General features: G+C 65.7%; 145 protein-coding genes, 7 tRNA genes and 3 pseudogenes (1 of these 155 only partly in view). 65 read left to right on the top strand and 90 right to left on the bottom strand.

The genetic code is table 11. The features are described 5' to 3' along the window. Together PNO31109_RS12495 and PNO31109_RS12490 are read right to left on the bottom strand one after the other, a co-directional pair. A partial coding sequence (locus PNO31109_RS12495) for a biotin/lipoyl-containing protein (RefSeq protein ID WP_306440559.1) occupies window positions 1-311 on the bottom strand: 311 nt, incomplete at its 3' end. Window positions 312-401: 90 nt separating this feature from the next. Beyond that, window positions 402-3263 carry a 2-oxoglutarate dehydrogenase E1 component gene (locus PNO31109_RS12490; protein WP_150555825.1) on the bottom strand — a complete coding sequence of 954 codons (2862 nt, stop codon included), beginning with the start codon at window positions 3261-3263 and terminating at the stop codon, window positions 402-404. 518 nt (window positions 3264-3781) lie between these two features. Here PNO31109_RS12490 and PNO31109_RS12485 point away from each other — a divergent pair. Beyond that, window positions 3782-5611, top strand: coding sequence for an assimilatory sulfite reductase (NADPH) flavoprotein subunit (locus PNO31109_RS12485; protein WP_150555824.1), 1830 nt, complete (start codon window positions 3782-3784; stop codon window positions 5609-5611). Window positions 5612-5750: 139 nt separating this feature from the next. Continuing rightward, a complete protein-coding gene (locus PNO31109_RS12480; RefSeq protein ID WP_150555823.1) occupies window positions 5751-7472 on the top strand; it encodes an NADPH-dependent assimilatory sulfite reductase hemoprotein subunit in 1722 nt (573 codons plus the stop codon). 118 nt (window positions 7473-7590) lie between these two features. Here PNO31109_RS12480 and PNO31109_RS12475 read toward each other — a convergent pair whose 3' ends face one another. Together PNO31109_RS12475 and PNO31109_RS22310 are read right to left on the bottom strand one after the other, a co-directional pair. Further along, window positions 7591-7986, bottom strand: coding sequence for a hypothetical protein (locus tag PNO31109_RS12475; RefSeq protein WP_150555822.1), 396 nt, complete (start codon window positions 7984-7986; stop codon window positions 7591-7593). A 74-nt stretch (window positions 7987-8060) separates the two neighbouring features. Continuing rightward, entirely contained in the window at window positions 8061-9683 is a 1623-nt protein-coding gene (locus tag PNO31109_RS22310; protein ID WP_150555821.1) for a methyl-accepting chemotaxis protein, read from the bottom strand. Between the two features lie 302 nt (window positions 9684-9985). Here PNO31109_RS22310 and PNO31109_RS12465 point away from each other — a divergent pair, with 302 nt between their 5' ends. From PNO31109_RS12465 to PNO31109_RS12445, 5 genes are all read left to right on the top strand, one after another. Further along, window positions 9986-10288, top strand: a complete 303-nt coding sequence (locus PNO31109_RS12465) for a tetratricopeptide repeat protein (protein WP_150555820.1) — start codon at window positions 9986-9988, stop codon at window positions 10286-10288. 181 nt (window positions 10289-10469) lie between these two features. Further along, a complete protein-coding gene (locus PNO31109_RS12460) occupies window positions 10470-11102 on the top strand; it encodes a LysE family translocator (protein ID WP_150555819.1) in 633 nt (210 codons plus the stop codon). 134 nt (window positions 11103-11236) lie between these two features. Beyond that, a complete protein-coding gene (locus tag PNO31109_RS12455) occupies window positions 11237-13777 on the top strand; it encodes a penicillin-binding protein 1A (RefSeq protein ID WP_370750184.1) in 2541 nt (846 codons plus the stop codon). A 172-nt stretch (window positions 13778-13949) separates the two neighbouring features. Then, on the top strand, window positions 13950-14780 hold the full coding sequence (locus tag PNO31109_RS12450) for an AzlC family ABC transporter permease (RefSeq protein ID WP_150555818.1): 831 nt from the start codon (window positions 13950-13952) through the stop codon (window positions 14778-14780). Next, window positions 14777-15100, top strand: a complete 324-nt coding sequence (locus tag PNO31109_RS12445) for an AzlD domain-containing protein (protein WP_150555817.1) — start codon at window positions 14777-14779, stop codon at window positions 15098-15100. The genes PNO31109_RS12450 and PNO31109_RS12445 overlap by 4 nt, the downstream gene beginning before the upstream one ends. A gap of 189 nt (window positions 15101-15289) precedes the next feature. Here PNO31109_RS12445 and gshA read toward each other — a convergent pair whose 3' ends face one another. Then, complete coding sequence (gene gshA, locus PNO31109_RS12440; RefSeq protein WP_150555816.1) at window positions 15290-16942, bottom strand: glutamate--cysteine ligase; 1653 nt, start codon at window positions 16940-16942, stop codon at window positions 15290-15292. A 455-nt stretch (window positions 16943-17397) separates the two neighbouring features. Between gshA and PNO31109_RS12430 the strand changes: the two genes are divergently transcribed. Next, window positions 17398-18171, top strand: a complete 774-nt coding sequence (locus PNO31109_RS12430; RefSeq protein ID WP_150555814.1) for a sulfite exporter TauE/SafE family protein — start codon at window positions 17398-17400, stop codon at window positions 18169-18171. Between the two features lie 75 nt (window positions 18172-18246). On the opposite strand, the gene PNO31109_RS12425 is transcribed toward PNO31109_RS12430, so the two are convergent. Beyond that, window positions 18247-19935 carry an AMP-binding protein gene (locus tag PNO31109_RS12425; protein ID WP_150555813.1) on the bottom strand — a complete coding sequence of 563 codons (1689 nt, stop codon included), beginning with the start codon at window positions 19933-19935 and terminating at the stop codon, window positions 18247-18249. A 279-nt stretch (window positions 19936-20214) separates the two neighbouring features. Between PNO31109_RS12425 and PNO31109_RS12420 the strand changes: the two genes are divergently transcribed. Further along, window positions 20215-20291, top strand: a tRNA-Pro gene (locus PNO31109_RS12420). 1119 nt (window positions 20292-21410) lie between these two features. Here PNO31109_RS12420 and PNO31109_RS21935 read toward each other — a convergent pair. Continuing rightward, a complete protein-coding gene (locus PNO31109_RS21935) occupies window positions 21411-21560 on the bottom strand; it encodes a hypothetical protein (RefSeq protein ID WP_174966369.1) in 150 nt (49 codons plus the stop codon). Between the two features lie 286 nt (window positions 21561-21846). Between PNO31109_RS21935 and PNO31109_RS12415 the strand changes: the two genes are divergently transcribed. After that, window positions 21847-22092, top strand: a complete 246-nt coding sequence (locus PNO31109_RS12415; RefSeq protein ID WP_150555812.1) for a hypothetical protein — start codon at window positions 21847-21849, stop codon at window positions 22090-22092. Window positions 22093-22224: 132 nt separating this feature from the next. Here the strand turns inward: PNO31109_RS12415 and PNO31109_RS12410 are convergent, their stop codons facing one another. The 10 genes from PNO31109_RS12410 to PNO31109_RS12365 form a co-directional block, all read right to left on the bottom strand. After that, window positions 22225-22596: a hypothetical protein gene (locus PNO31109_RS12410; protein WP_150555811.1), complete on the bottom strand. Its 372-nt coding sequence runs from the start codon at window positions 22594-22596 to the stop codon at window positions 22225-22227. Window positions 22597-22772: 176 nt separating this feature from the next. Then, window positions 22773-24335, bottom strand: a complete 1563-nt coding sequence (locus tag PNO31109_RS12405) for a GGDEF domain-containing protein (RefSeq protein ID WP_150555810.1) — start codon at window positions 24333-24335, stop codon at window positions 22773-22775. Between the two features lie 70 nt (window positions 24336-24405). Next, the gene (locus PNO31109_RS12400) at window positions 24406-25155 is read right to left on the bottom strand and encodes a YoaK family protein (RefSeq protein ID WP_150555809.1); all 750 of its coding nucleotides are present in this window, start codon (window positions 25153-25155) and stop codon (window positions 24406-24408) included. 195 nt (window positions 25156-25350) lie between these two features. Next, entirely contained in the window at window positions 25351-26397 is a 1047-nt protein-coding gene (locus tag PNO31109_RS12395) for an ABC transporter substrate-binding protein (RefSeq protein ID WP_150555808.1), read from the bottom strand. Window positions 26398-26476: 79 nt separating this feature from the next. Next, window positions 26477-27613, bottom strand: coding sequence for an NAD(P)/FAD-dependent oxidoreductase (locus PNO31109_RS12390; RefSeq protein ID WP_150555807.1), 1137 nt, complete (start codon window positions 27611-27613; stop codon window positions 26477-26479). Next, window positions 27606-29111 carry an NAD(P)/FAD-dependent oxidoreductase gene (locus PNO31109_RS12385; RefSeq protein ID WP_150555806.1) on the bottom strand — a complete coding sequence of 502 codons (1506 nt, stop codon included), beginning with the start codon at window positions 29109-29111 and terminating at the stop codon, window positions 27606-27608. The genes PNO31109_RS12390 and PNO31109_RS12385 overlap by 8 nt, the downstream gene beginning before the upstream one ends. Further along, entirely contained in the window at window positions 29104-29565 is a 462-nt protein-coding gene (locus PNO31109_RS12380; RefSeq protein WP_150555805.1) for a (2Fe-2S)-binding protein, read from the bottom strand. The genes PNO31109_RS12385 and PNO31109_RS12380 overlap by 8 nt, the downstream gene beginning before the upstream one ends. Window positions 29566-29589: 24 nt before the next feature. After that, entirely contained in the window at window positions 29590-30384 is a 795-nt protein-coding gene (locus PNO31109_RS12375) for an ABC transporter permease (RefSeq protein ID WP_150555804.1), read from the bottom strand. 48 nt (window positions 30385-30432) lie between these two features. Continuing rightward, on the bottom strand, window positions 30433-31347 hold the full coding sequence (locus PNO31109_RS12370) for an ABC transporter permease (RefSeq protein ID WP_150555803.1): 915 nt from the start codon (window positions 31345-31347) through the stop codon (window positions 30433-30435). Beyond that, entirely contained in the window at window positions 31340-32449 is a 1110-nt protein-coding gene (locus tag PNO31109_RS12365; RefSeq protein ID WP_150555802.1) for an ABC transporter ATP-binding protein, read from the bottom strand. The genes PNO31109_RS12370 and PNO31109_RS12365 overlap by 8 nt, the downstream gene beginning before the upstream one ends. A gap of 295 nt (window positions 32450-32744) precedes the next feature. On the opposite strand from PNO31109_RS12365, the gene PNO31109_RS12360 reads away from it, so the two are divergent. Next, window positions 32745-33605, top strand: coding sequence for an IclR family transcriptional regulator (locus tag PNO31109_RS12360; RefSeq protein WP_150555801.1), 861 nt, complete (start codon window positions 32745-32747; stop codon window positions 33603-33605). A 208-nt stretch (window positions 33606-33813) separates the two neighbouring features. After that, entirely contained in the window at window positions 33814-34290 is a 477-nt protein-coding gene (locus PNO31109_RS12355; protein WP_150555800.1) for an OsmC family protein, read from the top strand. A gap of 72 nt (window positions 34291-34362) precedes the next feature. Here the strand turns inward: PNO31109_RS12355 and PNO31109_RS12350 are convergent, their stop codons facing one another. Then, entirely contained in the window at window positions 34363-35001 is a 639-nt protein-coding gene (locus PNO31109_RS12350) for a glutathione S-transferase family protein (protein ID WP_150555799.1), read from the bottom strand. Window positions 35002-35510: 509 nt separating this feature from the next. Between PNO31109_RS12350 and PNO31109_RS12345 the strand changes: the two genes are divergently transcribed. The 5 genes from PNO31109_RS12345 (at window position 35511) to PNO31109_RS12325 (ending at window position 41319) form a co-directional block, all read left to right on the top strand. Further along, on the top strand, window positions 35511-36077 hold the full coding sequence (locus PNO31109_RS12345; RefSeq protein WP_150555798.1) for a flavin reductase family protein: 567 nt from the start codon (window positions 35511-35513) through the stop codon (window positions 36075-36077). A gap of 299 nt (window positions 36078-36376) precedes the next feature. Next, a complete protein-coding gene (locus PNO31109_RS12340) occupies window positions 36377-37420 on the top strand; it encodes a GGDEF domain-containing protein (protein WP_150555797.1) in 1044 nt (347 codons plus the stop codon). Between the two features lie 36 nt (window positions 37421-37456). Next, complete coding sequence (locus tag PNO31109_RS12335; RefSeq protein ID WP_150555796.1) at window positions 37457-38038, top strand: TMEM175 family protein; 582 nt, start codon at window positions 37457-37459, stop codon at window positions 38036-38038. Between the two features lie 106 nt (window positions 38039-38144). Beyond that, window positions 38145-38363, top strand: coding sequence for an RNA-binding S4 domain-containing protein (locus PNO31109_RS12330; RefSeq protein WP_150555795.1), 219 nt, complete (start codon window positions 38145-38147; stop codon window positions 38361-38363). Window positions 38364-38559: 196 nt separating this feature from the next. Next, the gene (locus tag PNO31109_RS12325; RefSeq protein ID WP_150555794.1) at window positions 38560-41319 is read left to right on the top strand and encodes a sensor domain-containing protein; all 2760 of its coding nucleotides are present in this window, start codon (window positions 38560-38562) and stop codon (window positions 41317-41319) included. Window positions 41320-41324: 5 nt separating this feature from the next. Here PNO31109_RS12325 and PNO31109_RS12320 read toward each other — a convergent pair whose 3' ends face one another. Next, window positions 41325-41558: a DUF3717 domain-containing protein gene (locus tag PNO31109_RS12320; protein WP_150555793.1), complete on the bottom strand. Its 234-nt coding sequence runs from the start codon at window positions 41556-41558 to the stop codon at window positions 41325-41327. Between the two features lie 479 nt (window positions 41559-42037). Here PNO31109_RS12320 and PNO31109_RS12315 point away from each other — a divergent pair, with 479 nt between their 5' ends. From PNO31109_RS12315 to PNO31109_RS12305, 3 genes and pseudogenes are all read left to right on the top strand, one after another. Next, on the top strand, window positions 42038-42337 hold the full coding sequence (locus PNO31109_RS12315; protein WP_150555792.1) for a hypothetical protein: 300 nt from the start codon (window positions 42038-42040) through the stop codon (window positions 42335-42337). Between the two features lie 381 nt (window positions 42338-42718). Then, on the top strand, window positions 42719-43030 hold the full coding sequence (locus PNO31109_RS12310) for a hypothetical protein (protein ID WP_150555791.1): 312 nt from the start codon (window positions 42719-42721) through the stop codon (window positions 43028-43030). A 161-nt stretch (window positions 43031-43191) separates the two neighbouring features. Continuing rightward, window positions 43192-43368: pseudogene (locus PNO31109_RS12305) on the top strand (rubredoxin); the annotation flags it as partial. 79 nt (window positions 43369-43447) lie between these two features. On the opposite strand, the gene PNO31109_RS12300 reads toward PNO31109_RS12305, so the two are convergent. The 15 genes from PNO31109_RS12300 to PNO31109_RS12230 form a co-directional block, all read right to left on the bottom strand. Next, window positions 43448-43693 carry a hypothetical protein gene (locus PNO31109_RS12300; RefSeq protein WP_244958166.1) on the bottom strand — a complete coding sequence of 82 codons (246 nt, stop codon included), beginning with the start codon at window positions 43691-43693 and terminating at the stop codon, window positions 43448-43450. A 281-nt stretch (window positions 43694-43974) separates the two neighbouring features. After that, window positions 43975-45555 carry a sensor domain-containing diguanylate cyclase gene (locus PNO31109_RS12295; protein ID WP_150555789.1) on the bottom strand — a complete coding sequence of 527 codons (1581 nt, stop codon included), beginning with the start codon at window positions 45553-45555 and terminating at the stop codon, window positions 43975-43977. A 471-nt stretch (window positions 45556-46026) separates the two neighbouring features. After that, window positions 46027-48297 (bottom strand): putative bifunctional diguanylate cyclase/phosphodiesterase, encoded by a 2271-nt coding sequence (locus tag PNO31109_RS12290; RefSeq protein ID WP_150555788.1) that lies wholly within the window; start codon window positions 48295-48297, stop codon window positions 46027-46029. Window positions 48298-48677: 380 nt separating this feature from the next. Next, window positions 48678-49094 (bottom strand): MerR family transcriptional regulator, encoded by a 417-nt coding sequence (locus PNO31109_RS12285; protein WP_150555787.1) that lies wholly within the window; start codon window positions 49092-49094, stop codon window positions 48678-48680. Between the two features lie 83 nt (window positions 49095-49177). After that, window positions 49178-49570 carry an integration host factor subunit alpha gene (locus PNO31109_RS12280; RefSeq protein ID WP_150555786.1) on the bottom strand — a complete coding sequence of 131 codons (393 nt, stop codon included), beginning with the start codon at window positions 49568-49570 and terminating at the stop codon, window positions 49178-49180. A gap of 62 nt (window positions 49571-49632) precedes the next feature. After that, window positions 49633-52071 carry a phenylalanine--tRNA ligase subunit beta gene (gene pheT / locus PNO31109_RS12275; protein ID WP_150555785.1) on the bottom strand — a complete coding sequence of 813 codons (2439 nt, stop codon included), beginning with the start codon at window positions 52069-52071 and terminating at the stop codon, window positions 49633-49635. A gap of 84 nt (window positions 52072-52155) precedes the next feature. Beyond that, window positions 52156-53169: a phenylalanine--tRNA ligase subunit alpha gene (gene pheS / locus PNO31109_RS12270; RefSeq protein WP_150555784.1), complete on the bottom strand. Its 1014-nt coding sequence runs from the start codon at window positions 53167-53169 to the stop codon at window positions 52156-52158. 152 nt (window positions 53170-53321) lie between these two features. Next, the gene (rplT, locus tag PNO31109_RS12265) at window positions 53322-53681 is read right to left on the bottom strand and encodes a 50S ribosomal protein L20 (protein WP_010806048.1); all 360 of its coding nucleotides are present in this window, start codon (window positions 53679-53681) and stop codon (window positions 53322-53324) included. Between the two features lie 25 nt (window positions 53682-53706). Beyond that, window positions 53707-53904 carry a 50S ribosomal protein L35 gene (rpmI, locus tag PNO31109_RS12260; RefSeq protein WP_010806049.1) on the bottom strand — a complete coding sequence of 66 codons (198 nt, stop codon included), beginning with the start codon at window positions 53902-53904 and terminating at the stop codon, window positions 53707-53709. Between the two features lie 177 nt (window positions 53905-54081). Next, entirely contained in the window at window positions 54082-54600 is a 519-nt protein-coding gene (gene infC, locus PNO31109_RS12255; RefSeq protein WP_174966373.1) for a translation initiation factor IF-3, read from the bottom strand. Window positions 54601-54652: 52 nt separating this feature from the next. Then, a complete protein-coding gene (thrS, locus tag PNO31109_RS12250) occupies window positions 54653-56560 on the bottom strand; it encodes a threonine--tRNA ligase (RefSeq protein ID WP_150555782.1) in 1908 nt (635 codons plus the stop codon). A 237-nt stretch (window positions 56561-56797) separates the two neighbouring features. Then, window positions 56798-56874 (bottom strand) — tRNA-Val (locus PNO31109_RS12245). A gap of 202 nt (window positions 56875-57076) precedes the next feature. Beyond that, on the bottom strand, window positions 57077-59374 hold the full coding sequence (locus PNO31109_RS12240) for a RelA/SpoT family protein (RefSeq protein ID WP_277396694.1): 2298 nt from the start codon (window positions 59372-59374) through the stop codon (window positions 57077-57079). Between the two features lie 47 nt (window positions 59375-59421). Continuing rightward, entirely contained in the window at window positions 59422-59778 is a 357-nt protein-coding gene (locus tag PNO31109_RS12235) for a RidA family protein (RefSeq protein ID WP_150555781.1), read from the bottom strand. Window positions 59779-59841: 63 nt separating this feature from the next. Next, window positions 59842-60720 carry an alpha/beta fold hydrolase gene (locus PNO31109_RS12230; RefSeq protein ID WP_150555780.1) on the bottom strand — a complete coding sequence of 293 codons (879 nt, stop codon included), beginning with the start codon at window positions 60718-60720 and terminating at the stop codon, window positions 59842-59844. A gap of 163 nt (window positions 60721-60883) precedes the next feature. Here PNO31109_RS12230 and PNO31109_RS12225 point away from each other — a divergent pair, with 163 nt between their 5' ends. After that, window positions 60884-61675: a 3-hydroxybutyrate dehydrogenase gene (locus PNO31109_RS12225; protein ID WP_150555779.1), complete on the top strand. Its 792-nt coding sequence runs from the start codon at window positions 60884-60886 to the stop codon at window positions 61673-61675. A 370-nt stretch (window positions 61676-62045) separates the two neighbouring features. Here the strand turns inward: PNO31109_RS12225 and PNO31109_RS12220 are convergent, their stop codons facing one another. Both PNO31109_RS12220 and PNO31109_RS12215 read right to left on the bottom strand, forming a co-directional pair. Further along, window positions 62046-62684 carry a CoA transferase subunit B gene (locus PNO31109_RS12220; protein WP_150555778.1) on the bottom strand — a complete coding sequence of 213 codons (639 nt, stop codon included), beginning with the start codon at window positions 62682-62684 and terminating at the stop codon, window positions 62046-62048. Between the two features lie 24 nt (window positions 62685-62708). Then, window positions 62709-63407: a CoA transferase subunit A gene (locus PNO31109_RS12215; RefSeq protein ID WP_150555777.1), complete on the bottom strand. Its 699-nt coding sequence runs from the start codon at window positions 63405-63407 to the stop codon at window positions 62709-62711. Window positions 63408-63632: 225 nt separating this feature from the next. On the opposite strand from PNO31109_RS12215, the gene PNO31109_RS12210 reads away from it, so the two are divergent. Further along, window positions 63633-64178, top strand: coding sequence for a PAS and helix-turn-helix domain-containing protein (locus tag PNO31109_RS12210; protein WP_150555776.1), 546 nt, complete (start codon window positions 63633-63635; stop codon window positions 64176-64178). Window positions 64179-64196: 18 nt separating this feature from the next. Here PNO31109_RS12210 and PNO31109_RS12205 read toward each other — a convergent pair whose 3' ends face one another. The 3 genes from PNO31109_RS12205 to PNO31109_RS12195 form a co-directional block, all read right to left on the bottom strand. Further along, window positions 64197-64664 (bottom strand): acyl-CoA thioesterase, encoded by a 468-nt coding sequence (locus PNO31109_RS12205; protein ID WP_150555839.1) that lies wholly within the window; start codon window positions 64662-64664, stop codon window positions 64197-64199. A gap of 114 nt (window positions 64665-64778) precedes the next feature. After that, window positions 64779-65840 carry a DctP family TRAP transporter solute-binding subunit gene (locus PNO31109_RS12200; protein WP_150555775.1) on the bottom strand — a complete coding sequence of 354 codons (1062 nt, stop codon included), beginning with the start codon at window positions 65838-65840 and terminating at the stop codon, window positions 64779-64781. Between the two features lie 176 nt (window positions 65841-66016). Further along, window positions 66017-66793 carry an SDR family oxidoreductase gene (locus tag PNO31109_RS12195; RefSeq protein ID WP_150555774.1) on the bottom strand — a complete coding sequence of 259 codons (777 nt, stop codon included), beginning with the start codon at window positions 66791-66793 and terminating at the stop codon, window positions 66017-66019. 176 nt (window positions 66794-66969) lie between these two features. Here PNO31109_RS12195 and PNO31109_RS12190 point away from each other — a divergent pair, with 176 nt between their 5' ends. Together PNO31109_RS12190 and PNO31109_RS12185 are read left to right on the top strand one after the other, a co-directional pair. Then, entirely contained in the window at window positions 66970-68640 is a 1671-nt protein-coding gene (locus PNO31109_RS12190) for an electron transfer flavoprotein-ubiquinone oxidoreductase (RefSeq protein ID WP_150555773.1), read from the top strand. Between the two features lie 118 nt (window positions 68641-68758). Continuing rightward, entirely contained in the window at window positions 68759-69085 is a 327-nt protein-coding gene (locus PNO31109_RS12185) for an MliC family protein (RefSeq protein ID WP_174966368.1), read from the top strand. A 122-nt stretch (window positions 69086-69207) separates the two neighbouring features. On the opposite strand, the gene aroC is transcribed toward PNO31109_RS12185, so the two are convergent. The 3 genes from aroC to PNO31109_RS12170 form a co-directional block, all read right to left on the bottom strand. Further along, a complete protein-coding gene (gene aroC / locus PNO31109_RS12180) occupies window positions 69208-70311 on the bottom strand; it encodes a chorismate synthase (protein ID WP_150555771.1) in 1104 nt (367 codons plus the stop codon). A gap of 118 nt (window positions 70312-70429) precedes the next feature. Then, window positions 70430-72349: an MFS transporter gene (locus PNO31109_RS12175; protein ID WP_150555770.1), complete on the bottom strand. Its 1920-nt coding sequence runs from the start codon at window positions 72347-72349 to the stop codon at window positions 70430-70432. After that, entirely contained in the window at window positions 72346-72801 is a 456-nt protein-coding gene (locus PNO31109_RS12170; RefSeq protein WP_150555769.1) for a CBS domain-containing protein, read from the bottom strand. The genes PNO31109_RS12175 and PNO31109_RS12170 overlap by 4 nt, the downstream gene beginning before the upstream one ends. A 440-nt stretch (window positions 72802-73241) precedes the next feature. On the opposite strand from PNO31109_RS12170, the gene PNO31109_RS12165 reads away from it, so the two are divergent. From PNO31109_RS12165 to PNO31109_RS12155, 3 genes are read left to right on the top strand one after another with little or no spacing between them, the layout of a single operon-like run. Next, complete coding sequence (locus PNO31109_RS12165; RefSeq protein ID WP_150555768.1) at window positions 73242-74549, top strand: O-acetylhomoserine aminocarboxypropyltransferase; 1308 nt, start codon at window positions 73242-73244, stop codon at window positions 74547-74549. After that, entirely contained in the window at window positions 74546-75361 is an 816-nt protein-coding gene (locus PNO31109_RS12160) for an alpha/beta fold hydrolase (protein ID WP_150555767.1), read from the top strand. Before PNO31109_RS12165 ends, PNO31109_RS12160 begins: the two co-directional genes overlap by 4 nt. Window positions 75362-75393: 32 nt before the next feature. Further along, window positions 75394-75717 carry an Mpo1-like protein gene (locus PNO31109_RS12155; RefSeq protein WP_150555766.1) on the top strand — a complete coding sequence of 108 codons (324 nt, stop codon included), beginning with the start codon at window positions 75394-75396 and terminating at the stop codon, window positions 75715-75717. A 131-nt stretch (window positions 75718-75848) separates the two neighbouring features. Here PNO31109_RS12155 and PNO31109_RS12150 read toward each other — a convergent pair whose 3' ends face one another. Then, window positions 75849-77189, bottom strand: coding sequence for a YihY family inner membrane protein (locus PNO31109_RS12150; RefSeq protein ID WP_241013926.1), 1341 nt, complete (start codon window positions 77187-77189; stop codon window positions 75849-75851). Window positions 77190-77391: 202 nt separating this feature from the next. Between PNO31109_RS12150 and wrbA the strand changes: the two genes are divergently transcribed. From wrbA to gudD, 9 genes are all read left to right on the top strand, one after another. Further along, window positions 77392-77979 (top strand): NAD(P)H:quinone oxidoreductase, encoded by a 588-nt coding sequence (wrbA, locus tag PNO31109_RS12145; RefSeq protein WP_150555765.1) that lies wholly within the window; start codon window positions 77392-77394, stop codon window positions 77977-77979. A gap of 77 nt (window positions 77980-78056) precedes the next feature. Continuing rightward, window positions 78057-78536, top strand: coding sequence for a DUF2069 domain-containing protein (locus PNO31109_RS12140; RefSeq protein ID WP_150555764.1), 480 nt, complete (start codon window positions 78057-78059; stop codon window positions 78534-78536). A gap of 132 nt (window positions 78537-78668) precedes the next feature. Next, the gene (locus PNO31109_RS12135) at window positions 78669-80117 is read left to right on the top strand and encodes an FAD-binding oxidoreductase (protein WP_150555763.1); all 1449 of its coding nucleotides are present in this window, start codon (window positions 78669-78671) and stop codon (window positions 80115-80117) included. 819 nt (window positions 80118-80936) lie between these two features. After that, window positions 80937-81317 carry a hypothetical protein gene (locus PNO31109_RS12130; protein WP_150555762.1) on the top strand — a complete coding sequence of 127 codons (381 nt, stop codon included), beginning with the start codon at window positions 80937-80939 and terminating at the stop codon, window positions 81315-81317. A 345-nt stretch (window positions 81318-81662) separates the two neighbouring features. Continuing rightward, window positions 81663-82502 carry a M90 family metallopeptidase gene (locus PNO31109_RS12125; RefSeq protein ID WP_150555761.1) on the top strand — a complete coding sequence of 280 codons (840 nt, stop codon included), beginning with the start codon at window positions 81663-81665 and terminating at the stop codon, window positions 82500-82502. Window positions 82503-82686: 184 nt separating this feature from the next. Next, entirely contained in the window at window positions 82687-82953 is a 267-nt protein-coding gene (locus PNO31109_RS12120) for a type B 50S ribosomal protein L31 (protein WP_150555760.1), read from the top strand. Between the two features lie 270 nt (window positions 82954-83223). Then, complete coding sequence (locus tag PNO31109_RS12115; RefSeq protein ID WP_150555759.1) at window positions 83224-84954, top strand: ArnT family glycosyltransferase; 1731 nt, start codon at window positions 83224-83226, stop codon at window positions 84952-84954. 34 nt (window positions 84955-84988) lie between these two features. After that, complete coding sequence (locus PNO31109_RS12110; protein ID WP_150555758.1) at window positions 84989-86341, top strand: MATE family efflux transporter; 1353 nt, start codon at window positions 84989-84991, stop codon at window positions 86339-86341. Between the two features lie 325 nt (window positions 86342-86666). Continuing rightward, window positions 86667-87995, top strand: a complete 1329-nt coding sequence (gene gudD / locus PNO31109_RS12105) for a glucarate dehydratase (protein ID WP_150555757.1) — start codon at window positions 86667-86669, stop codon at window positions 87993-87995. 254 nt (window positions 87996-88249) lie between these two features. Here gudD and PNO31109_RS12100 read toward each other — a convergent pair. The 7 genes from PNO31109_RS12100 to PNO31109_RS12070 all read right to left on the bottom strand — a co-directional run bounded on the left by PNO31109_RS12100 (window position 88250) and on the right by PNO31109_RS12070 (window position 93579). Beyond that, a tRNA-Asp gene (locus PNO31109_RS12100) sits at window positions 88250-88326 on the bottom strand. A gap of 100 nt (window positions 88327-88426) precedes the next feature. Further along, window positions 88427-88503: transfer RNA gene (locus PNO31109_RS12095), tRNA-Asp, on the bottom strand. 96 nt (window positions 88504-88599) lie between these two features. Continuing rightward, window positions 88600-88675 (bottom strand) — tRNA-Glu (locus tag PNO31109_RS12090). 177 nt (window positions 88676-88852) lie between these two features. Then, window positions 88853-88928: transfer RNA gene (locus PNO31109_RS12085), tRNA-Ala, on the bottom strand. A 201-nt stretch (window positions 88929-89129) separates the two neighbouring features. Further along, entirely contained in the window at window positions 89130-91286 is a 2157-nt protein-coding gene (pnp, locus tag PNO31109_RS12080) for a polyribonucleotide nucleotidyltransferase (RefSeq protein ID WP_150555756.1), read from the bottom strand. A 383-nt stretch (window positions 91287-91669) separates the two neighbouring features. Then, window positions 91670-91939: a 30S ribosomal protein S15 gene (rpsO, locus tag PNO31109_RS12075; protein WP_023595479.1), complete on the bottom strand. Its 270-nt coding sequence runs from the start codon at window positions 91937-91939 to the stop codon at window positions 91670-91672. Window positions 91940-92316: 377 nt separating this feature from the next. Next, window positions 92317-93579: a branched-chain amino acid ABC transporter substrate-binding protein gene (locus PNO31109_RS12070; protein WP_150555755.1), complete on the bottom strand. Its 1263-nt coding sequence runs from the start codon at window positions 93577-93579 to the stop codon at window positions 92317-92319. Between the two features lie 453 nt (window positions 93580-94032). On the opposite strand from PNO31109_RS12070, the gene PNO31109_RS12065 reads away from it, so the two are divergent. Then, window positions 94033-94560 carry a hypothetical protein gene (locus tag PNO31109_RS12065; RefSeq protein ID WP_150555838.1) on the top strand — a complete coding sequence of 176 codons (528 nt, stop codon included), beginning with the start codon at window positions 94033-94035 and terminating at the stop codon, window positions 94558-94560. A gap of 174 nt (window positions 94561-94734) precedes the next feature. On the opposite strand, the gene PNO31109_RS12060 is transcribed toward PNO31109_RS12065, so the two are convergent. From PNO31109_RS12060 to PNO31109_RS12030, 7 genes are all read right to left on the bottom strand, one after another. Beyond that, window positions 94735-96279 (bottom strand): 2-isopropylmalate synthase, encoded by a 1545-nt coding sequence (locus tag PNO31109_RS12060; protein ID WP_150555754.1) that lies wholly within the window; start codon window positions 96277-96279, stop codon window positions 94735-94737. 541 nt (window positions 96280-96820) lie between these two features. Continuing rightward, entirely contained in the window at window positions 96821-97303 is a 483-nt protein-coding gene (gene lysM, locus PNO31109_RS12055; RefSeq protein WP_150555753.1) for a peptidoglycan-binding protein LysM, read from the bottom strand. Between the two features lie 238 nt (window positions 97304-97541). Further along, window positions 97542-98420 carry a CDP-alcohol phosphatidyltransferase family protein gene (locus PNO31109_RS12050; protein WP_150555752.1) on the bottom strand — a complete coding sequence of 293 codons (879 nt, stop codon included), beginning with the start codon at window positions 98418-98420 and terminating at the stop codon, window positions 97542-97544. Window positions 98421-98580: 160 nt separating this feature from the next. After that, complete coding sequence (locus PNO31109_RS12045) at window positions 98581-99216, bottom strand: phosphatidylserine decarboxylase (protein ID WP_150555751.1); 636 nt, start codon at window positions 99214-99216, stop codon at window positions 98581-98583. Window positions 99217-99599: 383 nt separating this feature from the next. Further along, window positions 99600-100616, bottom strand: a complete 1017-nt coding sequence (ilvC, locus tag PNO31109_RS12040) for a ketol-acid reductoisomerase (protein WP_150555750.1) — start codon at window positions 100614-100616, stop codon at window positions 99600-99602. A 79-nt stretch (window positions 100617-100695) separates the two neighbouring features. Next, window positions 100696-101187, bottom strand: a complete 492-nt coding sequence (gene ilvN, locus PNO31109_RS12035; protein ID WP_023595471.1) for an acetolactate synthase small subunit — start codon at window positions 101185-101187, stop codon at window positions 100696-100698. A 79-nt stretch (window positions 101188-101266) separates the two neighbouring features. Then, window positions 101267-103036, bottom strand: coding sequence for an acetolactate synthase 3 catalytic subunit (locus PNO31109_RS12030; protein WP_150555749.1), 1770 nt, complete (start codon window positions 103034-103036; stop codon window positions 101267-101269). 449 nt (window positions 103037-103485) lie between these two features. On the opposite strand from PNO31109_RS12030, the gene PNO31109_RS12025 reads away from it, so the two are divergent. The 11 genes and pseudogenes from PNO31109_RS12025 (at window position 103486) to PNO31109_RS11975 (ending at window position 112442) form a co-directional block, all read left to right on the top strand. After that, window positions 103486-104058 (top strand): RNA polymerase sigma factor, encoded by a 573-nt coding sequence (locus tag PNO31109_RS12025; RefSeq protein WP_150555837.1) that lies wholly within the window; start codon window positions 103486-103488, stop codon window positions 104056-104058. Next, window positions 104055-104483, top strand: a complete 429-nt coding sequence (locus tag PNO31109_RS12020; protein WP_150555748.1) for a DUF3619 family protein — start codon at window positions 104055-104057, stop codon at window positions 104481-104483. The genes PNO31109_RS12025 and PNO31109_RS12020 overlap by 4 nt, the downstream gene beginning before the upstream one ends. Window positions 104484-104505: 22 nt before the next feature. Continuing rightward, on the top strand, window positions 104506-105393 hold the full coding sequence (locus tag PNO31109_RS12015) for a DUF3106 domain-containing protein (protein ID WP_150555747.1): 888 nt from the start codon (window positions 104506-104508) through the stop codon (window positions 105391-105393). A 311-nt stretch (window positions 105394-105704) separates the two neighbouring features. Further along, window positions 105705-106310, top strand: a complete 606-nt coding sequence (locus tag PNO31109_RS12010; RefSeq protein ID WP_150555746.1) for an RDD family protein — start codon at window positions 105705-105707, stop codon at window positions 106308-106310. Continuing rightward, window positions 106307-107263: an alpha/beta hydrolase gene (locus PNO31109_RS12005; protein ID WP_150555745.1), complete on the top strand. Its 957-nt coding sequence runs from the start codon at window positions 106307-106309 to the stop codon at window positions 107261-107263. The genes PNO31109_RS12010 and PNO31109_RS12005 overlap by 4 nt, the downstream gene beginning before the upstream one ends. Window positions 107264-107505: 242 nt before the next feature. Beyond that, window positions 107506-108354, top strand: a pseudogene (locus tag PNO31109_RS12000) (UDP-2,3-diacylglucosamine diphosphatase); the annotation flags it as partial. A 180-nt stretch (window positions 108355-108534) separates the two neighbouring features. Next, on the top strand, window positions 108535-109569 hold the full coding sequence (locus PNO31109_RS11995; RefSeq protein WP_150555743.1) for a glycosyltransferase family 4 protein: 1035 nt from the start codon (window positions 108535-108537) through the stop codon (window positions 109567-109569). A 77-nt stretch (window positions 109570-109646) separates the two neighbouring features. Further along, a pseudogene (locus PNO31109_RS11990) lies at window positions 109647-110042 on the top strand (diacylglycerol kinase); the annotation flags it as partial. A 140-nt stretch (window positions 110043-110182) separates the two neighbouring features. Next, a complete protein-coding gene (locus tag PNO31109_RS11985; protein WP_150555741.1) occupies window positions 110183-110866 on the top strand; it encodes a TetR/AcrR family transcriptional regulator in 684 nt (227 codons plus the stop codon). A 3-nt stretch (window positions 110867-110869) separates the two neighbouring features. Beyond that, on the top strand, window positions 110870-111466 hold the full coding sequence (locus PNO31109_RS11980) for an LOG family protein (RefSeq protein ID WP_150555740.1): 597 nt from the start codon (window positions 110870-110872) through the stop codon (window positions 111464-111466). Between the two features lie 313 nt (window positions 111467-111779). Then, window positions 111780-112442, top strand: a complete 663-nt coding sequence (locus PNO31109_RS11975) for a DUF2062 domain-containing protein (protein ID WP_150555739.1) — start codon at window positions 111780-111782, stop codon at window positions 112440-112442. A 22-nt stretch (window positions 112443-112464) separates the two neighbouring features. On the opposite strand, the gene PNO31109_RS11970 is transcribed toward PNO31109_RS11975, so the two are convergent. Then, window positions 112465-113076: a DUF924 family protein gene (locus PNO31109_RS11970; protein ID WP_150555738.1), complete on the bottom strand. Its 612-nt coding sequence runs from the start codon at window positions 113074-113076 to the stop codon at window positions 112465-112467. Between the two features lie 65 nt (window positions 113077-113141). Then, entirely contained in the window at window positions 113142-113873 is a 732-nt protein-coding gene (locus tag PNO31109_RS11965) for an alanyl-tRNA editing protein (RefSeq protein ID WP_150555737.1), read from the bottom strand. A gap of 329 nt (window positions 113874-114202) precedes the next feature. Between PNO31109_RS11965 and PNO31109_RS11960 the strand changes: the two genes are divergently transcribed. Together PNO31109_RS11960 and PNO31109_RS11955 are read left to right on the top strand one after the other, a co-directional pair. Continuing rightward, on the top strand, window positions 114203-114703 hold the full coding sequence (locus PNO31109_RS11960) for a hypothetical protein (protein ID WP_150555736.1): 501 nt from the start codon (window positions 114203-114205) through the stop codon (window positions 114701-114703). Window positions 114704-114733: 30 nt separating this feature from the next. Then, window positions 114734-115633 (top strand): hypothetical protein, encoded by a 900-nt coding sequence (locus tag PNO31109_RS11955; protein WP_150555735.1) that lies wholly within the window; start codon window positions 114734-114736, stop codon window positions 115631-115633. A gap of 70 nt (window positions 115634-115703) precedes the next feature. Here the strand turns inward: PNO31109_RS11955 and PNO31109_RS11950 are convergent, their stop codons facing one another. The 15 genes from PNO31109_RS11950 to trxA all read right to left on the bottom strand — a co-directional run bounded on the left by PNO31109_RS11950 (window position 115704) and on the right by trxA (window position 133799). Beyond that, window positions 115704-116144 carry a group II truncated hemoglobin gene (locus PNO31109_RS11950; RefSeq protein ID WP_150555734.1) on the bottom strand — a complete coding sequence of 147 codons (441 nt, stop codon included), beginning with the start codon at window positions 116142-116144 and terminating at the stop codon, window positions 115704-115706. Window positions 116145-116213: 69 nt separating this feature from the next. After that, window positions 116214-118775, bottom strand: a complete 2562-nt coding sequence (locus PNO31109_RS11945; RefSeq protein WP_241014182.1) for an ABC transporter permease — start codon at window positions 118773-118775, stop codon at window positions 116214-116216. Next, window positions 118762-119358: a DUF4126 domain-containing protein gene (locus PNO31109_RS11940; RefSeq protein ID WP_150555733.1), complete on the bottom strand. Its 597-nt coding sequence runs from the start codon at window positions 119356-119358 to the stop codon at window positions 118762-118764. Before PNO31109_RS11940 ends, PNO31109_RS11945 begins: the two co-directional genes overlap by 14 nt. Window positions 119359-119587: 229 nt before the next feature. After that, the gene (gene sugE / locus PNO31109_RS11935; protein WP_150555732.1) at window positions 119588-119905 is read right to left on the bottom strand and encodes a quaternary ammonium compound efflux SMR transporter SugE; all 318 of its coding nucleotides are present in this window, start codon (window positions 119903-119905) and stop codon (window positions 119588-119590) included. Window positions 119906-120379: 474 nt separating this feature from the next. Continuing rightward, window positions 120380-121090, bottom strand: coding sequence for a two-component system response regulator KdpE (gene kdpE, locus PNO31109_RS11930; protein ID WP_150555731.1), 711 nt, complete (start codon window positions 121088-121090; stop codon window positions 120380-120382). Further along, window positions 121083-123974, bottom strand: coding sequence for a DUF4118 domain-containing protein (locus PNO31109_RS11925; protein WP_150555835.1), 2892 nt, complete (start codon window positions 123972-123974; stop codon window positions 121083-121085). The genes kdpE and PNO31109_RS11925 overlap by 8 nt, the downstream gene beginning before the upstream one ends. Before the next feature lie 223 nt (window positions 123975-124197). Continuing rightward, entirely contained in the window at window positions 124198-124782 is a 585-nt protein-coding gene (gene kdpC, locus PNO31109_RS11920) for a potassium-transporting ATPase subunit KdpC (RefSeq protein WP_150555730.1), read from the bottom strand. Between the two features lie 138 nt (window positions 124783-124920). Further along, window positions 124921-127047, bottom strand: coding sequence for a potassium-transporting ATPase subunit KdpB (gene kdpB, locus PNO31109_RS11915; protein WP_280525224.1), 2127 nt, complete (start codon window positions 127045-127047; stop codon window positions 124921-124923). Window positions 127048-127075: 28 nt separating this feature from the next. Next, window positions 127076-128881: a potassium-transporting ATPase subunit KdpA gene (kdpA, locus tag PNO31109_RS11910; RefSeq protein ID WP_150555729.1), complete on the bottom strand. Its 1806-nt coding sequence runs from the start codon at window positions 128879-128881 to the stop codon at window positions 127076-127078. Continuing rightward, complete coding sequence (kdpF, locus tag PNO31109_RS11905) at window positions 128878-128970, bottom strand: K(+)-transporting ATPase subunit F (protein ID WP_072637068.1); 93 nt, start codon at window positions 128968-128970, stop codon at window positions 128878-128880. Before kdpF ends, kdpA begins: the two co-directional genes overlap by 4 nt. A 468-nt stretch (window positions 128971-129438) precedes the next feature. Then, on the bottom strand, window positions 129439-130428 hold the full coding sequence (locus tag PNO31109_RS11895; protein ID WP_244958165.1) for an amino acid ABC transporter substrate-binding protein: 990 nt from the start codon (window positions 130426-130428) through the stop codon (window positions 129439-129441). Between the two features lie 142 nt (window positions 130429-130570). After that, on the bottom strand, window positions 130571-131767 hold the full coding sequence (locus PNO31109_RS11890; RefSeq protein WP_150555728.1) for an amino acid ABC transporter substrate-binding protein: 1197 nt from the start codon (window positions 131765-131767) through the stop codon (window positions 130571-130573). Window positions 131768-131955: 188 nt separating this feature from the next. Continuing rightward, a complete protein-coding gene (locus PNO31109_RS11885) occupies window positions 131956-132543 on the bottom strand; it encodes a P-loop nucleotide/nucleoside kinase family protein (RefSeq protein WP_150555727.1) in 588 nt (195 codons plus the stop codon). Beyond that, window positions 132540-132917, bottom strand: a complete 378-nt coding sequence (locus PNO31109_RS11880) for a cupin domain-containing protein (protein ID WP_150555726.1) — start codon at window positions 132915-132917, stop codon at window positions 132540-132542. Before PNO31109_RS11880 ends, PNO31109_RS11885 begins: the two co-directional genes overlap by 4 nt. 30 nt (window positions 132918-132947) lie before the next feature. Further along, window positions 132948-133799, bottom strand: coding sequence for a thioredoxin (gene trxA, locus PNO31109_RS11875; RefSeq protein WP_150555832.1), 852 nt, complete (start codon window positions 133797-133799; stop codon window positions 132948-132950). Window positions 133800-134013: 214 nt separating this feature from the next. Between trxA and PNO31109_RS11870 the strand changes: the two genes are divergently transcribed. After that, entirely contained in the window at window positions 134014-136728 is a 2715-nt protein-coding gene (locus PNO31109_RS11870; RefSeq protein ID WP_150555725.1) for a cation:proton antiporter domain-containing protein, read from the top strand. A gap of 24 nt (window positions 136729-136752) precedes the next feature. Here PNO31109_RS11870 and PNO31109_RS11865 read toward each other — a convergent pair whose 3' ends face one another. After that, window positions 136753-137652, bottom strand: a complete 900-nt coding sequence (locus PNO31109_RS11865; RefSeq protein WP_150555724.1) for a pirin family protein — start codon at window positions 137650-137652, stop codon at window positions 136753-136755. 273 nt (window positions 137653-137925) lie between these two features. Between PNO31109_RS11865 and greB the strand changes: the two genes are divergently transcribed. Beyond that, a complete protein-coding gene (greB, locus tag PNO31109_RS11860) occupies window positions 137926-138486 on the top strand; it encodes a transcription elongation factor GreB (protein WP_150555723.1) in 561 nt (186 codons plus the stop codon). 88 nt (window positions 138487-138574) lie between these two features. Here the strand turns inward: greB and PNO31109_RS11855 are convergent, their stop codons facing one another. From PNO31109_RS11855 to PNO31109_RS11840, 4 genes are all read right to left on the bottom strand, one after another. Further along, window positions 138575-140995, bottom strand: a complete 2421-nt coding sequence (locus PNO31109_RS11855) for a RelA/SpoT family protein (RefSeq protein WP_150555722.1) — start codon at window positions 140993-140995, stop codon at window positions 138575-138577. Between the two features lie 59 nt (window positions 140996-141054). Next, entirely contained in the window at window positions 141055-141261 is a 207-nt protein-coding gene (gene rpoZ / locus PNO31109_RS11850; RefSeq protein WP_039397582.1) for a DNA-directed RNA polymerase subunit omega, read from the bottom strand. 99 nt (window positions 141262-141360) lie between these two features. Further along, window positions 141361-142038 (bottom strand): guanylate kinase, encoded by a 678-nt coding sequence (gmk, locus tag PNO31109_RS11845; RefSeq protein WP_150555721.1) that lies wholly within the window; start codon window positions 142036-142038, stop codon window positions 141361-141363. A 6-nt stretch (window positions 142039-142044) separates the two neighbouring features. Beyond that, window positions 142045-142974, bottom strand: coding sequence for a YicC/YloC family endoribonuclease (locus PNO31109_RS11840; protein WP_174966367.1), 930 nt, complete (start codon window positions 142972-142974; stop codon window positions 142045-142047). A gap of 213 nt (window positions 142975-143187) precedes the next feature. On the opposite strand from PNO31109_RS11840, the gene rph reads away from it, so the two are divergent. The 3 genes from rph to hemW are packed head-to-tail and all read left to right on the top strand — an operon-like array spanning window position 143188 to window position 145771. Next, window positions 143188-143916, top strand: coding sequence for a ribonuclease PH (rph, locus tag PNO31109_RS11835; protein ID WP_150555720.1), 729 nt, complete (start codon window positions 143188-143190; stop codon window positions 143914-143916). A 2-nt stretch (window positions 143917-143918) separates the two neighbouring features. Beyond that, entirely contained in the window at window positions 143919-144536 is a 618-nt protein-coding gene (gene rdgB, locus PNO31109_RS11830) for an RdgB/HAM1 family non-canonical purine NTP pyrophosphatase (protein WP_150555719.1), read from the top strand. Between the two features lie 5 nt (window positions 144537-144541). Next, window positions 144542-145771, top strand: coding sequence for a radical SAM family heme chaperone HemW (gene hemW / locus PNO31109_RS11825; RefSeq protein ID WP_150555718.1), 1230 nt, complete (start codon window positions 144542-144544; stop codon window positions 145769-145771). A gap of 219 nt (window positions 145772-145990) precedes the next feature. Here the strand turns inward: hemW and PNO31109_RS11820 are convergent, their stop codons facing one another. Genes PNO31109_RS11820 through PNO31109_RS11810 form a run of 3 tightly spaced genes read right to left on the bottom strand, consistent with a single transcriptional unit; the run spans window position 145991 to window position 147349 of the window. After that, the gene (locus PNO31109_RS11820; RefSeq protein ID WP_241014188.1) at window positions 145991-146374 is read right to left on the bottom strand and encodes a Mor transcription activator family protein; all 384 of its coding nucleotides are present in this window, start codon (window positions 146372-146374) and stop codon (window positions 145991-145993) included. 2 nt (window positions 146375-146376) lie between these two features. Further along, a complete protein-coding gene (locus PNO31109_RS11815) occupies window positions 146377-146955 on the bottom strand; it encodes a gp16 family protein (protein ID WP_150555717.1) in 579 nt (192 codons plus the stop codon). Then, window positions 146882-147349 carry a DUF3164 family protein gene (locus PNO31109_RS11810; RefSeq protein ID WP_150555716.1) on the bottom strand — a complete coding sequence of 156 codons (468 nt, stop codon included), beginning with the start codon at window positions 147347-147349 and terminating at the stop codon, window positions 146882-146884. Before PNO31109_RS11810 ends, PNO31109_RS11815 begins: the two co-directional genes overlap by 74 nt. Before the next feature lie 51 nt (window positions 147350-147400). Between PNO31109_RS11810 and PNO31109_RS11805 the strand changes: the two genes are divergently transcribed. From PNO31109_RS11805 to PNO31109_RS11780, 6 genes are all read left to right on the top strand, one after another. Then, entirely contained in the window at window positions 147401-147808 is a 408-nt protein-coding gene (locus PNO31109_RS11805; RefSeq protein ID WP_206111346.1) for a hypothetical protein, read from the top strand. An 8-nt stretch (window positions 147809-147816) separates the two neighbouring features. Next, the gene (locus PNO31109_RS11800; RefSeq protein ID WP_150555715.1) at window positions 147817-148161 is read left to right on the top strand and encodes a hypothetical protein; all 345 of its coding nucleotides are present in this window, start codon (window positions 147817-147819) and stop codon (window positions 148159-148161) included. After that, complete coding sequence (locus tag PNO31109_RS11795) at window positions 148158-148490, top strand: capsid cement protein (RefSeq protein ID WP_150555714.1); 333 nt, start codon at window positions 148158-148160, stop codon at window positions 148488-148490. Before PNO31109_RS11800 ends, PNO31109_RS11795 begins: the two co-directional genes overlap by 4 nt. Window positions 148491-148492: 2 nt before the next feature. Then, complete coding sequence (locus tag PNO31109_RS11790) at window positions 148493-148873, top strand: phage tail protein (protein ID WP_150555713.1); 381 nt, start codon at window positions 148493-148495, stop codon at window positions 148871-148873. Then, a complete protein-coding gene (locus tag PNO31109_RS11785) occupies window positions 148870-149547 on the top strand; it encodes a DUF7338 family protein (protein ID WP_150555712.1) in 678 nt (225 codons plus the stop codon). The genes PNO31109_RS11790 and PNO31109_RS11785 overlap by 4 nt, the downstream gene beginning before the upstream one ends. A 149-nt stretch (window positions 149548-149696) precedes the next feature. Beyond that, entirely contained in the window at window positions 149697-150488 is a 792-nt protein-coding gene (locus PNO31109_RS11780) for a DNA adenine methylase (RefSeq protein WP_150555829.1), read from the top strand. A 200-nt stretch (window positions 150489-150688) separates the two neighbouring features. On the opposite strand, the gene PNO31109_RS11775 is transcribed toward PNO31109_RS11780, so the two are convergent. Further along, window positions 150689-152413 carry an acyl-CoA synthetase gene (locus PNO31109_RS11775; protein ID WP_150555711.1) on the bottom strand — a complete coding sequence of 575 codons (1725 nt, stop codon included), beginning with the start codon at window positions 152411-152413 and terminating at the stop codon, window positions 150689-150691. Window positions 152414-152736: 323 nt separating this feature from the next. Between PNO31109_RS11775 and PNO31109_RS11770 the strand changes: the two genes are divergently transcribed. The 3 genes from PNO31109_RS11770 to PNO31109_RS11760 all read left to right on the top strand — a co-directional run bounded on the left by PNO31109_RS11770 (window position 152737) and on the right by PNO31109_RS11760 (window position 154964). Further along, a tRNA-Ser gene (locus tag PNO31109_RS11770) sits at window positions 152737-152826 on the top strand. 190 nt (window positions 152827-153016) lie between these two features. Then, window positions 153017-154186 carry a hypothetical protein gene (locus PNO31109_RS11765; RefSeq protein ID WP_150555710.1) on the top strand — a complete coding sequence of 390 codons (1170 nt, stop codon included), beginning with the start codon at window positions 153017-153019 and terminating at the stop codon, window positions 154184-154186. A gap of 58 nt (window positions 154187-154244) precedes the next feature. Further along, a complete protein-coding gene (locus PNO31109_RS11760) occupies window positions 154245-154964 on the top strand; it encodes a DUF892 family protein (RefSeq protein ID WP_150555709.1) in 720 nt (239 codons plus the stop codon). A 178-nt stretch (window positions 154965-155142) separates the two neighbouring features. Here PNO31109_RS11760 and PNO31109_RS11755 read toward each other — a convergent pair whose 3' ends face one another. Both PNO31109_RS11755 and PNO31109_RS11750 read right to left on the bottom strand, forming a co-directional pair. Continuing rightward, the gene (locus PNO31109_RS11755; RefSeq protein ID WP_150555708.1) at window positions 155143-156051 is read right to left on the bottom strand and encodes a LysR family transcriptional regulator; all 909 of its coding nucleotides are present in this window, start codon (window positions 156049-156051) and stop codon (window positions 155143-155145) included. Between the two features lie 210 nt (window positions 156052-156261). Continuing rightward, the gene (locus tag PNO31109_RS11750; protein WP_150555707.1) at window positions 156262-157035 is read right to left on the bottom strand and encodes an SDR family oxidoreductase; all 774 of its coding nucleotides are present in this window, start codon (window positions 157033-157035) and stop codon (window positions 156262-156264) included. 310 nt (window positions 157036-157345) lie between these two features. Between PNO31109_RS11750 and acnB the strand changes: the two genes are divergently transcribed. Then, window positions 157346-159931: a bifunctional aconitate hydratase 2/2-methylisocitrate dehydratase gene (gene acnB / locus PNO31109_RS11745; protein ID WP_150555706.1), complete on the top strand. Its 2586-nt coding sequence runs from the start codon at window positions 157346-157348 to the stop codon at window positions 159929-159931. 63 nt (window positions 159932-159994) lie between these two features. Here acnB and PNO31109_RS11740 read toward each other — a convergent pair whose 3' ends face one another. The 5 genes from PNO31109_RS11740 to PNO31109_RS11720 form a co-directional block, all read right to left on the bottom strand. Then, window positions 159995-161122 (bottom strand): aminotransferase class V-fold PLP-dependent enzyme, encoded by a 1128-nt coding sequence (locus PNO31109_RS11740; protein WP_150555705.1) that lies wholly within the window; start codon window positions 161120-161122, stop codon window positions 159995-159997. A 166-nt stretch (window positions 161123-161288) separates the two neighbouring features. Further along, window positions 161289-162530, bottom strand: coding sequence for a phenylacetate--CoA ligase family protein (locus PNO31109_RS11735; RefSeq protein WP_150555704.1), 1242 nt, complete (start codon window positions 162528-162530; stop codon window positions 161289-161291). A gap of 49 nt (window positions 162531-162579) precedes the next feature. Then, a complete protein-coding gene (locus PNO31109_RS11730) occupies window positions 162580-163392 on the bottom strand; it encodes an ABC transporter ATP-binding protein (RefSeq protein ID WP_150555703.1) in 813 nt (270 codons plus the stop codon). A 102-nt stretch (window positions 163393-163494) separates the two neighbouring features. Continuing rightward, on the bottom strand, window positions 163495-164769 hold the full coding sequence (locus tag PNO31109_RS11725; RefSeq protein ID WP_241014105.1) for an ABC transporter substrate-binding protein: 1275 nt from the start codon (window positions 164767-164769) through the stop codon (window positions 163495-163497). Between the two features lie 142 nt (window positions 164770-164911). Further along, window positions 164912-165035 carry the 3' portion of a branched-chain amino acid ABC transporter permease gene (locus tag PNO31109_RS11720; protein ID WP_150555701.1) on the bottom strand. It continues 953 nt past the right edge of the window, so 124 of the gene's 1077 nt are visible here — the last part of the coding sequence; its start codon lies beyond the right edge, outside the window — the gene reads right to left on this strand; its stop codon occupies window positions 164912-164914.

The raw sequence follows: 165035 nt of genomic DNA, 5'->3' as shown, positions 1-165035 counted from the left end.
GGCGCGGCGGCGGCCGGCGCAGCGGCTTCGGCCGGCTTGGCGGCGACCGGCGCAGCAGCGCCTGCCTTGGCTTCGGTGTCGATCTTGGCGATGACTTGTTCGGACGTCACGGTGTCGCCGGCCGAGGCGCTCACTTCGACGAGCACGCCGGCGGCGGGCGCCGGTACTTCGAGCACGACCTTGTCGGTCTCGACTTCGATCACGGTTTCGTCCTGGGCAAAGGCTTCACCGACTTTCTTCTTCCAGTCGAGCAGCGTGCCTTCGGAAACCGACTCGGAAAACTGGGGGACTTTGACTTCAACAATGGCCATTTCTGGATCCTGGATTCGATAGACGTTCAATTCGGAAATACGGCAGCGGCCGTCCCTGGGGGGAGGACGACCGCTGTAGGACCTAACCGCTTACTGCACCACGGTCGCGCCCTTGAGGCGACCGAAAGCCGTATCGAGCAACTGCTTGAGTTGTTCGTAGTGCTTGGCGTAGTAGCCCACGGCAGGCGAGGCCGAAGCCGCGCGACCCGCGTAAGCCAGCTTCTGACCGGCGCTCATGCTCTCGATCAGGTGGTGTTCGATGTAGAACCACGGACCCTGGTTTTGCGGCTCGTCCTGGGCCCACACCACTTCGGTGAGGTTTTCGTACTTCTTCAGCTCGCTCTCGAACGCTTTGTGCGGGAACGGGTAGAGCTGTTCCACGCGAATGATCGCGACGTCGTTCGACTTCTCTTCGCGACGACGGGCGACCAGGTCGTAGTACAGGCGGCCCGAGCAGACGATCACGCGCTTGACCTTCTTCGCGTCGATCGAAGCGTCGGTCTCGCCGATGACCGTCAGGAAGCTGCCCTTGGACAGTTCCGTCAGCTCGCTCACGGCTTCCTTGTGGCGCAGCAGCGACTTCGGCGTGAACACGATCAGCGGCTTGCGCAGCTGGCGGATCATCTGACGGCGCAGCAGGTGGAAGATCTGTGCCGGCGTGGTCGGCTGGACCACTTGCATGTTGGTATCGGCGCACAGTTGCAGATAGCGCTCGATACGTGCCGACGAGTGCTCCGGACCCTGGCCTTCGTAGCCGTGCGGCAGCAGCATCGTGAGGCCCGAGACGCGGCCCCACTTCACTTCACCGCTCGAGATGAACTGGTCGATCACGACCTGCGCACCGTTGGCGAAGTCGCCGAATTGCCCTTCCCACAGCACCATCGTGTTCGGCTCGGCGGTCGAGTAACCGTACTCGAAGCCCAGCACGGCTTCTTCCGAGAGCACCGAGTCGATCACCGTGAAGCTCGCCTGACCGTCGGCCACGTGTTGCAGCGGCACGTAGGTGCCGTCGTTCCAGCGCTCGCGGTTCTGGTCGTGCAGCACGGCGTGGCGGTGCGTGAACGTGCCACGGCCCGAGTCCTGACCGGTCAGGCGCACGGCGAAGCCCGACGAGACCAGCGACGCGAACGCCAGGTGCTCGCCCATGCCCCAGTCGAGCGGCTGCTCGCCCTTGCCCATCTTTTCACGGTCCTTGATGACCTTCTCGACGAGCGGGTGAACCTTGAAGTTGGCCGGAATCGTGGTGATACGCTCGGCCAGGCGCTTGAGTTCGTTCAGCGGCACGGCCGTATCGGCGGCGTCCGTCCACTTCTTGTTCAGGAACGGCACCCAGTCGACCGCGTACTTGCTCTTGTAGTTCGAGAGCACCGGGTCGATGGTGTGATGGCCTTCGTCCATGGCCTGGCGATAGGCCTTCACGAAACCGTCGCCCTCTTCGGCCGTGATCACGCCTTGCGTGACCAGCTTCTCGGCGTACAGCGCGCGCGTGCCCGGGTGTTGCGCGATCTTCTTGTACATCAGCGGCTGCGTGACCGCCGGGGTGTCCTGCTCGTTGTGGCCCAGCTTGCGGTAGCAAACGATGTCCACGACGGCGTCCTTCTTGAATTCCTGACGGAAATCCAGGGCCAGCTGCATGGCCAGCACGACCGCTTCCGGATCGTCGCCGTTCACGTGCAGCACCGGCGCTTCGATCATCTTGACCACGTCCGAGCAGTACGTCGTCGAACGGGCGTCGCGCGGGTCCGACGTGGTGAAGCCGATCTGGTTGTTGATGACGATGTGTACCGTGCCGTGCGTGCCGTAACCGCGCGTTTGCGCGAGGTTCAGCGTTTCCATCACGACACCCTGGCCTGCGAAGGCCGCGTCGCCGTGGACTTGCACCGGCAGCACGCTGGCCGCGTCGGCTTCGCCGCGACGGTCCATACGGGCCTTGGCCGAGCCTTCGACCACCGGGTTCACGATTTCGAGGTGCGACGGGTTGAACGCCAACGACAGGTGGACCGGGCCGCCGCTCGTCGAGACGTCGCTCGAGAAGCCCTTGTGGTACTTCACGTCGCCTGCCGGCAGGTCGTCCACGTGCTTGCCTTCAAATTCGGCAAACAGGTCCGATGGCATCTTGCCGAGGGTGTTGACCAGCACGTTCAGACGGCCGCGGTGGGCCATGCCGATCACGATTTCCTGCACGCCCTTCGCACCGGCGTGATGGACGAGCTCGTCCATCGCCACGATGAACGACTCGCCGCCTTCGAGCGAGAAGCGCTTCTGGCCGACGAACTTGGTGTGCAGATAACGCTCGAGGCCTTCGGCGGCCGTCAGGCGTTCGAGGATGTGTTTCTTCTTCTCTGCGCTGAAGTTGGGCGTAGCGCGCACCTTCTCCAGACGCTCCTGCCACCAGCGCTTTTGCACCGGATCGCTGATGTACATGTACTCGGCGCCGATCGAGCCGCAGTACGTGTCGCGCAGCGCCTTGAGCAGATCGCGCAGGCTGGCTTGCTCAAAGCCGAAATACGTGTTCTCTGCCGAGTACACGCTGTCCATGTCGGCTTCGGTCAGGTCGTAGAAAGCGGGTTCCAGCTCGGGGATGGCCGGACGTTCCTGGCGCTTGAGCGGGTCCAGGTTGGCCCAGCGGGCGCCGAGGAAGCGGTAAGCGGCAACGAGCGACTGCACGTGCACCTGCTTGCGGGCCACGGCCAGATCGGAGGCGCCGGCGCGCGACACGAAGGCATTGGCCTTGGCGCGCTGGGCGAACGACTCGACGATCGGGGCGTGAGCCACGTCGTTGGCGTTGGAACCATCAACAGCGGGGACGTTTTGCAGTGCGTCGAAGTACTGACGCCAGTTGTCCGGCACGGACGCCGGATTATCAAGATACGATTCGTACAGTTCTTCGACGTAGGGGGCATTGCCGCCGAAGAGGTACGAGTTCGCTTGGAATTGTTCCATCAAACTCATTTTGCGCTCACCTTTTCTACGAGTGTCTCGAGAAATAGCGGGTTACGAAACCTTCCGCGACACGGCCTGACCGAATAGCGGATTGCGAGAATCAAGTGGTGCTTGGAAGGACCTGATCAATCACGGCGTGGAGCATAGCACGTTTTCCCGAGACCCACCCCATCGGAAAGCCGTCGCGCGGACGCTCGCGGCGTATCCGCCACATGGGTCGCGGGCCGCCCCGCCAGCGCACTCGAACGCCCGTTTGCCGGGACGGCGGCATGCGAGTGTCGGTGGCCTCACTGCCATCTGGCCGCTATCGCGCGCCGCCGCCCGCCGCCTCACGCGTGTGGCTTGGTCGGGCCCGCTTATGCTTATATGGAAATTGGATATATAGGAATTAAATTTTATTATTTTAATTTCTAATCGGTGACCGATATCGTGTCGACTATCCCCTTGCCGGTCCACCCGGGGGTGGCTTGACGGGTCAGACCCGCCCGGGCTTCCGTGCTGGTCCGGCCCCTGGAGCCCACAACGACATGCAAGAGACGACGCCTCTCACCGCCCAGCAAGCCCAGTTGCTCAGCCAGCTGGTCGACGGCCTTTCCACCGAGCAGCTCGCCTGGGTGCGCGGCTTTCTCGCCGGCATCAATCACTCGGTGCGCCATGCCGGCGCGCAGGCGCCCGCGGCCGGCACGGGCAGCGCCGCCGCCCCCCAGCTGACCATTCTGTACGGTTCGCAAACGGGCCATGCGCAGGAAGTGGCCGAGCATGCCAAGGCGCGGGCGGTGGCGGCGGGCTTCAAGGTCGACCTGTTCGCGATGGGCGACTACAAGGCCTCGCGTCTGAAGAACGACAAGTTGCTGCTCGTGGCGGTGTCCACGCAGGGCGAAGGCGAACCGCCCGACGACGCTCGCGACTTCTACGAATTCCTGCACGGCGAGAAGGCCCCGAAGCTCGAGGGCACGCGTTTCGCCGTGCTGGGACTGGGTGACTCCAGCTATGAGAAATTCTGCCAGGCCGGCAAGGACTTCGACGCCCGCCTGGCCGCTCTCGGCGCCGAGCGTCTGGTCGCGCGCGTCGACAGCGACGTCGACTACGACGGCCCGGCCGAGCGCTGGATCGAAGAGACGGTCGAAGCGCTCAAGCGCGTGGCCGCTCCGGCGGCCGCAGGCAAGGCCGGCGCCGCCGACGGCTTCAGCCTCGCCTCGCTGGCCGGCGCCGTGGCCCCCGCCGCTGCTGCGAGCCAATACAGCCGCAAGCACCCGTTCGACGCTACGGTGCTCGAGAACCTCACGCTCTCGGGCCGCGGCTCGTCCAAGGAAGTGCATCACATCGAACTCTCGCTCGAAGGCTCGGGCCTCACCTACGAACCGGGCGATGCGCTCGGCGTGGTCGTGAAGAACGACGAGACGCTCGTCGACGAACTCATCGACACGCTCGCGCTCGACCCGCAAGCCACGACGACCACGCAGGACAGCACGCTTTCGCTGCGCGAGGCGTTCCTGCGCGCCTACGACATCACCACGCTCTCGCGCGCCTTCCTCGAGAAGTACGCCGCACTGGCCGAATCGACCGAGCTCAAGGCATTGCTCGCCGCCGGCAACGAGACGGCGCTGCGCGACTATCTGTACGGCCGCGACGTGCTCGACGTGGTGCGCCAGTTCCCTGTGCGCAAGGTGAAGGCGGCCGAGTTCGTGGGCACGCTGCGCACGCTGCAGCCGCGCCTGTATTCGATTGCCTCGAGCCTCGCGGCAAACCCCGAGGCCGTGCACATCACCGTGGGCGCCGTGCGCTACGACAGCCACGGTCGTGCCCGGCGCGGCGTGGCCTCGACCTATCTTGCCGACGTCGCCCGCGAAGGCGAAACGGTGCCGGTGTACATCGAAGCGAACCGCAACTTCAAGTTGCCCTCGGACAGCAGTGCGCCGGTCATCATGATCGGGCCGGGCACCGGCATCGCACCGTTTCGCGCGTTCGTGGAAGAGCGGCAGGCGCTCGACGCGCCGGGCAGGAACTGGCTGTTCTTTGGCGATCGCAACTTCCGCACCGACTTCCTGTATCAGCGCGAATGGCAGCGTTACGTGAAGGACGGCGCGCTCACGAAGATCGATCTCGCGTTCTCGCGCGACGGCGAAGACAAGGTCTACGTACAGCACCGCATGCGCGAGCAGGGCAAGGAGCTCTACGCCTGGCTGCAGGAAGGCGCCTATCTTTACGTGTGCGGCGACGCCGACCAGATGGCGCGCGACGTGAATACCGCGCTCGTGGACATCGTGGCCGAGCATGGCGGCCTGGCGCAAGACGCCGCCGCCGAGTACGTGAAGACGCTGCAGCGCGAAAAGCGCTACCAGCGCGACGTGTACTGATCGATCGCGGCGCCTGCCCGCGGCGCGATAGTGCGATCCCGGCCGGCGCGCGAACGCGCCCGCCAGGGTCGATGACGGCGCCCCGATGTCCGTACCCCGATAACTGCACCCGACAACTGCACCGACAACAGCAGCCCACATGACGCAATCTACGCAAGCCAACGCCACCTCGGCAGCGCGCTCCGAGGTCGAGAAGATCAAGGACGTCAGCAACTACCTGCGCGGCACGATCGCCGAAGGTCTGGCCGACCCGCTCACCGGTGCGATCTTCGAGAAAGACGCGCAACTGCTCAAGTTCCACGGCTCGTACATGCAGGACGATCGTGATCTGCGCGCCGAGCGTCAGAAGCAGAAACTCGAGCCCGCCTATCAGTTCATGATTCGCCTGCGCATGCCGGGCGGCGTATGCACGCCCGCGCAATGGCTCAAGCTCGACGACCTCGCGCAGAAATACGGCGGCAATACGATTCGCCTGACCACGCGCCAGACCGTGCAGTACCACAACGTGCTCAAGCATCAGCTGCGCCCGCTCATCAAGGGCATCGACGAAGTGGCAATGACCAGCATTGCCGCGTGCGGCGACGTCAACCGCAACACGCTCGTCTCCAACAATCCGCACCTCTCGCCCGCGCACGCCGAAGCCCTCGAGTGGTGCCGCAGGATCGACCAGCACCTGCTGCCCCAGACCACCGCGTATCGCGAGATCTGGCTTGGCGACAAGCGCCTGGGTGCGGGCAAGGAAGACCATGAGCCCATCTACGGCAAGCATTATCTGCCGCGCAAGTTCAAGATCGCCATTGCGATTCCGCCGAACAACGACGTCGACGTCTACGCAAACGATCTGGGCTTCATTGCCATCGTGAACGACGAGGGCAAGCTCGAGGGCTTCAACGTGAGCGTGGGCGGCGGCATGGGCATGACGCACGGCGACGCGGCGACCTACCCGCGCACGGCGACCGTCATCGGTTACACGCCGGCCGAGCGCATCGTGGAAGTGGCAGAGAAGGTGCTGCTCGTGCAGCGTGACTTCGGCGACCGCACGAACCGCAAGCATGCGCGCCTGAAGTACACCATCGACGATCGCGGCGTGGAGTGGTTCAAGGAAGAACTCAATCGCTACCTGGGCTGGAACCTGGCGCCGGTGCGCCCGTTCACGTTCACGACCAACGGCGATGAGTACGGCTGGCTCAAGGGCGCGGACGACCTGTGGCACCTCACGCTCTTCATCCAGAACGGCCGCGTGAAGGACTGGGACGACTACCGCCTGATGACGGGCCTGCGCGAGATCGCCCGGATTCATGATGGCGACATTCGCATTACCGGCAACCAGAACCTGATCATCGGCCGGGTGAGCGAAGCCGCCAGGCCACGCATCGATGCGCTGGTTAAGGAATTCGGCCTGCTCGACGGCAAGCACCAGAGCGCGCTGCGCATCAACTCGATGGCGTGCGTGGGCTTCCCGACCTGCGGCCTGGCGCTCGCGGAAAGCGAACGGGCGCTGCCGGATCTGGTCACGCGTCTGGAAAAGGTGCTCGACGAAGCCGGTCTGGCCGGCGAGCCGATCACGATTCGGACGACGGGCTGCCCGAACGGTTGCGCGCGTCCGTACCTCGCCGAGATCGGCCTGGTCGGCAAGTCGACGGGCAAGTACAACCTGTACCTCGGCGCGGGCTTCCACGGCCAGCGCCTCAACAAGCTGTACAAGGAGTCGGTGAGCGACGACCAGATCGTGGCGGAACTCACGCCGCTGTTCCAGCGCTATGCGAAGGAGCGCGAGGCCGGCGAGAAGTTTGGCGACTTCCTCGTGCGCCAGGGCGTGGTAAAGGAAGTCATCGAGGCCCGCGAGGATTTCCACGGCTGAGCCCCGGTGGGCCGGCAGGGTCGCGAAGCCCCTGCGGCGATCGTCATCAGGAAAAACGCCATGGCAAGCCATGGCGTTTTTTTATTGCGCGACGAACGGACGTCGGTGCCGGAGGGCCTCAGTCGCTACTGCCGGAATACGGCACGATGCAGCGCTTGACAGTGGCCTCGAAATCGCGCGACAGGTTGCTGCCCGGCGTTTCGAAGTACTGGATGCGCGCACCGAAGCCGCCCTGGCTGATGTCGACATACGGGTTGTACGTGGCCTTGCCTTCGGCGTCCGGCCCGCGATAGACACGCACACGGTCCCATCCCTGGCGGGCATACGAGGTCGAGTCCACGTTCGGCGCGAGCTCGCTCCAGCCGTGATAGATGCAGTTGAGCACCATGAAGCGATCGGCCCCGGTGCCCTGGTCGAGCAGTCGTCCCGTTGCCGGGTCGGGCCGGCTCATCTGGTTGATCGGGCCACAGCCGGCCAGAACGGCCACCGCCGCCATCAGCGCCACTCGCTTCATACTTCGACACCCTCAACTGAGCAAAAGATGGGCAATGTTACCCGGTTCGGCGCGCCACCGCCATGAACCCGTCGCTATGCCGCCAGCGACAACGGGGGGCTGCCCACCGCGTGCAGCGCGGCTCGCGCGGCGCCGGCGCCGGCCTGCCGCTCGTCGCCGAGCCGAAAGCGCGCCATCTCCTCGCGCAATGCCGCGGTCTGGTCTTCGAGCGACGCCGCCGCCGCCGCGGCCTGCTCCACGAGCGCCGCGTTCTGCTGCGTGACGGTGTCCATCTGCGTGACGGCCTGATTGACCTGCTCGATTCCCCCGCTCTGCTCGTCGGACGCCGCCGAAATCTCACCCATGATGTCGGTCACGCGCTGCACCGCCTGCAGAATGTCGTCCATCGTGCGCCCCGCTTCGGCCACCAGCGACGAACCGTCGCTCACCTTTTGCGCCGAAGTCTCGATGAGCGCCTTGATCTCGCGCGCGGCCGTGGCGCTGCGCTGCGCGAGCGTGCGCACTTCACCGGCCACCACCGCGAAACCGCGGCCCTGCTCGCCGGCGCGCGCCGCTTCGACGGCCGCGTTCAGCGCAAGGATATTGGTCTGGAACGCAATGCCGTCGATCACGCCGATGATGTCAACGACCTGTGTGGAGCTCGCCGAAATGCCCTGCATCGTCTCGACTACGCGTTCGACCACCTGGGCGCCGCGCGCGGCAATGTCAGAGGCGTTCACGGCGAGCTGACTCGCCTGGCGTGCGTTGTCCGCGTTCTGCTTGACGGTGGCCGTCAACTCTTCCATCGACGACGCCGTTTCCTCGAGCGAGGCGGCCTGCTGTTCCGTGCGTGCCGACAGGTCGGTGTTGCCCGCCGAGATCTCGGCCGTGGCGGTGGCCATCGCGTCGCAACTGCGCCGCACGCCGCGAATGGTGCTCGCCAGGCGCGACTGCATCGTCTCCAGGCCGCGCATGAGCATGGACATTTCGTCCTTGCCCCGCACATGCACCGGATTGTCGAGATGGCCGGCCGCGATCTGCTCGAAGTGGGCCAGCGCCTCGGCCAGCGGACGCATGATCGCGCCTCGCAGCGAGAAATAGCACGCGACGGCGAGCAGCACGCCCACGACCGTGGCGCCGATGCTCACCCAGCGAAATGCCGTGAGCTCCGCCATCGAGGCTTCGTATGTCTCGCGGCCGAGCGTCATCTTGTAGTGCGCGAGCGCGTCGCTTGCCGCCGTGAGCGCGGCGTAGTACTTCGGCAGCGCGTTCATCGTGAGTTCGTCCATGGCCGTGCGATCGCGCGCGTCGATGGCGGCGAGCATCGGCTCCATGCCCTTGTCGAAGAACTCGGTGCGACGTCTGGCGACGTCGTCGGCGAGGCGCTGCTCCTCGGCGCCGCGCGGCAGCGCCAGATAGGCCGTCCAGGCCGCGTTCGCGTCCTTGATCATGTTGCGCGCACGCGCCGCCACCTTGTCCGCGTCGGGCGACTCGGGGTGCAGCACCACACGATCGAGAATGGCGCGCGTGCGCGCCAGCGTTGCATTGTCCTTGCCGAGCGCCACCGTCGCCGCAAGGTGATTGGCATAGGTCTCGCGAAGCGCATCACCGGTGCGGGTCATGCCGGCAACGCCCAGCGCGCCCAGCACAATCAACAATACGGCCAACAGCGCCATCGTCATGCCAAGGCGCGCCTTGATCGAAAAGCTCCGCAACATACTGTCGTCTCCATCTCCGTGTCGGGTTTCTCACCCCCTGCCCGGCCTCTGTCGGACCGGTGCTACTTGTCACATCGGCGCTTCAAACGCCAGACTTGAGCATCCTGCGGGTATACGCGGTCATGCGCCAAGGTGCGGGCGCACATTCGGTTGACGCAAATCAATCCGCGATCCCGCCAGGCGCCGAGCGCCCGGTGTCTTGCGCAGCAAAACCGAAAAACTGGCAAGGTGGGAGTCATGCATCGCACGCCAGGCCATTTTCATACGTAATTTTTATATATCGAACAAATTCATTCATCGCCATGATCGAAGGACTGGAAAGATTGCTGGCTTCCGGCAAGGACAACGCGCTGCTGCGCTTCGGGCTCGGCAAGGCCTATCTGGACGCGCAGAACTTCCCCGTTGCGGCCGAGCACCTCACCCGTTGCGTCGGGTTCGATCCGGCCTACACGGCGGCCTGGAAGCTGCTGGGCAAGGCGCGCCAGGGCGCGGGAGACGTGGACGGCGCGCGCGAGGCGTGGACCCGCGGCATTGCCGCCGCGCAGGCGCACGGCGATCGTCAGGCCGAGAAGGAAATGACCGTCTTCCTCAGGCGGCTGGGCTGACGATGCGCCGCCGGGCATGGGCCGGAGGGGAGCCGGAAGTGGGTCGGAAGCGGGCCGGAAGTGGGCCGGAAGTGGGCCGGACCGGGACCAGAACAAGAACCGGGCAGGCCGTCGGCGCTCGACTGACGTACACGTCAATCGCGTGGTATCGTGCAGCTTCCGTATTCGAGGCGCAACGAACATGCCTGCAACATCGACCTGGCTGGCCTTCGCGCTGGTCGCCATCGGAATGGCGCTCACGCCGGGACCGAACATGATGTATCTGGTCTCGCGCTCGTTGTGTCAGGGGCCGGCTGCGGGCCTCGTTTCGCTGGGCGGCGTCGCGCTCGGTTTCGTCTTCTACATGTTGTGCGCGGCTTTCGGGATTACCGCGCTGCTCTTCGCGGTGCCGTATGCCTACGACGTGCTGCGCTTCGGGGGCGCCGTGTACCTCGCCTGGCTGGCGTGGCAGGCGCTCAGGCCGGGCGGCCGTTCGCCGTTCGAGGTGAGACCGCTCGAGCGCGACAGCAACCGGCGCCTGTTCCTGATGGGACTGTTCACGAGCGTGCTCAATCCGAAGATCGCCATGCTCTACCTGGCCCTGCTGCCGCAGTTCGTGCACCCCGAGCACGGCAGCGTGCTCACGCAGTCGCTGGCACTGGGCGTGACGCAGATCGTCGCCAGCGTGATGGTGAACGCCAGCGTGGCGCTGTCGGCCGGCGCCATCGCCGCGTTCCTCGGCCAGCGGCCGGGCTGGCTGCGCGTCCAGCGCTGGCTCATGGGCGGTGTGCTCGGCGCGCTGGCGCTGCGCATGGCGACCGAGGCGCGCCGCTGAGCGGTGGCCGTGCCTCCCGATTTTTGGAGGGGCTCGCGCCGGGCATGGCATACTGCACCGATTTCGCCGCGCGGCGGGGATCCACGCAGCGCTAGGCCGGCTGGCCTGTTCCCATCCTGCAATTTTCGTTGGGTATGTCCTTGAAGCATTGTTTGCCGCCTCGTGCGCCGTCCCGTGCGGCGCACCGCAATTCCCCCGTCTCCCTCTCCCGGACGCCTTCGAGCCATGATCCGGGCCCCGGCTCCCCGGAAAGTTCCGGTCGCTCTGGTTACTTGGGTCGTGTTGGCGCCCAACGCGGCTTTGGCACGCTCGGCGTCGTCATCGCCTCGCTCGGCGGACTGGCGATCGTCGGTGCGCTGCTCGTGGGCTATGCGCTCATCGTCATGCGGCCGAACCTGCCGCCGCTCGATGTCATCACCGATTACCGGCCGAAGGTGCCGCTGCGCGTGTACACGTCCGATAACGTGCTGATCGGCGAGTTCGGCGAGGAACGCCGCAGCCTCGTGACCATCGACCAGATTCCCGACGTGATGAAGAAGGCCGTGCTCGCGATCGAGGACTACCGCTTCTACGATCACGGCGGCGTGGACTTCATCGGCATTCTGCGTGCCGGCGTGTCGGACGTGCTGCACGGCGGCGCGGCGCAGGGCGCGAGCACGATCACCATGCAGGTCGCGCGCAATTTCTTCCTCTCGCGCGAGAAGACGGCCACGCGCAAGATCTACGAAATGCTGCTGGCGTACAAGATCGAATCCGCGCTGTCGAAGGACAAGATTCTCGAGCTGTACATGAACCAGATCTATCTGGGGCAGCGCGCCTACGGGTTCGCGAGCGCCGCGCGCATCTACTTCGGCAAGGATCTGAAGGACATCACGCTCGGCGAAGCCGCCATGCTCGCCGGCCTGCCCAAGGCGCCGTCCGCCTACAACCCGATCGTCAATCCCAAGCGCGCGAAGATCCGTCAGGAGTACATCCTCAAGCGCATGCTCGATCTGGGCTACATCACGCGCGGTCAATACGAAGACGCCCTGCACGAGCCGATCCGCACGCGCACGTCGGGCAACGAGTACAACGTGCATGCGGAGTACGTGGCCGAAATGGTGCGCCAGGCCGTGTACGACGAGTACAAGGACGACGCCTACACGCGCGGCCTGAGCGTTATCACGACCATCGATTCGAAGAAGCAGCAGGCCGCGTATGAAGCGGTGCGCATGGGCGTGCTCGACTACGAGCGACGTCACAGCTATCGCGGGCCCGAGGGCTTCGTGGAGCTGCCCGCGGCCATGCCCGATCGTCAGCAACTCATCGAAGACACGCTGCTCGAACATCCGGACAACGGCGATCTGATCGCCGCCGTCGTGGTCGCGGCAAGCGCGTCGCAGGTCACGGCGGTGCCGCTCTCGGGCGACGCGGTCGTCGTCTCCGGCGACGGTATCGGCTTCGCGGCCCCGTCGCTCTCGGCCAAGGCGAGCGAGAAGCTGCGCATCCGTCCGGGCTCGATCATTCGCGTGATGAAGGACGCGCGCGGCAAGTGGCGCATCACGCAATTGCCGCAAGTGCAGGGCTCGCTCGTGTCGCTCTCGCCGGACGATGGTGCGATTCGCGCGCTCGTCGGCGGCTTCGACTTCAACCAGAGCAAGTTCAACCGCGCCACGCAGGCGTGGCGTCAGCCCGGCTCGACGTTCAAGCCGGTGGTGTATTCGGCGGCCATCGAGAAAGGCGTGAGCCCCGCGACGATGGTGATGGACGGCCCGCTCAACCTGCCGCCGTCGCAGACCGGCGGCCAGGCCTGGGATCCGCACGACGATGACGCCTTCAGCGGCCCGATGACCGTGCGCGAGGGCTTGCAACGCTCGAAGAACCTCGTCGCCATCCGTCTGCTGCAGTTCGCCGGCACCCAGTACACGCAGGAATACGCCACGCGCTTCGGCTTCGACGCCGACAAGGTGCCGCCGTATCTGCCGATGGCGCTGGGCGCGGGCGCCACCACGCCGCTGCAGCTGGCGGGCGCGTATGCCGTGTTCGCCAACGGCGGCTACCGCGTAGCGCCGTACCTGATCGCCGAGATCCGAGACGCGCGCGGCAATGTCCTCAACAAGGCCACGCCGGTCATTGCCGGCGTGAACGCCGCGCGCGCCATTTCGGCGCCCAACGCCTACATCATGAACAGTCTGCTGCAGACGGTGGCGCAGCGCGGCACCGGCTCGGGCACGAACGTGCTCAGGCGCGGCGATCTGGCCGGCAAGACCGGCACGACCAACGACGCGCTCGACGGCTGGTTCGCCGGCTATCAGCATTCGCTCGTGGCGGTGGCCTGGCTCGGTTTCGACCAGCCGAGGACGCTCGGCAGCCGGGAGTTCGGCGCGCAACTGGCGCTGCCGGTATGGACGAAGTACATGGGCGTGGCGCTCAACGGCGTGCCGCAGCAGCAAATGCCGATGCCGTCGGGCGTGACGGTGATCAACGGCGAGCTCTACGAATCGGACAAGGTCCCGGGCAACGGCTTCGTGGCGAGCATCGGCATCGACGAGAACAGCGGCGGCTTCTCGCTGCCGCTCTTCGGCGGCGGCTCGCCCTCGCCCGCCGCCCCGCCGCCGGCCGCCGGCCAGGCGCCGTCGCCCGGCGTCGATTCGAGCGAAAAGGCGCGCATTCTCGACCTGTTCAAGCATCCCTGAGCACAGCGGATCGCGAACCGGCAGCGCCTGCGGCCGCCTTCGGGCGGCCGTTTTTGTCCGGGCCGGCAACCCGCCGGCGGCCTCGGCGGGCGAATCGCAAGAACGTACAAGCGTGGCCGGCGGCATGCGCGGTATGCTCGCCCCATCGTCTCAACGTTCAGGATCGTTCCTCATGCCGGTTCCTTCACGCGCGGGCAGCTTCCTCGCCGGCGCCCGCGACACCGTGCCGATGATCGTCGGCGCAGCGCCCTTCGGGCTCATTTTCGGCGCGCTCGTCGCCAGTACGCCGCTGGCCCCGTGGCATGGCCAGCTCATGTCGCTCACCGTGTTCGCCGGGTCGAGCCAGTTCATCGCGGCGGGACTCTTCGCCACCGGCGTGGGCTACGCCGTGCTGTGGGCGACCACGTTGATCGTGAATCTGCGCCACATGCTCTACGCGGCCAACCTGCTGCCACACGTGCGCCATCTGAATGCGCGGTGGCGCGTGACGCTGGGCTTGCTGCTCACCGACGAGACGTTCGCCGTCACGAGCAGCTACTTTCACCGGCATCCCGACGATGCGCTCGGTCACTGGTACTTCCTCGGCTCCGGGCTGTCGATGTATCTGAACTGGCAGTTGTGGACACTCGCCGGGCTGCTGTTCGGCGCGGCGTTTCCCCGTCTGCAGACGCTTGGCCTCGACTTCGCGATGGTGGCCACGTTCATCGCCATCATCGTGCCGCAGATGGCGCGCATGCCGTGGGCGGTGGCGACGGTCGTCGCGGGCGCCGCGGCGTACCTTTGCCGGGGACTGCCTTACAAGCTCGGTCTGCTCGCGGCTGTCGCGCTTGGCATTGCCGCCGGGATGGCGGCGTTGCATCGGCAGCGTCGCGATGGCGAGCAGCACCGGGCGACGCAGGACACGTCGCACGAGCGCGCTGCGGGCAACGACGCCGGGCGCGACAACACGCCCGGCGGGACGGCGACCCGCGCCCCTGGCTCGTCGGCCGGAGGTGCACGATGAACTACGTCCTTGCCATTCTCGGCATGGCGGCAGTGACGTTCGCGGTCAAGGCCGGCATCTTCGTGCTCGGCGACCGCGTGCGTTTTCCCGAGTGGCTGCGCGAAGCGCTGTCGTTCGTGCCGGTGACGGTGCTCACGGCGATCATCGTGCCGATGACGCTTGCGCCGCACGGCGAGGGGCTGGAGCTGACGTGGCGCAACGCGCAGTTGGTCGCTGCGCTCGCCGCCATTGCCGTGTGCGCCGCGACGCGTCACCAGTTGCTCACCATCGGCGTCGGCCTTGCCGTTTTCTTCACCTGGCAGTTGGGTGTACTCGGCTGAATGCGGCCGAAGCACCCCAGGTGACCCAGGCGACCTGAGCGACACCCGGGCGACATCCGGGCGACACCCAGGCGACACCCAGGCGAGCAGCGACCCACGCGGCGTGTGCGGCCGGCCCTGCAAAGCAAAAAAGAGCGCCTCGCGAGGCGCTCTTGGCACATCATGCGTGCGAGGGCGCGCGGCGCGCCGTCATACCGTCACGGTGCCGAGCGTGCCGGCGCGATAGGCGGCGACGAAGGCGTCGAAATCACCCACCTGTGTGCGCTCGAGTTCAGCCTGCGCCTCGAGCGACTTGCGCGCGAGCGTCTCGAAGTGTTCGACAACGGCGGCATCGAGCGGCATGTCGCGCAAGGTCTGTGCGTGGCGCTGGCTCTGCGCGAGCGCAAACGCCTGAAAGGCGCCGCCCTTCGTGCCGCGCAGCGGCTCGAGCGCCGCCATCACGCGCGCGGACGGCGTGAGCGAGACGTCCCGCACCTTCGCGCGCTGCAGCGCCATGCTGTGAGCGTAATGCGCGCCGCCGCGCTGCGCGTCGAACGCGGCGGCCGTGCGGTCGATCCGCTCGAGCAACTGCTCGGCCCAGTCGAGCAGCGTGATCGCCTCGCCGCCGCGATGCAGCATCAAGCCGGGCTTGCGCCCTTGCTTGACGACGTGCGCGAAGTTGTCGCGATTCTCCATGTTCTCGGCATTCGAGCACGACGGGCTGTCTTCGAGCGCGCAAAACAGCAAGAAGGCGTCGATGAAGCGCGCCGTGTCGACGTCGATGCCGACGGGCAGGAACGGGTCGATGTCGATGCAGCGCACTTCCACGTACTGCACGCCGCGGCGCGCGAGGGCTTGCACGGGGCGCTCGCCGCTGTACGTCACGCGCTTGGGGCGGATGGTGGCGTAGAACTCGTTCTCGATCTGCAGCAAATTCGTGGAGAGCTGGATCCACTCGCCATTGCGCTTGGTGCCGAGCGCCTCATAGGCGGGATGCGGCTGGCTGACGGCCTGTGTGAGCGCGTCGATGTAGCTCGGCAGGCAGTCGTAGCACGGCGAGACTTCCGACTGTGCGCTGTTCTGGTAGCCCAGGTCGCTCATACGCAAGCTGGTCGCATAGGGCAAGCCGAGCGTGCCTTCGTCGAACGACTCGAGGCCGTGTTGCCGTCCGCGCAGGAACTCGGCATGCAGGACCGGCGACGCGCCGAACAGATACATCAGCAACCAGCTGTAGCGGCGGAAATTGCGAATGAGCGCCACGTAGCGCGCCGACTGGTAGTCGCGTGCGGATTCCTTCGCGCCTTCGCTCTCGCGCAGCAGTTCCCACACCGGCTCGGCCAGCGAGAAGTTGTAGTGGATGCCGGCGATGCATTGCATCGGCTTGCCGTAGCGCAGCGCCAGGCCGCGACGGTAGACGTGCTTGAGCATGCCGATGTGCGACGTGCCGTAGTCCGCGATGGGAATCACGTCTTCCGGCGGCAGCGCGGGCGGCATCGAATCGCTCCACAGCAGTTGCGCGCCGAGCTTGCGGTAGGCGAACTGGTGGATTTCGTGCAGACGCGCGATGACCTGGGCGGCGTCGTGCTGCGGCGGCGTGATGAATTCGAGCAGCGCTTCGGAGTAATCGGTGGTGATTTCGTCGTTAGTCAGTGCGGAGCCGAGCGCACGCGGGTGCGGCGTGAGGGCGAGCGCGCCGTCGCTCTCGACGCGCAGCGTCTCACGCTCGATGCCCGACAAGCCCTCGCCGAGCAGGGTGCGGTGAGTGGGTTGCATGACGAGCGCGAGGCGCCGATCGAGCGTGTCGTGAGCGGCGGCGTATCCGGTTTGCCCGGCGTGTTCGTGTTGACGATTCTGTTTTTCCAACTTCCATCCCTCTGGGCAGGCGCAATGCTTGGCATGGCTGTCGACGCCGGCCCCTGCGGGCATGGCACGAACCATGCAAGCACGGGAGACAGCGGCGTACTGGGGTCTACGGGGTGCCGACGGCGGCGGCACGACCGCCGAAGTGGGACTCCGGTGGACGCGCTCGATGCGCGGCACGGCGCGAATTTGGCCTGAGCATAACTGAAAACGCCAAAGCGCGTCGGGCGCCCCGCCGGTCGCGGCAGGCGAGTCCTGGCGCCGCCCCGGCGCCATCCCCAGCGCCATCCCCGGCGCCATCCCCAGCGCCATCCCCAGCGCCATCCCCAGCGCCATCCCCACTACCAGCTACAGAACCAGCCTTGGCGTCAGCTTGAGTGCCAGCCTCAGCGCCAGCCTGAGTCCCCCTGCGCGAATGCCGCATTGGCGACGCGCGCCCGCGCACCGATACTGCCCGCATGATGAATACTCAGCACTTCAACGATCTCGTCCCCCTGCTCTGGCTGGGCCTCGTCACCTTCGTGCTCGCCGGCTTCGTCAAAGGCGTGATCGGGCTCGGTCTGCCAACGGTGGCCGTCGGCCTGCTGGGCCTGGCCATGCCCACGGCCGAAGCCGCCGCCCTGCTGATCGTGCCGTCGCTCGTCACCAACGTGTGGCAACTGCTGGCGGGCCCGCGCTTCGCCGCCCTGGCAAGACGCCTTTGGCCGATGCTGCTCGGCATCTGCCTCGGCACCTGGGCCGGCGGCGGCTGGCTGGCCAATGGCGGCAACCTGGCGGGGATGGCACTGGGCGTCGCGCTGCTCGCCTACGCCGCGCTGGGCCTGGCGGCGGTGCGCCTGCACGTGCCGAAAAGCTGGCCTGGCGCGCGCGTCGGTGCCGTGGGCGCAGGCATCGGTGTCGTGACCGGGCTGGTGACGGCCGCCACCGGCGTATTCGTGATTCCCGCAGTACCGTTTCTGCAGGCGCTCGATCTCGACAAGGACGATCTCGTGCAGGCGCTGGGCCTGTCGTTTACCGTCTCGACGCTGGCGCTGGCGGCCGGTCTTGCGCGCGACGGCGTCTTTCATGGCCATGCGATCGGCGTCTCATTGCTCGCGCTCGCGCCGGCCCTGGGCGGCATGTTCTTCGGTCAGTGGGTGCGCGCGCGGGTGAGCGCGCCGGTGTTTCGCCGGTGCTTCTTCGTCGGGCTGGCCATGCTGGGCGCCGAACTGGTCGTCCAGCATATGCGCTGAGCAATGCTTGCCAATGCTTGCCAATGCTTGCAATACGCTCGCCTGCGCCCCCTCGGGGCCGATGCGGCGCTACGCTCACTTCAGGTCGGCGAAATCCACATCCCAGAATTCCATCTGGCGGCGGGTGTCGAGGCTGCGGCCTTCTTCCGTGCGGCGCAACTCGACGCGGCGGATCTTCCCCGAGATCGTCTTCGGCAAGTCGCAGAATTCGATGCGCCGGATGCGCTTGTACGGCGCGAGATGATCGCGGCAAAAGCGCAGGATGTCGAGCGCCAGCGTCTCATCGGCGCGAAAGCCGGCACGCAGCGCGATAAACGCTTTGGGCACCGCGAGCCGCACGGGGTCGGGGCTTGGCACAACGCCGGCCTCGGCCACGGCGGGATGCTTGATGAGCTCGCTTTCGAGTTCGAACGGACTGATGCGATAGTCGGACGCCTTGAACACGTCATCCGCACGGCCGACGTAGGTGAAGTAGCCGCGTTCGTCGCGCATCGCGACATCGCCGGTGTGGTAGTAGCCGTCGCGCATTGCGTCGGTGGTCTTCTCGCAGTCGTCCTCATAGCCCTGCATGAGGCCGGTCGGACGCGGCGACAGGACGAGCGCGATCTCGCCCTCGTCGGCCTCGGCGCCGTTGTGATCGAGAAGCACGACGCGATAGCCCGGCATGGGGCGGCCCATCGCGCCCGGCTTCACCGTCTGCCCCGGCGAGTTGCCGATCTGGCAGCATGTTTCCGTCTGACCGTAGCCGTCGCGAATCGTGATGTTCCACGCCCGCCGCACCTGTTCGATGACTTCGGGATTGAGCGGCTCGCCCGCGCCGATCAGTTCGCGAAACTTCACCGCGTGGCGAGTGAGATCTTCCTGAATCATCATGCGCCAGACGGTCGGGGGAGCGCACAGCGTGGTCACGCCGCAGCGTGCTGCCGTCTCCAGGGCCGCGCGCGCGTCGAAACGGGAAAAGTTGTAAATGAAGATGGTCGCGCCCGCGTTCCATGGCGCAAAGAAGCAACTCCAGGCATGCTTCGCCCACCCGGGCGAGCTGATGTTCCAGTGCACGTCGCCGGGCTGCAGGCCGAGCCAGTACATCGTGGCGAGGTGGCCGACCGGGTAGCTCTGGTGCGTATGCAGCACGAGCTTCGGACGCGACGTGGTGCCCGAGGTGAAGTAAAGCAGTAGCGGATCGGTGGCGAGCGTGACGCCGTCCGGCGTGAAGTTGCGCGGCATTTCGTAGGCGGGCGCGAGCGAGGTCCAGCCGTCGGGAGTTGGGTTGCCGACGGCAATGCGGCGATAGTCGCCGGGCAGGTTGGCGAACTTGGCGGCGTCGCGCGAGGTGGTGACGACGTGGCGCACGCGCCCGCGCTCGAGCCGGTCGACGAGGTCTGCGGCGGCGAGCAGCGTCGTGGCGGGGATCATGACGGTGCCGAGCTTCATGCAGGCGAGCATGAGATCCCATAGCTCGACCTGATTGGGCAGCATGAGCAGGACGCGATCGCCGCGCACCACACCTTGTGCCCGTAGAAAATTGGCGACGCGATTGGAGCGTTCCGACATCTCGCGAAACGACAGGCGTGCTTGCCGGCCGTCTTCTTCGACGATCCACAGTGCGGGATTGTCGTTGCCTTGGGCCTGGGGATCGAAGAAGTCCAGCGCCCAGTTGAACTGCGAGAGTACGGGCCAGCGGAAATCACGGTACGCCACGTCGTAGTGGGCGCGCTGCGCGAGCAGCAGGTCGCGCGCGGCCTCGAACCCCTGGATGTGCGACATCGCTTGTCTCCGAGCTTCGATAGGCAGGATTCCATTATCGTGAGGGCCCTTGATTGCGACATCCGGAATAACCATCATCGGCAAACGAGCGGAACGGTGAAGCGCCGGGTGGCGGATGTCGAAGGCGGCTGCGCGATGCGCGGCGCGGGCCGCGTGCGGCGAGATTTCGCGGGGCGCAAAAAAATATGCATCCAACGCGCATGAGCCCTTCCTTTTCCGCGAAAAGCTCTGCTATAATCGCCTGCTTTCGAGCGATGCATCCAAACGATGCGTCTCTCACGGGGCGTAGCGCAGCCTGGTAGCGTACCTGCATGGGGTGCAGGTGGTCGGAGGTTCAAATCCTCTCGCCCCGACCAATTCGGAACCCGCACGGTTTAATGCCGTGCGGGTTTTTTCGTTGGCGCCGGTTTTTTGATAAGTAGAATTGGCGGGATATTCGAAACTGGGAACTTTCTGGTATTTCCGGTAGCGTGTAGGACTACTACGCAGATCTCAGGGCCGACGCCATCGTCGCCGCTGCGGCAACATGAGCAATCTCATGCACGCACCGAAACAGGCACAAAAAATGCCGCTCCGTTGCGAAGCGGCATGAGGCCATTGCGCCAAGGGAGGTAACGCAATGGACCAATGTCGCGCTACCCGGGGAAGGTAGTGAAATTCGCGACGATCCCACTGTACTACGTTTGACGGCATCGCCGCATTTGCGCAATCGCAAAAGAACGATTTATGCAAGTGCGAATGGCGCAGCCTCGGTGACAATACCGGCAAGTGCTGCGCCCCCGAATACCTCAAACCGAGGATACGCCACTCTTGCCCTCCCCAAAAACCAGCAAGATTCGCGCAATTCTCTGCTGTGCAGGTCCTTTGCCTTCGTTGCCCCTGGGCCGAGGATCTCGCCTTGCCGCAGTGTGTGGCGATGCGGCTACCGGCGTAGAAGCGTTTCCAACGGCGTCGGCGTTCCCCCCGAAACGGGCATGGAACAAACCGAATATTGTGGGCGGGAACAGCGATTGTCCCGGCACGCTTCCGTATAAGCCACTCGCTTTGCGGACTTCGGCCCTTCGACGACGAAAAGGCTCTTGTCGGTCCACCGTCCGGAATGCGTAGTGTCGACGCCCCATAGCGTGCAAAGCTCGTCACTACCGACGTCACCGCAAGTCCAGGTTGCCACGATGGCAGTCTGGCCACCGCATATCGCTGTATCGTCGTCAGGCCCGGCCTGAGCCGCCCCGGAAATACACGCAATAGCAAAACAAGTCAATAGCCGGCGCATCGCTGCCACCTCTGAACTTTATTTTTAGCATCCCGATAGGTTTATTATTTGGCTTATTATTTTTTCGTCGACTATACATAACAATGCCAAGCGATCGCAACCTAGCAACATGCCCTATCGGCACGGTCGACTTCCTGGCGGTCCATTTTTCGTTTTAATTGCTTAGTTACGCTAAACGCCATCCCGCCGGCTCGCATCGCGCTCAGCAATTCCCCTTCTTCGCCTGGCCGGGCGGGCAAAAGTCGTTGCCGGGGCCGCCGCGCCCACCGCGATGTCCGTCGTCAGGGACATAGATTGCGCAGCTTGCCAGCAACACCGTCATCGCCAACAACAGCACGGTCAGTGCGCGCATGAGGGACTCCTCGAAGTGTAGGTTTCGTCGCGTCGAATTGGCGCGCCGAAGCAAAAACTGATGCGCGACGCCACGAGCCTCGCTCTGCGCGCACTTTTCCATCGTCCGGTTCCCATGACGTCACCGGCCTGCGGACAATCTTAACAGTCCGCGTTCGCGCGGTGACACCGCACGCTACGCGATGGCGCGGTTTCACCGGAAAGCGACATCTTCAAAAATAACTGTGTTTTTATACAGTATTCGTGCTACATTCCCGACCATCAACCTCAACGGGAGTGACGCCACCATGAGCGACGTAAAATCCATCAAGTTCATCGTCGTGCCCTATCGCAAGAACAAGGACGGCCTTCTGCAACCCGGTGAACTGCGTCAGGCGAGCACCGAGTTCGGCGCAGTGCGCATCGCACAATCAATGGCATCCGGATTCGCCGGCATCGCCGCTTACGAAGTGCTCGTCGACGAAGAGTCGGGAACGATGGACGCACCGCGCGTCCTCTTTCAGGAAGGCGCCATCCCGGCAATGGCCGAGTAGTCTGTTCTGCACGCGACTACGCCGTTCCAGCGCCGCCGGCGGGGTCGCATCGCACACGCCGCAACCCGCCGTCAGGCGGTCGCGGTCATGTCCCGACGCCGTGGCGCCTGCGTGCTCAGGCGACTCAATGCCTCACTCCGGTCGCGACGGCCGCGCAATGCTGTCGAACGACCGAGTCTGGCGCGGATGCTGGAGATTGCGTGTGTCCAGCGCGCGGGCCGTGGCGGACCGCTCCTGCTCGTTCCCGGCGGTCCCGTTCGCGGCGTCCGACGCCGCCCATGCGCTCGCGGCGCGATTGATGCTCGCGCTCGCGCTTTGCGCGTCCGTCACGCTGGGCGCCGCGCCGCCCACCGCCGACGCCATCGGGCTCACCGCCGGCGATTGATTCGTCTGCCGGATGCTGCCCAGGTCTCCCGCGCCCAGGTACGACTGCGCATGGACATGACCGGCCGCCAGGGCCCCGGCAAGACACAGGCAGGCTGCGGCGAATTGTCTGAAGTTCATGGTTACCTCGTGCATATGGAATCGTGCGCCGGACCGTGAGCCCACAGATCCTGTCCGACATGCGGGCATTGTCGCAGCGCGAACGCACATTGTCGCCTGCATAAATCCGAGTTGACGCCCCCCTCCCAAATCGCCGCCATGCTCGCGTCATCATCCGGCCCGCCTTGCGGTGGCGACTACCCCGTCGGCGGCAGCCCTGCGCTGGCCGCCGCGCCCAGCACCGTCGTACTGATCCGGTTGCGACCGCTTTGCTTGGCAATGAAGAGCTGCTCGTCGGCGGCCTTGAGGATCGCCTCGGCGCTGTCGCACTCGCCGGCCGTGCCCGTGGCCGCGCCAACGCTTATCGTCACCGCCCCGGTCGTGCTGCCCACGTGGGCAATATGCAGACGTTCGACGTCGCGACGCACCTGCTCCGCCATGGCTGCAGCGCCCTGCGCGTCCGTGTCGGGCAGCACGACCGCAAATTCCTCGCCGCCGTAGCGTGCCGCCATGTCGGCGTCGCTTCTCGTGTGGGCGCCGATGTTCGTCGCCACCGCGCGCAGCACGTCGTCGCCAACCGAATGACCGTACGTGTCGTTGAAGTGCTTGAAATGATCGATGTCGGCAAACAGGATCGAAAGCGGACGACCGGAGTGCTGTGCACGCCGCCACTCCGCCTTGAGACGGACGTCCAGCGCCCGGCGGTTGCTCAATCCCGTGAGGCCATCGGTGGCCGACAGGTTCGCCAGCCGTGTCGCCGCCTTCACCCGCGTGCGTACCGCGGCGACCAACAGCCAGGATCCCGCCATGAGCGTGGCCGCACAGACTGCCGCAATCAGCAGAAACACGGCCGCATGCCAGCGCCAGCCGCGCATGGCGGTCTCGGTCGACGGTGTCACCACGACGTAGAGCGACGCCCCGGGCACGCGCACCGACCGGTAGTCCGGCGAACGCGCCCCCGCAGGAAACGACAACGCCGCGGCGAGATCGCTCTCGCGCGCCGCGTCTCCCGGCAGCCTGACGAGCGCTCCCGGCCGTGAACCCGAGCAGGGTTCGCAGGCCAGCACAGTCCCCTTGTCTTCGACGATATCGATGGTCTCGAGATCGTCGGACTCGACGTTGGCCACCAACGCCCCCAGATGGTCGAGCCGCAACGCAATGACCGCCACGCCGGCGAATGAATGATCGACCGCCGCGATGCGGCGCGTGAGCGCTACCGACAACATGCCGTCGCGCGTTCGCGACGCATATGGCTGGGAGATGTACAGCCCCAGCGAAGGGCTCGTCTCGTGCGAGCGGAAGTAGTCCCGATCGGCCACGCTCACCGACCTGCCGTGCACCGGATGGAGTGGCGCGGCTATGCGCCCCTCCCTGTCGACGACATAGGCATCGTCGAGAAAATCCTGGCTCAACGCCTGACCGAAACGCACCCGGTCGCGCATGCGTTCGGTGAAGAGCGGCATGCCCGGAACCTCGGCCTCGCGCACCATCTCCTTGAGCAGCGCGTCGTAGACGGCGATGTTGCCACCCAGGCTCGTTGCCACGACCGACGCCACGCTCTCGGCCCGCTCCATCGCATGCACGCGGCGGGCCTGCCGATCCGCGTTCAGCAGCAGGCCCACGCCAATGAGAATGGCCCCGGCAATGATCGTGCCGACGATGCCGATCGCCGCAGGATAGTCGTCGAACTTGTCGAACAGCATTTCCAGCCGGTTCGTGATCCATTTCCGTACTGCGGCAGCACCGGGACGTGAGGACATGGTGAACGCTCCGACCGAAGGACCGAACGACTTGATGAGATGCCCAATGGCGACACCGATTGAGGGGCGCCTAATGACGATGCCGCGCGAAATCGTCGAGCAACGGCACGATGGCAAGCATGATGAGCATGATCGCCAGGGGAATCGTCACGATGAAACCGACATGCTTGAAACCCAGCGCACCGGCCAGCCCGCCCAGAAAGAACATGCCGAGCAACGCGCACAGCAAACGAAGCTTCTGCCGGTCGCCCATCACGGGCGGCACGGGATGAGCCGACCCGGTCCGGTTCCAGTAACCCAGCTTGCCGAGCTCGATGCCGATGTCGGTGACCAGCCCGGTCACATGCGTCGTTCGAATCTCGGCGCGCGAAATCTTGGTGATGATCGCGTTCTGCAGCCCCATCACGTAGCACAGCAGCGCCACGGTCGCGGGCACGTAGAGCCATCGATGCACTTCCAGATTGGCCCCGATCACGCCGAACATCAGCAGCAACAACGCCTCGAGCATCAATGGCACCGCGTACTCGCTGTGCGTGCGGTGGCGGCGCCCCCAATGAATCAGCACGGACGACGTTGCCGCTCCGAGCAGGAACGCCAGCAACGCGCTGACGCCGGCAAGCACCAGCACCAGTTGCCCGAGCGCCAGATTGTCCGAGAGCGACGCCACGATGCCCGACATATGCGACGTGTACTGACCGACAGCCAGAAACCCGCCCGCATTGGCCGCCCCTGCCACGAAGGCCAGCGAGCAGCCCAGACGCCGGTTTGCCGCGTCCGTGCGCGCCGGCTGAGTAAATCCGCGTAGATAGTTGATCGGCATGGCGCCTGCGTCCCCGAGCCTCGCATATGGCGATATTCTAATGCGCGTCGACGCCATGCAATGCCCGGCCCGCCAGGACGCGCCCATGACGCGCGCCACGCCGACGAAAACGCCGGGATTCCCCTGGATGGACCGCCCCCCGACGTGTTCTCGGGCGCCCGGATATCCCGGACGCGCGCGAGCGAAGCGCGACGCTTACTGCTCGATCTGACGGTTCCAGCGCTGATCCCACTGCGCGCGGCGCTGGTTGATGGCGTCCCAATCCACCGTCTTGATGTTCTTGACGAGATCGTCGATCTTGCCCAGCCGCTTTTGCATCGCCGGCGGCACGCTCGCCTGCGTGTTCGTCGGAATATATGCGCCGGCCGCCGCCGCGAGCGACTGCCCCCTGGCCGAGAGCAGATACTGCGCGAGCTTTTGGGCCATCGCGTTGTCCGGGCTGTTCTTCACCACGCACAGGTCGACGAGCAACTGCACCGCGCCTTCCTTCGGGGCGACATAGGCCACCGGAATGCCCTTGTCCTGCAGGTCGCTCACCGCCGTCGGGGTGAGCGGGAAGATGGCCGCCTCGCCGGTCTGGATCATCTCGGAGAGCTTGGCCGAGTTGGGGATGTACTCGACGACGTTCGGCCCGACCGTACTCGCCCACTTCGTGAAGCCCGGCTCCACGTTCGATTCGCTGCCGCCCCAGATGCGGTTCAGCGCGAGAAAGCCGTGCAACCCGAACGTGCTGCTCGACGCGGACTGGAACACGACCTTGCCCTTGAACTTCGGGTCGGCGAAATCGGTCCACGACGTCGGCGCGGCCCAGCCTTTCTCCTTGAAGATCTTCGTGTTGTAGCCAATGCCCGTCATGCCGAGCTGCACGCCGGCGCCCATGTCGTCCTTCACGCGCGCGAACGGATAGAGCTCCTTGAGCACGGGCGAGTCGTCCAGCTTCTGGCACACGCCCATGCTGATCGCGCGGGCCATCACGCCGTCATCGAGAAACACGACATGCATCTGCGGACTGTTGCGGTTGGCGAGCAGCTTGGCCAGCACGTCCGACGACGTGCCCGGCACCACCACGACCTTCACGTTGTTGGCCTTCTCGAACTCGGGGAAGACCTGGCTCGTGTAGGCCTTCTCCATCGGGCCGCCGTTCATGCCGATGTAGAGCGTCTTCGACTGCGACCAGGCCGCGCTGCTCGCGCCCAGTGCCAGCGCCGCAGCGCACATGACGACCTTTCGGGATAGCTTCATCGTGGTTCTCCTTGCGTTTGCAGTGTGTAAGGAATGAGGTGTTGTGACGAACAGGGACCGTGCGGACGGCGTCGGCCAATCAGGCGGGCGCCGCCGCCATGGCAAAACGGTCGATGGCGAACGCGTCGATCGGCGTAGCCGTCTCGCCGTGCGTCACGAGATCGGCGAGCACTTCGCCCACGCCCGGTGCGAGCAGAAAGCCCCCGCCCGAGAAGCCGAACGCATGCACGAGCCGGGGCGTGGTGCGGCTCATGCCGATGACCGGATTGTTGTCGGGCGTCTCGCCCTCCACGCCGCTCCACGTGCGAATGAGCAGCGCATTGCGCAACGCGGGCAACAACGCACATGCCTCTCGCATGACCGCGCGCGTGGTGTCGGCCGAGGGCTGCGCGTATTCGCCGTTGCCCGTGCCACGCCCGCCGCCGATCACGCAGTTGCCGCGCTCGACCTGGCGCGCATACACGCCGCCGCCATACACGCCCAGGTTGTGGCCGATGAACTTCGGCAGCGGCTCGGTCACCCACATGTTCGGATAAATGGCGTGCATCGGCACACGTTCGCCGAAGGCGCCCGCGATATGATTGGCCCACGCGCCGGACGTGTTGAGCAGCCAGTCGGCGCTCACGTGCAGTGCGTCGCCCTGCGCCGGCTGTGCGCTCACCTGGAAGCGCACGCCGTCGTGCGCCACCGCCGTGATCGGCGTGCGTTCGTAGACTTGTGCGCCGAGACCGCGCGCGGCACGCGCGAATGCCGGCGAGACCAGACGCGGGTTGGCATGCCCGTCGCTCATGCACAGCGAACCGCCGACGGCGCCCTCGCCAATCCACGGAAAACGCTGGCGAAACGCCCTGCCGCGCAGGACCGTCGTGACCAGACCGTGCCGGCCGGCCATCTCGGACCAGGCGTCGAGCGGCTCGAGATCGCTCTCGCGGCGCGCAAGGCGCAGGTGTCCCGAGCGCACGAATTCGCCATCGATGCCGATCAGTTCGGGCAGACGGTCCCACAGACGCCGCGCCCGCATCGCGAGCGGCAACTGCTCTTCGGGACGGCCCTGGCAGCGCACGCCGCCGTAATTCACGCCGCTTGCCTGCGCGCCGCAGTAGCGGCGCTCGAACAGCGCCACGCGCAGCCCCCGCTCGGCCAGCGCGCGTGCGGCCGAGGCGCCGACCAGCCCGCCGCCGGCGACGACCACGTCGAAATGCAGCCCATCACTCATCGCGGGCCTCCTCGGGAATGGCCGCAACGTTCTCGTCGAACAGCATCGGGGCAATCGGAATGGGCTTGATCGGGGCTTGCGCACGCAGCCGGCCCACCTGGGCCAGCGTCTGAGCGCTCGCATCGGCAAGCAGATGGCACGCCGCCTCGGCGCACATGCGGCCCTGGCAACGCCCCATGCCGACGCGCGTGAGCGCCTTCAGACGGTTGATTTCGGTCACGCCGTCGAGCCGCACGCATTCGCGCACCGTGCGGGCGTCGATCTCCTCGCAACGGCACACGAGCATGTCGTCGGGCCAGTGTGCGGCCGGCGCTTGCGGCAGCGCGAACGCCTGTTCGATGCCTTCGCGAAAGCGTCGAATGCTCGCCAGCTTCTGCGCGATGCGCGCGGCGTCGGGCTGCCCGGAGAGCGCCGGCGCGGCGATACCCAGGTCTTCGAGCAGCGCGAGGGCGACGCGGCGGCCGGCGAGTTCCGCGGCGTCCGCGCCAGCAATGCCGGCGCCGTCGCCGGCCAGATACACGCCCGGCTGCGAACTGCGCCCTGCCGCATCGCGCTCGGGCAGCCAGCAACGGTTCAGATCGTCGAAAATGAAACGGCAGCCCGCGAGATCGGCCAGTTGCGTCTCGGGACGCAATCCGAAGCCCAGACCGACCGCGCTGCATTCGAGGGTATGTGCGCGGCCGGCGCGCCGCCAGCGGATCGCGCGAACGCCGGCAGTGCCCTCCATGCCGTCGAGCGTCACGCCCTGCTCGATGCGCACGCCATGCGCGCGCAGCCAGCCGACGTAATAGAGGCCCTTGGCAAGCGTGGCTGGCTGGCTGAGCAAGCGCGGCGCGGCTTTCGCCTGGCTCGCGAACGCGCTGGTGTCGAGCACGGCGGCCACCTGCGCGCCGGCCTTCGCATATTGGTAGGCCACCAGATAGAGCAGCGGGCCGGTGCCCGCGAAGACCACGCGCTCGCCGATCGCACAGCCTTGCGCCTTGAGCGCCACCTGCGCACCCCCCAGCGTGTACACGCCCGGCAGCGTCCAGCCCGGCAGCGGCAGCACGCGATCGGTCGCGCCGCTGGCGATGATCAGATGCGTATAGGGCACCGCGATCTCGCGGCCGGCGTGCATCGTGTGAAGGCGCCGTGGCGCGCCGCGCGCCGCGGCCGCGTGAGCCGCGTCCGCATCAGCGGCATGGCTCGCGTGCGCGGCGTCCGGTGTCTGCGGCGCGTCGCACGCCCATACGAGCGTGTCGGGCCGGTAGTCGAGTTTGGGCAGCAACGCCGCCATCGTGGCGTGCAGCGCCTCGGCCTTGCCCGCTTCGAAGCCGTACAGCGTCCGCTTGCTACGTGCGAAGCCGGCGTCGGCCGGGGGCTGGCGATAGATCTGCCCGCCCCAGCGCGCGTTCTCGTCGAGCACGACGGGCCGCAGGCCCGCCGCGACGAGCGTCTGCGCCGCGCGCACGCCGGCCGGTCCCGCCCCCACGATCACGATCTCGTTACGCTCAGGCATGCGGCGCTCCCGGCGTCGGCGTGGCTGGTGTCGAGGCGTCGACGAACGCGTCCGGTCCGGCCGCTGCGGTGGATTCGGCAGGTCCTGCGGATGGGGCCGTCTCGGCAGCTTGCGTCACGATCCGCATGCCGGGTTGCACGAGCGTCGAGCAGGCGCGCAAACGCGCGAGCTGCGCCTGGCCGCCCGGCATCGGCGCAGACTCGCAGCGCACCCAGCAGTCCTGGCATGCGCCGATCAGGCAAAAACCGGCGCGCGGCGCCCCGCTGAACTCGCTCACGCGCACGTGGCGCTGGTGCGTGAGAATGGCCGTGAGCAGCGTGTCGCCCGCGAGCGCCTGCACCGGCACGCCGTCGAGATAAAACGTGAGAGGCGCCCGTGAGGTTTCCGCCAGACGCGCCAGTTGCGGACGCCCCTGCGCGCTCGGATCTTGCGGGGTTCGGGTAAGGCGTGACATGAGTATCTTTCTTTGCGCGCGCGATCAGTGCTGGCCGATGAGAATGCGGTTCAGCCCGTAGACACGGTCGAGCAGCAGCATCGCGCCGAGCGTGATGGCGATGACCAGCGCCGAGACGGACGCCATCATCGGGTCGATCGATTCGGTCGCGTACATGTACATGCGCACGGGCAGCGTGACCGTTTGCGGCGACGTGATGAAGACCGACATCGTGAGTTCGTCGAAGCTGTTGATGAAGGCAAGCAGCCACCCGCCGGTGATGCCCGGCAGGATCATCGGCATGGTCACGCGCCGGAAGGTGGTCCAGGCGCCCGCACCCAGCGAGGCCGCCGCGTGTTCGACGCTGCGATCGAGCCCGCTGATCGACGCGAGCACGAGCCGCATGATGAACGGCGTCACCACGATCATGTGCGCGAAGATCAGCGCACCGAACGAGCCGGTCACGCCCAGCATGGCGAAAAAGCGCAGTAGTGCAATGCCGAGCACCAGCCCGGGAATGACCAGCGGCGAGAGCAGCAAAGCGTTGAGGAAGTCGCGCCCCGGAAAGCGCGCCCGGCCAATGGCGAGCGCCGCGGGCAGCGCGATCGCGAGCGAGAGCGTGGCCGACAGGAACGCGAGCTTCACGCTGGTGAAGAACGAGGCAATGAAATCCGGGAAGTCGAGAATCGCGCGAAACCAGCGCAGCGACAGGCCGCGCGTGGGCAGCGAGAGCGTCTGCTCCGGCGTGAACGCGACCAGCACCACGATGATCATCGGCGCGAGGACGAAGAGAATGACGAGCGAGTGAAACGCGAGCGCCAGAGGACTGTTTTTACGCATGATGGCGATTCGGTGCGGTGCAGTGAGTACGGTGAGCGACGGCCGGCCTTACCCCATGCTGCGCGAATAGCGGCGCTCGAGCAGGCGGTAGTACGTCAGCATCACGATCAGGTTTGCGATGAGCAGCAGCACGGCGATGGTCGCGCCCAGCGGCCAGTTCAGCGAACTTAGGAACTGGTCGTAGACGGCTGTGGCCGCGACCTTCAGACGACGCCCACCGAGCAGGCTCGGAATCGCGAAGGCGCTTGCCGACAGCCCGAACACCATCAGGCTGCCAGACAGAATCCCGGGCACGAGCTGCGGCAACACGATGCGGCGCAGCGTGGTCGCCGGCGAGGCCATGAGCGACAGCGCGGCGTTCTCGGTCTGCGGATCGAGCCGCTGCAGCGTCGTCCACACCGGAATGACCATGAACGGCAGCATCACATGCACGAGCGCCACGACGATGGCGAAGTTCGTGTACTCCATCTTGTACGGCCCCATGCCGGCGAGCGCGAAGGCCTGATTGATCAGGCCGCCCGAGCTCAGCAGCATGCTCCAGCCGAACGCGCGCACGACGATGGACACGAGCAGCGGGGAGAGAATCACCAGCAGGAACAGCGAGCGCCATGGGTCGCCCATGCGCGAGAGGACATAGGCCTCGAACGTTCCCACCACCGCGCACACCGCCGTGACCGTGAGCGAGATGCCGAAAGTGCGTACAAAGATCGTGTGGAAATACGCATCGAACAGCACTTCCCTGTAGTTGCCGAACTGGAAGGCCGCGATCGGGCCGCTCGCAGGATCGAACTGGTAGAACGTGAGCGCGAGCGTCATGAGCAGCGGAATGAGCACCAGCGCCACGAACAGCAGCATGGCCGGCGCGCTCATGAGCCACATCGGGAGATACGCGTGCCACGGGGCGCGGGTGTCCGGGGTGCGGCGCGCGTTGTCGGCGGCGCTCACTGGCAGTGTCTCAGCCATGCGCGCGCTCCCCGGCGTTCGGCCAAATGAAGCGCACGGCTTCGGGCTGCCAGTCGAGGCCGACCGACGCGCCTTCGCTCAGCGGCTCGCCGCCCTCGTTCTGGCAGCACACGAGCACTTCGCCCAGCGCGCTGTCCACGCGGTACAGCCACTGGCTGCCGAGGAAAAAGCGGCTCGTGACGGTGGCCGGCACGCGCCCTGCCGAGGGCTCGCACAGGCGCACCTTCTCCGGACGCAGGCACAGCGTGATGGCATCGCCCACGGCGGCGTTGCGCTCATGCGCCGAAAGATCGGCGAGCCTCGCACGCTGCGTGAGCTGCGCGCGCTGCGAGCCGAATTCGACGTGCAGATGGTCGCCGTCGCGCGCGGCCACACGGCCGGACAGCATATTGGCCTTGCCGATGAACTGCGAGACGAATGCCGTCTCGGGGCGCTCGTAGGCGCGGTACGGCGTATCGACCTGGGTGATGCGCCCGGCCTCCATGACCACGACGCGATCGCTGATCGAGAGCGCTTCGGACTGGTCATGCGTGACCATGATCGTGGTCGTGCCGATCTTGCGCTGGATGGCGCGCAGCTCGAACTGCATGTCCTCGCGCAGCTTCGCGTCGAGGTTGGACATCGGCTCGTCGAGCAGCAGCACGGGCGGCGCGATCACGACCGCGCGCGCGATCGCCACGCGCTGACGCTGGCCGCCAGAGAGCTCGCGCGGAAAGCGATGGCCGAGCTTGTCGAGCCGCACGAGCGCGAGCGCCTCGCGAATGCGATCCTGCCGCTCGGACTTCTGCACGCCGCGCATCTCCAGACCAAAGCCGACGTTATCGGCGACCGTCATGTGCGGGAACAGCGCGTAGCTCTGGAACACGATGCCCAGACCACGCTTGTTGGGCCGCATGTGCGTGATGTCGCGTCCGTCGAGCGTAATGCGGCCCGTGGTGGTCTCGACGAACCCCGCGATCATCTGCAGGGTCGTCGTCTTGCCACAGCCCGACGGGCCGAGCAGCGAGACGAACTCCCCCTTCTCCACCGAAAGATTGACGTTGGAGACGGCGTGCAAGTCGCCGAACGTCTTGGAAACATCCGTCAAAGTCAGAAAAGACATGTCGCTACCTTCGGGCGCCTGCGCACCGCAACCAATGCAATTGCACGAACAGTAGCCAGCCAAATTGCGCGCCGCAAGACAAGGATTCCATGTAACGAGATAAATGTTCCGATTATTTCTTTTGGCGGAACATATCGCGACCGACCCGGTGATTTCATTTCGCGCCACCGTCTCGGGATAATCCCTAACCACTAGCAAATACTGGATGTTTTCCCGCATTGCTCGTCATCACGGCGGTTTTCAAGCATCACCGGCTTACGCTAGTATTTCGTTTGACGGAATATTAGAGACAACAATGAACACCTCCGATTCTTCCCGCGCGGCGACTTCGGACGCCGCAGGGGCGGGCATTCTGCAGCGCACCTTTGCCGTCATCCGGGCGCTGGGCGCCGCCAAACCCGAAGGCGAACGCGTCACGCACATCGCCAAGGCGGTGGGGCTGAGCCAGGCCACGGTACACCGCATCCTCCACGCGCTCATGGCGGAACAGGTCGTGGAGCAGGACGAGACGACGAAACGCTACCGCCTGAGCGTCGAGTTCTTTGCCATGGCCGCGCAGGCCGGCAATCCGAGCGGCATGCGCACGCTGTGCCGCCCCTCCTTGCTGCGCCTGTGCGCGAGCCTGGGCGACACGATTTTCCTGCTGGTGCGCAGCAGCTTCGACGCCGTGTGCCTCGACATGTGCGAAGGCCCCTTCCCGATCCGCTCGTTTACCGGCGACATCGGCGGGCGCGTGGCGCTTGGCGTCGGCCAGGGCAGCCTTGCAATCCTGGCGTTCCTGCCGGAAGCCGAGCGAGAGGAGATCATTCGCTTCAATGTGCCGCGCCTGCGGGGCTACGGCGTGCTCGACGAGGTGTACCTGCGCACGGAGATCGAGCGTGTGCGGCAACTCGGTTATGCAGGCAGCAACAGCGGCGTGCTCGAGGGCATGGCCGGCGTGGCCGTGCCGATTTTCGACCGCACGGGGCATGCGCTCGCCGCCCTGAGCGTAGGCACGCTCGCGGCGCGGCTCACGCCGGACCGGCTGCCGATGGTGGTGGAATTGCTGCGTCGGCAGGCGGAGCTGATCGGGCCGCAGACCAACCCGTTCGACGTTGCCATGCGCCGCCCGATGCATGGCCTCACGCGCGCGCTCACGACCGAACCGCTCGCCTGACGCGATCCGGCGCAATGACGTAATGACAGCCGAAAATGGCGAGCGACCCGCGCGCGGTGCTGCGAGAATACGCGGCGGGCCCAGCGGCGAATGCCCTTCCCGCTTCCCGCTTCAGGCGCTTCAGGCGCTTCAGACACCTCAGGCGCGCGCCTCAATGCACCTCAATGCATCTCAGCGGGCTCGCGCCCCCCCTTTGCGGAGACGATTCATGGCATCAGGCGAACACGAGTACCGGATCGACGTCGAGTGGACCGGCAACGAAGGCAGCGGCACGTCGGGCTACCGCGCATACGGGCGCAATCACGAAATTCGCGCCTGCGGCAAACCGTCCATTCCCGGCTCGGCCGATCCGGCGTTTCGCGGCGACGCGTCGCGCTGGAATCCGGAAGACCTGCTGGTCGCCTCCGCGAGCGCATGCCACAAGCTCTGGTACCTGCATCTATGCTCGGACGCAGGCATCGTCGTGGAACGCTATCGCGACGAGGCCGTCGGCACCATGCTCGACACGGCCGCCGGGGGCCGCTTCACGAAGATCGTCCTGCATCCGCACGTAAGCATTCGCGCAGGCGGCGACGTGGCGCTTGCCGAAGCGCTCCATCACAAGGCACACGAGAAGTGCTACGTTGCGAACTCGGTCAATTTTCCGATCGAGTGCGAGCCGGTCGTCGACACGATCGAGGTGTGAGCCTTCGCCGGCGGCAAGCCGCGAGCGGGTGTGAGGATTCCGGTCGGCGACCACTCGCCGTAGCGCGCTGACTCACGCTGCCAGACGCCTGGCCAGCTCCGCGTCGCGCTGCTGCGCGCGCACGAACGAATCGCGCGCGCGAAAGCGCTCGACGTACCCCTTCACCGCCGGCGTTTCCGGCACGAGTCTGAACTGCGTGAGAAAGTGCATCGCGTTGCCCCACAGGGCGTCGGCCGCGGTAAACGACTCGCCGAGCCACCACGGCCCGGCCTCCTGCGACAGGTGCCGCTCCAGCGTCCACATGACCGAATCGTAATCGCCATACGGTGAACGCGAGCGCTCGGCGCCCTCGCGCCCGAGCGACCTGTCGACCACGGCCGGCTCGACACACGAGCCGTAGTACACCATCCAGCGCAGATACGGCCCGCGCCTGGGATCGCCCGGCGCCGGCGAGAGCCCCTTCTCCGGATACAGCTCGGCCAGATACATGTAGACCGCGGCTTGCTCGGTGATGACGGCGTCGCCGTGACGAATCGCGGGCACCTTGCCCATCGGATTGATCTCGAGATACTCCGAGCCGCGCTGCTCGCCGGTGGCAAAGCGCAGCAGATGCAGATCGTGCTCGGCCTGGAGCTCGTCGAGCAGTACCAATACGCCCGACGAGCGGGTGTTGGGCGCGTGATAGAACGTGATGCGTCGATCGGTCGTCATGAGTTGTCTCCAGTCCCGGGTTGGCGGCGCCTGTGGGGCCCGGCATGCGCTGCCGGATGTGGCGGCCGTCGTGGCTGTCGCATGAGCGCAATGTTACTTCAAGCGAACGGCGAACCGTCTGCCCGGTGCGCGCACATCGCGGCGATGGGGACCGGACTGGGACGAAGCCATGGAATACTTCGCGCACATCTGATCCGGCACGCGCTCCCCGCACCGTGCCGTTTGTACGGCCCGCGGCTCACCCTGCGGGCCGCCTTTTTCGACGCCTCCAGGCACGGGTGATCATGCGGCGTCCTGCACTCGCACATACGAAGGCGCCTCGACGCGCCATGGTCCCCGCCGCGTCCCGCTTGACGGGGCATTACCGGAAATCGGCAGCCATGCGCGAGCGGCGCGACCCTCAAAACGACGCAAGCCGCGCTATGATGAATCGCCCGCCATCGCGCTCGACGCCGAACGGCCGAGCGACGGCATCGCTTCCATCACGCTACGTTCTCCGAGTGCCTGACATGACCGAACGCCTGCCTGTCGAATTGCCCAAAGCCTACCGATTGCTCAACCACGGCCCGACCGTGCTCGTGGGCAGCGCCCACGACGGGCGCCGCAACGTCATGGCCGCCGCCTGGTCGATGCCGCTCGATTTCTCGCCGCCGAAGGTCGCCGTGGTGATCGATCGCAATACGCTCACGCGCGAGCTCGTCGAAGCGTCGGGCGAGTTCTCGCTCAATGTTCCGGCGCGCGCGATTGCGCGCGAGACGCTCGCCGTCGGCTCGGTCTCGGGGCACGACGTGGACAAGTTCGCGCCGGACACCGGCGTGAAGGCGTTCGAAGGCTCGCGCATCGGCGCGCCGCTCATCGAGGGCTGTCTCGCGTGGCTCGAATGCCGTGTGATTCCCGAGCCGCACAACCAGGACCGCTACGATCTGTTCCTCGGCGAAGTCGTGGCAGCATGGGCCGACCCGCGCGCGTTTCGCGACGGGCGCTGGCAATTCGAACCGGGCGTGCCGCGCAGTCTTCACTACATCGCCGGCGGCAACTTCTTCGAGACCGGCGCCGCATTCGAAGTCAGGGCATGAGTCACGGGCCCGGCGCATCCCCGCCATCTCCGGCATCTGCGGCGCGCGTGTTGTGGCGCATGAGCGCCGGCACACCATTGCAATTGCCAAGCGACGGACGGCACGGCAGAATTGACGCCGTTCCCGATCGGGGGCCGGCCAGTGCGTCAACGCCGCCGGCGCCCTCGGCCTTAGCCTCGAAACCGTCCGCGCCAGCCACCCCGTGCGCGTGCGCCGTCCAGCTGCCGGGCGCGCCGTCCGGGTCGCTGTCGGCGGCACTGCCGTCGCCTACCCGCCCGGCCTCGCCCATCCGTCGCGACATGACCGCATCCGCCGCCGCATCTCCGAACGCCGCGCCCGCCGCACACCTCTACGGCGCATCCCCGGACGAAGAGGCGGCCCGCCTCGCCGCGCTGCGCCGCTACGAAATTCTCGACACCGCGCCCGAGCCGGCCTTCGAGCGCATCGTGCGTCTCGCCTCGTATGTGGTCGGCGCGCCCATCTCGCTCATTTCGCTGATCGACGAAACCCGCCAGTGGTTCAAGGCGCGGCAGGGCCTCGACGCTGCGCAGACGCCGCGCTCGATGGCGTTCTGCGCACACGCCATTCTCGGCGACGAGGTGCTCGTGGTGCCCGACGCGCGCGCCGATCGGCGCTTCGCCGACAATCCACTCGTCACCGGCGAGCCCAACATCCGCTTCTACGCCGGCGCGCCGCTGCGCACGCCCGAAGGGCACCGGCTGGGCACGCTGTGCGTGATCGACCGCCGCGCGCGCACGCTCGACGATGAAAAGCGCGCCCTGCTCGCCGATCTGTCGGCGCTCGTGGTGGACGCGCTCGAACTGCGCCGCGCGAACCAAGTGCTCGGCGACATGGCCATGCGCGACGCTCTCACCGGGGTGCTCAATCGCCGTGCGTTTCTCATGCAGGCCGAACAGCGCTTTGCCGCCTCGCGTGCGCCGCGGCAGCGCCTGTCCGTGCTGATGCTCGACATCGATCACTTCAAGACGGTCAACGACACGTGGGGCCATGCCACCGGCGATCGCGTCATCGTGGAACTGACGCTGGTGCTGCGCGCCACGCTGCGCAAGGGCACGACGATCGGTCGCCTGGGCGGCGAGGAATTCGCGGTGCTGCTGCCCGAAGCCGACGCGCCTCGCGCCGTGCAGGCGGCCGAGCGAGTGCTGGCGGCCATCGGAAACGCCAGCGTGCCCGGCTCCCACGGGCCGGTGCGCTTTACCGCGAGCATCGGCGTGGGAAGCCTCGCGCCCGACGACGCCGATTTCGGCAGCGTCCTGCAACGCGCCGACCGCGCGCTGTACGCCGCCAAACAGGCCGGCCGCAATCGCGTTGCGGCGCTGTAACATCGACAACCATCGAGACGCCGACGAATACCGACTATGGGCAAGAACCGACTGGAAGCGTTCAGCGATGGCGTGATTGCCATCATCATCACGATCATGGTGCTGGAAATGAAGGCGCCGCACGGCAGCGATCTGGCCGATCTTCTGCCGGTGGCGCCAACCTTCCTCACGTATATCCTCAGCTACATCTACGTGGGGCTGTACTGGAACAACCATCACCATCTTCTGCATGTGGTGCAACGCGTCTCGGGCGGCGTGCTGTGGGCGAACCTGCATCTGCTGTTCTGGCTCTCGCTCGTGCCGTTCGTCACGCACTGGCTGGGGGAGAATCACTTCACCGCCTGGCCGACGGCGCTCTACGGCGTGGTGCTGTTCATGGCCGCCGTGGCGTACTACATCCTCACGCGCGCGCTGCTCGCCGTGCATGGCGAGAACGCCAACGCGAAGCTCGCCGCCGCGCTCGGGCGCGACATCAAGGGCAAGCTCTCCGTGGTGGTGTATGCGGTGGCGATCGGGCTGGCGTTCGTGGTGCCCGAGATCTCGCTCGCGCTCTACGCGCTTGTCGCCGCCGTCTGGCTGATTCCGGATCGCCGCATCGAGCATGTGCTCGAGCGGTGAGACGGCCGGAAATGCCGGCGGGTCCGTGGGCATACCATGCGCGTCGTGGGGCATCGTGGGGCGGCAGTCGACGGGCATCGGGTTTTTACGTAGTATCCGCACCATCATGCAAAACGTCACTTTCGAACTGAACGGCGAATTCATCGCCCTGAACGACCTGCTCAAGCTCTGCGGGCTCGTGGACTCCGGCGGCGCAGGCAAGGCTCTCGTGGCCAGCGGCGCGGTGAGCGTGGACGGCCGGACCGAGACCCGCAAGACCTGCAAAATCCGCGCAGGCCAGACCGTGGCGGTCGACGACGTGCGCATTCGCGTCAAGGCGGCCTGAGCCGGCGCGGCGGCAGCAGCGCAAATACTCCGTCCGAGGCGCGCCGGACCGGCGCCAAGGCGCTGCGCCACGGCGCCCTCCCGGTTTGCCCCATGTGAGCCCGCCCGCGCGGGCCGCTATACTTGAAAGCGTTTTTGGCGTGCCAGCCCAAGTCACCCCCGACATTGTCCGCAGGTCGTCCGAGGAGGACGTCGCGATGGTCGAACCCGGCTCACCGTCTCCCGCCGGCGCCACACTGCCCCCGGGGCGCGAAGCGCTTCTGGAAGCGCTCGACCGCTCGCTCGGCATGCTCACACTGACGCCGGACGGCATCATCGTCGACGTCAACGACAGGCTGCTCGGCGTCTTCGGCTATCCGCGCGCCGATCTGCTCGGCAAACCGCACGCCATGCTCTGTGCGCCCGGCGATCCCGCCTGCGGCGACGCGCTCGAGCGCGTGATCGCCACCGGCCACTCGCACACCGGCCAGGTGCGCCGGCGCCGCCACGACGGCGCCCCCGTCTGGCTCGAAGCCACCTACAACCCCGTGTTCAACGACAAGGGCGAGCTCGCCTACGTGATCAAGCTCGCCGTCGACGTCACCGCGCGCGTGGAGCGCCAGGCGGCCGACGACGCCCGCCTCCATCTGCTCTCGCTGAGCGTGGACGAAACGGACAACGCGGTGCTTATCACCGACGCCCAGGGCAGCGTGTGCTACGTGAACGCCGGCTTCACGCGCATGCTCGGCTACCGCGCCGACGAAGTGCTGGGCCGCTCGGCGCACGTGCCGTTCGGCGAGATCCGCGCCGAAGAGCTGGCCGAGGGCGCGGCGGCCGTCGACGTCCGGCAGGCGCTCACCGGCTGCCTCGTCTCGGCGCGCGACGGCCGCAGCTGCCATTGCGAGGTGCTCGTGCGCACCGCCCAGCGTCAGCCGCTCTGGGTGTCGATCGTCACCAATCCGATTCTCGACGCCGGCGGCAAGCTCGTGAACGCCGTGGTGCTGTTTACCGACATCACGCAGTCGAAGATTCAGGAAGTACTGCAGCACAAGGCGCTCGCCGCCATGGTGCGCGATGCGCCGCTCGTGGAAGTTCTCACCCTCGTGTGCCGCGAGCTGGAGCAGATCGCCCCCGAGGTCATGGCGTCGGTAGTGCGCGTGGACGCCGAAGGGCGGCTGCGCCCGCAAGCCGGGCCGAGCCTGCCGGCGCAGTACCATCAGACGGTCGACGGCGTGGCGATCGGGCCGAACGTGGGCACGTGCGGTGCGGCGGCGTTCCATGCGCGCCCGGTGATCGTCGCCGACATCGCGAACGACCCGCGCTGGGCCGACTATCGTGAGGTGGCCGCCGGCTTCGGTCTGGCCGCCTCGTGGGCGATGCCGGTCATCGCCAACGACGGCCGCGTGCTTGGCGTGCTGGCGTTCTACTACCGCACGCCGCGCGGGCCGGACGCCCTGCACGAGCGTCTCGTCGACGTATGCGTGCATCTGTGCAAGCTTGCATTCGAGCGCGACGAATCTCGCACGCGCATCCGTCAGCTCGCGTTTTCCGACAGCCTCACCGGGCTGCCCAATCGCAGCATGCTCGGCGTGCTGGCTGCGCAGGCCATTGCCAGTGCGCAGGAACTCGGCACGCGCATGGCCGTCGTCTTCATCGACCTGGACCGCTTCAAGCAGGTAAACGACTCGCTCGGACATCAGGCCGGCGACGTGCTGCTGCGCACGATCGCCCAGCGATTGCGGCGCGCGCTGCGCGGGGCGGACATCGTGGCACGGCTCTCGGGCGACGAGTTCGTGGCCGTGCTCACCGAGTGCGATCCGCAGCGGCTCGACATCGCCATCGAGCGCCTGCGCGGCGCGCTGAGCGCGCCCTGCCAGGTCGACGGCGTGACGCTCGCGCCCTCGGGCAGCTTCGGCATCAGCCTGTACCCGAATCACGGCAAGGACTTCGACCTGCTGCTCCAGCGCGCGGACATGGCAATGTATCAGGCCAAGATGGCCAGCCCGGGCAGCGTGCGCGTCTACCACGAGGACATGAACATCCGCGCGCAGGAGCGGCTCGAGCTGGAGACCGCCCTGCGCGACGCCCTGCGCCGCGGCGCGCTCGAGCTCTTCTACCAGCCGCAGATCAATCTGCTCGACGAATCGGTGTACGGTGTCGAAGCCCTTACGCGCTGGGCGCATCCGCAATACGGCGAAGTGCCGCCCTCGCGCTTCATCGCGCTGGCCGAGGAATGCGGGCTGATCGGAGAACTGGGCAACTGGACGCTGCGCGAGTCGTGTCGTCAATTGGCCGATTGGCGACGGCGCGGCGTGGGCATCGAGAGCGTATCGGTCAATCTTTCGCCGACCAACTTCCACGACCACGATCTGCCGCGCACCATCGCACGAGCGCTCGCCGATCACGATCTGCCTGCCTCGTGCCTGGCCGTCGAGATCACGGAGAGCGTGCTGATGGATCACAACCCGAGCACGCTGCGCATCATCGAAGAAGTCCACGGCATGGGCGTTCGCCTGTCGATGGACGACTTCGGCACGGGCTACTCCAGCCTCGGGTATCTGCGCCGCCTGCCGGTCTCCGAACTGAAGCTCGATCGCAGCTTCGTGCACGACATCGCGCGCGACGAAACGGTGCGCGCGCTGACCAACGCGATCATCAGCATTGGCCGCAACCTGCGTCTCACGGTCGTCGCCGAGGGCGTGGAGACGCAAGCGCAGTGCGATCTGCTCATCGCACAAGGCTATCGCGTGGCACAGGGATATCTGTTTTCGCCCGCGCTGCCGGCCAGCGACTTCGAGCGCTGGCTCGTGCAATGGTCCGCGCGGCGCGCGAGAGCAGGTGGGAACGTTGGCGCGCAAGTGCTGATGGCGTCCGCACGGACGCCCTCAAACACTCCCGCAACGGCGCCCGCGAACACTCGCATCAAGGCACCCGGCTCGACGGACGCTCCCGGCGCGCCGGATTCAAAGGACGCGTAAGGACCTCACGGGGCGAGGCCGAGTTCCATCTGATGCAGGGCCGTCTCGATGGCCTGGCTTTGCTGCTCGTCGAGGGCGTCGGCCGCGATGCTCGTATCGTGCCGGTAGATCATTTCGCCATAGACGTCGGCCAGCACACGCGCGGCCGGGCACAGTGCCCAATGGCTGTCGGCCGCCTGGCGCCGTGTCCAGTAGTTGATCGCCTGCTCGATCTCGGCGATGGAATAGTTGGCTTTCATGAGAGGTTCTGTCTCGCCGTCAATGAAACACTACGCGAAATACTGTGATTATATACAGTATCCAGGGAATCTGGGAATGGGGCCATGCACAGGTCGATTCTCGGACCCATGTTTCGGAACTGCAACACTTGATGTGGCGGGACGGAAACGGCCCCCCCTCTTTTTTTCCCAACGACGAAAATTCCGGCACCGTCTGGTACGCCAACGCGCCGCACCGCGCATGCCGCGCATGCCGCGCATGCCGCGGCCGCCGGGCCGCCCTGCGCGGCCTCGTCTCATGAGCATCGACACGCTGCGTTTGCTATGCTGCGGCTTTCGCGCGCCGCCCGGCGTTGCACACTCCGCTCTTTCCGAAATCATCGATGGCTGCAGATCCCTCTGATACGCGCGATACGTCTGATACACCTGATGCCCCTGATGCATCTGACAAGCCCGATGCGTCGAACACCGCCGCTCGCCGCAATGCCGTCGACGCGCCCATGACGCGCGGTGACCACGACGCCCGGCGCAACGCGCCCTCGCCGCCCGCCGTAACGGCACCGCCGCCCGGCGCATTGCCGCTCGCATGGCTCGGGCTGACCGCCGCTGCCGCGTGGGTGCTCAAAAGCCCGAACCCGACCTGGGGCGTCGGCGTGCTGTGCCTGTGCGCCGGATTGATTTCGTCGTTCGGCGCGCGCCGCCGAGGCCGCGCCCCCTGGCCCGCCTTCTTCACCGGCTTGCTGCCGGTAGGCGTCGCGCTCTTCTTCGCGCTGCTCATGCTGCGCCCGCTGCTGCGCTGACACGTCATCGGGGCGCCACGGCACTGTCACCGGCACGCCAGGCCCTCGCGCTCACGAGTTACCCACAGCTTCTGTGGATAACCCACTGGATAACCCGGCAGCACGCCTTCGAGATGCCCGCCGTTACACGCTGTCAAGAGGATTGCCCGTTTCGGCGTCACGCCTGGGCAAATTTTTTGCGCTTGACGTTTCTCTCCGCATCTGTGCAACGGCGTCATCGCTTTGACACGCGGCCGCCCGCCGGGAAAAAGGGTCGGGGCCGCGGTCGGGGGCCGAGGATCCGGGGCGTCTCCCAGGGTTCGCAGTCTCTCGGAATCGGCCTATGATGGAGACACGCGATACCTCGCGATGCATTTCAGCCATTCCGGGAGAACGTCTCGTATGACTCAATCCGACAAACCGAAGGTTTCCACTGCACCGTCGTCAGCCGACAGCCTTGCGACAGAAGAGGAGCGCGTCCACCTGGACGAGCTGCTCGCGCGCCACTCGGTCACCGAGACCGTGGACCGCGCTTCGGTGATCGATCTGATCAAGGCGCTGCGCTCGCCCGACGTGCAGACGCCGGAAGACCGGCAACGGGTGGTCGAGAAGAGCCGGCTGTGGAAGGAAGTGTCGCACCGCGATACCGCCATGTCACTGCTGAACTCGCTCGCCCAGATGGCGCCCATCCTGCTCAATCAGATTCACTGGTGAGCCCACGAGCGCGCCGGCGTCGTCCGGCGCCGATTGATCTGGATTAAATGCGTCTTTCGAAAGCCGCGCGGCATGCACGATTTCGCCATGCCGGTGCCTTACAATGCGGGTCGCGCAAGTTTTCCCCTGTGACCCACATCATGACCACCACCACGCTGGAAGCCCCTACCGAGTTCAAGAGCTGGATTTGCCTGATCTGCGGCTGGATCTACAACGAAGCCGAAGGCGCGCCGAACGACGGCCTCGCCCCGGGTACGCGCTGGGCCGACGTGCCCGCCGACTGGCGCTGCCCCGAATGCGACGTTTCCAAGGAAGATTTCGCCCTCTCCGAGTTCTGAGCACCTGCGCCGAGACCGGCGCCGGCAACGTTCGGCCAAGGTCATGCGCGGCATGCGCCGCGAGGTGTGAACGCCGGCGTCAATGGCGCCAGCCCCATCCACGTCCGCCGCGCCAGCCGTCGCGGTAGCCGCGGTAATAGCCGCCCGAGACGCCGAAGGTCACCACGGGCGCCGGCGCCACCGCGTAGCCCGGCGCATAGCCGTAGCCGTAATAGTCGTCGTAGCCGTAGGCGCCGTATGCCGGCTGGCCATACGGCACGGCCACGCAGCCCGCCATCAGCATGACAATGGCAGCACCGCCGGTGAGCATGGACAAGCGTTTCACAATGATGTCTCCCGCATGAGTTCTTGACGCCAGGGTCAGCGACGCCGGCCCCGCACGGATCATTAGACATGCAGGTTCCCGTGAAATGCGGCGAAAGTGTCCGCGCTTTGGTTACCAAACGTGACATTGGTAACACCGCCGGCAGGTGAGCGAAGTCGACGTACCGCGCACACCGGGTGCAAACCCGCGGCGAGGGTGAGGGCCGCGTCGGCGGCCGCCGAGCTCAGCACCGGCCGGCGGCGCCGCGGCGCTCGTGCCGCTTGCGGTGCGGCCGGTTCCAGCTAAAACACCCAGCAGCGATCTCGCCCGGCGCGCTTGGCGCGATAGAGGGCCATGTCCGCACGCTCGACCATGTTCATCGGCGAATCCTCGTCCTGCCACTCGGTGATGCCGAAACTTGCCGAGAAGCGCAGCGGCGGCTCGCTGCCTTCGAGCGACTCGCGCTTGCAACGCTCGCGAATCCGGTCGGCGACTCGCAGTGCATCGCGCTCCGTCGCCCCGGGCAGCAGAATCGCAAACTCCTCGCCGCCGATGCGGCCGATGAGGTCGTCGCCGCGCAACGTCGACGAACACACGAGCACGAAGCGGCACAGCACCTGATCGCCGATGGCATGCCCGTAGGTGTCGTTGATCGACTTGAAGTGATCCAGATCGGTCACGATCAGGCTCATCGGCTCGTTTCTGCGCTGAGCGGCCTCGAGCAGCTGATCGAAACGGTGGAAGAAATACCGGCGCGTGAGGCTGCCTGTCAGCTCGTCGTAGCTGGCTTCGAAGGCGAGCTGATTGTTCGCCGCGCGTAGTTCCTCGTTCGACTGACGCGCCTCGCGATGGCGCACACGCTCGCGCCAGTAGCTCCAGCTCAGCAGCGCCACGATGATCACGCCGCCCAGATACAGCAGGAAGCACAGCGCCAGATCCTTCGCGTGCTGACGCGTGAGCGCCTCCCATGCTTCGACGTCTTCGACCGCGTAGACGATGAGGTCGTTGCTCGCACTCGGGCGCGAAGCGATCACGAACGGTTGGGAGAAGTCGCCAAACGCCGACATCCGATCGAGCAATTCCTGCGGCACCCACGCGTTGGCGCGCCCTGGCGAGCGTTTGAACTGCGTGATCGGCATGCGCGCGAAATCGTCATGCTGGTAGAGCGCCATGCGCTCCGGAAAGGGCATCGAGCCGACTTTGCCGTCGAGCATGAAGCGATTCTCGAAGCGCGGGTCGTTGGCCATGATCACCACGCCGTTGCCATCGGTCACGAATGACTCGCCGCTTCCCACCCAATGGCGCAGGCGCGTGAGGCCGATCTTCGTCATGACGACGCCAACGAGTGTGCCGTCGCGGTAGATGGGGGCGCTGAAATAGAGGCCGGGCGCCTGTTGCTCCCAGCCGGCCGCGTAGCTCTCGAAGCGAGCGCCAAGCAGCGCCTGAGTCACGTATGGCATGCCGGCGACCGACTGGCCCAGCGGCGACGGCGTGTCGCGGAAGTTGCTCGCCGCCACGCAGATGCCGCGGGCGTCGATCACCCAGATGCGGTCAACGCCGAAATAGCCCTGCGCGCCATGCAGAAACTCGTTGGCGCGCGTCACGAGCTCCGCGCCCGACGCCCCGCCTGCCGGACGCAGCACGTCGCGCAGCAGGTCCACTTCGGCCAGCGTCGAGGGAATGGCTCGCACCATCGCCAGGTCCGTGTTGATGGCGTGCACCATGCCGTCGGCCACCCGCTCGGCGACGGTCTGCTCCGCATCGACATTCTGTGCAAGCTTGTCGCCGACCAGCGAAGTGGCGGTCCGGTCCGCCGCAATCCAGCAGGCGACCAGCACGCCAACCGAGACGCACGCGGCATAAAGCCAATGCCGTATCCTCATCCGAAAATCAAACGCTCGTTCTAATATTATTCACTTCTTACGTTGGCAAAGGTTTCGCCTCATTCGGGTCGCGTTTCTGTCTTTTCCCCGGACAGATGCTCTGGTCGCGACCGGCATTCTCGATGCCGGCAAATACCTGCCAATTCTGGTTTACGCGTCGAACTCTTTTCCTCGTTCCCGATCCCCGGCTTGTCGCGCCCCGTGCCTTCGGATCCGTGCTGCGCCGTATTGTGCTCTCCCACGATTGCAGGCTGTTGACAGCCCGCCTGCCCCTGATCCCGCCGCCTGGAATCGCCGCGCCGGGCGGCTCGCGACCGTCCGTGCGTGTCGCTCCAGATCGTCGCGAAAACCAGGTGATTCTATAGTACTCCGACGCTGAATCCGTGCGAAAAACCGGCAAAAAATCGATGCATCCGAAATACCTATTTAATCTATTAAATAGAAAATGCACCGCCGTCATTCACCCCGGCTTTACCGGCAAATTCCAAAACGCTCGATTACCGATTCCATCTGCTCCATTTCCACCGGGCGGGAAAACAGATAGCCTTGCGCAAAGAGCGGCACGAAATGACGCAGCCATTCGAGTTGCCGCTCGTTCTCGACACCCTCGACAATCAGATCGATTCCCAGCGAACGCGCAATGTTCACGATGTTCGAGATCATGAGGCACGAACGCGACGAATCCGGAATCGATTCGACGAACGACCGGTCGACTTTCAGCGTGTCGACGGGAAAGCGCGTCAGGTAAGACAGCGACGAGTAGCCGGTGCCGAAGTCATCGAGCGCGATGCGCACGCCCGCACGCTTGAACTGCTGGATCTTCATTTCCACGAGCGCCGGGTTGCGGATCATGACCGACTCGGTGATTTCCAGCTCGAGACGATTCGGCTCGACGCCGTATTCCTTCATGAGTCGCTCGACCAGTTCACTGATGTCGCCGCGCCAGAACTGCACCGACGAGACGTTCACCGCGAGCCGCAGCGAGGCCATCGGCGTGCCGCGCCACGCCGCGAGTTGCCGGCAGGCCTGGGTGAGCGCGAACTCGCCGATCGCGACGATCTGGCCGGTCGTCTCCGCCAACGGGATGAATTCGCCCGCCGCGAGCACGCCGCGCTGCGGATGCCGCCAGCGGATCAGCGCTTCCATGCCGCATATGCAATCGGTCTCCAACGCCACGATGGGCTGATAGGCGAGGAAGAACTCGCCATTGGCGAGCGCCTGCTCCATCTCGCGCTCCCATACCACGAGCTGATGCGCCTGGTAGGTCATCTGTTGCGTATACACGCGCACCACGCTCTTGCCCGCTTCCTTGGCGGCGTAGAGCGCCAGGTCGGCCTTCCTGATGAGGTCCGCCTCGGTCTCTTCCGGCTTCGACCAGAACGTCACGCCGATGCTGGCATGCAACGCGAACGAGGTGCCGCCCGCCACCATCGGCGCCCTGAGCGAGGCGAGCATCGCCTCACCGAGCGGCACGGCCTGCTCCGGCACGCCCTCGCCTTCGAGCAGCACGGTGAACTCGTCGCCCGCGAAGCGCGAGAGCGTCGCCGACGGCGGCATGCACGCCGCGAAGCGTTCAGCCACTTGCCGGATGATCTCGTCGCCCTGCGTGTGGCCGAGCGTATCGTTCACGCTCTTGAAGTTGTCCAGATCCATGTGCAGCAGCGCTACCTTGCCGAGCTGCGCCGGGTCGCTCAACGCGCGGCGAAGCGCCTCCATGAAGGCGTAACGATTGGGGAGTTCGGTGAGCGGGTCGTAGGAGATGAGCCGGGTGAGCTGCTGATCGCGACCGATGAGCCGCTGCATCAGGTAGGCGATGAGCCCGAAAAAGACGACGAGCGCAACCGACACGAAGGTCGCCATCGTCAGATAGACGCGCTCGACATGGCGATACTCGGCGAGCTCCTCGTCCATCGACAGGCCGACCTGTACGGCCAGCGGGTAATCGCGCAAGTGACGATACGCCACGATGCGCTCGACGCCGTCGATCGGGTCGCGCTGCACGCCCGAGCTGCGCTGATCGGCCGAGAACGGCGGCAGCTCGCCGGTGCCGGTGTAGGCAACGCCGGCCCCGGCGCTGCGTGCCAGTAAAGCGCCGTCGTCGGCAATGACGGCGATCTGACCATACTGGCCCAGCACGGCGTTGGTGTAGAAGTCCGTCGTGAAATAGCTCGGCTCGAGCGAGACGACGACCACGCCGCCAAAGCTGCCGTCGAGGTTGTTGAGCCGCCGGGTGAACTGGAGCACCCACTTGCGCGAGACGCGGCCGAAGACCGGGTGGCTGATGAACAGACGGTCACCGGCGTCTTCCACATGCACGCGAAAGTGCTCGCGGTCTGCGATGTTGACGCCGGCCCCGCCGGGCAACGTCGCCGCAATCACGTTGCCGCTCGCGTCCGCCATGCTGACGAGCACCATGAAGCGCTCGGGCACGACGCCCGCGGCCAGCGCCTCCTTCAGATCGAAGTTCCGACGGCCGTGCTCGAACTCGTACTTCACGAAACGGGTGATCTGATCGACTTGCCGGATGGCGCGCAGTGTCTGCTGCTCGAGCGCACTGGCGACCGTCGAGGCCGCTGCGGCCGTGTCGCGCAGCACGGCCTTGTGCTCGATGGACACGCGCCAGAGCACCGCCGTCCATACGAGGACCAGGATCAGGAAACCGAAAATCAGTATGGCAACGATAGAGCGGTAAGACGCGGCCCAACGCCCGCGTCGCGCTCCCGTCGTGCTCGGTTGCGCCATAGGTCGAGATCCTTTCAGCCTTCGCGCCACTGCGCGATAAGGTCGGTATTGGCCCGGTGGTCAGGAGGATCCAGGAGGCGCCACTGCCGGACACCGTTGTTTGCGGCAAGTGTAAGACAATCCCGCCAGCCCCGGAAGTCGTCCGCGCGTCCCCGATCGGCGGGCGCGGCGCGTGTTGCAGGGCCCTCGGGCGCTTCGTCGTATTCGCCCTTCCTTGCTACTGACCTGGCGTCCCGCTCGCCATCTCCATGCGGCAGACGAGCGCCATCCCACCGGATGAGGTGTCATACGTCGGATTACGGAAGTTTCAGGCGCCGCCACATCGGGAGAATCCCGGAGGCGTCTGCGGCGGCCCCGGGAGGGCGTCGGGCAGCGCGCGGTCAGGACTTCAGCAGCTCGATGACGGCCTCGAGACCGCGGCGTAGATCGGCCAGGTCGAACCGAGAGGCCACGTCAGGCGCGGCAGGCGTGTCGGGCGCGTCGGCCCGCGCGCTTGTCACGCCGGCGGCGGCGCCGCTCGCGGTGCGCCCGCCGCGCGGCGCATCGGCTTCGAGCCGGTTACGCGCCCCGTTGATGGTGAAGCCCTGCTCATAGAGCAACTCCCGGATTCGCCGGATCAACAGGACTTCGTGGTGTTGGTAGTACCGCCGGTTGCCGCGCCGCTTGACCGGGCGAAGTTGCGTGAACTCCTGCTCCCAATAGCGCAGTACGTGGGGCTTGACGCCACACAGTTCACTCACCTCACCGATGGTGAAGTAACGCTTGGCGGGAATCGGCGGCAAGGCAACGTGATCCATCGCAGCGCGAGCGGAATGGGATGACGGTTAAATTGCGGACGAAAAAACCGACGGCCGCCACAGAATGCGGCGGCCGTGACGACTTACTTGCTCAGCAAGCCAGATTCGACCATCGACTTGAGCTTCTGGCTGGCGTGGAAAGTGACGACGCGACGTGCGGCAATCGGAATGGCCTCGCCGGTCTTGGGGTTCCGGCCCGGCCGCTGCGGCTTGTCGCGCAACTGGAAGTTGCCGAAGCCGGAGAGCTTGACGCTGTCGCCCGACTCCAGTGCGTCGCGGATCGATTCGAAGAACGCCTCGACCATATCCTTCGCTTCGCGCTTGTTCAGGCCGACGTGCTCGAACAGCAGTTCGGCCAGTTCGGCCTTGGTCAGCGTCGGTGCTTCGGTCGCGACATCGTTGACTTCGCTTCGGCCCAGCGCGATACGTTGCGCCGCGAGCATGGCTTCAAATTCACCAGGATTCATTTCGTTCATACGTCCCACGCGATGGCAATGACAGTGCGATAACTCACTCGCAACCAGACTTCTACTGAGCTTTACGCGCGCAAACGTGCGCCGAACGCTTCCACTCGCTGCACCAGCGCGTTAATGGCGCCCTGGACCGTTTCGTCCTGCAACGTACCCGAGGGGTCTTGCAGAGTAACACGAAACGCCACGCTTTTGTCCTCGGCACCAAGCGAGCCCGACGCGGCGCCGGCCTTCGGTCGGAACTCGTCGAACAGACGCACCGATTGCACCACGCTGCACACCGGGTCGTCGTGGCGCGCGGCCAGCATCGCGTCGAGCAGCCCCTGCACCGGCTGCGCCTGATCGACCACCAGCGCAATGTCGCGCGTGACGGGCGGGAATTTCGAGATTTCCTCGTAGCTCGCCACGTCGCGCACGAACAGTGCCTGCGCTTCGATCTCGAAGAGGACCGGCGCGTGCGGCAGGTCATATTTCTGCTGCCAGCGCGGGTGCAGTTCGCCGATGAAACCGACGCGCTTGCCATCGACCTCGATGGCCGCGCTGCGCCCCGGGTGCAGCGCCGGATGCTCGGCCTTCACGAAGCGGGCCGTGCGCGGGGCCAGCAGCGCCTCGAGGTCACCCTTCACGTCGAAGAAGTCGACCTGACGCGTGGGTGCGCCCCACTGCTCCTCGAGCACCGGGCCGTAGGCGAGCGCCGCCACCGTAACCGGCTGGCGGTAGCCGCCCACGCTCAGCTCGCCCGACGCCACCGTGTTGTCACGGTGATAGGTGCGGCCGATCTCGAACACACGCACGCGCGAGGCCTTGCGGTTCAGGTTGTAGCGCGTTGTGGCGATCAGGCTGCCGATGAGCGTCGAGCGCATTACCGCGAGGTGGCTGGCGATCGGGTTGAGCAGCTTGATCGGGTTGTCGTTGCCGGCGAAATCGGCCTCCCATTCGACGTCGACGAAGCTGAAGCCGACCGTCTCGTGATAGTCGCGTGCGGCAATCGCGTGACGCACGGCGTGCTGCGAGCGACGACCTTCCTGCGTCGGACGCATTTCGCTCGCCGCCACCGGCGGATTGGCCGGAATGCGGTCGAAACCGTAGATGCGCGCGACCTCTTCGATCAGATCCTCTTCGATCTCGATGTCGAAGCGGTACGACGGCGGCGTCACTTCGAATACGCCGTTGTGCAGCGTGAACGGCAGGCCCAGACGCGTGAAAATGGCGCCCATCTCCTGCTCGGTCACCGGCACACCCAAAATCTTGACGGCACGGGCCACGCGCATCTTCACCGGCCGGCGCTCGGGCAGCTTCGCGACGATGTCGTCAAGCGGGCCGGCCTCGCCGCCGCAAATCTCGAGCACCAACTGCGTGGCGCGCTCGAGCGCACGCACGTTGCCGGCGAAATCCACGCCGCGCTCGAAGCGATGCGATGCGTCGCTCGAGAAGTTGTACTTGCGCGCGCGGCCCTGAATGGCTTGCGGGTAGAAGAAGGCGCCTTCGAGGAAGATGTTCCGCGTCTCGAGACCGGCCTTGGTGGAGTCGCCGCCCATGATGCCCGCCAGCCCGATAGGACCGCTCGCGTCGGTGATGGCGAGCACGCTCTCGTCGAGCGTCACGGTCTGCTCGTTGAGCAGCTTGAGCGTTTCGCCGGCGCGGCCGAAACGCACGTCGATCCCGCCCTGCAGGCGGTTCAGATCGTAGACGTGCAGCGGCTGCCCAAGCTCGAGCATCACGTAGTTGGTGATGTCGACGAGCGCCGAGATGCTGCGCTGGCCGGCGCGTTCCAGACGTTCCACCATCCAGCGCGGCGACGGCGCCGCAGCATTGACGTTGCGGATGATACGGCCGCCAAAGCGTCCGCAACCTTCCGGCGAGCTGATGCGCACCGGCAGCTTGTCGGCGATCGTGGCCGGCTGGGCGCCCTGCCCCGGCAAGTCCTTGAGCGGCGCGCCGGTAATGGCTGCGACCTCGCGCGCGACACCCAGCAGCGAGAGGCAGTCGGCCTTGTTCGGCGTGAGCTTGACGACGAACACGGTGTCATCCAGGTCCAGGTACTCGCGGATGTTCATGCCAACCGGTGCGTCTTCCGGCAGGATCAGCAGGCCGGCGTGGTCGTCCGAGAGCTTGAGCTCGCGTGCCGAGCACAGCATGCCGAAGCTCTGCACGCCGCGCAGCTTGCCAACCTTGATCTGGAACGGCGCCCCCCCTGCTTCGGCCGGCGGCAGTGCCGCCCCCACCGTCGCGCATGGCACCTTGATGCCCGGTGCGACGTTCGGCGCGCCGCACACGATGGTGAGCGTCTCGCCGGTGCCGGCATCGACCTGGCAAACGTTCAGACGGTCGGCATCCGGATGACGGGCGACTTCGAGCACCTTCGCCACGACCACACCGGTAAACGGCGGGGCGACCGGATTGGTTTCCTCGACTTCGAGCCCGGACATGGTCAGGGCGTGCGCCAGCGCGTGCGTCGACAAATCCGGGTCGACCAGGGTACGCAGCCACGATTCAGAGAATTGCATGGATCAGTTCGCTCGCAGTTAAGTCTTCACTTCCGAAGCCCGGCGGCAGCGACTTCGCGCGCCAGACGGGGCTCTCGGCATCGATTACATGAATTGGCGCAGGAAGCGCAGGTCGTTCTCGTAGAACAGGCGCAGATCCTGGACGCCGTAGCGCAGCATCGTCAGGCGCTCCAGGCCCGAGCCGAACGCGAAGCCGATGTAGCGCTCGGGGTCGAGCCCCATGTTGCGAACGACGCTCGGATGCACCTGCCCCGAGCCCGAGATTTCGAGCCACTTGCCGGCGTTCTTGCCGGTCTCGAACTGCATGTCGATCTCGGCGGACGGTTCCGTGAACGGGAAGTACGACGGGCGAAAGCGCACCTGAATGTCGTCGCGCTCGAAGAACTTGCGCAGGAAGTCGGTGTACACGCCCTTGAGGTCGGCGAAGCTGATGTCTTCGGCGATCCACAGGCCCTCGACCTGATGGAACATCGGCGAGTGCGTGGCGTCGGAATCCACGCGGTACGTGCGCCCCGGCGCAATCACCTTGATCGGCGGCTTGTTCATGCGCGCGTAGCGCACCTGCATCGGGCTGGTGTGCGTGCGCAACAGCAGCGGCTTGCCGGCGTCGTCATTGCCCTCGACGTAGAACGTGTCCTGCATCGAGCGCGCCGGGTGATTCTCGGGGCTGTTCAGCGCCGTGAAGTTGAACCAGTCGGTTTCGATTTCGGGGCCGTCGGCCACGTCGAATCCGATGGAGCGGAAAATCTGTTCAACGCGCTCCCAGGTGGTGAGCACGGGGTGCAGGCTGCCAGTGCCCAGGCCGCGGCCAGGCAGCGTGACGTCGATGGCCTCGGCGGACAGACGCGCGTCGAGCAGCGCATCGGCCATGGCCTGGCGGCGCGCCTGCAGAGCGCCTTCGATCTGTTGCTTGGCCGCATTGATCCGCGCGCCTTCGCTCTTGCGCGCGTCGGGATCGAGCTTGCCGAGGCCCTTGAGCAACTCGGTCAGTTGGCCGGTCTTGCCGAGAAAGCGCGCTTTCTCGTTTTCCAGCGCGGCGGCGTCGGGAGCGGCGGCGAATGCACGCTGCGCTTCGCTGACGATAAGTTCCAGATCCATATGCTACAGGCTCAAGTTGGGCGGTCCGAACGGCCGCGTGTACAAGCGAAAAAGCTAGCGAAAAGACCAGCGAAAAACAAAAGGGGGCTCCGATGAGAGCCCCCTCCTGGCGAATGGCGCGCGGTAAAACGCGCTATACGCTAATGACAGCTTCAGGCTGCGACGGCGGCTTTCACCTGGGCGACAATCGCGGCAAACGCCGGCTTGTCGTTGATGGCCATGTCGGACAGCACCTTGCGGTCGAGTTCGATCGAGGCCTTCTTCAGACCAGCGATGAACACGCTGTAGGTCATGCCGTGCTGACGCACACCTGCATTGATACGCGCAATCCACAAGGCGCGGAACACGCGCTTCTTGTTGCGGCGATCGCGATAGGCGTATTGCCCGGCGCGCATGACCGCTTGCTTGGCGATGCGGAAGACGTTATTGCGACGGCCGCGGAAACCCTTGGCTGCAGCGATGACTTTCTTATGGCGGGCCCGTGCGGTGACCCCACGTTTGACTCGAGGCATGTTTCTCTCCTATCTAAGTCGGGGTTTAAGCGAAGGGCAGCATTGCACGCACGGAGTTCAGATCAGACTCGTGAACGCCGACGGCACCGCGCAGGTGACGCTTATTCTTGGTGGTCTTCTTCGTCAGAATGTGACGCTTGAAGGCCTGACCACGCTTGACGGTACCGCCAGGACGCACGCGAAAGCGCTTCTTGGCACCGCTCTTGGTTTTCATCTTGGGCATGAAAAACTCCGAGGTTTTTAACATGATCGCAGGTGTGGCGCCAAAATCGCGCCCCTTGCAGGACCTGGGATCACTTATATTCAGGGCCGAACCGCACCCTGTATCGCTGCCGCCCCCTCGCGGGACGCGACGGCAATTCCTTGCTGCCCGGCGGCGTCGTTCGACACCGCCGCGGCATTACTTCTTCTTCGGCGCGATGACCATGATCATCTGGCGGCCTTCCATCTTCGGCATCTGTTCCGGCTGACCGAACTCTTCGAGATCAGTCTTCAGGCGTTCCAGCATTCGGGCGCCGATTTCCTGGTGAGCCATCTCACGGCCGCGGAAACGCAGCGTGATCTTGGTCTTGTCGCCGTCTTCGAGGAACCGCTTCAGATTGCGCAACTTGACGTTGTAGTCGCCGTCGTCGGTGCCAGGCCGGAACTTGACTTCCTTGATCTGAACAACCTTCTGTTTCAGCTTGTTCTCGTGCGCTTTCTTCTGTTCCTGATACTTGAACTTGCCGTAGTCCATCAGGCGGCACACCGGCGGCTGCGCCTGCGGCGCGATTTCCACCAGATCGACGTCAGCTTCTTCGGACAGACGGAAAGCCTCGGCAAGTTTCACGATGCCGAGCTGCTCACCGTCGACCCCGGTTAGACGCACTTCGGGCGCAGTAATTTCGCCGTTGATGCGATGCGACTTATCGGTAGCGATGTTGCTTATCCTCGAAAAAAGTCAAAAATTTAGCCGCGCTGTCCGACAGGCGTTATTGGAACGATGCGCACTCTTGCGCAAGGCGTTCGATGAGCGCGTCAACGGGCATAACGCCCAGATCCACGCCGCCACGGGCACGCACGGCTACCGTATTCGCCTCCTGCTCCTTGTCCCCCACCACAACCAGATAAGGAACTTTCTGCAAGGAGTGCTCGCGTATTTTATAGCTAATTTTCTCGTTGCGCAAATCGCTCCGAGCCCTAAGCCCTTGTTCTTTCAACTTTTTCGTCACTTCCTGGGCGTAATCGGCCGTTTTTTCGGACACATTCATCACGATTACCTGCTCCGGCGCCAGCCAGGCGGGCATTGCACCAGCATGGTGCTCGATCAGAATCCCGATAAACCGCTCCAACGAGCCCAGGATGGCGCGGTGCAGCATGACCGGGCGCTTGCGGCTGTTGTCTTCGGCCACATATTCGGCGTCGAGGCGCTCGGGCATCGAGAAATCGACCTGCATCGTGCCGCACTGCCACTGGCGACCGAGGGCGTCTTTCAGCGTGTACTCGATCTTCGGACCGTAAAACGCCCCGTCGCCTTCGGCGATCTCGAACTCACAGCCCGAACGGCGCAGCGATTCCATCAGCGCAAACTCGGCCTTGTCCCAGTTTTCATCGGAACCGACTCGGTGCTCCGGACGCGTGGCCACCTTGTAGATCATGTCCGTGAAGCCGAAATCCTTGTACACGGCATGCAACAGCGCCGTGTAGTTCACGCACTCCTCGAGAATCTGGTCTTCCGTACAGAAGATGTGGCCATCGTCCTGCGTGAAGCCACGAACGCGCATCAGCCCGTGCAGGCCCCCCGACGGCTCATTGCGGTGGCACTGACCGAATTCGCCGTAGCGCAGCGGCAGGTCGCGGTAGCTGTGAAGCGCCGAATTGAAAATCAGGACGTGGCCGGGACAGTTCATCGGCTTGAGCGCATAGGCGCGGTTTTCCGACTCCGTCGTGAACATGTTGTCCTTGTAGTTCTGCCAATGGCCCGACTTCTCCCACAGCGAGCGATCGAGGATCTGCGGCCCTTTCACTTCCTGGTAGCCGTTGTTGCGGTAGACGCGGCGCATGTACTGCTCGATCTGCTGCCAGAGCGTCCAGCCCTTCGGGTGCCAAAAGATGAGACCCGGCGCCTCTTCCTGCATATGGAACAGGTCGAGTGCGCGGCCGAGCTTGCGGTGATCGCGCTTCTCGGCTTCCTCGAGCATATGCAGATAAGCGTCCTGATCTTCCTTCTTCGTCCAGGCCGTGCCGTAGATGCGCTGGAGCTGTTCGTTCTTCGCGTCGCCGCGCCAGTAGGCGCCGGCCACCTTCATCAGCTTGAAAACCTTGAGCTTGCCCGTCGACGGGACGTGCGGGCCCCGGCAAAGATCGACGAACTTGCCTTCGCGGTACAGGCCAATCTCTTCGTTGGCGGGAATCGACTGGATGATTTCCGCCTTGTACTTCTCGCCCATCGACAGGAACAGGCGCACGGCGTCGTCGCGCGAGAGCACTTCGCGCGTGACCGGCTCATCCTTCTTCGCCAGTTCGTGCATCTTCTTCTCGATGGCTTCGAGGTCTTCCGGCGTGAACGGGCGGTGAAACGAGAAGTCGTAATAGAAACCGTTCTCGATCACAGGGCCGATCGTGACCTGCGCCTCCGGGAACAGCTCCTTGACGGCATAGGCGAGCAAGTGCGCCGTGGAGTGACGAATGATGTCGAGACCGTCGGCGTCCTTGTCCGTGACGATAGCGAGACTCACGTCGCGATCGATCAGATAGGACGTATCGACCAGCTTGCCGTCGACGCGGCCGGCGAGTGCGGCCTTGGCCAACCCCGTGCCGATCGAGCCGGCGACTTGCGCCACCGTGAGCGGGGCTTCGTACTGGCGTTGCGAACCGTCAGGCAAACGTACCGAAATCATGTCGCACTCCCATGCGCTAAAACGTCACGCGCGGCCCACGCCACGCGGCAAACCACGAAAAAAAACGGCCTCGACTGTCGTCGAGGCCGTCTCTTCATTCCTAGCATCCAGACGAAAAACACCCTCGACTTAGCGTCGCACCTTCACCACTGTGAAAGTTCGGGCGGTCTTCAACATGTGTGTTTTTCCAACGCCTGTGTCTGCGGGGTCTCGCGGACTGTAATGCATCAAATTCGTTGGTAGGCTCGATTGGACTCGAACCAACGACCCCCACCATGTCAAGGTGGTGCTCTAACCAGCTGAGCTACGAGCCTACTGCAAGAAAACGAGATTCTAGCAAGATTCCCGCGAATCGCCAAGCGATTATTGTGCCTGCCGACGAAAAACCGCGTCAATCAACGATCTCGGCGCGATGGCGGTGTCAGTCGATGCGCAAACGCCGCACCGACCAACGCCCGCCCGCGTGCGCGCTCGGTGCCGGCGTCCCGTGCCTTCCTGCCGCGGGCGTGCCCCCCCTTACCGCCGACGCGACGAGACCACGCCCGACACCCCGTTGAGCTGAGCCAACGCCCGCTGCAACTGCCCTCCGTCGCGCACTTCGACGGTGAACTGCATGAACGCCTGCTGCCCGCGCGACTGCGTGCTGACGCCCGTCACGTTGAGCTTCTCGCGCGAAAAGACTTCGGAGATGTCGCGCAACAGCCCCTGACGGTCAATCGCCTCGATCTGGATGTCCACCGGATACGCCGCCACGCCACGGCCTTCGAGCACGTCGCCGGACCAGGCCGTCTGAATCACCCGCTCGGGCGCGCGCGCCTTCATCGCCTGAAAGTTGGCGCAGTCCTGGCGGTGAATCGACACCCCCTTGCCCCGCGTGACGAAACCCACGATCGGGTCGGGCGGCGCCGGCCGGCAGCATTTGGCCAACTGGGTGAGCAGCGCCCCAACGCCAACCACCAGCACCCCGCTCTTGGCGCCTTGCGTAACACTGGTATCGAGACTCTTCTTCGCGACGAGCGTGTCCTCATCGCGTGGTTCCGGTCCCGGTAGGCTGCCCGAGAGCGCCTGCTCGACATGCCGCAGACTGAACTCGTCCTTCGCAACGGACGCATAGAGATCGTCCGGCGTGCGAAAACCGAGCCGCGCGGCCAGCTCCTCGAGGTTGACCGACGTCTTGCCCTCGCGCTGCAGCGTCTTGTCGATAAGCGTTCGCCCGTTGGCGATCGTCTCCTCGAGATCGACGGCATTGAACCACTGCCGCACCTTCTGCCGCGCCCGATGACTCTGCAAGTACCCGAGTTGCGCATTGAGCCAGTCACGCGACGGCCCGCCCTGCTTGACCGTGATGATCTCTACCGTCTGCCCGTTCTGCAGCGGCGTATTGAGCGGCACCATGGCGCCGTCCACACGCGCGCCGCGACAGCGGTGCCCCAGCTCGGAGTGCAGGTGGTAGGCAAAATCGACGGGCGTGGCGCCCTGCGGCAGCGCAATGACACGCGCTTGCGGTGTGAGCACGTAGATATGGTCGTCGATGGTCGCACGCTTGAGCTGCTCCCACGGTTCGGCCGTCGCCTCGGTGCCGACCGTGTCGGCCACGTCGTCCTTCCACGCGAGCAACTGGCGCAGCCACGCGATCTTCTCGTCGTATGCCTCGTTGGCGGCAAAGGCGCCGCCATAGCCGCGCTGCCCGGCCTCCTTGTAACGCCAGTGCGCGGCAATGCCGTATTCGGCGAAGTGGTGCATCTCGTGCGTCCGAATCTGCACTTCGAACGCGCGCCCGTCATCGCCGATCACCACCGTATGCAGCGACTTGTAGCCGTTCGGCTTCGGACGCGAGATGTAATCGTCGAACTCCTTCGGAATCGGCTGCCACAAATTGTGTACGATGCCCAGCACCGTATAGCACGCCTTGATGTCGTCGACGATCACACGAAACGCGCGCACGTCGTACAGTTCCGCGAAATCGACAGCCTTGCCGCGCATCTTCTTCCAGATGCTGTAGATGTGCTTCGGCCGCCCGGATACTTCGGCCTTCACGCCCGCACGCGCGAGCTCGTCCTGAAGCCGCTGGATCGCGCTCTCGATGAACGACTGTCGCTCGGCGCGTTTTTCTTCGAGCAGCTTGGCGATCTGCTTGTAGGTCACCGGCTCCAGGAAGCGGAACGCGAGATCCTCGAGCTCCCACTTCAGTTGCCAGATGCCGAGACGGTTGGCAAGCGGCGCATAGATCTCCAGCACCTCGTGCGGCATGTCCTCCGGCGGCGCCTTCTTTTGCGCGGCATACCACCGCAGCGACTGGAGCCGCGAGGCGAGGCGGATCATCACGACCCGGATGTCCTGCGCGAAGGCGAGCAGCATCTTGCGCAGGCCCTCGACCTGCGACTTGCGCTCGGCGAGCGCGTCGCGATCGCGCCCGTCTGACGGCATGGCTTGCGCCGCGCGCGAGCCCGCTCCCGAAAGGCGTTGCAGCTTGCGCACGTCGATCACCAGCGCTGCGACTTCGGCGCCGAACTTCTGCGTCAGCGTCGCCTGCGGATCGGGGAGAAATTCGACGGCGCAGAAGAGCGCGGCAGCCTGATGCGTGGCTTCGTCCACGCGCAGGGTGTCGAGAATCGCGAGCATGCCACGCGCATGCGCCATGATCGGCTCGCCGGACGAAAGCACATGGTCCTCGCACAGCGTCGCGGCGAAGGCGAGCGCGTCGTCGAGCGTGGCCGGCAACGCAGCCTCGGCCACAGCCGGCGCCGGATCCGAGGCACCGGTCGCCGATGTGGCATTCGCGCCAGCGGATGTCGGTGCTTGATGTTGGTTCATGTCGGAACACGGGGCGCCAGGCGCCCCGGATGAAGCGGTCGTCGCGCTCAGCTATCGCGCTGCGCTGCCACGACCACGATTTCAACGAGCATGGCAGGATCGGCAAGCGCCGCCTGCACCGTGGCGCGCGGCGGCGCATTGCCGGCCGGCACCCACTCGTCCCACACCTGATTCATTTCACCGAAGTACTTCATGTCGGAGATGAAGATCTGACACGAGAGAATCAACGACTTGTCGCTGTTCGCTTCGGCGAGCAGGCGGTCGATGTGCGCGAGAACCTGACGCGTCTGTCCGGCCATATCCTGGCTGCGGTCATCAGGCGTCTGCCCGGCCAGATAGACGGTGCCATTGTGCACCGCCATGTCCGACCAGCGCTTTTCGACGTAGAAACGTTGTACTGCCATGATGTAAGACTCCTCGTGTTCTTCGAATTCCGGACCTGCCCTGCGATGCCCCTGGGACGCCCGTCAGTCGGCATATCCGTCAAAAAAACGGCGTGCGATCTCGATCTGATCCGCATGCACGAACGTCGGCGCGTGTCCCACGCCGGGTATTTCCACGGCGCGCGCGTGTTGCGCGTGCGCGAGCATCTGTTGCATCGTGGTGCGCGAGAGCAGGTCCGACTGCTCGCCGCGCACCACGAGCGTGCGTCCGCCAAACGCCGCGAGCGATGCCCAGAGCATCGCCTCGCCGGCCGCCACGGCCTCGGGTGAAATGGCCGTAAACGCCGCGCCGATGGCAGGATCGTAACGCAACACAAATCCGTCGCCATCGGCCTTGACCAACGGCTCGCACAACGCGCGCCACTCCTGTGGCGTATGCGGGCCGAAGGCCGACGAAATCGACCACAGATAATCCGCCGCCTCGTCCATCGACGCAAAGCGCTTTGGCATGCCGACATACTGTCCGATGCGCGCCAGCGCCCCGGCATCGATGTGAGGGCCGACGTCGTTGAGCAGCATGTTGCGGATCGGCGTCTGCGGCAGGCCCGCGAGCCCCATGCCGATCAGCCCGCCCATCGAGGTGCCGAACCAGTCCACCGACGCAACGCCCAGCCGCGCGATCAGCGTCACCATGTCCGCGACGTACTGCGGCACGGCGTAGCCGGCGGGGTTGCGCAACCATTCCGACTGCCCCCGCCCGACCACGTCCGGGCATACAACGCGGTAATCGTTCGCGAACGCCTGCGCGAGCGCGTCGAAGTCGCGGCCGCAACGCGTGAGGCCGTGTACGCACACCAGAACGCGCGGATTGCCGGGATCGCCCCACTCCGCATATGCCATGCGATGCAGCCCCGACGGACTCAGACACTGAACGCTTGACAGACGGGGCACGTGGCTCGGCATGGCGGACTCATCGGATCGGTTTCCAGACCCGAATTCTACCGCGCTTGCCGCAAACCGTAAGCTAGAATGAGGCCACTCACGAGCCGCATCAAACCGCAGTCCGCGGTGCTACTCAGCAATTTCAAACGCTTTTCCCCCACCTCATCCGCACGGAGACGACGCAATGCTGAAAGGAAAAATCGCCCTCGTGACCGGCTCGACCAGCGGCATCGGTCTGGGCATGGCACAGGCGCTGGCGGCCCAGGGCGCCTCGCTCATCACGAACGGTTTCGGCGACGCCGAGGGCGCGCGCAGAGCCATCGCCGACGCGGCGGCGAAAGCGGGTCACACGGGCGTGAGCATCGGCTATCACGGCGCCGACATGAGCCGGGCGAGCGAGATCGAGGCCATGATGCAATATGCCGAATCGGAGTTCGGCGGCGTGGACATTCTCGTGAACAATGCCGGTATTCAGCACGTTGCGCAGATTCAGGATTTTCCGACGGAAAGATGGGACGCGATCATCGCGATCAACCTCACGTCGGCATTCCACACTACGCGCCTCGCGCTGCCGGGCATGCGCATGCGCAACTGGGGACGAATCATCAATATCGCGTCGGCCCACGGGCTCGTGGGCTCTGCGGGCAAGTCGGCGTATGTGGCGGCCAAACATGGCATCGTCGGACTGACCAAAGTGACGGCGCTCGAAAATGCGCAGACCGGTGTGACGGCCAACGCCATTTGCCCGGGCTTCGTGCTCACGCCGCTCGTTCAGAAACAGATCGACGATCGCGCGGCGCGCGAGCACCTCTCCAGCGAGGCGGCCAAGCGCTCGCTGCTCGGCGAGAAGCAGCCATCGGGCGATTTCGTCACACCCCAGCAATTGGGTGCGCTGGCCGTTTTCCTGTGCAGCGAAGCCGCCGACCAGGTGCGCGGCGTCGCTTGGAACATGGACGGCGGCTGGGTGGCGCAATAAGTGCAATAAGTGCAATAAGTGCCGTCAGCGCAATCAACGCAAACAGCACATCAGGCAGCAACAGCCATCCAGGCCCGCCAGGCGTGTCCGCCGGGCGCCACGGGCCTGGTAAGGCAATGACGCGCAATAACACGCAATAACACGCAATAGCGCGCAATATCACACATGACGCGCAGTCGCGCGCGACAATACGCGGCGCCGGAAAAACGAAACGGGCGGGGAAACCCCGCCCGTTTCGACCTCCACACGTCGCCGGGTTCAACGGCCCCGCAACGCTCAGCAAGACACTCGGCCGACCGCCCCCGCGCGTGGAGGTGGCCGACGACGTATTACCAAGGCGCACCGAAGCGCGCCGAAACACACTCCGGCATCAGACAGCGCTCGTGTCGAGCGGCGCCCCGGTCTTCTGCGTAATTTCTTCCTTCGTCACACCCGGCGCCAGTTCGACGACCTTCAGGCCATCCGGCGTCACGTCGATCACACCCAGATCGGTGATGATGCGGTTGACCACGCCAACGCCGGTCAGCGGCAAATCGCAGTTCTTGAGGATCTTGTGCGCATCGCCCTTGGCTACATGCTCCATGAGCACGACCACGCGGCCCACGCCGGCGACGAGATCCATCGCGCCGCCCATGCCCTTGATCATCTTGCCCGGGATCATCCAGTTCGCGAGGTCACCCTTTTCGCTCACCTGCATCGCCCCGAGAATCGCCAGGTTGATGTGGCCGCCGCGAATCATGGCGAACGAGTCGGCCGACGAGAAGATCGACGAACCCGGCAGCGTCGTCACCGTCTGCTTGCCGGCGTTGATCATGTCGGCGTCGACTTCGTCTTCGGTCGGGAACGGGCCGATACCGAGCAGGCCATTCTCCGACTGCAGCCAGACTTCCATGCCTTCGGGCACATGGTTGGCCACGAGCGTGGGCAAACCGATGCCAAGGTTCACGTAAAAGCCGTCTTCGAGCTCGCGCGCCGCGCGCGCGGCCATTTCATCACGATTCCATGCCATGACTATCTCCTTGTTCTCGGCGGCTTACTTGGCACGTACCGTGCGCTGTTCGATGCGTTTTTCCGGATGCGCGTTCACCACGATGCGCTGCACGAAGATACCCGGCAGGTGCACGTCGTCCGGATCGATCGAACCGGTCTCGACCAGTTCTTCCACTTCGGCAATCGTGATCTTGCCGGCCATGGCGGCCACCGGATTGAAGTTGCGGGCGGTGCGGTTGAATACGAGGTTGCCGGCGCGGTCGGCCTTGGCAGCCTTCACCAACGCGACATCGGCGCGCAGCGAGCGTTCCATGACATACGTCTCGCCGTCGAACTCACGCGTTTCCTTGCCTTCGGCCACTACCGTGCCCACGCCTGTCTTCGTGAAGAATGCGGGAATGCCCGCGCCGCCGGCGCGCAGCTTCTCGGCGAGCGTGCCCTGAGGCGTGAATTCGAGCTCGAGCTCGCCGGCCAGATACTGGCGCTCGAACTCCTTGTTCTCGCCGACGTATGACGAAATCATCTTCTTGATCTGGCGCGTCTCGAGCAACAGGCCCAGGCCGAAACCGTCCACGCCGGCGTTGTTGCTGATGCAGGTAAGCCCCTTGACGCCCGAGTCGCGCAGCGCGGCGATCAGGGCCTCCGGAATGCCACACAGGCCGAAGCCGCCGACGGCGAGCGTTTGCCCGTCTGCGACGACGCCGGCGAGCGCCTCCTTGGCGCTGGCGTATACCTTGTTCATCGTTTGTCCCTTTCCCTCGGTTGAGAATTGAAATTATGCCGCGCTCTCACGCGTTGCAAGGCTCGCGCCGAACCGCGAGACGCCGCGGACGCGCGCCCGGTGCAATCGTAGAGCTTACGGTGGCGCCCAAATGGGGCACAATACGTGAAATTACATATCTTCCCGTGCACCGGCCGCGGCACGCGCCGCGCTCGCGCGGGGCCCGACCCGATCCGCCCTGCCCCCATGCCGACGTTCGACTATCAGACAGCTTTTCACATCGCGCCGGTCGGTCTGGTGATCTCGCGCCAGCGCATCATCGAAGATTGCAACCGACAGCTTGGCAAGATCTTCGGCTACGAGCCCGAGGCGCTCATCGGCCAGTCGTTCCAGGTGCTCTACCCGTCGCCCAAGGAATTCGAGCGCATCGGCGAGCGGATCCCGCCGATCATGAGCTCGCAGGGCGTCTATTCCGACGAGCGCATCATGCGCCGCGCCAACGGCGAACTGTTCTGGTGCCACGTCACGGGCCGCTCGCTCGACGTACACGATCCGCACGCGGCAGGCTTGTGGACGTTCGAGGACATCTCGGCCACACGCCGCGTTGCCGTGGCCCTCACCGCCCGCGAGCGGGAGATCGCGGCCCAACTCGTGCAAGGCAAGACCAGCAAGCAGATCGGCAAGATCCTCGACATCAGCCCGCGCACAGTCGACATCTACCGCGCGCGCCTCATGCAGAAATATGGCGCGGGCACGGCCACCGAGCTTGTCCAGCGCCTGCTCGGCAACTGAGACGCGCGGCGCGCCGCTTCACGACATGAGCGCGCGCACGCCGTCGGGCAGCGGCACTGATTTCTCCTCCTTGTAGTTCACCCAAACGATCTTGGCGTTACCCTGCGCAACAAGCACGTCGGGCGTATCGGCCCGGCGCAGCTCGAAGCGCGTGTCGATGCTGCTTCGCCCCGGCTCGCCGACGAACATGCGGCAATCGATATCTCCCGGGTAGCGCAACTGCCGCAGGAACGTCATGCCGGCGTTGATGATGACCGGCCCTTCGCCCGTGGCGCTCTCTTCCGAAGCAATATTGAGCGACTCCAGCCACGAAATACGCACCTGCTCCATGTACCTGAAGTACACGGTGTTGTTGACGTGCCCGAACGCATCCATATCGCCCCAGCGAATCGGCATGCGCATGCGAAAAACTTCCTTGTAGTGTGACGACACTTCGAATCCCCATGTTGAAAACCGACGCCGCGACCTGCACCGGCCGGACGTCATGGGATGAAAGTGTATCGCCTGAACTCGTTCGATGTGCGCCAGCCGGCGCATTTCGGATGTGATGAGCGGGGGGATCGGAAATATCCGAAGACCGATCCGCCCTCGCCGATCGCCTTACCGACCGTTGAGCGCCTGCGGCTTGCCCGTTGCCGACTCGTCCCTCACCGCGGCTTCGGCCTTCTCGACCAGATCGCGGCCGACCAGCGCCTTCCATTTGGTATAGACGGGTCGCGTCGCGTCCACGAAACGTTGGCGCTGCTCCGGCGTGAGCCTCGTCACCTTCACGCCGCGCGCCTCCAGGTCCTCCCACATGCCGCGCCCGCTGCTCAGCAGATCCTCGCGCGCGAGGGTGACTTCGAAGCGAGCCGCCTCCACCGCCGCCTCGCGCACGATGTCGCGATCCTGCGGCGACCAACTGTCCCACACCTGCCGGTTCACGACGAAGACGATGGGGTCGGCAACGTAATCCCACACGGTGATGTAGCGCTGTCCCACCGTATCGAGTCTGACGTTGTTGTAAATCGTGATCGGGTTTTCCTGACCATCGATCTTGCGCGCGCGCAGCGCACGAAACGCCTCGTTCCACGTCATCTGCGCCGGCACGGCACCGAGCGCGGTGAAGATATCGTTGAACAGCAGGGAACCGACGACGCGAAAACGCAGGCCGCGCATGTCCTCGGGCGTGCGAATCGGGCGGCGCGAATTGCTCAGTTGCCGAAAGCCGTTCTCGCCCCATGCAAGCGGCACGACGCCCTGCTCTTCCACGCGACGAAACAATTCGCGTCCGACGTCGCCCTGCGTGAGCGCGTCGAGCGAGCGATAGCCGCGCAGCAGGAACGGCAGCGAAAAGACGTTGAACTCGGGAATGGCCGACGACCAGTTGATCGTCGAGCCGACGGCGATGTCGATCACACCCTGACGCAGTGCGGAGAATTCGCGCGTCTGGTCGCCGCCGACGAGCGCGGCGCCCGGGTGCAGCCGGATATTGATACGACCGCGCGTGCGTTCGCGCACCATCTCGGCCCAGAGCTGCGTGCCCTTGCCCCAGGGGGTGCCGGCGTCCGGCACGATCGACAGCGAGTATTCGGCCTTGTAAGGTTGCGCGGCGACGGGCAGCGCAGTTGCGGCGAGGGCAAGCGCGACTCCGACGAGCCCCCGCCAGCCTAGATTACGCATGGTGTCCTCAAGATGATTCGGGATCCGACGTCAACGCGACGCCCTCACGATCCCGTGAACATCGACAAATTATGCGCTCGTCGTCGCGGCGCTGACTGCCTCGGACAATCCCGGATTGCCGCGCCGCAGCGAGCCTGCGCAACTGCGCAAAGTCCTCGCCAGACGGCGCGGCGCGTTCAGCTCACGGCCAGTCCGTCGTCGATGGTCATGATCGATCCGTTGATGAATCGAGAATCGTCCGAGGCCAGAAGAAGAATCAACCCATCGAGATCACTGGGCTCACCCACCCGCTGACGCGGCAGCATCTGCACGAGCTTGCGCCCGGCCTCCGTCTGCCAGTGCTCGTGATTGATCTCAGTGTCGATATAGCCGGGGCATAGCGCGTTCACGTTGATATTGAAGCGCCCCCACTCCAGCGCCATCGCGCGCGTCATATGAATGACCGCCGCCTTGCTGAGGCAGTACACGCCGAGCATGGAAATCGCGCGTTGCCCGGCCACCGACGCCACGTTGACGATGCGATGCTGCCGCTGCGGGTCGCCTTTCGCGCGCCGGATCATGCGCTTGGCGACTTCCTGCGCCACGAAAAACGCGCCGCGCGTGTTCGTATCGAGCACGTAGTCGTACTCCTGCGGCGTGACGTCGACCAGACGCTGCTGGGTGGACACCCCGGAATTGTTGATGAGGATGTCGATGGCTCCGGCTTCGGTCTCGGCATGTGCCACCCCGGCACGAATGCTGTCGTAGTCGGTCACGTCGATCGGCACCACATGCGCGGCGCCCCCCTGCGCCTCGATCTCCGCGCGCAGTTCCTTGAGCCGCTCCACGCGGCGACTCGCCAGCACCACCTTGGCCCCCGCCTGCGCCAGCACCTTGGCAAACTGCATGCCCAGGCCGCTCGACGCCCCCGTCACCATCGCCACCTTGCCTTCCAGATTCAGCGAACGCCCCATCTCCTCCCCCTCATGCCCGAACGGGCAATGAACGCCGGCGCGACCCGAAGCGTGTCGCTAGAGCTTCCTACCTACCAAACCGAACGATCGTGCTATTAATATGCGGTTGCGAGGTGTTCCCCATTCCCGGAAAATGGCCGCACCCACGAATTCTAACGTTTATAACAGGAGCATCAATGGATCCCAAGCTGCTCGAGCAGTACGGCCCGAGGGAGTCGATGGAGTATGACGTCGTCGTGGTCGGCGGCGGCCCGGCCGGCCTGTCCACGGCTATCCGTTTGAAGCAACGCGCGCAGGAAGCGGGCAAGGAAATTTCCGTGTGTGTGCTGGAAAAAGGCTCGGAAATCGGCGCTCACATCCTGTCCGGCGCGGTCATGGATCCCCGCGCGCTCACCGAACTCATCCCCGACTGGAAGGTACTGGGCGCACCGCTCGACACTCCCGTCGTCGAAGACCGCTTCCTGTTCCTCACCGAGAACGGCGCGACTGCCACGCCCTCGTGGCTGCTGCCGGCCTGCTTCCAGAACCACGGCAACTACGTCATCAGCCTGGGCAACGTGGTGCGCTGGCTCGGCCAGCAAGCCGAAGCGCTCGGCGTTGAAATCTTCCCGGGCTTCGCCGCCGCCGAAGTGCTTTATGACGAGAACGGCGCGGTCATGGGCGTGGCCACGGGCAACATGGGCGTCGGCAAGAACGGCGAGCCGACGGAGAACTTCCAGCTTGGCATGGAGCTGCACGCCAAGTACACGATCTTCTCCGAAGGCGCGCGCGGCAGTCTCGGCCGCCAGTTGATGCGCAAGTTCAATCTCGACGAGGGGCGCGATCCGCAGGCCTACGGTCTTGGCATCAAGGAACTGTGGGAGATCGATCCGGCCAAGCACAAGGAAGGCCTCGTCGTGCATACGGCCGGCTGGCCGCTCAAGGCCGACACCTACGGCGGCTCGTTCCTCTATCACCTGTCGAACAACCAGGTGGCCGTAGGCTTCATCGTCGGCCTGGACTACAGCAACCCGTACCTGTCGCCGTTCGAGGAATTCCAGCGCTACAAGACGCACCCTTCGATTCGTCACTTCCTGGAAGGCGGCAAGCGTATCTCGTATGGCGCGCGCGCCATCACGGCCGGCGGCCTGCTCGCATTGCCGAAACTCGTCTTCAAGGGCGGGGCACTCGTTGGTTGCGAAGCCGGTTTCCTCAACGTGAGCCGCATCAAGGGCAGCCACGCCGCGATCAAAAGCGGCATGCTGGCCGCGGACGCCGCATTCGACGCCCTTGCCGCCGATCGCCAACGTGACGAACTCACGGCGTATCCGGCCGCGTTCGAGCAATCGTGGCTGCACGAAGAGCTGAACAAGTCCCGCAACTTCAAGCAATGGTTCAAGAAGGGATTGACCGTCGCGACGATCATGACGGGCATCGAGCAGAAACTGCTCGGCGGCAAGATGCCGTGGACCATCCACCGCAAGAAGGCGGACTACGAGTGCTTGCTGCCGGCGGCGCAATGCCAGCCGATCGTCTATCCGAAACCGGATGGCAAGCTGACATTCGACCGCCTCTCTTCGGTCTTCATCTCGAACACCAACCACGAGGAGAACCAGCCGGCGCATTTGACGCTCAAGGATCCGAGCGTGCCGGTGGGCATCAATCTGGCCGAGTATGCGGGGCCCGAGCAGCGCTATTGCCCGGCGGGCGTGTACGAGTTCGTGAAGAACGACGACGACTCCGAGCGCCTGCAGATCAACGCGCAGAACTGCGTGCACTGCAAGACGTGTGACATCAAGGACCCGACGCAGAATATCGTGTGGGTTACACCCGAAGGCGGCGGCGGGCCGAATTACCCGAACATGTGATGCAGGAACCGACCGCCGGCCCGTCCGGCGGTTTTCAATGGTGCGCAGCCCATGGCGCCGGCGGCTGGCTCGGTCCGTGTCGATCCGGCGCCGAATTCACGGCTGGACGCAAGGAGGCATGATGCCGAGAACTTCCGTATCTTCCGTATGGCTGCCGGGCGTGGTCCTCGCGGGCGCCCTCTCGCTCGCTTACGGCTGGGCGCAAGCGAAGACTGTGAGTTACCTTTGCGACAACCGGCACGTTGCCGTGGTCGTCTACGACGATCGCGACCTCGGCGGCAACGTGACGTTCTACTGGATGGGCAAACGCGAGATCCTCAAGCCCGCGCGAGCCGCGAGCGGCGAGAAGCACGTGGGGCGCACGCTCGTGTGGTGGAGCAAAGGACCGGAGGGCACGGTCTACACCGCGAAGGACGAGCAACCGATCGCGCAGTGCAAGGAGTAACAAAAAAGCGCCAGACGAGTTGCCTGGCGCATTGGTTCGAGGCGTGCATTCGGGGTGACGCGCTCGCGGTTCAGCGCGTCGATGGGTGTTGGCGCCGCGGGCGCGGCGTCAAACCGCCGCGCTCACTCCGGCGCGCGGGCCGCAATCACCGGCGTGCCGACCCGCACGTCCCCGCACTGCGCACGATGGCGTAACGCGTGATCGATCAGCACGAGCGCCAGCAGTGCTTCGGCAATCGGCGTCGCGCGAATGCCGACACAGGGGTCGTGGCGACCAAACGTCTCGACCGTCGACGCTTGTCCGGTCACATCGATCGAGCGACGCGGCGTGCGAATGCTCGACGTCGGCTTGATCGCGATGGAGACGTCGATGTCCTGCCCCGTCGAAATTCCGCCGAGGATGCCACCGGCGTTGTTGCCGACGAAGCCTTCCGGCGTCAGTTCGTCACCATGCTCGGACCCCTTCTGGGTGACGCATCGGAAACCCGCCCCGATCTCGACGCCCTTGACGGCGTTCAGCCCCATCATCGCGTGCGCGATATCGGCATCAAGCCGGTCGAACAGGGGCTCACCAAGCCCCACCGGCACGCCGGTGGCGACGACGCGCAGGCGCGCCCCCACGGAATCGCCCGCTTTGCGCAGATCGTCCATATACGCTTCGAGCTGCGGAACGACGTCTGCATTCGCGGCGAAGAACGGGTTTTGCGATACCTGTGACCAGTCCGTCTGCGGAATCTCGATGTCACCGAGTTGCGTCATGCAGCCGCGCACCTGTACGCCGAATCGCTGCGCGAGCCACTTCTTGGCCACGGCGCCGGCCGCGACCACCGGCGCCGTCAGCCGCGCCGACGAACGGCCCCCGCCGCGATAGTCCCGCACGCCGTACTTTTGCAGATAGGTGTAGTCGGCATGCCCCGGGCGGAACGTCTGCACGATGTTGCCGTAGTCCTTGCTGCGCTGATCGGTATTGCGGATGAGCAACGCGATGGGTGTGCCCGTCGTCACGCCTTCGAATACGCCCGAGAGAATTTCGACGGCGTCCGGTTCGTTACGCTGCGTCACATGACGCGACGTGCCCGGGCGGCGGCGATCCAGCTCCACCTGAATGTCGGCTTCCGTGAGCGCCATTCCCGGCGGGCAGCCGTCAATGACGCAGCCGATGGCCGGGCCATGCGATTCGCCGAAAGTGGTGACGGTAAACAGGGTTCCAAGCGTATTGCCAGACATACGGGGATCAGGGTCGGTGAGACGGGAAAGCCCTATTATGCCAGCGATCCCGCCCGGTCGCGCCGCCTGGCGCGGCATACCGCGACGTCCGAAGCGTCCCTGAAGCGTCCCTGAAGCATCACACGGGCCACGGTCCGCGCAGCTTGAGCACTTTCTCGCGCAGCGCTTCGGGCGTGGCCTGCGCCGGCGTCACCGGCTCGCCGATGACCAGTTCCAGCCGATTCAGAATGCCGCGCTTGAACGGACGTGTCATCGCGGCGCCCCCATGGCGAGAGAAGAAGCTGCCCCACAGGCCGCGCAGCGCCATCGGAATCACCGGCACCGGCGTGCGCTCCACGATACGCTGAATTCCCTGCCGGAAAAGCTGTACGTCACCCGACGCCGTCAGCTTGCCCTCGGGGAAAATGCAGACGACCTCCCCGGCGTCGAGCGCCCCGGAAATCTGCGCGTAGGCGCGCTCGAGCGTATGCGCGTCCTCGTGCGCCGGCGCAATGGGGATCGCGCGAACCGTGCGAAAGAACCACGAGAGCACCGGCATCCGGAAGATTCGGTGATCCATGACGAAGCGCACCGGACGCCGAATCGAGGCGCCGATCACCACGGCATCCGCGAAGCTCACGTGATTGCACACGAGCACGCACGGCCCCTCGTCCGGAATCCGGTCCGCACCTTCGACCTCGATGCGGTAGACGGTGTGCAGCAGCAACCACATCACGAATCGGATCAGGAATTCTGGCAGGAGCGTGTAGAGATACACCGCGACCAGCGCGTTGAGAATGCCGGTGACCAGATACAGTTGGTCGATGGTGAGGCCCGCGCGCGTGAGCGCCATCGCCATGAGGGCCGAGACGATCATGAACAGCGCATTGAGGATGTTGTTGGCCGCGATGATCCGCGCGCGATGCGATGGCGCGCTGCGGCTCTGGATCAGCGCGTAGAGCGGCACGCTGTAGAAGCCGCCGAACATTGCGAGCAGGAACAGGTCCGCAAGGATTCGCCAATGCTTCGGCACGGCAATGAATTGCGCAACCGTCTGCAACGAAGCGCCACCCGCGCCGCCGCGGCTGGCGAAATAAAGATCGACGGCGAAAACCGTCATGCCGATCGAGCCGAACGGCACCAGCCCGATCTCCACCTTGCCGCCCGACAGCCGCTCGCACAGCAGCGAGCCTGCGCCGATGCCCACGGAGAACATCGCGAGCAGCAATGTGACCACGCCAGGATCGGCGCCCAGCACGTCGCGGGAAAAATTGAAGAACGAGGCGAGGAAGGTCGCCCCCAGAAACCACAACCAGGAAATGCCCAGCAGGCTCTGGAACACGGCACGGTCGCCGCGGGCAATCTTCAGATTTCGCCACGTCTCCGTGATTGGGTTCCAGTTGATGCGCAGATCGGGCTGCGCGGCCGGTGTTTGCGGCACCCAGACGGACGCGAGCCGCCCCAGCGCCGCCAGCGCCAGGCAGACGCCGCCGAGCCATGGCAACGCCGGCGCCCCCGCCGCGGCGATCTCCCCGCCCAGGATGGTGCCGATGAGGATGGCCACGAACGTCCCCATCTCCACCAGGCCGTTGCCTCCCACGAGTTCCCGCGTGGCGAGATGCTGCGGCAGATAGGCATACTTCACCGGCCCGAACAGCGTCGAGTGCAGTCCCATCAGGAACGTACACGCGTAGAGCAGCGACGCGTTCGTCCAAAGGAAACCGAGCGCGCCCACGGCCATGATGACAATCTCGAGCGTCTTGACGAAACGGATCAGCCGCGCCTTGTCCCACTTGTCGGCAATCTGGCCGCTGGTGGCCGAAAACAGTAGAAACGGCGCGATGAAAATGGCCGAAATCAGGAACGCCGCCGTCTTGCCGTCAACGTCCTGAAAAAGCGACGCATGGTAGGTCACAAGCGACGTGAACGCGATCTTGAACACGTTGTCGTTCATCGCGCCCAGGAACTGCGTCCAGAAAAACGGCGCAAAGCGCCGCTGCCTCAGCAACCGTGATTGACGGCCCTCGCCGCGTGCCCCGCGCTGGCTGGGCTCGCTCACTTGGCGTTTTCCGCTTCCTCGGCCGGCCAGTCGCGGATGTAGGCCTTGAGCATCTGGTTCTCGAAGGACTGTTCCTCGACGACCGCGCGCGCCACATCGTAGAAGGAGATCACGCCCATGAGCGTGCGATTGTCCATGACCGGCAGGTAACGGGCGTGGCGCTCGAGCATCATGCGACGCACTTCGTTCACATCCGTCTCGGGCGTGCAGGTGAGCGGATGGTCATCCATGATCTTGCGGATGGTCGAGCCGCCTACGGTCCCGCCGTTCTTGCTGATCGTGTTGATGATCTCGCGGAAGGTGAGCATGCCCACCAGGTCGCCGTATTCCATGACCACGAGCGAGCCGATGTCGTGCTCCGCCATGGTATCGACGGCATCGGCCAGCGACGTCTCCGGGGTCACGGTGAAAAGGGTGTTGCCCTTTACCTTCAGAATGTCAGACACACGCATGGCACACACTCCTCTTTGTGTTGCTCGGGCAAACGCGGCGGAACGCTGCCGCCTGACGTACCGCTGAACGATTGCTTGACCATTGCCGGGCACCGGCTATGAACGGACCACCACCGGCCGCGACGCCGGTGTGTTCGCACTGATTCCTCGACGGAACCTGTTCAAAGGATGCTATCGGAAAGCGCCTGAAAAGGAAAGGCGCACAACGGTCACATCGCCGCGCGACGCGGGTTTTCGGCCGGTTCCGACCCCGTTCTCGGACAACGCGCCAGCTTCGGCATCGGACAACGCCGCAATTTCCCGGATCGGCCGCCCAAGCCCTGTCGGAATGCACGAGTGTGATGCTAGGATTGCCGTACACGTAAAGCGAGCTGCCACCAAGCGGCTACCGAGCCACCGCCGCGCCGCCATCAAACCAACTTCCGAGGGCCCTCACCGACATGTCCGTACCGCACTTCGACACGCTCGCGCTGCACGCCGGCGCGGCCCCCGACCCGGCCACGGGCGCCAGAGCCACGCCGATTTATCAGACCACGTCGTTCGTCTTTCCCGACGCCGATCGGGCCGCCGCCCTGTTCAATATGGAACGCGCCGGCCACGTCTATTCGCGCATCTCCAATCCGACCAACGCCGTCTTCGAAGAGCGCATGGCCGCGCTCGAAAACGGCGTGGGCGCCATCGCCACGGCCAGTGGTCAGGCGGCCCTGCATCTCGCCATTGCCACGCTGATGGGCGCCGGCTCGCACATCGTCGCATCGGGCGCGTTGTACGGCGGCTCGCACAATCTGCTGCACTACACGCTGCGCCGTTTCGGCATCGAGACCACGTTCGTGCGCCCCGGCGATCTCGATGGGTGGCGCGCCGCCATACGGCCCGAGACACGGCTGCTCTTCGGCGAAACGCTGGGCAACCCGGGGCTCGACGTGCTCGACATTCCAGGCGTCGCGCAAATCGCACACGACGCCGGCGTGCCCCTGCTGGTCGACAGCACGTTCACTACGCCGTGGCTCATCCGGCCCTTCGATCATGGCGCGGACCTCGTCTATCATTCGGCCACCAAATTCCTGGGCGGGCATGGCACGACGATCGGCGGCATCCTGGTCGACGGCGGCACGTTCGATTTCGAGGCAAGCGGCAAATTCCCGGAATTGACGGAGCCCTACGACGGCTTTCACGGCATGGTCTTCGCCGAGGAAAATTCCGTCGCACCGTTCCTGCTGCGTGCGCGGCGCGAAGGCTTGCGCGACTTCGGGGCGTGCCTGCATCCTCAGGCGGCATGGCAACTGCTCCAGGGCGTCGAGACGCTGCCGCTGCGCATGGCGCGACATGTCGAAAACGCGCGGCGCGTCGTGGACTTCCTGGCCGGCCACGATACGGTCGACAGTGTCGCCTATCCCGAATTGCCGTCGCACCCGGACCACGCCCTGGCCAAGCGCCTGTTGCCGCGCGGTGCGGGCGCGGTGTTCAGCTTCAACCTGAAGGGCGACCGTGCGGCGGGCCGGCGTTTCATCGAATCGCTGCAACTGTTTTCGCATCTGGCCAACGTGGGCGACGCGCGCTCGCTCGTCATTCATCCGGCGTCGACCACTCACTTCCGCATGGACGCCGCAGCGCTTGCCGCCACCGGCATCGGCGAAGGCACCGTGCGCCTGTCGATCGGCCTCGAAGATCCGGACGATCTCATCCAGGACCTCAAGCGTGGACTGAAGGCCGCCGCCAAGACCTCGTCCAAAGGAAGCGCGTCATGAATTTCGAGATCGAAAGCCACAATGTCTACGCCTATAGCGCCGGCAAGGCGCTCGACCCGGCGCAGCCGACGGTCGTCTTCCTGCATGGCGCGCAGCACGACCACAGCGTTTGGGGCCTGCAAAGCCGGTATCTCGCGCACCACGGCATGAACGTGCTCGCGCTCGACTTGCCCGGGCACCATCGCAGCACCGGTGAGCCACTGAAGACCGTCGGCGAGATGGCCGATCGCGTGGTCGCGGTGCTCGACGCCGCCGGCGTCGCCCGCGCGGCATGGGTGGGTCACAGCATGGGCTCGCTGATCGCGCTGGACGCCGCGGCACGTTACCCCGAGCGCGTGTCGCGCATCGCGCTGGTGGGCACTGCGTATCCGATGAAGGTGTCGGACGTCTTGCTCGAAGCGGCCGCCGAGCGCGAGCCCGAGGCCATCGCACTCGTCAACGCCTGGTCGCACAGCACGCTCGCCGCCAAGCCTTCGGCGCCGGGGCCCGGCTTTTGGACGTGGGGAGGCAACCAGCGGCTGATGGAACGAGTGGCCAGACGCAATCCCGCGAGAGTCTTCCTAACAGACTTCGAGGCCTGCAACGGCTACGACAGCGGATGGGAAGCGGCCGCGCGCGTGAAGTGCCCGGTACTCGCGGTGCTGGGCACACGCGATCAGATGACGCCGCCGCGGGCTGCACAGCCCCTGCTCGACGCCCTGCGGGACGCAGGCGCGCCGGTGACGGTGGAGCGCGTCGATGCGGGCCACGCGATCATGACGGAGCAACCGGATGCGCTGCTCGATGCGCTCGTGAGATTCATGCGACACTGAGTGCGTCGCCTTCGCCAACGAGGAGACCTGCCATGTCCGATTCGCACGATAGCGCGCCGGTGTTTCATCGGTTCGCGGACTTCTATCCGTTTTATCTGGGCGAACATCGCAACGCGATCTGCCGGCGTCTGCACTTCGTCGGCTCGTGGGGCGTGATTGCCTGCGTGCTGGCGTTCGCGATCACCGGCAACGTGTGGTGGCTGCCGGGGGCGGTCGTTTGCGGCTATGCGTTCGCGTGGATCGGCCATTTCTTCTTCGAGAAGAACCGGCCAGCCACGTTTCGCCACCCGATCTACAGCCTGATGGGTGACTGGGTGATGTTCCGCGACATTTGCCTCGGGCGCGTCAAGCTGTAATCGGCGACAGTGCGCGACAGGCGTTGATGCCGGCGCGAGCGTCGCGCTCGCCGATCTCCCCTCCCCGGTGCCCCGGCGCCTTCCCGCATTCCCGGCGCCCTCCAGCATTCCCGGCGCGGGCCGGCATCTCTCTAGCGCTGGTCGGCGTCGGTGCCACCCGCTGCCGTGGCGGGCCGCTCCGAGCCCTCCCGGGCCGCTTTGTCCCGAACATCGCCCTCGCCTTGTTCGTCGTAGGCCGCGACTTCGCGCGGCAGGGCGTCGGCGAGCGGCACGTCCCACTTGCCCTCGCGCAGTATCTCGGCCACGTGCGCGCCGTCGAGAGCGTGACGCTCCATCTGTCGGGCCAATTCGTCCACGTTGAGCGCGAGTTGCGCGACAAGTGGCGCCAGCGTGGTTGCTTTCGGATTGGCGAGGAGCAGCCAGCGCTCGGCAGGCGGCTGCATCGTGAGACGCCCCACCCAGCCCATGCGCTCGAGCCGCATGAGCAAATCGCCCGCATGTTCGAGGCTCGTTCGCATCGTGCGCGCCAGTTCGGCCGTCGTGCGCCCGGCGCCCCCAGCCTCCCGGTCCCGGTTGAGCAGGTGGATGAGCGTCAGTCCGTCGAGCAGATCACTGCCGGGAAAGCTCGGATACTGAAAGTGCCCGAGGCGCAGTGCGGGCAGCACCGACGTGATCGTCGCACCGAGCAACGCCACCAGCCACGACAGATAGATCCACAACAGGAAGATCGGCACCGCCGCGAACGCTCCGTAGACGGCGGTATACGTGGGGAATTGGCGAATGTACAGGCCGAAGCCGCGCTTCGTCAGGTCGAACGCGATCGCCGCCACGATGCCGCCAACGAGCGCGTCGCGCCAATCCACCTTGCAGTTCGGCATGTACAGATACATCAGCATGAACGCCACGCTGGTGAGCGCGAGCGGAATCAGGCTGAGCAGCGACGCGACGGCCGGCGGCAGCGTGCTCACGAGCGACATCGACTGCGTGAAGATGTACGAGCTGATCGAGAGGCTCACGCCGAAGAGCAACGGCCCCAGCGTGAGCAGACTCCAGTAGATGAGCAGTCGCTGGGCGAGCGGGCGCGGACGCGGCACCCGCCAGATCACGTTGAAGGCCGACTCGATCGTCATCAGCGTGAGCACCGACGTGACGAGCAAACCGATCAGGCCAAACGCCGTCAGGCTTTTCGCCTTGGACGCGAACTGGTTCAGGTAATTGAATATCTGCGCGTTCACGCTCTCCGGCATCAGGTGCTCGAGCAGAAAGCTCTGCAGCGCATCGCGAAACGAGTTGAAGATCGGGAACGCCGTGAAGAGCGCAAAGGTGACGGCAAACAGCGGTACGATCGAGAGGATCGAGGTGAACGTGAGGCTGCCCGCCACCTGCGGAATCCGGTCGTCCTGCGCCCGCGCGAGCGCGTACCTCAGCAGTTGGCGAACGTTGTTCCAGTTGATGCGGGACGGTTTGAGCAAATCGGGCTCCAGTCAAAGATCACTCGAGACGGTCGTTGCGACGGGCATCCGATCATCCCGTCACGTCAGTAGGAACGCCCTATAATACCCGCACTTTTTGCTGGCTTTTCATGCAAGACGCGCGCCTTGGGCAGGTTCGCCGCCACTTCCCGCCGCTTCCCGCCACTTCCCGCCACGTCTTCCCGCACTTCGATTCGCACCCATGACCGAAATTCTCGTCCTGTATTACAGCCGCCACGGCACGACCGCCCAACTCGCGCAGTGCATTGCCGCCGGCATCGACAGCGTGCCGGGCGCCCAGGCGCGCGTGCGGACCGTGCCTGCCGTCTCGACGGTGTGCGAGGCCAGCGCCCCCGACATTCCCGACAGCGGCCCGCCTTATGTGGAGTTGCGCGATCTCGAAGAGTGCGCAGGCCTCGCACTCGGCTCGCCCACGCGTTTCGGCAACATGGCCGCCGCCCTCAAGTACTTCCTCGACGGCACCACGCCGCAGTGGCTCTCGGGAGCGCTCTCGGGCAAGCCGGCCTGCGTGTTCACGTCGAGCGCCAGCCTGCACGGCGGTCAGGAAAGCACGTTGCTCTCGATGATGATCCCGCTGCTGCACCACGGCATGCTCGTCATGGGGCTGCCCTACACGGAGCCCGCCCTCTCGAGCACGCGCACGGGCGGCTCGCCCTATGGCGCAACGCACTTCGCCCACGACGGCAACGCCCTGTCGGCAGACGAGCGTCAATTGGCCGCCGCGCTCGGCGCGCGGCTCGCGCGCGCGGCATGCAAGCTGGCAGAATGAGGCTTGGCGCCGTGCCGTCGCACGGCGCCGAGTACGTGACGTCGTCCCCGCAGTTGTCCCGCCTACGAGACTCGCCCATGCCCGCCACACCGCCCGACCCGCACGCCCGCGCCAACCCTGCGCAGTCCGCCCCGGCAGACGAGAGGCGTCAAACGACACCGACGCCGCAGACTCCCGCCGCTGCTGGGGCACTGCGCGGTATCGGCATCGCCAGCCTGCTGGCGTTGACCGCGCTCTCGGTCGCCTGGGAACTGTGGCTCGCGCCGCTGCGCCCCGGCGGATCGTGGCTCGTCCTCAAGGCGCTCCTGCTGCTGTTGCCGCTGCGCGGCGTTCTGCGCGGCAGCCTTTACACGCTGCAGTGGTCGAGCATGTTCATCCTGCTGTTCTTCGCCGAAGGCGTCGTGCGCGGCATGACGGACAGCGGTACATCGGCCGCCCTCGCCTGGATCGAAACCGCGCTGTGCGTCGTGTTCTTCTTCTCCACGATCTTCTATCTGCGCCCCTTCAAGCGCGCGGCAAAAGCGCGCGCCGCGGCGGCCCGACACGGCGCACAATAGAACGCGCGGAACGCCTCGCACAACGTGCGGGAGCAGACGCCCAGGCCCTCACAATGATCCGCATGATCCCGCGCGTTCCTGTTGCCATTGCCGCGATGCCTCTGTCGCGGCCCGATACCCTCGAAGTCCGCCATGAACCGTCCCGCCCCTCGCTCCACCTTTCTCGCGGCCTGTCGTGACCTGCTCGGTCGCGATCACGTGCTGACGGACGACGCCGACACCGGCCCGTATCTCGTCGACCAGCGCAAACGCTATACCGGTCGCACCCTCGCCGTGCTGCGCCCGGCCGACGCGCCGCAGCTCGCCGCGCTCGTGCGCCTGTGCGTGGCGCATCGCGTGCCGATGGTGCCGCAAGGCGGCAATACGGGACTAGCCGGTGGCGCGACCCCCGACGCGAGCGGGCGGCAAGTCGTGATCAGCCTGCGCCGCCTCAACCGCATTCGCGAAGTCGACGCCGCCAACATGACGCTGACGGCCGAAGCCGGCTGCGTACTCGCCGACGTCCAGGCGGCCGCGCAGGCAGCCGACCGCCTGTTCCCGCTGAGCCTCGCCGCAGAGGGCAGTTGCACGATCGGCGGCAACCTCGCCACGAATGCGGGCGGCACGGCAGTGCTTCGCTACGGCAACGCCCGCGAGCTGTGTCTCGGCCTGGAAGTGGTCACGCCGCAAGGCGATTTGTGGAACGGGCTGCGCGGGCTGCGCAAGGACAACACGGGCTACGACCTTCGCGATCTGTTCATCGGCGCGGAAGGCACGCTCGGATTGATCACCGCTGCCACGCTCAAGTTGTTCGCGCCGCCGATGGCTCGCATGACGGCGCTGGCCGCGCTCGACAGTCCCGCGCAAGCCCTGGCGCTGCTCAATCTGGCGCAGCGCATGGCAGGCCCGCTGCTCACGGGCTTCGAGCTGATGTCGGACTTCTGCCTGCGACTGGTCGCACAAGTCTTCCCGCAGCACCGCTACCCCCTTTTCGCGAAGCCATGCGCGCAGCCATACGCGCAGACCGTACTGCTGGAACTCTCGGACAACGAAAGTGAAGCGCACGCGCGTGAATTGCTCGAACGGCTGCTCGCGGCAGGCGTGGAGCAGGGCGTGGTGCGTGATGCCATCGTCGCGAACAGTCTGGCGCAGTCCAACGCGCTGTGGCATCTGCGCGAGAGCATTCCGCTCGCCCAGTCCGCCACGGGCCTGAACATCAAGCACGACATCGCAGTGCCGGTGTCGCAGGTGCCGGCGTTTATCGCCGCGACGGACCCGCTGGTGCAGCAAATCGCCCCCGGCGCGCGCATGGTGACGTTCGGCCATCTCGGCGACGGCAATCTGCACTACAACGTGATGGCGCCCGAAGGCGTCGACCCCGCCCGCTTCCTTGCGCAATACCAGGCGAGCGTCACCGCGGCCGTGCATGACAGCGTCCACGCGCATCGCGGCACGATCAGTGCGGAACACGGCCTCGGACAGTTCAAACGCGACGCGGCGGCGCAGTACAAGTCGCCCGTCGAACTCGCACTCATGCGCGCGCTGAAGGCCGCGTTCGATCCGCTGGGGTTGATGAATCCGGGCAAGGTGCTGCCGGATTGACGGACCATTCCGGGACATGGCCGATCGTCGGTGCGAGCACTTCGGAAACCTCGGAAACTTCAGAAACTTCGGCGAACCGGCGCCAAGGTGGTCGAATGATCGGACGAGAGGCGAATAACGGATCGAATTCGCGACAAAACGCCGCGATACCCTCACATTTCCGACGCTTTCTCGCTTTCCCGGTTTCCCTCATTCCCTCATTCCCTCATTCCTTTACGGACGTCCACCAAGCGGCTACAATGTCGGCTTTCCAATTACGACGGAGTTTTCCGTGGGCAGTTGCTCTAGTAGCACGCAAGCGTCGGCAATGACCGACAAGGCGTTGGCCCGGTAACCCGCAGTCGTCATCATCGACTGCCGCTGCCGGTCCCAATACCGCAGCGGTAGTGCATCGATCGGACCGTAACTCGATGGCGCCATGATCATTGGCGACGATGGAGAGCGATCCCGATCGCGGATCCTCGATCCGGGATTACGCATCCCGAATCCCGAGTTCATTCCCCGCACTTTTTCACCGCATTACAGCACTCCCGGACGCCTGAGCGCGTCCGGTGCGCGGCAAGCTTGTTTGCATCCGGTCGTGTTTTGTCGGTACGTCACACCGATTCGCCGACGATCCCGGCGCCGCTCAAGCCTGCCGACGCTTGCGTCGAATTCGTGTCGCATCGCGCGCCATCCGCGCCATCCATCGCTTGCGTCCATCGCGAGCATGCGCCATTTGCGCTCAGCAAAGCGGCGAGAGGCACCGGCCGCGTTGGGTGCGACACGTCGCCAAGCCCCGGCATCCGCCGTCCCAGGCCCTTGCATCAGGAGGACACCATGACGCTGCAAATGCTTATCCCCACCCTGTTCGGTCGCACCCGCTCCCGGCTGGCGCCCGCCACGGCAGCGCCGCGCGCGGCCAAGGCGCCGGCTGCAGCGCCGGCATCGCCACAATACCGACTGGTGGTGCTCGCCCTCGCCGCGAACGCCGAGGCAATCGACGCGAAGGTGCGCCAGGCGCTGAGCGCGCACGAACTCAGCCCCGAATCGGCAACGCGCATTCGTCGCTCGGGCGGCTATCTGCTCGAACTCGACTACGTCCTGCGCTGCGAACGCAGCCGTCGCGCCGCGCTCGTGCATCTCGTCTCCGCGCTCGGCGACACCGACGGCGTTCATGCCATCCGCTGGGAGACAGCGCCGATCATGCGCACGCGCTGAACCGCCGCCGACAGCGGGTCGCCGCCTCGGCAACCACGGGCCGGGCAAGCGGACAACACGCTGACACGCCCGGCCTGTGCCCGACGTCTCGCCCCGCCCTACCGGCGGGGCTTTTTCATGGCCTCGCGATCGCATCACGGTCACCCCTTACGGCCGCCTTGCGCAACGAGAAGCTCTCACCCGGCCCGGACCGCCTAAATTAGAATCGTGGCATCCGCGGCTCGCGGCGCCTGCCATCGCTGCCGTATCGCTGCCGTATCGGTGCCGTATCGGTGCCGTATCGCTGCCGTATCGGTGCCGTATCGCTGCCGCACTTATCGTCGTCACGTTTGCTGCGCCCCCGTCATGCTCAAGACTCTGCTTGCCCGTTTGCGTCCGTCGCGACAGCGCACCATCATCGAAGAGGCGCTGTGGCGCGAAGTCGTCGGCGCCCTGCCATTTCTCGCCTGCCGTCCGGCCGACGAGCTCGACCGGCTGCGCGCGCTGGCTGCGGACTTCCTCGCGAGCAAACGATTCTCCACCGCGCACGACCTGCAGTTGACCGACGCCATGTGCGTCTCGGTGGCCGCCCAGGCCTGCCTGCCGATCCTCAACCTTCCGCCCGCGCTGTATCGGGGCTGGACCGGCATCGTGCTGTATCCGGGCGAATTCCTGATCCGCAAGACGGTGCAGGACGAGGCCGGCGTGGTGCATGACGTCGCGCAGGAAGCGAGCGGCGAAGCATGGGAAGGCGGCCCGGTGCTGCTGTCGTGGCAGGATGTGCAGACAAGCGACGTGCTCGCGTATAACGTCGTGATTCACGAATTCGTCCACAAGCTCGACATGGAGAATGGCGAAGCCGATGGCGTGCCGCCGATGTTGCGGCGTCTGCATGGGGATCTCACGCCAGAGGCGTGGTGCGAGGTGTTCGACCCCGCCTATGAAGCGTTCTGCCACCACGTAGCGAACGTGTCCGACGCGCAGTGGGACGCGTTTGCCTCGACCTCGCTGCTCGACCCTTACGCGACCGAGCACGAATCGGAATTCTTCGCGGTCTGCGCCGAAGCGTTCTTTGTCGCCCCGGCGGCCTTTCGGGACGAATATCCGGCACTATATGCCCTCTTTTCCCGCTATTTTCTGCAAGATCCCGCCGCCTTCGCGCCGCCGGGCTGCCGAGCGCCGCAGGCTTGCGCCGCAACCCCATGAAAACTTTGCGAAATTCACGGTTTTCATGGCATAATGCGCGTTTTCTCACCCGGAAAGTGGTTGGCGCCTTCCCAGTCGAATGACGGCGGCGGCGTTAGCGGGCTGACGGAGCAGTTTTCCAGGCGATCTTGCTGGACGACGCTCTCCCGCGCAGACTGGCTACCGACTTAACCCAAGGTACATCATGAAACAAGGCATCCACCCGGAATACCGCGAAGTCCTGTTCCGCGACATGACGCCCGGCGTCGACTTCGAATTCATCACCCGCTCGACGATCCAGACCAAGGAAACGGCCGAGAAGGATGGCAAGACCTACCCGCTCGTGAAGATCGAAACGTCGTCGGCTTCGCACAACTTCTACACCGGCGAACAGCGCATCATGGACACGGCCGGTCGCGTGGACAAGTTCCGCCAGAAGTTCGGCAACCGCGCCGGCGGCAAGATCGCCTGAGTTTCACGGGCGACGCGCCGTACAACGCAATGCGGGGCCCGACAGGTTTGACGGGCCAGTGCATCAGGGGCAGCGCCCCGGCGTTGGGAAAGCATTGCAAAGGGGCAGCTCAGGCTGCCCCTTTTTCTTCGTTCTGGTCTGCGCCGCGAGACCGGATACTGTCATACTGTCGGCTTTTCTGGTTTTCCCCAAGCTTGACCCCGAACCGGTTCCGGTTCGTCCCCTGATTTTCCGCGATCCGGCCGCTGCGCCGGTTCTGTCGTCCGGCCTATGAAACGAGTTCGCATTACCGCCTCCGCCACCAGCGCGCTTCCGCGTTCGCTGCTGATCGCCATTTGTGTCATCTATGTGCTGGCGGGGTTGTTCGGTCGCGATCCGTGGAAGAACGAAGACGCCGCCGGCTTCGGCATCATGTGGACGATGGCGCACGGCCAGCTCTCGGACTGGCTGCTGCCGAACATCGCCGGCAAGCCGATCTATGACAACGGCCCGCTCGTCTCCTGGCTCGGTGCGCTCGCCATTCGCACCTTCTCGTGGCTCGACGCGCCCGACGCCGCCCGCATCGTCACCGGCCTGTGCTTCTACATCACGTGCACGTTCATCTGGTACGGCACGTATCTGCTCGGCCGCCGCCCCGAAGTGCAGCCATTCAAGTATGCTTTCGGCGGCGAACCCGAGCCGCGCGACTACGGCCGCACCCTCGCCGACGGTGCCCTGCTGATTCTGCTCGCCTGCTTTGGCCTGGCCGAGCGCGGCCATGAAACGACTTCGGCCGTCGGCCAGCTCACCCTCATCTCCATGGCCATTTACGGCCTCGTGCGCAGCCTCGACAAACCGCGTCAGGGCGCCGTGTGGTTTGGCGTGGCGCTCGGCGGCATGGCGCTCGCGTCGTCGCCGCTGATGACGCTGACCTTGTGGATCGCCGGCATCGGCGTTGCGGCGCTCTGCCGCGCGCTGCCGCTTCGCATGCTGCTGATGGTATCCACGCCCGTGACACTGCTCATCGCCTGCACGTGGCCGCTGGCCGCTCTCGAACTGGCAAGCGGTGCGCGCAGTTGGCTCGGCGAGTGGGCCGACATCGGTTTCGACGCCTTTAGCGGGCCGACGCTCGATTCGCTCAGCTACATTGCCAAGAACCTCGCGCTGTTCGCATGGCCGGCATGGCCACTGGCCGCCTGGTCGCTCTATTCCTGGCGCGGCATGCGGCGCGCCCCGCACATCGCCATCGCGCTCGCGTTCACGCTGGCGATCCTGCTGCTGATCGTGCTGCAGGCACATCAGGGCAATCAACTGTTCATGCTGGCGCTGCCGGCCCTGTCGATCGTCGCCGCCTTCGGTCTGCCCACGCTCAAGCGCGGTACGGTCAACGCCATCGACTGGTTTGCCGTGCTCTCGTTTACCGTGCTCGCCGGCTTCGTGTGGATCGTGTGGCTGGCCGGTATCACCGGCTTTCCCGCGTCGACTGCACGCAACCTGCGGCGACTGGTGCCCGGCTTCAATCCGGAATTCAGCTGGCTCACGCTCATCAGCGCCCTGCTCGTAACCGGCGCCTGGGTGGCGCTCGTGGCGTGGCGCGTCTCGCGCAGCCCGAAGGTGCTGTGGCGCAGCGTCGTGTTGTCCTCGGGCGGCACCACGCTCATGTGGGTGCTGCTCATGACGCTCTGGCTGCCTGTCGTGAACTACGGCAGAACGTATCGCGACGTGGCCGCGCAGATCGCCGCGCACCTGCCGGCCGACTACACCTGCATTCGCACCGCGCGTGTGGGCGACGCGCAGCTCGCCTCGTTCGCCTACTTCGGCAAGATGCGTTTCGGCTCGTCCAACGACGAGTGCGACGTCCTCTTGCGCCAGGACGCGCAGGACTACAGCGAACCGCTCTCGCTCGCGCCCTACGAATGGCGCCAGCTGTGGGAAGGCCGCCGCGCGGCCGACCGCGACGAGCGTTTCCGCCTCTATGTGCTGCAGGAGCGGCCGTGGCGGCGCGCCGCGCGTCCGCGCTGATCCGCTCCGGCGCCTGCCTTCGACCTTCCTCGCCATGTGGCATGACATCAAACGCATCGCCGGGCTCGCCTGGCCGGTCCTGATCGGCCAGTTGGCCGTCATCGCCTTCGGGGTGATGGACACCGCGATGGTCGGCCGCGCGTCGGCCTTCGACCTGGCCTCGCTCGCACTCGGCGGCTCGATCTACATCACGGTGTACGTCGGGCTGATGGGCATTCTCGTCGCGCTCTCGCCAATCGCCGCACAACTGTTCGGCGCAGGCGAACGGCTGGCCATTGGCGAAGAGGTACGGCAGGCGTTCTGGCTCGCACTCTTTCTCGCCGTACCGGGTTTCGTGCTGCTGATGCACCCGGGGCTCATCCTGCAGCTCTCCGAGGCCACACCCGAGCTCGAAGCGCGCGCGAGCGCCTATCTGCAGATCCTCGCATTCGGCCTGCCCGCCGCTCTGCTCTTTCGCGTGTATTCGTCGCTCTCGACGGCCGTCGGGCAGCCGCGCATCGTCATGGCCATTCAAGTGACCGGCCTCGCCCTCAAGGTGCCGCTCAATCTCGCGCTCATCTACGGTGTCGAGCGTCTGGGCATTCCCGCACTCGGCAGCACCGGCTGCGCCATCGCCACGACGTCGATCAACTGGGTGTCGTGCGCGCTCGGACTTGTGCTGATGGCGCGTCACCCCAAGCTGCGCGAGTTCGGCATCTTCGCGCGTTTCTGCTGGCCGCACTGGCAGGCGATTCGGGCACTGCTCAAGCTCGGCGTGCCGATGGGGCTGAGCTACCTGATCGAGGTCACGGCGTTCTCGTTCATGGCGATCTTCATTGCACGCCTGGGCGACGTGACGCTCGCCGGTCACCAGATCGCGGCCAACCTCGGCGCACTGCTCTACATGCTGCCGATGTCCATCGCCATCGCCACGGCCACACTCACCGCACAGGCCATCGGCTCGCGCGACTTTCGCGCGGCGCATCTCGTCGGCCGCCGCGGCGTGGAGTTCGCCGGCACGCTGGGCGTCGTGCTGGCATCCATCGTCTGGTTGTGCCATCCGTGGATCATTACCGCGTACACGTCCGACGCGATGGTCGCCGCCGTGACCACGCCGCTACTCGCCATGGTCGCCGCCTATCACGTCTTCGACGCGCTGCAGGTGAGCGCCGTGTTCGTGCTGCGAGCGTGGAAGGTCGCCGTTGTGCCGACCGTCATCTACGCCGTGTCGCTGTGGGGCGTGGGGCTGGGCGGCGGCTACGTGCTGGGATTCGACGTGAGCGGCATGTCGCCGGCCTCGCTACACGGCGCCGCGGGCTTCTGGTTCGCGAATACCGCCAGCCTGGCGGTCGCTGCCTTCGGTCTGCTGCTGTACCTGCGCTGGGTCGTGCGCGCCAAGACGCAATAAGGGGCGCCGCGACGCACGCCGCCACCGGGTGCCACCGGGGATGCCACGGATGCCACCAGGTGCGATCGCGGGCGGCCACGGGTGGCCGGTTTAGGCCGCAGTCAAAGCAGCCCCGATTTCCTCGAGCAAGTTGTCTGATAACTTGATGTGCGGCCGACTCGCGCCTGCTTCTTCGCTCTCCCGGCAGAACGAGTCATATCGGGCTTCCACCACGAAAACGGGTAAACCCGCAAAGGCATGGCGTCGATCTTTCCTTAGAATGTTGTCTGATGACATACAACATGTAGGTCGCAACCCTCTTCTTTGCTCCGACCCAGCCTTTGCCATGACCCGAACCCCCACCGTCGTCGAACTTCGCGTTATCCCCGTCGCCGGCCGCGACAGCATGCTGTTGAACCTGAGCGGTGCGCATGGGCCGTTCTTCACCCGCAATCTGGTCATTCTCCATGACAGCGCCGGCCACACGGGCGTCGGCGAAGTCCCCGGCGGCGAAGCCATTCGCAAGACGCTCGAGGATGCCCGTCCCTACGTCGTCGGCCAATCGGTCGCCAACATTCACGCCATCCTGGATCAGACGCGTCGCGCGTTCGCCGATCGCGATACCGGCGGACGCGGTCTGCAGACCTTCGATCTGCGCACGACGATCCACGCCGTCACCGCGCTCGAAGCCGCCCTGCTCGACCTCCTGGGACAGCATCTCGAAGTGCCCGTCGCCGCCCTGCTCGGCGAAGGTCAGCAGCGCAGCGAAGTGGCGATGCTCGGCTACCTGTTCTTCATCGGCGACCGGAACGCCACGGACCTCCCCTACGCCGACAACCGCGGCGCGCGCGACGACTGGGAGCGCGTGCGCACCGAGGTGGCCATGACGCCGGACGCCGTGGTGCGCCTGGCCGAAGCCGCACATGCGCGCTACGGCTTCCAGGACTTCAAGCTCAAGGGTGGTGTACTCGATGGAGATGCGGAGATCGAAGCTGTCACGGCACTGGCCAGACGGTTTCCGCAGGCGCGGGTCACGCTCGACCCGAACGGCGCGTGGTCGCTTGCCGAAGCGGTGCGCCTGTGTCGCGACAAGCACGACGTGCTCGCCTATGCCGAGGATCCCTGCGGCGCCGAGAACGGCTACTCGGGACGCGAGGTCATGGCCGAGTTCCGCCGTGCGACCGGGCTGCCGACGGCGACGAACATGATCGCCACGGACTGGCGTCAAATGGGACACGCGATCCAGTTGCAGTCGGTCGACATTCCGCTGGCCGACCCTCACTTCTGGACGATGCAAGGCGCGGTGCGCGTTGCGCAGATGTGTCGCGACTGGGGTCTGACATGGGGCTCACACTCGAACAACCACTTCGACGTGTCGCTCGCGATGTTCACACACGTGGCAGCCGCGGCCCCGGGGCACATCACTGCGATCGATACGCACTGGATCTGGCAGGATGGCCAGCACCTCACACGCAACCCCCTGCGGATCGCGAACGGCAGCGTCAGCGTGCCCACTGCCCCGGGCTTGGGCGTCGCCCTGGACATGGACGCCGTCGAAGCCGCACACGCCCTTTATCTCGAGCACGGACTCGGCGCCCGAGACGACAGTGTCGCCATGCAGTATCTGGTGCCGGACTGGAAGTTCGACCCGAAGCGCCCGTGCCTGGTGCGGTGACCTCGCCGCTTTCGAGACGCTGGTGACATCCGGTGCGCGACGCGGAACCGCAGGGTTACGGTGATGACCGTATCGCAATGCGTGAGAATTGCGGGTTTTTCGGAAATTTCGCGAAAAACCCGCAGAGACCCCGAGGGGGCTCAAGAGCGGGGAGAATGGGTGTCGAAATGCCGCAAACGCCGTGGCGCGAGACGACACATCAAGGCGTCGAGAGAATAAAAAAAGCCCAGGCATCAGCCTGGGCTTTCTTTGTTTGGCGGAGCGGACGGGGCTCGAACCCGCGACCCCCGGCGTGACAGGCCGGTATTCTAACCAACTGAACTACCGCTCCAAACTCGCTGCGGCATCGTGATGTCAATCACGTTGCGTTCCTGCTGTTCGCTCGGCATTGACGCGTTTTTACGCGAAAATCACCGAACATCGTAGGTTTTTGGCGGAGCGGACGGGGCTCGAACCCGCGACCCCCGGCGTGACAGGCCGGTATTCTAACCAACTGAACTACCGCTCCAAAACCGACAAAAAAACCCGCCTGACTTTCAGCGGGCTTTGCGCCACTACTGCTGGCATTTTCAAACTGAGGCCGACTCGCTACCGGCATCAATTCTGGCGTCCCCTAGGGGATTCGAACCCCTGTACTCACCGTGAAAGGGTGATGTCCTAGGCCTCTAGACGAAGGGGACAAAATCGTGACTGCTACAACTTTGTCTGTTTCGCTTACTGCATTTCTTGCATTTCGCGAAGAACGCTATTCTAAACAACATTTCTTCGCTTGTGAAGCTTTATTTTCAAGTTTTTTGCATCGTTTTTGCAAGAATTTTGCTTTATCGACGCACCCGAAAATCGAGCCTCGGAATCCGTGGTGGAGGTAAGCGGGATCGAACCGCTGACCTCTTGCATGCCATGCAAGCGCTCTCCCAGCTGAGCTATACCCCCCGAACAGAGAAGTGAGATTCTAATGACAAACCCAATTCCTGTAAATACCCCGCTCGCATTTTTTCCGCATTATTTTGCCGATCCGTGCGATGGATGAAAAAACGGCGACTCGCGTGAGTCGCCGTTCTCTTTAGGCCGTAGCGTACCGGCATGCCACCCGCCATCCGGCGAAGTGGCACACGGCCACGCCATCCCGGGACCTTACTGGGCTTCGCCTTCGCGCTTGACCAGCACCGGGCCGCCCTGCTTCTCTTCGTCGGTAAGCGCCTTGTGCGACAGGCGCAGACGGCCCTTGTCGTCCTGCTGAATCACCTTCACGCGCACCGACTGACCTTCCTTGAGGTACTCGTTGATGTCCTTGATGCGCTCATTGGCGATCTCGGAGATGTGCAGCAGACCGTCCTTACCCGGCAGCACCGAGACGATCGCGCCGAACTCGAGCAGCTTGAGCACGGTGCCGTCGTAGACCTGACCCACTTCCACTTCGACCGTGATCAGCTCGATGCGGCGCTTCGCTTCGGCGATACCTTCGGCGCTCGGGCTGGCAATCGTGACCACGCCGTCGTCCGAGATGTCGATGCTCGTGCCCGTCTCTTCCGTCAGTGCGCGGATGACCGAGCCGCCCTTGCCGATCACGTCGCGGATCTTTTCCGGATTGATCTTGATGGTGACCATGCGCGGTGCGAACTCCGAGAGCTCCGTGCGCACGCCCGACTGGGCTTCGGTCATCTTGGCGAGGATGTGCAGACGACCTTCCTTGGCCTGTGCGAGCGCCACCTGCATGATTTCCTTGGTGATGCCCTGGATCTTGATGTCCATCTGCAGCGCGGTCACGCCGTTGGCGGTGCCGGCCACCTTGAAGTCCATGTCGCCGAGGTGATCCTCGTCGCCGAGAATGTCGGTCAGCACGGCGAACTTGTTGCCTTCGAGGATCAGGCCCATGGCGATACCTGCGACCGGCGAGGTCAGCGGCACACCGGCGTCCATCATCGCGAGGCTGCCGCCGCACACCGACGCCATCGACGACGAACCGTTCGACTCGGTGATTTCCGAGACCACGCGCACGGTGTAGCCGAAGTCGTCGGCGCTCGGCAGGCACGCGACGAGGGCGCGCTTGGCCAGGCGACCGTGGCCGATTTCGCGACGCTTGGGCGAGCCCACGCGGCCGGTCTCGCCGGTCGAGAACGGCGGGAAGTTGTAGTGCAGCATGAAGCGATCACGGTACTCGCCTTGCAGCGCGTCGATGATCTGCTCGTCGCTCTTCGTGCCGAGCGTGGCAACCACCAGGGCCTGCGTCTCGCCGCGCGTGAACAGCGCCGAGCCATGGGCACGCGGCAGCACGCCGGTGCGAATGGTGATCGGGCGCACGGTGCGCGTGTCGCGGCCGTCGATACGCGGCTCCCCCGCCAGGATCTGGCTGCGCACGATCTTCGATTCGAGGTCGAACAGGATGTTGCCGACCTCGATTTCGTCCGGCGCGGCCTCGCCCCTGGCGCTGGCAGCTTCGGCCAGCTTGGCGATGACCTCGGCGCTCACGGCACGCAGTTGTTGCGTGCGAGCCTGTTTTTCGCGGGTCTGGTAAGCGGCGCGCAGCGGGCCTTCGGCCAGCTCGGTCACCTGGGCGATCAGCGCTTCGTTCTTCGGCGCCGGGGCCCAGTCCCACTCCGGCTTGCCGCCGTCGCGCACCAGGTCGTGAATGGCGTTGATCGCCGTTTGCATTTGCTCGTGGCCAAACACCACGGCGCCCAGCATCACGTCTTCCGGCAGTTCCTGCGCCTCCGATTCCACCATCAGCACGGCCTGTTCCGTACCGGCAACCACGAGGTCCAGCTTCGACTTGGCGATCTGCTCACGCGACGGGTTCAGTACGTACTGGTTGTCGACGTAGGCCACGCGCGCGGCGCCGACCGGGCCGTTGAACGGCAGGCCCGAGATGGCAAGCGCCGCCGAAGCGCCGATGAGGGCCGGGATGTCGGCCGGCACTTCCGGATTGAGCGAGACGACCTGCACCACGACCTGCACTTCGTTGTAGAAGCCTTCCGGGAAGAGCGGACGGATCGGACGATCGATCAGGCGCGAGGTCAGCGTTTCGTTTTCCGACGGACGGCCTTCGCGCTTGAAGAAGCCACCCGGGATCTTGCCGGCGGCGTAAGTCTTTTCGAGGTAATCGACCGTCAGCGGGAAAAAGTCCTGGCCCGGCTTGGCGTTCTTGGCGCCGACGACCGTGGCGAGCACAACGGTGTCATCCATGTCGACGAGCACGGCGCCAGACGCCTGACGGGCGATTTCACCGGTCTCCATGCGAACCGTGTTCTGTCCCCACTGGAAAGACTTCACGACTTTATTGAACATTTGCACTCCTATATCGAATCGCGCGAATGCAGCAGCGGCGCGACATCGCTGCCGGGGTGGTCCCGACGTCTCGCAGGGGGGAGTGTTATGCCATTCCAGCGTTGCTCGGCCGATTGCCGTGCATGTCTGATGCGACCCTGGAATGACACAAGCCCTGCTTGCCGACGAGGCCCCGTGAACCGGAATTATTGCGAAATTCGTTGCGAAATTTGTTGCCAAGCCGTTGCCGGCTCGTCCCGGTCTTGCCGGGGATTTGGGCGAAACCCGGCGCTGCGGCCGGGTCTCGTTCCCGGCTGGCGTCCTCGTCGGATCTCCACCGGGGCAACGCCCAAAAACAAAATGCCTGCATCAGCACGCTGATACAGGCATCTCGTCGTAATCGTAATCGCTTACTTACGCAGGCCCAGCTTCTCGATCAGGGCGCGGTAGCGATCGGCGTCCTTGCCCTTGAGGTAGTCAAGCAGCTTGCGGCGACGGCTCACCATGCGCAGCAGACCGCGGCGGCTGTGGTGATCCTTCATGTGGGCCTTGAAGTGCGGGGTCAATTCGTTGATGCGCGTGGTAAGCAGCGCAACTTGCACTTCGGGCGAGCCGGTGTCATTGGCGGTGCGGGCGAATTGCGCCACGACGTCCGACTTCTTGATATCTGCGTTCGACATTTGCTTTCCTTGGAGACAGGCGGTCACGGAAGAATGGCCGTGCCGTGAACTTACAAAAACATGCGCGGCATCGCCGCACACAAACAAAACTGCAAGTGCGCGATTATACGGGATTCGCCATCGCGACGCCACAATTTTCCGCACTTCGCCCCACAGCGCCGGGCCAGCCGCCCGGTTTTCCGCCGAAAACACGGGTCCGACCCGGGACAATCCGTCAAATTCCGCCCAATTGCCCGGAAAATCCGACCAATCTGCCCCATCCGGCCAATCGCGCCCGATCCGGCTCCCCCGGATTCCCTCCGACTCCTTCAATTGCTGCGCCAAATCTCTGCCCTCTCTGCCGCGCCACCCTATCCCTCCCGCTTAACGCCGGGAGGTCAGCGCTGGCGCGCCATGCGGCAGGTACTCGGCAGCGCCACCTTGTTCGCCGGCAATTCCATGACCGTCCTGAAGCCGTAGCCCGAGCCTTCGTTGTCGAACTTCACGCCCGGCTCGCCGGCGCGGCGCATCACCGAGACGTATAGCGGCTCGATCATCTGATGATCGTTCGCGCGCATCCACGCCTCGGCCGGCGCCTCGCGAACGCGCCGGTTCTCCAGCGCGCGGGCCACCGTGGTCACATCGGTCGTGCCGGCCTGCTCGAGCGCGGCCGCGATCATGTCGATCATCACGCTCATGCGCAGCAGCGGATAATCGTCGCGCGCCTCGGGATAGCGCGCCCGAAACGCCTTGTAGAACGCGTCGGAAGCCTCGCCGCCCACGTTCGGATGCCACTCCGCCACGGCGTAGACGCGCCCCACGCCGGCATCGCCCAACGCCGCCGGCGCGCCCAGCGCGTTGCCATAGAACGTATAAAACTTCAATTCCATGCCCTGCTCGCGCGCGGCCTTCACGAGCAGCGTGAGGTCGTTGCCCCAACTGCCCGTGACCACCGTGTCCGCGCCCGACGCCCGGATGCGAGCGAGATACGGCGTGAAATCCTTCACGCGTCCCACCGGGCTGAACTGCTCGCCCACGATGTGCACGTCCGGACGCTTCGCGCCGATCATCTGACGGGCGAGCCCGGCGACCTGGCGGCCGAAGCTGTAGTCCTGATTGAGCAGGTAGACCTTTTGGATGCTGCCGTCCTCGCGGATGGCTTCGGTGAGCGCCTGCATGCGCATGGCGGCATTGGCGTCGAACGCGAAGTGCCAGAAGCTGCACTGCTCGTTGGTGAGCGCCGTGTCGACGGCCGAGTAATTGAAAAACAGCATGCGCTGGCCCGGCTCGCGGGCGTTGCGCTTGTTGATCGCGTCGATCAGCGCCGACGCCACCGCCGAACTGTTGCCTTGCAGGATGAACGGAATGCCCACGTCGCCTGCCGCCTTGAGCTGGATCAGGCTCTCCTCGACGGCGCCCTTGCTATCGAAGACGGTCAGCTCCAGCGGATGCGCGCCGTCACGCAGCTTCACGCCGCCGCGAGCGTTCACGCGGTCGATCGCGAAGCGCAGATTGCGCTCGACCATGGCGCCGGCATTGCCGAATGGCCCGCTCATGCCCTCGATCAGCGCGAAGCGGATCGGCGGCGCCGCATGCGCCAGACCGGTCGCGGCCAGCAGGCCGGCCGCGCACCAGCGTGCCAGCAAGACTCGAAATTTCATCAGGGCCCCAGTGACTGTCTCGGCGCGCATCATAACGTCCCGCACCCCACGGGGCAAGCCGAGGCGCCCCACGATGAGGCACATGGCGTTATCCTATCGGCATGCCGCCGGACCGCCGTCGACCGAGGACGCCCGCGTACCCGCGCGCCCACGTACTCGCGCCTGTGCCGGGTAGCAGCGTCCGCCCTTGGGTTTCGCTGCGGCCCCGGAGCCACCGGCGCCCGCCCGTGCCGCCCGGCGCCGCGAGCCCCTCGATGCCCTCGATGCCCTCGATGCCCTCGATATCTTGACGTTGCCGATGCCCTTAACGTGCTCAATGTCCTCAATGCCGCCGATACTATTGGCACCCTTCACGCGAGGCCAACCATGACCCATTCGCACCGGACGCGGACCGGCGCCCCCCGCCCTGACGCCAAAGCGCCCCCTCTCGCGCGCGCGTCGACGCACAGCTCGCTGCGCCTGCGGATTTTGCGGCCCGGCGCCGCATTACGCTGGCTTGCCGCAGGCGCTCTGGCGCTGTCGCTCGCCGCCTGCTACACGCCGCCCTGGCAGCAAGTCCCGCCCAACGCGTCGCAGGCCGAGGTGCAGACCCGACTGGGCGCACCGCGCGAGGTCTACCCGCTTGCGCCTGGCGTGACACGCTGGCTCTATCCGACCAAGCCGTTCGGCGAGGAGACCATCGCCGCGGACTTCGACGCGCAGGGCCGCTTGCTGAGCATGGCGCAGGTGCTGTCCATGCCGGAATTCAACAAGGTCGAGATCGACAAATGGACGAAGACCGACGTGCTGCATCACTTCGGCGAGCCGGTCGAAACGTCGTATTTTCCGCTCATGAAGCGCGAAGTTTGGACGTACCGCTTCAAGCAGGATGACGTCTGGTATTCGATGATGAACTTCTATTTCGACCCGCAGGGTATCGTCAAGACCACGCAGATCAGCCCCGATCCGCTGCACGAAAAGCGCGAGAACAATCTGTTCTGACGGCCGGCCCTCGCACCCGCGCCCTTCACGTCCATCGGGGCGATCGGGGCCATATTGGCCATAGGGACCATCCAGTCGGCCACGCTCGCGCTCTGCCGGCGCAATCACAAAACGCCCGCGCGCCGGACATCCGGCGGCGGGCGTTGATCTTTGTCTCGACGTCGACGCCTGCGCTTACGGCGTGAGCTGCGGGTTAAGCTTCTCGGACTTCGAGTACAGCTTGTTGAGCGCCGACAGGTACGCCTTGGCCGATGCGGCCACGATATCCGGATCGGTGCCCACGCCGTTGACGATGCGACCGGCCTTCGACAGCCGCACGGTCACTTCGCCCTGCGACTGCGTGCCGGTCGTGATCGCGTTGACCGAATACAGCAGTTGCTCCGCGCCGCTTTGCACCTGTGATTCGATGGCGTTGAGCACGGCGTCGACCGGGCCGTTGCCTTCCGCCTCGCCGACCAGTTCCTTGCCTTCGGCCGTGAACACGACGCGCGCGCTCGGACGCTCGCCCGTCTCGGAATGCTGCGCCATCGACACCAGATAGAAATGCTCGCCGCCTTCGGCCTGCGCCTCGTTCGAGACGATCGCGAGAATGTCTTCGTCGAAAATCTCGGCCTTTTGATCGGCCAGTTCCTTGAAGCGGGTAAACGCGGCGTTCACGTCCTGCTCCGATTCCATCTCGATGCCCAGCTCCTGCAGACGCTGCTTGAACGCGTTACGCCCCGAGAGCTTGCCGAGCACGATCTTGTTGGCGGTCCAGCCCACGTCCTCCGCACGCATGATCTCGTAGGTGTCGCGCGCCTTGAGCACGCCGTCCTGGTGGATACCCGACGCATGAGCGAACGCATTGGCGCCCACCACGGCCTTGTTCGGCTGGACGTTGAAACCGGTGATCTGCGAGACGAGCTTCGAGGCCGGCACGATCTGGGTCGTGTCGATGCCCAGGTCCAGACCAAAGTAATCCTTGCGGGTCTTGAGCGCCATCACCACTTCTTCGAGCGACGTGTTGCCGGCGCGCTCGCCCAGGCCATTGATCGTGCATTCGATCTGACGCGCGCCGCCCAGCTGCACGCCCGCGAGCGAATTCGCCACGGCCATGCCGAGGTCGTTGTGGCAGTGCACCGACCAGATGGCCTTGTCCGAATTGGGCACGCGCTCGCGCAGCGTGCGCACGAGCTGACCGTAGAGTTCCGGCACGCCGTAGCCGACCGTGTCGGCCACGTTGATGGTCGTCGCGCCTTCGTCGATCACCGCCTCGAGCACGCGGCACAGGAAGTCCAGATCCGAGCGGCTGCCATCTTCGGGCGAAAACTCGATGTTGTCCGTGAACTGGCGCGCATAGCGCACCGCAAGCTTCGCCTGCTCGAACACCTGGTCCGGGCTCATGCGCAGCTTCTTCTCCATATGGAGCGGAGAAGTGGCGATGAACGTATGGATGCGCGAGGAGTTCGCGCCCTTGAGCGCTTCGGCCGCACGCGAGATGTCGCGATCGTTGGCGCGGGCGAGCGAGCAGACCGTGCTGTCCTTCACGATGCCGGCGATGGCCTTGATGGCTTCGAAATCGCCATTGGAGCTGGCAGCGAAGCCGGCCTCGATGACGTCCACGCGCAAGCGCTCCAGTTGACGGGCGATGCGGATCTTCTCCTCGCGCGTCATCGACGCACCCGGCGACTGCTCGCCGTCGCGCAGGGTCGTATCGAAAATGATCAGCTTGTCAGCCATGTCTTTCTCCTGTGGGGATCTCGTAGCGTTCGGATTGTTCTGGATGTCATGGCACGGCGCATTCGCCGTCGGTCGGCCGGAGCCGGCGCGCGAGCGTCGTGCGAGGCGGGCAACTGCCGGAGGGAATCAGCGCGCGACGCGCGCAGGCACGGCCGTCCCGCGAGCGGGGAATTGGCCTGGCGTTGGCGGTGCGAGAGGACGGCCCGAAGCCGGGAGGGTGCCAGAAATCATGAGCGCCAATATAGTCGGAAACCGCTGATTCCGCAACGCGCGCCGCCCCTTGCGAACCTTGTCCCTGCAGGCGTGCAGGCATGTCGGCGGCACCCGGCGCGCACGCAACGGTAAGCGGCGGGTGGCCGCGACAAGTGGCGAGAAACGGCGAGAAACGGCAAGAAATGGGGAGAAACGACGAGAAGTGCCTGGAAGTGCCGAGAAGCCGCAGCGCGAGCAGCGCGGGCAGCGTGGGCAGCGCGGCCGTGAACGAAACAGCCCGGCGCGATGGCCGGGCTGCGCGTCAAGCCAATGGCCAAGCGTGAGGCAATCAGAGTGGCGGGATACGCAGCACCTGGCCCGGGTAGATCCGGTCGGGGCTGGTCAGCATCGGCTTGTTGGCTTCGAAGATGACGTTGTACTTGTTGGCATCGCCGTAGACCGCCTTCGAGATGGCAGAGAGCGTGTCGCCCGATTTGACCGTGTGATACGTGGCCTCGGCCGACGCCGTCGAGACCGACATCTTGTCGTCCACCGCGGCTACGCCCTTCACGTTGCCGCAGCACAGCAGGATCTTTTCCTTGGTCGCCTGATCGGGCGCCACGCCGAAGACCGTGACGGTGCGCGTGGCGCCGTCGAAGGTGACCGTCAGGCCGGTCGCGTCGAGATTCTGCGTCTTGATGTAGTTCTGAATGGCGTCGGCAGCAGCCCGGTTGGCCGCATCGGTATCCGGCCCGGGTGCAGGTGCTTCGGCGGCCTGCGCCTTGCCCAACAACGCTTCGCCGGCTTCTTTCACGAAGTCCAGAATGCCCATGATTTCTCCTTCGTCACGTCGAACAACGGAAACGGCACGGACGGACCGAGCTGCCAAGGCCCGTCCGGCCAACGGGGTGCTGCCAAGCTCGCTGTCGCCAAGACTACCTCAAGATGGCGGGAAGGCGAAATGGTGAAATGACGGGATGGCCAAGCAGCAGGCGGTGGGCGCCAGGCGGTGGGCGGCGGGATGAGGGCGCCCGCGCCCGCGCCCCCGCCCCGCCTGCCCGATGCCTCGCCTATTCGTCGACCTCGCCGAAGATGCGCTGCCGGCGGCCCTTCAGGAAGCGGAACGCCCACAACACATAGCCCGAGATGCTGTACAGGCAGAACATGCCGAAGAGCACCAGCGGCGGGTCCGATGACACCAGAATGAAGCCAACCATGAACAGCAGCACCACGCCGAACGACACGCGCTGGCGAACATCGAGCGCCTTGCCGCTGTAGAACGGCGCGTTCGAGACCATCGACATGCCGGCGTAGATGGTCAGGCCGAACGCCACCCACGGCATCCAGAACACGTTGACGGGCAGCTTGTTGTCGATGGTGATCCACACGAAGCCCGCGATGAGCGCGGCCGCCGCCGGACTCGCAAGGCCCTGGAAGAAGCGCTTGTCGACCACGCCGATGTTCGTGTTGAAGCGCGCGAGGCGCAGCGCCGCGCCGGCCACGTACACGAACGCGGCGAGCCAGCCCCACTTGCCGATCTCGTGGAGGATCCACTCGTACATTACCAGCGCCGGCGCCACACCGAACGAGGTCATGTCCGAGAGCGAATCGTATTGCTCGCCGAAAGCGCTCTGCGTGTTGGTCATGCGCGCCACGCGCCCGTCCATGCCGTCGAGCACCATCGCGAAGAAGATGGCAATGGCGGCCTGCTCGAAGCGATCATTCATGGCCTGCACGATCGCGAAGAAGCCGCAGAAGAGCGCCGCCGTCGTGAAGGCGTTCGGCAACAGATAGATGCCGCGATTGCGCGGACGCACCGGCAGGTCGTCCTCCACACCCGGGTCGTGGTCTTCGTTCATCGATGGCTCTGTGGATGATGGCTTGTGACGGCCGAACGGCGAGAGATGCCTGACGTTGTTGCGCAAGCGGCCGCGATGGTTTTCCGGCATCTGTACCTCCTTGACGATGCTGAGACTACGGGCGAGCCCGCGACGGATCACCGCTATTGGAACGCGAGAAGCGAAAGCAGTTGCAAACCGCGCCCGGGCCGGTGCGCGACGTGACGTCGCACCGCGCGGGGCGCGGCCATCGTTCGATGGTGCGAGCGACTTACAGCTCGGCGAGGATCGTCGAGGTCGCGGACACCTTGTCGCCGATCGCCACGCGCGGGCGCGAGCCGAGCGGCAGGTACACGTCGACGCGCGAGCCGAACCGGATGAAGCCGTAGCGCTGACCGCGCGTGAGGCGGTCGCCCGCCTTCACGTAACACAGAATGCGCCGGGCAATGAGCCCGGCCACCTGCACGCTCGTGACGATCTGGCCGCCCACGTCGATCACCAGCGCATTGCGCTCGTTCTCGAGCGACGCCTTGTCGAGGTCGGCGTTGAAAAAACGTCCCGGGAAATATTCCACCTTGGTCACGGTGCCGTCAACCGGCGCGCGGTTCGAGTGGACGTTGAACACGTTCATGAACACGCTGATCTTGAGCGCCTCGCGACCGGCGTAAGGATCCTGCGTGGTCTCGATCGCGACAATGCGACCGTCGGCCGGCGAGAGCACGGCCCCGGCCTGTTGCGGCACCTGACGCGGCGGGTCGCGGAAAAACTGGAGAACGAACAGGGCGATCACCCAGAACGGCGCGGCCCAAACCACGCCGGCCATGAAATGCACGACGAGCGCGACGGCGACGGCGATGCCCAGGAAGGGCCAGCCCTCGCGGGCAATGATCGGGTGAGGATAATTCATGCGATTGAACTCGCGTCCTTGGTAAAGCGGTTGAGTGAGCGGGTCGGCCTGCGTTGGGCCAAACCGTGGCGTGGCGGCATTGTAGCAATGCGCGCGCCGCGGCGACACTTTTTCCCCATTCGCGACGGGCGCCTCACATTACGCACGCGCGGCGCGCCGCTCTCGATGCATTCGATGCGGTATGCCCGGCATGGGCCGCAAACGAAAAGAGCCGCCCGCCTCGCCGCGGCAAGCGCTGCGGCAAAACGGACGGCCCAGGGCCACGCGGCCACCGGCGAGGCGATCCTATGCCCGGCCGGCGCACCGTCCGCCGCCGGCGCCCGCCGTCCGGCCAGGCGGCTTTCGAACCGCCCCGGACGCGCGCGCCGCGCGGCGCGCCATACTTAGTTCTTCGACTGGTCGACCAGCTTGTTCTTGGCAATCCACGGCATCATCGCGCGCAGCTTGCTGCCCACCTGCTCGATCTGGTGCTCGGCCGTGATACGGCGGCGCGAGATCAGGGTCGGGGCGCCGGCCTTGTTCTCCAGAATGAACGACTTGGCGTACTCGCCCGTCTGGATGTCGGTCAGGCACTGCTTCATCGCCTTCTTCGTCTCTTCGGTCACGACGCGCGGGCCGGTGACGTACTCGCCATACTCGGCGTTGTTCGAGATCGAGTAGTTCATGTTGGCGATGCCGCCTTCGTAAATCAGGTCGACGATCAGCTTGAGCTCGTGCAGGCACTCGAAGTAGGCCATTTCCGGCGCGTAGCCGGCTTCGACCAGCGTTTCGAAACCCGCCTTGATCAGCTCGACGGTGCCGCCGCACAGCACGGCCTGCTCGCCGAACAGGTCGGTTTCGGTCTCTTCGCGGAAGTTCGTTTCGATGATGCCGGCACGGCCACCGCCGTTGGCCGCAGCATACGACAGGGCGATGTCGCGCGCGGCACCCGACTTGTCCTGGGCCACGGCGATCAGGTGCGGCACGCCGCCGCCTTGCGAGTACGTCGAGCGCACGGTATGGCCCGGCGCCTTCGGGGCGATCATGATGACGTCGAGGTCGGCGCGCGGAATCACGCAGCCATAGTGCACGTTGAAGCCGTGCGCGAAGGCAAGGGCGGCGCCTTCCTTGATGTTGGCGTGGACTTCGTTCTTGTACACGTCGGCGATCTGCTCGTCGGGCAGCAGCATCATGACGATGTCGGCCGACTTCACGGCTTCTGCGACTTCCTTGGTGTTCAGGCCGGCGTTGACCGCTTTGTTCCACGAAGCACCGTTCTTGCGCAGACCCACCGTCACGTTCACGCCGCTGTCCTTGAGGTTGAGCGCGTGGGCGTGGCCTTGCGAGCCATAGCCGATGATCGTGACTTGCTTGCCTTTGATGAGGGAGAGGTCGGCGTCTTTGTCGTAGAAAACTTTCATTTGGAATTGTCCCGTAATGCCAAAAAAATAACTGCAATCAGAATGGATCGAAATCCGCTTACCGCGTTGCCGCTGCCGGTCAGACCTTCAGGATGCGCTCACCACGCCCGATTCCCGACCCGCCGGTACGAACGGTTTCGAGAATCGCCGTGCGATCGAGCCCTTCGATGAATGCGTCGAGTTTCGACGAATTGCCGGTGAGTTCGATCGTGTAGGTCTTTTCGGTAACGTCAATGATGCGGCCGCGGAAAATATCCGACATCCGCTTCATCTCTTCGCGCTCCTTGCCCACGGCGCGCACCTTGATGAGCATCAGCTCACGTTCGATGTGCGCCCCCTCGGTCAGATCGACGACCTTCACCACCTCGATGAGCCGGTTCAGGTGCTTGGTGATCTGCTCGATGACGTCGTCGGAGCCCGTCGTGACCACCGTCATGCGCGAGAGCGACCGATCTTCGGTCGGTGCGACGGTGAGGGTCTCGATATTGTAGCCACGCGCCGAGAACAGACCGACCACGCGCGACAGCGCGCCCGGCTCGTTCTCGAGCAAAACAGAAATAATGTGCCTCATGGTGTATCCCGGATTGTCCTGGTGTGGGGACCGCGCAGGCGCTCGCCGGCATTCGCCGCGGCGCTGCGCGCGCCTCGTCTTACAGATCTTCTGAACCGAGCAGCATCTCGCTGATGCCCTTGCCCGCCTGGACCATCGGCCAGACGTTCTCGGTGGGATCCGTTTGGAAATCCATGAATACCGTGCGATCCTTGAGCGCCAGCGCTTCGCGCAGCGCCGGCTCGACGTCCGACGACTTCTCGATGCGCATGCCGACGTGACCATACGCCTCGGCGAGCTTCACGAAGTCGGGCAGCGCGTCCATGTACGAACTGGAATAGCGCTTGCTGTATTCGATCTGCTGCCACTGGCGCACCATGCCCAGATAGCGGTTGTTGAGCGACAGGATCTTGATCGGCGTGCGGTATTGCAGGCACGTCGAGAGTTCCTGGATGCACATCTGGATCGAGCCTTCGCCGGTGATGCAGGCGACTTCGGCGTCCGGATGCGCCATCTTCACGCCCATTGCCGCCGGCAGGCCGAAGCCCATCGTGCCCAGACCGCCGGAATTGATCCAGCGGCGCGGCTTGTTGAAGCGATAGTATTGGGCGGCCCACATCTGGTGCTGACCCACGTCCGAGCACACGAACGCTTCGCCGTCGGTGAGCTTCCAGTACGTCTCGACCACGTGCTGGGGCTTGATGATCTCGCTCTCGCGATCGAACGCGAGGCAATCGCGCGAACGCCATTGCTCGATCTGCTTCCACCAGTCGGCCAGCGCCGCGGTGTCCGGGCCGTGCTCGGCCGTCTGCAGATTCTCGATCATTTCGCGCAGCACTTCCTTCACGTCGCCGACGATCGGGATGTCGACCTTCACGCGCTTCGAAATCGACGAGGGGTCGATGTCGATGTGAATGATCTTGCGGGCGTGCGAGGCGAAGTGCTCGGGGTTGCCGATCACGCGATCGTCGAAGCGCGCGCCGATGGCGATGAGCACGTCGCAGTGCTGCATGGCCATGTTGGCTTCATACGTGCCGTGCATGCCGAGCATGCCGAGGAACTTGGGATCGCTCGCGCGATACCCGCCCAGGCCCATGAGCGTATTGGTCACCGGATAGCCGAGCAGGTCGCAGAACTGGTTCAGTTCTTTCGACGCGTCGGCCAGAATGATGCCACCGCCCGTATAGATATAGGGGCGCTTGGCCGAGAGCAGCAGGCTCATCGCCTTGCGGATCTGGCCGGAGTGGCCCTTCGTGACCGGATTGTACGAGCGCAGCGACACCGACTTCGGATACTCGAAGCGGCAGCGCGCCTTGGAGACGTCCTTCGGAATGTCGACCAGCACCGGGCCCGGACGGCCCGTCTTGGCGATGTAGAAGGCCTTCTTGATGGTGGCGGCGAGCTCGCGCACGTCCTTCACGAGGAAGTTGTGCTTGACGCACGGACGGGTGATACCGACCGTGTCGCACTCCTGGAAGGCGTCCTGGCCAATGGCGGCCGTGGGCACCTGTCCGGTGATGATCACGAGCGGGATCGAATCCATGTACGCCGTGGCAATGCCGGTGACCGCATTGGTCACGCCGGGGCCCGACGTCACGAGGCACACGCCGACCTTGTCGGTGGAACGCGAATAGGCGTCTGCCGCATGCACGGCAGCCTGCTCGTGGCGCACCAGAATGTGCTGGATCTTGTCCTGCTTGTAGAGTTCGTCGTAGATGTAGAGGACCGAACCGCCGGGATAACCCCACAGATGTTCGACCCCTTCTTCCTGAAGCGAGCGCACGAGAATTTCGGCGCCGATCATGTCTTCGGAAGTATTTTGGTGGCGTGAAGCTTCCGCCTCGGAGAATTCCGCGCTTGGCATGTTCATCGTCGACCTTTCAAAGTTTCGGCAAAAATTTTGATCGGGTGCTCTCCCCACGAACTTGTGGTCCGGGCTCAAGCTGCGCGTCTGAATGATGGACACACCGGATAGGCGTGCCGATATTGAGACAATCACAGATATTGCGAACTGGCAACGTTACCGGTTTGCAGCAAAATGGTCAAGCAAGTTTATGCATTTGCAGCATGTTCGCGAAGTCATGCCGCCAATTTCCCACGCCATGCGTCGCGTCGCGCCACGCTGGTGCACAATCCTCACATCATAGGAACGTGAGCGCCCGCCCACCGCCGCCGCGCAACACCGCCGGGCGCAAAAGCGGTTACAGCCGAGCGCGTTTTTGGTAGCATCCGCACCGACTACGCAATCGTTACGTGATTTTTACGCTTACGCGGCATTTCAAAGGGCGCAGCAGGCAAAGGCTGCGTACACCCGACCGGATGGCATCTGACAAGGAACTGGCGGATTTTCTCGCAGGCATCGAACGACGCGCCTTCAAGCAGGCCGTCTACGCCGTGCGCGACGAGGAGGCCGCCCTCGATATCGTTCAGGATGCGATGATCCGCCTGGCCGAGAAGTACGGCGACAAGCCGTCGGCCGACCTGCCGCTGTTGTTCACGCGCATCCTCCAGAACACCATTCACGACTATTTCCGCCGGCAAAAGGTGCGCAACACCTGGGTCACGCTGTTCTCGAACCTGGCCGGCCCGGCAGACGACGAGCGAGACGATTTCGACCCGCTGGAAACCTTGCTGGGCGAAGACGGGTCTGTGCAGACCGAAAGCAGCGAGGACGCCGTTTCGCGTACCGAAATTCTGACCGTCATCGAAACGGAAATACAGAAACTGCCGGCGCGTCAACGAGAAGCCTTCCTCATGCGTTACTGGGAAGACATGGACGTTGCCGAGACCGCCGCCACGATGGGGTGCTCGGAAGGCAGCGTCAAAACGCACTGCTCGCGCGCCACGCACGCGTTGGCACAAGCGTTGAAGGCAAAAGGGATCAGGTTATGAGTCACGATCTGCAAACGAGGGAAATTCGCTTCGCACATCGCGTGCGGCTCGCGTTGGATGAAGCAGCCGACGCGCCGTCGCCGAACATCGCGGCCCGGCTGGCCGCCGCTCGCCGTGAGGCGCTCGCCCGCAAAAAGCCCGAAACGGCCGCCGTCGTGCAGCCGGCGCTGGTGCTCGCGGGTGTGGGCACCATGCAGACGCCGGATCTCGGCGGGCCGCGCCGCGTACTCGACAAGCTCGGCCGCCTCGGACTGCTCTGGCCGCTCGCCGCACTGGTGATCGGGCTGGCCGGCATCGCGTACTGGGAACATCAGCAGCACATTCAGGACCTGGCGGATATCGACGCCGCCGTATTGAGCGACGAACTGCCGTTGTCGGCCTATGCCGATCACGGGTTCAACGCCTATCTGAAGCGTGCCCAGTAGTCCCCCCCTTCCCAACCGCCCAGTGACGCGACGCAACGTACTCTTTCTCGTCGCCGCGCTGATCGTGGCCGGTCTTGCCGGCACGGTAGCGCTGCGCCGCTCCCAGACCGTGGCTCCCGTGTCCGACGCCCCGCCGGCGATCGGTGCCTCGGCGCCCGCTGTCACGTCCGGAGCACCCGGCGCCGCACCGGTCGGCAGCCTGTCGGCCAGCACGTCGCAGGCGGGCGGTGCCGCCGCGTCGCCGGCCTCCCCGACCTCTGCCGCCTCCCCGGCCGCCGCCGCGCTGCCGTCGCCCGGCGGACACTGGGCCAGGCTCTCCCCGGCCCAGCAGGAAGCTCTCGCCCCGCTCGCGCAGGACTGGAACCGCATGGGCGAGCGCCAGCGCGAGAAGTGGATCGAGATCGCCAAGCGTTTTCACACCCTCTCGCCCGAAGGCCGCAAGCGTCTGCATGACCGCATGGCCGACTGGGTGCGCCTCACCCCCGAGCAGCGCAAGCTCGCGCGCGAGAGCTACCAGAACGCCAAGACGCTGCCGCCCGAGCGCAAGGTGCAGGTGTGGCAGCAGTACCAGCAGCTCACCGAGGAACAAAAGAGCCGCCTGGCCGCCGACGACAAGAAACAGGCCAATCGCCCCAACGTAGTCAGTGCCCCGCCCACGGGCCGCACAGGCGTGAAGAACCCATACGCCGCCGTGCACCGCAAGGACGCCGCGGCAGGCAGAAGCGGTGCTGCGCCGGCCGCGGCGCCCGCTTCGGCAGCCTCCGCCCCGGCGGCAGCGCTGCCCGCGCCGGCCTCTGCGGTAGCACCGGTGGCAGCCGGCGCGAGCGCGGCCAGCGCCGCGAACGCAGACAAAGGTGGCGACAGGAACGGCGACGCCGTCTTCAACTCGGATCTGTATCACCACAACTGACACGCCCCCATGGGCGCGGGGCGTCGGCCTCCGGCCCACGCGAGAGCATCACGACGGCCGCCCGCGGGCGGCCGTTCGCATTGTTGGACGGCGCGCGGCCTCCATCGGGCTCCCGCGCTCCCCCCCTCTTCCCTCTTCCCCTCTTCCCTCTTCCCCCTCTCCCCGCCTCACGAGCCGCGCCCGGCCGTCTGGCTGGCTGGCTGGCCCATCGGCCCGTTCTTCCGCATAATGGGCGACGCACAGCCGGCTGGGTACACCTGGCCGCGCCCCGAAAACAGGAACCCAGATCACGCCGCGACGAGCGACTGCCGATGACCGACACTGCGACTCAGACTGCCACGCCGCCGAGCGCCTCGAACACCGAGGGCACCGAGGACACCCGAGACGCCGGGAGCCGCCCGGGCGCCCCGAACGCCGCATCGCCCCTGCGCCACAGCTACGCGGTGCCGACGTTGCGGCGGCGCCTGCTTTCCATGGTCTACGAGTCGCTCCTGCTCTTTGGCGTGCTCTTTCTCGCGGGCTACCTCTTTAGCACCCTCACTCAGCAGCGCAGCGGCCTGATGTATCGCCACGCGATGCAGGCCTGGCTGTTCCTCGTGCTGGGCGCCTACTTCGTGTGGTTCTGGACGCATGGCGGCCAGACGCTCGCGATGAAGACGTGGAAGATTCGCCTCGTCGACGCGCACGGCCAGCCGGTGCGCGCGCCTCGCGCGATCGTGCGCTACGTCCTCGCCTGGCTGTGGGTCCTCCCGGCAATGGCGCTCGACTGGGCCTTCGGGCTGACCGGCTGGGGCAGCGCGTCGCTGCTCGCCGGCTGGATGACCCTCTGGGCGCTCGCCATGCGCGTGGTGCCCGATCACCAGTTCGTGCACGACCGGCTCGCGGGCACGCGGCTCGTGAGCGTGCTCGGCAAATGACCACACCGCCGCCGGCCGCGGCGCGCCGGGCGCGGCCCTCGCGCCCGCATCTCGTCTATGGCGGCGTGCAGGTGGGCCTCTCGCTCGTCGTTGCCGCCGCCACATGGTCCGCCTGGCACAACCCGTGGGCCACCGTTCTGTGGACGATGCTGTGGCTGCCCGTCTCGCACGCCATCGCACTGGCGGCGGGCTTCGTCATGGCCGCGCAGGCCGACCCGACACCGGCCCGGCGCGCACCGGCCGGCGTCGGCATCGCAACCTGGGCCTACGAATGCGCGGCCTCGATCCTGCTGCTCGACCTCTACCAGCCGTGGCGCAGCGCCGCCCCGCTGCCGGCGCCGAGCGGCCCGGCGCGCGCCGTCGCCGTCCTGCTGCTGCACGGCTATGGCTGCAATCGCGCCTTCTGGCTGCGCTTTGCCCGGCATCTGGCCGACGCCGGCTATCAGTGCGACGCCATCAATCTCGGTCCGATCTTCGGCGACATCGACGAATACGCGCCGCAAATTGCGGGCGCTGCCCAAGCGCTGGCCGAGCGCACGCGCCTGCCGGTGGTGATCGTCGGTCACAGCATGGGCGGGCTTGCCGCCCGCGCTTGCCTGAGCCGCCACCCGACGCTGCCCGTCGCGCACACCATCACGCTCGGCTCGCCGCACTTCGGCACGCTGCACGCGCGTCACGGTTTCGGGGTCAACGTCCGGCAGATGGGCATTGGCAGCGAGTGGCTCATCGCGCTCGCCAACCGCGAAACGGACGCCGAGCGCGCGCGCATCACCTCGATCTACACGTATCACGACAACGTGGTGTATCCCACGCGCACCTCGGTGTTGCCCGGCGCGCACAACGTTGCGCTCGATCGGCTGGGGCACGTGTCGCTCGGCACGCATCCGCGCGCCCGCGCGCTCGTGCTCGAAACGCTGGAGCGCGTGGCCCAGGGACTGCGGCGCGGCGCGTGACGCGGCAACCCGCGGCGTGCTGTGGCGTTCGCGCGACGTTGCAAGACAGTTCGGCGACAAGGCGATGACTGTCATCTGCGCTTCACGAAGCCATGGCGCAATGCTCGCATGTTCAACGCGACGTGCGAGCCGCTATGACGACGACACCGACCTTCGACTTTCCGATTCCCACGCCTGCTGCTCGCGCCGGACATTTCGCTGACACCCCGCCGGGCCGCCCCCTCTGCCCACCCGCCAGCCCTCCCGCCACACCGCCCTCCACGATCGACCTGCCGCCGGACACCCCCGACCCGCTCGACCCACCGCCTGAAGGCATCACCCGCTACCGCACTATCTGGCTGTCCGACATCCACCTCGGCACGCAAGGCTGTCAGGCCGAGTACCTGCTCGACTTCCTGCGCCATCACGAATCGGACTATCTGTACCTCGTCGGCGACATCATCGACGGCTGGCATCTTCGCCGCGGCTGGCACTGGCCGCAGACGCACAACGACGTGGTGCAGAAGATGCTGCGCCGCGCACGCAAGGGCACGCAGGTGATCTACGTGCCGGGCAATCACGACGAAGCCGCGCGGCAATTCTGCGGACTCGCGTTCGGCGACATCGCGGTGCGCGACGAGGCGTTTCACACCACGCTCGGCGGCAAGCGGCTGTGGATCACCCACGGCGACCTGTTCGACGGCGTGATCCAGCATGCGAAGTGGCTCGCCTACCTGGGCGACTCGCTCTACACGCTCACGCTGCTGCTCAACCGCTGGTTCAACCGCGTGCGCACCCGCTTCGGCTTCCCGTACTGGTCGCTCTCGCAATACCTGAAGCATCAGGTGAAGAACGCCGTGAACTTCATCTCCGCCTTCGAGCATGTGATGGCCGACGAAGCGCGCCGCCGTGGTTGCGACGGCGTGGTCTGCGGCCACATCCACAAGCCGGAGATCCGCGACATCGACGGCCTGCTCTACTGCAACGACGGCGATTGGGTCGAGAGCCTCTCCGCGCTCGTCGAGACGACCGAAGGCGAGCTGCGCATCGTCTACTGGACGCAAAGGCGCGCCGCCCGCAGCCAAGTGAAGGCCACGCCGGTGAGCGCGTGAACGCCCGGCCGCACCGGCTGTCGGCGGCGAGCTCCTCTCGCGCGCCGTCGGCCCTTTGACGCAGTCGCACCCCCCGCGCGCGCAAGGCATGGGACTGCTGCGCGCGCCCCACCCGGCATCGCCGCGCGAGCTCTCGCACGCGTGCCACCCACCCGCGCCACGTGCGCGAAGGAGCGCCCGATGAAAATCATGATCATCACCGACGCCTGGGATCCGCAGATCAACGGCGTGGTCCGCACGTTGAAGAACACGCGCGCTCAGTTGGAAGCCGCCGGCCACCGCGTCGAGCTGCTGACCCCGCTGGAGTTCCGCACGATACCGTGTCCGACGTACCCGGAGATCCGCCTCGCGTTCTTCGCGGCCGGCCGGGTGGCGCGCCGCATCGAGGAATTCGCCCCGGACGCCCTGCACATCGCCACCGAAGGGCCCCTTGGCATGGCCGCCCGCAAGTGGGCCATCCGCCACGACTTCCCGTTCACCACCGCCTATCACACGCGCTTTCCCGAGTACGTGCAGGCGCGCTTCGGCCTGCCGCTCGCGACTACCTACCGGTTTCTGCGCTGGTTTCACCGGCCGTCGCGCGCGGTGATGGCGCCCACGCCTGTGGTCAAGCGTGATCTCGAGGCGAACGGGTTTGGCAACGTGGTGTTGTGGACGCGCGGCGTGGACCTGGACATCTTCCGTGTGCAGGAAGCACATGTGCTAAATTCGGCGCATCCGATTTTCCTCTACGTGGGACGTGTTGCCGTGGAGAAGAATATCGAGGCCTTCCTGAAGCTGGACCTGCCCGGCTCCAAGTGGGTCGCCGGCGAGGGACCGCAACTGGCCGAACTGCGCTCGCGCTACCCCGACGTGAACTACCTCGGCATGCTCTCGCAGCCCGAGCTCGCGAAGGTGTACGCATCGGCCGACGTCTTCGTCTTCCCGAGCCGCACCGACACGTTCGGCCTCGTGCTGCTCGAAGCCATGGCGTGCGGCCTGCCGGTGGCGGCCTACCCGGTCACCGGCCCGGTCGACGTGCTCGACGGCTGCCCGGAAGGCGAAGGCGGCGCCCTGCGCGAGGATCTTCGCGAAGCCTGCCTCGATGCGCTCAAAGTCTCGCGCGCGAGCGCACGGGCCTGGGCCGAGCGCTTCTCGTGGCAGGCCGCCTCCGAGGAATTCGCCTCGCATCTGCACCCGCGCAAGCCCGAGCCGACGCTCGCGCCCGCGCTCTGATCCATCTCGAAAGCCCGTTGCGGCGAGGAACCTGACGCTTGTTCATCGATCACCCGCCGCCGCGCGACAAACAACCGAATCCTTACAAGGGCAACCGGGGCGTCATGCGTGCATGGCGCGCCCTGAAGTATTCGCTGTCCGGCTTCAAGTTTGCCGTGTTCGAAGAAAGCGCCTTTCGGCAGGAACTGGCGCTCGCCGCGATCCTGCTGCCCGCGGCGGTCTTCCTGCCGGTCACGGCCGTCGAGCGCGTGCTGCTCATCGGCTCCGTGCTGCTCGTGCTCATCATCGAGCTGGTCAATTCGAGCATCGAGGCGGCCATCGACCGCATTTCGCTGGAGCGGCACGAACTGTCCAAGCGCGCCAAGGATTTCGGCAGTGCGGCCGTGCTCGTCGCGCTCGGTCTTTGCCTGCTCACCTGGGCTTCGCTCGCCGGCCCCGTCATCGCCGAACTGATACGTACAGCGCTTTTCTGATATCGGGGTCGCCCCGCCCCGCAGGCTTGGCAGCGTGCGGCTGCCGGGTATAATCGGTCGCCGTATACCTGATACTCATCTACATGAACGCAAGCGGAGAACATCCGTCGCCGAGCTTGCGCCAACCGGGGCCGACAGACATGGAAGGAAAGCCGCCACGCCGAACCCGCGAACGAATTCTTGAGGTGTCGCTACGACTCTTCAACGATCTCGGCGAACCCAACGTCACCACCACCACGATTGCCGAGGAGATGAAAATCAGCCCCGGCAATCTGTACTACCACTTCCGCAACAAAGACGACATCATCAACAGCATCTTCGCCCAGTTCGAGCAGGAAATCGAACGCCGGCTGAAGCTGCCGACGGATCACAAGCCCACGATCGACGAAGTCTGGACGTACCTGCAATACATGTCCGAATTCCTGTGGCGCTATCGTTTCCTGTATCGCGACCTGAACGACCTGCTCGCGCGCAATCGCACGCTCGAGACGCATTTCAAGGAGATCCTCGGCCACAAGAAGCGGTTCGCGAAGCAGATGTGCGAGGTGCTCGTCGCCGATCGGGAAATGGAGGCCACGGACGAGGAAATCGACGTTGCCACGACCAATATGGTCGTGATCTCGACCTACTGGCTGTCGTATCAATTCGTGATGAACCCGCGCAAGTACAACGATCCGGACGAGATCGGCGCGGGACTGCATCGATCGAGCTATCACATCCTCTCGCAGCTCGCACCGTATCTGCGGGGCCGCTCGCTCGAGCTGTACGAGAAGATGGCGCGGGAATCTTCCGCGCACGTACCACCATCCAAGGGAGTCAAGTAAGGCATGTCGTCCGAAGTCAAATCCATCTGCGTCTATTGCGGCGCCGCCGCGGGCGCGCGTCCCGCATACGCCGAAGCCGCGCGCGAACTGGGCCGTCGTATGGCCGAAGCCGGCATCCGTCTCGTCTACGGCGGGGGCAAGGTCGGGCTGATGGGCATCGTCGCCGATGCCGTGCTCGCCCATGGCGGGCAGGCCATCGGCATCATTCCGAAGGCGCTGGTGGACAAGGAAGTCGGTCACACCGGACTCACGGAACTGCACGTCGTCGAGAACATGCACCAGCGCAAGCAGAAGATGGCCGATCTGTCGGACGCCTTCATCGCCATGCCCGGCGGCATCGGCACGTGCGAAGAGCTGTTCGAGGTCTTTACGTGGCTGCAGATCGGCTACCACGCGAAGCCGATCGGCCTGCTCAACGTCGAGCATTACTACGATCCGCTGATGGTGTTCCTGAACGCGATGGTGACGGAGCAGTTCCTCAAGGGCGCGCAACTCGATCAGTTGCAGGTCGCCACATCCCCCGAGGCGCTGCTCGAGACGATTCAGCGCTTCAAGCCGTCGCAGATTGATCGCTGGGCCAAGCAGCGCACCCAGATCTAGGCGCCGGCGGGCCGAAGCTCCCGGCCCCGTGAGCGCATCATGCCGTGCGACGCTGCCGTCGCGCGGCATTGTTTTTTGGGGGGCGGGCCGGCGTCATGGACCCTCCCGCTCATCCCCTCATCCCGCTCATCCCGTCATACCGTTTTCCCGCCCACGCCCTCACGCCCTCACGTCGGGACCACGCCTGCCGCCGCCGCGGCTGCGCATTGAACTCTTGCCGCGACACCTACTCAGACCGTTGTTGCGGACCGACAGGCACTCGCACACGTCTTGCCCGCCCGGGTCCATCCTTCCTTGACGAGCAAACCCGCCCATGATGTTAAAGATGTTTCGCCCGATGCGGCTTCTGCGCTCACGCTGGCTCCGGCCTCACGCCGGGCTGTTGCTGCGCCGCCACTTGTGGCATGCCACGCCCCGCGGCGTCGCGATCGGGCTGGCGTGCGGCGTTTTCTTCGGGATTCTGGTTCCGTTCGGCCAGATTCTGATTGCGGTGCTCGCCGCCGCCCTGCTGCGCGGCAACCTGCTAATCGCAGCCGCGGGCACGCTTGTCACCAACCCGCTCACGGTGCCGTTCGTCTATCTGGGCGCGCACCGCCTGGGCCGCTGGATGTTCGAATGGACGTCGTGGTCGCCCGGTGCCGACATCGAGGCAGGTGTCGCCGCGGCGGCACGCGCGAGCGAGAGCCTCTGGGCGCAGTGGCGGCATTTCGACTTCGGCACGGCCACGCTGCATCTGGCCACCGGGCTTGCGACGTGCGCCGTCGCCGGCGGCATCCTCGCTTATGCGATCGGTTTCTTCGCCATTTGCTGGCATCAACAACGCCGCCGCGCAGGGTCGCCGGCCACTTCGACAGACACTTCGGCGGACACCTCGCAGGCCACTTCGCAGGCCACTTCGGCGGACACCTCGGCCGACGCTTCGTCCGGCGCTTCCTCCACCCCTTCCACCACTGCGCCGACAGCGCCCCGCAGCTGAGCGACGCACGCGCCGGGCGTCGTCAGAACGACGATCCCGGCTCTTTCAGAAACGCCACTTCCTCGGGCGTCGACACCCGTCCCAGCGCTTCGTTGCGATGCGGATAGCGTCCGAATCGCTCGATGATGATCGCGTGCCTGCGCGCGTAGTCCAGGTTGTCGACGAGCCCCGCGTCCCTGGCGAGTTGCTCGTAGAACGCCAAGGAAGCGTGCTGACTCTCGAGCGACTCATCGTGCTCGAACGGCAGATAGACGAACACGCGGTGCTGCGCGCTCGGCAGGCGGCGATCGTCGCCCGCGCCGACGAGACGCCGCGCCACGGCGAGCGCCTTGGCATCCCCCGCGAAGGCTTTCCCCTGCCCGCGATACAGATTGCGCGAGAACTGGTCGAGCACCACGATCAGCGCGCAGGCGCCCAGCGGCGTATCGGCCCAGCCGTCCAGTTCCCCCGCCAGGGCGCGCTCGTGCAGCGCGCCAAAGCGCGCCCGGATTTCCTCGTCGAACACGTCCGACTTGCGAAACCACTCCGGTCTCGCCAGTCCGAAATCCGGCGCGCCGGGCGCGCCGAACCAGAAGTCGAGAACGGCCTGCCAGGGCGCGGCTGCGGGGGACGGTTCGGGTGCGGGAGCTACCATGGAGATGTCGGGTGCGTGAAGGAAGTATCAGGACATATCAGGACGTGACCCGCATGATGCCAGATTCAGGCGAATGCCAATACCACGCGACGCGTGCGCGACGTCTTCTTTTCGATCCTGGCCACCTTCAACGCCCCGATTTCCGACGTATTGGCCACATGCGTGCCGCCGCACGGCTGCAAATCGACACCCTCGATGCGCACCAGACGCACGCGGCCGAGTCCGACCGGCGGCTTCACGCTCATCGTGCGCACCAGTTCGGGCCGGGCAGCCATTTCCTCGTCGCTGATGCTGTCGATAGCCACCGGGCGCGCGGCCGCCACGAGCGCCGCCAGGCCGGCTTCGACCGTTTCGCGCTCGATCGGCTCGTTGGTCACGAAGTCGAGTCGCGCGTACTCGGTGGTGATGCTGCAGCCGTCCACGGGATGCGGCAGCACGGCGCACATCAGGTGCGAGGCCGTGTGAAAGCGCATGTGGCGAAAGCGCCGGTCCCAGTCGATTTCCGCGCGCACGGGCTCGCCCACCGAGAGCTTCGCCAGCACCTCGGCCTGCCCTTCGGCCGGCACGTGAACGGCGTCGTCCGGCGTCGCGCCCTCGCGTTTCGACTTGCGGGTGTCAGCGATGACAAGCCGCGTGCCGTCGGCCAGCACGAAGTGTCCGGTGTCACCCGCCTGCCCGCCGCCGAGCGGATAAAAGACAGTCCGATCGAGCATGATGCCGGTCTCGTCGATATGCGTGATACGCGCCTCGCATTGGCGCAGATAGGCGTCTTGCCGAAACAGCGCTTCGGTACTCATGGTTCCTCCTTTGCGAACGGGACATGTTCGCGCGATTCGCGCGCCGCTGACAAGGGACAATCCCACGCCCGCACGCCGGTACGGTCGGCAAACGACAGCGTTGCCATCGTGCCCATCGGGGTTATCGTGCTGTCCGGGTTCCGTCACGGTGGCCCAAAACGGCATCTTTGCGCCACAAACCCCGTGCGCGCGTGCGCCACGCGCCCAATTTCACCGCAGATTACGGCGCCCCAAGAAGTTTTGGCGCGTCCCGAAAGTCACGGCCCGACGCGCCCCCTAGGCTATTGCCGGTCGGTCATCGTGACCGGCGAATGCCAAGGAGTCCAACCGTGCCCGATCTTCACCCCCGTCCCTCCATGACCGACGCCACCCCTGCCGCCCCTGCCGTCCCTTCCACCCTTGCCAGCCCTGCCGGCCCTGACGCCACACCGCGCGCCGACGCCCCCGAGGCCCTCCCCGGGCTTCCCTCTTTCCCGGCCGAATTCGCGCATGCGCGCGCGTTGCGCGACGCCGGCGACCTCGCGGGTGCGGCCGATGCTTTCGGCCGCCTGTGCCTGCGCTTTCCGCAGCAGGCCGAGACATTCAAGGCACTCGGCTACGTCCTGCATCAAAGCGGTATGCACGACAACGCGCCGGCGCCGCTGCTTTTCGCCTTCCTGCTGGACGTGCATGACCCCACCCCGCTCTACTTCGCGGCGCTCAGCGAACGGCAACGCGGCGAACACGAGATGGCGCGTGAACTGGCGATCGACGCGTTGCAGGTCGCCGAAGCCTCGCATCGCCACGCCCGGGTCGCCGACGCGGCGCGGCAGCTCATTACCTCGCTCTGAGGACTTCCCCCAACTCGATAGGAGCCCCCCATGACGAACGACCTCGGTGTTTTTTCCATTACCACGTGCCAGACGCCCTTCAACGTATCGCCCGGCCAGTCAGGTTCCGGCGCCTCTGCCGCCTTGCTCGATGAGGCGATGCTGGGACTCGCGCCCGCGGGTGGCGCCCACGGCGGATTCAAGATGCGCGCGTCGGACACCGTTTTGCCCATCTTCACGCATGCCCGGCTCACGGCGCTGACCCAGCACTTCATCACGGCCAGTGCGCACACGACGATTTTCGCGCTCGCCCGGGCGAGCGAAGCGCTCGACGCCGGCTCGAACCACAAGACGCTCACGCTCGAACATCGCGCGGCGAGCGTCGGGACCGGCGTGCTGTGCGCGAGCGCGGCACTCGACTTTCTGACGGCAGTCGGCACCTTTCTGAACCGCTCGAAATCGGCGAAGGACATCAAGGATGCGCAGTGGCTCCCGTCGCTCGCCGGGCTGTCGGCCACGTTGCGGCCGTTCACGGATCACTTCAAGACGTTGCAGAACGGCATCAGCAACGTCGCACTTTTCAGCGCGGTGGGCTCGATCGGTGCGCTGTGGGCGACGCGCGAGAGTTTGCGCGAGCCGCCAACGCATCCCTCGCCGGCGCCCGAGCCCACCCCGGCCTCGACGCCGATGCCCGACGTCCCCGCGCCGTCCGCGAGCAATCGGCTCGAGTACGCGCAGTTGGGAGCGGCCATTGCGAGCACGACCTTGCGGGCCGTCATGCCGCCCATCGTATCGACGTGCATCACGCTGGACGAGGCCAAGCGCAAGCGGCACGAATACGAATTGCGGGACGGCCCGAACGGTCTGCATGTGGCGCATGCCGAGGCGCCGGTGACGCTGACGCGGTTCACCAGGGACGATACGCCGCCCATCCTGGGAAACTGGGCGTAATAAGGACCTGGGAGACGCGGAAGACCTGGGAGGCGCGGGAGGCGCGGAATACGCGGAAGACGCGGGAAACTCAGCCCGCGCGGTTGCGCATCCAGTCGGCCGTGCCGTAAAAGGCTTGCATGAGACGCTCCTGCAGCGACTTTTCGACGCCGATGTCCTGCATGGCCCAGGCCATGCACCGCAGCCACTGGTCGCGCTCGCTCGTGGCGATCGGGAACGGCAGGTGGCGCGCCCGCAGCATCGGGTGCCCGAATCGTTCGATGTAGTGATTGGGGCCGCCCAGCCAGCCGCACAGGAACCAGAACAGCTTGTCGCGCGAGCCGCCGAGCGCCTCGGGATGCAGGCTGCGAATGCCTGCAAACTCCGGTTCGAGGTCCATCAGGTCGTAGAAGCGGTCGACGAGTTCGCGCACGCGGTCTTCGCCGCCGAGCAGCATGAACGCGCTCGGCTGCGCGGGCGCATCCTGAGCGTCGTCGTCCTTGGGGGATGAGGAGGTGTTTTCGGTCGTCATGGCCGATATTGTGCCCGACCGCGGGCGTTCGCGCATGGGCGCGCGGCACGACGCCGCGCCCCCCCACCGTCACACGTCGCGCAGCGTGCGCACCGCCGACTGACGCAGCACGGCGCGCAGCCCGCTCCATCCGCCGACCAGCGCGCACAGCACGCCGGCGCCGATACCCAGCACCGGCAGCCATGGATTGAAACGCAGCGCGAACTCGAAGACGTAGCGTGCCAGCACCCAGCCAAGCGCGCCGGCTCCGAGCGCCGCCAACAGGCCGGCGAGCGCCCCGACGGTCACCAGTTCGGCCAGATGCACGTCGCGAAGCTGGCGCGACGATGCGCCCAGTGCGCGCAGAATGCCGCTCTCGCGCATGCGTTCGTCGCGCGTGCCCGCCAGCGCCGCGTACAGCACCAGCACACCTGCCGCAAGCGTGAAGAGAAACAGCGCCTGCACCGCGTCGATCACCTGGGAGAGGATCTGCTGGATCTGTGCGAGCAGCGCGCCCGTGTCGATCACCGTCACGTTCGGAAACTGACGCACCAGCGCATCGGCCACGCCTTGCTGACGCGGCTCGAGATGGAACGACGTGATCCACGTCATCGGAAACTCTCGCAATGCCGCCGGCGGCATCACCACGAAGAAGTTCACTCGCATCGAACCCCAGTCAAGCTTGCGCAGGCTCGTGATGGGAGCGTCGATGCTCTGCCCGGTCACCTCGAAGCGAAGCGTATCGCCGAGCTTCAGGCCCAGCGTCTTCGCAATGCCCTCTTCCATGGACACTTGTGGCGACGTCGCATCGCCATACCACTGCCCGGCCGTGATGCGATTGCCTTCGGGCAGCGCCGACGTGTACGAGAGGTTGAACTCGCGCTCGGCCAGCCGGCGCGCCCGCTCTTCCGTATAGCTCTCGCCGGTCACCGGCTTGCCGTTGATAGCCGTGAGTCGCGCACGGATCATGGGCGAGAGTTGAACGTCGGGCAGACCGCTCGCGCGCAGTTGCGCCAGCACGGGGCTGTCCTGCCCCGGCTGGATATCGATGACGAAGCGGTTCGGCGCGTCCGGCGGACTCGATTGGCGCCACCCCGCGACCAGATCGTTGCGTGTCACCGCGAGCAGCAGCAACGCCATCAGCCCGAGCCCGAGCGCCACGACCTGCAAGGCGCTGCCAAGGCCCCGGCGGCGCAGCCCGGCCAGTGCATAGCGCCAACCCACGCCGCCCATGCCCCCCATGCCGCCTCCGCCTGCGATACCGTGGCGCCGCGCCCATGCGGCAAGCCCGCGGATGGCGAGCCACGCGAGCACACCGAATACCAGCGCGCCGGCGACGAAACCGCCGGCGACCATCGCCCCCAGACGCAGGTCGCGCGCGGCGAACAGCAACAGCGCGGCAAACGCCAGCGCGCTGGCCGCGTAGGCGAGCCAGCCCTGACGACGCGCGCCGCCCGCCAAGTCGCGGCGCAGCACATGGAGCGGCGCGACTTCCGAGAGCGGCAGCAGCGGCGGCAGCGCGAAACCGAGCAGCATCACGAGCGCGCTCGCCAGGCCGAATACGGCCGGCCGCCACGTCGGCGCCGGCAGTCCTGCCGGAATCACATCGCCCAGCCGGGCGAGCAATACCCAATGCGCGACGTAGCCGAGCGCCACGCCCAGCGCGCCGCCGATCAACCCGAGTCCGACGAATTCGATCGTCACCATGCCACGCAGGGCGCGACGCGACACCCCGAGGCAGCGCATGACGGCGCAGGCGTCGAGGTGCCGCTCGCTGTAGCGGCGCGACGCGATGCCGACCGCCACGGCCGCGAGGACCGCGGCGAGCAGCGCCACGAGCGAGAGGAAGCGTCCGGCACGATCGAGCGTCTGACGCACCTGCGGCTGGCCGTCCTCGAGCGATTCGAGATGCACGCCGCGCGCACGCTCGGCGGCCGCACGCGCCCAGTCGGCGAACCTGGCGAGTTGCGCGTCAGGGCCCGCCACCAGCAGGCGATACGTGATACGGCTGCCGAACTGCACGAGGCCGGTGGACGGCAACTCGTCGAAGCGCATCATCACACGCGGCGCGAGCGAGCCGAAGCCGTAGCCGCGGTCCATCTCGCGCGTGATGACGGCGGCGATGCGCAATGTCCGATTGCCCACGCGGATCGCGTCGCCCGGCCTGACGTGCAAGGCGTCGAGCAGCGCGGCATCCACCCACACGGTGCCGGGCTCGGGAATGCCGGCGGCCGGGGCGTCTGGCGTGTCGGGCGCGCCATCGGGCGCGATGCGCACGCGCCCACGCAGCGGATAACCGTCGCTGACGGCCTTGAGCGACGACAGCCGGCTCACGTTGGCCTGGCCATTCGGCCCGATGGCGCTCGCCATGCTCGGGAAATTGGCGACAACGGCCGTGTTCAGCCCCTCGACCCCGGCCTGACGAGCGAATTCCGGGGACAGCGGAGCGTCGCTGCGAACCACGAGATCGGCCGCGAGCATCTGGCGCGCATCGCGCTCGAGCCCGCGCTGCATCCGATCCGAGAGAAAACCCACGCTCGAGAGTGCGCCCACCGCCAGCAACAGCGCCACGAGAAGCAGATGCAACTCGCCTGCGCGCCAGTCGCGCAGGAACATCCGCCATGCCTGGCGGGCAATCTCAGTGAACCCCATCGTTCCTCAATCCTTTGACCCGCGCCAGCAGCGAGCGCCACCCCCGCCAGACCCGCGGCAGCCACCACCACGCCAGCACGACGAACACCAGCAACAACAAGAGAAAGACGACGGGAAGGAAGAACGCAAGCGCCAGTCCACCCACCGTAGAGACATCTTCGCCGGCTGAGGCCGCCACGTTGGAGAAAGGTTCCGGCGACGTATTGATCAGCGCGCGGCTGCCCGCCTTGGCCAGATGCGCCGTGCCCGCGAGCGCGCCGCCGGCCAGACCGGCGAGAACCGTGACGGTCGGGTCCATCTGCCCGAGCGCGGCCGCCCCGAGCACGATCCCGGCCGGAATGCGGATGAACGTATGCACCGCGTCCCAGGCGCTGTCGACGAATGGAATCTTGTCGGCAAAGAACTCGATGGCCGCCAGCACGCCGGCGGTGGCAATGACCCACGTCGATGCCAGCACGGCCAGCGACGGCGGCAGATGCAGCCAGCCCAGACGCGCCGCCATTCCTGCGCAGAACACCGTCAGGTACAACCGCAGGCCACTGCCCCAGGACAGCCCTGCGCCGAGCGCAATCGATTCAAGCATGGTGACCTCGCTGCCGCCGACATGACGGCGTCGCACGATCACGCGTGGCAACGGCCCACGCGGCAACCGTCATCCGCTCGCAATGCGGCGCGCGAGACCGAGCCATCGCGGCTGTCGCGGAGTGACCGTTACCGCGTCATTATGCCGCGCGTTGCGGCAACGCACCACCGGGGACCGTTTTCGCGAGACGCGGGCGTCGGCCGGCGCGCCGCCGGGTGCCGCGGTGTGCTCAGGCGGCCGTGAGCTTGAGGCCGACAAGGCCCGCCAGAATCAGCGCGACGCTCGCAATGCGCGCCGCCGACGCAGATTCACCGAACAGCACGATGCCAAGCACGAAGGCGCCGACTGCGCCGATGCCCGTCCAGATGGCATAGGCCGTGCCAAGCGGCAACGAGCGCACGGCGAGCGCGAGCAGCCAAACGCTGCCGACCATCGATGCGATCGTAAAGACCGACGGCACGATACGAGTGAAGCCCTGCGTGTACTTAAGGCCGACGGCCCACGCCACTTCGAGCAAACCCGCGAATACGAGAAGAATCCAGGCCATGGCTGACTCCGATGAAAAGCCGATCGGGGTCGTCCCCGGAAATGAAATGAGTGCCGCGCGGGTCGTCCCGGATGCGGGTTTCATCGGAGCCCGAATGAAGCGCCGCCGAAAGCGGCAAAGAGAACGGCATTGCAGCGCTGTCACGCCGCGAGCAAAGGCGTCTTCGCGAATGTTCGGCCCTGGACGAAACCCCGCGATTTTAGCAAAGCCGTTGCGCGCCGGCGCGACACCCCACCCTTAGCAGGGGCATTCGTTCGGGGGCCTGCATCGCTTTTGGCACCATGCGCGATCCATGCGCGACGCGGTACTGTCGCACCGCGCTCGTTATAGGGCTCGCTATCGGGCTCGCTATCGGGCTCGTTATCGGGCTCGTTATCGGGCTCGTTATAGGGCTCGTCATAGGGCTCGTCATAGGGCTCGTTATCGGGGGAGCTTGCCGATGTCGCGCGAGTCTCGCGCAGGCGCGTCGTCGCGTCACGCTGGCGCTTCCACTTCCAGTCGGTAGCCCACGCCCGTCTCGGTGAGGATGTGCTGCGGCTGCGCGGGGTCGGCTTCGAGCTTCTGGCGAAGGTGCCCCATGTAGATGCGCAGGTAGTGATTGCTCTCGACGTGCGACGGCCCCCACACCTCCTTGAGCAGTTGCCGATGCGTGAGCACCCGCCCGGCGTGGCGCACCAGCGTGACGAGCAGCCGGTATTCGATCGGCGTGAGGTGCACCGGCTCGCCGGCCCGTGTCACCTTGCGGCGTGCGAGATCGATCTGGATGCCGCCGAACGAGAACGCTTCGTCGAGGGTCTCCGAATTGCCACCGCGATGGTGACGCCGCAACTGCGCGCGGATGCGGGCGAGCAATTCCGACACGCCGAACGGCTTGGTCAGGTAGTCGTCGGCGCCCACGTCGAGCGCGACGACTTTCTCGGCTTCCTCGTTACGCGCCGACAGGACGATGATCGGCATGTCGGTCCAGCCGCGCACTTCGCGGATGACTTCCACGCCATCGATGTCCGGCAGCCCCAGATCGACGATAAGCAGGTCCGGCTTGCGCGTCGCCGCTTCCACCATGCCCTGGCGCCCGGTCTCCGCCTCGTGCACGACCATGCCCTCGGCCTCCAGCGAGGTGCGCAAGAATCGCCGGATCTGGCGCTCGTCTTCAATCACCACGATGGTGAGGGTCGGTTCACTCATGAGTTTGTGTCGTCTTGACGCACGGGGAGCGAGGCGTCGCCTCGCCCTCGCCCCGGCCCCCGTCCACGTTTGCGTTCGCACTGTCGCATGCCGTGCTGCCGCCCGCCCGGCCGGACGCCTCGCCCACCTCGTCCTCGAGCGCCGCCCCTTCCGAGAGACCCGACAGCCCCGGCGGCGTCGGCGGCGTCTCGATCGGCAGCGTGAAGAAGAACCTGGCCCCGTGACCATCGGGCCCATGGGTCGCGTGGATTCTACCGCCGTGCGCCTGCACGATGGCGCGGCAAATCGCCAGCCCCAGTCCGATGCCGGGCTTCGCGGACTCCTTCTCGCCGCGCATGAACTTCTCGAAGATGCGCCCTTCCATGCCCGGCGGCAGCCCCGGCCCGTCGTCGCTCACGCTCACCTCGACTTCGTCGCCGCGCACGCTCGCGGCGATTTCGATGTGCGATCCGGCCGGCGTGTACTTCGCGGCGTTCTCCAGCAGATTGGTGAAAAGCCGCTCGAGCAGCACGGCGTCGAAGCGCAGCAACGGCAGATCGGCCGGCAGCCTCGTGCTCACTTCATGCGCCGCGAGCACCCGGCGGCACGCGCGCAACGACGTGCCCACCACTTCCTCGAGCATCTGCCACTGCCGGTTGAGCTGCACGCCGCCTTCCTGCAACCGGGCCATGTCGAGCAGGTTGGTCACCAGCCCGGTCATGCGCTGCGCCTCCTCGTGAATGGCATCGACGAGTTCGGTGCGCAGCGGCCCCGGTGTCCGGTCGTTGCGGCTGAGCATGCTCGCGAATCCGACGATCGACGTGAGCGGCGTGCGCAGATCGTGTGAGATGGCCGAGAGCAGAGAACTGCGCAGGCGCTCCGACTCCATCGTCACCAGCGCGTCCTGCGCGATTTCCACGTAGTGCACGCGCTCGAGCGCCAAGGCGATTTGCGCGGCGAACGTGTCGAGAAGCCGCTGCTGTTCGGGTGTGCCCATGGCGCCGTCGCCGGTGCGCTCGGGCGCGACCACGAGCACGCCGCGCGTGCGCATCGGTGCGCGAAGCGGCAGATAGTAGGCCTGCGACGCGGGCAGCGTGTCGGTCCCCTCTCCGGCCGCCTGCTGGCGGTCGTAGACCCATTGCGCGACGTCCGTATCGATGTGCTGCGGCATGGTTTGCGGCAGCGCGTTCTCCACGGGCTGACGCACGCTGCCCTGGCTGTCGGGCAGCAGCAACGCCACGCGCGCCTGAAACACCTCGCGCACATGGCGCGCGCCGATCTCCACGATCTGCGGCGTCGTCAGCGCCGCCGCCAGCTCGCGCGCCATCGCGTACACCGCACCGGTGCGGCGCTCGCGCCAGGTGGCAAGTCGCGCCTGGAACCGCAGGCTCGTCGTCAGGTGGCTGATGACGAGCGCGACGGTCAGCATCACCGCGAACGTCAGCAGATACTGCGTATCGGAGACCGACAGCGACATCTTCGGCGGCACGAAGAAGAAGTCGAACGCCACCACCGACAGGAACGACGCCAGCACGCCGGGGCCGCGCCCGAGCCGCATCGCCGCGACGATCACACCGAGCAGATACAACATGGCGATGTTCGCCAGATCGAGAAACCGGGTGAGTTCCGCCGCCGCAAGCGACACCGTCGCGCAGATGCCGACGGCCCACGCGTAGGCGCGCCACGGCCCGCCGACGAGGCCGAGTTCGGGCGCCGTGCCGAACCAGTTGCGCCAGTCGCCGCGCACCACGCGCGTGTGCGCGGCGCGGTCGCCGGCAGACGGGCCGATCAGCACCACGTCCACCCCGCCTGCGTGCCGCACCAGTTGCTCGTGCAGCGGCGTGCTCGCGGTCCACCAGCGGCGCGCACCGCTCGCGCCGATCACCAGCTTGGAGACATTGCGCATCTGCGCGTAGGCGAGCAAGGTGGCGCCGGCTTGCGCACCGTCGAGCGTGAGCGTCTCGGCACCGAGTTCCTGCGCCAGTTTCAGCGCGGCGAAGGTGCTCTCGCGGCGCGCCGCCGATTGTCGCAGCAACGCGGGCGTCTCGACGTGAACGGCCAGCCAGTCGGCGCGCAGGCTCGCGGCAAGCCGGGCCGCCGCGCGCACCAGCGCCACGCCCTCCGGCCCCGGCCCGATGGCGACGAGCAGGCGCTCGCGCGCCTGCCACACCTGACTGATCGACTGGTCCGCGCGGTACTCGCGCATTTGCGCGTCCACGCGGTCGGCCGTGCGACGCAGCGCCAGTTCGCGCAGCGCGATCAGGTTGCCCTTGCGAAAGAAGTTGCGCACGGCGCGCTCGGCCTGTGCAGGCAGATATACCTTGCCTTCACGCATGCGCTCGAGCAGTTCGTCGGGCGGCAGGTCGACCAGCTTCACCTCGTCGGCCAGATCGAAGATGCGATCGGGAATCGTCTCCCACACCCGAATGCCGGTGATCTGACCGACCACGTCGTTGAGCCGCTCCAGGTGCTGGACGTTGAGCGTCGTGAAGACGTCGATGCCGGCGGCGAGCAATTCCTGCACGTCCTGCCAGCGCTTGAGGTGTCGCGCACCCGGCACGTTGGCGTGGGCCAGTTCGTCGACGAGCGCGACAGCCGGCGCGCGGGCGAGCATGCCGTCGAGATCGAACTCGTGCAGCACGCGCGCGCGATACTCGACCGACTTGTGCGGCAGCACTTCGAGACCTTCGAGCAGACGCGCCGTTTCTTCGCGGCCGTGCGTCTCGAGCACGCCGACGACCACGTCGGCGCCCTCCTCGCGCAGCTTGCGCGCGGCTTGCAGCATTGCGAACGTCTTGCCCACGCCGGCGCACGCCCCGAAGAAGATCTTCAGTCGGCCGCGCTGCTCGCGCGCTTCGTCACGTTGCAGCTTGTCGAGCAGTTCGTCGGGATCGGGGCGTTCCATGCCAGCCATCGGATCAGTCCATCCATCAGTACGCACGCGCCACATGGCGCGCGCCTTCCATCGAATCATCGACCGAGTCATCGATCGAACATCGGTCGGCGCATCGATTGCCAACGCAGCAAAACGGCACGCGCCGGGCGTGCCGCCAATCTACTCCAGGCCGCGGGGCAAGGCCAGCGAATGTCGGCAGATTGCCGTTGCACCGCCGCCGCGCGGGCGAATTTCAGACGCCGCCGCGCGCCAGCGCATCCAATGCGAGGTTGAGCTTCAGAACATTCACCCGCGGTTCTCCGAAAATTCCCCACTGCCGGCCCTGTGTGTAGCGCTCGACCAGCCCCCGCACGACGTCGGGCGGCAGCTTGCGCGCCGCGGCAACGCGTGCGACCTGGTACTCGGCCGCGGCCGGGCTGATGTCCGGGTCGAGGCCGCTCGCCGACGCCGTCACGAGATCGGCCGGGACCGGCAGCGTGGCCGTCGGGTCGGCCTCGCGCAGTGCGGCGATGCGCGCCTTGACCGCGTCGGCGAGCGCCGGATTGAGCGGCCCGAGGTTCGAGCCGCCCGACGCGGCGCCGTTCTCAGGCATCGGCGCGGTGGCCGACGGGCGGCCCCAGAAGTACTTCGGCTCGTCGAAGTGCTGGCCGATCAGTGCCGAGCCGACCGCCTTGCCGTCCTTGTAGACGAGGCTGCCGGCCGCCTCACGCGGAAATGCCGCGCGGCCGATGCCGGTCACGACGAGCGGATACACCAGCCCCGTGATGACGCTGAGCGCGACAAAAAGACTCAGCATGGGGCGAACGAGGGTTTTCATGACATCTGTTCCTTGAAAATGCGGGGGTGCGACGTGCCGGGGAAGCATTTCGGCGGCGCACTCATCCAGTCTGGCCAGTTCGGCCGGTCGGCTCGCGCGCGCCGGCCGGGCCGGCCGCCCACGCTTGCCCCGCCCGGCTCACGCCCAGCCCATTGCGGCGATGACCATGTCGATCGCCTTGATACCGACGAACGGCACGAGGATGCCGCCGAGCCCGTAGATCACGAGGTTGCGGCGCAGCAGCGTGGCGGCCCCGAGCGGCCGGTACCTCACGCCCTTGAGCGCGAGCGGGATCAGCACCACGATGATCAGGGCGTTGAAGATCACGGCCGACAGGATGGCCGAGGACGGACTCGCCAGGCGCATCACGTTGAGCGCATCGAGCTGCGGATATGTCGTCGCGAACGCGGCCGGGATGATCGCGAAGTACTTCGCCACGTCGTTCGCAATCGAAAACGTGGTGAGGCTGCCGCGCGTCATGAGCATCTGCTTGCCGATCTCGACGATCTCGATGAGCTTCGTCGGATTCGAGTCGAGATCGACCATGTTGCCGGCTTCCTTGGCGGCTTGCGTACCCGAGTTCATGGCCACGGCCACGTCGGCCTGCGCGAGGGCAGGCGCGTCGTTGGTGCCGTCGCCGGTCATGGCGACGAGCTTGCCCTCGGCCTGATACTTGCGGATCGCCGCGAGCTTGGCTTCGGGCGTGGCTTCGGCGAGGAAGTCGTCCACCCCCGCTTCGGCGGCAATGGCCGCGGCCGTCAGACGGTTGTCGCCCGTGATCATCAGCGTGGTGATGCCCATCTGGCGCAACTCGGCAAAGCGTTCCTTGATGCCGCCCTTGACCACGTCCTTGAGCTCGATCACCCCGAGTGCGCGCGTGCCCTGGGCGTCCTGCTCCGCCACGACCAGCGGCGTGCTGCCGCGGCGCGCGATCTCGTCGACGGCCGTGGCCAGCGCGGCCGGCCACACGCCGCCCGCCGACTCGACATAGTGCCTGAGCGCGTCGGCCGCCCCCTTGCGGACTTGCTTGTCGGCCAGATCCACGCCGCTCATGCGCGTTTGCGCCGAGAACGCAATGAACGACGCGTGCAGGCCGCTCATTTCGCGCTCGCGCAGGTTGAAGCGCTGCTTCGCGAGCACGGCGATGCTGCGCCCTTCCGGCGTTTCGTCGGCGAGCGACGCGAGTTGCGCGGCATCGGCCAACGCGCGCTCGTCGACACCGGGCGCCGGCACGAACCGCGACGCCTGGCGATTGCCCAGCGTGATCGTGCCCGTCTTGTCGAGCAGCAGCACGTCCACGTCGCCGGCCGCTTCCACCGCGCGGCCCGACGTCGCGATCACGTTGGCCTGCATCATCCGGCTCATGCCGGCCACGCCGATGGCCGAGAGCAGCCCACCGATCGTCGTCGGGATTAGGCACACCAGCAGCGCGACGAGCACCGTGATCGTGACCGGGTGACCGGCCTGCGTGACGAATACGCTGTATATCGAGTACGGGAGCAGCGTAGCGGTGGCGAGCAGCAGCACCAGCGTGAGCGCGACGAGCAGGATCGTGAGCGCGATCTCGTTGGGCGTCTTCTGACGCTTCGCGCCTTCGACCATCGCAATCATGCGATCGAGAAACGCTTCGCCCGGGTTGACCGTGACCTTCATGACGATCCAGTCCGAGAGCACTCGCGTGCCGCCGGTCACGGCGCAGAAGTCGCCGCCGGACTCGCGGATCACGGGCGCCGATTCGCCGGTGATGGCCGATTCGTCGACCGACGCCACGCCGTCGACCACTTCGCCGTCGGCCGGAATGACGTCGCCGGCCTCCACGAGCACGAAGTCGCCGCGGCGCAGGCTCGCGCTGTCGATCACCAGACATTCGGCGTCGCGCCGGCCCGCGCGCAATTGCTTTGCCGGCACGTTCTTCTTCGCCTGGCGCAGCGAAGCGGCCTGCGCCTTGCTGCGCCCTTCGGCGAGCGCTTCGGCGAAGTTCGCGAACAGGACCGTGAACCACAGCCACAGCGCGATGGCGAGGATGAACGGCGCGCTCGCCTCGGCGTGGCCGGCAACGGCCATCCCGAAGAGCACCGTGGTGAGCAGGCTGCCCACGTACACCACGAACATCACCGGGTTCTTCGCCTGCGTGAGCGGGTGCAGCTTGCGAAACGAGTCGACGATGGCCGGCCTGACGATGGCGGGGTCGAACATCGACCGGACGGCCGACGCATGCCCGTCGCCCATCGGCCGGGCGGCGGTATTACCTGAGGTTTGATTCATGAGTGCCTCGAATGCCTCATTCCAATGTTCAATGCGCACCGATCATCGCCAGATGTTCGGCGACCGGGCCGAGCGCCAGCGCGGGCACGTAAGTGAGCGCGCCGACGAGCAGCACCGTGCCGAGCAGCAGCACGACGAACAGCGGACCGTGCGTGGGCAGCGTGCCGGGCGTGGCGGCGATGCGCTTCTTGCGAGCGAGCGCGCCTGCGATGGCCAGCACGGGCACGATCACCCAGAAGCGGCCGAACCACATGGCCACGGCAAGCGTGCCGTTGTAGAACGGCGTGTTGGCCGAGAGCCCCGCGAACGCGCTGCCGTTGTTGTTCGCAGCGGAGCTGTAGGCGTAGAGAATTTCCGAGAAGCCGTGGGTGGCCGGGTTCGCCACGCCGGCCTGCCCCGCGGGGGCCAGCACGGCAAGCGCAGTGCCCAGCAGCACGAGCAGCGGCGTCATGAGTACGGCCACGGCGACCATCTTCATCTCGAACGCTTCGATCTTCTTGCCGAGATATTCGGGCGTGCGCCCGATCATCAGACCGGCGACGAAGACCGCCAGCATTGCGAACACCAGCATGCCGTACAAGCCGGAGCCCACCCCGCCGAAAATCACTTCGCCCAGTTGCATGAGCAGCATCGGCACCATCCCGCCAAGCGGCGTGAGCGAGTCGTGCATGGCATTGACGGCGCCGCACGAGGCGGCGGTCGTCACCGTCGCGAAGATGCCCGAGGCCACGATGCCGAAACGCGTTTCCTTGCCTTCCATGTTGCCGCCCGATTGCGCTGCGCTGACCTGCTGATCCACGCCCAGCGAGGCGAGTACCGGATTGCCGGCCTGCTCCGCCGACACGGTGGCCACGCTCGCGATCGAGAATGCGATGGTCATCGCGGCAAGGACCGCCACTCCCTGCCGGCGCTCGCCGACCATGCGCCCGAGCGTGTGGCACAGCGCGGCCGGAATCAGGAAGATCGCCAGGATCTGCAGGAAATTCGACAACGGCGTGGGGTTCTCGTATGGATGCGCGGAATTGGCATTGAAAAAGCCGCCACCGTTCGTGCCAAGCATCTTGATCGCCTCCTGCGAGGCCACCGGGCCCATGGGCAACGTCTGCGTGTGCGTGAGCGCCGGCTGCGTGACGGGTTTGCCGGCCGCGTCGAGCTTCGGTTGGCCGTCCGGGCCGAGCACCGGGTTGTCGTAGTGCGTCGCCTGCAGCGTGCTCACGTCCTCGTAGGCGTCGAAATTCTGGATCACGCCCTGGCTCATGAAGGCGGCGGCAAACAGCACCGCGAGCGGCACCAGCACGTATAGCGTGATGCGCGTCACGTCGACCCAGAAGTTGCCGATCGTCTGCGCCGTATGGCGGGCAAAGCCGCGAACGAGAGCGACCACCACCGCGATGCCGGTCGCCGCCGAGAGGAAGTTCTGCACGGCGAGGCCAAGCATTTGCGTGAGATAGCTCATCGTCGATTCGCCGGCGTAGCCTTGCCAGTTCGTGTTCGCCACGAAGCTCACCGCCGTGTTCATCGACGAATCGGGCGAGACCGCACCAAAGCCCTGCGGGTTGAACGGCAGCCACAGTTGCCAGCGTTGCAGCCCGTACACGGCGAAGGCGCCGACGGCATTGAAGCCGATCAGCGCAATCGCGTAGGTGCGCCAATGCATTTCCTTCCCGGGATCGACGCCGCACAGGCGATAGAGCCCGCGCTCGAGGGGCGCGAACCAGCGGTTCACGCGCGATTCGCCGGCGAGCACGTCGGCCATGAAGCGGCCAAGCGGGCGCGCCAGCACCAGCAGCACGACGAGGAATACGCCGAGCTGAATCCAGGCATTGAGCGTCATGCGAGGTCCTCCGGCTTGAACAGCGCGTAGACGAGATAAGCGAGCAGCGCGAGCGTGAGGGCGCCGCTCAGCCAGTACATGGCTGTCATTGCTGCCCCCCCAACGACGCGCAGAACGCGACAAAACCGACGGTCGCGGCCGTCAACACCGCGATGGCGCCGAGATACAACCAGTCCATGACAACTCCTTATCGTGTGGCGGCCGGCACGCCACGGACGCGATGCGCCCCCGCGTGCGCATGCCGGCCGTGCAGCGAACGATACGCAGCGGCGCGTAAAGACGGGGACAAAAGGCGTCAAGGGGATGTAAACAACGCGTAAACGAGCGAAGGACATGGCCCGCCCCCGCCCGGGGTGGCGGTCCGTGGCGGTCCGTGGCGTGTGCGGGCGGGCGCGGCGGGCGCAGTGGGGACTAAAAGGACAAAGCCCGCCGATATCGCTATCGGCGGGCCTGGGTTCGGGCCTGGGTTCGGGCCTGAGTTCGGGCCTGGGTTGGGGCCCAGGTTCGGCCTTGGGCGTACCGGCCCTGGGCGTTCGGGCACTGTGGCCCGGCAACGGTTATTCCGTCACTTGCGAGCCCTTGTGCCAGACCTCGAGCACTTCCTTGCTCGGCTCGAGGTTCAGGTTGACGTTGCGCGGCGGGATCGGTTGCTGGAACCACTTGCGCTGAATGCGGCGGATCTCGCCCGAGCTGAAGACGTGCGCCAGCGTCGTGTCGACGAACGCCTTGAACTGCGGGTCGTCGCGTCGCAGCATCAGGGCGTTGAACTCCGTTTCCAGCGGCGCGCCGACGATGGCGAAATCGCCGGGCTCGCGAGCGTTGGCGCGCAGGCCGGCGAGGAGTACGTCATCGAGCGCGAACGCCTTCGCGCGACCGGTCTCGAGCGTCATCATCGACTCGCCGTGGTCGCGGGCCGGAATCACGCGGAAGCCGCCCTTGTCAGCCTGAATGCGCGCCAGGCGCTCACCGGTCGAGCCGGCCGAGGCCACGAGATTCTGCCCCTTGAGGTCTTCCAGGCCGCGGATGTTGTCTTTCTTGTTGACCAGCAGACGCACTTCGGAGACGTAGTAGGGGTTGCTGAAGCCCACTTGTTCGGCACGCTCGGGCGTGATCGTGTTGGGCGCGCAGTCCAGATCCACCGTGCCGTTCTTCACGAGCGGAATGCGGTTCTGCGGCGTGACGGACATCTCGCGCACGCGCAGGTTCGGCAGGTTGAGCGCGGTCTTCACGGCGTCGACCACGGCGTAGCACAGGTCCATCGTGTAGCCGACAGGCTTGCCCTTGTCGTTCACATAGGCGAACGGGATGGCCGCCTCGCGGTAACCGAGCGTGATGAGGCCCGTGTCGTGGATTTTCTTGAGCGTGCCGGTCAGCTCGCCGCGAACCACGGGCAGCGGCACGGTCTTCACCGTTCCCACGGCTGCCGCCGTGGCCGCAGGCGCCGCCAGCGCGACCGGCACGCCGGCGTGCGCACAGATCAGGAGCGTGAGCCCCAGTGCGACGCGCTTCGCGCCGGCTTTCCAATTTGCAACGTTCCCACCGTTCACAGCAATTCCTATCGATATAACAGCACGATAGCAATTTACAGATTCACGCCGGGGGAATCAAAGAAACGTTTGTCATTAGCTTATGCGCCCCCCCCCGGCGCGGGCCGGCTGCGCGCACCGCCCTCAGGGGGGATCATGAGGATCATGAGCCGGCGGCGTGCGGCGCACCGGTCGGCAGCGACGCGTCGTGCTCGGCGGCCCCTGGCGTCTCGGCGCCCGAGGCGGCATCGAGGCGTGCGCCGGCCGCCCACAGGGCGACCACTTCCGGCGTGGGCGCGAGCTGGAGGTTGTGCCCGTAAGGCGGCAGCGGCGACTGGAACCACTCGTGCTGGAGCCGCGCCATCTCGCCGCTATCGAAGACGTGTGCGAGCGCGGCATCGACGCGCGCCTTGAACGCTGGGTCGTCCCTGGGCAGCACGAGCGCATACGACTCGGGCTGATCCGACAGCGCCGGCCCGACGACCTCGAAACGCTCAGGCGTCTTGGCGGTCACGCGTTGTCCTTCGAGCAGGACTTCGTCGAGCGCGAACGCCTGCGCGCGATACGCCCGGAGCATGCGAAAAGCGTCGTCGTAGTCGCGCGCCATGAGCAGTTGGAAGCCGACTCGCGCCTGCCGCGCGCGCACGAGTCGTTCCGCCGTGGTCCCCTGCACGACCACGAGCCGCAGGCCCCGCATGTCGTCGAGCGATGCAATGCCGCTGCCACGCCGCACCATCAGACGCACGCTCGACGCGTAGTACGGCAGGCTGAACGCCACCTGCCGGCTACGCGCGGCGGTCACCGTGGACGGTGCGCAGTCGATGTCGATGGCGTCGGCTTTGACGAGCGGCGCGCGCATCTGTTCGATCACGCGCACCGGCGTAATCGTCAGCGACGGCATCGCGAGCTCGCGCCGCAGCGCGGCGGCCACGCGCTGACACAGCGACCACGCGAGACCGATCGGCCGGTCGTGCGTGTCGACATACGAAAACGGTGGGGCGCTTTGCCGATAGCCGAGCACGATGCGTCCGCGTTCGCGAATGCGGGCCATGGTAGGCGGCAGTGCCGCTGTGGCGCCGGAGACCGGGTTTTGCGGCAAGACGATCCCGTCTTGCGGCGGGAGAACGCCGTCAAGCCCCGCTGTCGCGGATATCCCGGGCACCGTGGACTCGCCCGCGCGGGCGCCGGCCGGGAAGACGAAGGTCAACGTGGCCGCCAGCACCGTCAGCGCCGCCACCGCCGCCTGAACGCCAGCGCAACGCTGAAAATTACGCGCCGCGGCGCGGCCCCCATGGCGAGACGGGAACGAGGGCAAGGCAAAGGGCAAGGCAAGGAGGAAGGCAAGGGCGTAGGCAGGCATGAGCGTCGCGGGCAGAGAAAGGAAAGTCTCCCCACCTTAGCAACCGCACCGCGCCCCATTTCCGCGCTACCAAGAGTTTCGGAAAATTCCTATGCCGGCGCAGTTCTCAACGCAATTTGCGTCCATTTTTGCGTCTATTTTTGCGTCTATTTTTGAAGACATCCGAACGCCCCACCAGCCGCTACGTGTCAACGGGTCTGGGCGAGCAGCGCCTGCAACAGCCGCTCGTCGTCCTCCGGCGTGGGCGCCGTGTTGTCGAAACGCACGAAGCCAGGGAAAGCCGACGGCGGCGGCAGGATCCGGCGGACGCGATATTCGTCCCAGTGGGCGAGCTTGTATGCGTCGTTCGGATTGCCGCGGCGCTCGATGCGGGCCTTCGCGTGGGCCTCGTCGAGATCGACCCAGACCACGTGCACGCTCACGTCGTCGTCCACGCCAAGCCAGGCGCGATCGAACAGCAGCCCCTCGCGCAGTTCGCGCGAGAGCGGCCCGACCACGAGCACGTTTACGCCCAGATGCAGGTTCTCGCGCGCCGTCTCCAGCAATCCGGCGTACTCGGGCTCGCGCAGCGTCTGCAGATACAACGGGCTGTCGCGATCGTTCGGATTGCCCGTGAGCGCGCCCATCACCGCCGCGCTGTAACCGCCGTAAAGCGTGTCCTTGTCGAGCAAGCAGAACGCCTCGCCGCTGCGCTCGATGAGCGGACGGATCAGGCGCTTGGCGAGCGTCGTCTTGCCCGCTCCCGAGTGGCCGCAGAAGAAAATCAGTCGTGTCATGACGCCGCCTTGCGCTCGAACATCACGAAGTGCTTGCGCACCGGCTCCACCACTTCGAAGACACCTTCGAAGCCGGCGGGAATCACGCACGCGTCACCCGGGCCGAACTCCGCGGCGTTGCCGGCGAGGTCGCTGATGCGAATGCGCCCTTCGATCACCGAAAAATACTCCTGCCGATGCGGGCCGAACGCAATGCGCCACGCGCCCGGCTCGCAGGCCCATTCGCCACAATCGAACTCGCCGAGGGCGTCCGTATAGAAAGGACGCGTGACGCGCTGCGGGTTGCCGCTCACGCGGCGCGCTTCGGCAGGATGATCGAACACGGGCTCTCCCGCCTGGGCGGGCGCAAACGTAATGAGAGAAGGCGTAGTCATCGGCATGGGTTCGGTGAGGGAGTCGGGGCGTCAGTTCAGTGCGGCGCTGAGCTTGCGGCGCCAGGCGGAGACGGTCGCCGGGTCGGTGCCGGACAGCGCGTCGAAAATCGCCAGCATCGACTTGCGTGCGGCGTCATCAGCAAACGAGCGGTCGCGCTGCACGATCTCGAGGAGCGCCTGCAACGCCGGTTCGTAGGCGCGCTCGGCGAGATAGCGATTGGCGAGGTCGAGGCGCGCCTGCAGGTTGTCGGGCTCGGCCTGCACGCGCCGGAGCAGATCCTGCGCGGGCGGCAGATGGCTCGCCCGCTCGGCGGCTTCGATGCGCGTCGTCAGCGCGGCAATGCGCGCGTCGCCGCTCGCCGCGGTGCGCGGCGAGAGCAATGTCAGCTCCGTGCGCGCAGCCTGCGCGTCGCCCATGCCGAGCAGCACGTCGACCAGATCGAGGCGCACGTCGTCATGCGCGGGATCGAGCGCCAGGGCCGCCTGCAGCGCGTCGCGCGCGGCTTCGGGGCGGCCCTCGGCAAGCGCCTCGCGCGCCACCCGGCGCGCCATCTCCGCCGGATTCGGCACGATGCGCTCGATGAACGCTCGCAGTTGGCCTTCGGGCAAGGCGCCCACGAACTGGTCGACGGGCTCGCCGTCGACGAACGCCACCACCGTGGGCAGACTGCGCACGCCATACTCGGCGCAGAGCTGGGCGTTTTCATCGGCATTGACCTTCACGAGACGAATGCGCCCCTGCGCTTCGGCTTCGAGCTTCTCGAGCAGCGGGCCGAGCACGTTGCACGGGCCGCACCACGGGGCCCAGAAGTCGGCCAGCACCGGCACCTGATGCGAGACGGCCAGCACGTCTGCGTCGAAACTGGCGAGGTTGGTATCGATCATATGACCTATCGAGCGTGGTAAATTGCGTGAACCGCGGTCGGTATTCGTCGCCGGCGCCATTGGCGCGGCCCCGGCGACGTTCCCCCGACACGGCGGCGTATGTTACGCATGGTAATCGCAATCCGGGCAAATCCGGGCAATTCGGTAGGGACGCACTCCGGCGCGCGGGGTTCCCGCGTCGCAGAGCATTCCACGACGGGCGGGGAGGCACATGCACGCAGGACATGGCACGGCGATCTTTTTCACCCAACTGCTCTTGCTGGTACTCGCCGGCCGCCTGCTCGGCGAGGTGATGCAGCGCCTGCGCCAGCCGGCCGTCATGGGACAGTTGCTCGCGGGCGTGCTGCTCGGCCCGTCCATCTTCGGCGCCCTGCTGCCCGCCTGGCAACACGCCGTCTTTCCCGATAACGAAACGCAGAAGAAGATGCTCGACGCCGTGTCCGAGCTCGGCGTGCTGCTGCTCCTGCTCTCGACCGGTCTGGAGACCGACCTCGGTCTCGTGCGGCGCATGAAGCGCATGGCGATCTTCGCGTCCGCGGGCGGCATGATCCTGCCGTTTGTCTGCGGCTTCGCGCTCGGCTGGCACCTGCCCGACGCGCTGCTTCCCCACCCTGAAGCGCGGCTCGTCACCTCGCTCTTTCTCGGCACCGCGCTGTCGATCTCGTCGGTGAAGGTCGTGGCGATGGTCATTCGCGAGGTCGATTACCTGCGCCGCAACATCGGCCAGATCATTCTGGCGGCCGCCATTCTGGACGATACGACCGGGTGGATCATCATCGCCGCCATTGCCGGTCTGGGTGCGAGCGGCTCGATCGACGTGGGCCACCTCTCCTTCAGCCTTGGCGGCACCGTACTCTTCATCGCCCTGTGCTTCACCGTGGGCAAGCGCGCGGTGGCCGTGGCGATCCGCTGGACCAACGACCGCTTCACCATCGAGATGCCGGTGCTCAGCGCGATTCTCGTCATCACGTTCGTGCTCGCGCTCGCCACCGACAAGCTCGGCGTGCACACCGCGCTCGGGGCCTTCATGGCGGGCGTCATGATCGGGCAGTCGCCGATCCTCACCGAGCAGATCGAAGCGCAGTTGCGCGGGCTCATCGTGGCGCTCTTCGCGCCCGTCTTCTTTGGCGTGGCGGGCCTGTCGGTCGACCTCACGATCCTGCTCGACTGGCGCATGCTGGGCCTCGTGGCGGGCCTGATCCTGATCGCGAGTGTCGGCAAGTTCACCGGCTGTTTCGTCGGCGGGCGCCTGGGCGGCATGTCCGGCGCCGAAGCGCTTGCGCTCGCGACCGGCATGAACGCGCGCGGTTCCACGGAAATCATCGTGGCGAGCATCGGGCTCTCGCTCGGCGTGTTGAGCAAGGACCTGTTCACGATGATCGTGATCATGGCGCTCATCACCACGCTCATCATGCCGCCGGTGCTGCGCCGCGCACTGGTGCGCATTCCGCTCTCCGAGCAGGAAAAGGCGCGCCTCGAGAAGGAGGCCGCCGAGGAGCGCGACTTCCTGCCTCACGTGGAACGCATTCTCGCCGCGGTCGACGGCAGCGCCAACGGCCGCTTCGCCGCCTGGATCGCCGGGCTGACGGCCGGCGTGCGCGGCACGCTCACCACCGTGCTCGCCCCCACACCGGCCGAGACCGACGGCGGTAGAACGGCGCGCGAGGTGAGCGAGGCGGTCGACAACGAAACGGCATCGGGGCCACGCAGGCATGGCGGCAGCGGAGAAGCGGCGCGCGAGGAAGGTGAGCACGGCAAGGCCGGGGGGGCTGGCGGGGCCGACGAGGAAGGCGCGGGGCGTGACGCTTACGAGATTGCGCTGGCCGCCGCCCGGCTCGCCCTGCCCCGCGCGCCCGGCACGCCGGGCGTGGAGGAAGACAAGCCCCGCGACGACGCCCGCGAGGCGGCGCGGCTGGTGCTGCGCGAGCGCACCGGCAAGCCGCCGCCGAAGTCGCCCGAATTGCCGCATGGGCCCGTGAAGGAGGTCGAAGACATCGAGGCAAACGCCGAGGGAAAAACCTCGGGCGCATCGAATGGTGCGTCGAAGGGTGCGTCGAATGGCGGGTCGAGGGGCGACGGGAAAGACGCCGGCGAGAAAAGCGACCACGAGAAACACGGCAAGAACCGCAAGGACCGCGGCGAGCGCCGCGACGGTGGCGGCGCAGACCACGCGCCCAGGCTCGAGCCCGTCGGCGAAGCCCATGATGACAAGCGCGTGAGCCAGGCCAGGCACGAAGGTGAATTCGTCATGAGCGATCCGTCCGACGCCGCTCGCGAGCAAAAGGCGTCACAGCCGGAGAACAGCCACGAGGCCACACGCATCTCCGACGAGATTGCCAAAGGCTACGGTTTCGTGATCGCCGGCTTCGATGCGCCGGGCCAGGAATCCGAATCCGACGTCCCGCCCCTGCCGCTACCCACCGGCGTGCTACCGCTCACGAAGGCGTTCGATGGCGCCATCGCCATCGTGCTCGCGCATGGCGAGCACGCCCGTCAGCCGGACGCGCCGCTCGACATCCTTGTCCCGGTCTCCGGCACCGACTATTCGCGCCACGCCGCCGAGCTCGCGATTACGCTGGCGCGCGCGGCCAACGCGCCGGTCACGGCGCTGCACGTGTCGGCGCGCGCCGCCCCCGGCATGCTGCACCGGCGCTGGCGGCCGCGCGCGCTGCGCCCGGACGCCGCGCAAGCGGCCATGCTGGAAAACCTGCACGCGCTGGCCGAGCGCAACGGCGTGTCATTGCGCACGCGCCTGCTCGCCGGCGGCAAGGTGGAAGACGCGGTGCTGCACCAGATCGGCCACGGCAAGCACAATCTGCTCGTGCTCGGCGTGCAGCCCCGCTTTGGCGATCGGCTGAACTTCGGCAGCATCTCGCACCGCCTGCTGGAAGAACGCCGCTGCTCCGTGATCGTATTAAGCGCGTGAGCGGCGCCGGTTCCGCGCCCGCGCCTACCGCGCCGGCGGCTTGCGCTCGGGCAGCGGAATCCATTCGGTCTCGCCGGGCACCTTGCCCATTTCCTGCGCGCTCCACGCGGCTTTCGCCCGCTCGATGCGCTCGCGGCTCGACGAGACGAAATTCCAGAAGATGAAGCGATCGCCGTCGAGCGGCGCGCCGCCGAGCAACATCAGGCGCGCCGGCTTGTCGCCGGCGACGATGCGCACCTGTGCCTCCGGCGCCAGCACGCCCATGCGTTGCTCGGGCAACGTCTCGTCGTTCACCATCACTTCGCCCTGCACGGTGTAGACCGCGCGCTCGGGATACTCGGGCGGCAGCACGAACGCGGCGCACGGCGCCATGTCCACGGCCAGATAGAAGATCGGCGAGAAAACCTTCACCGGCGACGTCTCGCCGAACGCCTTGCCCAGAATCAGTCGCATGTGCACGCCCGGCTCAAAGATGTCCGGCAGCGACGCCGCGTCGTGATGCGCGAACGTGGGCGCGGTCTCTTCGTCCGCCTGCGGCAACGCCACCCAGGTCTGAATGCCATGCACGTCGCCGCCTCGCGCGCGCACGTCGGGCGGCGTGCGCTCCGAGTGAACGATGCCGCGCCCGGCCGTCATCCAGTTCACCGCGCCTGGCGTGATGCGCTGATCGCTGCCGAGGCTGTCTCGATGCCAGATCTCGCCGTCGAACAGATACGTGACGGTGGCCAGCCCGATGTGCGGGTGCGGGCGCACGTCCATACCCTGCCCGGGCGCCAGTGTGGCCGGGCCCATGTGATCGAAGAAGATGAACGGGCCGACCGTCTTGAACGGCAGACTCGGCAGGCTTCGCTGGACGGTGAAGGCCCCGATGTCGCTCAGGTGCGGCTTGAGCACGGCGAGAAAAGGACTGGAGGAACCGGTCATGGCGCATGTCTCCTGCGAAGGTCCGGTGTGGCACAAGGTGTGGCACAAAGTTTGGGACAAGGTGTCGGACGAGGTGTCATACGAGGTGTCATACGAGGTGTCATACGAGGTGTCATACGAGGTGTCAGACACGGGGGATCGTGTCGGACGATTGTAGATGACATTCGGGCCGCCTTCCATGACACCCGAGGACGAGCGAAGCGCGGCGCTTCGCTCCTATAATGCAGGAATACCGAAACGCATACGCGCGCCCGTTGCGGCGCGCATGGACTTATGAACAAGGCTTTCGTCAAAGAAGACAACGGCGACGACGATGACGATCTCGACGCCGGCGCCCCCGAAATTCCCCCGGGCACCAAGAACTACATCACACCGGCGGGCTATCGCCGCCTCAAGGAAGAACTGCTCGATCTCATCGACAATCAGCGCCCCGAAGTGGTGAAGGTCGTGTCGTGGGCGGCGTCCAACGGCGATCGCTCGGAGAACGGCGACTACATCTACGGCAAGCGCCGCCTGCGCGAGATCGATCGGCGCATCCGCTTTCTCACGCGGCGCCTCGACAAGGCCGAAGTCGTCGACACGCGCCGTCAGGAGAACGTCGACCAGGTATTCTTCGGCGCCGAGGTGACCTACGCCGACGGCAAGGGCGACGAGCACACGATCATGATCGTCGGCATCGACGAGGTCGATCTCGAGCGCGGCCACGTCAGCTGGATTTCGCCGATCGCGCGCGCCATCACCAAGTCGAAGGTGGGCGACACCGTGCCGCTGCGCACGCCCGCCGGGCTCGAACAGATCGAGATCCTGGACGTGCGCTATCCGCCGTCGGAATGACGGCGAGTCGTCGGCGCAAGGGAAATCGTCGGGAAAGAGAATCGAAGGATCGCGCGGCCCGCACGCCTGAGGCGTGCGGCATGCCGCGTCAGTAGCTGCCGCGCTCGCGCGTGACGCGCATGGCGTGATTGGCGTGGACTTCTTCCTGATGCCGCTCGCTCGGGCGCTCCCGCGCCACGCGCATCACGTCCGGATTCACGCGAATGCGGCGCATCACGTTGGCCAGATGCACGCGATCGCTCACCTGGATGAGAAAGCGCAAGGTTGCCGATTCGTCCGGCACCACTTCGTCCATGCCGATGTGCACGATGTTCGCGTCCGATGCCGTGATATCGGCCGCCACGCGCGAGAACACGCCCCGGTTGTGACGCACCAGCACCTTGATGCCGACGTCGAACAGACGCCCCGGCTGCGGCGCCCATGCCACGTCGATCCAGCGCGTCGGATCCTTGCGATGGATGCGACGCGCGACCGGGCAGTCCGTCGTGTGGATCGCCATGCCCAGGCCAATGCCGATGTAGCCCATGATCGCGTCGCCGGGAATCGGCCGGCAGCACGCCGAGAACTGCACGGACATGCCCTCGGTGCCGGTAATGAGCACCGGCGGGCCGACATTCTCGTCACCGGTGCGCGGCGAATCCGGATCGTCCGGGCTGTCGGTGTCGTCGCTTTCCTTGCCGGACGTGAGCACTGCCAGACGCTTGGCCATGACCGCCGCCACGCGCCGGCCCAGTCCGATGTCGGCGAAGATGTCCTGCCGATCCTTGTTGCCCGTCCACTGCGCGAGCTTGTCCCACAGCTCCGGCGAGATTTCGCTCATCGTCAGGCCATAGCCCTTGAGCGCCTGCTCCACGAGACGCTCGCCGAGCTGCACCGACTCGGCAAAGCGCATCGTCTTGAGGTAATGACGAATCGCCGAGCGCGCCTTGCCCGTGCGCACGAAGCCGAGCCACACAGGGTTCGGCTTGGAATACGGCGCCGTGATGACTTCCACGATGTCGCCGTTCTTCAACTCGGTGCGCAGCGGCAGCAGTTCGTTGTTGATCTTGACGGCCACGCACTGGTTGCCGAGATCGCTGTGTACGGAATAGGCGAAATCGAGCGCCGTCGCGCCGCGCGGCAGCGCCATGATGCGCGCCTTGGGCGTGAACACGTACACGGCATCCGGGAACAGGTCGATCTTGACGTGTTCGAGGAATTCGGTCGAGTCGCCCGTCTCGCTCTGAATGTCGAGCAGCGACTGCAGCCACTGGTGCGCGTGCTTCTGCACGTCGTTCATGTCGGCGCCGCCGTTCTTGTACAGCCAGTGCGCCGCCACGCCCGCTTCCGCGATCTCGTGCATGCGGCGCGTGCGAATCTGAAACTCGATCGGTGTGCCGAAGGGGCCGACCAGCGTCGTATGCAGCGACTGGTAGCCGTTGACCTTCGGAATCGCGATGTAATCCTTGAACTTGCCCGGCACCGGCTTGTACAGCGCGTGCAGCACGCCGAGCGCGAGATAACACTGCGCGTTGGACTCGACGACGACCCGGAAGCCGTACACGTCGAGCACCTGCGAGAACGACAACTGCTTCTCCTTCATCTTGTTGTAGATGCTGAAGAGCGTCTTCTCGCGGCCGAAGACGTCGGCGCTCACACCGCCGTCCTTGAGCGCCTTTTCGACGGCGTCGAGAATCTTGCCGACCACCTCGCGCCGGTTGCCGCGCGCGGCCTTCACGGCCTTGTCGAGCACGGCGTAGCGACGCGGGTTGTAGTTCGCGAAGCTCAGGTCCTGCAGCTCGCGGTAGGTGTTGTTCAGGCCCAGACGATGCGCGATCGGGGCATAGATGTCGAGCGTTTCGCGCGCCACGCGGCGCTGCTTTTCCGTCGACGTGACGCCGAGGGTGCGCATGTTGTGCAACCGGTCGGCGAGCTTGACGAGGATGACGCGCACGTCGCGCGCCATTGCAAGCAGCATCTTGCGAAAGCTCTCGGCCTGCGCCTCTTCCCGGCTGCGAAACTCCATCTTGTCGAGTTTCGACAGGCCGTCCACCAGTTCCGCGACCTTCGGCCCGAATCGCTCGGCGAGTTCGGCTTTGGTAACGCCCTGGTCTTCCATCACGTCGTGCAAAAGCGCGGCCATGATCGACTGTGCGTCGAGCTTCCACTCGGCACAAATCTCGGCAACCGCAACGGGATGGGTGATGTAGGGCTGTCCGCTCTGGCGGTATTGGCCCAGGTGAGCCTCGTCGCTGAACTGGAAGGCTTCCTTGATCTGCGCGAGATCGCTTTCCTTGAGGTACTCCCCAAGCATGCCCTTCAGGCGGGCGATCGAAACGACCTCGTGCTTGCGCGGCTGCTCGGGCGTGGCGGTCGGACCGAACAGATGCCGGTACGACTGCTCGAGCAGTGCGTCGATGTACTGGCGTGTGGCGCTCTCGCCCTTTTTCTTCTTGCGCTCGGGCTTGGGCTCCCCCGCTTTGGGTTCATCCGCAGCGATGGACGCGGCCGGTGATTTCGCGTGACTCATACGTGTACCTGCGTCGTCGAGCGGCCCGGAACGTCACATCGCATCAGTGCAGTCTCCGATCAGAGCGGCACTTTCTTGAGCATCTCGATGCCAACCTGACCGGCCGCGATTTCGCGCAGCGCGACGACAGTCGGCTTGTCCTTGTTGTTCTCGAGCTTCGGCGTGTGACCTTGCGCCAGCTGACGGGCGCGGTAGGTCGCGGCGAGCGCGAGCTCGAAGCGATTCGGAATTTGTTTCAGGCAGTCTTCAACGGTAATTCGGGCCATAAGGAGGTTCCTTCTCAATGTAAGGCGTATTCTATCGCAGCCGACGCACCCTCGCGCAAAACGCTAACGCCGCACGCGGGCGCATCGTGCAATGATCGGTTACTCGTCTTCCTGGGGCGAATGAATGCCCAGTTCGACGAACAATTGCTCGTGGCGCGCACGCTGCGAAGCGAAGCGCAGACGCGTGGCCGTGACCACCGACTGGAGCTCGGCCAGCGCGCGCTGGAAGTCTTCGTTGATGATGATGAAGTCGGCCTCCGGCGCATGCGCCATCTCGCCGCCGGCGGCGAGCAGGCGTCGCGTGATCACGTTCGGCTCGTCCTGGCCGCGCTTTTTCAGACGCTCCTCGAGCGCGGCGATCGACGGCGGCAGAATGAAGATGCCGACCGCGTTGGTGAAGCGCTTGCGCACCTGTTGCGCGCCTTGCCAGTCGATCTCGAGCAGCACGTCGTGGCCGTCGCGCATCTGCTCTTCGATCCACACGCGCGAGGTGCCGTAGTAATTGCCATGCACTTCGGCGCTCTCGAGAAACTCTCCCTGCTTGCGACGCGCCAGGAAGTCCTCCGTCGTCAGGAAGTGATACTGCACACCGTTGTGCTCGCCGGGGCGAGGCGCGCGCGTGGTGCTCGAAATCGACAGGCGAATTTCGGCGTCCTGCGCGAGCAGCGCGTTCACGAGCGTGGACTTGCCCGCGCCCGAGGGGGCCACCACCATGAACAGGTTGCCGGGATACTCGGCGTGCAGGGCGGTTTGCGGGACTTGCGATTGCGCGGACATGCTGACTTACTCCAGATTTTGCACTTGCTCGCGCATCTGCTCGATGTAGAGCTTGAGCTCCATCGAGGCATCGGCGAGTTCCTTCGAAGCGGCCTTGGAGCCGAGCGTATTCGCTTCGCGATTGAGCTCCTGCATCATGAAGTCCAGCCGTTTGCCGACCAGCCCCCCCTTGTCGAGGATGTGGCGCGTCTCCTTCAGGTGGGCATCGAGCCGCGTGAGTTCTTCGGCCACGTCGATGCGCACGCCGTACATCGTCACTTCCTGACGGATGCGCTCCGCGATCTCTTCCTTGCCCGGCGCCGTGCTGCCTTCCGGCACGACCACGCCCAACGCTTCCTGCAGACGATCGACGATCTTCTGCTGCTGCCGCGCGATCAGATCGGGCACCAGCGGCTGCAGTCCGGCGAGGATCGCTTCCATGCGTTCGATGCGCTCGATGAGGCTTGCCTTGAGCTGCGCGCCTTCGCGCCTGCGCACGTCGACCAGTTCGCCGATGGCGGCGCGGCCCGCGTCGATCACGGCATCGCGCAGCGCGTCGGCGCTCACCGACTCCTCGCCGAGCACGCCGGGCCAGCGCAGGATTTCACCCGTGCGCATGCGCTCCGCGTCCGGAAACAGCTTGAGGACCTGCTGCTCCAGGTCGGCCAGTTGCCTGACCGCGTCGAGATTGAGCGCGCCGCCCGCGCCGTTCTCCGGGCGCTGCACGTTGATACGAATATCGACCTTGCCGCGCGAGAGCTTGCCAGTGAGTGCTTCGCGCAGCACCGGCTCGCACGCACGCGCTTCTTCGGGCATGCGAAATGCCAGGTCGAGAAAGCGCGAGTTGACCGTGCGCAATTCGACCGACACGCTCGCGCCTGCGGCTCCATCGGCATGCGCAATGTCGCGCGTGACGCTGGCGTAGCCGGTCATACTGTAGAGGTTGTTGTCTTTCATCGGGGTGACCGGCACCACCGGCCCGTGACGGTTTGCCAGCGGGACGAAGCAGTAACCGGATTCGCATGCAATGGATGAAACGCGATTATCGCATTTTCCGGCCCGGGCGCGCCGGGAAGCGCCCGCGGCGCCGGGCCATGCCGCCAAGCCGGGCGCATTTAGCGATACCATTCGGGTATTGCCGAATCCATTCCCCTCGCAGGACACTCACTCATGACGCAAATCACCCGCGCGGACGGCCGTGCGCAAGACGCGTTGCGCCCCGTGCGCATCACCCGCAACTACACCCGTTACGCCGAGGGCTCCGTGCTGATCGAATGCGGCGAGACCAAGGTCATCTGCACGGCGAGCGTCGAAGAAAAGGTGCCCAACTTCTTGCGCGACTCGGGCCAGGGCTGGCTTACCGCCGAGTACGGCATGCTGCCGCGGGCCACGCACACGCGCGGCGATCGCGAGGCCGCGCGCGGCAAGCAAAGCGGCCGCACGCAGGAAATTCAACGCCTGATCGGCCGTTCGCTGCGCGCCGTGTTCGACCTGCAGAAGTTCGGCCCGCGCACGATCCAGATCGACTGCGACGTGATCCAGGCGGACGGCGGCACCCGCTGCGCCTCGATCACCGGCGCGTTCGTCGCCGCGCATGACGCCGTCTCGAAGCTGCTCGCCGAAGGCAAGCTCGACGCATCGCCGATCCGCGCGCACGTCGCCGCCGTCTCCGTCGGTCTGTACCAGGGCCAGCCGGTGCTCGATCTGAACTACGCCGAGGACTCGGCGTGCGACACCGACATGAACGTCATCATGACCAGCGAAGGCGGGTTCGTGGAAATTCAGGGCACGGCCGAAGGCGCGCCCTTCACGCGCGCGCAGAGCGACGTGCTGCTCGATCTCGCGCATGCCGGCATCCGTCAACTGATCGACGCGCAAAAACGCGCGCTGGGAGTCTGACGATGGCCCTGCAAAAGATCGTGCTGGCCTCGAACAATCCGGGCAAGCTGCGCGAGTTCGCCTCGCTGTTCGAGCCGCTTGGCATCGAACTGGTCCCGCAGGGCATGCTCGGCGTGTCCGAGGCCGAAGAGCCGCATGTGACCTTCATCGAGAATGCACTCGCGAAGGCGCGCCATGCCGCCGCCGCGACCGGCCTGCCGGCGCTGGCCGACGACTCCGGCCTGTGCGTGCCGGTCCTCGGCGGCGCACCGGGCGTCTATTCCGCACGCTATGCCGCGCGCGCCGGCCGCGAAAAGTCGGACGCCGCCAACAACCGCCATCTGATCGAGCAACTCGCGCCGCATGCCGATACGCCGGGCTATCGCAATGCGTATTACTTCGCGGCGCTCGTACTCGTGCGCCATGCCGACGATCCGCAGCCGATCATTGCCGAAGGACGCTGGGACGGCGAGATCGTCGACACGCCGCGCGGCGCGCACGGCTTCGGCTACGACCCACACTTCCTGATCCGCTCGCTCGACCAGACGGCCGCCGAGCTCGATCCTGCCGTCAAGAACGCGCACAGCCATCGCGCACGCGCATTGCGCGTGCTGCTGGAAAAGCTGGGCCGGGAGGCCTGAGCGAGATGAGCGGTTCGAGCCAGTCCCCGTCGCCCGTACAGAACTTCCTGCGGCCCGGCAAGATCAGTCTGCCGGCGCTGCCGCCGATGTCGCTGTATGTGCACTTCCCGTGGTGCGTGCGCAAGTGTCCGTACTGCGATTTCAATTCGCATGAGTGGCGTGGCGAGGGCGGCGCGCAGGCGTTTCCCGAACAGGCCTATCTCGACGCATTGCGGCAGGATCTCGAGCAGGCGCTGCCGCTGGTGTGGGGCCGCCCCGTGCATACCGTCTTCATCGGTGGCGGCACGCCGAGCCTGCTCTCGGCGGCCGGGCTCGATCGCCTGCTCTCGGACCTGCGCGCCCTGCTCCCGCTCGACGCCGACGCCGAAATCACCATGGAGGCGAACCCCGGCACGTTCGAGGCCGACAAGTTCCGCAGCTTCCGCGCGAGTGGTGTCAATCGACTCTCGATCGGCATCCAGAGCTTCAACAGCGAGCATCTGAAGGCGCTCGGACGCATTCATGATGGCGACGAAGCGCGTCACGCCATCGAGATCGCGCAGGCGAACTTCGACAACTTCAATCTCGACCTGATGTTCGCGCTGCCGAACCAGACGCTGGCGCAGTGTCAGCAGGATGTGGAGACGGCGATCTCGTTCGCGCCGCCGCATCTGTCGCTGTATCACCTCACGCTCGAGCCCAACACGCAGTTCCACAAGTATCCGCCGGCGGTGCCCGACGAGGACGCCGCGGCGGACATGCAGGACTGGATCGCCGAGCGCACCGCGGCGGCAGGCTACGGGCACTACGAGGTGTCCGCATACGCGAAGCCGCATCGACGCGCGAAGCACAACGTGAACTACTGGGAGTTCGGCGACTATCTGGGCATCGGCGCCGGCGCGCACAGCAAGATTTCGTTTCCGCACCGTGTGCTGCGACAGATTCGTCACAAGCATCCGCAACGCTTCATGGAGGCCGCGGCGGCCGGCAATGCGATTCAGGAGACGCGCGAGGTCGATGCACGCGACCTGCCGTTTGAATTCATGCTCAACGCGCTGCGGCTCACCGAGGGCGTGAAAACCGAGCTGTTTGGCGAGCGCACCGGACTGCCGGTCGCGCGCATCGCGAAGGCACTGGACGAGGCCGTCAGGAAGGGGCTGCTCGCGGACGATCCGCAGCGTATCGCCCCGACCGAGCTCGGACAGCGCTTCCTCAACGATCTGCAAGGCATGTTTCTCGATCGCGAGGCCACCTGACGCGGCGGTCATTCGCGCCGCCCGCACCGCCCACCGGCGGCGCCGCAGCCAACGTCCGCCGTGCGAAACAATGCGACGCCTGAGAGACGTTGAGATATTTGACCGGGGGACGAAAGATAAATGGGACTAACCGGGATGATATGGGAAGAACCCGGACGGCCCCACAAAAAATGACTTGCAACGGGTGAAAATACGAACGGGCCGCGATTGGCCCGTTTCTTACTCAGCGAACATGTCTCCTTGGCGCCGGGCCATCTCCTCCTGGCGGACCGTTTTGACGATCTTGTATATCCACTGGAGAGAGACGCCGTACTTGCGGGCCAGCTCACTGTGATTTGCGCCGTTGAAATCGTCGTAAATCTGGCGATCACGCTGTGACAGTTTGTACGATAGCCCCATCGGGAAGTAGATATTCTGCCCGCCCCAATGCGCGGCCATACGGTCCGCAATCTCCCTCCCGACCTGTGTTGCCTTATCGGCATCGAGACCCGCGCTCTCCAGTAGCACGAGAACGCACTGTTCGGCCAGGTCAACCAGTAGCTCCGGCCCCTTGCTCTTGAAATCGCCTTTCAGGCGGCTGTCGTGGAAAGCACCCTCGGCCATGTCTATCTCCCTCGAGTCAAAATGTCGTTCAAACGATCCCATGCGGCATGCATCGGGTCGAATGTGCCCGCCGTGAACGCATGGCTGAGCGCCATATCCAACTGCGCACGCTCCACATCGGTAATTTCGCCAACCAGCGGCACCATGTTCCTTACAGCTTGCGGCAGGAACCGCATCGCCCAGCGTTTCATGGTCTCGATTAAGCGCTCCGCCTGCTCGCCATCGATCCACTGAAGTGCGTCGACGCCTGCGATGCGCTTAACGTAGGCCGCCAAGGCTTCCTCAGACGGATTCTTTACCGCCTGAAGCTCGTGTAGAAACAACCAAAGCGCCCGGATTTTCTTGCTCTGCCGGTCTTGTGCCAACGCACGGGACGGCTTCGCTTTGGAACGCACCTTAAAGCCGCAGCGCTTCATGTGCTCCAACACGCGCTCCAGGTCTGGAACGCTCAACTCCGCGCTGGAACCGCGCTTTCCAATACGTCGCAGGATCCCGCGATAAGTGTCGTCATCCATCGACAGGTCGCGCTTGGCGACGTGAATCAGGCGGATGAGGCGTTGGCGATCGGCAGGTTGGCTCATCGAGCTCACTCCAGGGCCAATGGCTGCCTTCGGTCCAGGTCTGAATGCACTCGTCAATCAACTGCTTTGCCGCCTGCAGGCGTTCGTCGAACACCAAATGCTCCTGGATCTGTCGGACGATCTTGAAACGGCCATCGAACGACAGCAGCGTGACGTTGCCCTTCACACCACCGAGCTTCACGCCGTATTGCTCGCCCGACATCTCGACAAACGCACCGATGTCACCGAAGGCTTTCGCCTTGAAATCGGCCAAGATTGTTGATGCCGACTTGGCGCGCTCAACCAGCTCACGGACCAATGCATCTCTTGCCTTGTCGATCGGCTTGACCATGTTCTCGGGGATCAGCCGTCCTTCCCCGTCACGCCAGTACCCGGCCGGAATCGTTTCGCTCATCTAGTGCTCCTTGCTCTCTGATTGCGTTGAGTTACTGCTGGCCAGACGTTCGTGAAATACGCGATGGGCGCCTCGGTCTACCAGTCGCTGAAGTTCCACGAAAAGCTGCAGGCCGCTCTGGGCAGCAACGAACGCAAGCTCGTCACGCTGGAGCATCTTCGTATGCTCTTCGGCATCAACGACATCTTCATCGGCGAGGCACTCGCCGGCGACGGTGCGACGGGGGACGTGTGGGGCGACAACATGATCCTCGCCTACGTGGCCAAGCCGGGTGCCGATCGATCGGCCGACTACGAAGAGCCGTCCTTCGGCTACACCCTGCGCAAGAAGGGCATGCCTGAGACGGACAAGTACGACGCCGAGGGCGGCAAGGTTCGCTTCGTACGCCACACCGACGTCTACAAGCCCGTGGTGGTCGGCGCTGATGCCGGCTATCTGATCGCAGACACGAACGCATGAGGTCGCCCATGAACACCCGAACCTATCGTGTGCGTGGCATCGATCTGCATCACGACGGCCAACGTGTCCCCGAAGGCGCCGAAGTCGTGCTCGACGATGCGGCAGCAGACAAGCTCCGCCGCTATCTCGAGCCGGTTGCGAGCCAGGGCGATGCAGTAAAGAAAGCTGCGGCAGAAAAGGCCGCCGCTGAGAAGGCCCAGGCTGAAAAGGAGGTGGCCGAGAAGGCTGCAGCAGAGAAAGCCGAGGCCGAGAACGCTGCAGCAAAGAAAGCTGCCGAAGAAAAAGCCGCTGCCGACAAGGCCGCGACCGAGGCGGCCAAGAAGGACAGTTCGTCGACCGGAGGTAAGCAATGAAAACGCAGCAGGTTGTACTGACCACGTCGGTCATCGCCGCGACGGATTTGATCCGTCGCCGTTTCGTCGCCTTCGACGGCACCGTATGCGCGGCTGGAGCCAAAGCACTGGGTGTCGTCGAGGCTGACACCGAAGCTGGCGGCGTGGCGCCCGCCAACATCCTCGGCGCAATCCTCGTTGAGGCGGGCGGCGCGATCGCCGCCGGCGCGGAGGTCGAGTCGGACGCAAGCGGTCGCGCCGTAACGAAGGCCGCCGGTACTTCCAACGGCTACGCCTGGGACAGTGCCGCCGCCGCTGGCGACCTCATTCGAATCGTGCGGAGCATCTGAGCATGGAGAACCAGCACAAGCACATTGCCGGCTATCAGACCGACGAGCATGGGTTCTTTCTGTATCCGGCCATCGCGCACGAGCTGTACCTGTCGCCAGGCGAATTCAACGTGCCCTACGGCGCGGTCGAAGTGCAACCGCCAGCCGTCGAAGGTGGCAAGGTGCAGATGTGGGATGGAGCGGCGTGGTCGGTCGTGGAAGACCATCGCACCAAGAAGCTCTATGTCGCCGAGAGCGGTCGTGAATACCAGCTTGGCACCACAGTGGAAGTTGACGGTGACAGCGTCACCTATTATGGCGGTGGCCCCATTCCTTCTTGGCTGACAGAAACGGCTCCCGAGGTGCACATTGAAGTTGCCGGAACGCTTGAGGAAGGGCAATGATCGCCATCGTCCTTTCCGTTCTATGTGCCGCCATTGTGCTTGCTGCGAAATGCACGATCATTGCCGTTGCGATCTCCTTGCTCGATCGCTGTCTTACGGCCAGCTCGCCGCCCGACTCCATTCCTCGCCGCCTGTTCGTGATCATCGCGGTCATCGGGTATCCCGCCTATGTCGTTGCGACCTGGGCTGTCGTCGTCTTTGCCGTGCTGTGCGTGAACTGGTGGGCAGTGCTGCTCGCCGATGACGACGGCAACCTGCCGAGTTGGCTGCGCTGGTTCCAGACGTTTGACGCATCGATCGATGCGGGGTGGAGGGACGGTTATTTTCCGACCGAGTGGGGAGAGACGCCGCGAATGCGCTATTTGGCTCGCGTGCTCTGGCTGCTACGCAACCCGGCATATGGACTGGACTACTGGCTCTTCGGTCTGACCTTTGACGCGCGAGGTTGGCGCGTCCTGGCCAACATCGAGCGGGATGACCTGGTGCTGTTCTTTGCTGTGGGCAACGGCGTGAATTTGTACTATCACGGGCCCCTCGGCGAAGCGAAGATTGGCTGGAAAGCTTGGAACTACTGGTTGGGGAACGCTTGGCGCGAAACGCCGTGGGGCCCGGCTTGGCAGATTCCTGTATGCGCCACATACAACCCGTTCAAGCGACGGGTTTCGGCCGCATAGTAATTTAGAAGAAAAGACGCGGCGACGCGGTCGGTGCGCTAACACCGGCCGCGTCCCGCCCTCGCAGAAGAGTCCTGCAAGTTAGGCAAGGCCGCGTACCCCTGCAGAGGCGGCGTAAGCCTATCACATATGACGCACGATAAATGCACATCGCAACACCCATCATCCCGTGGCTCGGCGGCAAACGCCGTCTCGCGGACAAGCTGCTACCGCTCTTTCCGCCGCATGAGTGCTACGTGGAAGTGTTTTGTGGCGGGGCAGCCCTCTATTTTTTGCGCCCGATTCCCGCTCACGTCGAGGTAATCAACGATATCAACGGTGAGCTGGTGAACCTATACCGGGTTGTGCAACACCACCTCGAAGAGTTTGTCCGCCAGTTCAAATGGGCGATTTCCAGTCGACAGGTATTTGAATGGCAAAAGATGACGTCGCCGGCGACGCTGACAGACATACAGCGCGCGGCGCGCTTCTACTACCTGCAACACCACGCGTTCGGTGGAAAGATCGACGGGCAGACATTTGGCACCGCGACGACTGCTCCGACGGTCAATCTTCTGCGCATTGAAGAACAGCTTTCGGCGGCCCACCTGCGCCTCGCTGGCACCACCGTCGAAAACCTGTCGTGGCACGACTGCATGCGCCGCTATGATCGCGCGCATACGTTCTTCTATCTTGACCCTCCCTATTGGCAGACGGAGGGGTACGGCGTGCCGTTTGAGTTTAGTGAGTATGAGCGCATGGCTGCGATCATGCGGGAGTGTAGGGGCAAGGTGATGTTATCCATCAACGATCATCCCGACATCCGGGAAGCCTTCGCGGGACTCCAGATCGCGGAACTGGACATCCGGTACTCGGTTGCCAACGCACGCGGCACGCCTCAGACCAGTAAAGAGCTGGTCATCATGAATTGGGAGGCCGAGGTGTTTGGCGGCCTATTCTGATTCGAACAGGCGAAATCGAACGCGCAGGGCATGAAATTCTCTTGCAGATGCTGGAAAATACATCACGCCCTGTTTATCGCGCGAAACGCGCTTGATTTGTCGCGCCGCGCTTCAGACGCCATTCGGCGTCGCATTTTTTCGCTGTCCGCCTCCCTCGCTCATCTCCCGCTCATCTCCCGCCCATCCCCGCTCACCCCCGCTCATCCCCCGACAACCGTCCCCATCTCCCGGAGCGCCTTGCGGATGATCTTGCCGGTGACGGTCATCGGCAACTCCGGCAGAAAGACGACCTTGCGCGGATACTCGTGCGCCGCGAGCCGGTTCCTGACGAAGCGCTGAATGTCCTGCGCGAGGTCGTCCGACGGCTCATGTCCTTCGCGCAGCACCACGAAGGCCTTCACGATCTCGGTGCGAAGCTCGTCGGGCTCGCCGACCACGGCAGCGAACTGCACGGACGGATGGCGGATCAGGCAGTCCTCGATCGGCCCCGGGCCGATGCGATAGCCCGCGCTGGTGATGACATCGTCCGAGCGTCCGGTAAAGGTGATGTAGCCCTGTTCGTCGATGAACCCGGAGTCGCCGGTGAGCAGGTAGTCGCCGCGAAACTTTTCCATCGTGGCGTCCGGGTTGTGCCAGTAGCCGAGGAACATCACGGGGTTGGGCCGCGCGATGGCGATATTGCCGACCGTGCCGACGGGCAGCGGGTTGCCGTCGTCGTCGACGATCGCCACGGCGTGGCCGCGCACCGCGCGCCCGATCGCGCCGGGCAGCGCGGGAAACTCGGCCGCGCATGACGACACGACCATATTGCACTCGGTCTGCCCGTAGAACTCGTTGATGTCGACGCCGAGATGCTCGCGGCCCCACGCCAGCAACTCCGGCCCGAGCGATTCCCCGCCGCTTGCCACCGAGCGCAGCTGCAGCGGCCAATGCTCGCGCGGCGACGGGACCGTGCGCAGCATCTTGAGCGCGGTGGGCGGCAAGAAGGTGTTGCGCACGCCGTGACGCGCCATCAGATCGAACGCCGCGACCGGATCGAACTTCTCGAACCGGCGCGAGAGCACGGGCACGCCGTGGTGCAGCGCGGGCAGCAGCACGTCGAGCAGCCCGCCGATCCAGGCCCAGTCGGCGGGAGTCCAGATCAGGTCGCCCTCTTGCGGGAAACCGTTGTGCGACGTCTCCACGCCCGGCAGGTGGCCGAGCAGCACGCGGTGCGCATGCAGCGCACCCTTCGGCTTGCCGGTCGTGCCTGAGGTGTAGATGATCAGCGCGGGCGCATCCGCCCGGGTTTGGACCGCGTCGAAGTGCGTGTCGCGCGCGGCGATCGCGGGCCACAGGGCGAGCAGACCGTCTTCGGCAACGCCCCAGTCCTGGTCCTCGGCCACGTGGTGATGCGCTTCGGGCAGGTCGTCGTGCACGACATAGACAAGCCGCAGATCGGGCAGCTCAGCGCGAATGTCGTCGATCTTGCCGATGCTCGCGAGGTCGGTCACCAGCACCGTCGCACCGGAATTCTGCAGCCGGTAGGCGAGCGCTTCCGGGCCGAAGAGCGTGAACAGCGGCACGGCGATCGCCCCGAGCTTGTATGCGGCCACATGGGCGACGAGCGTTGCGGGCGACTGGGGCAGAAAGATGCCGATGCGATCCCCCGTCTTCACGCCGTTGGCGCGCCATTCGTTGGCAAGCTGGTTGGATAGTTGCTTGAGGACGTCGAACGTGAGACGCACATGCGAGCCGTCGGCGCTCTCGTGTATGAGCGCGAGACGGTTGCTGCCGTCGGCCCACTTGTCACAGACGTCGACGCCGATGTTGAACATCGTCGGGATCTGCCAGCTGAAGCCGCCGGCAGGGCAATCGACGAGGCGTTGGCCGCCGGCGTCTGAAGACGTCTCGTGGGCGGGGGTACGGGAGGTGTCGGCATCCATGCGCTGTCTCCGGGTCATGTCTGGCCTCGCACGGTGCGCGAAGGGCGTTCACCGCACGTCTTCAAGCATGATGCATGCCGGGCGCGGACAAGACAAGGGGCGACGGGCAAACTCGCGACAATCAGCGCAATGTGAAGCGATCTGGATGAGCTGAAGGCTTCATCAAGGCTTCACATGGCGCAATGAGCGGGTATAATGCGCGCTGCCGTGCGGTACCGCTGTGCGCCGGAAGTCCGGCGCCGATTCTCCCGGACCGCGCGCATCCCAGGCCGTCGCTCGAGACGGCATCTCCTGCCGCGACGCTGCGTCGCGCGCAACGCCCCGGAGGCGTGCCAGAGTGGTTTAATGGACTGGTCTTGAAAACCAGCGAAGGGGCAACCCTTCCGTGAGTTCGAATCTCACCGCCTCCGCCAGAACCCCGTTCGATGCGCGAGCCCGCGCGCGAGCCATGGTGCCCAGACCGCCCGCGTCTGGCCATTTCTACAGGCCGCTGCAGTTTTTCCACTTCTCCCCCACCTCGCGGCATGGGCGCGCGCCACTCGCCCTTTGGCATGGCAATTGCGTGCCCGTGAGCGGCACGTCAGTCGCTTACGAGGAGAGCCCATGGAAAGCTTGACGAATCTACTGGATGCAAAAGGCACGCCGCTCGACAGACAGCGGTTTACATGGAAAGAGATGGCCGGCAAGCCGATCAGCAAGCTCGACGACGACGCTTTCACGCGCGTGCGAGTGATTCTGATGAACGGCGTCGAGAGTGACGCATTGCGCCTCAAACACATCCTCTCGCGCATGTGCGGTGAACTGCGTCTGCCGCTCGCGCAGGTCCGGCGCGTCGAGCAGCACCAGGCCACCATGGTCAACTGGCTGCTCTCGGCCGATCATTCGCCAATCGAGACCACCATCGCATACGAGCAGGTCGCGGTGGAAGTCACCGCGGCGGTCGCGCAGGCCGAGCCCGACCCGTATCAGGCGCAAACCTATCGGTTCGGCCTGCTCGAAGACTTCGACCATCTCTATCGCTACTCGGCGCTGCTCGATCGCGTCGAAGGCAAGGACGCGAACAACATCCTGCAGGGCTATACCGACATCGTGCCCGGGCGCCCGACCCGCATCGAGCATCGCGCCCCCGAAGACGACATCCGCAACGCCTACGACCGCCAGCAGGCAGCGCTCATCACGAAAATACACTCGGCGATGATCACCGCAGCCGAATACCAGACGCACGACTACTACATGAACGTCGGGCCAACCTTCGCCGATCCGGTCGCACGCGCGCTCTACGCCGAGATCGCCTCCATCGAGGAGCAGCACGTCACCCAGTACGGCTGCCTGGCCGATCCGCGGGAATCGCCACTGGAGAAGTGGCTCGTGCACGAAGCAATGGAGGCCTACGGCTATTACAGCTGCGTCGCGCACGAACCCAATCCGCGCATCAAGGCCATCTGGGAGCGCTTTTTGGACTACGAGCTCGGGCACCTGAACCTCGTGTGCGAGCTGTTCAAGCAGCATGAGCGGCGCGACCCTGCCGAAGTGCTGGCCGGACCGTTGCCGAAACCGATCGACATGCGCAGCCAGCGCGATTTCGTGCGCGGCGTGCTGCACGCCGAAGTGCAGATGGGATCGAAGGGAACCGAGTATGTGCAGTCGACGCACGACTCGGAGGCCTCGCGCGCGTACCGCGACGGGCTCAACGCGGACGGCTCGCCGACCGACACCGTCGCCGCCGGCTACCAGTGGAAGCCCGGCACGGAACTCAACGTGAAGGCCGGTTGATCGCCATTTGCGAGCCACCCGGGCCGTAGCCCCCACATACGACTTTGAGGAAAGACATATGAGCTCCCTGCCCAACGAAACGGTCAATCGAACAGGCTTCCTGTTCAATCCGGTCGACGGACGAGCGCTGCGCGACTTTGCCGAAGAACAGCCAGCGGACCCTGAGGGTCCGGTCACGTCCGTGGCGACCATGCGCGCGGCGTGCGCGGCCGAAGCCGACAGTATCGGCTCCATACCGGCCGACGGCGTTGCGGGCATGACGGCAACGAGCGGCTCCACGGACATCGCCGCGACCACGTGCTCGCCCATGTTCCTCGATCGGCTCGGAGAGCGGCTGGCGTTCGAGCGCAGCGGCGTGCGACTGTACGAAGCGCTGCTCACCAAGGTCGAGAGCCTTGGCGGCGATCCGCAAATGAAGGAGCGCCTCGCACACTTTCGCGCGGAGGAAGCCGAGCACTTCTCGCTGCTGGCCGAATGCATCGACAAGCTCGGCGCCGATCCCACCGCGCAGACGCCGGCCGCCGATGTCTGCGGCGTGACCAGCATGGGCTTCGTACAGGCGCTCTCGGATCCGCGCACCGACATCCCGCAGTCCCTCACGGCACTCCTTTCCGTCGAGGCAGCCGATCAATGCGGATGGGAACTGCTGATCACAATGGCCGAAGCCGAAGGACTCACCGAGATGGTCGAGAGCTTCGGCCGCGCACTCGAGCAGGAAAATGAGCATCTCACCACCGTGAAGGGGTGGCTCTCCGCCCTGGCCGCGAGCGGCGCCTGAGCCCGCGGGGGAAAGCGCCCTCCGTCCGCTCGCTCACTCGCCTGACCACTCGCCCCCTGCCCGCCGACCGACGAACCGGGAGCGACAAACTCAGCCGGCGCGCGAAGGGACGTGAGGGCACGTTCGGGACACGCCGCCGGGCAGGCCGACGGGCTGGCGCGCGGCCCGCCGGTGGGCGTCACGGTTCGAGATGCTTGCGCATCAGTTCTTCGAACCAGTCCAGGAATGCCGCCAGTCGCCGCGAGCGCTGGCGGCGATGCGGGTAGAGGAAGGAGACCGGCATCGCCGCCGCGCGGTGCGCGGGCATGACCTCCACCAGTTCGCCCGAGTCGAGCAGATGCTGCACGTCGAAGCGCGGAATCTGGATGAGCCCGAGCCCGGCGCGGCAACAGGCGATGTACCCTTCGGCGTTGTTCGTCACGACTTGGCTGGGCACGTCGAGCGTGCGCTCGGCGCCCCGCTCGTCCAGATATGTCCACGGCAATTCGCGTCCGGTCGTCGGCGACGCGTAGCCCACCATCCAGTGGTCCGAGAGCAGGTCCTCGGGTCGTTCAGGCGTCCCGTGCGTTTCGAGATACGCGGGACTGGCGCAGTTGATCAACGCGATCGTGCCCAGCGAGCGAACCACCAGGCTGCTGTTCTGCAACGCCCCGATGCGCACCACGCAGTCCACGCCTTCCTGCACGAGATCGACGGCGCGGTCGCTCGAGCGCAGGATCAGGCGCAGCCGCGGATGCCGGCGCAGCAGCGTCGGCAGCGCCGGTGCGATCCATCGGCGCGCGATGCGGCTCGGCACGTCGATCAGCAACTGGCCCGACACCTGACGCTGGCTTGCGTGAAAGAGCAGATCGATCTCCTCGACGTCGGCGAGCAGCACACGCACGCGTTCGAGCAATTGCGTGCCATCGGCAGTGAGCCGTACCTGTCGTGTCGTTCGGTGCAGCAAGCGCGTGCCGACCTGCGTCTCCAATTGCTGGATGGCGGCCGACACCGACGCGCGCGGCACGTTGAGCGCATGGGCCGCCTTGATAAAGCTCCCCATCTCCGCGACCCGCACGAAGATCCGGTACTGGTCGAATCTGTCCATGTCCGTTTATTGTTGGCAGCGCATTGGCGAACGACAGACGCAAGCATAACCCGGAGCACCGCCCGACCGTAACGCGAGCGGCCCGCCCGCGCCCGCGCGCGCAGGGCTTGTTCCGGATTGCACGGCGCGGGGACTGCTGAGCCGAATTGGCGGCGCCTGGCGTCTGCCCCACGCGACCCGTTCGGCGGCGAAAGCCCCCGCGAAGGCGGCTCACTTGGTCGTGTACCCACCGTTGATGAGGATCGTCTGCCCCGTAATCCACCAGCCGTCGCTCACCAGATGCCGGATGAACGGCACCACGTCCTCGATATCGGTAAGGCCGGTCTTGCTGAACGGCGACAGCGCGGCGGCCGTCTTGTGATACGCCACGGCGTCGGCGCCTTCGGCCGGATAGAAGAAGGGCGTGTCCATCGGCCCCGGCCCTACCGCGCTCACCGAAATGCCGCGCGCACCGAACTCCTTCGCGGCGGCCCGCGTGAAGTGCTCGACCGGCGCCTTGGTGCCGGCATACGAGGCGTAGAACGGGGTGAAGGCGCCCAGCAGCGACGTCACCAGCGTGACGATCTTGCCGTTGTCGTTGACGTGCTTGCCGGCCTCGCGCAGGAAGAAGAACGCCGTCTTTGCGTTGACCGCGCTCATCTCGTCATATTCGGCCTCGCTGATCTCGACGAGCGGCTTCTTGAGCACCTTGCCCACGGTGTTGATCGCGATGTCGGGACGGCCCACGGCGTCGACGGTATCCGCGAAGAGCTTCTCCACCGCGGCAGCGCGCGTCAGGTCACCCTGAAAGGCCACCGCGCGCGCACCCAGCGCCTCGATGGCGGCGACCGTCGCGTCCGCCTGCGCCTTGCTCGCCGCGCTGTTGTAGTGAATGGCAACGGCTTTGGCGCCCTGCTGCGCCAGATCGCGGGCAATCAGTCCGCCCAGGTTCTTGGCGCCGCCGGCAATCAGCACGACTTTGCCCTTGATGGAATGGTCTGCCATTTGGCTCTCCTTCGCTGATCAATGGAGCCTCCAATTTAGCCATTGCCGGCCGGCGCATAAACCGGCCCAATCTGGATAGATCATCCAGAAAATCGTACTAATCACCGGCCGGCGAAAACGGCGCGAGTCGACGCCGGCGGCGCCCGGCGCCGCGGTTCCGAGCAGGCACCCATCCTTCAACTCTTATATAAGACATAAGACATTTGACCTTGCGAGCCGCAGGGACTAAAATCGCGATCAAAGCAGTACCCGCAAAAGCCGTGGAGGCCTGAACAGCCTTCCCCCGAAACGCACATCAGCAGGTCTCCCCATGCTTGAAAACTATCGTGCTCACGTGGCCGCTCGCGCCGCGCTTGGTATTCCCCCCCTGCCGCTCACGGCACAGCAGACCGCCGAACTGGTCGAACTGCTGACCAACCCGCCTGCCGGCGAAGAACAGACCCTGCTCGACCTGATCACGCACCGCGTGCCCGCCGGTGTGGACGAGGCCGCCCGCGTGAAGGCCGGCTTCCTGGCCGCCGTCGCCAAGGGCGAGACGGCCTGCGCGCTGATTTCGCGCGCCCGCGCCACCGAGCTGCTCGGCACGATGCTTGGCGGCTACAACATCCAGCCGCTCATCGAGCTGCTGTCGGACGCCGACGTCGGCGCCGTCGCCGCCGACGCGCTCAAGAAAACCCTGCTGATGTTCGACCAGTTCCACGACGTCAAGGAACTGGCCGACAAGGGCAACGCCAATGCGCGCGCCGTGCTGCAAAGCTGGGCCGACGCCGAATGGTTCACGAGCCGCCCGGAAGTGCCGGAAAGCCTCACCATCACCGTGTTCAAGGTGCCGGGCGAGACCAACACCGACGACCTGTCGCCGGCCCCCGACGCCACCACGCGCCCCGACATCCCGCTGCACGCGCTCGCGATGCTCAAGAACGCCCGTCCCGGCATCACGCCGGAAGAAGACGGCAAGCGCGGCCCGGTGAAGTTCATCGAATCGCTCAAGGAAAAGGGCCATCTCGTCGCCTATGTCGGTGACGTCGTCGGCACGGGCTCCTCGCGCAAGTCGGCCACCAACTCGGTCCTGTGGTTTACGGGCGAAGACATCCCGTACATCCCGAACAAGCGTTTCGGCGGCGTGTGCCTGGGCAGCAAGATCGCCCCGATCTTCTACAACACGATGGAAGACGCCGGCGCGCTGCCGATCGAGCTCGACGTGTCGAAAATGGAAATGGGCGACGTGGTCGAGCTGCGCCCCTACGAGGGCAAAGCCCTGAAGAACGGCGAAGTCATTGCCGAGTTCCAGGTCAAGTCCGACGTGCTGTTCGACGAAGTGCGCGCCGGCGGGCGCATCCCGCTGATCATCGGCCGCGGCCTGACGGCCAAGGCGCGCGAAGCGCTCGGCCTGCCGCCGTCGAAGCTGTTCCGTCTGGCGCAGCAGCCGGCCGATACCGGCCGCGGCTTCTCGCTCGCCCAGAAGATGGTCGGCCGCGCCTGCGGTCTGCCCGAGGGCCAGGGCGTTCGTCCGGGCACGTACTGCGAGCCGAAGATGACGTCGGTGGGCTCGCAGGACACGACCGGCCCGATGACCCGCGACGAACTGAAGGACCTGGCCTGCCTGGGCTTCTCGGCGGACCTCGTCATGCAATCGTTCTGCCACACCGCGGCGTATCCGAAGCCGGTGGACGTGAAGACGCACCAGACGCTGCCCAACTTCATCAGCACGCGCGGCGGCATCGCCCTGCGTCCGGGCGATGGCGTGATCCACTCGTGGCTGAACCGCATGCTGCTGCCCGACACCGTGGGCACCGGCGGCGACTCGCACACGCGCTTTCCGATCGGCATCAGCTTCCCCGCGGGTTCGGGTCTGGTCGCCTTCGCCGCTGCCACCGGCACGATGCCGCTGGACATGCCGGAGTCGGTGCTGGTCCGCTTCAAGGGCAAGATGCAGCCGGGCGTCACGCTGCGCGATCTGGTCAACGCGATCCCGCTGTACGCCATCAAGCAAGGGCTGCTGACGGTGGCCAAGCAAGGCAAGAAGAACATCTTTTCGGGCCGCATCCTGGAAATCGAAGGCCTGCCCGACCTGAAGGTCGAGCAAGCCTTCGAACTGTCGGACGCTTCGGCCGAGCGCTCGGCGGCCGGCTGCACGGTGCACCTGAACAAGGAACCGATCATCGAGTACCTGAACAGCAACGTCACGCTGCTCAAGTGGATGATCGCGCAGGGCTATCAGGATCCGCGCAGCCTGCAGCGCCGCATCACGGCGATGGAACAGTGGCTGGCCGATCCGAAGCTGCTCTCGCCGGACGCGGACGCCGAATACGCGGCCGTGATCGAAATCGACCTGGCCGACATCCATGAGCCGATCGTGGCGTGCCCGAACGATCCGGACGACGTGAAGACGCTGTCGGACGTGGCCGGCGCCAAGATCGACGAAGTGTTCATCGGCTCGTGCATGACCAACATCGGTCATTTCCGTGCGGCCTCGAAGCTGCTCGAAGGCAAGCGCGACATTCCGGTCAAGCTGTGGGTTGCGCCGCCGACCAAGATGGACCAGAAGCAACTGACGGAAGAAGGCCACTACGGCGTGTTCGGCACGGCCGGCGCCCGTACCGAAATGCCGGGTTGCTCGCTGTGCATGGGCAACCAGGCGCAGGTGCGTGAGGGCGCCACGGTCATGTCGACGTCGACGCGCAACTTCCCGAACCGTCTGGGCAAGAACACGAACGTGTATCTCGGCTCGGCGGAACTGGCGGCGATCTGCTCGCGTCTGGGCAAGATTCCGACCAAGGAGGAGTACATGGCCGACATCGGCGTCATCAACACCAACGGCGACAAGATCTACAAGTACATGAACTTCGATCAGATCGAAGACTTCAAGGAAGTCGCCGACACGGTGAAGATGTAAGTGTGATGCCCGACGGCGGCGCGTCCCTCGCAGGCGCGCCGCCGTTTCTTACGGGCCCAAGCGTTACGCGATGTGGTCCAGCGCCCTGGTGAACCGGGCGACGGCGCCGTCCACGTCGTGCAGTTTGTCCAGACCGAACAAGCCGATGCGGAAGGTCTTGAAGTCGTCGGGCTCGTCGCAGCGCAGCGGCACGCCGGCCGCGATCTGCAGCCCTTCGTCGGCAAACTTCTTGCCCGAGCGAATGCCATCGTCGTCGGTGTAGCACACCACCACGCCCGGCGCCTCGAACCCCGCTGCCGCCACGCTGCGGAACCCCCGCGCGCTCAGCAACGCGCGAACGCGCTTGCCGAGTTCGAGCTGCTCCGCCCTCACTTTTTCCAGGCCGTAGGCCTCGGTCTCCCGGATCACGTCGCGCAGCACCGCGAGGCTGTCCGTCGGCATGGTCGCGTGATAGGCGAAGCCGCCCTTCTCGTATGCCTCCATGATTTGCAGCCATTGGCGAAGGTCGCACGCGAAGCTCGTGCTCGTGGTCGTCTCGATCCGCTCGCGGGCGAGCGCGCTCAGCATGACGAGCGCACAGCACGGCGAGGCGCTCCATCCCTTTTGCGGCGCGCTGATTAGCACGTCCACGCCGCAGGCCTGCATATCGACCCACACCGTACCCGAGGCGATGCAGTCCAGCACGAACATGCCGCCCACCGCATGCACCGCGTCGGCCACCGCGCGCAGATAGCCGTCGGGCAGCATCATGCCGGACGCGGTCTCGACGTGGGGCGCAAAGACCAGATCGGGCTTCTGTTCGCGAATCGCGGCGACGACTTCGTCGATCGGCGCGGGCGCGTATGCGGCCTGCCGCCCTTGCTCGACGGGACGCGCCTTGAGCACGATCGATTCGGACGGAATGCCGCCCATGTCGAAAATCTGCGACCAGCGGAAGCTGAACCAGCCGTTGCGAATGACCAGGCATTTCCTGCCGGTCGCGAACTGGCGCGCCACGGCCTCCATGCCGAAGGTGCCGCTACCCGGAACCACGATGGCCGATTTCGCGTTGTAGACTTTTTTCAGCCCGGCGGAAATGTCGCGCATCACGCCCTGGAAGCGCTGCGACATGTGGTTGAGGGAGCGGTCGGTGTAGACGACCGAATATTCGAGGAGCCCCTCGCGGTCGACATCGGGAAGTAGTCCTGGCACGTGCGCCTCCGGCAAATGAGGTAAATGAAGCCAAAGACCGATTCTAACGAATTCCGCCTGCGCCGGCCGCAGCCGCGAAGCCGCCAAGCCGTGCCATGAGAAGCCGCGAGAGAACATCGCACCACCCGCGGCCAGGCGAACCGGGCCGAGGGGATCCGAGCATGCATCAATCGTAGGCGCGCGCGTCCTCCACGAGCTTTCCGTCGGCGGGCAGCGTGCCGGCCGCGACGAAGTCCACTTCCCCGCGCAAGCGCGTCACGTCGCGCAGCGTCTCCCGCACGCGGGCCGCCAGCCCTTCAGGCGGGGCCCCGCTCGTCTCGCACAGCAGGCGCATCCGGTCGTCGCCCACTCGCCCTTCCACGCGCAAACGCACGCGCACGAGTTCGGGATAGCGCTTGCCGATCTCGCCAACCTGCCCCGGATGCACGAACATGCCGCGCACCTTGACCGTCTGGTCGGCGCGTCCAAGCCAGCCCCTGAGGCGCACGTTCGTGCGCCCGCAGGGGCTGATCCCCGGTTGGACGGCCGACAGGTCGCCCGTCGCAAACCGGATCAGCGGATAGTCCGGATTGAAGTTCGTCACCACCACTTCGCCGATCTCGCCGTCCGGCACCGGCTTCGTGCCGCCCGGCTCGACCAGTTCCACGAGCACGCTCTCGTCGACGATGAGCCCGGCCTGCGCGTCGCTCTCGAACGCGATCAGCCCGAGATCCGCCGTGCCGTATAGCTGGCGCGCGGTAATGCCACGGCCGTTGAACCATTCGCGCAGCGAGGGCGGCAGCGCCTCGCCAGAGAGCGTCGCGCGCCGGATGCTGCTCAGGTCCGCCCCGGCCGCTTCGCCCTTTTCGATGAGAATCTTCAGGAATGAGGGCGTACCGGCGTAGGCCACGGGCCGCAGGTGCCGGATCGCCTCGAGCTGCAGCTCGGTCTGGCCGACGCCGGCAGGAAACACGCAGCAGCCAAGCCGCGCAGCGCCCGACTCGATCATCATCCCGGCCGGCGTGAAATGATATGAATACGTGTTGTAGACCAGATCGCCGCGGCGCAGCCCGGCAGCGTACATCGCCCGCGCGAAGCGCCACCAGTCGCTGCCGCGGCCGTCGGGTTCATAGATCGCCCCCGGCGACTGGTACACGTGAGCGAGCGATGCGATGGGCGTGGCATTCAAGCCGCCCAGCGGCGGGTGCCGCCGCTGGTGTGCGGCCAGGTCCGACTTGCGCGTGACGGGCAGCGCCGCCAATGCCTCGCGTGTGCGGATCTCGCTCGCATCGACCGCGCCGAGCGCCTGGGCGAAATACGGCGCGTGAGCGCGCGCGTGCGACACCTGCGCCGGCAGCGCCGCCAGCAGCGCCTGCTCGCGCGCCTCCGGCGCACGGATTTCGAGCGTGTCGAAGTAGTCGTCGTTCATGATGACGGGAATTCGTTGAAGTTTGACGGTCGGCTATGCGCGCATCGGTTCACGCGATCCAGCGTTTGCGCCGGCGGTAGCTCTTGACGTTGCGAAAACTCCCCGTGCTGCTGGCGCCGTCCTTGGCGATGCCCAGGTAAAACTCCTTCACGTCCTCGTTATCTCTGAGGGACGCCGCGTCGCCGTCCATCACGACACGCCCGTTCTCGAGGATGTAGCCGTAGTCGGCATAGCGCAGCGCCGCCATCGTGTTCTGTTCGGCGAGCAGAAAACTCACGTTCTCGCGCTGATTGAGGTCGCGCACGATGCCGAAGATCTCCTCGACGATCTGCGGCGCCAGTCCCATCGACGGCTCGTCGAGCAGGATCATCGACGGCTGCGCCATCATCGCGCGGCCGATGGCGCACATCTGCTGCTCGCCGCCCGACGTATAGCCGGCCTGCGACTTGCGCCGCGTCTTCAGGCGCGGAAAGTAGGCGTAGATGCGCTCGAGCGCGTGCTGTTGCGCGCTGCGCGAGGCGTGCCGCACATACGCGCCCGTGAGCAGGTTCTCTTCGATGGTCAGATGGCCGAAGCAGTGACGCCCCTCCATCACCTGGATCACGCCGCGCTTGACCAGACCATTGGGCGAGAGCTTCTCGACACGTTCGCCGCGATAGTCGATGGTGCCCTTGGTCACTTCGCCGCGCTCGGCGTGGAGCAGGTTCGAGATGGCCTTGAGCGTCGTGCTCTTGCCCGCGCCGTTCGCGCCGAGCAGCGCCACGATCTTGCCCTGCGGCACTTCCAGCGACACGCCCTTGAGCACGAGGATGACGTGGTCGTAAATCACTTCGATGTTGTTGACGCGCAAACTCGCTTCCATGCTGCCTGGCTCCGTAAGTCGCTCATACCGGCGCTGCGCCCCGGCCGTGGCACTCGCCCCCACCCGCCGCGCCAGCGCGGCGCGGGCGAGCGAGACCGTTCATTACATCTTGTAGCAGGCGGGCGTAATGCCCTTCTCCTTCGCGTACTGCTTGGCGGAGGCCTCGAACAGCGGGTGAATCAGCCGGCGATTGCCCTCGATCCAGTCCGAGACAAGCACCCACTTCGCGCCGTCCCATTGCTGGATGCGGACCTTGCCCGAGCCTTCGTGATCGGTGCAGCTCGTCTTGATGTCGGGCAGCAGGCCGGTGGCACCCAACGCCTTGAGCCGTGCCGCGTCAATGTTCAGATTCTCGAGCGCCCAGCGGACCTGCACCGGCGTCATCACCTTGCCCTTGCCGAACTTGTTCTGGGCCGTATTGAGCGCCTCGACCGTGGCCACCGCCGCCGACACGCCGCGGTTGTACAGCACCGAGCCGACCTTCGAGGGGTCCTGCATGTTGCCCTTGCCCGCGCCGTAGACGACCTTCTCGATGTCGGCGATGAGCGGCACCTGCTTGCCCGCGACGTTCCAGGTGGCGCTCATGTAGCCCTTGGCCGCCGGGCCCGCGGGGACCGTGTCCTCCTCCGAGCCGGCCCACCAGCTGCCGATGATCTTCTCGCGCGGATAGCCGACTTTCTGCGCGGCCTTGAGCGCGGTCTGATTCATCACGCCCCAGCCCCAGAACACCACGTAGTCGGGGTTCTCCTGACGAATGCGCAGCCACTGCGCGCCCTGCTCGTTGCCCGGGTGCGCGACCGGAATCTCGATCAGATTGAACTTGTGGATCTTCGACTCGGCCTGCATGGCCACGATCGGCTCCTTGCCGTATGCCGAGTCGTGATACAGGAACACGATCTTCTTGCCGTTGAGCGAGCCGCCGTTCTTGTCGGCGAGGAACTTGATGATGGCCGAGGCCTGCATCTGGTACGTCGTCACCAGCGGGAAGGCCCACGGGAACACGGTGCCGTCCACCGCGTCGGTGCGGCCGTACCCCATCATCACGAGCGGCACCTGGTCGGTCGCCGTCTTGTCGATGAGCGCATACGAAATGCCCGTGGCCATCACGTGATAGGCCGTGCCCTTGGTGACAGGGTTCTTGCCCTTCAGACGCTCGTAGCATTCCACGCCCTTGGCGTTGTTGTACTCGGTCTCGCACTCCTCCCAGGTCAGCTTGACGCCGTTCACGCCGCCGTTCTTCAGATTCACGTATTGCAGGTAGTCGATGAAACCGCCATAGAAGGACTGCCCGTTCGCGCCATACGGCCCGACGCGATAGTCCGCCAACGCGATGAACTGCTCGTTCGACTGCGCGAACGACGCGCTCATGCTCCCCATGCCGAGCAAGAGCGCCGTACCCAACGTGATCGCCAAGTGTTTCGTGTTCATGCTGTGTCTCCGTCTGTGGTTTTATTCATGGCAAGGCATACAAACGCCCCGGCGCGGCGCATGGCTCCCCATGCGCGCTGCCGGCGCGAAGTCAATGCGGGAAAGGCCAGATGCGCAGCTTCTCCTTGGCGATCTGCCAGAGCCGTGCGAGGCCATGCGGTTCGGCAATCAGGAAAAAGATGATGAGACCGCCGAACACCATCAACTGGATGTGG

Origin of the sequence: Pandoraea nosoerga, from assembly GCF_902459585.1 — a bacterium.
Taxonomy (GTDB): Bacteria; Pseudomonadota; Gammaproteobacteria; order Burkholderiales; family Burkholderiaceae; genus Pandoraea; species Pandoraea nosoerga.
Note: the sequence above shows the minus strand (reverse complement) of the source record. Positions and strands in the feature narration are given on the sequence as shown.

Coding starts and splice junctions, on each gene's coding strand:
- PNO31109_RS12350 (WP_150555799.1), bottom strand. CDS start 35,001: ATGACGACCGATCGACGCATCACGTTCTATCACGCGCCCAACACCCGC.
- PNO31109_RS22310 (WP_150555821.1), bottom strand. CDS start 9,683: ATGTTGCGGAGCTTTTCGATCAAGGCGCGCCTTGGCATGACGATGGCG.
- PNO31109_RS12460 (WP_150555819.1), top strand. CDS start 10,470: ATGCCTGCAACATCGACCTGGCTGGCCTTCGCGCTGGTCGCCATCGGA.
- thrS (WP_150555782.1), bottom strand. CDS start 56,560: ATGATTTCGGTACGTTTGCCTGACGGTTCGCAACGCCAGTACGAAGCC.
- PNO31109_RS12215 (WP_150555777.1), bottom strand. CDS start 63,407: ATGAACAAGGTATACGCCAGCGCCAAGGAGGCGCTCGCCGGCGTCGTC.
- PNO31109_RS12190 (WP_150555773.1), top strand. CDS start 66,970: ATGGATCCCAAGCTGCTCGAGCAGTACGGCCCGAGGGAGTCGATGGAG.
- PNO31109_RS11735 (WP_150555704.1), bottom strand. CDS start 162,530: ATGAACGACGACTACTTCGACACGCTCGAAATCCGTGCGCCGGAGGCG.
- PNO31109_RS12360 (WP_150555801.1), top strand. CDS start 32,745: ATGAACACCTCCGATTCTTCCCGCGCGGCGACTTCGGACGCCGCAGGG.
- PNO31109_RS12320 (WP_150555793.1), bottom strand. CDS start 41,558: ATGAAAGCCAACTATTCCATCGCCGAGATCGAGCAGGCGATCAACTAC.
- rplT (WP_010806048.1), bottom strand. CDS start 53,681: ATGCCTCGAGTCAAACGTGGGGTCACCGCACGGGCCCGCCATAAGAAA.
- PNO31109_RS11945 (WP_241014182.1), bottom strand. CDS start 118,775: ATGGGGTTCACTGAGATTGCCCGCCAGGCATGGCGGATGTTCCTGCGC.
- rpmI (WP_010806049.1), bottom strand. CDS start 53,904: ATGCCCAAGATGAAAACCAAGAGCGGTGCCAAGAAGCGCTTTCGCGTG.
- PNO31109_RS12425 (WP_150555813.1), bottom strand. CDS start 19,935: ATGTCGCACATCCAGGGGTTCGAGGCCGCGCGCGACCTGCTGCTCGCG.
- PNO31109_RS12450 (WP_150555818.1), top strand. CDS start 13,950: ATGCCGGTTCCTTCACGCGCGGGCAGCTTCCTCGCCGGCGCCCGCGAC.
- PNO31109_RS12110 (WP_150555758.1), top strand. CDS start 84,989: ATGTGGCATGACATCAAACGCATCGCCGGGCTCGCCTGGCCGGTCCTG.
- gmk (WP_150555721.1), bottom strand. CDS start 142,038: ATGTCCGCGCAATCGCAAGTCCCGCAAACCGCCCTGCACGCCGAGTAT.
- PNO31109_RS12070 (WP_150555755.1), bottom strand. CDS start 93,579: ATGAAATTTCGAGTCTTGCTGGCACGCTGGTGCGCGGCCGGCCTGCTG.
- PNO31109_RS12205 (WP_150555839.1), bottom strand. CDS start 64,664: ATGACGTCCGGCCGGTGCAGGTCGCGGCGTCGGTTTTCAACATGGGGA.
- rdgB (WP_150555719.1), top strand. CDS start 143,919: ATGGCCCTGCAAAAGATCGTGCTGGCCTCGAACAATCCGGGCAAGCTG.
- PNO31109_RS12365 (WP_150555802.1), bottom strand. CDS start 32,449: ATGTCTTTTCTGACTTTGACGGATGTTTCCAAGACGTTCGGCGACTTG.
- PNO31109_RS12135 (WP_150555763.1), top strand. CDS start 78,669: ATGAACCGTCCCGCCCCTCGCTCCACCTTTCTCGCGGCCTGTCGTGAC.
- PNO31109_RS11785 (WP_150555712.1), top strand. CDS start 148,870: ATGATCGCCATCGTCCTTTCCGTTCTATGTGCCGCCATTGTGCTTGCT.
- kdpA (WP_150555729.1), bottom strand. CDS start 128,881: ATGACGCTCAATGCCTGGATTCAGCTCGGCGTATTCCTCGTCGTGCTG.
- pheT (WP_150555785.1), bottom strand. CDS start 52,071: ATGCAATTCTCTGAATCGTGGCTGCGTACCCTGGTCGACCCGGATTTG.
- kdpC (WP_150555730.1), bottom strand. CDS start 124,782: ATGAAAACCCTCGTTCGCCCCATGCTGAGTCTTTTTGTCGCGCTCAGC.
- PNO31109_RS11955 (WP_150555735.1), top strand. CDS start 114,734: ATGACGAACGACCTCGGTGTTTTTTCCATTACCACGTGCCAGACGCCC.
- PNO31109_RS12480 (WP_150555823.1), top strand. CDS start 5,751: ATGACGCAATCTACGCAAGCCAACGCCACCTCGGCAGCGCGCTCCGAG.
- kdpE (WP_150555731.1), bottom strand. CDS start 121,090: ATGAGTGAACCGACCCTCACCATCGTGGTGATTGAAGACGAGCGCCAG.
- PNO31109_RS11940 (WP_150555733.1), bottom strand. CDS start 119,358: ATGCTTGAATCGATTGCGCTCGGCGCAGGGCTGTCCTGGGGCAGTGGC.
- PNO31109_RS11870 (WP_150555725.1), top strand. CDS start 134,014: ATGCACGCAGGACATGGCACGGCGATCTTTTTCACCCAACTGCTCTTG.
- wrbA (WP_150555765.1), top strand. CDS start 77,392: ATGACCGAAATTCTCGTCCTGTATTACAGCCGCCACGGCACGACCGCC.
- PNO31109_RS12370 (WP_150555803.1), bottom strand. CDS start 31,347: ATGGCTGAGACACTGCCAGTGAGCGCCGCCGACAACGCGCGCCGCACC.
- acnB (WP_150555706.1), top strand. CDS start 157,346: ATGCTTGAAAACTATCGTGCTCACGTGGCCGCTCGCGCCGCGCTTGGT.
- PNO31109_RS12030 (WP_150555749.1), bottom strand. CDS start 103,036: ATGAACATGCCAAGCGCGGAATTCTCCGAGGCGGAAGCTTCACGCCAC.
- rpsO (WP_023595479.1), bottom strand. CDS start 91,939: ATGTCGAACGCAGATATCAAGAAGTCGGACGTCGTGGCGCAATTCGCC.
- PNO31109_RS12290 (WP_150555788.1), bottom strand. CDS start 48,297: ATGGCGCAACCGAGCACGACGGGAGCGCGACGCGGGCGTTGGGCCGCG.
- PNO31109_RS12045 (WP_150555751.1), bottom strand. CDS start 99,216: ATGAATTATCCTCACCCGATCATTGCCCGCGAGGGCTGGCCCTTCCTG.
- PNO31109_RS12400 (WP_150555809.1), bottom strand. CDS start 25,155: ATGCCGATCAACTATCTACGCGGATTTACTCAGCCGGCGCGCACGGAC.
- ilvC (WP_150555750.1), bottom strand. CDS start 100,616: ATGAAAGTTTTCTACGACAAAGACGCCGACCTCTCCCTCATCAAAGGC.
- PNO31109_RS12240 (WP_277396694.1), bottom strand. CDS start 59,374: ATGAACCAACATCAAGCACCGACATCCGCTGGCGCGAATGCCACATCG.
- PNO31109_RS11790 (WP_150555713.1), top strand. CDS start 148,493: ATGGAGAACCAGCACAAGCACATTGCCGGCTATCAGACCGACGAGCAT.
- PNO31109_RS12185 (WP_174966368.1), top strand. CDS start 68,759: ATGATGCCGAGAACTTCCGTATCTTCCGTATGGCTGCCGGGCGTGGTC.
- PNO31109_RS12020 (WP_150555748.1), top strand. CDS start 104,055: ATGAGTCACGATCTGCAAACGAGGGAAATTCGCTTCGCACATCGCGTG.
- PNO31109_RS12060 (WP_150555754.1), bottom strand. CDS start 96,279: ATGGCTGACAAGCTGATCATTTTCGATACGACCCTGCGCGACGGCGAG.
- PNO31109_RS12165 (WP_150555768.1), top strand. CDS start 73,242: ATGTCCGTACCGCACTTCGACACGCTCGCGCTGCACGCCGGCGCGGCC.
- PNO31109_RS12195 (WP_150555774.1), bottom strand. CDS start 66,793: ATGGGGCGTTCGCTGAATCTGGAAGGCAAGGTGGCGATGGTGACGGGG.
- PNO31109_RS12395 (WP_150555808.1), bottom strand. CDS start 26,397: ATGAAGCTATCCCGAAAGGTCGTCATGTGCGCTGCGGCGCTGGCACTG.
- PNO31109_RS12005 (WP_150555745.1), top strand. CDS start 106,307: ATGACCACACCGCCGCCGGCCGCGGCGCGCCGGGCGCGGCCCTCGCGC.
- PNO31109_RS12355 (WP_150555800.1), top strand. CDS start 33,814: ATGGCATCAGGCGAACACGAGTACCGGATCGACGTCGAGTGGACCGGC.
- PNO31109_RS12115 (WP_150555759.1), top strand. CDS start 83,224: ATGAAACGAGTTCGCATTACCGCCTCCGCCACCAGCGCGCTTCCGCGT.
- PNO31109_RS11725 (WP_241014105.1), bottom strand. CDS start 164,769: ATGGGGAGCATGAGCGCGTCGTTCGCGCAGTCGAACGAGCAGTTCATC.
- greB (WP_150555723.1), top strand. CDS start 137,926: ATGAACAAGGCTTTCGTCAAAGAAGACAACGGCGACGACGATGACGAT.
- ilvN (WP_023595471.1), bottom strand. CDS start 101,187: ATGAGGCACATTATTTCTGTTTTGCTCGAGAACGAGCCGGGCGCGCTG.
- PNO31109_RS21935 (WP_174966369.1), bottom strand. CDS start 21,560: ATGCGCGCACTGACCGTGCTGTTGTTGGCGATGACGGTGTTGCTGGCA.
- PNO31109_RS11840 (WP_174966367.1), bottom strand. CDS start 142,974: ATGAAAGACAACAACCTCTACAGTATGACCGGCTACGCCAGCGTCACG.
- PNO31109_RS12390 (WP_150555807.1), bottom strand. CDS start 27,613: ATGAGTGATGGGCTGCATTTCGACGTGGTCGTCGCCGGCGGCGGGCTG.
- PNO31109_RS12155 (WP_150555766.1), top strand. CDS start 75,394: ATGTCCGATTCGCACGATAGCGCGCCGGTGTTTCATCGGTTCGCGGAC.
- PNO31109_RS12475 (WP_150555822.1), bottom strand. CDS start 7,986: ATGAAGCGAGTGGCGCTGATGGCGGCGGTGGCCGTTCTGGCCGGCTGT.
- PNO31109_RS12235 (WP_150555781.1), bottom strand. CDS start 59,778: ATGGCAGTACAACGTTTCTACGTCGAAAAGCGCTGGTCGGACATGGCG.
- hemW (WP_150555718.1), top strand. CDS start 144,542: ATGAGCGGTTCGAGCCAGTCCCCGTCGCCCGTACAGAACTTCCTGCGG.
- PNO31109_RS12380 (WP_150555805.1), bottom strand. CDS start 29,565: ATGTCACGCCTTACCCGAACCCCGCAAGATCCGAGCGCGCAGGGGCGT.
- PNO31109_RS11755 (WP_150555708.1), bottom strand. CDS start 156,051: ATGGACAGATTCGACCAGTACCGGATCTTCGTGCGGGTCGCGGAGATG.
- PNO31109_RS11750 (WP_150555707.1), bottom strand. CDS start 157,035: ATGGCAGACCATTCCATCAAGGGCAAAGTCGTGCTGATTGCCGGCGGC.
- PNO31109_RS11970 (WP_150555738.1), bottom strand. CDS start 113,076: ATGGTAGCTCCCGCACCCGAACCGTCCCCCGCAGCCGCGCCCTGGCAG.
- lysM (WP_150555753.1), bottom strand. CDS start 97,303: ATGGGCATTCTGGACTTCGTGAAAGAAGCCGGCGAAGCGTTGTTGGGC.
- PNO31109_RS12280 (WP_150555786.1), bottom strand. CDS start 49,570: ATGAACGAAATGAATCCTGGTGAATTTGAAGCCATGCTCGCGGCGCAA.
- PNO31109_RS12335 (WP_150555796.1), top strand. CDS start 37,457: ATGGGCAAGAACCGACTGGAAGCGTTCAGCGATGGCGTGATTGCCATC.
- PNO31109_RS12410 (WP_150555811.1), bottom strand. CDS start 22,596: ATGAACTTCAGACAATTCGCCGCAGCCTGCCTGTGTCTTGCCGGGGCC.
- PNO31109_RS12445 (WP_150555817.1), top strand. CDS start 14,777: ATGAACTACGTCCTTGCCATTCTCGGCATGGCGGCAGTGACGTTCGCG.
- PNO31109_RS12200 (WP_150555775.1), bottom strand. CDS start 65,840: ATGCGTAATCTAGGCTGGCGGGGGCTCGTCGGAGTCGCGCTTGCCCTC.
- PNO31109_RS11855 (WP_150555722.1), bottom strand. CDS start 140,995: ATGAGTCACGCGAAATCACCGGCCGCGTCCATCGCTGCGGATGAACCC.
- pheS (WP_150555784.1), bottom strand. CDS start 53,169: ATGGATCTGGAACTTATCGTCAGCGAAGCGCAGCGTGCATTCGCCGCC.
- PNO31109_RS12050 (WP_150555752.1), bottom strand. CDS start 98,420: ATGCCGGAAAACCATCGCGGCCGCTTGCGCAACAACGTCAGGCATCTC.
- sugE (WP_150555732.1), bottom strand. CDS start 119,905: ATGGCCTGGATTCTTCTCGTATTCGCGGGTTTGCTCGAAGTGGCGTGG.
- PNO31109_RS11760 (WP_150555709.1), top strand. CDS start 154,245: ATGAGCTCCCTGCCCAACGAAACGGTCAATCGAACAGGCTTCCTGTTC.
- PNO31109_RS12330 (WP_150555795.1), top strand. CDS start 38,145: ATGCAAAACGTCACTTTCGAACTGAACGGCGAATTCATCGCCCTGAAC.
- PNO31109_RS12230 (WP_150555780.1), bottom strand. CDS start 60,720: ATGCCGAGCCACGTGCCCCGTCTGTCAAGCGTTCAGTGTCTGAGTCCG.
- PNO31109_RS12310 (WP_150555791.1), top strand. CDS start 42,719: ATGACTCAATCCGACAAACCGAAGGTTTCCACTGCACCGTCGTCAGCC.
- PNO31109_RS12130 (WP_150555762.1), top strand. CDS start 80,937: ATGACGCTGCAAATGCTTATCCCCACCCTGTTCGGTCGCACCCGCTCC.
- PNO31109_RS12325 (WP_150555794.1), top strand. CDS start 38,560: ATGGTCGAACCCGGCTCACCGTCTCCCGCCGGCGCCACACTGCCCCCG.
- PNO31109_RS12220 (WP_150555778.1), bottom strand. CDS start 62,684: ATGGCATGGAATCGTGATGAAATGGCCGCGCGCGCGGCGCGCGAGCTC.
- PNO31109_RS12430 (WP_150555814.1), top strand. CDS start 17,398: ATGATGAATACTCAGCACTTCAACGATCTCGTCCCCCTGCTCTGGCTG.
- PNO31109_RS12340 (WP_150555797.1), top strand. CDS start 36,377: ATGACCGCATCCGCCGCCGCATCTCCGAACGCCGCGCCCGCCGCACAC.
- PNO31109_RS12160 (WP_150555767.1), top strand. CDS start 74,546: ATGAATTTCGAGATCGAAAGCCACAATGTCTACGCCTATAGCGCCGGC.
- PNO31109_RS12490 (WP_150555825.1), bottom strand. CDS start 3,263: ATGAGTTTGATGGAACAATTCCAAGCGAACTCGTACCTCTTCGGCGGC.
- PNO31109_RS11815 (WP_150555717.1), bottom strand. CDS start 146,955: ATGAGCCAACCTGCCGATCGCCAACGCCTCATCCGCCTGATTCACGTC.
- PNO31109_RS11765 (WP_150555710.1), top strand. CDS start 153,017: ATGGAAAGCTTGACGAATCTACTGGATGCAAAAGGCACGCCGCTCGAC.
- PNO31109_RS11995 (WP_150555743.1), top strand. CDS start 108,535: ATGAAAATCATGATCATCACCGACGCCTGGGATCCGCAGATCAACGGC.
- PNO31109_RS11880 (WP_150555726.1), bottom strand. CDS start 132,917: ATGACTACGCCTTCTCTCATTACGTTTGCGCCCGCCCAGGCGGGAGAG.
- PNO31109_RS11795 (WP_150555714.1), top strand. CDS start 148,158: ATGAAAACGCAGCAGGTTGTACTGACCACGTCGGTCATCGCCGCGACG.
- PNO31109_RS12010 (WP_150555746.1), top strand. CDS start 105,705: ATGACCGACACTGCGACTCAGACTGCCACGCCGCCGAGCGCCTCGAAC.
- PNO31109_RS11820 (WP_241014188.1), bottom strand. CDS start 146,374: ATGGCCGAGGGTGCTTTCCACGACAGCCGCCTGAAAGGCGATTTCAAG.
- PNO31109_RS11865 (WP_150555724.1), bottom strand. CDS start 137,652: ATGACCGGTTCCTCCAGTCCTTTTCTCGCCGTGCTCAAGCCGCACCTG.
- PNO31109_RS12385 (WP_150555806.1), bottom strand. CDS start 29,111: ATGCCTGAGCGTAACGAGATCGTGATCGTGGGGGCGGGACCGGCCGGC.
- PNO31109_RS12295 (WP_150555789.1), bottom strand. CDS start 45,555: ATGAGGATACGGCATTGGCTTTATGCCGCGTGCGTCTCGGTTGGCGTG.
- PNO31109_RS11965 (WP_150555737.1), bottom strand. CDS start 113,873: ATGAGTACCGAAGCGCTGTTTCGGCAAGACGCCTATCTGCGCCAATGC.
- PNO31109_RS12125 (WP_150555761.1), top strand. CDS start 81,663: ATGCTCAAGACTCTGCTTGCCCGTTTGCGTCCGTCGCGACAGCGCACC.
- PNO31109_RS12225 (WP_150555779.1), top strand. CDS start 60,884: ATGCTGAAAGGAAAAATCGCCCTCGTGACCGGCTCGACCAGCGGCATC.
- PNO31109_RS12140 (WP_150555764.1), top strand. CDS start 78,057: ATGCCCGCCACACCGCCCGACCCGCACGCCCGCGCCAACCCTGCGCAG.
- aroC (WP_150555771.1), bottom strand. CDS start 70,311: ATGTCTGGCAATACGCTTGGAACCCTGTTTACCGTCACCACTTTCGGC.
- PNO31109_RS12315 (WP_150555792.1), top strand. CDS start 42,038: ATGACGCGCGGTGACCACGACGCCCGGCGCAACGCGCCCTCGCCGCCC.
- PNO31109_RS12485 (WP_150555824.1), top strand. CDS start 3,782: ATGCAAGAGACGACGCCTCTCACCGCCCAGCAAGCCCAGTTGCTCAGC.
- PNO31109_RS11975 (WP_150555739.1), top strand. CDS start 111,780: ATGATGTTAAAGATGTTTCGCCCGATGCGGCTTCTGCGCTCACGCTGG.
- kdpF (WP_072637068.1), bottom strand. CDS start 128,970: ATGACAGCCATGTACTGGCTGAGCGGCGCCCTCACGCTCGCGCTGCTC.
- PNO31109_RS11730 (WP_150555703.1), bottom strand. CDS start 163,392: ATGGAAGCGAGTTTGCGCGTCAACAACATCGAAGTGATTTACGACCAC.
- PNO31109_RS12120 (WP_150555760.1), top strand. CDS start 82,687: ATGAAACAAGGCATCCACCCGGAATACCGCGAAGTCCTGTTCCGCGAC.
- PNO31109_RS12375 (WP_150555804.1), bottom strand. CDS start 30,384: ATGCGTAAAAACAGTCCTCTGGCGCTCGCGTTTCACTCGCTCGTCATT.
- rph (WP_150555720.1), top strand. CDS start 143,188: ATGACGCAAATCACCCGCGCGGACGGCCGTGCGCAAGACGCGTTGCGC.
- PNO31109_RS11775 (WP_150555711.1), bottom strand. CDS start 152,413: ATGGATGCCGACACCTCCCGTACCCCCGCCCACGAGACGTCTTCAGAC.
- PNO31109_RS11980 (WP_150555740.1), top strand. CDS start 110,870: ATGTCGTCCGAAGTCAAATCCATCTGCGTCTATTGCGGCGCCGCCGCG.
- PNO31109_RS12405 (WP_150555810.1), bottom strand. CDS start 24,335: ATGTCCTCACGTCCCGGTGCTGCCGCAGTACGGAAATGGATCACGAAC.
- PNO31109_RS12170 (WP_150555769.1), bottom strand. CDS start 72,801: ATGCGTGTGTCTGACATTCTGAAGGTAAAGGGCAACACCCTTTTCACC.
- PNO31109_RS11800 (WP_150555715.1), top strand. CDS start 147,817: ATGAACACCCGAACCTATCGTGTGCGTGGCATCGATCTGCATCACGAC.
- PNO31109_RS12285 (WP_150555787.1), bottom strand. CDS start 49,094: ATGGATCACGTTGCCTTGCCGCCGATTCCCGCCAAGCGTTACTTCACC.
- PNO31109_RS12210 (WP_150555776.1), top strand. CDS start 63,633: ATGCCGACGTTCGACTATCAGACAGCTTTTCACATCGCGCCGGTCGGT.
- PNO31109_RS12345 (WP_150555798.1), top strand. CDS start 35,511: ATGACCGAACGCCTGCCTGTCGAATTGCCCAAAGCCTACCGATTGCTC.
- PNO31109_RS12415 (WP_150555812.1), top strand. CDS start 21,847: ATGAGCGACGTAAAATCCATCAAGTTCATCGTCGTGCCCTATCGCAAG.
- PNO31109_RS11885 (WP_150555727.1), bottom strand. CDS start 132,543: ATGACACGACTGATTTTCTTCTGCGGCCACTCGGGAGCGGGCAAGACG.
- PNO31109_RS11950 (WP_150555734.1), bottom strand. CDS start 116,144: ATGACGACCGAAAACACCTCCTCATCCCCCAAGGACGACGACGCTCAG.
- PNO31109_RS12025 (WP_150555837.1), top strand. CDS start 103,486: ATGGCATCTGACAAGGAACTGGCGGATTTTCTCGCAGGCATCGAACGA.
- PNO31109_RS11985 (WP_150555741.1), top strand. CDS start 110,183: ATGGAAGGAAAGCCGCCACGCCGAACCCGCGAACGAATTCTTGAGGTG.
- rpoZ (WP_039397582.1), bottom strand. CDS start 141,261: ATGGCCCGAATTACCGTTGAAGACTGCCTGAAACAAATTCCGAATCGC.
- gudD (WP_150555757.1), top strand. CDS start 86,667: ATGACCCGAACCCCCACCGTCGTCGAACTTCGCGTTATCCCCGTCGCC.
- PNO31109_RS11810 (WP_150555716.1), bottom strand. CDS start 147,349: ATGAGCGAAACGATTCCGGCCGGGTACTGGCGTGACGGGGAAGGACGG.
- PNO31109_RS11890 (WP_150555728.1), bottom strand. CDS start 131,767: ATGCCTGCCTACGCCCTTGCCTTCCTCCTTGCCTTGCCCTTTGCCTTG.
- PNO31109_RS11925 (WP_150555835.1), bottom strand. CDS start 123,974: ATGGAACGCCCCGATCCCGACGAACTGCTCGACAAGCTGCAACGTGAC.
- PNO31109_RS12455 (WP_370750184.1), top strand. CDS start 11,237: ATGTCCTTGAAGCATTGTTTGCCGCCTCGTGCGCCGTCCCGTGCGGCG.
- kdpB (WP_280525224.1), bottom strand. CDS start 127,047: ATGAATCAAACCTCAGGTAATACCGCCGCCCGGCCGATGGGCGACGGG.
- PNO31109_RS12465 (WP_150555820.1), top strand. CDS start 9,986: ATGATCGAAGGACTGGAAAGATTGCTGGCTTCCGGCAAGGACAACGCG.